205 protein-coding genes, 2 tRNA genes and 1 pseudogene (2 of these 208 cut by a window edge) are annotated in these 226,750 nt (G+C 64.5%); 124 read left to right on the top strand and 84 right to left on the bottom strand.

The window, feature by feature from the left end; all coding sequences use genetic code 11:
- From WQQ_RS03780 to azu, 4 genes are all read left to right on the top strand, one after another.
- Positions 1-726: the 3' portion of a lactate/malate family dehydrogenase gene (locus WQQ_RS03780; RefSeq protein ID WP_007183733.1), read on the top strand. Its footprint begins 348 nt before the window's first position; only the last 726 of its 1,074 coding nucleotides appear in the window; the start codon falls outside the window, past its left edge; it ends in the stop codon at positions 724-726.
- The gene (locus tag WQQ_RS03775; protein ID WP_007183732.1) at positions 723-1,157 is read left to right on the top strand and encodes an ACT domain-containing protein; all 435 of its coding nucleotides are present in this window, start codon (positions 723-725) and stop codon (positions 1,155-1,157) included. Before WQQ_RS03780 ends, WQQ_RS03775 begins: the two co-directional genes overlap by 4 nt.
- Positions 1,158-1,240: 83 nt before the next feature.
- Positions 1,241-1,621, top strand: coding sequence for a lactoylglutathione lyase (gene gloA, locus WQQ_RS03770; RefSeq protein ID WP_007183731.1), 381 nt, complete (start codon positions 1,241-1,243; stop codon positions 1,619-1,621).
- Positions 1,622-1,836: 215 nt separating this feature from the next.
- On the top strand, positions 1,837-2,289 hold the full coding sequence (gene azu / locus WQQ_RS03765; RefSeq protein WP_007183730.1) for an azurin: 453 nt from the start codon (positions 1,837-1,839) through the stop codon (positions 2,287-2,289).
- Positions 2,290-2,362: 73 nt separating this feature from the next.
- Here azu and WQQ_RS03760 read toward each other — a convergent pair whose 3' ends face one another.
- Positions 2,363-3,412: a saccharopine dehydrogenase family protein gene (locus WQQ_RS03760; protein WP_007183729.1), complete on the bottom strand. Its 1,050-nt coding sequence runs from the start codon at positions 3,410-3,412 to the stop codon at positions 2,363-2,365.
- Between the two features lie 319 nt (positions 3,413-3,731).
- Here WQQ_RS03760 and WQQ_RS03755 point away from each other — a divergent pair, with 319 nt between their 5' ends.
- A complete protein-coding gene (locus WQQ_RS03755) occupies positions 3,732-3,944 on the top strand; it encodes a cold-shock protein (RefSeq protein WP_007183728.1) in 213 nt (70 codons plus the stop codon).
- A 163-nt stretch (positions 3,945-4,107) separates the two neighbouring features.
- Here WQQ_RS03755 and ppa read toward each other — a convergent pair whose 3' ends face one another.
- A complete protein-coding gene (gene ppa / locus WQQ_RS03750; protein WP_007183727.1) occupies positions 4,108-4,638 on the bottom strand; it encodes an inorganic diphosphatase in 531 nt (176 codons plus the stop codon).
- 227 nt (positions 4,639-4,865) lie between these two features.
- On the opposite strand from ppa, the gene WQQ_RS03745 reads away from it, so the two are divergent.
- Entirely contained in the window at positions 4,866-5,429 is a 564-nt protein-coding gene (locus WQQ_RS03745) for an adenylate kinase (RefSeq protein WP_007183726.1), read from the top strand.
- A 104-nt stretch (positions 5,430-5,533) separates the two neighbouring features.
- Here WQQ_RS03745 and rnd read toward each other — a convergent pair whose 3' ends face one another.
- Positions 5,534-6,619 (bottom strand): ribonuclease D, encoded by a 1,086-nt coding sequence (gene rnd, locus WQQ_RS03740; RefSeq protein WP_007183725.1) that lies wholly within the window; start codon positions 6,617-6,619, stop codon positions 5,534-5,536.
- Between the two features lie 106 nt (positions 6,620-6,725).
- Between rnd and WQQ_RS03735 the strand changes: the two genes are divergently transcribed.
- The 3 genes from WQQ_RS03735 (at position 6,726) to WQQ_RS03725 (ending at position 9,547) form a co-directional block, all read left to right on the top strand.
- A complete protein-coding gene (locus tag WQQ_RS03735; RefSeq protein ID WP_007183724.1) occupies positions 6,726-7,307 on the top strand; it encodes a hypothetical protein in 582 nt (193 codons plus the stop codon).
- Positions 7,307-8,647, top strand: coding sequence for a UDP-N-acetylmuramate:L-alanyl-gamma-D-glutamyl-meso-diaminopimelate ligase (gene mpl / locus WQQ_RS03730; RefSeq protein WP_007183723.1), 1,341 nt, complete (start codon positions 7,307-7,309; stop codon positions 8,645-8,647). The genes WQQ_RS03735 and mpl overlap by 1 nt, the downstream gene beginning before the upstream one ends.
- A 75-nt stretch (positions 8,648-8,722) precedes the next feature.
- Positions 8,723-9,547, top strand: a complete 825-nt coding sequence (locus tag WQQ_RS03725) for an aspartyl/asparaginyl beta-hydroxylase domain-containing protein (protein ID WP_007183722.1) — start codon at positions 8,723-8,725, stop codon at positions 9,545-9,547.
- A gap of 37 nt (positions 9,548-9,584) precedes the next feature.
- Here WQQ_RS03725 and WQQ_RS03720 read toward each other — a convergent pair whose 3' ends face one another.
- On the bottom strand, positions 9,585-9,878 hold the full coding sequence (locus WQQ_RS03720; RefSeq protein WP_007183721.1) for a hypothetical protein: 294 nt from the start codon (positions 9,876-9,878) through the stop codon (positions 9,585-9,587).
- A gap of 217 nt (positions 9,879-10,095) precedes the next feature.
- Between WQQ_RS03720 and pmbA the strand changes: the two genes are divergently transcribed.
- Positions 10,096-11,451 (top strand): metalloprotease PmbA, encoded by a 1,356-nt coding sequence (gene pmbA, locus WQQ_RS03715; protein WP_007183720.1) that lies wholly within the window; start codon positions 10,096-10,098, stop codon positions 11,449-11,451.
- Positions 11,452-11,623: 172 nt separating this feature from the next.
- Complete coding sequence (locus WQQ_RS03710) at positions 11,624-12,598, top strand: MerR family transcriptional regulator (RefSeq protein ID WP_007183719.1); 975 nt, start codon at positions 11,624-11,626, stop codon at positions 12,596-12,598.
- Between the two features lie 43 nt (positions 12,599-12,641).
- On the opposite strand, the gene WQQ_RS03705 is transcribed toward WQQ_RS03710, so the two are convergent.
- Positions 12,642-13,442 carry an ATP-binding cassette domain-containing protein gene (locus WQQ_RS03705; RefSeq protein WP_007183717.1) on the bottom strand — a complete coding sequence of 267 codons (801 nt, stop codon included), beginning with the start codon at positions 13,440-13,442 and terminating at the stop codon, positions 12,642-12,644.
- Positions 13,443-13,474: 32 nt separating this feature from the next.
- On the opposite strand from WQQ_RS03705, the gene WQQ_RS03700 reads away from it, so the two are divergent.
- The 4 genes from WQQ_RS03700 to WQQ_RS03685 all read left to right on the top strand — a co-directional run bounded on the left by WQQ_RS03700 (position 13,475) and on the right by WQQ_RS03685 (position 20,123).
- Entirely contained in the window at positions 13,475-14,332 is an 858-nt protein-coding gene (locus WQQ_RS03700; protein WP_237715006.1) for a TetR/AcrR family transcriptional regulator, read from the top strand.
- Positions 14,310-15,716, top strand: coding sequence for a TolC family outer membrane protein (locus tag WQQ_RS03695; protein WP_007183715.1), 1,407 nt, complete (start codon positions 14,310-14,312; stop codon positions 15,714-15,716). Before WQQ_RS03700 ends, WQQ_RS03695 begins: the two co-directional genes overlap by 23 nt.
- Before the next feature lie 54 nt (positions 15,717-15,770).
- Complete coding sequence (locus WQQ_RS03690; protein WP_007183714.1) at positions 15,771-16,940, top strand: efflux RND transporter periplasmic adaptor subunit; 1,170 nt, start codon at positions 15,771-15,773, stop codon at positions 16,938-16,940.
- An 87-nt stretch (positions 16,941-17,027) separates the two neighbouring features.
- Positions 17,028-20,123 (top strand): efflux RND transporter permease subunit, encoded by a 3,096-nt coding sequence (locus WQQ_RS03685; protein WP_007183713.1) that lies wholly within the window; start codon positions 17,028-17,030, stop codon positions 20,121-20,123.
- 72 nt (positions 20,124-20,195) lie between these two features.
- Here WQQ_RS03685 and WQQ_RS03680 read toward each other — a convergent pair whose 3' ends face one another.
- Positions 20,196-21,011, bottom strand: coding sequence for an ABC transporter permease (locus WQQ_RS03680; protein ID WP_007183712.1), 816 nt, complete (start codon positions 21,009-21,011; stop codon positions 20,196-20,198).
- A gap of 94 nt (positions 21,012-21,105) precedes the next feature.
- On the opposite strand from WQQ_RS03680, the gene WQQ_RS03675 reads away from it, so the two are divergent.
- Together WQQ_RS03675 and WQQ_RS03670 are read left to right on the top strand one after the other, a co-directional pair.
- Positions 21,106-22,254: a CaiB/BaiF CoA transferase family protein gene (locus WQQ_RS03675; RefSeq protein WP_007183711.1), complete on the top strand. Its 1,149-nt coding sequence runs from the start codon at positions 21,106-21,108 to the stop codon at positions 22,252-22,254.
- A gap of 488 nt (positions 22,255-22,742) precedes the next feature.
- Entirely contained in the window at positions 22,743-24,107 is a 1,365-nt protein-coding gene (locus WQQ_RS03670; RefSeq protein ID WP_040452961.1) for a sigma-54-dependent transcriptional regulator, read from the top strand.
- An 80-nt stretch (positions 24,108-24,187) separates the two neighbouring features.
- Here the strand turns inward: WQQ_RS03670 and WQQ_RS03665 are convergent, their stop codons facing one another.
- The 4 genes from WQQ_RS03665 to WQQ_RS03650 form a co-directional block, all read right to left on the bottom strand.
- Entirely contained in the window at positions 24,188-24,421 is a 234-nt protein-coding gene (locus tag WQQ_RS03665) for a hypothetical protein (protein ID WP_007183709.1), read from the bottom strand.
- Positions 24,418-24,870 carry a hypothetical protein gene (locus WQQ_RS03660; protein WP_007183708.1) on the bottom strand — a complete coding sequence of 151 codons (453 nt, stop codon included), beginning with the start codon at positions 24,868-24,870 and terminating at the stop codon, positions 24,418-24,420. The genes WQQ_RS03665 and WQQ_RS03660 overlap by 4 nt, the downstream gene beginning before the upstream one ends.
- A 67-nt stretch (positions 24,871-24,937) precedes the next feature.
- Positions 24,938-25,447 carry a phage holin family protein gene (locus WQQ_RS03655; RefSeq protein ID WP_007183707.1) on the bottom strand — a complete coding sequence of 170 codons (510 nt, stop codon included), beginning with the start codon at positions 25,445-25,447 and terminating at the stop codon, positions 24,938-24,940.
- 27 nt (positions 25,448-25,474) lie between these two features.
- Positions 25,475-25,819: an ElaB/YgaM/YqjD family protein gene (locus tag WQQ_RS03650; protein WP_007183706.1), complete on the bottom strand. Its 345-nt coding sequence runs from the start codon at positions 25,817-25,819 to the stop codon at positions 25,475-25,477.
- Positions 25,820-26,147: 328 nt separating this feature from the next.
- Between WQQ_RS03650 and egtB the strand changes: the two genes are divergently transcribed.
- Together egtB and egtD are read left to right on the top strand one after the other, a co-directional pair.
- Positions 26,148-27,419, top strand: coding sequence for an ergothioneine biosynthesis protein EgtB (gene egtB / locus WQQ_RS03645; protein WP_007183705.1), 1,272 nt, complete (start codon positions 26,148-26,150; stop codon positions 27,417-27,419).
- 58 nt (positions 27,420-27,477) lie between these two features.
- Positions 27,478-28,446, top strand: coding sequence for an L-histidine N(alpha)-methyltransferase (gene egtD, locus WQQ_RS03640; RefSeq protein ID WP_007183704.1), 969 nt, complete (start codon positions 27,478-27,480; stop codon positions 28,444-28,446).
- A gap of 119 nt (positions 28,447-28,565) precedes the next feature.
- On the opposite strand, the gene WQQ_RS03635 is transcribed toward egtD, so the two are convergent.
- Positions 28,566-28,766 (bottom strand): hypothetical protein, encoded by a 201-nt coding sequence (locus tag WQQ_RS03635; protein WP_157534493.1) that lies wholly within the window; start codon positions 28,764-28,766, stop codon positions 28,566-28,568.
- A gap of 70 nt (positions 28,767-28,836) precedes the next feature.
- Complete coding sequence (locus WQQ_RS03630) at positions 28,837-29,232, bottom strand: low affinity iron permease family protein (protein ID WP_040453524.1); 396 nt, start codon at positions 29,230-29,232, stop codon at positions 28,837-28,839.
- Between the two features lie 139 nt (positions 29,233-29,371).
- Here WQQ_RS03630 and WQQ_RS03625 point away from each other — a divergent pair, with 139 nt between their 5' ends.
- From WQQ_RS03625 to WQQ_RS03615, 3 genes are all read left to right on the top strand, one after another.
- Positions 29,372-30,175: an SIR2 family NAD-dependent protein deacylase gene (locus WQQ_RS03625; RefSeq protein WP_050997559.1), complete on the top strand. Its 804-nt coding sequence runs from the start codon at positions 29,372-29,374 to the stop codon at positions 30,173-30,175.
- 8 nt (positions 30,176-30,183) lie between these two features.
- Positions 30,184-31,641 carry an MFS transporter gene (locus tag WQQ_RS03620; RefSeq protein ID WP_157534492.1) on the top strand — a complete coding sequence of 486 codons (1,458 nt, stop codon included), beginning with the start codon at positions 30,184-30,186 and terminating at the stop codon, positions 31,639-31,641.
- Positions 31,642-31,744: 103 nt separating this feature from the next.
- Positions 31,745-31,984, top strand: a complete 240-nt coding sequence (locus WQQ_RS03615) for a hypothetical protein (RefSeq protein WP_040452957.1) — start codon at positions 31,745-31,747, stop codon at positions 31,982-31,984.
- A gap of 48 nt (positions 31,985-32,032) precedes the next feature.
- Here WQQ_RS03615 and WQQ_RS03610 read toward each other — a convergent pair whose 3' ends face one another.
- Positions 32,033-32,302, bottom strand: a complete 270-nt coding sequence (locus WQQ_RS03610) for a hypothetical protein (RefSeq protein WP_040452955.1) — start codon at positions 32,300-32,302, stop codon at positions 32,033-32,035.
- A gap of 163 nt (positions 32,303-32,465) precedes the next feature.
- Between WQQ_RS03610 and WQQ_RS03605 the strand changes: the two genes are divergently transcribed.
- A complete protein-coding gene (locus tag WQQ_RS03605) occupies positions 32,466-32,774 on the top strand; it encodes a DUF1653 domain-containing protein (RefSeq protein ID WP_050997640.1) in 309 nt (102 codons plus the stop codon).
- Between the two features lie 16 nt (positions 32,775-32,790).
- On the opposite strand, the gene ybaK is transcribed toward WQQ_RS03605, so the two are convergent.
- The 5 genes from ybaK to WQQ_RS03580 all read right to left on the bottom strand — a co-directional run bounded on the left by ybaK (position 32,791) and on the right by WQQ_RS03580 (position 37,003).
- Positions 32,791-33,264, bottom strand: a complete 474-nt coding sequence (gene ybaK, locus WQQ_RS03600) for a Cys-tRNA(Pro) deacylase (protein ID WP_007183696.1) — start codon at positions 33,262-33,264, stop codon at positions 32,791-32,793.
- Positions 33,264-33,671, bottom strand: a complete 408-nt coding sequence (locus tag WQQ_RS03595) for a PaaI family thioesterase (RefSeq protein WP_007183695.1) — start codon at positions 33,669-33,671, stop codon at positions 33,264-33,266. Before WQQ_RS03595 ends, ybaK begins: the two co-directional genes overlap by 1 nt.
- Positions 33,672-33,725: 54 nt before the next feature.
- On the bottom strand, positions 33,726-35,126 hold the full coding sequence (locus tag WQQ_RS03590) for an amidohydrolase family protein (RefSeq protein WP_007183694.1): 1,401 nt from the start codon (positions 35,124-35,126) through the stop codon (positions 33,726-33,728).
- Positions 35,120-36,301 (bottom strand): CoA transferase, encoded by a 1,182-nt coding sequence (locus WQQ_RS03585; RefSeq protein ID WP_007183693.1) that lies wholly within the window; start codon positions 36,299-36,301, stop codon positions 35,120-35,122. The genes WQQ_RS03590 and WQQ_RS03585 overlap by 7 nt, the downstream gene beginning before the upstream one ends.
- A gap of 129 nt (positions 36,302-36,430) precedes the next feature.
- A complete protein-coding gene (locus WQQ_RS03580; protein WP_007183692.1) occupies positions 36,431-37,003 on the bottom strand; it encodes a TetR/AcrR family transcriptional regulator in 573 nt (190 codons plus the stop codon).
- A 70-nt stretch (positions 37,004-37,073) separates the two neighbouring features.
- On the opposite strand from WQQ_RS03580, the gene WQQ_RS03575 reads away from it, so the two are divergent.
- The 3 genes from WQQ_RS03575 (at position 37,074) to WQQ_RS03565 (ending at position 40,129) form a co-directional block, all read left to right on the top strand.
- Complete coding sequence (locus WQQ_RS03575) at positions 37,074-38,120, top strand: aldo/keto reductase (RefSeq protein WP_007183691.1); 1,047 nt, start codon at positions 37,074-37,076, stop codon at positions 38,118-38,120.
- A gap of 67 nt (positions 38,121-38,187) precedes the next feature.
- Positions 38,188-39,003, top strand: coding sequence for an NAD-dependent epimerase/dehydratase family protein (locus WQQ_RS03570; protein WP_040452952.1), 816 nt, complete (start codon positions 38,188-38,190; stop codon positions 39,001-39,003).
- 46 nt (positions 39,004-39,049) lie between these two features.
- Positions 39,050-40,129, top strand: coding sequence for an MBL fold metallo-hydrolase (locus WQQ_RS03565; RefSeq protein WP_040453518.1), 1,080 nt, complete (start codon positions 39,050-39,052; stop codon positions 40,127-40,129).
- Positions 40,130-40,157: 28 nt separating this feature from the next.
- Here WQQ_RS03565 and WQQ_RS03560 read toward each other — a convergent pair whose 3' ends face one another.
- The 3 genes from WQQ_RS03560 to WQQ_RS03550 all read right to left on the bottom strand — a co-directional run bounded on the left by WQQ_RS03560 (position 40,158) and on the right by WQQ_RS03550 (position 44,275).
- Positions 40,158-40,766 (bottom strand): nuclear transport factor 2 family protein, encoded by a 609-nt coding sequence (locus tag WQQ_RS03560; RefSeq protein ID WP_157534491.1) that lies wholly within the window; start codon positions 40,764-40,766, stop codon positions 40,158-40,160.
- A gap of 163 nt (positions 40,767-40,929) precedes the next feature.
- Positions 40,930-42,669, bottom strand: a complete 1,740-nt coding sequence (locus WQQ_RS03555) for a sulfatase family protein (RefSeq protein WP_007183687.1) — start codon at positions 42,667-42,669, stop codon at positions 40,930-40,932.
- Between the two features lie 97 nt (positions 42,670-42,766).
- Positions 42,767-44,275 carry a transporter gene (locus WQQ_RS03550; protein WP_157534490.1) on the bottom strand — a complete coding sequence of 503 codons (1,509 nt, stop codon included), beginning with the start codon at positions 44,273-44,275 and terminating at the stop codon, positions 42,767-42,769.
- Positions 44,276-44,348: 73 nt separating this feature from the next.
- Here WQQ_RS03550 and WQQ_RS03545 point away from each other — a divergent pair, with 73 nt between their 5' ends.
- Positions 44,349-45,308, top strand: coding sequence for a LysR family transcriptional regulator (locus tag WQQ_RS03545; RefSeq protein ID WP_007183685.1), 960 nt, complete (start codon positions 44,349-44,351; stop codon positions 45,306-45,308).
- Between the two features lie 94 nt (positions 45,309-45,402).
- On the opposite strand, the gene WQQ_RS03540 is transcribed toward WQQ_RS03545, so the two are convergent.
- The 7 genes from WQQ_RS03540 to WQQ_RS03510 form a co-directional block, all read right to left on the bottom strand.
- Positions 45,403-46,383, bottom strand: coding sequence for a phytanoyl-CoA dioxygenase family protein (locus WQQ_RS03540; protein ID WP_007183684.1), 981 nt, complete (start codon positions 46,381-46,383; stop codon positions 45,403-45,405).
- A 23-nt stretch (positions 46,384-46,406) separates the two neighbouring features.
- A complete protein-coding gene (locus tag WQQ_RS03535) occupies positions 46,407-48,932 on the bottom strand; it encodes a DUF1302 domain-containing protein (protein WP_007183683.1) in 2,526 nt (841 codons plus the stop codon).
- Between the two features lie 20 nt (positions 48,933-48,952).
- Positions 48,953-50,584, bottom strand: a complete 1,632-nt coding sequence (locus WQQ_RS03530; RefSeq protein ID WP_157534489.1) for a bifunctional 3-(3-hydroxy-phenyl)propionate/3-hydroxycinnamic acid hydroxylase — start codon at positions 50,582-50,584, stop codon at positions 48,953-48,955.
- A gap of 8 nt (positions 50,585-50,592) precedes the next feature.
- Entirely contained in the window at positions 50,593-51,330 is a 738-nt protein-coding gene (locus WQQ_RS03525) for an SDR family NAD(P)-dependent oxidoreductase (protein ID WP_007183681.1), read from the bottom strand.
- 7 nt (positions 51,331-51,337) lie between these two features.
- A complete protein-coding gene (locus tag WQQ_RS03520; protein WP_007183680.1) occupies positions 51,338-53,281 on the bottom strand; it encodes an acyl-CoA synthetase in 1,944 nt (647 codons plus the stop codon).
- A gap of 1 nt (position 53,282) precedes the next feature.
- Positions 53,283-54,236, bottom strand: a complete 954-nt coding sequence (locus WQQ_RS03515; protein WP_007183679.1) for a fumarylacetoacetate hydrolase family protein — start codon at positions 54,234-54,236, stop codon at positions 53,283-53,285.
- A 185-nt stretch (positions 54,237-54,421) separates the two neighbouring features.
- Positions 54,422-55,495 carry a VOC family protein gene (locus tag WQQ_RS03510; RefSeq protein ID WP_007183677.1) on the bottom strand — a complete coding sequence of 358 codons (1,074 nt, stop codon included), beginning with the start codon at positions 55,493-55,495 and terminating at the stop codon, positions 54,422-54,424.
- A gap of 198 nt (positions 55,496-55,693) precedes the next feature.
- Between WQQ_RS03510 and WQQ_RS03505 the strand changes: the two genes are divergently transcribed.
- On the top strand, positions 55,694-56,437 hold the full coding sequence (locus WQQ_RS03505) for a TetR/AcrR family transcriptional regulator (protein ID WP_040452941.1): 744 nt from the start codon (positions 55,694-55,696) through the stop codon (positions 56,435-56,437).
- Positions 56,438-56,541: 104 nt separating this feature from the next.
- Here the strand turns inward: WQQ_RS03505 and WQQ_RS03500 are convergent, their stop codons facing one another.
- On the bottom strand, positions 56,542-57,447 hold the full coding sequence (locus WQQ_RS03500; RefSeq protein WP_040452939.1) for an SDR family oxidoreductase: 906 nt from the start codon (positions 57,445-57,447) through the stop codon (positions 56,542-56,544).
- Between the two features lie 257 nt (positions 57,448-57,704).
- On the opposite strand from WQQ_RS03500, the gene WQQ_RS03495 reads away from it, so the two are divergent.
- Positions 57,705-58,598 (top strand): AraC family transcriptional regulator, encoded by an 894-nt coding sequence (locus WQQ_RS03495; RefSeq protein WP_157534609.1) that lies wholly within the window; start codon positions 57,705-57,707, stop codon positions 58,596-58,598.
- 18 nt (positions 58,599-58,616) lie between these two features.
- On the opposite strand, the gene ccmI is transcribed toward WQQ_RS03495, so the two are convergent.
- The 5 genes from ccmI to WQQ_RS03475 all read right to left on the bottom strand — a co-directional run bounded on the left by ccmI (position 58,617) and on the right by WQQ_RS03475 (position 62,054).
- Positions 58,617-59,816, bottom strand: coding sequence for a c-type cytochrome biogenesis protein CcmI (gene ccmI, locus WQQ_RS03490; RefSeq protein WP_007183673.1), 1,200 nt, complete (start codon positions 59,814-59,816; stop codon positions 58,617-58,619).
- Between the two features lie 38 nt (positions 59,817-59,854).
- Positions 59,855-60,352 carry a cytochrome c maturation protein CcmE gene (gene ccmE / locus WQQ_RS03485; RefSeq protein ID WP_040452936.1) on the bottom strand — a complete coding sequence of 166 codons (498 nt, stop codon included), beginning with the start codon at positions 60,350-60,352 and terminating at the stop codon, positions 59,855-59,857.
- Complete coding sequence (ccmD, locus tag WQQ_RS23540) at positions 60,345-60,518, bottom strand: heme exporter protein CcmD (RefSeq protein ID WP_237715005.1); 174 nt, start codon at positions 60,516-60,518, stop codon at positions 60,345-60,347. The genes ccmE and ccmD overlap by 8 nt, the downstream gene beginning before the upstream one ends.
- Positions 60,519-60,768: 250 nt before the next feature.
- A complete protein-coding gene (locus tag WQQ_RS03480) occupies positions 60,769-61,530 on the bottom strand; it encodes a heme ABC transporter permease (protein WP_007183670.1) in 762 nt (253 codons plus the stop codon).
- Between the two features lie 131 nt (positions 61,531-61,661).
- Positions 61,662-62,054, bottom strand: a complete 393-nt coding sequence (locus WQQ_RS03475) for a hypothetical protein (RefSeq protein ID WP_007183669.1) — start codon at positions 62,052-62,054, stop codon at positions 61,662-61,664.
- A 129-nt stretch (positions 62,055-62,183) separates the two neighbouring features.
- Here WQQ_RS03475 and WQQ_RS03470 point away from each other — a divergent pair, with 129 nt between their 5' ends.
- From WQQ_RS03470 to WQQ_RS03445, 6 genes are all read left to right on the top strand, one after another.
- Positions 62,184-62,681, top strand: a complete 498-nt coding sequence (locus tag WQQ_RS03470; RefSeq protein ID WP_040453516.1) for a TlpA family protein disulfide reductase — start codon at positions 62,184-62,186, stop codon at positions 62,679-62,681.
- Entirely contained in the window at positions 62,678-62,920 is a 243-nt protein-coding gene (locus WQQ_RS03465) for a DUF4266 domain-containing protein (protein ID WP_050997557.1), read from the top strand. Before WQQ_RS03470 ends, WQQ_RS03465 begins: the two co-directional genes overlap by 4 nt.
- Positions 62,904-64,088 carry a DUF3570 domain-containing protein gene (locus WQQ_RS03460; RefSeq protein ID WP_007183666.1) on the top strand — a complete coding sequence of 395 codons (1,185 nt, stop codon included), beginning with the start codon at positions 62,904-62,906 and terminating at the stop codon, positions 64,086-64,088. Before WQQ_RS03465 ends, WQQ_RS03460 begins: the two co-directional genes overlap by 17 nt.
- A 7-nt stretch (positions 64,089-64,095) precedes the next feature.
- The gene (locus tag WQQ_RS03455; RefSeq protein ID WP_007183665.1) at positions 64,096-65,076 is read left to right on the top strand and encodes an FAD:protein FMN transferase; all 981 of its coding nucleotides are present in this window, start codon (positions 64,096-64,098) and stop codon (positions 65,074-65,076) included.
- Between the two features lie 5 nt (positions 65,077-65,081).
- Positions 65,082-66,968 (top strand): protein-disulfide reductase DsbD, encoded by a 1,887-nt coding sequence (gene dsbD / locus WQQ_RS03450; protein ID WP_007183664.1) that lies wholly within the window; start codon positions 65,082-65,084, stop codon positions 66,966-66,968.
- Positions 66,969-67,129: 161 nt separating this feature from the next.
- Positions 67,130-69,451, top strand: coding sequence for a c-type cytochrome (locus tag WQQ_RS03445; protein WP_007183663.1), 2,322 nt, complete (start codon positions 67,130-67,132; stop codon positions 69,449-69,451).
- A 200-nt stretch (positions 69,452-69,651) separates the two neighbouring features.
- On the opposite strand, the gene WQQ_RS03440 is transcribed toward WQQ_RS03445, so the two are convergent.
- Positions 69,652-72,354: a winged helix-turn-helix domain-containing protein gene (locus WQQ_RS03440; RefSeq protein WP_007183662.1), complete on the bottom strand. Its 2,703-nt coding sequence runs from the start codon at positions 72,352-72,354 to the stop codon at positions 69,652-69,654.
- Positions 72,355-72,904: 550 nt separating this feature from the next.
- On the opposite strand from WQQ_RS03440, the gene WQQ_RS03435 reads away from it, so the two are divergent.
- Positions 72,905-74,938 carry a DUF1302 family protein gene (locus WQQ_RS03435; protein WP_007183661.1) on the top strand — a complete coding sequence of 678 codons (2,034 nt, stop codon included), beginning with the start codon at positions 72,905-72,907 and terminating at the stop codon, positions 74,936-74,938.
- Positions 74,939-75,085: 147 nt separating this feature from the next.
- Here WQQ_RS03435 and WQQ_RS03430 read toward each other — a convergent pair whose 3' ends face one another.
- Positions 75,086-76,000 carry a LysR family transcriptional regulator gene (locus WQQ_RS03430; RefSeq protein WP_007183660.1) on the bottom strand — a complete coding sequence of 305 codons (915 nt, stop codon included), beginning with the start codon at positions 75,998-76,000 and terminating at the stop codon, positions 75,086-75,088.
- A gap of 263 nt (positions 76,001-76,263) precedes the next feature.
- On the opposite strand from WQQ_RS03430, the gene WQQ_RS03425 reads away from it, so the two are divergent.
- From WQQ_RS03425 to WQQ_RS03405, 5 genes are all read left to right on the top strand, one after another.
- A complete protein-coding gene (locus WQQ_RS03425; RefSeq protein WP_007183659.1) occupies positions 76,264-78,516 on the top strand; it encodes a TonB-dependent receptor in 2,253 nt (750 codons plus the stop codon).
- A gap of 49 nt (positions 78,517-78,565) precedes the next feature.
- The gene (locus WQQ_RS03420) at positions 78,566-79,522 is read left to right on the top strand and encodes an alpha/beta hydrolase (protein WP_007183658.1); all 957 of its coding nucleotides are present in this window, start codon (positions 78,566-78,568) and stop codon (positions 79,520-79,522) included.
- A 70-nt stretch (positions 79,523-79,592) separates the two neighbouring features.
- Positions 79,593-81,110, top strand: a complete 1,518-nt coding sequence (locus tag WQQ_RS03415) for a phytoene desaturase family protein (protein ID WP_007183657.1) — start codon at positions 79,593-79,595, stop codon at positions 81,108-81,110.
- Positions 81,107-82,114: an MBL fold metallo-hydrolase gene (locus WQQ_RS03410; RefSeq protein WP_007183656.1), complete on the top strand. Its 1,008-nt coding sequence runs from the start codon at positions 81,107-81,109 to the stop codon at positions 82,112-82,114. Before WQQ_RS03415 ends, WQQ_RS03410 begins: the two co-directional genes overlap by 4 nt.
- Positions 82,115-82,152: 38 nt before the next feature.
- Complete coding sequence (locus tag WQQ_RS03405) at positions 82,153-82,452, top strand: hypothetical protein (protein ID WP_007183655.1); 300 nt, start codon at positions 82,153-82,155, stop codon at positions 82,450-82,452.
- 127 nt (positions 82,453-82,579) lie between these two features.
- Here WQQ_RS03405 and WQQ_RS03400 read toward each other — a convergent pair whose 3' ends face one another.
- A complete protein-coding gene (locus WQQ_RS03400; RefSeq protein ID WP_007183654.1) occupies positions 82,580-83,473 on the bottom strand; it encodes a LysR family transcriptional regulator in 894 nt (297 codons plus the stop codon).
- 111 nt (positions 83,474-83,584) lie between these two features.
- Here WQQ_RS03400 and WQQ_RS03395 point away from each other — a divergent pair, with 111 nt between their 5' ends.
- Genes WQQ_RS03395 through WQQ_RS03380 form a run of 4 tightly spaced genes read left to right on the top strand, consistent with a single transcriptional unit; the run spans position 83,585 to position 87,402 of the window.
- A complete protein-coding gene (locus tag WQQ_RS03395) occupies positions 83,585-84,829 on the top strand; it encodes an acyl-CoA dehydrogenase family protein (RefSeq protein WP_007183653.1) in 1,245 nt (414 codons plus the stop codon).
- Positions 84,826-85,647 carry an alpha/beta fold hydrolase gene (locus tag WQQ_RS03390; protein ID WP_007183652.1) on the top strand — a complete coding sequence of 274 codons (822 nt, stop codon included), beginning with the start codon at positions 84,826-84,828 and terminating at the stop codon, positions 85,645-85,647. Before WQQ_RS03395 ends, WQQ_RS03390 begins: the two co-directional genes overlap by 4 nt.
- Positions 85,640-86,716, top strand: coding sequence for a phosphotransferase family protein (locus WQQ_RS03385; protein ID WP_007183651.1), 1,077 nt, complete (start codon positions 85,640-85,642; stop codon positions 86,714-86,716). Before WQQ_RS03390 ends, WQQ_RS03385 begins: the two co-directional genes overlap by 8 nt.
- Positions 86,713-87,402 (top strand): histidine phosphatase family protein, encoded by a 690-nt coding sequence (locus tag WQQ_RS03380; RefSeq protein WP_007183650.1) that lies wholly within the window; start codon positions 86,713-86,715, stop codon positions 87,400-87,402. The genes WQQ_RS03385 and WQQ_RS03380 overlap by 4 nt, the downstream gene beginning before the upstream one ends.
- Before the next feature lie 102 nt (positions 87,403-87,504).
- Here the strand turns inward: WQQ_RS03380 and WQQ_RS03375 are convergent, their stop codons facing one another.
- The 9 genes from WQQ_RS03375 to WQQ_RS03335 all read right to left on the bottom strand — a co-directional run bounded on the left by WQQ_RS03375 (position 87,505) and on the right by WQQ_RS03335 (position 97,762).
- Positions 87,505-88,281: an SDR family NAD(P)-dependent oxidoreductase gene (locus tag WQQ_RS03375; RefSeq protein ID WP_007183649.1), complete on the bottom strand. Its 777-nt coding sequence runs from the start codon at positions 88,279-88,281 to the stop codon at positions 87,505-87,507.
- Between the two features lie 33 nt (positions 88,282-88,314).
- Complete coding sequence (locus WQQ_RS03370) at positions 88,315-89,454, bottom strand: acyl-CoA dehydrogenase family protein (protein WP_007183648.1); 1,140 nt, start codon at positions 89,452-89,454, stop codon at positions 88,315-88,317.
- An 8-nt stretch (positions 89,455-89,462) separates the two neighbouring features.
- Positions 89,463-90,671, bottom strand: a complete 1,209-nt coding sequence (locus WQQ_RS03365) for an acyl-CoA dehydrogenase family protein (RefSeq protein WP_007183647.1) — start codon at positions 90,669-90,671, stop codon at positions 89,463-89,465.
- Between the two features lie 42 nt (positions 90,672-90,713).
- Positions 90,714-92,525, bottom strand: coding sequence for an acyl-CoA dehydrogenase (locus tag WQQ_RS03360; protein WP_007183646.1), 1,812 nt, complete (start codon positions 92,523-92,525; stop codon positions 90,714-90,716).
- Positions 92,526-92,532: 7 nt separating this feature from the next.
- Positions 92,533-92,994 (bottom strand): MaoC family dehydratase, encoded by a 462-nt coding sequence (locus WQQ_RS03355; RefSeq protein WP_007183645.1) that lies wholly within the window; start codon positions 92,992-92,994, stop codon positions 92,533-92,535.
- A gap of 1 nt (position 92,995) precedes the next feature.
- Complete coding sequence (locus WQQ_RS03350; RefSeq protein WP_007183644.1) at positions 92,996-94,168, bottom strand: acetyl-CoA C-acyltransferase; 1,173 nt, start codon at positions 94,166-94,168, stop codon at positions 92,996-92,998.
- A 5-nt stretch (positions 94,169-94,173) separates the two neighbouring features.
- Positions 94,174-95,091 carry an SDR family NAD(P)-dependent oxidoreductase gene (locus WQQ_RS03345; protein WP_007183643.1) on the bottom strand — a complete coding sequence of 306 codons (918 nt, stop codon included), beginning with the start codon at positions 95,089-95,091 and terminating at the stop codon, positions 94,174-94,176.
- Positions 95,092-95,238: 147 nt separating this feature from the next.
- Positions 95,239-96,465: a TetR/AcrR family transcriptional regulator gene (locus WQQ_RS03340; protein ID WP_007183642.1), complete on the bottom strand. Its 1,227-nt coding sequence runs from the start codon at positions 96,463-96,465 to the stop codon at positions 95,239-95,241.
- 70 nt (positions 96,466-96,535) lie between these two features.
- The gene (locus WQQ_RS03335) at positions 96,536-97,762 is read right to left on the bottom strand and encodes an acyl-CoA dehydrogenase family protein (RefSeq protein ID WP_007183641.1); all 1,227 of its coding nucleotides are present in this window, start codon (positions 97,760-97,762) and stop codon (positions 96,536-96,538) included.
- 339 nt (positions 97,763-98,101) lie between these two features.
- Between WQQ_RS03335 and WQQ_RS03330 the strand changes: the two genes are divergently transcribed.
- Entirely contained in the window at positions 98,102-99,763 is a 1,662-nt protein-coding gene (locus WQQ_RS03330; protein WP_007183640.1) for an AMP-binding protein, read from the top strand.
- A gap of 27 nt (positions 99,764-99,790) precedes the next feature.
- Here WQQ_RS03330 and WQQ_RS03325 read toward each other — a convergent pair whose 3' ends face one another.
- From WQQ_RS03325 to WQQ_RS03310, 4 genes are read right to left on the bottom strand one after another with little or no spacing between them, the layout of a single operon-like run.
- On the bottom strand, positions 99,791-100,954 hold the full coding sequence (locus WQQ_RS03325; protein WP_007183638.1) for an alpha-hydroxy-acid oxidizing protein: 1,164 nt from the start codon (positions 100,952-100,954) through the stop codon (positions 99,791-99,793).
- Positions 100,951-101,958 (bottom strand): NADPH:quinone oxidoreductase family protein, encoded by a 1,008-nt coding sequence (locus tag WQQ_RS03320; RefSeq protein WP_007183637.1) that lies wholly within the window; start codon positions 101,956-101,958, stop codon positions 100,951-100,953. The genes WQQ_RS03325 and WQQ_RS03320 overlap by 4 nt, the downstream gene beginning before the upstream one ends.
- Positions 101,955-103,046 carry an AbrB family transcriptional regulator gene (locus tag WQQ_RS03315; RefSeq protein ID WP_007183636.1) on the bottom strand — a complete coding sequence of 364 codons (1,092 nt, stop codon included), beginning with the start codon at positions 103,044-103,046 and terminating at the stop codon, positions 101,955-101,957. Before WQQ_RS03315 ends, WQQ_RS03320 begins: the two co-directional genes overlap by 4 nt.
- Entirely contained in the window at positions 103,043-104,353 is a 1,311-nt protein-coding gene (locus WQQ_RS03310; RefSeq protein WP_237715002.1) for a CitMHS family transporter, read from the bottom strand. Before WQQ_RS03310 ends, WQQ_RS03315 begins: the two co-directional genes overlap by 4 nt.
- A gap of 213 nt (positions 104,354-104,566) precedes the next feature.
- On the opposite strand from WQQ_RS03310, the gene WQQ_RS03305 reads away from it, so the two are divergent.
- From WQQ_RS03305 to WQQ_RS03285, 5 genes are all read left to right on the top strand, one after another.
- On the top strand, positions 104,567-105,328 hold the full coding sequence (locus WQQ_RS03305; protein WP_007183634.1) for a GntR family transcriptional regulator: 762 nt from the start codon (positions 104,567-104,569) through the stop codon (positions 105,326-105,328).
- A gap of 152 nt (positions 105,329-105,480) precedes the next feature.
- Entirely contained in the window at positions 105,481-107,793 is a 2,313-nt protein-coding gene (locus tag WQQ_RS03300) for a TonB-dependent receptor (protein WP_007183633.1), read from the top strand.
- Positions 107,794-107,827: 34 nt separating this feature from the next.
- Positions 107,828-108,904, top strand: a complete 1,077-nt coding sequence (locus WQQ_RS03295) for a tartrate dehydrogenase (protein WP_007183632.1) — start codon at positions 107,828-107,830, stop codon at positions 108,902-108,904.
- A 28-nt stretch (positions 108,905-108,932) separates the two neighbouring features.
- On the top strand, positions 108,933-110,261 hold the full coding sequence (locus WQQ_RS03290; RefSeq protein ID WP_007183631.1) for an MFS transporter: 1,329 nt from the start codon (positions 108,933-108,935) through the stop codon (positions 110,259-110,261).
- A gap of 72 nt (positions 110,262-110,333) precedes the next feature.
- Positions 110,334-111,089, top strand: coding sequence for an SDR family NAD(P)-dependent oxidoreductase (locus WQQ_RS03285; protein WP_040452928.1), 756 nt, complete (start codon positions 110,334-110,336; stop codon positions 111,087-111,089).
- A gap of 79 nt (positions 111,090-111,168) precedes the next feature.
- On the opposite strand, the gene WQQ_RS03280 is transcribed toward WQQ_RS03285, so the two are convergent.
- A complete protein-coding gene (locus WQQ_RS03280; protein ID WP_007183629.1) occupies positions 111,169-112,065 on the bottom strand; it encodes an amidohydrolase family protein in 897 nt (298 codons plus the stop codon).
- A gap of 179 nt (positions 112,066-112,244) precedes the next feature.
- Between WQQ_RS03280 and WQQ_RS03275 the strand changes: the two genes are divergently transcribed.
- The 9 genes from WQQ_RS03275 (at position 112,245) to WQQ_RS03235 (ending at position 122,748) form a co-directional block, all read left to right on the top strand.
- Entirely contained in the window at positions 112,245-113,924 is a 1,680-nt protein-coding gene (locus WQQ_RS03275) for a hydantoinase B/oxoprolinase family protein (protein ID WP_007183628.1), read from the top strand.
- 2 nt (positions 113,925-113,926) lie between these two features.
- Entirely contained in the window at positions 113,927-116,011 is a 2,085-nt protein-coding gene (locus tag WQQ_RS03270) for a hydantoinase/oxoprolinase family protein (RefSeq protein ID WP_007183627.1), read from the top strand.
- A gap of 176 nt (positions 116,012-116,187) precedes the next feature.
- Positions 116,188-117,570 (top strand): acyclic terpene utilization AtuA family protein, encoded by a 1,383-nt coding sequence (locus WQQ_RS03265; protein WP_040452926.1) that lies wholly within the window; start codon positions 116,188-116,190, stop codon positions 117,568-117,570.
- A complete protein-coding gene (locus tag WQQ_RS03260; protein WP_007183624.1) occupies positions 117,570-117,875 on the top strand; it encodes a DUF4387 domain-containing protein in 306 nt (101 codons plus the stop codon). Before WQQ_RS03265 ends, WQQ_RS03260 begins: the two co-directional genes overlap by 1 nt.
- A 42-nt stretch (positions 117,876-117,917) precedes the next feature.
- Positions 117,918-118,916: a phosphoglycerate dehydrogenase gene (locus WQQ_RS03255; RefSeq protein WP_007183623.1), complete on the top strand. Its 999-nt coding sequence runs from the start codon at positions 117,918-117,920 to the stop codon at positions 118,914-118,916.
- 13 nt (positions 118,917-118,929) lie between these two features.
- Positions 118,930-120,216, top strand: coding sequence for a glycerate kinase type-2 family protein (locus WQQ_RS03250; protein ID WP_007183622.1), 1,287 nt, complete (start codon positions 118,930-118,932; stop codon positions 120,214-120,216).
- Between the two features lie 42 nt (positions 120,217-120,258).
- On the top strand, positions 120,259-121,023 hold the full coding sequence (locus tag WQQ_RS03245; RefSeq protein WP_007183621.1) for a class II aldolase/adducin family protein: 765 nt from the start codon (positions 120,259-120,261) through the stop codon (positions 121,021-121,023).
- 48 nt (positions 121,024-121,071) lie between these two features.
- Positions 121,072-121,707, top strand: a complete 636-nt coding sequence (locus WQQ_RS03240) for a YjbE family putative metal transport protein (RefSeq protein WP_007183620.1) — start codon at positions 121,072-121,074, stop codon at positions 121,705-121,707.
- A gap of 3 nt (positions 121,708-121,710) precedes the next feature.
- Positions 121,711-122,748, top strand: coding sequence for an AraC family transcriptional regulator (locus WQQ_RS03235; protein WP_007183619.1), 1,038 nt, complete (start codon positions 121,711-121,713; stop codon positions 122,746-122,748).
- Between the two features lie 52 nt (positions 122,749-122,800).
- Here the strand turns inward: WQQ_RS03235 and WQQ_RS03230 are convergent.
- The 8 genes from WQQ_RS03230 to WQQ_RS03195 form a co-directional block, all read right to left on the bottom strand.
- Positions 122,801-122,876 (bottom strand) — tRNA-Phe (locus tag WQQ_RS03230).
- Positions 122,877-122,977: 101 nt separating this feature from the next.
- Complete coding sequence (locus WQQ_RS03225; protein WP_007183618.1) at positions 122,978-123,274, bottom strand: oxidative damage protection protein; 297 nt, start codon at positions 123,272-123,274, stop codon at positions 122,978-122,980.
- Positions 123,275-124,342: an A/G-specific adenine glycosylase gene (gene mutY / locus WQQ_RS03220; protein WP_007183617.1), complete on the bottom strand. Its 1,068-nt coding sequence runs from the start codon at positions 124,340-124,342 to the stop codon at positions 123,275-123,277.
- Positions 124,339-124,917 carry an SRPBCC family protein gene (locus WQQ_RS03215; RefSeq protein WP_007183616.1) on the bottom strand — a complete coding sequence of 193 codons (579 nt, stop codon included), beginning with the start codon at positions 124,915-124,917 and terminating at the stop codon, positions 124,339-124,341. The genes mutY and WQQ_RS03215 overlap by 4 nt, the downstream gene beginning before the upstream one ends.
- Entirely contained in the window at positions 124,898-127,582 is a 2,685-nt protein-coding gene (locus WQQ_RS03210; protein WP_083844393.1) for an AsmA family protein, read from the bottom strand. The genes WQQ_RS03215 and WQQ_RS03210 overlap by 20 nt, the downstream gene beginning before the upstream one ends.
- A gap of 110 nt (positions 127,583-127,692) precedes the next feature.
- Positions 127,693-128,601 carry an ROK family protein gene (locus WQQ_RS03205; protein WP_007183614.1) on the bottom strand — a complete coding sequence of 303 codons (909 nt, stop codon included), beginning with the start codon at positions 128,599-128,601 and terminating at the stop codon, positions 127,693-127,695.
- Positions 128,602-128,828: 227 nt separating this feature from the next.
- Complete coding sequence (locus WQQ_RS03200; protein WP_007183613.1) at positions 128,829-130,676, bottom strand: hypothetical protein; 1,848 nt, start codon at positions 130,674-130,676, stop codon at positions 128,829-128,831.
- A 264-nt stretch (positions 130,677-130,940) separates the two neighbouring features.
- Positions 130,941-131,162, bottom strand: a complete 222-nt coding sequence (locus WQQ_RS03195) for a helix-turn-helix domain-containing protein (protein WP_040452921.1) — start codon at positions 131,160-131,162, stop codon at positions 130,941-130,943.
- Between the two features lie 665 nt (positions 131,163-131,827).
- On the opposite strand from WQQ_RS03195, the gene WQQ_RS03190 reads away from it, so the two are divergent.
- Genes WQQ_RS03190 through WQQ_RS03170 form a run of 5 tightly spaced genes read left to right on the top strand, consistent with a single transcriptional unit; the run spans position 131,828 to position 133,942 of the window.
- Entirely contained in the window at positions 131,828-132,658 is an 831-nt protein-coding gene (locus WQQ_RS03190) for a hypothetical protein (protein ID WP_157534488.1), read from the top strand.
- 8 nt (positions 132,659-132,666) lie between these two features.
- On the top strand, positions 132,667-133,095 hold the full coding sequence (locus WQQ_RS03185) for a hypothetical protein (protein ID WP_157534487.1): 429 nt from the start codon (positions 132,667-132,669) through the stop codon (positions 133,093-133,095).
- A gap of 45 nt (positions 133,096-133,140) precedes the next feature.
- Entirely contained in the window at positions 133,141-133,359 is a 219-nt protein-coding gene (locus tag WQQ_RS03180; protein WP_007183610.1) for a hypothetical protein, read from the top strand.
- 36 nt (positions 133,360-133,395) lie between these two features.
- The gene (locus tag WQQ_RS03175) at positions 133,396-133,656 is read left to right on the top strand and encodes a hypothetical protein (protein ID WP_007183609.1); all 261 of its coding nucleotides are present in this window, start codon (positions 133,396-133,398) and stop codon (positions 133,654-133,656) included.
- Positions 133,613-133,942, top strand: a complete 330-nt coding sequence (locus tag WQQ_RS03170) for a hypothetical protein (protein ID WP_192812943.1) — start codon at positions 133,613-133,615, stop codon at positions 133,940-133,942. The genes WQQ_RS03175 and WQQ_RS03170 overlap by 44 nt, the downstream gene beginning before the upstream one ends.
- 11 nt (positions 133,943-133,953) lie before the next feature.
- On the opposite strand, the gene WQQ_RS24170 is transcribed toward WQQ_RS03170, so the two are convergent.
- From WQQ_RS24170 to WQQ_RS03155, 3 genes are all read right to left on the bottom strand, one after another.
- A complete protein-coding gene (locus tag WQQ_RS24170; RefSeq protein WP_157534486.1) occupies positions 133,954-134,553 on the bottom strand; it encodes a hypothetical protein in 600 nt (199 codons plus the stop codon).
- A gap of 78 nt (positions 134,554-134,631) precedes the next feature.
- Complete coding sequence (locus WQQ_RS03160; protein ID WP_040452911.1) at positions 134,632-135,354, bottom strand: toll/interleukin-1 receptor domain-containing protein; 723 nt, start codon at positions 135,352-135,354, stop codon at positions 134,632-134,634.
- Between the two features lie 93 nt (positions 135,355-135,447).
- On the bottom strand, positions 135,448-135,675 hold the full coding sequence (locus tag WQQ_RS03155) for a DUF2188 domain-containing protein (RefSeq protein ID WP_040452909.1): 228 nt from the start codon (positions 135,673-135,675) through the stop codon (positions 135,448-135,450).
- A gap of 142 nt (positions 135,676-135,817) precedes the next feature.
- Between WQQ_RS03155 and WQQ_RS03150 the strand changes: the two genes are divergently transcribed.
- Both WQQ_RS03150 and WQQ_RS03145 read left to right on the top strand, forming a co-directional pair.
- Entirely contained in the window at positions 135,818-136,138 is a 321-nt protein-coding gene (locus tag WQQ_RS03150; RefSeq protein ID WP_040452907.1) for a helix-turn-helix domain-containing protein, read from the top strand.
- Positions 136,139-136,143: 5 nt separating this feature from the next.
- Complete coding sequence (locus WQQ_RS03145) at positions 136,144-137,010, top strand: ImmA/IrrE family metallo-endopeptidase (protein ID WP_040452905.1); 867 nt, start codon at positions 136,144-136,146, stop codon at positions 137,008-137,010.
- Between the two features lie 39 nt (positions 137,011-137,049).
- On the opposite strand, the gene WQQ_RS03140 is transcribed toward WQQ_RS03145, so the two are convergent.
- From WQQ_RS03140 to WQQ_RS23530, 3 genes are all read right to left on the bottom strand, one after another.
- Complete coding sequence (locus WQQ_RS03140; protein ID WP_157534485.1) at positions 137,050-137,553, bottom strand: hypothetical protein; 504 nt, start codon at positions 137,551-137,553, stop codon at positions 137,050-137,052.
- Positions 137,554-137,640: 87 nt separating this feature from the next.
- Entirely contained in the window at positions 137,641-138,294 is a 654-nt protein-coding gene (locus WQQ_RS25380; protein ID WP_083844392.1) for a DUF7002 family protein, read from the bottom strand.
- 3 nt (positions 138,295-138,297) lie between these two features.
- Positions 138,298-139,089, bottom strand: a complete 792-nt coding sequence (locus WQQ_RS23530) for an adenylosuccinate synthetase (protein WP_083844506.1) — start codon at positions 139,087-139,089, stop codon at positions 138,298-138,300.
- Between WQQ_RS23530 and WQQ_RS03130 the strand changes: the two genes are divergently transcribed.
- Both WQQ_RS03130 and WQQ_RS25180 read left to right on the top strand, forming a co-directional pair.
- Positions 139,058-140,178 (top strand): IS3 family transposase gene (locus tag WQQ_RS03130; protein ID WP_157534484.1). Its coding sequence is split into 2 segments (ribosomal slippage): positions 139,058-139,316 and positions 139,316-140,178, totalling 1,122 coding nucleotides; the frame shifts between segments, so codons are not numbered across the junction. The genes WQQ_RS23530 and WQQ_RS03130 overlap by 32 nt on opposite strands.
- An 825-nt stretch (positions 140,179-141,003) precedes the next feature.
- The gene (locus tag WQQ_RS25180; RefSeq protein WP_202800597.1) at positions 141,004-141,195 is read left to right on the top strand and encodes a helix-turn-helix transcriptional regulator; all 192 of its coding nucleotides are present in this window, start codon (positions 141,004-141,006) and stop codon (positions 141,193-141,195) included.
- 9 nt (positions 141,196-141,204) lie between these two features.
- On the opposite strand, the gene WQQ_RS03125 is transcribed toward WQQ_RS25180, so the two are convergent.
- Positions 141,205-142,482: a tyrosine-type recombinase/integrase gene (locus tag WQQ_RS03125; protein ID WP_007183603.1), complete on the bottom strand. Its 1,278-nt coding sequence runs from the start codon at positions 142,480-142,482 to the stop codon at positions 141,205-141,207.
- A gap of 351 nt (positions 142,483-142,833) precedes the next feature.
- Complete coding sequence (locus tag WQQ_RS03120; protein ID WP_007183601.1) at positions 142,834-143,097, bottom strand: hypothetical protein; 264 nt, start codon at positions 143,095-143,097, stop codon at positions 142,834-142,836.
- 330 nt (positions 143,098-143,427) lie between these two features.
- Between WQQ_RS03120 and WQQ_RS03115 the strand changes: the two genes are divergently transcribed.
- The 6 genes from WQQ_RS03115 to WQQ_RS03090 all read left to right on the top strand — a co-directional run bounded on the left by WQQ_RS03115 (position 143,428) and on the right by WQQ_RS03090 (position 153,353).
- Entirely contained in the window at positions 143,428-146,442 is a 3,015-nt protein-coding gene (locus tag WQQ_RS03115; protein ID WP_007183600.1) for a TonB-dependent receptor, read from the top strand.
- Between the two features lie 150 nt (positions 146,443-146,592).
- Complete coding sequence (locus WQQ_RS03110) at positions 146,593-149,487, top strand: thrombospondin type 3 repeat-containing protein (protein ID WP_007183599.1); 2,895 nt, start codon at positions 146,593-146,595, stop codon at positions 149,485-149,487.
- 124 nt (positions 149,488-149,611) lie between these two features.
- The gene (locus WQQ_RS03105; RefSeq protein ID WP_007183598.1) at positions 149,612-150,004 is read left to right on the top strand and encodes a hypothetical protein; all 393 of its coding nucleotides are present in this window, start codon (positions 149,612-149,614) and stop codon (positions 150,002-150,004) included.
- A gap of 90 nt (positions 150,005-150,094) precedes the next feature.
- The gene (locus tag WQQ_RS03100) at positions 150,095-151,498 is read left to right on the top strand and encodes a TolC family protein (RefSeq protein ID WP_007183597.1); all 1,404 of its coding nucleotides are present in this window, start codon (positions 150,095-150,097) and stop codon (positions 151,496-151,498) included.
- The gene (locus tag WQQ_RS03095) at positions 151,498-152,895 is read left to right on the top strand and encodes a multicopper oxidase family protein (RefSeq protein ID WP_083844505.1); all 1,398 of its coding nucleotides are present in this window, start codon (positions 151,498-151,500) and stop codon (positions 152,893-152,895) included. Before WQQ_RS03100 ends, WQQ_RS03095 begins: the two co-directional genes overlap by 1 nt.
- 17 nt (positions 152,896-152,912) lie before the next feature.
- Complete coding sequence (locus WQQ_RS03090; RefSeq protein WP_040453502.1) at positions 152,913-153,353, top strand: hypothetical protein; 441 nt, start codon at positions 152,913-152,915, stop codon at positions 153,351-153,353.
- Positions 153,354-153,431: 78 nt separating this feature from the next.
- On the opposite strand, the gene gpmA is transcribed toward WQQ_RS03090, so the two are convergent.
- From gpmA to WQQ_RS03075, 3 genes are read right to left on the bottom strand one after another with little or no spacing between them, the layout of a single operon-like run.
- The gene (gene gpmA, locus WQQ_RS03085) at positions 153,432-154,184 is read right to left on the bottom strand and encodes a 2,3-diphosphoglycerate-dependent phosphoglycerate mutase (protein WP_007183594.1); all 753 of its coding nucleotides are present in this window, start codon (positions 154,182-154,184) and stop codon (positions 153,432-153,434) included.
- A 26-nt stretch (positions 154,185-154,210) separates the two neighbouring features.
- Positions 154,211-154,747, bottom strand: a complete 537-nt coding sequence (locus WQQ_RS03080; protein ID WP_007183593.1) for a gamma carbonic anhydrase family protein — start codon at positions 154,745-154,747, stop codon at positions 154,211-154,213.
- A gap of 6 nt (positions 154,748-154,753) precedes the next feature.
- Positions 154,754-155,665 (bottom strand): alpha/beta hydrolase, encoded by a 912-nt coding sequence (locus tag WQQ_RS03075; RefSeq protein WP_040452900.1) that lies wholly within the window; start codon positions 155,663-155,665, stop codon positions 154,754-154,756.
- Positions 155,666-155,920: 255 nt separating this feature from the next.
- On the opposite strand from WQQ_RS03075, the gene WQQ_RS03070 reads away from it, so the two are divergent.
- Positions 155,921-157,981, top strand: coding sequence for a M3 family metallopeptidase (locus WQQ_RS03070; RefSeq protein ID WP_007183591.1), 2,061 nt, complete (start codon positions 155,921-155,923; stop codon positions 157,979-157,981).
- A 103-nt stretch (positions 157,982-158,084) separates the two neighbouring features.
- Here WQQ_RS03070 and WQQ_RS03065 read toward each other — a convergent pair whose 3' ends face one another.
- Both WQQ_RS03065 and WQQ_RS03060 read right to left on the bottom strand, forming a co-directional pair.
- Positions 158,085-159,176 carry a sensor domain-containing diguanylate cyclase gene (locus tag WQQ_RS03065; RefSeq protein WP_007183590.1) on the bottom strand — a complete coding sequence of 364 codons (1,092 nt, stop codon included), beginning with the start codon at positions 159,174-159,176 and terminating at the stop codon, positions 158,085-158,087.
- A 184-nt stretch (positions 159,177-159,360) separates the two neighbouring features.
- On the bottom strand, positions 159,361-160,380 hold the full coding sequence (locus WQQ_RS03060) for a serine hydrolase (RefSeq protein ID WP_007183589.1): 1,020 nt from the start codon (positions 160,378-160,380) through the stop codon (positions 159,361-159,363).
- 225 nt (positions 160,381-160,605) lie between these two features.
- Between WQQ_RS03060 and WQQ_RS03055 the strand changes: the two genes are divergently transcribed.
- The 6 genes from WQQ_RS03055 (at position 160,606) to WQQ_RS24810 (ending at position 167,622) form a co-directional block, all read left to right on the top strand.
- Complete coding sequence (locus WQQ_RS03055; protein WP_007183588.1) at positions 160,606-161,307, top strand: uracil-DNA glycosylase family protein; 702 nt, start codon at positions 160,606-160,608, stop codon at positions 161,305-161,307.
- A gap of 267 nt (positions 161,308-161,574) precedes the next feature.
- Positions 161,575-162,156 carry an LON peptidase substrate-binding domain-containing protein gene (locus WQQ_RS03050; RefSeq protein WP_007183586.1) on the top strand — a complete coding sequence of 194 codons (582 nt, stop codon included), beginning with the start codon at positions 161,575-161,577 and terminating at the stop codon, positions 162,154-162,156.
- A gap of 482 nt (positions 162,157-162,638) precedes the next feature.
- Positions 162,639-163,559, top strand: coding sequence for a formylglycine-generating enzyme family protein (locus WQQ_RS03045; protein ID WP_050997552.1), 921 nt, complete (start codon positions 162,639-162,641; stop codon positions 163,557-163,559).
- A 20-nt stretch (positions 163,560-163,579) separates the two neighbouring features.
- A complete protein-coding gene (locus tag WQQ_RS03040; RefSeq protein ID WP_007183584.1) occupies positions 163,580-164,548 on the top strand; it encodes a hypothetical protein in 969 nt (322 codons plus the stop codon).
- Between the two features lie 289 nt (positions 164,549-164,837).
- Positions 164,838-165,875: a helix-turn-helix domain-containing protein gene (locus WQQ_RS03030; RefSeq protein ID WP_007183583.1), complete on the top strand. Its 1,038-nt coding sequence runs from the start codon at positions 164,838-164,840 to the stop codon at positions 165,873-165,875.
- A 214-nt stretch (positions 165,876-166,089) separates the two neighbouring features.
- Entirely contained in the window at positions 166,090-167,622 is a 1,533-nt protein-coding gene (locus WQQ_RS24810; protein ID WP_007183582.1) for a hypothetical protein, read from the top strand.
- A 119-nt stretch (positions 167,623-167,741) separates the two neighbouring features.
- On the opposite strand, the pseudogene WQQ_RS25175 reads toward WQQ_RS24810, so the two are convergent.
- A pseudogene (locus tag WQQ_RS25175) lies at positions 167,742-167,996 on the bottom strand (phenylacetic acid degradation operon negative regulatory protein PaaX); the annotation flags it as partial.
- A gap of 419 nt (positions 167,997-168,415) precedes the next feature.
- Here WQQ_RS25175 and WQQ_RS03020 point away from each other — a divergent pair.
- From WQQ_RS03020 to WQQ_RS02995, 6 genes are all read left to right on the top strand, one after another.
- A complete protein-coding gene (locus WQQ_RS03020) occupies positions 168,416-170,881 on the top strand; it encodes an efflux RND transporter permease subunit (protein ID WP_007183581.1) in 2,466 nt (821 codons plus the stop codon).
- A 112-nt stretch (positions 170,882-170,993) separates the two neighbouring features.
- Complete coding sequence (locus WQQ_RS03015) at positions 170,994-172,388, top strand: DUF1329 domain-containing protein (RefSeq protein WP_007183580.1); 1,395 nt, start codon at positions 170,994-170,996, stop codon at positions 172,386-172,388.
- Positions 172,389-172,468: 80 nt separating this feature from the next.
- A complete protein-coding gene (locus tag WQQ_RS03010) occupies positions 172,469-173,500 on the top strand; it encodes a WD40/YVTN/BNR-like repeat-containing protein (RefSeq protein WP_007183579.1) in 1,032 nt (343 codons plus the stop codon).
- Positions 173,501-173,553: 53 nt separating this feature from the next.
- Positions 173,554-175,644: a DUF1302 family protein gene (locus WQQ_RS03005; RefSeq protein ID WP_157534483.1), complete on the top strand. Its 2,091-nt coding sequence runs from the start codon at positions 173,554-173,556 to the stop codon at positions 175,642-175,644.
- Between the two features lie 182 nt (positions 175,645-175,826).
- Positions 175,827-177,203 carry a DUF1329 domain-containing protein gene (locus tag WQQ_RS03000; protein WP_040452891.1) on the top strand — a complete coding sequence of 459 codons (1,377 nt, stop codon included), beginning with the start codon at positions 175,827-175,829 and terminating at the stop codon, positions 177,201-177,203.
- A 23-nt stretch (positions 177,204-177,226) separates the two neighbouring features.
- A complete protein-coding gene (locus WQQ_RS02995; RefSeq protein ID WP_007183576.1) occupies positions 177,227-177,997 on the top strand; it encodes a ribonuclease T2 family protein in 771 nt (256 codons plus the stop codon).
- A 79-nt stretch (positions 177,998-178,076) separates the two neighbouring features.
- Here the strand turns inward: WQQ_RS02995 and WQQ_RS02990 are convergent, their stop codons facing one another.
- Entirely contained in the window at positions 178,077-179,939 is a 1,863-nt protein-coding gene (locus WQQ_RS02990; protein ID WP_007183575.1) for a sigma-54-dependent Fis family transcriptional regulator, read from the bottom strand.
- A gap of 636 nt (positions 179,940-180,575) precedes the next feature.
- On the opposite strand from WQQ_RS02990, the gene WQQ_RS02985 reads away from it, so the two are divergent.
- The 22 genes from WQQ_RS02985 (at position 180,576) to WQQ_RS02880 (ending at position 198,137) form a co-directional block, all read left to right on the top strand.
- Entirely contained in the window at positions 180,576-180,845 is a 270-nt protein-coding gene (locus tag WQQ_RS02985; protein ID WP_007183574.1) for a phenol hydroxylase subunit, read from the top strand.
- Positions 180,846-180,872: 27 nt separating this feature from the next.
- Entirely contained in the window at positions 180,873-181,871 is a 999-nt protein-coding gene (locus tag WQQ_RS02980) for an aromatic/alkene monooxygenase hydroxylase subunit beta (protein WP_007183573.1), read from the top strand.
- On the top strand, positions 181,868-182,161 hold the full coding sequence (locus WQQ_RS02975) for an MmoB/DmpM family protein (protein WP_192812942.1): 294 nt from the start codon (positions 181,868-181,870) through the stop codon (positions 182,159-182,161). The genes WQQ_RS02980 and WQQ_RS02975 overlap by 4 nt, the downstream gene beginning before the upstream one ends.
- Before the next feature lie 21 nt (positions 182,162-182,182).
- Positions 182,183-183,778, top strand: a complete 1,596-nt coding sequence (locus WQQ_RS02970; protein WP_040453497.1) for an aromatic/alkene/methane monooxygenase hydroxylase/oxygenase subunit alpha — start codon at positions 182,183-182,185, stop codon at positions 183,776-183,778.
- Between the two features lie 23 nt (positions 183,779-183,801).
- On the top strand, positions 183,802-184,164 hold the full coding sequence (locus tag WQQ_RS02965; protein ID WP_040452887.1) for a phenol hydroxylase subunit P4: 363 nt from the start codon (positions 183,802-183,804) through the stop codon (positions 184,162-184,164).
- Between the two features lie 8 nt (positions 184,165-184,172).
- Positions 184,173-185,231, top strand: coding sequence for an NADH:ubiquinone reductase (Na(+)-transporting) subunit F (locus WQQ_RS02960; RefSeq protein ID WP_007183569.1), 1,059 nt, complete (start codon positions 184,173-184,175; stop codon positions 185,229-185,231).
- Positions 185,231-185,656: a 2Fe-2S iron-sulfur cluster binding domain-containing protein gene (locus tag WQQ_RS02955; protein WP_007183568.1), complete on the top strand. Its 426-nt coding sequence runs from the start codon at positions 185,231-185,233 to the stop codon at positions 185,654-185,656. Before WQQ_RS02960 ends, WQQ_RS02955 begins: the two co-directional genes overlap by 1 nt.
- A gap of 13 nt (positions 185,657-185,669) precedes the next feature.
- Complete coding sequence (locus tag WQQ_RS02950; RefSeq protein ID WP_007183567.1) at positions 185,670-186,602, top strand: catechol 2,3-dioxygenase; 933 nt, start codon at positions 185,670-185,672, stop codon at positions 186,600-186,602.
- Between the two features lie 138 nt (positions 186,603-186,740).
- Positions 186,741-188,258: a 2-hydroxymuconic semialdehyde dehydrogenase gene (locus WQQ_RS02945; RefSeq protein ID WP_007183566.1), complete on the top strand. Its 1,518-nt coding sequence runs from the start codon at positions 186,741-186,743 to the stop codon at positions 188,256-188,258.
- Between the two features lie 10 nt (positions 188,259-188,268).
- Positions 188,269-189,108, top strand: coding sequence for an alpha/beta fold hydrolase (locus tag WQQ_RS02940; protein WP_007183565.1), 840 nt, complete (start codon positions 188,269-188,271; stop codon positions 189,106-189,108).
- A gap of 63 nt (positions 189,109-189,171) precedes the next feature.
- On the top strand, positions 189,172-189,954 hold the full coding sequence (gene dmpE, locus WQQ_RS02935; RefSeq protein ID WP_007183564.1) for a 2-oxopent-4-enoate hydratase: 783 nt from the start codon (positions 189,172-189,174) through the stop codon (positions 189,952-189,954).
- An 8-nt stretch (positions 189,955-189,962) separates the two neighbouring features.
- Positions 189,963-190,754 (top strand): 2-oxo-3-hexenedioate decarboxylase, encoded by a 792-nt coding sequence (dmpH, locus tag WQQ_RS02930; protein WP_007183563.1) that lies wholly within the window; start codon positions 189,963-189,965, stop codon positions 190,752-190,754.
- A gap of 23 nt (positions 190,755-190,777) precedes the next feature.
- Complete coding sequence (locus WQQ_RS02925; RefSeq protein WP_007183562.1) at positions 190,778-191,686, top strand: acetaldehyde dehydrogenase (acetylating); 909 nt, start codon at positions 190,778-190,780, stop codon at positions 191,684-191,686.
- A 12-nt stretch (positions 191,687-191,698) separates the two neighbouring features.
- Complete coding sequence (gene dmpG, locus WQQ_RS02920) at positions 191,699-192,739, top strand: 4-hydroxy-2-oxovalerate aldolase (RefSeq protein WP_007183561.1); 1,041 nt, start codon at positions 191,699-191,701, stop codon at positions 192,737-192,739.
- A gap of 25 nt (positions 192,740-192,764) precedes the next feature.
- Positions 192,765-192,956 carry a 2-hydroxymuconate tautomerase gene (gene thmT / locus WQQ_RS02915; protein ID WP_007183560.1) on the top strand — a complete coding sequence of 64 codons (192 nt, stop codon included), beginning with the start codon at positions 192,765-192,767 and terminating at the stop codon, positions 192,954-192,956.
- Between the two features lie 71 nt (positions 192,957-193,027).
- Positions 193,028-194,527: an aromatic/alkene/methane monooxygenase hydroxylase/oxygenase subunit alpha gene (locus WQQ_RS02910; protein WP_007183559.1), complete on the top strand. Its 1,500-nt coding sequence runs from the start codon at positions 193,028-193,030 to the stop codon at positions 194,525-194,527.
- Between the two features lie 96 nt (positions 194,528-194,623).
- Complete coding sequence (locus tag WQQ_RS02905) at positions 194,624-194,896, top strand: toluene-4-monooxygenase system B family protein (RefSeq protein WP_007183558.1); 273 nt, start codon at positions 194,624-194,626, stop codon at positions 194,894-194,896.
- Between the two features lie 11 nt (positions 194,897-194,907).
- On the top strand, positions 194,908-195,243 hold the full coding sequence (locus WQQ_RS02900; RefSeq protein WP_040452885.1) for a monooxygenase system ferredoxin subunit: 336 nt from the start codon (positions 194,908-194,910) through the stop codon (positions 195,241-195,243).
- A 53-nt stretch (positions 195,244-195,296) separates the two neighbouring features.
- Entirely contained in the window at positions 195,297-195,608 is a 312-nt protein-coding gene (locus WQQ_RS02895; protein WP_007183556.1) for an MmoB/DmpM family protein, read from the top strand.
- A 28-nt stretch (positions 195,609-195,636) separates the two neighbouring features.
- Complete coding sequence (locus WQQ_RS02890) at positions 195,637-196,626, top strand: aromatic/alkene monooxygenase hydroxylase subunit beta (protein ID WP_007183555.1); 990 nt, start codon at positions 195,637-195,639, stop codon at positions 196,624-196,626.
- Between the two features lie 62 nt (positions 196,627-196,688).
- Positions 196,689-197,705 (top strand): 2Fe-2S iron-sulfur cluster-binding protein, encoded by a 1,017-nt coding sequence (locus WQQ_RS02885; RefSeq protein ID WP_007183554.1) that lies wholly within the window; start codon positions 196,689-196,691, stop codon positions 197,703-197,705.
- Between the two features lie 24 nt (positions 197,706-197,729).
- Entirely contained in the window at positions 197,730-198,137 is a 408-nt protein-coding gene (locus tag WQQ_RS02880; protein WP_007183553.1) for a GFA family protein, read from the top strand.
- A 120-nt stretch (positions 198,138-198,257) separates the two neighbouring features.
- Here WQQ_RS02880 and WQQ_RS02875 read toward each other — a convergent pair whose 3' ends face one another.
- From WQQ_RS02875 to WQQ_RS02860, 4 genes are read right to left on the bottom strand one after another with little or no spacing between them, the layout of a single operon-like run.
- On the bottom strand, positions 198,258-199,733 hold the full coding sequence (locus tag WQQ_RS02875) for an efflux transporter outer membrane subunit (RefSeq protein ID WP_007183552.1): 1,476 nt from the start codon (positions 199,731-199,733) through the stop codon (positions 198,258-198,260).
- 41 nt (positions 199,734-199,774) lie between these two features.
- Positions 199,775-202,969, bottom strand: coding sequence for an efflux RND transporter permease subunit (locus WQQ_RS02870; protein ID WP_007183551.1), 3,195 nt, complete (start codon positions 202,967-202,969; stop codon positions 199,775-199,777).
- Positions 202,970-202,979: 10 nt separating this feature from the next.
- Positions 202,980-206,072 carry an efflux RND transporter permease subunit gene (locus tag WQQ_RS02865; RefSeq protein WP_007183550.1) on the bottom strand — a complete coding sequence of 1,031 codons (3,093 nt, stop codon included), beginning with the start codon at positions 206,070-206,072 and terminating at the stop codon, positions 202,980-202,982.
- A 30-nt stretch (positions 206,073-206,102) separates the two neighbouring features.
- Positions 206,103-207,446: an efflux RND transporter periplasmic adaptor subunit gene (locus WQQ_RS02860; RefSeq protein WP_007183549.1), complete on the bottom strand. Its 1,344-nt coding sequence runs from the start codon at positions 207,444-207,446 to the stop codon at positions 206,103-206,105.
- Between the two features lie 194 nt (positions 207,447-207,640).
- Here WQQ_RS02860 and WQQ_RS02855 point away from each other — a divergent pair.
- Positions 207,641-207,728, top strand: a tRNA-Ser gene (locus WQQ_RS02855).
- 372 nt (positions 207,729-208,100) lie between these two features.
- Here the strand turns inward: WQQ_RS02855 and WQQ_RS02850 are convergent.
- Positions 208,101-208,313, bottom strand: coding sequence for a hypothetical protein (locus tag WQQ_RS02850; protein ID WP_007183546.1), 213 nt, complete (start codon positions 208,311-208,313; stop codon positions 208,101-208,103).
- A gap of 110 nt (positions 208,314-208,423) precedes the next feature.
- Between WQQ_RS02850 and WQQ_RS02845 the strand changes: the two genes are divergently transcribed.
- A complete protein-coding gene (locus WQQ_RS02845) occupies positions 208,424-208,708 on the top strand; it encodes an EF-hand domain-containing protein (RefSeq protein ID WP_007183545.1) in 285 nt (94 codons plus the stop codon).
- Between the two features lie 81 nt (positions 208,709-208,789).
- Here WQQ_RS02845 and acs read toward each other — a convergent pair whose 3' ends face one another.
- Positions 208,790-210,766, bottom strand: coding sequence for an acetate--CoA ligase (gene acs, locus WQQ_RS02840; protein WP_007183543.1), 1,977 nt, complete (start codon positions 210,764-210,766; stop codon positions 208,790-208,792).
- A 339-nt stretch (positions 210,767-211,105) separates the two neighbouring features.
- Positions 211,106-211,894 carry an acyl-CoA thioesterase gene (locus tag WQQ_RS02835; protein WP_007183542.1) on the bottom strand — a complete coding sequence of 263 codons (789 nt, stop codon included), beginning with the start codon at positions 211,892-211,894 and terminating at the stop codon, positions 211,106-211,108.
- Positions 211,895-212,129: 235 nt separating this feature from the next.
- On the opposite strand from WQQ_RS02835, the gene WQQ_RS02830 reads away from it, so the two are divergent.
- From WQQ_RS02830 to WQQ_RS22810, 3 genes are all read left to right on the top strand, one after another.
- Positions 212,130-213,350, top strand: coding sequence for an acetylornithine/succinyldiaminopimelate transaminase (locus tag WQQ_RS02830; protein WP_040452880.1), 1,221 nt, complete (start codon positions 212,130-212,132; stop codon positions 213,348-213,350).
- Positions 213,351-213,441: 91 nt separating this feature from the next.
- Positions 213,442-216,303: an EAL domain-containing protein gene (locus tag WQQ_RS22815; RefSeq protein ID WP_007183539.1), complete on the top strand. Its 2,862-nt coding sequence runs from the start codon at positions 213,442-213,444 to the stop codon at positions 216,301-216,303.
- 57 nt (positions 216,304-216,360) lie between these two features.
- Positions 216,361-217,749, top strand: a complete 1,389-nt coding sequence (locus WQQ_RS22810) for an SPOR domain-containing protein (protein WP_050997550.1) — start codon at positions 216,361-216,363, stop codon at positions 217,747-217,749.
- Positions 217,750-217,783: 34 nt separating this feature from the next.
- On the opposite strand, the gene WQQ_RS02815 is transcribed toward WQQ_RS22810, so the two are convergent.
- Positions 217,784-218,722: an AEC family transporter gene (locus tag WQQ_RS02815; protein WP_040453491.1), complete on the bottom strand. Its 939-nt coding sequence runs from the start codon at positions 218,720-218,722 to the stop codon at positions 217,784-217,786.
- Between the two features lie 97 nt (positions 218,723-218,819).
- Entirely contained in the window at positions 218,820-219,737 is a 918-nt protein-coding gene (ygfZ, locus tag WQQ_RS02810; RefSeq protein ID WP_007183536.1) for a CAF17-like 4Fe-4S cluster assembly/insertion protein YgfZ, read from the bottom strand.
- Between the two features lie 211 nt (positions 219,738-219,948).
- Between ygfZ and WQQ_RS25375 the strand changes: the two genes are divergently transcribed.
- The 8 genes from WQQ_RS25375 to WQQ_RS02770 all read left to right on the top strand — a co-directional run bounded on the left by WQQ_RS25375 (position 219,949) and on the right by WQQ_RS02770 (position 225,287).
- A complete protein-coding gene (locus WQQ_RS25375; RefSeq protein WP_007183535.1) occupies positions 219,949-220,188 on the top strand; it encodes a DUF1674 domain-containing protein in 240 nt (79 codons plus the stop codon).
- 143 nt (positions 220,189-220,331) lie between these two features.
- On the top strand, positions 220,332-220,736 hold the full coding sequence (sdhC, locus tag WQQ_RS02800) for a succinate dehydrogenase, cytochrome b556 subunit (protein WP_007183534.1): 405 nt from the start codon (positions 220,332-220,334) through the stop codon (positions 220,734-220,736).
- 13 nt (positions 220,737-220,749) lie between these two features.
- Positions 220,750-221,127, top strand: a complete 378-nt coding sequence (gene sdhD / locus WQQ_RS02795) for a succinate dehydrogenase, hydrophobic membrane anchor protein (RefSeq protein ID WP_007183533.1) — start codon at positions 220,750-220,752, stop codon at positions 221,125-221,127.
- 32 nt (positions 221,128-221,159) lie between these two features.
- The gene (gene sdhA / locus WQQ_RS02790) at positions 221,160-222,980 is read left to right on the top strand and encodes a succinate dehydrogenase flavoprotein subunit (RefSeq protein ID WP_007183532.1); all 1,821 of its coding nucleotides are present in this window, start codon (positions 221,160-221,162) and stop codon (positions 222,978-222,980) included.
- A gap of 74 nt (positions 222,981-223,054) precedes the next feature.
- Positions 223,055-223,840, top strand: a complete 786-nt coding sequence (locus tag WQQ_RS02785) for a succinate dehydrogenase iron-sulfur subunit (protein WP_007183531.1) — start codon at positions 223,055-223,057, stop codon at positions 223,838-223,840.
- A 155-nt stretch (positions 223,841-223,995) separates the two neighbouring features.
- Positions 223,996-224,235 carry an FAD assembly factor SdhE gene (locus tag WQQ_RS02780; protein WP_007183530.1) on the top strand — a complete coding sequence of 80 codons (240 nt, stop codon included), beginning with the start codon at positions 223,996-223,998 and terminating at the stop codon, positions 224,233-224,235.
- Positions 224,204-224,680: a protein YgfX gene (locus tag WQQ_RS02775; protein ID WP_007183529.1), complete on the top strand. Its 477-nt coding sequence runs from the start codon at positions 224,204-224,206 to the stop codon at positions 224,678-224,680. Before WQQ_RS02780 ends, WQQ_RS02775 begins: the two co-directional genes overlap by 32 nt.
- 43 nt (positions 224,681-224,723) lie before the next feature.
- Complete coding sequence (locus WQQ_RS02770) at positions 224,724-225,287, top strand: lipocalin family protein (RefSeq protein WP_007183528.1); 564 nt, start codon at positions 224,724-224,726, stop codon at positions 225,285-225,287.
- A gap of 15 nt (positions 225,288-225,302) precedes the next feature.
- Here WQQ_RS02770 and WQQ_RS02765 read toward each other — a convergent pair whose 3' ends face one another.
- Positions 225,303-226,301, bottom strand: coding sequence for an aldo/keto reductase (locus WQQ_RS02765; RefSeq protein ID WP_157534482.1), 999 nt, complete (start codon positions 226,299-226,301; stop codon positions 225,303-225,305).
- 174 nt (positions 226,302-226,475) lie between these two features.
- Here WQQ_RS02765 and WQQ_RS02760 point away from each other — a divergent pair, with 174 nt between their 5' ends.
- Positions 226,476-226,750: the 5' portion of an AraC family transcriptional regulator gene (locus WQQ_RS02760; protein ID WP_007183526.1), read on the top strand. Its footprint extends 655 nt past the window's final position; only the first 275 of its 930 coding nucleotides appear in the window; it begins with the start codon at positions 226,476-226,478; its stop codon lies off the right edge, out of view.

Below are 226,750 nucleotides of genomic sequence, written 5' to 3'. Positions count from 1 at the left end.
CACGGGCATGGCGAGGAGCTCGTGATCATCGTCACCAACCCGGTCGAGCTCGGCGTCGAAGTGTTTTCGCGCCATCTCGATCCGCGCCGCGTGTTCGGCATGGGGGCGTATCAGGACAGCATGCGACTGCGTCGCGAGATCGCGACCGACTTCGGCGTGCGCCGGCAGCGTGTGCACGGCTACATGCTCGGCGAGCACGGCGATGCGCTGGTGCCGATACTGTCGCGCTTCTGGATCTACGGTTTCGACGAGGCCGAAAACGCCGCCGCCCTGCGCAAGCTGCGCGGCGATCGGCATCCGGGGGATTTCGCGGCGAGCGTGATGACCGAGAAAGCCGTGCTCGCGCAGCTCGTGCGCAGCAACGAAGTCGAGCAGGCGTTTCGCCACGCCGAGTCGCAGCCGCCCGATCTGCGCGCGGTGCTGCTGCCGCTGATCACGCATATCTCGGGCGCCAAGACCGCGCAGTCGACCGCTGCGATCACCGCCGAAATGGTCGAGCAGATCCTGAGCGGCGGACAGAGCGTGATTCCGGCGCAGGTGAAACTGGCGGCGAGCGACTGGTTCGGGCCGGCCGGCGTGCTCGGGGTGCCGGTGATCTGCGGATTGCGCGGCTGGTCGCGCGTGATCGATCTCGGCGAGGGTGAGATCGACGGCGAAGAGCGCGACTGCCTGCTCGCGGCGTCGCAGGTCATTCGCGATCGTCTGACGAGCTGGGGGCTTTCATGAGCGCGTCCACTCTCGTCGTCTACGTGCTCGAAGCGGACGATCGTGCGGGCGTGATGCATGCGATCGCCGCGGTGTTCGCGCATCGCGGACTGTCGATGCACAGCCTGCTCGCCGACACCGGGCGCAAGCCTTCGCGCATCCTGGTGTCGTTCGACGGCACCGAGCGCCAGCAGAAGCTCGTGCAGCAGGTGCTCACGCGCCTGCATCACGTGCAAAGCGTGCGCGTGCTGCGCACCGATTCGCCCGAGCTGCGCGCCATCGCGGTCGGGCGGATGTGTGGCCCGCTGCCGCAGCTGGCGGAGGTGATCGCGCAGACGCAGGGCGATGCGGTGATGCTCTCGGGACGCTATCGCGACGTCGAAGCGGCCGTGAGCGAACTCGAATCCAGGGGGCTCATCGCCGAGGTCGCGCGCTCGCTCGTCGCGCTCTGAGCGCGGCGCCGGGCCATGCGCACCATCGATGCGATGCGGCGATAATGCCGCTCCCATCCAGGCTCACCAGACAGGACACTTCCATGCGCATTCTTCACACCATGCTGCGAGTCGGCGACATGCAGCGCTCCATCGATTTCTACACCAGCGTGCTCGGCATGCGCTTGCTGCGCCAGAATGATTTTCCGGATGGCAAGTTCACGCTCGCCTTCGTCGGCTACGAAGACGAAAGCGTAGCCTCTGCGATCGAGCTCACCTACAACTATGGCGTCGAGCGCTACGAGCTCGGCACCGCCTACGGCCACATCGCCCTGGAAGTCGACGATGCCTACGCCGCCTGCGAAGCCGTGCGCGCCAAGGGCTGCAAGGTTGTGCGCGAAGCCGGGCCGATGAAGCACGGCAGCACCGTGATCGCCTTCGTCGAGGATCCGGACGGCTACAAGATCGAGTTCATTCAGAAATAAAACGTTGCGGTCCGTTGATTGGTCGCCCGCCTCGCGGGAGGTTGAGCCCGATCTTCTACTTTCGGCTAATCCGACGAGAGCCGGCTGGAGAATCCACTACGATCGCGCCTCCATTTAAGGAAACTCGCAACCCATCGCCGCTTTCGTCGGCTGGCGCTTCGGTGCCGGCACTCGAAGCCACAGGCAAGAGCGTTCCGCACACTTGAAGGAGCAGGATGATGCAACTTTGGAAACCTCTGGCGGTGCTGGCTCTGGCTGGCGTGGCGATGCCGGCTTTCGCGGCCGATTGCGCCACCGAGATCGAGGCCAACGACCAGATGCAGTTCAGCAAGAGCAGCATCGAAGTGCCGGCCTCGTGCAAGCAGTTCAAGCTCACGCTCAAGCACACGGGCAAGCTGCCCAGGAACGCGATGGGCCACAACTGGGTGCTGACCACGCCGGCCGATTACGGCCCGGTGGCGCGTGACGGCATGGGCGCTTCGCTCGAAACCAACTTTTTGAAGGTCGATGATGCGCGCGTCGTCGCGCACACCAAGGTCATCGGCGGCGGGGAGTCGGATACGGTGAGCTTCGACGTGGCCAAGCTGACCGCTCCGGAATACAACTTCTTCTGCTCGTTCCCGGGCCACGCGATGATGATGAAGGGCTCGCTGAAGCTCGTGAAGTAAGCGCATCCCGGTTGCAGAAAAGCCCCGCACTCGGAGTGAGTGCGGGGCTTTTCGTTTGCGCGGGAACGAAGCTTTATTCGATGCTGATCGCCCCCGAACCCGGCAGGCGTGTGACGAGTTCGGCATCGACCAGGCGCGAAGGCGTATAGGTTCCGCCGGGTTTCTCGTTCTGCAGCAGGTGCTCGACCACCGCGAGCGAGCCCGTGATCGTCAGGCTGTAGCCATTGCTGGTCTTGATGCGCGCGGTGCGCACCGTTCCGCGCGAGTTGCGTGCCTCGCCCCAGACATGGGTCGGCAATTTCTCGCGCAGCATTTCGTCCGGACCTTTGACGGTCTTCTCGATCCGGCGCTTGATGAAGCGCTGCACCGGCGCCAGGCCGATCAGCCAGCGGAACCCGTTCGCCCGCCTGGCGTTGGCGATCATGCTCGGTGAGCCGGGCAGGTAGACCTCGATGTTCGGAATGCCGGTCGTGTACCAGGCCGTCGAGACGTCGCCCCATGGAATCGTCATCGCGAGCTTCTCGCCATCGCCGAAGTCGATGCGGCGCACGCTGTAGGCCAGCGGCACCTGCACGATGCGTCCGTCGCGCCGCACCTTGCCGCCCTGGGCGAGGCCTTCGACCGAAGTCTTGGCCGTGCCCGGCGAGAAACCCGAGCGCGAATCGAAGCCCAGCGCCAGATGCGTCGCGTCGGGCAGCGCGGACTTGAGCGCGGCGGCGACGCAGTCGGTCGGAATCACGTCGAAGCCGACGCCCGGGCAGATCACCACACCGGCCTTGCGTGCTGCTTCGGACTGCGCCTGGGCGTATTCGAACACCGCGATTTCGCCGGTGATGTCGAGGTAATGCACGCCGGCCCGGATGCAGGCATCGATCATCGGCTTGGCCGTGGCCGAGAACGGACCCGCGCAATGCAGCACCAGGGCGATGCCGTCGAGTCCGCGCAGCAGGGCGGCCGTGTCGTCGAGAGCGAAGGCGCGTGCTTCCAATCCGAGCTCGCGGCCCAGGCTTTCGACCTTCGGTGCCGAACGGCCGGCGAGCACCGGCTGATGGCCGCGCTTTCTGGCTTCGCGTGCGATCAGCTCGCCGGTGTAGCCATTGGCCCCGTAAATCATCCACTTCATGGCAGCGCTCCAAATGACAAGAATTAGGTGTTCGTGCAGAGCCGGAATCGAAGTCTGGAAAGAAAGATTTCTCGGTTTTCCGATGGGCCTTCGATTGGCCACTTGATTTTTGATCTGGCGGCCAGCTTAGCCGTTAGACAGCCCCATTTTTTTTATGTAGAGTCCTGGACGCAGTCGATCAAGCAAAGCTTTCCTCGGTCTCGCTTTACCTGCTTCACTTACTCGAAGCATCGTTTCGCAAAGTCTGCGGTGGTTCCTTGAACAGATTGCAAGTGTGGTTTTTTCGATCTACTAGTTTTCTGCTTTAAAGGAACGTCGCATGAGCAATGTGGAAACGGGCACCGTGAAGTGGTTCAACGATGCCAAGGGCTTCGGTTTCATCACCCCGGCCAATGGCGGTGAAGACCTCTTCGCCCACTTCAAGGAAATCCAGGGCACTGGATTCAAGACCCTCAAGGAAGGTCAGCGCGTGGAGTACGTCTCCAAGCGTGGCCCCAAGGGCATGCAGGCCTCGCAGATTCGTCCGCTCTAAGGCTAAGAATTTGTCATTAAAGACCCCGGCGATGCCGGGGTCTTTTTTTATCGCTCGAGTTTGTCGCATTGCAGCATTCAGTGAAGCATCCGTGCAAAAAGATTAAGGGCCGCATTGCGGCCCTTAATCTTTTTGCACTTCGATAACGCTTTTTCGAAACGAATCAGCCTTTATAGGCCTTGATGCCGTTTTCGATTTCGGCGCGAGCCGCGGCCGCATCGCGCCAGCCGGCGATCTTCACCCACTTGCCCTTCTCGAGCGCCTTGTAGGAGCTGTAGAAGTGATGGATCTCGTTCTTGACGCGCTCGGGCACGTCGGCCAGATCCTTGAGGTGGTCGTAGGCGTTGTTGCTGACCTTGTCGACCGGGACCGCGAGCAGCTTGGCGTCGGTTCCCTTTTCGTCTTCGGTGTCCAGCACGCAGAGCGCGCGGCACTTGATGATCGAGCCGGCGACGACCGGATGCGGGGTCAGCACGAGCACGTCGACCGGGTCGCCGTCGCCGGCGAGCGTCTTCGGCACGTAGCCGTAGTTGGCGGGATACGACATCGCCACGTTCATGAAACGATCGACCATCAGCAGGCCGGTGTCCTTGTCGACTTCATACTTCACCGGCGGGCCATAGGCCGGAATTTCAATGACGACGTAGAACTCGTTGGGGGCTTTTTCGCCAGGGCCCAGCGCTTCGATACCCATGATTCGGACTGCCTCGTTTTGCGGGTGGAATGGAGGTGGCGCACTGCAATCGGCACGCCGAAGAGGCGGCAGTTTACGTGAGACTTCGCGATGCTCGCCATTGGTCGCGTTGACGCCCGCGCCCTTGAGCCGTTACCGTTTGTCTGCGCGGTCACGCAACAAGTAGCCCTACGCAGGCGCCTGTGCCAACGCTGCAACACCTTGTTCCATAAGTAGGAATCAAATCGATGAGAATTGTTCTGCTGGGTGCGCCCGGCTCGGGGAAGGGCACGCAGGCCAAAAATCTGATCACGCATTACGGCATTCCGCAGATCTCCACCGGCGATGCGTTGCGCGCGGCCGTGAAGGGCGGGACCGAGCTCGGCAAGAAGGCCAAGGCCGCGATGGAAGCCGGCCAGCTGGTCGCCAACGAAATCGTCATCGGCATCGTCGAAGAACGTCTTGGCGAAGCCGATGCGCGCAAGGGTTTCATCCTCGATGGTTTTCCGCGCAACGCGGCGCAGGCCGACGTGCTCGAGGGCATGCTCCAGCGGCTCGGCCAGCCGGCCATCGACAAGGCCATCCATCTGCATGTGCCGGACGAGGAAATCGTTCGCCGCCTGCTCGAGCGCGCCAAGATCGAAGGCCGTGTCGACGACACCGAGCCGGTCATCCGCAAGCGCATCGAGGTCTACAACGCGGAGACCAAGCCGCTGCTCGACTATTACGCGGCGCAGGGCAAGCTCGTCACGCTCGAAGGCGTCGGCGACGTCGATGCGATTTTCGCCTCGATCCTCAAAGTCCTGAGCTGATCGTCGCCGCGCGGGCGTTGGTCGCGCGAGAGGCTTACGTAGACCGACCCGGCAGCGCCCCGTCCAAGCGGGGCGCTGTTTTTTTGCGCGCGCCGGAACCGAAGCTAGGGCAACAGTTTCAGCAGCGCCTCGCCGGCGATCCGGCGGCGCCAGCCTTCGAGCAGCGGAACCCGCGCCGACGCCCCCTGCAGGGCGACGGCCTCGATATCCGCGCGCGGCGCCAGCAGCGAAGGCGGAATGCCGAGTTCGGTGGCAATCTCGCGATTGCGGTTGGCGAGCTTCTGGATCAGCGACTTCTGTGCGTCGCTGAGCAGCCCGTCGAGGGCGAGCGCGGGCACCGTCGAGCCGCGCGATTCGGCGACCACCTGCAGCAGTGCGTTGCCGTGGCGCTCGAGGGTCTTCGGCGGCAGCACCTGCAGCGCCGTGAGCTGCGCGAGCGAGTCGGGCTGGCGCTCGGCGAGCTTGTAGAGCGCATCGTCGGCGAGTATCCATTTGCGCGGGCGGTTGCGCGCCTCGGCGATCTTCTCGCGCCAGGCGGCGAGCGCGGCGGCGACATGCTGCCCCGGCGCGGGCAGCCGGCCGATGCCCTTGAGGCGGTCCCAGGCGTCTTCCGGACGCACGCGGTAGCGCTCGGGCCTGGCGAGGCGAGCGCAATCCTCTTCGAGCCATTCGAGGCGGCCGCGCCGGGCCAGCTCCTCACGCAGCGGCGGGTACATTTCGCCCAGATGGCGTACGTCGTCTTCGGCGTAGGCGAGTTCGGCCCCGCTGAGCGGGCGACGCGACCAGTTGGTACGCGAAAGCGATTTGTCGATTTTCAGCCCCAGCCGCTTCTCGACCAACCCGGCGTATCCGAGCTGGTCGCCGATCCCGAGCAGGCTCGCGGCGAGCTGCGTATCGAACAGCGGGGTCGGGGCGCTGCCGCTCAGGTGCACGAAGATTTCGAGATCCTGGCTTGCCGCATGAAACACCTTGATGCTGTCCGCGCGCAGCAGCAGCGCGAGCAGCGGCTTGAGATCGGACAGCTTGATCGCATCGAAAGCGACCTGGCGCCGCGGGTCGCCGACCTGCACGAGGCAGAGCTGCGGCCAGTAGGTTTCCTCGCGCACGAACTCGGTGTCGACCGCGAGCCAGGGGCTGGAGGCGAAAAAGGCCAGGGCCTCGGCGTAGGCGGCAGGCGTGTCGATCAGCATGAGTTGCGGGGGCGCTCCGGGTAAGGGGACCGATGTCCCAGGACGGGAGCGCTTAGAATAGCGGCTCTGCCCTTTTCGCTTGTCCTCCCATCGCATGCTGACTCAAGTGGCCCGTGCCACCCTGCGCATCCTGCTGTTTCGCGCTGGCCCGCAGGATTTTCCGTTCGATCCCGGCCTGAGCCGGGTACTGGTTCCGGTGGCCGTGCTGGTCAACTTCCTGCTCGCCTCGATCACGCTGCCGCCGGCGCTGGCGGTGGTGGCCGCCGTCGTCACGGTGTTCGCGCTTTCGTTCTCCACGCGCACGATGCTGCGCCTGCGCCAAGTCGAGAACCGCTACGACCAGACCTTCCATGCCCTGCTGGCGACCAGCTCGGTGATATCCTCGCTGGTGATCCTGCCGACCGCCAAGCTCAAGCCGCAGATCCTGCAGATCGCGCAGAATCCCGAATTGGTAAACAACCCGGAAACGATGCTGCCGCCGGGGCTGGCGCTGTCGCTGCTGTTGCTGCTGACCTGGAGCTTCATGGTCACCGCTTCCATCTACCGCCAGGCGGCCGGCTTCCGGATGCCGCTCGCGGTGCTGGTGGCCTTGTTGATTTCGATCAGCCTGCAGGTCTTCGTGAGTCTGGCCACTTCGACGATCGGCAGCGTGTTCGGCCTGCTGCCCGCTTCCCTCGGGACGCCCTGATGCACCTGCACATCCTCGGCATCTGCGGAACCTTCATGGCCGGCATCGCCGCCATCGCGCGCGAGGCCGGGCACCGCGTGACCGGCTCGGACGCCAATGCCTGGCCGCCGATGTCGACGCAGCTCGAAGCGCTCGGCATCGAGCTGCAGCGCGGCTATTCGCCCGAGCACCTGCAGCCGGCGCCCGATATCGTCGTCGTCGGCAATGTCGTTACGCGCGGCAATCCGGCGATGGAGTACGTGCTCGACGCCGGCCTGCCCTACGTGTCCGGTCCCCAGTGGCTCGCCGAGAACGTGCTGGCCGGTCGCCACGTGCTCGCGGTCGCGGGCACGCACGGCAAGACCACCACGAGCTCGCTGCTGGCCTATCTGCTCGAAGCCGCCGGACTGAAGCCCGGTTTCCTGGTCGGTGGCGTGCCGCTCAATTTTGGCCTCTCCGCGCGCCTCGGCGAAGGAAACTGCTTCGTCATCGAGGCCGATGAATACGACACCGCCTTCTTCGACAAGCGCAGCAAGTTCGTGCACTACCGGCCGCGCACCGCAGTTCTCAATAACCTCGAATACGACCACGCGGACATCTTTCCGGACCTCGCGGCGATCGAGCGTCAGTTCCACCACCTCGTACGCACGGTGCCGGGCAGCGGACGGCTCGTCGTCAACGGCCGCGACGCGGCGCTCGAGCGCGTGCTCGCAATGGGCTGCTGGAGCGAGGTCGTGCGCTTCGACGACGAAGCCGGCTGGCGCGCCGAGCCTCGCGGGCAGGGCTTCGAGCTGTTCGTAAACGGGGAATCGAAAGGCATCGTCGATACGCCGCTGGCCGGTGCGCACAATCGCTCGAACACGCTCGCCGCATTCGCCGCGGCCGCGCACGTCGGTGCACCGATCGACACGCTGATCGCGGCGCTGCCGGGATTCCAAAGCGTGCGTCGTCGGCTCGAGCTGCGCGGCGAAGCGCGTGGCGTGCAGGTCTACGACGACTTCGCCCATCACCCGACCGCGATCGCGGTGACGCTCGCGGCGCTGCGCGAGCAGCCCGGCGGGCGCATCCTCGCGGTGCTCGAACCGCGTTCGAACACCATGCGCCTCGGCAGCCATGCCGACGAGCTCGCGCACAGTCTCGACGGCGCCGACGTCGCTTTCGTCTATGCGCGTCCCGATCTGAAGTGGGATGCGCAGTCCGCACTCGCGGCCGCGCGCGTGCCGGTGTCGACGCATGCGGATTTCGACGCACTGGTCGCGGCCATCACGGCCGAGGCGCGTGCGGGCGATCGCGTGCTGGTCATGAGCAACGGCGATTTCGGCGGCATTCACGGCAGGCTGCTGGCCGCCCTGGCCGCGTGAACATTCAGAAGCAATTCATGGCCGCGCCGACACAGTCGCGCGCCTTCGCCCATCATCGATCGGGGCTGCCGAAACATGGATGACGCTCGACCGTCGGTCCCGTTGCACATCTCGCCCGAGCAGGCTCAAAAACTCGGGCGCGCGCATACTTTGGTGCCGGCGCGCGGCCCCCTCTCGAAGCTGCTGCGACGCAGCGAACAGGCGCTCGAAGCCGCGGTCGCCAAGGTCTCCAGGCTCGACGATCGCCCGGTGTACGACACCGCCGATTTTCCGTGGGCGGCCGAAGTGGAGCGCTACTGGCCCGAGATTCGCGCCGAGCTCGATCAGGTGATGGTGCAGCGCCAGCAGCTGCCGGACTTCCACCAGATACTCGATGAAGTGCGCACGATCACGCAGGACGATCAGTGGAAGACGTTCTGGCTGCTCGGCGCCGGCATGGATTGCCGCGAGAACGCGAGCCGTTGCCCGCGGACGATGCAGGCGCTGTCGCACATTCCGGGCGTGATGAATGCGTTCTTCAGCATCCTGGCACCCGGCAAGCACATTCCGCCGCATCGCGGGGCCTACAACGGTATCCTGCGCTATCACCTCGGGCTCATCGTGCCCGAGCCCCGCTGGATGGCGGGCATCCGCATTGCCGACCAGATCTGCCACTGGAGCGAGGGTGCGAGCCTGATCTTCGACGACAGCTTCAATCACGAAGCCTGGAATCACACCGAAGGTTGGCGCGTGGTGCTGTTCGTCGATTTCGCGCGTCCGCTGCATCAGCCGTTTCACTGGCTCAATCGCGCATCGCTGGTCGGCGCCGGCCTGTTGCCGTTGATGCGCCGCGCTGCGGCCAAGCAGCGCAAGTGGCAGCTCGGTTTCTACGAGCAGACGAGCAAAAAGAAAGGCGCCTGAGGCGCCTTTCTTTTCAAAACCGTTCAAAACGGGGCGATCAGTTCTTCTGATCGCGGCGAAGCTCCTGGCGGTCGTCGCGAATCTCGCGGCGGGGGTCTTCCCGCGCATCGCGCGCGTCCTGCCGGAGCTCCTGGCGATCGCGGCGATTTTCCTGACGCTGGTCGGCCGAGTTGCGCGCGATGTCTTCGCGACGCTCGCGTGCATCCGCGCGCGCGTCCTGGCGGTCCGCGCGCTGTTCGGCGCGCGAGTAGTCGTTGTCCGCGTGGGCGCGGCTGGCGGTACCGGCCAGCAGCATTGCACCCAGGGCGATCAAGATGAGGGGTTTTTTCATGCGGGTTCTCCTGTCCATGGACTTGGTTTGATGCCGTGCCTGCAACGAGTCCGGTTCATCCGAAAAGCATCGCATCGCATACGTCGTCCGATCCGTGGCGACTGCGTCCAGTGTGCGAGTCACGGCTGGCCTCGGCCTGAATCCGGCCAGATCGCTTGGGGGGCGCTGGAGTGGCTGCTAAGCTCCGGCCCCGTGCTTTTTTTGGAACCGCGCTCCCATGTCGCCTGCTTTGACTTCCGCCGATGGTTTGCCGCTTGCCGTCGATCTCGAACCGCTCATGCAGCGTGTCCTCGATGCAGCCAAGGCTGCGGGCGCGACGCAGGCCGAAGCAGGGCTCTCGCACTCGCGGGGATTCTCGGTCAGCGTGCGCAAATCGGAAGTCGAGAGCCTCGAGTTCCAGCGTGATCGCGACCTGTCGCTGACGGTGTATTTCGGCAAGCGCAAGGGCAGCGCCTCGACCGGCGATTTGTCCGATTCGGGTATCCGCCAAGCGGTCGAGGCGGCCGTCGCGATCGCGCAGGTCACCGAAGAGGATCCCTGCTCGGGACTCGCCGATCCGCATCGGCTCGCGACCGTCTTCCCCGACCTGCAGCTCGATCATTACTGGGACCTGCAGCCTGCGCACGCGGTGGAGCTCGCGCGTGCCTGCGAGGCTGCTGCAATGGCGGTCGATGCGCGCATCACCCAGACCGAAGGTGCGGGTCTGTCGACGCAGCGCGGCGTTTCGCTGTACGCCAACAGCCACGGTTTCGTCGGCCGTCGCAGCGGAACGCAGCATTCGATCTCGTGCGCGGTCATCGCCACCGACGCCAACGGCAACATGCAACGCGATTACTGGTACGACGGCGGGCGCGATGCGCGCCTGCTCGATACGCCCGAGGCGATCGGCCGCCGTGCGGGCGAGCGCACGGTCGCGCGCCTGGGTGCGCGGCGCCTGTCGACGCGCAACGCAGCGGTGCTGTTCGTCCCGCAGATGGCCCGCAGCCTCTTCGGCCACTTCGTCGGCGCGATCTCGGGTGGCTCGCTGTACCGGCGTGCGAGTTTTCTGCTCGACCACCTCGACAAGCCGGTGTTCGCTTCGCAGATCACCCTCGAACAGAAGCCTTTCCTGCTCGGCGCTTCGTCGAGCTCTGCATTCGATCACGAAGGCGTTGCGACGAGCGACCGCACGCTGGTCGAGAATGGCGTGCTGCGAGGCTGGCTGCTCGGCAGCTACTCCGCACGCAAACTGGGTCTTCAAACCACCGGCAATGCGGGCGGCGTGTTCAACCTGCTCGTGAGCCACGGCTCGCACGACTATGCCTCGCTGTTGCGTGAAATGGGCGAGGGTCTGGTCGTCACCGAGCTCATGGGGCAGGGCGTCAATGGCGTGACGGGGGATTACTCACGCGGCGCCGCCGGCTTCTGGGTCGAGAACGGCGAAATTCAATATCCGGTCGAGAACGCGACGATCGCGGGCAACCTGCTCGATTTGTATGGGCGTATCCGTGAAGTCGGCAGAGACGTCGATACGCGCTCGAACATCCGCTGCGGCTCGGTGCTCATCGACGGCATGATGATCGCGGGCGACTGAGCCCATCTCACGGCACGGCTGCGGCTCGGCCGTACGACGCGGGGGCATGCATCCATTGCGGCTTCGCTGAGCCTGCTTGGGTCCGGCGGGTTCGCCAGGAGTTGGCCGGTTTTGGTCGGGATTCAGCTTTGCGTTCCTAGACTGGGCTTCAACTTTAGGCAGCAGTCCGTCTATGAACATGCCGAGAAAAAGCCTGGAGAAGCCGCATTCCACCGAGGCTCCGCGTTGCCCGATCAACGTCGCGGCCCGCCGGGCCGGCCTCACCGCACATGTGATTCGGGCTTGGGAACGTCGCTACGAGGCGATCGTGCCGGAGCGTACCGCCAAGGGTCGGCGGTTGTATTCCGAGTGGGAAATCCAGCGCCTGGTGCTGCTGCGTCAGGCGGTGGATCTGGGTCATCGCATCAGCGAAATCGCCGACCTGCCGCTAGAGGATCTGCGCGCGCTCGTGGGACAGGATGCCGTTCCAGGTGTCGAGGCCTCGCCGCGTATACCGATGACCACGAACCGGCTCATCGAGCTGGCGATGGACATGGTGCGGGGGCTCGACGGCCCGGGTCTGTCGCAGTCCCTGTTGCAGGCTACGCGTACGCTCACCGGAACGGCCTTGTTCGACGACTTCGTCGCGCCGCTCTCCGACGAACTCTTGCGTCGGCGTCGCCAGGGGGAGTTGCGATTGGCGCACGAGCAGTTCGCGATGGCCTATCTGCGCCGCTTCGTCGGCGATCTGCTGAGCACCAAGAGTGTCCACTCGATCGGCGCCACCGTGTTGGTCTGCGCGCCGGTGAGTTCGCTGCACGAGATCGGCGCTTTGGCGTCGGCGGTGACGGCCAATCGCGGAGGCTGGCAGGTGGTTTATCTCGGTGTGGGGCTGCCGGCCGATGAAATCGCCTTCGTCGCCGAACGACGCCACGCACGGGCCGTGATCGTGAGTCTCTCCGGCAATGGTGACGATGACCGCGTGGAGTCCGAGCTGTCCAGCTTGCGTAACCGCCTGGACACCGAGCTCCCGGTGATCGTGGTCGGCCGCGACGCGGAACGTCATCGCAGTACCCTGCAGTCGATCGGAGCGCGCTCGGCCATCACGCAGACGGAACTCACAGCCGAACTCGAGCACCTCGCCCATCCCGCGGCGGACGTGGGCTAGTTTCTAGCCGAAGGTCGCCAACGCCGCCGCCTCGGCGGACCGACTAGGCGCCCGGTGCGCGGCGAACGAGTTTTTCGACCAGATCGGCCGGCAGCACGTCCGGCACGGCGGCGCGGCGACTGCGGTTGAGCTGGATGTCGTAGGTCAGTCGCGAGCCATAGATCGTGGGCTGGCGCGGATCGAAGCTCGGCTTGTCGAGGGCAAGCAGGCGGGTTCCTAGCGCGAACCCCTCGCTCAAGTCGCGCGTGGTCATCAGCACGGTGATGCCGGTGCGTTTCCACAAGTCGAGCAGCATCGCGTGCAAGTCCTTGCGCGCTCCCACGTCGAAGCGATGAAACGGGTCGTCGAGCAGCAGAATCTGCGGCTGAACGATGAGCGACTGCGCGATCGCCAGCCTTTGCAACGAAACAGGCGACAGCTGGGCCGGCATCTTGTGCATGAGCGCACGCAGTCCGGTGAGGTCGACCATGGCCTCGACTTTTTCGTGTTGGCGCTCGCGACTTGCCCCGAACAGGCGCCCGAACCAGCGCGAGCGCTGCAGTTCCAGGCCCAGCAACAGGTTGTCGCGCAGGTTCAGGTGGGGATAGAGCGCATCGGGTGTATCGGCCGGGTAGACCAGCCCGCGTTTGACCGGGCTGCTTTCGAGCGCAACTCCGTCGAGCAGAATGCGCCCGCGGCTGGCCGGAATCCGGCCCAGCAAGAGCCGCAACAGGCTCGACTTGCCGCAGCCCTGCGCGCCGACCACGACGCAGAATTCGCCGCGCCCGATGCGCAAGGAGAGCTTTTCGAGCACGACGCTGTCGCCGTATTCGAGCCAGACATTGCGAAAGTCGATGAAGGACACGCTCGTGCGAGTTCCGGCGGCGGAAAGCCGCAGTGTGGGCAAGTCGTCACCGACCTGCCAAGCCGATCACCTCGCCAGGCTCGAACTTCAGGCTGAAATTTGATTTACGATTCAAATTTGAATTAAGTTCACCGAAAGAATACGAACAACTATTGGCAGGGATGGGGACCAGGGAGCGCCGACAGCGTGATTTCGAACAGCGCGAACAGCTGTTCATCGACGCTGCGCGCGAGCTGATCCGCGAGGATGGCCTGCTCAACCTGCAGATGGCGAGGGTCGCCGAGCGCTGCGAGTACGCCGTCGGGACGCTCTACCAGCACTTTGAATCGAAAGAAGATCTGGTGCTGGAGCTGGCCAACATCGAAATCAGCTCGCATGCCGACATGGTGCGCCGGGCGGTGGCCTGGAACGGCAATTCGCGCGAGCGCATCTTCGCCATGACGGTAGCGGACATGATCTTCATGGCCAGCAAACCCGAGCATTTCGGCCTGATCCAGTACGCGCTTTGCGAGGTGGTCTGGCGCGCGGCCTCGGCGGCTCGCCGCCAGCGAATGCTCGAAGCCCAGACTCCACTCGTGGAGCTGACGGTCCGCGTGGTGGCCGGGGCGGCCGCGGGCGGCGAGCTGAACCTGCGCGGACAGACCCCGGCGGAGGTCGCGGCGGCGATCTGGGCCCAGACGATCGGCATGCACAATATGGCGCACGCCGACGGCGCGATGGATGTTTTCGCCGTCGACAACCCGTATCGCCTGATGTGCCGTCACATCCAGGCCTTATTGAACGGACTCGAATGGAAACCCTATGTGGACCCGGCGGACGGGCAGGCGCTGGATGCGCTCATCGATCGAATTCGCAACGAGGTATTTCATGACTGCTGCGCCCCGGCTTGATGCCTCGCGCTGGCTGCTGGCTGCCTGCCTGGGCGGCTGGACCGCCTGTGCCCCCGCCATGTCGCTGACCGAGGCCCTGATGGCGGCCGACGGGCACGACCCGACGCGGGCCGTCTTCGAGGCCCAGTTCGCGGCCGATCGCGAGGCCGGCATCATCGAGCGCGCCTCGATCCGCCCGCAGGTCAATCTGCAGGGCGCGGCGAACTACGCGCACACCGAATCCAAGAGCACGGCTTTCAGCAACCTGGGCTCCGGCAGCGGCGATGCGGGCGGGGGCAGCGAAGAACAGCAGGCTTCCAGCGGCGTGTTCAAGGACAGCTATCCGGCCTGGTCGGCGAGCGCCAGCCTGCGCCAGCCGCTGTTCCGGCTCGACTGGTTCGATATCGGCGACCGCGCCAAGGCACTCGAATCGCAGGCCGATCTCGCGCGCCGCAGCGCCCGGCTCGATCTGCAGCTGCGCGTGGCCCAGCGCTATTTCAACGTGCTGATCGCCCAGGACGAGCTCGCCCAGGCCGAGGCCGAGGCGCGCGCCATCGGGCAGTCGCTCGACAACACCCGCCAGCGCTACGAGGTGGAGCTGGCTCCGGGTACCGACCTCAAGGAGGCGCAGGCCCGCCACGATCTGGCCCAGGCCGACCTCGTGAGCGCTCGGCGCAATCTGCAGAACGCACGCGACGAACTCGACGAAACCACCGGTGACGGCGACGCGAGCCTGCCGGCCCTGCCGCCCGAGGTGAGCTTTCCGCCCCTGCTGCCGGCGCACGTCGACGAATGGGTGGGCGCCGCGCGCGCCAACAGCCCGCGCATCGCGCTGGCCGAGCAGAGTGCGATCGTCGCCCGCACGCGCTACCAGAGCGCGCGGGCCTCGGCGTATCCGACGCTCGATCTGGTCGGCAGCGTCGGCCGCGACGACACCAGCGATTTCGCCTTCGGCCAGCGCACCGACGATGCGCGCGTCGGCGTCGAGCTCAACATTCCGCTCTACGCCGGTGGCGCGACGCTGGCCGGCCTGCGCCAGGCCGGCGCGCAGCGCGACGTCGCCGAGGCCGACCTCGTGCGCATCCAGCGCGAGACCGAGCGCAGCACGCGCCAGCAGTACCGCACGGTCGAAACCGCGTACATCGAGGTCAACGCCTACCAGCGCTCGCTCGCCTCCGCCGAGACCGCGGAGATCGCCACGCGCAACGGCTACGATGCCGGCACGCGCACGATCACCGACGTGCTCGATGCGCAGAGCCGCGTGGTGCAGTCGCGCCGCGACCTCAACACCGCGCGCTACAACCTGTTGCTCGGCCTGCTGCAGCTCAAGCAGATCGTGGGTCGGCTGACGGTGGCCGATTTCTCCGAAATCGATCGCCTGCTCGCGCAGCCGGCGACGCCCTGAGCGGCGCTTCCAAAGACGCCCTGAAATACGCAGCAAACGAAGGAAAGCTGAGAAATGACCAAGCGTTTGATCATCGTCATCGTGGGCTGCGGCGTCGTGTTCGGCGCCATCTTCGGCATGAAGTGGTTCGGCAACAAAATGATGAACGACTTCGTCGATGCCATGCCGATCCCGCCGGCCACCATCGGCGCCGGCAAGGTGCAGACCATGACCTGGGACAATCGTCTCGAAGCGGTCGGCAGCTTTGTTCCGGTCAACGGAACCGACGTCACCACCGAAGCGGGCGGCATCGTCACCGCGATCCATTTCGAATCGGGCCAGAAGGTCAAGAAAGGCACGCCGCTGCTCACGCTCGATTCGGCGCGCGAGCGCGGCGAGTACGAGCGCCTGAAAGCGCAGGCCGAGCTTTCGGAGCTCAATCGCGTGCGCCGTGAAAAGCTGTTCAAGCTCGAAGCGATCTCCAAGTCCGACTACGACGCCGCCGCCACCGAAGCCAATGCGGCCAGGGCGGCGGTGCAGTCGCAGGCCGGCGTGCTCGCGCAGAAGGAGATTCGCGCGCCGTTCGATGGACTGCTGGGTATTCGCCGCGTCAACGTCGGCCAGTACCTGAGCGCCGGAACCGCCATCGTCACACTGCAGTCGCTCGATCCGATCGACCTCGATTTCACGCTGCCCGAGCAGTACGTCGGCCAGGCCCAGCCGGGCTTCAAGGTGACCGTCAACGTCGATTCGTACGCGGACCAGAGCTTCACCGGCGAGGTGCTCGCAGTGGAGCCGCGCATCGATTCGGCGACGCGCAACTTCGGCCTGCGCGCGCGCCTTCCGAACCCCGATCTGAAACTGCGCGCCGGCCAGTTCGGCCGCGTGACGCTGACGCTGCCTGGCAACCGCTCGCTGTTGGTTCTGCCACGCACTGCGGTCAGCTACGACTCCTACGGCACTTCGGTGTTCGTGGTGCTGAAGAAGAAAGAAGATCCGAACGCGCCCAAGCCGAAGGAAATGCCGGGCGCGCCGGCCGGTCCGACGACCGACCTCATCGTCGAGCAGCGCTTCATCAAGGTCGGCGAAGCGCGTGGCGATTTCGTCGCGGTGGTCGACGGCATCAAGGAGGGCGAGCAGGTGGCGACTTCGGGCCTGCTCAAGCTGCGCAACGGCCAGCCCGTGATCATCAACAACGAAGGGGCACCGCAGCCCAGGCTCGATCCCAAGCCGGCCGAAGGCTGACCACGGCTCGGAATCGCCGATGGGATTCCAGCCCGGACACGGCTTGTTCTTTTGCGACTCGATAGCGCAGCCCCGATAGGTATTCGAATGCATTTCACCGACATCTTCATCAAGCGTCCCGTGCTCGCCACGGTGGTCAGCCTGGTGATCCTGCTGCTGGGCCTGCGCGCCGCGTTCAATCTCACCGTGCGCGAATATCCGTTTCTGCAGAACGCGCAGATCCAGGTTTCGGTGGCCTATCCGGGTGCCGATCCGGCGCTGGTCGAAGGCTTCGTCACCACGCCGCTGGAGCGCGAGATCGCCTCGGCGTCGGGCATCGACTATCTGACCTCGAGCACGCAGCAAAGCTTGGCGACGATCACCGCCAACCTGCGCCTCGACAAGAATCCCAACGAGGCGATGACCGAGATTTCGGCCAAGGTCAACAAGCTGCGCAACCAGCTGCCCCAAGGCTCGGAAGACCCGATCATCCAGATCGCCGAAGGCGGTGGAACGGCGGCGATGTACCTGTCGTTCTACTCGGAGACGCTCGACAAAAGTCAGATCACCGACTACATCGAACGCATCGTGCAGCCGCAGCTGGTGTCGATCCCGGGCATCGAGACGGCGTCGATCCAGGGCCAGCGCATCTTCGCAATGCGCGTCTGGCTCAAGGCGGACCGGCTCACCGCGTACAACCTCACCGCCAGCGAGGTCTACGCGCGGCTGCGTGCGCAGAACGTGCTGTCGGCGGTCGGCGAGACCAAGGGCAATTACGTGAAGATCGGCCTGTCCGCACAGACCGATCTGCGCACGCCCGAAGAGTTCCGCCAGATGATCGTCAAGGCCGACGGCGACACCGTCGTGCGCCTGGGCGATGTCGCCGACGTGGTGCTCGGATCGGAGACCTATGAAGGCGGGGCGGGCTGGAACGGATCGCCCGCGCTGTTCGTGGCGATCAACATCCGGCCCGATGCCAACGTGCTCGACGTCGCCGATGCGGTCAACAAGATGTGGCCCGGCATCGTCGGCGCATTGCCGAAGGGCCTCGAAGCGGTGATCGGCTACGACTCCACCGACTACATCCGCGATGCCATCAGCGAGGTGATCAAGACGCTCGTCGAAGCGGTGGTCATCGTGATCGTGGTGATCTTCCTGTTCCTCGGTTCGATGCGGAACTCCCTGATTCCCGCAGTGACGGTGCCGCTATCGCTGGTCGGTGCGCTGTTCATCATGTTGATCATGGGGTTCACCATCAACCTGCTCACCCTGCTCGCGATGGTGCTCGCGATCGGCATGGTGGTCGACGACGCCATCATCGTGATGGAGAACGTGCATCGCCATATCGAAGAAGGTCTGGCTCCGTTCGATGCGGCGATCAAGGGCGGACGCGAACTGCTCGGCCCGGTGATCGCGATGACGATCACGCTGATCGCGGTTTACGCGCCGATCGGATTCCTGAGCGGCATCACCGGCAAGCTGTTCTCCGAGTTCGCGTTCACGCTCGCGGGTGCGGTGCTGATCTCGGGCGTCATCGCGCTCACGCTGACGCCGATGATGTGCGCCAAGCTGCTCAAGCCCACGCACGGCGAGGGGGCGCGGTCGAACCGGCTTGCCGCTTATCTCGATGCCAAGTTCGAGAGCTGGCGCCAAGCCTACAAGGCGCGCCTGCACGGGGCGCTCGATACCAAGTTCGTGATCCTGGTCTTCGGCACCATCGTGTTCATTTCGTGTTACTTCCTGTTCAGGGCCACGCCATCCGAACTCGCACCCGAAGAAGATCCGGGCTTCGCGATGGCCATCGTCGAGAACGACGGTTACGCAACCGAGGAATATCAGGAGCAGTATTTCAAGCCGGTGCAGAAGATCGCGCTCGCTCATCCGGAGGTGGACCGCATTTTCACGTTCTCGATGACCACCAGTCAGGGTTTCATGGGCCTGGTCACCAAGCCGTGGACCGAGCGCACGGTATCGACGCAGTCGGTGCTGCAGGAGCTCGGACCTCAGTTCAACCAGATCGCCGGCACGCGAGTCGCCACCATCGTGCCGCCTCCGCTGCCGACGCCGGGCCAGGGTTACCCGGTCGAATTCGTGCTCAAGTCCACCGCCGATCCGATGACGCTCGCGCGCGTCGGCGACGAGGTGATCGGACGCGCGATGGCCGCCAAGAAATTTTTCTACGTGGCGCCGATGCTGCGTATCGACCGGCCCGAGGCCGTCGTCGAGATCGATCGTGAAAAAGCCGCGTTGATGGGCGTGGACATGAGCCAGCTCAGCAGCGATCTGTCCGCGCTGCTCGCGGGCGGCGAGGTCAACCGCTTCTCCTACCAGAACCGCTCATACAAGGTGATCCAGCAGATTCAGCGCGGCAACCGCCTGAACCCGGATCAGCTCGAAGGCTATTACACGCGTGCGGCCACTGGCGAGCTGGTGCCGATCTCCACGCTCGTGAGGATCAGCGATCGCATCCAGCCGCGTTCGATCGAGCATGCGCAGCAGCTCAACTCGAACACCATCGTCGCGGTGCCGCGGCCGGACATCACGCAGGGCGAGGCGCTGGCGCTGCTCGAAAGCATCGCCAAGGAGGTGATGCCGGCGAACTTCCAGATCGACTACGCGGGTGGCTCGCGCCAGTTCAAGCAGGAGGGCTCGGCGCTGCTCGCGGTGTTCGGATTCGCAGTGATCATGATCTACCTCGTGCTCGCCGCGCAGTTCGAGTCGTTCCGCGATCCGCTGATCATGCTGGTGACGGTGCCGATGTCGATCTGCGGTGCGCTGGTCTGCATCAACGTGCTCGCGCTGACCAACGGCATGCAGATTTCGCACTTCCCGGGCATGACGCTGAACATCTACACGCAGGTCGGCCTGATCACGCTGATCGGCGTGATCTCCAAGCACGGCATCCTGATCGTGGAATTCGCCAACAAGCTGCAGGAGCAGGGCTATTCGCGTCGCGAGGCGATCGAAGAGGCATCGTCGATCCGCCTGCGTCCGGTGCTGATGACCACGGCCGCGCTGGTGATCGCGATGGTGCCGCTGCTGACGGCCAGCGGCCCCGGTGCCGCGGCGCGCTTCTCGATGGGCCTGGTGATCGCCTCGGGCATGACGATCGGCACGCTGTTCACGCTCTACGTGGTGCCGGCGATGTACCTGTACCTCGCGCGCGATCACGCCAAGCTGCAGCCGGTCGCAAGGGCGACCTGAGGTTCCAGACGACGGCCGGGTGACGTTGCGGGGTGGCGGCGTGGGACTTCAGGCGTGATCGACGTGCAGCGATCACGCCGCCGCCCTGGCTCCGTGGGTGAACCACGGAAACAGCCGCGACGGCGCGATTCGCAGCAGGCCATCGCCCGCGTAGACGAGCAGGGCGATCCACAGCAGATACGGCAGGATCAGCGCCATCGCGGCCTCGGCGCGCAGTGCGAACAGCCGCTGCCCGAGCCCGGGCGATTCCGACAGTGCTTCGCCGGCGATCAGCAGCAGCCACGCAACACCCAGATGTATCCGCAGCGCGACCAGCAGTCGCGGCAGCATCTGCGGCAGGATCACGCGCGTCACCAGGGTCCAGCCGTTGGCCCCGAGTGTGAATGCGCGGTCGATCTGCTCGCGGCCCAGCGCGCGGGTCTGCTGCTGGATCTCGCGAGCGATCAGCGGCGTCAGCCCGAGCACCAGCAGCGGTAGCTGCGGGTTCGATGCCGGGTGCCAGATCAGCAGCACCGGCAGCAGGGCGAGCGCCGGAATCGTCGAGAACGCCGTCAGCGCCGGCGACAGGCTCGCGGCGAACAGCGGCTGCGCGCCGCAGGCGATGCCGATCACGAGCCCGATCAGCGCGCTGATGACCAGCGCGGGAACCAGGCTGCCGAGGCTGGCGGCGGTGTCGTGCCAGAGCCGGTAACGACCTTCGCCGTCGGCGGTGAACGCCGCATCGGCCATTGCCGACAGCATCTGCGAAAAGCCCGGCATGCGACGGTCGAGCGGATCCAGCGCGATACGGTGTTCGGCGACAGCGAAGTACAGCGCGATGAGCGCCAGCAGCAACAGCCAGGACAGCCCCGATCCAAGGCGCGCATCGCGGCGCGGGACGAGCCTCATGCGTGGCTCCTTGCGGATGTCGCTGGGATGGGCCGGGTGGTCTTCATCGGATCGTCGCAGTGTACCCTTCGAAAAAACGGGCGAGGAGAGCGTGGTGAGCAACACTTCAGGACATTCGCGGGGCAATCCCTTGCTCGCCGGCGTGCGCGTCGTCGACGTGTCGAGGCTGTTGCCCGGCCCCTACTGCTCGCTGATGCTGGCCCAGCTCGGAGCCGAGGTCATCAAGGTCGAGGAACCGCAGGGTGGCGACTACGCGCGCTCGCTCGATGCGGACATGTTCGAGCTCGTCAACCGGGGCAAGCGCTCGATCGCGCTGGACCTGCGCAAGGCCGAGGACGTCGATGCCTTCGCGCGCCTGGTTTCGACGGCCGACGTGGTGCTCGAGTCGTTTCGTCCGGGCGTGATGGACCGGCTCGGCTGCGGCTACGCCACGCTCAAGGCGATCAACCCGCGGCTCGTCTACGCGGCGCTCACGGGCTATGGACAGGACGGGCCTTATCGCGATCGCGCCGGGCACGACATCAACTATCTCGGCTACGCCGGTGTGCTCGACCAGATCGGCGAAGCCGGCGCCGCACCGTCGCTTTCGAATGTGCAGATCGCCGATCTGGCCGGTGGCGCGCTGCATTGCGCGGTCGGCATTCTCGCGGCACTGATCGGCGCGCGAGCCTCTGGGCAGGGCACTTTCGTCGACGCTTCGATGCTCGACGGTTCGCTCGCGCTCAACGTCTTTGCGATGAGCGCGCTGCGCCGCGGAGCCGTGGCTCCGCGAGGAGAGGACACGCTGACCGGGGCCGAGCCCTGGTATCGCGTCTACGCCTGCGCGGATGAAGGCCATGTCGCGCTCGGCGCGCTGGAGCCCAAGTTTCGCGCCACCTTCTGCGCGGCCGTGCAGCGGCCCGATCTGGCCGCGCTGCGCGGAGCGGCTTTGCGCGAGGCGCTGGCGCAGCTGTTCGCATCGCGTACGCGCGCACAGTGGCGCAGTCAGCTCGAAGGCATCGACGCCTGCGCCTCGGTGGTGCTCGCGCTCGACGAAGTCCTTGCCGATCCGCAGGTGCAGGCACGCAAGCTCATCGAAGAAGTAGGAGGCAAGCCCGCGGTCGGCAGCGGCTTGCGCTTCGGTCCCGATCCCTTGCCCTCGCTCGGCGCGGCGCCCGCACTCGGCGAAGCCACTGCGGAGCTGCTCGCCTCACTGCCGGACACGCTGCCGAAACGCGAGGCGAAAAGATCGGGCGCGGAATGATTCCGCAGGGCAGCACGGCGGAAGCCAATCAGTCCGCAGCAAAAGCGCAGCCAAAAAATAAGGGGCGGAATGAATCCGCCCCCCAGGGGGATGGTCACGCACGGGTCAGAACGTAACCAGGGGAGAGTCCGTGCGGGACGCAATCCATGCAGCGTGCCAGCGCCGGTCATGCAGCTAAGTGATTGTTGAAACTCGCATGTTCGGAAACAGGACACGCCGGAAAACCATGCACCTCGCCGGGTTGCGAAAACACCGGCCGCAAAATGCACGTCGTTCGTCGAACGGATGGCATGGACTTGTGACAGCCGCGGTACAGGCGAATCGTGCAGAATGCTGGGAATGGCGATTCCCGCGCTGCAAGGCGGCAGGCGATCTCCAACACGGATGGAACGACGAGGCGGAGGGACCGCCCACCGCAAGGAAAGCGGGGATGACCTACAAAGCGCCGCGCTCTCCCGCGGCCCAACCCGAGAGAGAGAATCAGGGCAATGAGTGCAGAGTCCGCAGGGGCCAATGTTCTGCTGGTGGACGACGATGGATCGATCCTTCGCCTGTTCCGCCGCTGTCTGGAGGCCGATGGACACCGTGTGAGCACCGCGCGTTCGGCCGCCGAAGCCGAGGCCGCGCTGGGCCGCAACGTGTTCGACGTCTGCGTACTCGACCTCGACATCGGCGGTGATTCGGGCCTGGAGCTGCTGCCCCGGCTGCGCGAATGGGCACCGTGGATGCGCGTGATCATGGCCACCGCCACCGATGATGTCGGCACCGCGCTGTCGGCGATCCGCATCGGCGCGGCCGATTATCTCGTCAAGCCCTGCGATCCGAGCCAGCTTTCGCATGCGGTGGCGCAGCAGGTCGAAGCGCGCCGTCTCGAACAGCGCGTGCTCGCGCTCGAAGGCGAGCGTGGGCGGCGCAACGAAATCGACTTGAGCACCTCCAATCCTTCGCTGTCGGCCACGCTCGACATGGCGCGCCGCGTCGCCGACACCGATGCGACCCTGCTCGTGCTCGGCGAAAGCGGCACCGGCAAGACCGTGCTCGCGCGCGCCGTGCACGAGATGAGCCCGCGTCGCAATGCGGCTTTCGCCACGGTGAGCTGCCCTTCGCTGTCGGCCGACCTGCTCGCGAGCGAACTCTTCGGGCACGTGCGTGGCGCGTTCACGGGCGCCACCGACAATCGCCAGGGACGCGTGCAGATCGCCGAGGGCGGCACCTTGTTCCTCGACGAGATCGGTGATCTGCCGATGGCGATGCAGCCCAAGCTGCTGCGTTTCCTGCAGGATCGCGAATACGAGCGGGTGGGTGATCCGAATACGCGGACGGCCAACGTGCGTGTCATCGCGGCGACCAACCAGGATCTCAAGCGCATGGTCGCCGAGGGCAAGTTCCGCGAAGATCTCTACTACCGGCTCAACGTCGTAAGCCTGACCTTGCCGGCCCTGCGCGAACGTCGCGAAGACGTGCTCACGCTCGCCGAACAGATCCTGCTTCAGCTCGCGGTTCGCTACGACCGTCCGGCCCGTCGCTTCACCAAGGAAGCGGCTTCGCTGCTGTCGCTGCATCCCTGGCCCGGCAATCTGCGCGAGTTGCGCAATGCCGTCGAGCGCGCGGTCATCATCTGCGAATCGGATGCGATCACGCCCGAGCATCTGCCGTTCGGCCGCGCCGCTCCATCTCCCGGACAGGCGCTGCGCGCAGGTGACCCGGTGTCCCTCGAAGAGCTCGAGCGCGCGCATATCGAGGCCATCGTCGCCGGCACCACTTCGCTCGAAGCGGCCGCCAAGCTGCTCAAGATCGACAGCTCCACGCTGTACCGCAAGCGCAAGGCCTTCGACGGCGTGACCGTGATCTGAGCTTGAGACGCTTCAATGAAAAGAGCCGCTTGAAAGCGGCTCTTTTCATTGAAGCGGTGCGACGTTGTATCCGTGCCGAATCAGTGATGCGAGCGACGACTCCCGGCACTGGATTCGCTCGTGCTCGGGGCTGCGGGAACCGACAGCTCGGCCGGAGTTTCAGCCACCGGCTCCGGGCGCTTGGCCCGGCTCACGCGCTTGGGAGCGGGAGCGGGTTCTTGCGGCAGATAACCGAGCCGGCGCAATACCGGCGTCATCAGGATGCCGACGGAAACGACCGCGGCAGTGGTCTTGGTGAGGGTCCATAAATTCATGTCTTGGATGCTCCTTGAAATGAATCCTGCGGGGGATTGAATGCACGCGCGCCGGAGTTGGCCGAACTCGCGGCGGTAGCTTGCAAGGCCAGAAACTCGCGACTCGACGAGGAAGCCTGAAAGCCTCGCCACAGGCGCCAGATATCGAGTCCGGCGCCGATCAGTACGAGCGGCTTGACCTTCTTTCCACGAAACAGCGCGCCGGCGATGCCGATCACGGTGACCGCGGCAACCGCGTATGGCAGCAAGGGCGTGAGCTTGCGAACGGCGGCATCGGCGCGATTGACCGTTCGCAGCGGCCCGCCGAGCGCTTGCGCAGCTGCCGCGAGCTCGTCCCGGCCGTGATCGAAACGGGCATCGAACCGGCTCGGGTCATGAATGCGATCGTGCCCATTCTCGATCTCCTTGGTCTCGCTCGGGGCAGTGGGATCGACGTGTTTCTCCATCATGCAGATCTCCAGTACGGGTCTTGGCGTGCGCCAGTTTTTCGCGGACATGACGATGTCGCGATACTCGCTAGTGCAGCCTCGACAAGGTCTCCGGGGTCTTCAGCGAACGCTCCCGCTCGGCGGAAGCCGGAACATCGGACAGTGATGTCTCGCCTTCGACCTTCGGAGGATCGTCCGCCTCGGACTTGCGCCGTCCCGTCATGCGCTCGAGCGCTTCGCGATCTTTATCGAACTGCTCGATGCTGCGAGCAAAAGGCTGCTCGCTGCGTGCGAGCACGCGCTGCACCATCGCCCATGACCAATAGGTGATGCCACCCGTCAACAGCACCATCGCGCCGGCCGCATACAGACGCCAGGGCGTGTACCAAAACACCAGCACGACGAACGCGGCGGTCAGCTGATACAAGGTCAGTGCGGCGACGGCGAACAAGGCCCAGCGCCAGGTGAGCTCGAGGATGTGCGAGCGCTCCTGCTTCCACTCGTATTGCAACAAGGCGAGATGCGATCGCCCATGCCGCAGCGCGGCATCGATGAAAACATGCAGCCGTTCGCCGACGCTGGGACGATCGCCGCTCATATCGGGCCTCCGTTGCAGTTCAAACCGCTATTTTTCGCTGCGGCCGATATTGCTGATGAAGCCGATCGCCAGCGCGGCGAGTACGACGATAGCGGCGGTCTGCCATGGCTTTTCGCGTGCGTAGACGATGGCGGCATCCGCTGCGAGCTTGCTGCGTTCGATCGCCGCATCGCGAAGCGGAAGGGCCTGCGCTTTGACCTGCTGCAGACTGTCCGTCAGTTTCCGCCGCGCGAGATCGACGGTCTCGCCCGAGAGCGTTGTCGTGGCCTGCAGCAGTTCTTCGGCATGGCTGACGAGCGACTGAAAATCCTGACCCAGATGCTCGCGAGCGCTGGCGACATCGCTGGTGGCGGACAACGGCTGATTTTTCATGGGGACTCTCCTTGTCTTGAAGTGATCTGTCGCAGACGAACTGCAGTTTTTACGTCGGATGGCGATCGTAAATCGCGTTTCCAAACGCGTGGTCGAAGTCTGGTCATACGACCTTGCTCTACGCTGACACCGCGTTGGCAGGGTCCGCCGTTCGGCTCATCGAAATCGCCGGCACGACTGTTGCGCGTGGACCCGCAAGTACAAGCGAGATATAGCGCCGAGGAGAGAGCGTCATGGCGGATCATGTCCTTCAATGCGGATATTCATCGCGCAAAGCGAAGGATGCAGCGTGGCCGGTCATGCAGGCTGCGGGGCTGGAGTGCCGCAGATGAACGGCGAGCAGACAAGATCGGCCACCGACGACCCGGCATTCGCAGAAGGTCCGTGGACGGTGTTCAGCGCGACACGGCGAGCCAGCGAAGTGATCGCGGCTCCGTTGTCGGCGGAAGATGCGGGTGCCCAAAGCATGCCGGACGCGAGTCCCGTCAAATGGCATCTCGCGCATACGAGTTGGTTCTTCGAAGTATTCGTACTGACGCCCGCTTGTCCGGGTTACCGGGTCTTCGACGAACGCTTTTCGCAACTGTTCAATTCGTACTATCAGACCCTCGGGGTTCCATTCGAGCGGCATGCCCGCGGCCTGTTGACGAGACCGTCGCTGGATCAGGTTCTCGCTTACAGGCGACACGTGAACGAAGCGCTCGAAGACGCGCTGCAGAACGATCGCCTGTCGGCGGCGCTCGAGAAGATCGTCGAACTCGGGGTCCATCACGAACAGCAGCATCAGGAGCTCATGCTGACCGACATCAAGCATCTGTTTTTTCAGAACCCACTCAAGCCTGCGTATCGCGAGACGGATTTGTGCGAGATCACACCGCAGTCTACGTACTGGCGCGACTTCGCTGGCGGCATCCACGGCATGGGCCATGCGCATCCGGGCTTCTGTTTCGATAACGAGACTCCTGCGCACAGCGTGCTGCTGCGCGATTTCAGTCTTGCGAGTCGGCCCGTGAGCAATCACGAGTATCGGCAGTTCGTCGATGACGGCGGCTATCGGGACGCACGTCTGTGGCTGGCCGACGGCTGGTCATGCATTCGGCAGCGAGGCTGGGATAGGCCGCTTTACTGGTCCGAAGACCTGGCAACCGAATTCACGCTGCATGGCCAGCAAGCCATCGATCCCAATCGGCCCGTGGTGCATCTGAGCTTTTTCGAAGCAGACGCCTATGCGCGTTGGGCCGGCGCACGCCTGCCGACCGAGTTCGAGTGGGAGCGCGCAGCGCAACTGAGTCGCGACGGGGCGCCCCAGCTTGCGTTCTCGTCTCGCACCGAGCTGCATCCCGCCGATCTTCGGCCTGAAACGTTTTCGGCCTACGACGAAGTCTGGACCTGGACGGCAAGCCCTTATCTGGCCTACCCGGGATTCGCTGCATCGGCCGACGCGGTGGGCGAATACAACGGCAAGTTCATGTGCAACCAATGGGTGCTGCGCGGAGGATCGCTGGCGACGCCGGCCGGTCACTTGCGCCCGAGCTATCGCAATTTCTTCCCCGCCGACGCGCGCTGGCAATTCAGCGGACTGCGACTGGCGCGAAGCTGATGCAGGACGCGCGGCAACCAAACAGAGCGCATCCGACAGGACAACGATAGGAGAATTCATGGCCCGCAACCCCAACACGGTGGCGCAGGACGCTGGTGCGAATGCCGCGCTGATCGAGATCCAGGCCGGCCTCGGCAAGCCGCAGAAGGCGCTGTCGCCAAAGTGGCTCTACGATGAGATCGGCTCGCAATTGTTCGAGCGCATCTGCGAGCAGCCCGAGTACTACATTCCGGCCACCGAGCGAGCGATGCTGGAGGAGCACGCGAATGCGCTGGACGCGTTCTGCGGCACGCGTTGCATCGTGATCGAACCGGGCGCGGGGTCTGCCGAGAAGACCGCGATCCTGCTCGGCGCACTCGATCAGCCCGCGGCTTACGTGCCGATCGAGATTTCGCCCACCGCACTTCAGGCTTGCAAGCGGCGCATCGCACATGAGTTTCCGAACCTTGCGATCATGCCGCTGGTGGGGGATTTCACTGCGGAGGTCGCGCTGCCTCGTATCGGCAATCTGCAGTGGCGCCGCCGCGTGCTGTTTCTCCCGGGATCGACGATCGGGAATTTCGATCCCGATACCGTGCGTGAACTGCTCACGATGTGGAAGCGCATGGCGGGCGTGCACGGCGGACTCATCGTCGGCGTGGATCTGCGCAAGCCACGCGAGATCCTCGAGGCCGCCTACGACGATGCGGCCGGCGTTACCGCTCAGTTCAATCTCAATTTGCTGCGCCGCCTCAATCGTGAATTCGGAGCCGACTTCGATCTCGATGCATTTCGCCACCGGGCCGTTTACAACGACGCGTTGGGCCGCATCGAGATGCACCTCGTAAGCCTGCGGCAGCAGCGCGTACACGTGGGTGGAGAAAGTTTCGATTTCGCCAACGGCGAAACCATTCATACCGAAAATTCGTACAAGTACCGGCCCGGTGATTTCGCGGAACTGGCTTTGTCGGCGGGGTGGGGGCGGCGAGATCTGTGGATCGATGCACAGTCGCGCTTCAGCATTCACTGTCTCGATGCGATCCGTTGATGCGCTGCTCGCCAATCGACAAGCCCGGGGCCTGACAGCACAACAAAGCCTGGCCGCGTTGGTGGCCAGGCGATCGGATGGGTGACGCAGCGGGATTGAATGCCGACGCGCTCTTTGGATCAGCGTTTGGTCGGCGTTTCCGGCTTTTCACCCGGGCCACGATGCTTGCCTGGACGAGCCTGCGTTCCGACATGCCCCGGCGGATCGCTCGCCGGAAACGAATCGTAGGAGGCTTCGTCCACGCGATCGCGGGTGTCGATGCTGTCTACCGCGGGCTTGTCCTGTGCGGTCTTTTTGCGTTGATGGTTTTCCTGACTCATGTCGTGCTCCTGCGTCAGTGCCGAAGTGCAGGTCATTGGGCTCCCTCCCGGCTGAACCTGCGCTGGTTCCTTACGGATGCTCGGCCGACTCGCCTTGTGCGCGTGCCTGTTCCGCGAGTTTCAGGTAGCGCGTGCGAATGCGATCGAGTTGCTGCTCGTCGAGTTCTTCGAGATCGAGCAGGGCCTTGTTGGTCTGGTCGAGCGCTCGAATGATGTCGTCGAGCTTGATCTGCATCGCTTCGGAATCGCGGTTCTGCGTATTCTGGATCAGGAACACCATCAGAAAGGTCACGATCGTGGTCCCGGTATTGATGATGAGCTGCCAGGTATCGCTGAAATGAAACAGCGGACCCGAAACGGCCCAGAACACGATGATGCCCGCAGCCGAGGCGAAGCAGACCGGATGTCCGGTGAACGAAGCAGTGGCTTGTGCGAATCGCGTGAAGGCCGATTTTTTCTTGCTCATCTGCGTTGCCTTGATCGTTCGGGTGAACACCCGGATGCGAGCCTAGCGCCGCAAGCTGAATGCGAGGCCGTCTTGCGGGGCCGCCGGGCCTCACGCAGCATGCGAACGCACTCGAGACGACCGAACCATGACAGGACAAATGCCAGTGGCCGACGCCGCTCCGATTCCCCTCGGCCTGATCGAGAGCCTGCGCTCGGCTCGCCGCATCTGCGTTTTCTCGGGCGCGGGCATGTCGGCCGAGAGTGGAGTGCCGACGTTTCGCGATGCGCTGACCGGCCTCTGGGAGCGCTTCGATGCCGAGCGTCTCGCAACGCCCGAAGCTTTTCATCGTGATCCTTCGCTGGTTTGGGGCTGGTACGAATGGCGGCGCATGAAGATGCGCCTCGCACAGCCGCATGCAGGACACCGGGCGCTTGCCGGACTCGAACGTCGTGCGGCGCAGCTGACCGTGATTACGCAGAACGTTGACGACTTGCACGAGCGTGCGGGCAACACGAACGTGCTGCATCTGCATGGCAGTCTCGAGGCGACGCGCTGCGTGCGCTGCGCGGCTCCATTCGCGCTGCCGGCCGACATCCCGCAGGAGCCTGAAGGCGGGCGACGGATCGAGCCTCCGCGTTGCGCGAGCTGCGGCGGGCGCGTGCGCCCGGGCGTGGTCTGGTTCGGCGAAAGCCTGCCGATGCCGATCCTGCAACCGGCGCACGATGCGGCTGCGGCCTGCGATGTGTGGATCACCGTCGGCACTTCGGGGCTGGTTTATCCGGCCGCTGAGCTGCCGCTCGTGGCTGCGCGCGCGGGCGCCACGCTGGTGCAGATCAATCCGCTGCCGACTCCGCTCGATGCGCATTACGACCATGTGCTCAGCGGCACCGCGGCCCAGTGCCTGCCGGAGTTGTTCGCGCAAGAGCGCGATCGAGCGAGCCTTCAGCCTGGGCGTTCATAATCGCGCGCATGGATCACCCGCCCCCTCCGCCATCACGCCAGCAGCCGGCGCGCGGCATGCTCGTGCCGCTGATCGTCGCTTGCGCCTTGTTCATGGAGAACCTGGATTCGACGATCATCGCCACCGCCTTGCCGGCGATCGCGCGGTCGATGAACGAGGATCCGCTGCATCTGTCGATGGCGGTCACCTCCTACCTGCTGAGCCTGGCGATCTTCATTCCGCTGTCGGGCTGGATGGCCGATCGCTACGGTGCCCGGCGCGTGTTTCGCAATGCGATCCTGATCTTCGTGCTCGGCTCGATCGGCTGCGCGGCCTCGCAGAGCATCGGCCAGCTGATCAGCGCACGCATGCTGCAGGGCCTGGGCGGGGCGATGATGGTGCCGGTGGGGCGACTCGTGCTGCTGCGCGAGGTCGACAAGGCCAATCTCGTCGGCGCGATGTCCTACCTGACGATTCCGGCGCTGATGGCCCCGATTCTCGGTCCGCCGCTCGGCGGGCTCATCGTCACGTTCGCTTCGTGGCGGCTGATCTTTCTGATCAATGTGCCGATCGGCGCGCTCGGCTGGTGGCTGGTGAGCCGCTACATTCGCGAAGTGCGCGAGGAGCATCAGCCTCCGCTCGATCTGGCCGGATGGATGATCCTCGGCGCGGGCCTGGCCGGCGTGATCTTCGGCTTCGAGAATCTGGGCAAGCACGTGCTGTCCCCGGGCGTCGCGCCGGCGATCCTGCTGGGCGGCATCGCACTGCTGGTGCTGTATGCCTGGCATGCGAAGCACGAGCACTCGCCGATCCTCAAACTCTCGCTGATGCGGGTCGCGACCTTTCGCGTCTCGGTCACCGGAGGCTCGCTGTTCCGCATCGGCGTCGGTGCGTTCTCGGTGCTGCTGCCGATGATGCTGCAGCTCGGCTTCGGCCTGTCGGCGCTGCAATCGGGCTCGATCACCTTCGCGAGCGCGGTCGGCGGCCTGCTCATGAAGACCATCGCGCAGAGGCTCACGCGCCGCTTCGGTTTTCGCGATCTGCTGATTCGCAACACCCTCATCTGCGGTTGCGCGCTGGTGCTCTGCGGCTGGCTGCGGCCGAGCCTGCCTTACGCGCTCATGATCGGCTTCCTCGTGCTGACGGGCTTCTTCCGCTCGCTGCAGTTCACCTGCGTCAACGCCATGGCCTTCGCCGATATCGACGAGGACGACATGAGCCAGGCCACGAGTTTTTCGAGCACCGCGCAGCAGCTCGCGCTGAGCATCGGCGTCGGCATCGGCGTGCAGGTGCTCAACATCAGCATGGCGCTGCGCCGCGACACCGCGCTCGACGACCTCGATTTCACCATCGCCTTCCTCGTGATGGGCCTGATCTCGCTGTCCTCGCTGCTGAGTTTCAGGCGCCTGGCACCCAACGCGGGCAGCAGCGTGAGCGGGCACCGGCTCGCGCTCGCGAACGAATCGCCGCCGACCGCCGCGCACTGACGACCACCCATACGTTTTCAATCCATCCCGCATTCAGCGGGCAGGGCCTATCGTGAGCCTCAATTCGCCCGGCCTAGAGGCGAATACGACGAGAGATCTCACGATGAGCACCCATTGCGCTGCCTGCCGCTCGCTGATCGCCCAACCGCGATCCGCCACGGCTCCCTACTTCCTCGAACCCATTGTGTTTCCCAACCTGCATCGCGGCGCCCGGCGCTTCTACGCCTGCATGGCTTGCGGACAGCAGTGGGAATTCGATGTCGCCCAACATCGCTGGACGAGCGCGGATTATTCGCAGCCCGAACAGCCACGCCGCGCGCCGGCCATTGCGCTCGCCGCCTGAAGGGCGGGCTCGATCGCGTCGCGTCGCTGCCGATGCTGCGCGCTGGCGCTAGAACCGATTGCGCGATTTGTCCGTGCGCTGGTCCCTTGCGAATTGGACGCCGGTCGCCACGGCGTCCTCGTAGCTGTGGATCTGAATCGAGGCGGCGGCGGAATCGCGGGCCTGCAGGTCGGGCCGGCCATCCTCGAATTCGACGCGCCATATCCAGTTGCCGCCGATGACCTTGCCGGTCTTCACGGCGAAGCCTTCTGCGTCGAAATGAGCGGTCTGCCAGACGATGCGTGGGCGGTTCTGAGACATGTCGATCGGTTGCGGCACGGGCGATCACCGGATGCTGCTCGGCCCCGACCCAAGCTGCGATGAAGCGAGGCGATGCGCCAGCCGAACCGATCGCCCGCAGGCTCGCGTATTCTGCGGCGCAGGTGAGCGAGGAAGACCGAGCATGGCGATCAGCGACGACGACTGGCAGGAACTCGAGCAAATGGTCGAGGACTTTCAGCCCGGGCTGTATCAGCACTACAAGGGCCAGCAGTACCTCGCCTTGTGCCTGGCCCGCGACGACGAAACCGAAGACGTGCTCGTGGTCTACACGCGGCTCTACGCGCGGCCCGGCCTGCCGACCAGCGTGCGCCGCCTGCAGGTCTGGAACGAGGAGGTCGAAGTCGACGGCCAGCGGGTTCCGCGCTTCACCTACGTCGGCCATGTGACCGACGAAGTCGACAGCCGCGGGCGGCCGCAACAGGCGCAGGGTGGCCGCGGATTCTTCGGCTGGGTGAAGGACAACCTCTGAGCGCGCGCGGCGTGGCTCAGGCCACCAGATCGGCGGCGATCGCGGCGAGCGCCTTGCGTGCGTCTTCGGGCGACAGCCGCGCCTGCAGGCCGCGCTGACCGCCGTTGAGGTAGACGTAGGGTTCGGTGAGCGCGCTGCGTTCGATCGCGGTCGGCAGCCGCTTGCGCTGGCCGAACGGGCTCACGCCGCCGACCTTGTAGCCGCTGATCCGCTCCGCGTCGGGCACCGGCATCATGCTCGCGCTCTTGCCGCCGAAGGTCGCGGCGACTTTCTTCATGCTGAGCTCGCGATCCGACTGCAGGATCACGCAGACCGGCTTGCCGTCGACGAGCGCCAGCAGCGTCTTGAGCACGCGCGAGGGCGGCTCGCCGAGCGCTTCGGCGGCTTGCAGGCCGACGCGCGGGCTATCGGGGTCGTAATCGTAGCGGCGGGTTTCGAAGGCGACGCCGTTGTTGGCGAGCCAGAGCGTCGCCGGTGTGCCTTTCGACATCAGGCGCGGCTGCCGCGCGCGAACCAGACGCCCGAGGCCTGCGCGATCAGCTGATCGCCCGAGCGCACTTCGCAGCGCACGAACGACAGCTTGCGCCCGCTCTTGGGCAGCACCACGACGATGTCGAGCCAGTCGCCTTCACGCGTCGGGCCGACGAAGTCGATGTTCAGCGAAGCGGTCAGGAAATCCGCCGGCACCGGAGCGAGCTGGTGCACGCTCGAACCCATGGTGATGTCGAGCAGCGCGGCCAGCGCCCCGCCGTGCAGGATCGAAAGCTGGTTCAGGTGCTGGCGCCGGACCTGCCAGCGATAGCCCATGCCCTCGACGTCCGGGCGGTGATAGACCGGACCCAGCAACTGGTGGAAGGGGTTGCCGTCGTCGGCAAGCAGCTCGTAATCGTCTTTCATCGGGGTGGCGCGAAATGGGAAAGGAGCCGCAAGGCCCGCCTGTTTGCCGACATTCTATGCAGGTTCACGGGCTTGAATGGAATCGGAATAGGCCAGCACGCCGCCGATGAAAGTCGCACGCACGAGCTCGCGGCGCAGATCGGTGCGGGCGCGGGCCCAGCCGCGATCGAGCAGGCAGAGGTCGGCGGCGCGGCCGACCTCCACGCGCCGACGCTCGTGCAGGGCTTGCGGGTCGCGCAGATAGCAGTCCAGCGCCTGTTCGGGCGTCAGCGCCTCGTCGGCGCCGATCAGATGGCCGCCGCGCGTGCGGCGCGAAACCGCGGCGCTCATCGAAGCCCAGGCGTCCCAGTGCCCGAACGCCGAATCGCTGCCGGCCGCGAGCGTCACGCCGGCGCGCAGGAACGAGCGCAGCCGGTACAGGTGCGGCAGCTCGCTGGCGTCCATCGCCGCGCGGTATTCGTCGCCGCGCTCGGACACGAAATGCGGTTGGCTGACGACGGCCAGGTCCAGGCGCGCGATCTCGTCGACGAAGGCATCGGAGGCGACCGAGGCATGCTCGATGCGGTCGCCCTTGCGAGCCCCGGCCTCGTCGATCGCGGCGATCGCGTAGGCGAGCTCGGCTTCGGTCGCGCAGTGGATCGCGATCGGCCGGCCCTGCTCGTGCGCGAGCCCGATCAGCGCGGCGGCCTGTTCGAGCGGGGCGAAATCGGCCTCGTGCAGATGCAGCTTCACCGCGCCGAGCCGGATGCCGGGCGCGAGCGCGAGCCCGGCGAGTTCGGGCAGGCCCGCGAGCAGCAGGCGCTGGGGCAGGGCGCCGCAGGCCCGCTGGGCCGCGAAATGCGCGGCCATGAACGCATCGTTGCGCGGCGACATGTCGGTGACGCCGGTCACGCCGACGGCGGCGAGTTCGCGTCCGACGCGATCGAGCGCCGGCGGCTCGCTGCGCAGGGCCTGCTTGAGCCAGGCGTCGGAATCGAACAGCCGGCCCGTGTAGCGGCCGTCGACGCGTTCGAGCCCCGGTGGCGCGGGCACGGCCGCGAGCAGCCGATCGAGCGCGGCCGAATTGAAGAACCACATGCGGCCCGAGCGATGCTGGATGCGCAGCGGACGCTCGCGCACGATCGCATCGAGCATCGCCGCGTCGAGCGGGCCGCAGAGGCTTTCGTGATAGCCGGTGCCACGCAGCCAGCCGCTGCCGGGCGCCTGCCGCAGGCATTGCGCGAAGGCCTGCGCATCGGCGACTTCGGGCGGCCCGCAGCGCCGCGATTCGAACGAGGCCGCGAGCGCCATCAGGTGCAGATGATGATCGTGCAGGCCCGGAATCAGCAGGCCGCCGTTCGCGTCGATGCAGGTTTCGTCGTCGCGATCGAGCCTGCCGATCTCGGCGATGCGCCCGTCGCGCAGGCGCAGGTCGGCGATCGAGCCGTCTTCGAGTTCGGCGTTGCGGATCAGCATGCCGGGCTCGCGTAGCGCGCGGTGTCGCGGCCGAATTCGGCCGCCGCTTCGAATGCACGAATGCGCGTGCGCGCGAATGGCTGGCCGACCGCGGCGCTCCAGGCGCGCAGATCCTCGGCGAGCGCTTGTGGCGCCGAGCGGCGGGCGCCCGCCAGCGCATGAGCGACGACCCGGCTCATCGCCACCGCATGGCGTCCACCGCGGCGCGATCGCCAGGCTTCGAAGGCGAGCGCCGCGGCATAGATGCCGGTCAAGGGGTCGGCGATCGCGTCGCCGACGAAGCCGATGCTTCCGCTCGCTTCCTCGAGCGCAGCCGAAAGCCCGGCCGCCACGCCGCAATCGTCACCGAAGCCGATCCAGTTGGCGGCCTCGCCGGTGGCGCCGTGGCCGGTGATCGAAATCCAGCTCAGGCCGGGCACTTCGTCGACGAAGCGTTCGGCCTCGATGCCGAGCTGCCGCAATGCGCGCGGGCGCGCGGCCTCGATGACGATGTCGGCGCTCGCGATCAGCTTTCGCAAGGCCTGCAGTTGCGCGGCATCGGCGAAATCGAGCACCACGCTGGCCTTGCCCTGATTGAGCAGCGAGAAGAACTCCGGCGCGCCGCCGCGCATCGCATCGGGCCTGCGCAGGCTTTCGACCTTGATGAGCTCGGCGCCCGCGAGCCACAGCAGATGGCCGCACAAAGGCCCGGCCCACAGCGCGGACAGATCGACGACTCGCGGTGGCCGGCCGCTGTCGCGCGTCGCCGGCAGGCCGTCGTGCAGGCGAACGCTGGGCTCGGCCTCGTCGTGCTCGGCCGCATGCACGGCCGAAATCGCCAGCCCGAGCAGGCGGCCGCGTTCGACCAGGCCCGCGGCGCGGCTTTGCGCGATGAGCGCGGCGATCGCCGCGTCGTCGTCGGTGTCGACATCGTCGCGTTCGAACAGCGCGGGCAGCAGTTCGCGGTCGGTCGCCCGGCTCAGGCTCAGCGCGAGGCGGTCGTCGGCGGCCTCGAACAGCGCGCAATTGGCCGAGGCGGCGATGCGCGCTGGAACGCGGTAGCCGGCCAGTGTCGCGCGTTCACCGAGCAGCGTCGGCGCATCGAGCGACTGCAGCGCGGGCGCTGCGCTGAGCCGGGCGAGGCGGCCAAGCCAGGCATCGGCGATGTTCGCGAGCGGGATGGCAGGAGCGTTCATGAATGCGATTGTCCGCAAAAAGCGCAGCGATCACGAGACATTCGGACCTGCGGCGCGGCAAGACAGCGGCCTGCTGCGATGCGGGCGAGGTCGCACCGAGCTGCTCGCGCGCTTCCGACGCAGGCGTTTCTAGACGTCCTTGGCGCCCATGCCGCGAAAAACCGTCGCCATCAGTCTTTTCACGCGAGTTTCGCCGGCCTGGGTCGGCGGGATTTTCCAAAGAGAGCTCATCAGCATGACGAAGTCCTCGGGATCCGCTTCGGGTGCAAGGTCGCCAGTGCTTTTGCAGGCGTCCATGAGCTGGCCCAAGGCAGCCAGCATCTTCTGGTAGTTGGCCTGGAAATCCTGGCCGGCCATCGCCGCATGCAAGGTGTCGGCGACGCCGTGCTTCATGCGCCCGAACCTCGCGAGCCGGTCGCACCACAGGCGCAAGGCCGCGAGCGGCAGGTGCTTGGCGAGCAGCGACGGAGCGAGCGCGACCAAGGCATCGATCTCCTTCCGGTACACGCTCAGGACCAGGGATTCACGGTTCGGAAAATGGCGATACAGCGTTCCGGCACCAACGCCAGCAGCCTTGGCGATCGAGTTGAGCGAGGCCTGCGGATCGGCGGACAGCGCATCGCGCGCAACGTCGAGGATGCGGTCCCGATTCGCTTTCGCGTCAGCACGAAGATTGTCGTCGCCCATGATTTCCTTGACCAAGCGGAGAGTTCTCCGGTACGGTGCCTGCGCAAACGGAGAGCTATCCGTTTTTATCCCGCCGGGAGGAACTATGCAATACATCAAGCTTGGCCGCACGGGTCTCGAGATTTCCCCGATCTGCATCGGCTGCATGGGCTTTGGCGATCCGTCGCGCGGCCATCCGGGCTGGGCTCTCGGCGAGCAGGCCAGTCGTGACCTGATCCGCCATGCGATCGAGGCCGGCATCAACTTCTTCGACACCGCCAATCTGTACTCGCAGGGCACGAGCGAAGAGACCCTGGGCCGCGCGCTGAAGGATTTCGCCCGGCGCGAGAGCGTGGTCATCGCCACCAAGCTGGCGGCGCCCATGCGCTCGGGTCCCAACGCCCGGGGCCTATCGCGCAAGGCGATCATGACCGAGATCGACCAGAGTCTCGGCCGGCTCGGCACCGACTACATCGACCTCTACCAGATCCATCGCGCGGACCCGACCACGCCGTGGGAGGAAACGCTCGAGGCGCTGCACGACCTCGTGAAGGCCGGCAAGGTCCGCTATCTCGGCGCGTCGTCGATGATGGCCTGGGAATTCTCCAAGGCGCGCCATCTGCAGAAAGCCAATGGCTGGGCGAAGTTCGTGTCGATGCAGAACAACTACAACCTGCTCGCACGCGAGGAGGAGCGCGAGATGTTGCCGCTGTGCTTCGACGAAGGCGTGCAGACGCTCGTCTACAGTCCGCTCGCCCGTGGCCGGCTGGCCCGGCCCTGGGGCGAAGCGACGGCGCGCTCCGAAGCGGAGCCGTTCGCCGCGGTGCTTCATGAACACGCCGGTACACAGGCGAGCGATCGAAAGATCGTCGACGCCGTAGGCGACATCGCCGCCGCGCGCGGTGTGAGTCGCGCGCAGGTCGCGCTGGCCTGGCTGCATCGCAACCGCGTCGTCGCCGCGCCGATCGTGGGGGTTCTCAAGACCAGCCATATCGACGAGGCCATCGCGGCGCTGTCGATCGATCTGCACGACGAGGAGGCGGGGAAGCTGGAGGCGGCCTATACGCCGAGGCGCGATATCCAGGGCATCTCGGACCCCACGGCTCTCGCGCGCATGGCCGCCGCGAGCGGCGTCAAGCTCGCCGCAGCCTGATCGAAAGCCGTCGGCAAAAAAATCAACCGGATTCAACCGAATTCAACGAAAAAACAAGGATGCAATCATGACGATCTTGGTAACGGGTGGTACGGGCCTCGTGGGCTCGCGTTTGTTGCGGCGCCTGGTCGAGTCGGGAGTGGAATGCCGAGCGCTCGTGCGCGCCGGCAAGCAGCTTCCGTCCGGCGTGATCCCGGTGGTCGGAGATCTTTTCGATCCGGCTTCGCTCGCGTCCGCCGTCGAAGGCGTTTCGGCCATCGTGCATCTGGCCGCCGTGTTCCGCACGGCCGACACCGACGAGATCTGGAAGGCCAACCTCGAAGGCACCCGCCAGCTGATCGCCGCCGCCCAGCAGTTCGCGCCACAGGCACGCTTCATCATGGCGAGCACGGGCCTGGTCTATGACGCGCACGGCCAGCGGCCCGGCCGCGAAGACGATGCCGCCGATCCCCAGCTGGCGTATCCGGCGAGCAAACTCGCGGCCGAGAACCAGCTCCGCGCCAGCAAGCTCAACTGGTCGATCCTGCGGCTCGGCTTCGTCTACGGCGACGATGACGGCCACCTGCAATCGGTCCCCAAGCTGGCCGGCGCGTACAAGTGGCATCCCGCCAGCAGGCTGAGCATGATTCACCATCGCGATGTGGCGACGATCGTCAGGCTCGCGCTGGAAGGTGCGATGGACCGGCGCATCGTCAATGTGACCGACGAATCGCCCATGTCGATTTACGAAATCGCAGCGCTGGTCGGTGAATCGATACCGCCGTCGTCGGACCCCTTGGCGAACCCGTGGTGGGGCCAGATCGATGGCACGCTCGCGCGCAGCCTGGGCTTTCAACCGGCGGTGGCGACGGCCTACCAGGCCGCGCGCGAGAACGCGCTGTGAAATCCCGCGACCGCCCTACCAGATGAAGCCTGGATTCGGGCGCCCCCTGAAGCGCCCACTATTCGTCGTCCTGCCCGGAGTTCTCGCCGTGACCGCCTGCGCCGCTTGTTTCCAAAGCCCACCGTCTCGCTATGAGCACTCGCGGCAGCAACGCGATGGACGCTTCCACAACGCGCTGCCGCGCCCCGCCGTGGGCTTGTGGCAGGGCGCGAAGCTGGCCTGGACTTTCCTGTTCGCCAAGCCCGCGGGCACCATGCCGGGCCGGCCGATTCCAGTGCGCGCGCTCGATCTCGCGCAACTGCAGGCCGCGCCCGATCGCAGCCTGTATCGCCTCGGACATTCGACCGTGCTGATGAAGCTCGGCGGACGCTACTGGATCACCGACCCGGTGTTTTCCGAGCGCGCCTCACCGGTGCAGTGGGCCGGTCCCGCGCGCTTCCACGCGCCGCCCATCGCGATCGAGAACCTGCCGCCGATCGCGGGCGTGATCCTGTCGCACGACCACTACGATCATCTCGACCGCGCCGCCGTCATGCAGCTGGCCGCCAAGACCGGCCGCTTCGTGACGCCCCTGGGTGTCGGCGATCAGTTGATCGCCTGGGGAGTGGATCCGGTCAAGGTCGAGCAGCTGGACTGGTGGCAATCGACCGAAGTCGACGGCCTGCGATTGACGGCCACGCCGGCGCAGCACTTCTCAGGGCGCGGCCTGACCGACACGGATCGCAGCCTGTGGGCTTCGTGGGTCGTTCAGCACGCGGACCTGCGCGTGTTCTTCAGTGGCGACAGCGGCTACTTCGACGGCTTCAAAGCGATCGGCGATGCCTACGGCCCGTTCGATCTGACGCTGATGGAGACCGGTGCCTACGATGAGCGCTGGGCCTTCGTGCACATGCAGCCCGAGGAGACCTTGCAGGCCCATCTCGATCTGCGCGGTCGCTGGCTGCTGCCGATCCACAACGGCACTTTCGATCTGGCGCTGCATCCGTGGGAACAGCCTTTCGAGCGAATCGCCGCTCTGGCGGCTGCGCAAGGCGTCGCATTGACCACGCCCGTCATGGGCGAGCGGATCGACATGCTGGCACCGGTGACGGGCAGCTCATGGTGGAGGGACGCTGCGCTCCGATGAGCGAGCCTGCACTTTCATCGAGCGGTTCTCAGCGGCCGGCCTGCGACAGCCATCGCCTGGCTTCGACGAACAGGGCGCGCGACTCGTCGGTGTTGTCGACGATCTGCCCGGGTTGTATCGCATACCCTTTCTGGCTCAGCGACAGGGCCAGATATCGATAGGCAGGATCGTAGGCATCCTCGTCGATGAAAAAACCGATCAGCCAGAATCGCAGGGAAGGCCCGACGCTATCCATCCTGTCCTTCTGGTAGATGCAGAGTCGGCGCGCGATACGCCAGACGTCGGCCCTTTTTTCGACGAAGTCGAAGAACTGGGCCTCCGAGGACACGTCGAGCTCGATGCCGAGCGGTCCGCGCGCCCTGGCCTGGATCGTGACCGGCGTGATCGCGATCGCGCGATCGCCGGCGATGTCGATGATCGAGGGCTTCATGACATGGGACGAAGCCGCCCCGCTTTGCGCCATCGCTCTGGACGCCTCGACGAAGCCCGGGAACTTTCCCTTGAACCACGACACCTGAATCTCGCCGTCATGGTGGAACGTATCGAGTAGATCGGACCACATGCCGTGATCCCGGAAGTATCCCCACTTGAGAATGAGTTGACCGATGTCGGAGCGGGCTTGGTAAGTTGCGTTCACGTTTGGGGTCGACAAGGCGCGGTGGGTTTCCGCCGCGTTGACGGGCCCGAGCCCGAACGACAGCGTGAGAAGAAAGGCTGAAAGGATCGCGGCAGACTTCATGATGCGCTCGCGCTCGATGGCGGCTGGGCTGATCGGCGAGGTCGCCAGCGCGATGCGATGCTCACGCGCGCCATAGGAAACCAGGCCCTGGAAGATGATGACCGTCGTCGCTGCCGACCTCGCGCTCGATCAGCCGGTTGAGCTTGGCGTTCATGGTCATCACGAGCTCGCGGACCGCCTCGGGTTCGCGCGCGAGGTTGCGGGTTTCGCCCGGGTCTTCCTGCGTGTCGTAGAGCTCCAGGTCGTTGCGCGCGATGAGCTCTTGCCAGCTTCGTGGCGTGTGGTGCTGGGTCGGTGCGAAATAGCGCACGAACTTGTAGCGGCCGTCGTAGACGCCGCGCATCTGCCCGCGCTTGCTGAGCAACCCGCGGAACTGCGGCTTGCGCAAGGCCAGCAGGCTCGTGGCGCCGCTCTTCTTGCGCTCCTCGTCGAAGGCCAGCGCCGCGACGTGGTCCTGGTAGATGAAGCTGGTCCAGTGCATCAGCAGGCCGTCGTCTTGCTCACCGCGTGACGCCTGCGTATCGCGACGCAGGATGACACCGCTGAGATCGCGCCCGACCAGCTCGGGAACTTCGCGCTTCACCGTTTCGGCCGGCACACCGGCGAGGCCCAACAGCGTCGGCGCCATGTCGATGTGACTCGCGAGCGCAGTCGTCGAGGCTGCGGCGGCGAACTGCGGATGACGAACCAGCAGCGGCACCTGCATGGCTTCGCGATACGGCAGCGCGCCTTTGCCGCGCAGCCCGTGCACGCCAAGCATCTCGCCGTGGTCCGCCGTGAAGACCACGATGGTGTTGCCGGCCTGGCCGCTGGCATCGAGCGCATCGAGCAGGCGCACGATGTGCTGATCGCTCTCGCGAATGCAGTTGTAGTAGTAATTCACGAACTCGCGGCAAACCTGCTCGTTGTCGTAGGGCAACTGGCCCATCGCGATCTCGTCGCAGAGCGCGTATTCGGTCGCGGCAGGAACCCGCGTGCTCAGATCCACAGGCCCGAAATTGGCGGGCAGGGGATAGCCGAGATCCTGCTGGTAGAGCGCGGTCTGCGGCGGTCGCGCGAGATCGTCCGGATAATGGATCTTGCGCGTTGCCGTCATCTCCGGCCCCGACGTGAAGTACATGATGTCGTGCGGATTGACGATGTTGACCGCCGCGAACCAGGGCTTCTCGTGGCCCGCCTGGGCCTGCAGGAAAGCCACTGCCCGATCGGTGGTATCGGTGTCGTCGCGATGGCCGCCGAGTACGCCGTCGAGCTCGTGCGTGGTCCCCACTTCGTCGAAGCCGAAGCTCTGGATCTCGTCGCGCACCTGCTCGGCCGTCCAGGCCGCGTGCTTGTGACCGTAGAGCCGGCTCAAATGCCATTTGCCGAAGTAGGCGGTGCGATAGCCCGCGGCGCCCATCAGCGTGCCGAGCGTGGGCGCATCGCGCTTGAGCGTCGGCGCGTAAGGCAGCGGAATGTTGTCCCAGACGCCGTTGTTCTGAGAGTGCTGGCCCGTATAGAGCACGGCGCGAGCGGTCGAGCAGACCGGCGTGGGTGTGAGCGCACGCGAGAAGCTCAGCGACTCGTGCTGCAGACGAGCGCGGCCGGGACAATGCGTATCGATCAAGCCTTGCGGAAGCAGCGACCAGCCCTGCTCCTGGTCGCTGGTCACGAGCAGGATGTTGTAGGGCTTGCTGCCCGCAGCGACGGGAAGATCGAGCTTGGGCTGCTTGCGGCCGTGCATGCCGAGCCCCACGCCGACGACTCCCGCGGCAGTCGCCGCGCCGATGCCGCCGAGCAACTTGCGACGCGACAGGCTCATGCCCTGGCTCCCGGTGATTTCGTCGAGGTCACATCTGTTTTGGAATGCATGTGCATTGGCCTGTCTCCCGGCGGATATCGATTCGGCAAGCGAGTGCTTACCAGCTGCGGATCAGTCGCAGTGCCACACCGCGGCTGACCTGCGCATTACGTGCATAGAAGGTATCCGCATAGCTGATGTTGATGCCTGCGCGCTCGGTGAGGCGGATCGCCGCGAAGGGGCCGCCGCTGTAGGTGCGAAGCCGGAAAGACCGTTCGGGGGCACCGGAGCCGCTGTCGTCGGTGGTCTGGATCAAGGCCACGGCGTTGAGCCCGAACGCGAAGCGACCGATGACTTTCTCGATCGCGAATTCGGTGTTGAAGAACTGCCCGGTCCGGATCTCGGTGTCCTTGTTGATGGTGTTCCAGCCGTAGCCCGTGCGATTGCCTATGGTGATGCCCGAAAAGCTGTCGTAAGACTGAGGCCCGAACGAATACACCATCGCGGTCTCGAGTCGGCTGGTGTAGTAGTTGAGGCTCGGGTTGGGAGCGCGATCGCTGCGGTACTCGCCATCGGGGATCGCCACCGCCAGATCGATGCCGTACCTGAAGCGTCTGTCCGCGCTCGTCCGCGTGAAGAAGAACGCGAAAACACTGTCGCTCAAGCCGCCGACCTCGCGGTTCTGGGCATCGAGTTCCGTCTGTTGCGTTGCGGCGACTTGCGTGGCGACACGATTCAACGATGTGTTCAATGCCGCTTGCAAGGGAGGCGGCAGCGATGGCGCAGGCTGCGGTCGCAACTGAACCGTTTGCTGCGAGATCGAAACCTCGCGGTCCATGCGCTGATACGCGCGGCTCAAACTGACGCCCAGGCGGTTCCCTTCGACGCCGGTGTCGAAGAGGTAGCCGATGATGAATCGATACTGCTGCGAAAGCTGTCGATAGTCGATTGCCGCCGGTCCCACGTCGACGTTGTAGGTGCCGTCGGGAATCGCGCCGCCTGTTGCGGCGCCGGTCGGCAGGGCGATCGACTGGCCGGGAACCGAGATGTGGTGGCCCTGGTCGTCCACGACCTTATAGGAGTCGAGATAACCCACTGCGACAGTGCCGAAGAATCCGATCTGCTCGAGATCGGCGGCCATCTCTCCACCCAGAACCGGCAGCGCGGCCTGGCGCAGTCGATAGCCTTCGGCCGCTGCGGACTCGTTACTCCAAGACAGGGCTTCGACGGCCAGCAAAAGAACGGCCGGCCCCGATGGGAAGAATCCCGCTTTGATCCTCATGAATCTCCTCCAGTAGTCCTTGTTGAATATCGGCAACGCGGCTCCGGAAAAGTCGCTCGGGCAGCGTGCGCTTTGTTTTTTCAATCGAGATCGACATCGATATTGATCTCGAGATTGCGATCGACGGCGCGGTGATCGAATCGGTATCGAGACTAGTCGGTCTCGCGAGTCGGACTGGGTTGCGTGTGCGGGGTACTCATCACCCGCGATGGGCAAGAGCAGGGACGGGTCGTGGCTGTGCTCTTCCACGACTTGCTGCTGCAGCAGCCAGTGCGACGTAGCGTCGTCAGGAACATGGGTTTCTCTCCGCACTTCGGGCCTTCGGTCTGGATTGCCGATGGTCACGAAGTGACGGGTAAACTCTATGGGGCCGCGGCTTATAATCGAAGATGCCTGAATCTTCGAGCTGCATAAGAAAATGAATCAGCTACTGTCGATCACCAAGCTCTCCGCGCTGAGAGATTTCCTCGAAGTGGTCGAGCGCGGCAGTTTGCGTGCGGCGGCGCGCCAGCTCGGCACCGCGCAGCCGACGATCAGCCGCAACATTCGCGAGCTCGAGCGGAAACTCGATCTGGAGCTGTTCGAACGCAGCGCGACCGGCACGCAGCTGACCGAGCTCGGCAAAGTCTTCTACGGCCGCGTCAAAGGCGTACAAGCGGAGCTGCAGCGCGCCCACGACGAACTCGAACAGTTGCGTGGAAACGGACAGGGCAGCGTTCGCGTTGCGCTGTCGTCGGTTGCGCAGATCACGCTGTTGCCCGGCGCCATGGCGGCATTTCGCAAGCGCTATCCGAAGGTGAAGCTCGAGATCATCGACGGCATGTTCGCCCGCATAGAAAGCGAGCTGCGCAACGGCGTCATCGACTGCTACGTCGGCCCCGTACCGCAGCAGATCAGCAGCGATTTTCGTGTCGAGAAACTGTTCGACAGTTCGCACGTCATCGTCGGACGAAAGAACCATCCGCTTGCACGGGCCCGGTCGTTAAGCGATCTCGCGGAGGCCGAGTGGGCGTCCATCGTCATCTCGGGCAGCGTCGGAAGCGATCTCGCGGCGCTGTTCGCGCATCATGGCTTGCCCGTGCCGCAACCGGCCGTGAAGGTGCATTCCGCGCTGTCGATGATGCTGGTCGTGTTCCAGAGCGATCTGCTCATGCTGGTGCCGCTGAGCTGGGTGCAATCGCCACTATGGACCGACACCCTGGTGCCGATTCCGATCGACGAGATCGCGCCAGCGCCCGCGATCTGCATGGTGCGCCGCAGCGCTCTGCCGCTGACGCCCGCTGCGGAACACTTCTGCGACATGATGCGCCGAGGCGCATCGCACTTGGACTTGCCGACTGGAAAACCCGCTCCTCGCCGCTCAACGAAAAAAAGCTGAAAGCGGCAGCGCGTGTCGACATGAGGGTTCCGTCACCGCGCTCGCCATGGTGGAGGAAGCGCGCTGTGCTCCGGTGAAGGCGATCGCACGCAGGTTATGGCCCGCGATCTGCGGGTGGCGTCCAGGTTTGCTCGAGCCTCAGCGGCGTCGGGCGCAATTTCAGCTGGGCCGCGGCCACTGCGTTGTTGAGGCCGGAGCATAGCAGCTGCGTGGTGCTGGGCCGCTCCGGCACCTCGCGTGCTTTGCGCTCCAGCGGATCGTACGCGGGCAGGATGCGCGGGAATGCGGCTCCGCGTAACGCGCCTCCCGGCAATGAGTCGTGCCTGAAGTGAACCGGCATGCGCTTGGCTGACGGCGCCCAGACCACATCGTCTCCGGTCCAGCGCAATGCAAGCGCGCGGCGCCGCCGGCTCCGATGACGGTTGCCGTAGCTGCCGTGCAGCGTGAGCGGATGGAACATCAGGATATCGCCCGGCACCATCTCCCAATCGAGCAGCTCGTAGAGCTCCGGGTTGGCGTTGATGTCCGGCACGTCGCTCATCTGCTCGTCGATGATCGCCGCGACGTAGTCCGGCGATATCGCCTTGAATCGTTGCGGCCAGCGATGCGAGCCTTTGACGTAGAGCAACCCACTGCTTTCACGCGTCACCGGATCGAGCGGAATCCAGAACGAGGTGATCTGCTCTCCCCGGATCGGCCAGAACGACAGATCCTGATGCCAGGGCGTCGGCGCATCGGTCCCGGGTTCTTTCACGAACATCTGGTCGTAGAAGAAGCGCACTTGTTCGGAGCCCAGCAGCTGCTGCGCCCAGTGCGCGAACGGACCGTAGTAGATGGCATCGCGAAGCTCGTCGATGCGCTTCCAGAGAAACGTATCCATCTGGTAGCCGCGCGTCTTGCGCGACATGAAGCGCCCCTGCACCGACAGCGCCGAGCGCGCGTGCTCGACGCCGCTTTCGATCAGCGCCAGCCAGTTCGGCGCGATCGCCTGCTGGACCATCAGCACGCCATCTTCGTGATAGCACCGAATCTCGGCCTCGGAGAGTCGGCGCAGCGGCGGGGTCGGATACGTCATCGTCATTCTCCGTCGAGAGCGCGTCAGAACTGGTAGCGAACGAAGGCCTGCGCGTAGTCTCGGTCGCGCATCAGGTTGGCCATGCCGGCGCCGAAGAACCAGGTGTAGCCGAGCGTGAACGACAGCGAATCGCGATAGCGCGCTTCGACGAGTGCATCGGCCTGCTTGCGTCCTTCGACGAAGTTGCCGCCAGGCCCCGGCGCGGTGCCGAGCATATCGTGGGCCCAGCTCAAGGTCGGCTTGAGGCTGATGTTGGGCAGCACGCTTTCGTAGCTGAAGATACCGATCACGCGATAGCCGGTCGAGAAGCGATCCGGAAACAGATCGCGATCCTGCTGATGCGGATTGAAGCGAATGCCGTCGGCGCCGTAGCTGCAGCTCGGATTGAGCGAGCAGGCCTGGCGACTGCCATCGGCGCCGGAGCCGTCCGCGCCGGCGCTTGCGTGATAGTAGGTTCCCGGCGCTTCGAACTGGAGCTGGGCTAGCGAAGGCAGGCCCGGCACCCAGGTCGCGCCCCATTCGCCGACGACGATGATCTGATCGGCGTTGACCCAATTGTCCGGCGACAGCACGCGCGAGACGCCGAGGTTGAACTGATAAACCGCCTCGCGCTCGTAACCGGCGATGTAGCAGTCGGCTCCACGGTGGTAATCGGCGAGCGTCATGCTCGTCGAGCACGGCGGATTTTCGCCGACCGCGCCGCCGCGATACGCCGTCACGAAGCTCGGGAACGCGCGCGCCGATCCCGGCACATGGCCGATGCCGACGTTGACGAGATCGGGATACGGCCGGTTGCCGTCGGCGTCGACGAAGTCGCTGTTGCCGTAGTTGATCGCATTGCCGTTGGCGTCGTAGCCGATGCCGACATTGAGCAGACCGGCCGAACCTGCGCAGCCGACATTGCGATCGTGGCAGCTCGTGAGCGTCGGGCCGAAGGCCGCGAACGCCAGGTCCTGCGTATCGATTTGCAGCGGCAGGTTCGGGCGGAACGCGATCTCGCCCTGTATCGAGTAGTCGCCGATCGTGGTGTTGAAGCTCGCTCCGATCAGGTGAATGTCCTCGGGATATTCGAGCTGGAAACGCGCGGTATCGAGCGGGGCCGCGCTGTCGGTCGCACCGGCGGCGGAATCGCCCGGTGACGTGAGCGCATGGACGAACGGAATGTCCGGGCAGGCCGCCAGAAACGACAGCAGGTCGGTCGCATCGATGCCGAGCGGGTTGCCTTGCGCGCGAGCGCAGCTCGCCTGCGTGGCGTAGAAGCTCGCGATCGGCAGGCGCGAGTGATAGTTCATGAAGTAGAGCCCGACCTCGACGCCGGAGCCGATCGACTCGAAGTAATACTTGAGCGCCACGCCGAACTGTCCGCTCGTGCGTGGGCGAGCGTCGGGTACGCGGTCGATGTTCGAGGTGGTATTGCTGAGCCCGGACAACGGCGAGTCGAGCGGGCGTCCGAGCTGCTCGGGGTCTTCGGCGACGTTGCCGGTGCTGATGCTGATCGAATCGATCGCATTGCGCGTGCCGATGTCGAGATCGGAGAAATAGCTGCCCGGCGCGACGGTTTCGACGCTTTTCCATTCGAGCTGGTAGAACATCTCCAGGCTCATCCCGCTCAAGGGTTCCAGGCTCACGAAGGCCATGTTGATCGGCGTGAAGACTTCCTCGGTGCTCTTGCCGATGCGATACAGATTGTTCGCGTTGACCGGGTTGGCCTGGTTGAGGCTGTTGATGACGAGCGTGGTGCTCTCGCCCCAGCTCACCGTCTGCCGCCCGAGCTTGAAGCTCAGCTTGCGCTCGCCCGCGATCGGAAGCTGGCCGAAGACATTGAGATCGAGCAGCTGAAAATCGGTGCCGATCTGGCGCAGCGTCTCGCCGTCGGAACGGCGCTCGCGCACGTCGCCGCCGGGGCCGTAGGAAAGGCGTCCGCGCTCGCTGGGCTCCCCCCAGGGCCGGCTCGAGATCAGGCCCGTCAGCAGCGACGTCGGCTGGGTGAGCAGTGTGCCGAGCGGGTCGGGCAGCATGATCGGCGATGACGGCGTCACGCGCCCGACCTCGAGCCGGTTCTGCGAGCTGATGCGGTTCGGATGCGTTTCGGTGAAGTGCTCGTTGGTGCCGTCGTAGAAGAACAGCGCACGTGCGAACAGCCCGTAGTCGCCACGCGTGATCGTCAGGTCCGATGCGAACTTGGTGACGGCGGAGAACACCGCGCCCTTGTCGTAGTTGAGGTTGCCGTCGTCGTTGTTGATCGAGGCGGCTCCCGACGCGGCGACGAGTGTCTGCGCCGGGAACAGCTGATCCTTGAACAAGCCCTGGCAGCTCTGGTAAGCGCCGTTCGGTCCGGTGCACAGCATCGGGTCGAGATTCGACTTCCCCACCAGATTGTTCGCACGACTTTCGGTGCGAACGCCGGCGCCGAAGCTCAGCGAATTGTTCAGCACCGCCGTCGCCGTCTCGCCAGCGATCGGAATTTCGAAACTCGCCGCATCGGCCGCGCCGCTCAAGGCGAGCGCGACCAGGGCCCAGCGTGTACGGACAGCAGGCTTGCTTGCCATCGTTCTCCTCCGCTTTCTGCTTATGCCGCTCTCGAGCGCGGCTCGTGCCGTGTCAGCAAATCGATGGAGGCGCGGACCAGGCGATCGGCTTCGCTCGCGGGGCCGTCGTGCAGCACGGTGCGGTCGGGCCTCACGACCGCGCACCATCCGGTCGCGGCGGCGCGTGGCATCAGCTGGATGTCGAGACATTCGTAGGCCTCGCTTGCACTCGCACCGGTGCCGTAGGCGCGCAGCTGTAGCGAGCTGCCGCCGATTGCGGACCAGGCCTGTCGCGTGGCCGGCGCGAGATGCGCGGATGCATCGACACCGAAGCCGACCAGCACGAGCCCGCTACCGAGCGCATCGTCGCTGAGCAACACCGTGCCGTCCGATCCGCGAACCAGGCCTTGCGGAATCTGCGCTCCGCGCTTGAGCCCGCCACGCCGCCGGCCGCGTACGAACAGGCCGTCCGGAAATTCGTTCTTGGGCTTGACGCCGAGTTCGTCGAAGTGCCGGCGCAGCGCGGGCAGCAGGCGAAGTGCGGCCATGCTGCCGTGCACGAGGATCGCCATGAGCTTGTTGCGCGGCATGACGAGCTTGCCCATGAACTTGGCGAGCCGGATCATCTTCGCCGCATGCGGCCGTCGCTCGATGTCGTAGCTGTCGAGAATCGCCGGGGCCGCGCGGCCGTCGATGACGCTGGCGAGCTTCCACGCGAGATTCATCGCATCGCGCAGGCCCGCCACCAGACCCTGGCCGACGAAGGGTGGCGTGACGTGCGCCGCATCGCCGATCAGGAACACGCGGCCGCGCGAGAAGCGCTCGCAGCAGCGCGCATGGAAGCGGTACACGGCCTTGCGCTCGATGCGGATGTCGTCGGTGTTCGCCCACTGCGAGAGCAGGCTCTTGATGGTGTCGTCGCGCTCCATCTGCTCGCGCGTCTCGCCGGGCCTCAGCATGAATTCCCAGCGCGTACGTCCGCCCGGCGCGACCATGTGCGGCGTCGGTCGCTGCGAGTCGCAAATGAATTCGACGTGATCGAAATCGCCGGGCACGTTGCGCGCATCGACGATCAACCAGTCTTCGGCATAGGTCCGGCCGGTGAAGCCCTGTCCGATCGCCTTGCGCACCTGCGATCCCGCGCCGTCGGCGCCGATCAGGTAGCGCGCGCGCACCGTGCGTTCGCGTCCGCCCGATTCACGCAATGCCACGGTTACGCAATCGCCTTCGTCGACGAAGCCGATCATCTCGGTCGCCAGCCACGCACGCACGCTGGCATGCGAGGCGACCAGGGCGCGCAAGGCGCGTTCGAGGTCGGGCTGGTAGAAGGTGACGAGCTTGGGGTGACCGTCGATGTCGCCGCGGGTGTTCACGCGTCCGAACAGGCCCACGTGCGGACACAGCATGCGCACCTGCGGAATCACGATCCTGTCGAAGGCGTCCTCGGCTAGACCGGTGGCCTGCAGAATGCGCAGCGCCTCGTTGTCGAGCGCGATGGCGCGCGGCGACATCAGGATGTCCGCGGCCTTGTCGATCACGAGCGTGCTGACGCCATAGCGGCCGAGCAGCGCCGCGAGCGCGGCACCGACCGGCCCATAGCCGACGACGAGCACGTCGACGGATTCGATGGTGCCGTGCATGGGACGGGTTTGCGATGAAGTATCGAGTGTCATCGGGGTGCTCAACTGCGGGCGACGAGGCGCAAGGCCAGCGCCGGCATCAGGCGCAGCAGCAACGGCAACACGCGCACGATGCCGGGCCGTACTTCGGCGACGCCTGCGAAGCTGCCGCGCAACGCGGCCCGGGCGACCGCATCGGCCGACAGCTTGCGCACCGATCGGTGCGCCACCGCGGGCGTATCGACGACCGGCGGCAACAGTTCCGTCACCGTGATGCCGATCGGAGCGAGTTGTCCGCGCAGCGAGAGGCAGAGACTGTGCAGCGCGGCCTTGGCGGCGGAATACAGCGGGGCGCGCAAGGTGGGAGCGAGCGCGTAGCCCGAACTCACCACGAGCAGGCGGCCGCCTGCCTGAGCGCGCAGGCCCGGCAGGAATTCGGCGATCAGGTTCACCGCGCCTTCGAGATTGCCGCGCAGCTCGCCCGACAGATCGAGCATCGCCAGGTTGGCGGTGGCGAAATTGATCTCGCGCAGGCCGCCTGCATTGCTGATGAGCAGGTCGATCGAGGCGGCGCGGCTTTCGACCTGCTGGGCGAAGCGGCGAACCGCCGTGCGGTCGGCGACATCGCAAACCATCGTGAAGACACCCGGGAAATCGCGTTCGAGCGCGGCGAGCTTGGCTGCATCGCGGCCGCAGGTGCAGACCTGCCAGCCGTCGGCATGCAGGCTCGCGACGAAGGCCCGGCCGATGCCGGAGGAGCCGCCGCTGATGACCGCGGTCTTGGCGGAATGCGTGCTCATGCGGACCTCACTCGATCGTGAACGGAAACGGAAAAGCCCCGAGCACGCGTCTCGCATCGTCGGGCGAGGCGCCCGGTTCGAGCACCAGGCGCAGCGTGAGGCCCTTGCTCTTGTCCTCGACGAGCTCGAGTTCGCGATAGGCCAGCGCGGCATCGCGCAAGGCGCTCTCGATCGCATCGCGCGTCTCGAGCTGCTTGAGCGCCGGCTTGTAGATCTTGCCGACCGCGGTCAGCGGCATTTGCCCGATCAGGCGCACCTGTTTCGGAATCGCGGCGCGCTCGGTGATCTCTCGGCCGAGGAAATCCACCAGCTCGCGCTCGCTCGTCGAGCGGCCTTCGCGCAATTGCACGTAAGCCACCGGCAGCTCGCCCGCATGCGCATCGGGCCTGCCGACCGCGGCCGCGATCTGCACGGCCGGATGACGATGCAGCGGCTCTTCGATCGTCAGCGGATCGATGTTGTGTCCGCCGCGGATGATCAGCTCTTTCTTGCGCCCGGTGAGCCAGAAATAGCCGTCGGCATCCTGGCGCGCGAGATCGCCGGTATTGAGCCAGCGCTGGCCGTCGCCGGTGTCCAGCCACAGGTTCTTGTTCTGCTCGGCGATGCGATAGCCCGCGAACACATTGGGCCCGCTGACGATCAGCACGCCCACTTCGTCGACCTGCGCGTCGCGCTGGTAGCGGCCGGAGTCGTCGAGCACCACGGCCTTCATCGGCTGGCCCGGCACGCGCAGGCCGATCGAGCCGATGCGGCGGTCGCCGAGCGGCGGGTTGACGCTGCTGACGCAGGTGGCTTCGGTCAGGCCGTAGCCTTCGAGAATCTTGATGCCGGTGTGCCGCTGGAAATTGCGGAACACTTCGACGGGCATCGGCGCGGCGCCGCACAGCCCGTACTCGAGCGAACTCAGGTCGCGCCCTTGCGTGGGCAATTGCAGCAGCGCGGTGTAGAGCGTCGGCACGCCACTGAAGAAATTGATGCGATGACGCTCGACGATTTCCCAGAAGCGTGGAATCAGTCCGGGCCCGCGATAGCCTTGCGGCGTGCCGAGAATCACGTGCGCGCCTTTCGAAAACGGCAGCAAGCCGGTGACGAGCACGCCGTTGACGTGAAACAGCGGCAGGCCGCAAAAGACCACCTTGCCGGGACCGACGCCGTCGCCGAGGAAGGCGCCGGCGCTCCAGGCGTTCGCGACTTCGTTGCGGTGACGGCGAACCGCGATCTTCGGCAGGCCGGTGGTACCGCCGGTGCAGAAGTACGAGGATTCGTCGTCGCCGTCGATGTGTCGTCCGCTGTTGAGTTCGCTGCCGTTTTCACGGCGGATGGCGCTGCCGAAATCGTGGGTCGAGATCGACGCCGGAATCGCGCCGCGCAATCCCTTGCGGCCATGCAGCCGCCACGCTTCGCGCTTCTGCAGAAGACGCGCGGCGAGCCCGCGAAGGCCGCGCACACGATCGGCGAGATTGACGAGCACCAGGTGTCGCACCGAACGCAATTGCGGCAGCACCGGTGCGAGCTTGGTCCAGACGTCGGTGTTGGGGAACGGGGCCAGCGTCACCAGCACTTTGGCGTTGGTGGCGTTGATGAGTTCGGCCAGCGCCGGGCCTTCGAGCAGCGGATTGAACGCGGCGACGATGCCGGCCGCTTGTCCGCCCCAGATCACGAAGTGCGTCTCGGGCAGGTTGGGCAGCACGAAGGCGACGACATCGTTCTTTCCGACGCCGAGGCGGTTGAAGAAGTTGGCCGTCTGCGTGATGCGCGCGAGCAACTCGCGATACGTCCAGGTCTCGGGCCGCCGATGCTCCTCGGTGGTCAGGAAGAAGCTCAGCGCGGGCGCGTCGGGGTCGATCTTGGCGCCTTCGCGGAGCATCGCGTAGGTGCTCTGCGGCAGGTCCACGGGCAAGCCGGCCTCCTCCGCGCGCTCGACGTCGCGGATCGTGGCGATTCCTGGCATGTCAGCTCTCGGTGATGATGCGGTTGCGCTGGCGGCCGAGGTCGATGGCACCATCCGCACTGCGGATGCTGGCTTCGACGATGTCGCCGGCCTTGAGGTACTGCGTGCGCTGGGCCTGCACCTTCATGAAGATCGCCCACTTTTTGGCTTCGGGCAGCAGCGCGCCGATCTTCTGCTTGGTCGGCGACGGGATCGACAGCGCGCAACCCGAGGGTGTGCCGGTGGCGAGCAGATCGCCGGCATCGAAGTCGTGCACGCCCGAGAGTTCGGTGAGCGTTTCGGCCGGACCGTAGACGAGGTTGCGCGTGCTGTCCTGCTGGCGCAGCTCGCCGTTGACGGTGAGCTTGAGCTGCAAGTCCTTGAGCGCGCCGATGCTGCTCGCGTCGAGCAGCGTGAGGTAAGGCCCCACCGGGCCGAAGGTCCGGAACGACTTGCCCTTGTAGAACTGCATCTGCGGAATCTGCACGTCGCGCGCGGAGTAATCGTTGACGATGACGATGCCGGCGACGAATTCGTGCAGGTTCTGGTCGGTGACGCGAACACGCGCATCGATGCGGCGCCTGATCACCAGGCCCAGCTCGATTTCGTAGTCGAGAAAGCGCACGGACTTGGGCTGGATCACCTCGCTGTCCGCGGCGACGATGCAGCTTGAGGCCTTGGTGAAGATCATGTTGTAGGCCTTCGCGTCGGGGTCCATGCCCGACTCGATCATGTGCTGCCGATAGTTCGCGCCCTGGCAGACGAACTGCTGGTTGCGCGTGATCGGCGATAGCAGGCGGATCTCGCCGAGCGCGAGGCCTGTGCCATCGAGGCCGCGCAGCGATTCGATCGTGTTGGCGCGCAGGAAATCGCCGGTGGTGGCGAAATCGCCGGGCACCTCGATCACGCGGTCCTTGCGCAGCACGCCCCAGCGATGGCGGTCCTGGTATTCGTAGCGGACGATGTTCAAGCTCATGAGGCGTTCTCCGGGCGACGCAGAGGTTTCGGAATGGGGAAGCGGGCGGACGTCGGCGGGCGTCGCCCTGTCGGCTCGTGCGGAAGCGATCGCGCACCAGCCGAGGCTTGCAGCGGCGCCTTGCAGCCAGCGGCGCCGTGACAGCGAATGAAGCTCGGGTTCACGGCCGCCAGCGTCCGGCGCCATCAGCCGAACAGCCGAGCCAGCGTCATGAGCTTGGCCAGCGACAGGTCGGGGCTGCGCCGCAGGTTGCGCAACAGCGCGGCGATCGCGCTCGGCGTCATCCTGGGCTTGGTGAACGAGCGCGGCATCGGCTGCCCCCATTGCGACATCGCATCGCGCGACACCGGATGGATGCCGGTGGGCCTGTCGGCGGTGAACAGATCACCGTCGCAGTAGTGCTCGTGCTTGTCGCCCCAGGGGTCCTGCCAGTAGTCGAAGATCTGGCTGCCCAGAATGTGCCGGCCGATGCCCCAGGCGTGCTTCCAGCCACGCTCGCGCAACACGCGCTGGCCCATGCCGACCGCATCGGTGTCGACGAGCTCGTAGGCGCTGTGGCTGTAGAGCGGCATGAAGCCCTGGGCGAGCGCGAGCGTGTGGTGGTCTGCCGCTTGTTCGCCGAGGTCCAGGCGCAGGAAGCTCACGGCCGGAGAGCCATCGGGCAGTACCTGTACGTCGCTCGGAATCAGTCCGAGATGCTGCGTGTACCAGCCGCAGGTCGCCTGGTAGTCGGCGACCTCGAGCACGCAATGGCCCAGGCGAATGACTTCGGGCGGCGAAGCGGGCGGGCGCTGCGTGCCGTTGATTCGTCGTCCGTGGCCCGCGTGATTGAAATGCAGCGGCCCGCGATGCGGCTGCTCGGGCACCGGCGTCTGCGCGCACACCACTTCGACGACGAAGCCCGAGGGATCGAGCAGCGACAGGCATTCGCCGCCGCCCGGATGCTCGGCGCTGCGGATCGGCGCCGAGGCGCAGGCGTCGGCGAGCGCCTCCAGATCGCGCCGATGCGCGACCGTGAAGCCCATGCCGACGAAGCGCGGACGCTCGGCGCGCTCGATCCGGTAGCAATACGGCGCGGCCGAGGTGCCGCGCAGGTACAGGCGATCTTCGCTGCGATGCGCGACCGACAGGCCGAAATCGGTCAGGAAGGACTCGGCCGGGCCGAAGTCGGGGCGCTCGAAGATCAGGTAGGCGAGCGAGGTCGCCTTTGCCGTCGGGCTCGGATGCCGGGCGGGTTGGAGGGCTCGAAGTTCGGGCATGGATGCTCCTGGTTCACGAGGACGGCGAGGCGAAGTCCAAGGAGTCGCTTGCCGCATCGCCGCGCCGCTGGCGCCGCCATACAAGCTCCTCGTCGGGGGCGATCTGCGTCGCCTGATTGAAACTTTATGCATATTTGAATAAATCTTCAAGTATGAAAAATTGCACTACAATGAGGGCTTCACCCAGCCGGCAATCCCATGAGTCGTTCAGCCCGAACATCGCCGAGCGCCAAGCGCACCCAGAAGCGGGCCTCCGCCCCGGCGGATGCGACCGTGGGCGACGAGCAGCCGCGCGAGCCCAGGGAGCCCCGCGGCGCGCGCCGGCGCCGCGAGACGCGGGAGAAGCTGATCGAGGCTGCTTTCAGCCTCATGGCCGAACGCGGCCTGGATGCGGTGACGATCAACGAGATCACCGAGGCGGCGGATGTCGGCATCGGCTCGTTCTACAACCACTTCGAATCCCGCGAAGCCTTGCAGGCCGCCGTGATCGACACCGTGTTCGAAGAGTTCGCCGATCATCTCGACCGGCTCGTGGTCGCGATCGACGATCCGGCCGAGGTCATCGCGATCTCGGTGCGCCATACCGTGCTGCGCGCGCAGCACGAGCCGCTTTGGGGGCAGTTCCTCGTCAAGGAGGGCCTGTCGACGCGAGCCCTGACCCGGGGGCTCGGCGCGCGCCTCGCTCGCGACATCCAACGCGGAATCGCCAAGCGGCGTTTCAGCACGCCCGATCCGACGATGAGCCTGATCACGCTCGGTGCCGGTGTGCTCGGTGCGATCGCCGCCGTGCTCGAAACCCAGAAACCGGATTCGATGCTGCAGTCGCTGGGCCTCGACCGCGGCAGCGCGGCCGAACGCGCCGCCGCCATGCTGCTGCACGGACTCGGCCTGAGCTTCGATCAGGCGGACGTCATCGCCCGCCTGCCGTTGCCGGAAATCTAGTCTCGACTTTCATCGCCCTGTCGAGCGGCAGACTCACCAAGATGCTCGTCGTCGTACGGCGTACCTTGCCGGACCGCCTGATGGATCGCAGGATCCATCGAGGGCTAGTTTGCGGTCAGCCGCTCCGACTCGGCCCACAGCCTCGCGGCCGTGGCCGTTTCGAGGGCCTGGGGCGGAATGCGGGCGAGCACGGGATAGCCGCGCGTTTCGCCGAGCTTGTCCGGGCCATAGTAGGCGCCCGCTCTCGCCTGGGCCGAAGTCGCGGCGTACAGCGTCGGCCAGGCTCCCTGTGCGGCCGGCTGGAACAGGAACCACAGGTAACGGCGCAGCATGCCGGGGGCGCTCCATGCACCGGCTCCGTTGGGCAGCAAATCGGTGCGCGAAATGCCGGGATGCGCGGCCAGGCTTTGAATGCCCCACGCGGCTTCATCGCTGCGGCGCTGCAGTTCGAACGCGAACATCAGGCAGGCCAGCTTCGATTGGCTGTAGGCCGGCATCGGTTTGTAGTCGAGTTCGGAGTTCAGATCGTCGAAATGGATCGCGCCGTTTCTCGCCGCGATGCTCGATACGTTCACCACGCGTGGCGCCATGCCCTTGCGTAGCAGCGGAAGCAGGCGGGCGGTCAACGCGAAGTGACCCAGGTAATTCGTACCGAACTGAAGCTCGAAACCATCGGCGGTCGTCAGCCGCTTCGGGGGCGTCATCACGGCGGCGTTGTTGATCAGCAGGTCGAGCTGCGCCTGCTGGCGTTGCAACCGGCTCGCGAAAATTTCGACGGACCGCAGGCTGGCCAGGTCCAGCGTTTCGAAGCGGATCGCGGCATCCGCGACGCGGCTCCGGATCTGGGCCACGGCCGCTTCGCCCTTGATCGCGTTTCGGCCCGCGATGACCACATCGACGCCAGCGCGGGCGAGTGCGAGCGCGGTCTGGAAACCAAGTCCTCCCGTTCCGGTCACAACTGCCGTGCGACCGCGTTGGGAGTGGATGTCAGCGGAAGTCCATCTCGACATGGTGATGCCCTGGAAGATCGAAGAAGAGTGGACTGGGTGCCGATGAGCGACGGTCATGACGCGCCATTGACGGCCGGGCGCTTTCTGTCATGTCCTTGCGCTCACCTCGCTTGCAGTCGACACCATCAAGCTAGAGGGAATGCCCCGTGAGCAGAATGCCCGATACCTCAATAAATTTGCCTATTCCTGCAGGCGACGATTCGCCGACGACGCACAACGGCAGCGTGCAGCTCACGCGCGACCAACCCGCGAATCACGTGTGGTCGACGCTGGTCGCGGAGGTCAAGGCCTATGTCGATGCGCAGGGTGGCGGGCAGGGCCTGTTCGAGACACCGATGGACAGCGTCAAGATCATCCGCTCGTTCCAGGAGATGATGCCGCATCGCATGGTGTACCGACCTTCGCTGTGCATCGTGCTCCAAGGCGCGAAGCAGATACTGTTCGGCGAAGACAGCGTCGACTACGGCGCGATGCAGTGCCTGGTCGTCAGCATGGAGCTGCCGGCCAGCGGGCGAATCGCCAAGGCCAGCGCCACCGAGCCCTATCTCGGCATCACCATCGATTTCGATCTCGCGATGATGCGTGACGTGATCGAGCAGATGGAGACGAAGCCCGCGCTCGATGCCACGCCGGGGCCTTGCGTGTTCGTGACGCAGGTCGACGACACCTTGGGCGAATGCATCCTGCGCCTGATCAGACTGACCCGGAGACCCGATGCGGTTCCGATTCTCCATCCTTCGGTCATGCGCGAGATTTACTACTGGCTGCTCAGCGGGGCGCATGGGGGCGAGATGCGCAAGCTGGTGATGCCGGGAACGCATATCGACCGCGTCGCAAAAGCGATCCAGCTTCTGCGTCTCGACTTCGCCCGCACGCTGCGCGTGGAGCAGCTGGCCGCGCTGGCCAGCATGAGTCCGTCATCGTTCCATCAGCATTTCAAGGCGCTCACGTCGATGACGCCGCTGCAGTTCCAGAAACAGCTGCGCCTGCTCGAAGCCAGGCGCCTGATGGCGACCGACGCGGTGAACGTGGCGGATGCCGCCTACCAGGTCGGCTACGAAAGCACCTCGCAGTTCAGTCGCGAATATTCCCGGATGTTCGGCGTGCCGCCGAAGCGAAGCATGATGAAGCTCAAGACCGCGCCCGCTTGAACCGGCTCCCGGGCGGAATCAAGGCACCACCGAATCGATCGTCAAGTTCACCGCCGCGCCGATGTCGCTACGGCCCACGCGGATCACCCCCTGAAGATCGCCGGACTCGGCCCTGGCTTGTCCATTCTTGCCGATGCGCGCGCTCACTTCCCAACGGTCGAATGACGAAAGCTTGAGAGTCGGCATCATCGCCTGGCTGTCGTCGAGCCTGATCCGAAGCGGGAAGCGCTCGATGGGTTGCCGGACCACCGCCAACGGCATCGCTGGGCCTTCGAGCGCCTTGGCGTAGACGATCAGCATGCCACCGGCGGGCAGCTTGTTGGCCAGCTCGGGTGCGAGGTTCAAATGGATGTCGAGTGCGACCGCCGATGACGGGGCGGGTGATGTCTCGCCGGTGGGCTTGACTCCGAGTGCGGTGAACTGCTGGTCGAGGATACTGCGCAGCTCATCGGGAATTTTCTGCGAGCGTAGGCGCGTCCAGAGTTCGATCGTGCGCGGCTTGTCGCCGGCCTGTAGCGCGGCCATGCCGGCGTACCAAAGCGCTTTCGCGTGCCTGGGATCAAGCGCGAGCGCCTGGTCGAACAGCTGCTGCGGCCGGTTCCGCAATAGACGGTCACTTGCCATGCTGAGCGCTTCGCCCTCATTCACGAGTAGATCGGGATCGCGGTGATCGGTCAGTTCGTTGGCTTTGGCGTAGGCTGCGGCGGCCGCGGCGTAGCGTTGCAGGATCAGGCGCGCGCGTCCGAGCGCGGCCCAGCCGTCGACGTCATCGGGAGCTTGTCGCAGCCGCTGCTCGAGTTGGGCCAGCATGGCGTCGACGTCGGCTTTGGGCGGCGCGAGCTCGCCCGCGACCATCGCCGCGGTACGCCAGGAGCCGGCCGCTGCGTAGTAGGCGCCCGAAAACATCGCGAGCAGCAGGCCGAGCAACAGGGCTCCACGCCAGCGCAGCGGCGGCGCCGATCGCGGCGCGACCGCGACGGCGGACGCATCGTCGAGCAGACGCGTTCCGGCTTCATCGCGTAGCGCAGCCGCTGCCTCGGGCTGGATGAGGCCGGCTGCGACCTCCGCTTCGATTTCCTCGAGCCGCTGGCGGTAGGCCGCGATGTTGCTGTCGCGGCGCCTGTCGGCGTCGCTCGCGCTGCGCTTCCACCACGGTCTGGCGAGTCCGAGCGCGGCGAGCACGGTGAGCGCCGCCATCGCCCAATACAGTTGATTCATGACCGTAGCGAAGCCCTGATCGGCGCAGTGCGATCGCCTCAGCGGGCGAGCGGCAACGGCTCCGCGCTGGCCGACTGCATCGAATCGACCGACTTGAACGGTGCGCAGGAATGCTTGCCGTCCGGCGTCGTCAGCGATTGGGCGAGCTCCGGCGGCAGGTAATTTTCGTCGTGCTTGGCGAGCACTTCTTCGGCCGTGAACTGGCCGTCGTCGCCGAGCTGTCCGGTGGCGACGATGCCCTGACCCTCGCGAAACAGATCCGGCAGGATGCCGTCGTAACGCACCCTCACCTTCTGCGCGCAATCGGCCAGCGTGAAGCTCACGAGCAGGCCTTCGCCGCGCTGCAGGCTGCCCTGCTCGACCAGGCCACCGAGCCGCAGCCGCGCGTGCTTGGGCGCGTTCTGCGCCACCAGATCGCTCGGCGTGTAGAAATACATCATGTTCTTGCGAAAGGCCGTGAAGCCGAGCACCGCCGCCAGCGCGATCCCGCCGATCAGCACGCCCACCCACAGCATTCTGCTTTGACGCTTAGTCATCGTCTTTCTCGCTCTGGCCTTCGGCCAGTTGCTGGATCACGCTGCGGCGGCGCAGGGCGGGCGTCACGAGGTTCCAGACCAGCACCAGCACGAACGCGCCGAAGCTGCCCCAGACGTACGCGGCATAGCCGCCCATGGAGAGAAAGGAGCTAGGGCCTGTCAGCACGAATCCACTCACCGCGACGGAGGTCGCTTTGGCGCAGCGCAAGGAAGGAGGAGCGCGCTGTACTGGACGTACAGGAGCGACGACTGACGCCGCGATGCGCCAAAGCGGCCCCGTCCCTTCGGGTTGTGGTCCGAGTTTCGATCATGCGGCGTTGCTCCTCAGTCGTTTGGAGCCACCAAACTCCCTCGTCGCGCCTGGCCTGATCGAAACTCGGACCACAACGCGGCGAGCGGATTCGTGCTGACAGGCCCTATACATCGAAGCTCAGCATGCGTTCACGAACCCAGGACGAATGACGCTCGCGCAGCAGCAATTCGTTCTGCACGCGCCGGATCACCGCCCAGGCGAAGAACGTCATGCAACCCACGCTCATCGACAGCAGCGGCCACAGCATGTCGGCGGCGATGCTCGGCTTGCCGATCTTCGACACCGTCGGGCCTTGATGCAGGCTGTTCCACCATTCCACCGAGTAATGCACGATCGGCACGTTGACCACGCCGACGAGCGCAAGCAGGCCGCAGGCACGAGCCGCGGTGCGCGGGTCTTCGAAAGACTGGTTCAGCGCGATCACGCCGAGATACAGAAACAGCAGCACGAGTTCGGACGTCAGCCGCGCATCCCAGACCCAATACGCGCCCCACATCGGCTTGCCCCAGAGCATGCCGGTGACGAGCGCGAGCGCGGTGAAGCTCGCGCCGACCGGAGCCGCGCAGACCACCACGCATTCGGCGAGCTTGATGCGCCAGATGATGGCGACGAAAGCCGCCGACGCCATCGCGCTGTAGCCGAACAACGAGAGCCATGCGGCCGGCACGTGGACGTAGATGATGCGAAAGGCTTCGCCCTGCTGGTAATCGGCGGGCGCGAGCACCAGGCCGCCGACCAGGCCGTAGCCGATCAGCAGTGCCGAGGCGATCGCAAGCCGCGGCGCCCAGCGATCAGCCAGGCGATAGAACGCGGGGGGAGACGCGAGTCGATGGAACCAGGTCCAGTCCAGTGCTGATCGCGCCATCGATTGTTCCTCCGAGCGTGCCGTATCGGCATCGATAATTTGCGCGGGCCTTCAAGAAGACCTCCCGAACAGATATCGGGAGGTAATGTGCAAGAAGGACCAGATCGTCCCTCCGAGGAAACCCGCAATCTTCATCCGTCGAGCGCAGCGATGCGCTTGCTGCTCAAGGGTCTTTTGCCATCACGTCGCGCTTGTCTCTCCATGACCCCTCGGATGGGAGCTTGCTGATCCGCGATCGAGCGCATGTCGGCCGACTGTAGGAGTCGAATCGCCGATGCATCTACTACCCAAGGAGAGTAGGTGGAACTGACGTCTCGCATTTTCATTCGATGAAGAAATGCCTGGAATTGCCTGAAAAAGCCGATCACGGCGTCAGATTCATTGCTGCGCTGCAGCGAAAATCCTACCCACATCGGGTAGTAGTGCGGGTTCGAAAGTTTTGCGTAGATTGCAACAGCGCTGGAGGAGCCGGCGCAGAAATATAAAAAGCCGATGAGCGAGCCGATGAACGGATTCGCAATCACAAATGAGAGATCGCGACTGCAAGAAGACGCCTGAGGTACGAGGCCCTTCGGCTTCGCGTGGAGACTCTTAGCCTCATGTGTGCACACATGCCTTCACGTGTGCGTGCCAAGCGAACAGCAGAGGTTCCAATGAAGATGAGCGTATTGAGATTGGCTGCCGTGGCTTTGGCTGCGATGAGTGCGTCTGCGCACGCAGTCTCCGTCGGCGAGCCTGCTCCGCAGCTCGAGGCACAAGATCAGTCGGGTGCATGGCAGCGACTCGACAGCTTCAAGGGCAAGGTCGTCTACATCGATTTCTGGGCTTCGTGGTGTGCGCCGTGCCGTCGCTCGATGCCGGCGCTGGATCGCCTCAGAACGCAATGGTCGAACGACCTGATCGTCGTCGGCGTGAATGTCGATTCCGAAAAGCCCGACGCGTTGGCTTTTCTCAAGAAGACACCGGTGAAGTTTCCCATCGTCTTCGATCCGGAAGGCAGCTGGGCGAGTCGTTTCGACGCGCCGGGAATGCCCACCGGGTACTTGATCGATCGTGACGGAATCGTCCGCCACGTCAACGTCGGATATCAGCCGTCCGAATTATCCGAACTCGAGGATCTCATCAAAAAAGCCGTGGAGGGGAGGTCATGAGATACACACGTTCTGCAAGTCTTGGCGCCATAGCGTTGGCGCTCGTCGCATCGTCGATGCTGGCCGGCTGTTCCATTCAAGAGGTGAAGCCGTGGCAGCGCGGAACCCTGGCGCAGGCCGAGATGGGCTGGGATCCCGATCCCATGCTCGCAAGCTATCGGCGCCATGTGGAGTTCAGCAAGGAAGCGGCCACCGGTGGAGCAACGTTAGGGGGAGGGGGCTGTGGCTGCAGCAACTAACAAATCTCTGGCGCTCATCGCGCTGACCCAGGCCGCGATGGCGCTTCCGTCGGTCGCTGCGGCGGAAGGCGTCGAAGTCGGCTATCTCTTCAGTGAGTATCGCGAGCAGGACATTTCGGGATCGCGAACGGCGACGGGCCGCGACGAGTCGCGTTACGACATCCAGTCGCATCTGTTCAGGATCGTCGCGCCGCTGGACGCGAGCTCGGTCAATCTCGATCTGACTTACGAGACGATGAGCGGTGCCTCGCCCTGGTACGTCACGCCCGGAACGGATGGCAAGCCGGTCCAGGTGATGAGTGGCGCGAGCATCCGCGAGGAACGCGTCGACATTCAGGGCAAGTGGTCCAAGCCCGTCAAGGACGTGCTGATCGGTCTCACCGCGGGATACTCGACCGAGGACGACTACGAGGCCGTCAACGGCGGCATCGAGTTCGAGATCGAGAACGAGTCGAAGACGCTCACGTGGAGCGGCGGGGTTGGATATTCCGACGACAAGCTCGATCCGACAGAAGGCGGAAGCACGCGCTTTCCGACGCGCATCACCGAAGCGGATCGCCAGTCATGGACGCTGTACGGTGGTGCCGCACTGGTCATCGATGCGAATACGGTGGTGCAGGGCAGCTTGAGCTACTCCGACGCGGACGGCTATCTGAGCGATCCGTACAAGCTCGCCTGGATCCAGAGCTTCTCGAACGTCGTCAACGACAGCCGACCGGATGGCCGGCGGTCCGTCGCCGTCGGCGCGCGCCTGCGGCACAAGGTCGAAGCCGCGAACGCGGCGCTGCACGTCGACTATCGCTTCCATGACGACGATTGGGAGATGCAGTCGCACACCCTCGAAGCGGCCTGGTATCAGCGGCTCGGCGATTCGTGGACGGTGACGCCGACGATTCGCTGGTACTCGCAGAGCCAGGCGTTCTTCTACGAGCCGTACTACGCCGCTCCGCGCGCCGATGGCTTCGCATCGAGCGACTATCGCTTGTCTCCGTTCGGAGCGCTGAGCGGGCGAATCGATGTCTCGAAAGCCATCGGTGCCTGGAACATCGCAGCGGGCGTCGAGTACTACGAGGCGAACAAGCGCTTCGCGCTGAAGAGCGTCGACACGGCGAACCCGGGTCTGGTCGAGTACACGAGCCTGCAGCTCAGAGTGAGGCGGGTTTTCTAGGCTCGTCATGGAACCGTACGGCTACACGTTCCGTGCGCTGGGTGGCCCGTGCACGCTGAGGATCTACGGACGTAGCGAGTCGGCCTGCGCGGCGGCGGCCGATGCGGTACAGGCCGAAGTGCTTCGCATCGAACGCAAGTACTCGCGCTACCGGGACGATAGCGTCGTAAGCCGTATCAACGGCCTCGCGGGATCGGATGTCGGCATCGAGGTCGACGATGAAACCGCGGGGCTGCTCGATTACGCCGATGCGGCCTACGCGCAGAGCGATGGTCTGTTCGACATCACCTCGGGTGTGCTGCGCAGGGCCTGGGATTTCCGCTCGGGGCGTGTTCCGGAGCAGTCGCAGATCCAGGAGTTGCTGCAGCTCGTCGGCTGGCATCGCGTGAAGTGGGACAGGCCTCGAATCAAGCTGCCGCTGCCGGAAATGCAGCTCGACTTCGGCGGGTTCGGCAAGGAATACGCGGCGGATCGCGCAGCTGCGATTCTGCGTCGACACGATATCGAGCATGGTCTGGTCGATCTGTCGGGTGATCTGGTGCTGGTCGGGCCGCATCCCGACGGCTCACCCTGGCGTGTCGGAATCCAGCATCCGCGCGATACGGCGCGGGCGATGGCCGTGGTCGATCTCGAAGCCGGCGCGGTGGCGGGAAGCGGCGACTACGAACGCTATTTCGAGCAGGACGGCAAGCGCTATTGCCACATCCTGAATCCGATGACGGGATGGCCGGTCGGCGAGCTGTCCGCCGTCAGCGTGATCGCGAGTCAATGTCTGGTTGCGGGAACGGCGACGACGATCGCGATGCTCAAGGAAAAGGACGGAAAAGCCTGGCTCGGCAATCTGGGTCTGCCCTGGATCGCGGCGCATCGAGACGGCACGGTCACCGGCAGCATCGATCATCGAAGCGCGGCTCGAATGGACTATCGACCGGGTGAGAGTTCCGACGCATGGCGCGCTGCGATCAAGCAGACGATGAGTTCGAGATGAGGCCGATGTACGCGCAATCTTTCCGGGTCGTATCGCTCTGGCGATACCTGCAAGCCGCACTCGTGGCGATCGGCCTGTGGTGGCTGGCGCCGGCTTTGGCCGCCGATGCCGGCGCGTTCCTGAAGCCGGAGCAGGCATTCAAGTACTCGCTGCGGATCGATGGCCAAACCGTCGTCGCGAGCTGGGATATCGAGCCGGGCTACTACCTGTATCGCAAGCGCCTGAGCTTCAGCTCGCCGGACAATTCGATCGAGCTTGGAAAGCAGCAGTGGCCTGCGGGCGAGCAGCACGAGGACGAGTTCTTCGGCCGGCAGGAGGTGTATCGGGGACATGTCGCCTTCGCCTTGCCGTTTCGTGCCACCGGTGATCGCAGTGGCGGCATTCCGATCGAGATCAAGTTGCAGGGCTGCGCGGACAAGGGGCTGTGCTTTCCGCCGCTGACCTGGCGAAGCACCGCCGGAGTTTCCGACGCAGCGTTGCCCGCGTCCGCCAACGGCAATGGCAATGGCAATGGCAATGGCGTCGTCGAATCGACGTCCGAAGAAATCGCCGATCGCGAATCAACGGTCGTGGTATCCGAGCAGGGCCGGCTGGCCGAGCTCATTCGCAATGGAAGCCTGTCGGCCGTGCTCGCGACGTTCTTCGGACTCGGGGCGCTGTTGTCCTTGACGCCTTGCGTGCTGCCGATGATTCCGATCCTGGCGGGCATCATCGTCGGCGCCAAGGGAGCCAGCTCGCCGCGTCGGGGGCTGGCGCTGGCGATGACCTATGTGCAAGGCATGGCACTCACCTATGCGATCGCGGGTGCGATATCGGTGATGGCGATCGGGCAAGCCCCGCAGGCATTTTTCCAGAACCCCTGGATCGTCTCCGCGTTCGCGGTTCTGTTCGTGCTGCTGGCGCTGGCGATGTTCGGCTTCTTTACGCTGCAATTGCCGAGCAGCTTGCAGACCCGGCTGACGCTCGCCAGCAACCGCCAGCGCGGCGGAACCTATGTCGGCACCTTCATCATGGGCGGGCTCTCCGCGCTCGTCGTCACTGCCTGCGTGGCTCCGGCCGTGGTCGCCGCGCTGGCGGTCATCGGACAGTCCGGAGAAGTGCTGCGCGGTGCCGCTGCCTTGTACGCCAGTGGACTCGGCATGGGCTTGCCGCTGTTGGTCGTCGGCGGATCGGCAGGATCGCTGCTGCCCAAAGCGGGCGCGTGGATGGAGGCGGTGAAATCGGTTTTCGGAATCCTGTTTCTGGCGCTCGCGCTCTACACCGTGCAGGGTTTGCTTCCGGCGCCGATCAAGATGATCGCCTGGTCCGTGCTGGCGATCGGCTCGGGCCTGTGGGGGCTTTCGCTGCGCTCCAGGGACCAGCACTTCGCTCCAGCTCCCATTCGTGCGCTGGCGCTGATGTCGCTGTTGTACGGGGCGATGCTGCTTGTCGGTGTCGGAGCGGGATCGTCGGATCCCTTGCTTCCACTCGCCCGCTTCGCGGGCGAACCCGATGCGCGTGCCGAACGCTCCGGCGAGCCGATGTTTCGCAGCGTGAAGAACGAAGCGGACCTGGACCGCGAGATCGCGGCGGCCGCGGCAGCCGGGCGCTCCGTGATGCTCGACATCTATGCGGACTGGTGCGTGTCCTGCAAGGAGATGGAGCGCTACACGTTCTCCAATCCTGCAGTCGTCGGTGCATTGCGACCGTTCGTCTTGTTGAAGGCCGACGTCACCTCGAACGACAGCGAAGACAGCCGCCTGCTCAAGCGCTTCAGCGTGTATGGGGCTCCCGCCACCATCTTCTTCGATCGCGACGGTCGGGAGCTCGAATCCTTCCGCATCGCCGGTTTCGTCGACGCGGAAAATTTCACGAGGCACGTCGGTGCCGTGCACGGGAAACGCTTGCCTTGAGAGAGGAAACCGGCGCGCTAGCTACTCAAGCTGGGTAGGAGCCAGCGGCGTTCGGATTCGTTACAACTGCGAGTGCTTCGATGCGCAACCACCAGCCGGCAAGTGAGTTCGCGCGGCGCTTCGAACATCGGCATCAATGAATCACTGAGGAGAGAGTCAACATGAACATTGGTATACCCAGGTTACTGCCGTGGCTGGGGCTTTCCCTGCTTACGGCTTGCTCAGGCAATTACGACGGGGGCACTGCGAACAACGGCGGCGGGCCGACGGAGCCCACCGAGTTCGCGAATGTCGACGAGTTCTACAAAGCTCGAGTCGAACCCACGATGTCGTACTGCGTGAGCTGCCACGTCAGTGGCGGTGTCGCCGATACGCCCGAGGGAGAGCGCATGCACCTCAGCACGGACAGAAGCCAGGACATGGCGCTGCTGCGGGCTTCTTGGGAAGCGATGGACAGGAACAATCCGGTCTCGAGAATCCTGCTGATGTCCTCAGGCCAGGCCGATCCGCATAGCGGCGGCTCTCCGTGGCCGCAGAGCAGCAATGCGTACCGCGACATGCGCGTGGTGCTCAGCTGCTTCGAGAATCCGGATCAGTGCATGCAGCGCATCGCCGAAGCCGGTGGTGGTGTAACGCCCGCGCCGCAGCCCTTGCTCGGCAGCAACCACGGCAGCTCGTTCAGTGAGCGCTACTGCGAAGGCCCCAATGGCGACGCTCCGCGTCCCGATGCCACGGTGCTGCCGACCGATCCGCGCAAGCTGATCAAGGCCGGCTACAACAGCGGCAAGGCGGTTTTCTTCAATGCCTATTGGGAAGACTGCCGCGCTGATTTGCCGGTCGAGGCTCAAGAGGCCAAGACCTGCGGCGAGTATCGCGCCAAGCGCGATGCGGGCTGGCATTTGATGAGCGAAGGCTTTGCAAGTTACGGACCGGTGAGAACGGCAGCCCAATGGCGCGAGCAGTGGAGGGACTGGGGCCTGACCGCCGAGCCCGCGAACTTCGATGAGGTTCTCCGTCTCAGGACCGGCCGTGCGCGCGCGACGTATCACAATCCTTATCCGCTGCCTGGTGAAGATCCCAATGCGCCGGGCGTCAACGGTGGATCGGGCGAGCTGCCGTTCGGCTTCCGTCAGCGCAAGGACGCGGCTGGCAACTGGACCGGCATGATCGGCACGACCAACTGCGCCAGCTGCCACGTGGGAGAGGTCGGAACCGACGCGGATGGCGAGGGCCTGGGCACGATGTACGGCGTCGGAAACTCCATCGGGTACAGCAACACGCTGCAGCGTGGACAGAGCGATGCGGTCACCGGCTTCGAAATTCTTCAGTTCGTTTCTTACGACTGGGATTCGATCGACTCGGTAGCCGGCTTCCTCGACTTCTCGAAGTACCCGGCGAACCACATGCCGTCGCTGCAGGACACGCCGAGCTGGTGGAATACGGGCTCCAGGGCGCGCAAGTTCTTCGATGGTGGCGTCGCGATGGATTCGGTTCGCATCGATCTCGCCGCAGCCTCGTCAAACTCTTCGCCGCTCGGCAGAGAGCGGCGCGCCTACATCGATCGTCATGGAGCAGCGACGCAGACGTGGGTAGAGTCGCTGAAGTCGCCTGCCTATCCGCAGGAGATCGATACGGCCTTGGCCGAGCAGGGCGCGATCCTGTTCCACGCCAAGAACCTCTGGCTCGAGCAGGGCAATGCGAGCAGGCCGCGTCCGCCTGGCGGCAACGGCTCCTGTGCGTCCTGCCACGGCGCGTATTCGCCGCAGTTCGTGAACGACCCCGAGTTCCTCGTGAGCCCGGACCTGGCCGGTATCGCCGCCAGCATCTCGCCGAAGTCGGTCATCGGAACGGACACCAACCGTGCGGACCAGCTTGCAGGGGTCTTCGCGGATGTCTGGGAGACCAGCTGGTGGTCGTATCCGGAAACGTCGCCGGCTTACATCGACCCCAACACCAAGACGCCCGAGCAGGAGCGCGCGGATGACACGCTGGCGGCGAGTCGCCCCATGGGTGTTTGCGGCTGGAGACCCGGAACCATCGGCTATCTGGCGCCGCCGCTGCATGGTGTGTGGGCTTCGGCACCTTACTTCCACAACGGCACCGTGCCGACCGTGGAAGCCGTGCTCGACTCCAGCAAGCGCCCGGACTACTGGCGCCGCAAGGTCAAGGCGGAAGGCGGAATCTCCGGATTCGACACCAGCCTGGATGCCTACGACTTCGAGCACATGGGTTGGAAGCACGACGTGCTCGCCTGCATACAGGATTCTCCCGACAACTTCACGGCTTGCGTTCCGTATCGTGAAGAGCCGACCATCGCGGAGACCGCCAGCAGAACGCCTCCGCTGCGCGGGCCGTCGACTCCCGATACGCGCATGATCGTCAACACCAAGCGGCATGCGAACGGAAACGGTGGTCATGAGTTCAGCGACGTGCTGACCGAGCAGGAGCGTCGGGCCATCATCGAGTATCTGAAGACGCTCTAAACGAGCGCGCAGCAATGACGGCTGGAGCCGGATAGAGATCCGGCTCCAGCCGTTTTTTTTGAGCTGCTGTTTGTGAGGGTGTTGCGAGCGGGCGTCTGGGCCGCCTGAGTCAGTGCCTGAATCGGCGCCCGAATCAGGTCCGCGCCATCGGCCGACGACGAAGATCGGAGCTTTGCCCCGAAGCCTGTGCTTCTCGCCGCTTACTTGATGTGGGAGACCAGAGAAAAAGCTTCTGTGCGGCTCTGCACGCCCAGCTTTCCGAAGATGTTCTTCAAGTGGAATTTCACGGTGTTTTCGGTGATGTTGGTCGCCACCGCGATTTCCTTGTTGGACATTCTCTGGCGCAGGCAATCGATGATTTCGCGCTCGCGGGAGCTGAACGCGCCCAGATCGATGGCGGATGCCGGAACCGAGTCCTGCATCTGGCCCGAAAACCCCTGAATCCGATTCAAGGCCTCCGATGCGAAAGTTCGGATCGGCGATTCGCCCGTCAGCTGTGTCGCGGACAGAAAGCCTTCGAGGAGATGACGGATCGGCTTTCCCTCGTCTATCAAAAAGCGGATGTAGCCACCGTCATGACAGAGCTTCAGGGCGGCAGCGAATTGCCGCGCTGCGGGCTTGTGCATGCCTCGCGCGTCCAGAAGTATCGCCTTGACGATCCCGAGCTGCGCGTTGACGAATGCCGATTCGGAATGCTTCTCGGCGATTCGAGCGATATCGGAGATCGCTTCATCGTATTGCTTCTGCCGGATCAACTGCCGTATCGGTGCGAGATGCGATTCAGTGGCCAGCTCACCGAACGGCATCCAGTTCTCGGATCGACCCGCCTGGGGAAGCACGGCGTTCGGCAGGGTATCCCGGGCGTGAGGCGAAGCGCTTGCGGATAGACGTTCACGCCGAATGAGCCAAAGGGCTCGCGACCATCGGCTCAACAAGCAAAGCGCCTCGGCTTCGCACAGCAGCGAGTTGGCGTCCGCGTGCTGTCCCAGCACACGATAGGCGCGCGCAGCCGAAACGACGCCGACAGTGAAGAAGTCGGGGATCGCGGACTTGAGAATCATCTCTCGATACTCACCGAGAACTTCCACCGCCGCGGCGCAATCGTCTGCGACATAAAGCGCCCAGACGTAGCACGCCGCGAGCGGGGCGATGGCGAACGGGGCATCGAGTGCGCGCCGCTGCGCCGTGAGGGAGCTGCGCAGCACGTCGAGCGACTCCTGAATGCGTCCCTGCAGCAGGAGGGCGACGCCCCTGACGCTGTCCGTATACCCGACCGTGAAAAAGGCCTTGGCGGTGCTGTTGAAAGCCTGGGCGGTGGCGAGCCTGACTTCCGATTGCCGGAAGTCACCGATGACCAGGAGGCGGAAGGAATCCAGATTCGCGGCGGCGGCGAGCTCGAAGGCGGTGAACCGGTCCGGTGTGGCCCCGAGCTCCGAGACCTTGTCGACAAGAGCAAAGGCCTTGGCCATGTCTCCGTAGCAGATCGTGGCCACCGCTACCGCCGGCAGGTCGATCAGGTTCGCATTGTCCGGATACCAGTCGGACGGATTCTCCGACCCCATGAGCGCGAACACCTTGGCGTGCTGCCTCAAGAATATGAGCGCCCAGATCATTCTGCGCTTGAGGATGGGGCGGCACGCGACCTCGTGGATCGGGATGCAGTCGAACCACCGTTCCGCGATGGTCATTTCGCCGTCGGTGACGAGCTGCTCGGACCATTTTTCGAGTATCTGGGCGGACAGGGCATGGTCCGCGGAGGTGACGGCGTGGTGCATCGCGTCGTCGTACATGCCGTTCTCGTAGAACCACTCCGCGGCCTGCCTGTGCAGGGCTCGGAACTTGGCCTGATGCAGATTCAGCAGCAGCTCCCGAAGGTGCGTCGCGAGCAGGGTGTGATAGCGAAACCAGGTGTGGTTGTCGTCCAGCGGGCTGACGAAGAGCCCGAACTTCTCGAGCCTGAGCAACTGCTGGTGAGAATCCGAACGCCCGGTCAGGACGTTGCAGACCTGTGCCCCGAGCCGATTCAAAATGCACGTGCGCTCGAGAAAATTTTGCGTGTCGGGCGAGAGGCCTTCGAGGACGCATTCGGTGAGATAGTCCGCGAGTTCGCGCGGCCGATAACGGTCGATGCGCTGGAGGGCGTCGGAGGGCTGCTTCTTCGAGAGTCCGAGCCGAAACAGCTGGATCGCCGCGGGCCATCCTTCGGTGCATCGATGAACCGTTTCGATGTCGCCCGACTCCATCGGCAGCGTGCCGCTCGCGGCGAAGAATTCGTGCACCTCGTCGAGGGAGAAGCACAGATCCGTCGACTGGAGCAGCAGGATCTTGCTCGCGACCCTGAGCCGCGGCATTCCGATATCGGGAAGCGCCCGAGTGGCGATGTAGACGCGCACATGCAGCGGCAGCTTCGAGAGCAGATCCTTCCAGAACGACAGGATCGCCCGGTTGGACAGTACTTCGAACTCGTCGAGGAACAAGGCGGTGGGGCTGGCGTCGGCCTCGAGCTGGTCGATGAACCAGTCGCTCGGTTTTTTATGGCTTGCGGCCGCGGCGCCGGATTCGGCCGGCCGTTCCAGCAAGGGGCCATCGCTCTTGAAGATCTGCCCCAGTAGCCGTTGCAGGTGACTCGAGTGTCGGCTCGCATCGTTGTCCGACTCGTCGAGGTTCAACCAGCCGCAGCGCACGCCACGTCCCGCGCTCTCGTTGCGCACCTGCTGGAGCACCGTCGATTTTCCGTGGCCCGCCGGAGCCTGCAGGATCACGATCGGTGGCGAAGTCTCGGCGAAGATCCGCTCGAGGATGCTCTCGCGAAGAATGCGTTGACTGTTCGTCGTCACGAACGAGCTGTATCGACGAAAAAGGCCATCAGACAGCGCTGTGGCCGGGCGGGTAGTTTTATTCATTGCCCGTATCGATGGAGTTCTCCTGATTGAACGATACCCCAGTTGAAGTGCTCCGTGTCGCTACCCGAAGCGGGTAGGAAATGCTTCGAAAGCCCTGATTCTTTTCGATATGCAGTCCGTGGGTGTGCGGCCTACGAAGACTTGCGCAAGCTTTCGATCGAGCGTCGAGTCGAAACACGCATTCAAACCTGTCGAATCAGTCACCTCGAGAGCGCCCGATGTCGAGTCGCAGCGCTACCCAGTACCGCTACCCATTTGGTGTAGTTGAAGAATCGAGGGTAGGGGCCGATATTCCATCACGACGAGATCAGTCATCGCGCTTCGTGCAAGCCAAGGAAGTCACGGGTATCTGTCGACGTGCAGAAATACGCATCGACGTTCGGGACCCGCCATCACACCGCAGCCGTCAGCAACACGACGTTTGATCGTCAGCGTTGCGGCGCGTTGTTTCGGGAGCGTGGTGTTCGCGAGTCGCAAGAGAATTTCGAAGATTGAAGTTGTGGCGTTACGCCTGTTGTGCGACGGGCGACTAAAAAACGATGGAGGGGAAATGGACGTGCAGAAAAAATACACCGGCATGCGTGCCCGGCCGCTTTTCGCTGGATTCGGTTTGATGACGCTGTTGTCCGCTTTGCCTGCCTATGCGCAGGAGAGCGCAGAGGAGACACCGGTCGAGGCGCCAAGCGAGCAGGAAGCCAGCCCCGATCCGATGCCGGCGCCGATGACGGTCGAGAGCGGTGGCTTCTTCAGTGGCGTGGGCTTTTCGTTCAGCGGCTTCTCGCGCATCGAAACCGCGATTCGCATGACCGGTGAAGAGAATCCGTACAACCAGCGCGGCAATCTGTTCAACCAGCGGGCCGTCGATCGCTGCGGCGGCTTTCCGCCGTTCGACGCGTGCGCCGTTCCGGATACCGCAACCCGTACGGGCCGGCCCGCCAACAATACGTTCAACCTGCAGCAGTTCCGCACGCATCTCGATTTCCAGCTGTCGCTCAACGACAACTGGTCGGCGCGTGCGCTGGTCCGCGGCATCTACGAACTCGGCGAATACGACAACTTCGATCCGGATGCGGTCGGCAGCAGCGCGTCCGGACATCTGTACGGAAAGCCCAACTATTTCGAGTACGACAACTTCAACCGCGGCGGTTGCCAGAACCGGCTCGAAGTCTGCGGTCGTCGCTACATGGCGGACCTGCCGTTCCTGACCCTGGATTATCAGAACGGACCGCTGCTGATTCGTTTCGGCAACCAGCAGATCGCGTGGGGACAGGCCTTGTTCTTCCGCGTGCTCGACGTGCCGAACGGCCTCGACCTGCGCCGTCACCTGTTCCTCGACTACACCCCCGAGGAATACGCCGACGAGCGCATCTCGTCGCCGGCCATCCGCACCTCGTACCAGATCAACAACGAATGGGAGATCGATGCCTTCGCGCAGATGTTCCAGCCGACCGTCTACGCCAATCCGAACACGCCGTACAACCTCATCGCGTCGCAGTTCACGATCCACGATCGCTTCCGGGATGTGGACGACAAGCTCAACTACGGCGTGAGGCTGAAGGGCAAGGCCAGCGATATCGGCCTGCAGTTCGCGTATTCGTATCGCTACAACCCGGACGGTGTGCTGCGCTGGACCGAATCGGGCGTGGATCGTGGATTGCCCGGCCCGCGCGCCAACGTGGTGCCGCCGCTGACCGCAACGGTCGCGCAGGTGCTGGGTGTTCCGCTCGATCAGGACGGCGGCATTTCGGCTGCGGGCCCGATCTTCGCCCAGACGCCTTACGAGATCGATCCCACCGGCGTCGTCTCGGCGACCGAATGGTTCACGTACGCGGGCATGGTTCGCTTGTCGGCGCTCGAAGCGCTCAATGCTTCGATCGAAGAGTTTCCGGCCACGGCGGCACTGCTCGCCATGCCGGTCGGCTCGGACGAAGCGGCGATGCGCGAACTCGATCTGTTCTTCCAGCTCTCGGGCGGATTGCGCGGCCATCTGGCACGCGAGTACAAGCGCGAGAACAACTTCGGCTTCGGTGCGAGCTACACGATCGACAGCGAGCCGGGCTCGCTGCTCGATCAGCTCATCATCAACGTCGAGGCCCTGTACACGCCGGATCGCGTGTTCACCGCCACCAATCTGTCGCGCAACTACGACGAGCGCTCCGAGTGGATCACTGCCCTGGTGCTCGAAAAGTATCAGCGCTTCTCCGCGAGCTTCCCGGCCACCTACATGGTGTTCCAGTGGGAGCATCGGACCCAGAGCGATCTCTACGGGCGCCTGCTCGACGGCATGAACGGCGACTCGCGCAATTCCGCGGGCGGAATCAGCGGTGGCTGGGACGGCCTCGTGTTCGCGTTCCAGCAGCCGTTTCCGAACCTGGTCTATCGCATCGACGCGTCGGTGCTCTACGACACGCGCGGCGGCCTGATGACGCAGCTGGGCCTGCGCTGGAAGCCGAGCGGTCCGTTTTCGGCCGAGGTGTACTACACCTATCTGAATGGCGACCTCGGAGGGAACGACAACGACAACATCATCTCGACGATCGATTTCGCCGACGAGATCGGCGTGCGTCTCGGGTACCAGTTCTGATGAGGAGTTGATGTAGAGCTTCAACAACATCGCTCTTGGCAAGTTGGCTTCTGCCGGCACAGCTCCTCCAGCTTGCCGGCCTTTTTTTGCCTTCGCTCCGGCCTAGCTGCCTCACACGATCGCGCGCGCCCGCGCAGTGCGCCGCGACTAGGCCGGAAGATTGGCCGAGACCCTGCGAATCATGTCGCAGAAGTACTCGGCCGCCGGCGTCAGCGGCAGGGCGCTGCGGCGCACGATGTTGATCGCCGGCGCCGGCAGCACCTCCTTGACCGGAATCGTCTCGAGTTCGTCGCTCCACAGTCGCGAATGGACCCATTGGACGGGCAGCAGCACGAGCAGGTCGGTCTTGCCGATGAGCACCAGCGTGGTCAGCGCCGAGTGCAGCTGCATGACCGAGCGCGGCGCCTTGAGCCCGTAGTGGGCGAACAGCGGCGCGAGCTCGTCGTCGGCTTTCGGCGTCACCGTGGTGGTCGCCCATTCCGCGTCGACGAGCTCGCGCAGGGACTTCGCCTTGCCGAGCGGATGTCCTTTGCGCCCGACCACGACGCGGGTGTTGTCGAACAGCTTCTCGACCCGGAAGTCGGGGCCCACATCCTCCGGAACCGGGCCGATGTAGCAATCGAGGGTTCCGTTGCGCAGTACGCCTTCGACGCGCGGAAACAGCGCATCGATGACGTTCAGACGCACGCCCGGATAGCGATCGCGAAACGGCTCGAGCGCATCGGGCAGCAGCGAGATCTGCGCCACGGTGGATAGCGCGACGGTGACGTGCCCGTGGGTCTCTCCGCGCAGTTGCGCGAGCTCTTCCTGCGCGCGCAGCAATTCGGTCTGTGCCGACTTGGCCCGCGCGTAGAACACCTTGCCCATCGGCGTCAGCTGCGTGCCCTTGGCGCTGCGCTCGAACAGCACGACGCCGAGCCTGCGTTCGAGCTCGCGGATGTTGCGGCTCACCGTGGGTTGCGCGCCGCCTTGATGCCGCGCCGCGGCGTGGACGCTGCCGCGTTCGACGACGGCCAGGAAATCCCGAAGGGCCGAGATCTTCACGAGGGTCAGGTTATCCATTTTTGCTATCAGGGAGCATTTACTGACATCTTATTTTATCCCCTCGCGGTTCATAACATGCCACCTCGGCAAGCCGCGACCGACCGACGATCGCTCGCGGCGCGGCCAGACAACTAGAAAAGCGACAGAACACGACGCGACCGCAACGCGAGTCGCTTCGATCGCGAGATGGAGGGGCGATGGCCAGAGCAGGTGCGTGCGCGCATGCGGCGCTTCATCAATCGGCAGTGGCGTTGATCATGGCGCTGGGATCCGGAACCGGGATGGAAACGAGTTGGGCCCAGGACAGTGCCCCGGCGACGGAGCCCGCTGCCGACCTCGCCGTGATCGAACTCGAGCCGGCGCTGGCCGCCCCGGAGTCGCCCGAGCAGGTCGAAGCGGGCACCGCCGCGATCGCCGAGGTCGTGGTCACGGCCCAGCGTCGTTCGCAGAACCTGCAGGAGACGCCCGTAGCGGTCACCGCGCTCGGCTCGCAGGAACTCGAGGAGCGCAATGTGCAGTCGACGCAGGACCTGATGCAGGTCGCTCCGAGTTTGCAGGTCAGCACGGCGGCCGGCCCCAATGGCGGTGCGGCGGTGTTCTTCCTGCGTGGCATGGGGCAGCAGCGTTCCGGCAACGGAACCGAGCCGGCGGTGGGCGTGTACGTGGATGGGGTCTACTACCCCTCGCTGCAGGGCGCGATCTTCAACATGCTGGATATCCAGCAGGTGGAAGTGCTCCGAGGCCCGCAAGGCACCTTGTTTGGACGCAACACCATCGGAGGCGCGATCCGCTACACCAGCCGCGCGCCGGAGTTCGACAACGGCGGCTACGTGCAGGCGACGGCCGGCAGCTACGACCGCCGCGACCTGACCGGGGTGATCAACCTCGCCTATGACGACCTGGCGGCGCTGCGCCTGACCGGAGGAAGGCCGCATCGCGACGGCTTCGTCAGACAGCAGGACGGCGGCGAGGACGCGGGCGGCCAGGACAACGAGCTGATTCGCGCGCAACTGCTGGTCACGCCGATGGACGCGCTCAAGATCGAGCTGATGGGCCAGCGCAATCGCAGCGAGCTCGATGGCCTGGCGTATTCCCAACCGGGGCCGATCGAGCCGCGTCCGAATACGATTCCGTGGTACTACAACCTCACGGCCCTGGGCGGTCTCACCAATCCGCCGTACGACGATCGCTTCGCATCGACCTGCGACCATTGCCAGGCCGGCACCAACGTACGCGAGTTCGCGGACACCCAGTCCAGCGCCGCGCAGATCGGCGTCACCTGGAGCGGCCTGGAATCGGTCGAGGTGAAATCGCTGAGCGCATGGCAACGAGTCGGAAGCCGCTACGCGCTGGACCTCGACGGCTCTCCGGCGCCGGTGTACAGCGCATCGGCCCATACGCGCGACGAGATCTATTCCCAGGAATTCCAGTTCGGCGGAAAGGCCCTCGATGAGCGCCTGGACTGGGTCAGCGGACTGTACGCGGCGCGCCAGAGCTTCGACATGCTGCCGGGCACCAGCCAGCTGCTGCTCGGCCGCATCAGCGACGATCCGGACCCCGTAGAGCGGCGAACGCATACGCTCGCAGGCTTCGTCGACGCGACCTACGAGCTGTTCGAGCACGCGCAAGTCCTCGGCGGCTATCGCATCAGCCAGGACGACAAGGAGGCGACACTTCGCGATTCCGGCAACGGCGAGCTGCTCGATCACGAGCGGAGAAAGTTCACGAGCAACACCGGGCGCGTCGGGCTGCAGTATCGGTGGACCGACCGCATCATGAGCTACGCCACGGTATCCACGGGGTTCAAGGCCGGTGGCTTCAACGTGAACGTGAGCGGGCCGCTGATCTTCACGCCGGGCCTGCGCCGAAGCGAACTCGGCTCCTACAAGCCCGAGAACGTCACCAGCTACGAAATCGGCGCGCGCACCGAATTCTTCGGCGGCGCGATTCGAATCAACCCGACGGTCTTCTACGCCCAGTGGCGCGACGTGCAGGTTCAGTCGGTCAACGTCAACGCATCGACGCTCGAGGTCTACGTCGACAACGCGGCCTCCGCGCATTCGCAGGGGCTCGAACTGGAGATGCAGGCCGCGGTCTCGCGCCAGCTCGTATTCTTCGCCAACGGCGCCTTGCTGCGCATGCGCTACGACTCGGTCGGCGACGCGTCGGGCATCACCAAGGACAGCCGCTTCATGCGCGCGCCGAAGCTGACGTACACCGTTGGCGGCCGCTACCAGAACAGCGTCGCGAACTGGTTCCACTACGTGTTCTCCGCCAACTGGAACTGGCAGGACGACCAGGCCAGCAACGCCACGGACGATACGTCGCTGTCGCTGCCGGCATATGGCCTGCTGTCCCTGCGGGCCGAGGTGAAGAGCATCAACGACGTGCTGGAGTGCGCGCTGTTCGTGACCAATGCACTGGACGGGACCTACTACGTCGGCGGCACCGACTACACCGGCTCGGCCGGAACGCGACGCTTCGATCTCGGGCGCCCGCGCGAGGCCGGCATCAGCCTTCGCTACAACTTCTGAAGCATCGACGGATCATGGAAAAAACCCTTTCGGTTTGGAGCAAGGCGCAATGAACGAGCGTTACGAACAACTGCGTGAACAGAGACTGGCGAAGATCGACGAGGACTATCGCGCCCTGCTCGAAGCCATTCCGCCCCTGAGCATGATGGGCGTGGAAGGCGTGCGCATGGGCATGGCCGCGATGACGTCCTCGCGCGAGAAAACGCCGGGCGTGTCGATGCGGGATGTCGAGATCGCCGGCCCGAACGGCCCGGTGCCGACGCGCATCTATGCGCCGGAGAATTACTCGGGGCCCAAGCTCGGCGTCTACGTGCACACGCATCCCGGCGGCTTCGTCGGCGGCGGCGGACTGGGCACCTGGGACTGGATGAACACGCTACTGGCCGCCAAGGTGCCCTGCGTGGTGGTGGCGCCGGATTTCCGGCTGCCTCCCGAGAATCGGTATCCGAAGGGGCTCGAAGACTGCTGGGCGGTGCTGCAGTGGGTCGAGCGGCAAGGCCTTGCCCAAGGCTGGGACCCGGCCAGGATCGCGGTGGGTGGCGGCTGCACCGGCGGCAACTTCGCTGCGGTGCTGTCGCTGATGGCACGCGATGCCGGCGGGCCGAAGCTCTCGCTGCAGATCCTCGAATCCTGGCTCGCCGATGCGCATGGCGCCACGCCGTCGCACGAGGAATTCGCCGAAGGCTATGGCCTGCGCCACGAGGACAACGATTTCGTCATCGGCAACTACATCAGCGACGAATCGCAGCGCAAGGACTGGCGGGTTTCGCCGCTGCTGGTCGAGTCCGTGGCAGGCGTGGCCCCGGCGCTCATCACGGTCGGCGAATGGGACGTGCTGCGCGATGAGGACGTGGCCTATGGCGATCGCCTGAAAGCGGCCGGAGTGCCGGTCGACGTGCACGTGATTCCGCAGATGGGGCATTTCCCCAATCCGCGACTGGCGCATGAGCTGCACGAGATTCACATCAAGGGCCTGGCGGCCGCGATCGGCCCCGACGCCGCTTGATCGATCGAGCTTCGGGAACGCGAGCCATGTGTGCACGCAGTGCCGAGTCCGTGACGGCGACGAGCCTTCAATGAGCCTGCCGCCGAGCCAGCACTACGACGCCGTCGTCATCGGCGCAGGCCACAACGGCCTGATCCTGGCGACGTACCTGCAGCGCGCTGGGTATCGCACGTTGCTGGTCGAACGCGATGCGTCGATCGGCGGCATGACCTGCACGCACGAGCCGATGAGCGCGGGCTTTCGCCATAGTCCGCACGCCAACTTTCTCGCGTATCAGGCCGTCACTCCGATCATGCAGGACCTGCAGCTGCGAGCGCGCGGACTGGCGACCTTCGAGCCCGACATCCAGCACGGGATCGCGTTCGCCGATGCAAGGCCGCCGGTTCTCGTTCACCGTGTCGGCCATGAAGAAGGCAGCTTGCGTAGCTTTGCGCGCCACAGCGCTCGCGATGCCGCGACCTATGTCGATCTGCGCAAGCGTGCGGCCACGCTGACGCCGGCGATTCGCGACGTGCTGTTCCATCCCTTGTCGAGCGCCGGCATCGGCGTCCACCGTGCTGCGATGGCGCAGGCCTTCGGCGAACTGGCCGAAGATGCGCGGCTCGGAACGCGCAGCGCAGCGCAGTTCATCGACGAGCGTTTCGAATCGCCGGAGATTCGGACGCTGCTCTATCTGCTCGCGATGGAGTTCGGGGCCTCGCTCACGCAGGCGGGCGACGATCTGGCTTTCCTGGGCTTCGTGCTGTGGATGATCGGCAGCCGCCAGGTTCCGATCGGCGGCATGCAAAGCTTCGCCGATGCCTTGCATCGCGCCGCGCTCGCCGAAGGCGTGCAGATCACGACCTCCGCCGAAGTCGGCTCGATCCGCATCGAAGCGGGACGTGTGAAAGGCATCGTGATCGCGGGGCGGTTCATCGAGGCGCCGATCGTGGCGTCGAGCATCGGTGTCGAACGAACGCTGCTCGACCTGCCGAGCGGCGGCGGGCTCGGAGCTTCCGATCGCCAGGCGCTGGCGGCTTATCGACGCGGCAGCGGATCGACCATCGCCAGCCAGGCCTTCGCCTTGACCGAAGCGCCGCGCTATCGCTCTGCGCGCTGGGATGCGGACCTCGATCGCTGCGTACAGACCTTCATCGGTTTCGATAGTCCCGAGTCGGTGCTTCTGCACGAGCGGGAACTCGCGATGGGCCTGCTGCCGTCGCCGCGCGCCTCGATGCGAGTGCCGAGCCTGTTCGACCCGAGCCTTGCGCCCGCAGGTTTTCACGTGGCCGGAGCCGATAGCCACTTTCCGGACGAGAAGGCCTTGAGCGAAGAGGACTGGCAGGGGATCGCGGAGAGCTACAACGAGGCCTTGCTCGATGTCTGGAGCCGCGCGGCTCCGAACATGACGCGGGACACGGTGATCGCGAGCCACTTCGCCATCCCGCGTTCGGGAGACCGGCGCGTGCTGCTGCGCGAAGGCAGGCAGTACAGCACGTCCATCGCCGGGCTCTATCTCTGCGGCACCTCGACTTATCCGGGCGGAGGCGTGCACGGCGCCTGCGCCATCAATGCATTTCAGGAAATAACCGGAGTCCAGTTTCAATGATCAACAGAAGCGCGCATCACATTCGTCGACCGCTCATATCGCTGCTGGCGTCGATCGGCCTGTCCTGCGCGCTGATGTCGGCGCCCGCACAAGCCGAGCCTTCGCGAGAGGCGAAGTGGGTGACGCTCGGCACGGGCTCGGGCCCGCTGTCGTTCTTCGAGCGCGGCCAGCCCGCCAATCTGCTGCGTGCGGCGGGACAATCGATACTCGTCGATGCGGGCGATGGCGCCACCGAGCAGCTGATCCGCACGGGCGTCCTGCTCGACGATGTCGGCACCGTTTTCATCTCGCATCTTCACTTCGACCATACGGGCGGACTGTTCGCGTTTCTCGGCCGTCGCTTCCAGACGCGCCAGACGTCCGCGCTGACCATCTACGGGCCGCCTGGAATCAAGCGCACGATCGACGGCTTGATCGCCGCGATGCAGCCGATGAACGATACGGAAGGCACCAAGGGGGTGTTCGCCGTGCTCGGCAGGCCCAAGCCGGGCGAGAACATCAAGACGATCGAATTGACCGACGGCGCCCAGGTCAAGATCGGCGACATTCGCATCACCGCGGCGACCAACTCGCATTACGTGCTGGCCGACGAGAAGGGCACCGGCAACCACAGTTTCGCGCTGCGCTTCGATGCGCCGGGCCGCTCCATCGTCTACACCGGCGATACCGGCCCGAGCGAGAAGGTGGAGAAGCTCGCCAAGGGCGCCGATCTGCTCGTGGCCGAAATCATGGATGCCGACGAAGCGCTCGACCGCATCGGCAAATCCGGCCTGAAGATCAACTTCGCATTGGCCGCGGTCGCGAAGGTCGCGATCAAGGATCACTTCGTCAAGGAACATCTCTCGCCCGAAGACGTCGGCTCGATGGCGCAACGGGCCGGCGTGAAAGCGCTGGTGCTCACGCACAACGCACTGGGGCCGGACAATCTCGAACCGGCGCGCAAGCGCATCGCTGCGGCCTACCCGGGGCCGGTCACGTTCGCCCAGGATGGCCGGGCTTATTGATCAAAGCAGTCGTACCAACACCAACATCAGGAGGCATGATGAATATCGATGGGCAATGGAAGCTGACGGCCAAGTCGCCGATGGGCCTCAAGACCGATGATCTCGAATTCAAGACGATCGATGGAAAGCTGACCGGCACGCAGATCAGCGAGGGCCTGGGTACGCATCGCGATCTGCCGGTCAAGGTCGACGGCGATACGATCAGCTGGTCGGTGCCGGTCACCAAGCCGATGAAGCTGACGCTGGAGTTCAAGCTGCAGGTCGACGGCGACAGCATGAGCGGAACCGTCAAGGCCGGCATCTTCGGCAATGCGCCGGTGAGCGTCGTTCGCGCCTAGTGCGACCAGGGAGCTCCGCACGCGCGTCGATTCGCGCAATTCGAGACGCAAGCCGGCGCGGTGATCGTCGGCTTGTGCGAGGCCGAAAGCGGTGTCGCGAACTCAGGTCTGCGGAAGCAACCTGCGCTCAGCGCCGCACACGCCGCAGCCTGTCGCGCAACCAGGCGTGCCCCGGGTCCTGTTCGGCGGTTCGCGGCCAGTACAGCATGACTTGCAGCTTCGGCACCGCCAGCGGCAGCGTTGCGAGATGCAAGGGCAGCGTGGTTGCGAGGAAGCGCCCGAACTGGCGAGGCAGCACCAGCAGCAGATCGCTGCTGGCCGCAAGCTCGCAGGCGGCGTGATAGTGCTGGCATCTCACGGCGACGTCGCGCTTCAGGCCTTCGCGCTGCAGCGCCAGGTCTTCGTTCACGGGGCCCGCGCGCCGTGACGAAACCACGATGTGCCGCGCGGCCAGCCACTGCTTGAGCCCGAGCTTGCCTTTCGCCAGAGGATGTCCCTGTCGCATCGCGACGCAGGGTGTCTGTTCGAACAGGAGCATCTGTTCGATGTCGTCGCCGACGCTGATCGGCACATCGATCGCCATGTCGAAAGCGCCGGACGAGAGTTCGCGTTCCAGGCGCCGGCGTTCGAAGCCGGTGCTCTGCAGCTGGAGATGCGGCGCTTCCAGCAAAACCTCTCGCACCAGCGAAGGAAACAGCACCGATTCGAGGACATCGCGCATACCGATGACGAATCGTCGCGTCGACGTTGCGGCCGGAAACGGCTGCGGACGCTGCATGGTCCGGTGCAGGCTTTCGAGCGCGGCGCGCACATCCGGTGCGATGGCTTTGGCCAAGGGAGTCGGCACCACCCGCCGGCCATCGCGCACGAACAGCGGATCGTCGAAATGCTCGCGCAGCCGCTTGAGTGCGTTGCTGATCGCGGGCTGGGTCAAGTGCAGTCGAGCCGCGGCCTGGGTGAGGCTTCCGCAACCCAACACCACGTCGAAGACGCGAAAAAGGTTCAGGTCCACGCGGTCCATGGCAGGCTCATTCATTCATCGAGTGAATGATTATAGATTCAGAAAGATTAGTGGCTGGAATATGTCGGGCTGCGTAGAGTTTTGCCGACACATCGCGACCGAGACCACCTCATGGATTTCGCACACAGCCCGCGTGCGCTCGAACTGATCGAGAAACTTCGCGCCTTCATGCGCGAGCACCTGCTTCCCGTCGAGAGCGAGTTGCTGAAGGCACGACACGAGGCGCGCCGCGGCGGCGACTGGAAGCAGTGGATCGTGGAGCCGGAGGTCAAGGCGCTGAAGGCCAAGGCGCGCGAAGCCGGCCTGTGGAATTTCTTCCTGCCCGATCCTGCGCTGGCCCCGGGCCTGAACCATGTCGAATACGCGGCGCTGGCCGAGGAGATGGGACGCAGCTTCCTGGCGCCCGAAATCTTCAACTGCAATGCGCCGGACACCGGCAACATGGAAGTGCTGTGGAAGTACGGCAGCCCGGAGCAGAAGGAGCGTTGGATGAAGCCGCTGCTGGCGGGCAGCATCCGCTCCGCGTTCTGCATGACGGAGCCCGATGTCGCGTCGAGCGACGCGACCAACATGCAGGCGACCGCGACGCTCGATGGCGACGAGGTGGTGCTCGACGGCAAGAAGTGGTGGTCGAGCGGTATCGGTCATCCGGACTGCCGCTTCGCGATCTTCATGGGCGTCACCGATGCGCAGGCGGAACGTCATGCTCGCCACAGCATGGTGATCGTTCCGCTCGATGCACCGGGGGTTCGCATCGTGCGCATGCTGCCGGTCTTCAATGATTACGACGAGCCTTACGGCCACGGCGAAGTGCATTTCGATTCGGTGCGGGTTCCCCAAGCCAATGTCATCGCCGGCCTGGGCAGGGGATTCGAAATCGCGCAAGGCCGCCTCGGGCCCGGACGAATCCATCATTGCATGCGCTGTATCGGCGCCGCCGAGCGTGCCCTGGAGTTGCTGATCGACCGTGGAATGGAGCGCCAGGCGTTCGGCAGGCGGCTCATCGATCTCGGTGGCAACCAGGAGCGCATCGCCGATCTGCGCATCGCGATCGATCAGGCCCGCCTGATGACGCTGTACGCGGCCTGGATGATCGACAAGGTCGGCGCGCTGAAGGCGCTCACCGAAATCTCGGCGATCAAGATCGTCGCACCGTCCGTGCTGCAGCGCGTTGCCGACGAAGCCATGCAGATGTTCGGCGGAGCCGGACTCTCGAACGACTCTCCGCTCGCCGCGATCTTCGCCCATGCGCGCGTGCTGCGCCTGGCCGACGGACCGGACTCCGTCCACCGGGCCGTCATCGCGCGACGCGAGATCGGCCGTCGTTCGAAGGGCGGCGGAAGTCGCGCCGCATGAAGCCGCAGTGGCAGGAACACCGGCTGCAGACCGCGCTCGGCAGCGTGTTCGTGCGTTGCGCCGGGGCAGGGCCGGTCATCCTGTTCTGGCCGAGCCTGCTGATGGACGGCTCGATGTGGATGGGCGTCGCCGAAAGACTGCTCGCCCGATTCTGCGTCGTGCTGATCGACTCGCCGGGACATGGACGCAGCGAGCCCTTGTCGGCACCTTTCAGCTTCGACGAATGCGCGCACTGCATCGTCTCCATTCTCGATGCGCTGGCCATCGAGCGGGCGCACTTCGTCGGCAACTCCTGGGGCGCGATGATCGGTGGCACGTTTGCCGCTCGCTATCCGGATCGCATCGGCGCCGCGATTCTGATGAACGGCACCGCCTCCGCGTGCGGCGCACGCCAGCGCCTGGAATTTCGCATGCTGATCCTCACGGGTCGCCTGCTGCGTGGCGTTCGAGGCCCGCTGCGCAAACGCGCGACCGCGGCCTTCCTGGGGCCGACGTCCTTGCGAACCCGGCCGCAGGTGGTCGGCTCGGTGGCCGCTGCCTTGAAGCGCGTGGACTTTCGTTCGGCGCGCTGGGCGATCGAAAGCGTCGTCGTCAGCAGGCCCGATCAAGCTTCGTTGTTTCGCGGCATCCGCTCGCCGGTGATGGTGGTCGCCGGAGTCGAGGACGCGACATTCCCCAATGCCGAGACGCGTGCGATGGCCGACGCGATCCCGGCGTCCACGTTCGTCCTGATCGACGGCAGCGCCCATTTGACCGGGCTCGAATGCCCCGAAAAGTCCGCCGAACTCATCGAGAGTTTCATTCGCGCCCATGACTGAAGCGACCACGGCCGATCGCGCCGGGCGAGTGCGATCCGGCGAGGAATTGAACGGTGCCGCCGTCGAAGCCTGGCTGCGGTCGCAAGGGTTCGAGCTGCACGGAACCGCAAAAATCACGCAGTTCTCGGGTGGCGCATCGAACTGGACTTATCGCATCGAGTACGACAACTGCGACCTGATCCTGCGACGCCCGCCGGCCGGCACCAAAGCCAAGTCGGCGCACGACATGCACCGCGAATTCGTGGTGCAGAAAGCGATCGCGCCGGTTTATTCCTGCGTGCCGAAGATGCTGGCGTACTGCGACGATCAGGACGTGCTCGGGGTTCCGTTCTACGTCATGGAGCGCATCGCGGGCATCATTCCGCGCAAGGAATTTCCACGCGCAGTGGCGCTGTCTCCGGCGCAGGCGCGGCAACTTTGTCTCAACGTGATCGACAAGCTCGTCGAGTTGCATCGCGTGGATTGGCGCGCCGCAGGGTTGGAAAAACTCGGAAAGGGCGAGGGCTATACGCGTCGCCAGATCGAAGGCTGGATCGATCGCTGGGACAAGGCGCGAACCTGGAACGTGTTCAAGGCCACGGACGTCAAGCGCTGGCTGCTCGCCAACATTCCGGGCGATGTCGGCACCTGCCTGATCCACAACGACTGGCGCCTGGACAACCTCGTGCTGGATGCGCAGGACCCCACGCAGGTGATCGGTGTCCTGGATTGGGAGATGGCGACGCTGGGCGATCCGCTGATGGAACTCGGCAGCGCAATGGCGTACTGGACGCAGGCCGACGATGATTTTTTTGCGCGCTTCATTCGTCGTCAGCCCAGCCACCTGCCGGGCATGCTGAAACGTGACGAGATGGTCGAGCATTACCGCGACCGGGCTGGTCTGCCGCGCTTCGACTGGCGGTTCTACGAGGCCTACGGCCAGTTCCGGCTCGCGGCCATCATTCAGCAAATCTACTACCGCTATCACCACGGCCAAACCAAAAATCCGGCGTATCGGTTCTATGGCTTCTACGCGAATTACATGATCTGGCGCGCGCGATCGACGATCCGGCGCGGGCGCCCGAGATGAGCGTGATCGTGCTGGTCCGGCACGGGCAGGCTTCGTTCGGCACCGGTGACTACGATCGGCTGTCTGCGGTCGGCTGGACGCAAGCCAGGCTGCTGGGCTCGGCGCTCGCGAGTTGTTTTATCAAGCCCGATCTGCTGGTCTGCGGCGACATGCTCCGGCACAGGGAGACCGCGAACGCCTGCATCGAAGCCTTGAGTCACAGCGGTGCGCCGCGCATCGATGCAGCCTGGAACGAGTACGACCACGAAGCGCTGATCGCGGCGCTGCGGCCCGAGTGGCGCGATCCTCAGGCGATGATGCAGGCCTTGAAGTCGGAGCCCGATCCGAGGCGAGCGTTCCAGCGCGTGTTCTCCAAAGCTGTGGAGCGCTGGATGAGGGGCGATCACGACGGTGAATACGCGCTCTCGTGGAGCGCGTTCAGAATGCGCGTTCGTGCGGCTTTGCTGGGCCTGCACGAGAAGCTCGGCAAAGGCGGTCGCGCCTGCGTCTTCACCTCGGGCGGTCCGATTGCGGCGGTCGCCGCCGAACTGCTGGGGCTCGATTCGGCGCACGCCGCGCAGCTGTCCTGGTCGCTCGTCAATACCGGCATGACCCGAATTCTCGGCGGCGATCGCGGCCTTCGGCTCGGCACGCTCAACGAGCATGCGCATCTCGAGCATGACCTCGAGCTGATCACCTATCGATAGCTGAGCTGCAGCGGGCGAGGTGGCGCGCGCAAGGCGTCTGCATGCACACCGAGGCCACGAACCGCATGGCCTCGGTGTGCGGATGCGGTCGCGACGCGGGCCTCAGAACCCACCGCGAACGACGGTGCCGCCATCGACGACGATGGTCTGCCCGGTGACGTAGGCGCCGGCCTGCGAGGCGAGGAACACCGCAGCGCCGGCGATGTCGTTCGGTTCGCCGATGCGGCCCAGCGGAGTCGCGCGCTTCAGCGCCGCTTCCGCTTTCGGGTCGGCCCACAGCGCGCGTGCGAAGTCGGTGCGGATCACGCCCGGGGCGATGGCGTTGACGCGAACGTTCTGCGGCCCGTATTCCACCGCCAGATTGCGCACGAGCTGGAAATCCGCCGCTTTCGAAACGTTGTACGCGCCGATGGTGTTCGAGCCCAGCAGCCCGCCGATCGACGAGACGATGACGATGGAGCCGTCGCGACGCTCGATCATGTCGGGAACGACGAAGTTGATCAGCCAGTGGTTGGCCAGCACGTTGTTGTCGAAGATCTTGCGGAACTGCTCGTCGCTGATGTCCTTGATCGGCCCGTAGTACGGGTTCGACGCGGCGTTGCAGACCAGCACGTCGATCTTGCCGAACTGCGCATGCGTGCCATCGACCAGCGCCTTCAGCGCGGCCTTGTCGGAGATGCTCGCCGCGAGCGCGATGGCGCGTCCGGCACCGTGCTGCCGGTTGATCGCCGCGGCCACTTCATCGCAGGCGGACTGGTTGCGGCTGGAGATGACGACGCGCGCACCGGCCGCCGCGTAAGCCTCGGCGATCGCCCGGCCGATGCCGCGCGAGGAGCCGGTGATCACGGCGACTTTGTCTTTGAGATCGAATAAGTTCATTTCATCCTCCGAAAGTTCGAATCCTGATCGGTGTCATGCAGCGCTGAGGCTGCGGCTGTAGCGATCGAGGTGATGATCCTGATCGCCGAAGCAGTGGGCGATCACCGTGAGCCGCTTGAAATAATGGCTCACCACGAGTTCGTCCACCACGCCCATGCCGCCATGCAACTGCACGGCTTGCTGCCCGACGAAGCGCGCGGCCTGGTCGATGTAGGCCTTGGCCGCGGAGATCATGCGGCCGCGCCCGGCGGCGTCGCGATCGTCGGCGTGATACGCGGCGAGGATCGCCATCGAACGCGCCTGCTCGGTGGAGATCAGCATGTCGGCGATGCGGTGGCGCAAGGCCTGGAAACTGCCGATCGGCGTGCCGAACTGCTTGCGCGTGTCGAGGTAGTCCACCGTCGCCTGGTTCAGCGCCGACATGATGCCCACGGCCTCGGAGCACAGCGCCGCCGCGGCCTTGTCGAGCGCCTGCAGGAGCGCAGGGCCGGCGTCTCCGACACGGCCGAGCAGCGCATCGGAGCCGACGCGCGCCGAATGCAGGCGCAGGTCCGCCGCACGCCGGCCATCCTGGGTCGCGTAGGCGCGCATCGACAGGCCCGCCGTGTCGGGATCGATCAGGAACAGCGAGATTCCGGATTCGTCGCCGGTCGAGCCGCTGGTACGGGCCGAGACGATGAACCGATCGGCGCTCGGCGCGTCGAGCACCACGCACTTGTGTCCGCTGATGACCCAGCCATCGTTCAATGCGGTGGCGCGGGTTTCGACGTGAAACGGATCGAAGCGCGCGCCGGGCTCGCCATGCGCGAGCGCGAGCTGGCTGTTGCCGGCCGCGACGGCCTCCAGGCTGCTTTGCTGTTCGCTGGAGCCCAGCGCCGCGATGAGACCGGCGCCGAGCACGACGGTGCTCAGGTAGGGCTCCAGCAACAGTCCCTTGCCGATCTGCTCCATGACGATGGCAACGTCGATCGCATTGCCGCCGAGTCCGCCATGCGCTTCGGCGATCGGCAGCGCGAGCAGGCCGAGTTCGGCGTACTGGTTCCAGGCGTCCAGGCTGTAGCCGAGCGCGGAGCGAATCAGCTCGCGCCGATGCTCGAAGCCGTAGTCGCGCGCACGAAAGCGCTCCAGCGTGTCCTGCAGGGCGCGTTGTTCATCGGTGTATCGAAAGTCCATGTCCTGCCTCAGCTGCCGAGCGTGAGCTGCGCGATGATGTTCTTCTGGATCTCGTTGGAGCCAGCGTAGATCGAGGTCTTGCGCAGGTTTAAGTAATGCCCGGTCAGCGCCGGGGCGTAGTCCGCATAGGCTTGTTGCATGAGCGGATCGGCCCGCCATTGCGCGTCGAGCGCCTCGGGCAGATGCGGCACCGCGTAGGGGCCGAGCGCCTGCATCTGCAGCTCGGCGATGGCCTGCTGGATCTCCGAGCCCTTGACCTTGAGGATCGAGGCCTGGATGCCCGAAGCGCGATCGTGCGCATCCGCGCAGAGGGCGCGCAGATTGGTGATCTCGAGCGCCATCAGCTCGAGTTCGACCTGTGCGATGCGATCGCGAAAGCGAGCGTTCTCGATCAGCGGCCGACCACCGGCGCGCTCCTGGCTCGCGATCTTCTTGAGCTTGCGCAGCGCGGCCTTCGAATCGCCGATGCCGGCGATGTTGGTGCGCTCGTGGCCGAGCAGGAACTTGGCGTAGGTCCAGCCCTTGTTCTCTTCGCCGACGAGATTGTCGACCGGCACGCGCACGTTCTCGAACCAGACTTCGTTGATCTCATGCTCGCCGTCGAGCATCACGATCGGCCGCACCGTGATGCCGGGCGTCGCCATGTCGATCAGCAGGAACGAAATGCCCTGCTGGGCGCGCACCTCGCCGTTGGTGCGGACGAGGCAGAAGATCCAGTTCGCGAACTGGCCGAGCGTGGTCCAGGTCTTCTGCCCGTTGACGACGTAGTGATCGCCTTCGCGGCGCGCCGTGGTTTTCAGCGAAGCGAGATCGGAGCCCGAGCCCGGCTCCGAATAACCCTGGCACCACCAGTCTTCGGCGGCCATGATGCGCGGCAGGAAGTACTGCTGCTGCGCCGGGCTGCCGAAGGCCATCAGCACCGGGGCGAGCATCTTGAACGAGAACGGCAGCTGCCCCGGAGCACCGGCGGCGGCGCGCTCTTCGTCGAAGATGTACTGCTGCACGGGCGTCCAGCCCATGCCGCCGAAGGCGGTCGGCCAGGTCGGTGCGCCCCAGCCTTGCGCGTGCAGGATCTTCTGCCAGCGAATCGTGTCTTCGGCGAGGTAGCGCTTGCCGAGGCGTTGGCGATCGCGGATGTCCGCCGGCAGATGCCTTGCGAGAAATTGCCGGACTTCGAGGCGAAAGGTTTCTTCGTCGGCGCTGAAGTTCAGGTCCATGAGGTTTCCGTTTCGATGTGATGGGGCGGTGGCCAGCGCGCGTCAGAGCCAGCGGGCATCGGTGTCGAGCGGCGTGCGCTCGACCGGATGCAGCACGCCGAGCCAGGCTTCGAGCTTGGGCAGCTCCCAGCCGAAGAAGTAATCGCAGGCGGCGCGCTTGCCGCGCGCGAAATCGTCGTCCGTGTTCGCCGCGTTCACCGCGACGGCCTGGTCGAGCCACAGCCAGGCCACGACGACATGGCCGAAGGCTTCCAGATAAGCCGCCGCGTTCGCGAGCCGGAGTTCGGCATCGGCGAGCGACTGCAGCGAGGCGGTGACGGATCGCAGGCGATGCCAGGCGGCGTCCAGCGCGGCGGCGTGTCGCGCCAGTGGTGCTTGCGGTCGGGCTCGCTCGATGGTCGCGGCGATGCGGCCCGACAACAGTTCGAGACCCGCGCCCTTGGCCTGGCCGATCTTGCGGCCGAGCAGGTCGAGCGCCTGGATGCCGAAGGTGCCTTCGTGGATCGGATTGAGCCGGTTGTCGCGATAGTGCTGCTCGACGTTGTATTCGCGCGTATAGCCGTAGCCGCCGTGAATCTGGATCGCGAGATCGTTGGCCGCGAGCCCCCATTGCGAAGGCCAGCTCTTGACGATCGGCGTGAGCAGATCGAGCAGCAGATGGCTGTCGCGGCGACCGGTCTCGTCGGGCAATGAATGCGCGTCGTCGCTGAGCCTGGCTGCATACAGGCACAGCGCGAGCGCGCCCGAGACATAAGCCTTCTGCGCGAGCAGCATGCGACGCACGTCGGCGTGCTCGACGAGCGCGATCGGTGGGCTCGCCGGATCACGCTCCGAGCGACGGCGACCTTGCGTGCGCGTGCGTGCGTAGTCGAGCGCATGCAGATAGCCGGTGTAGCCGAGCGCTGCGGCGCCGAGCCCGACCGCGATGCGCGCCTCGTTCATCATGTGAAACATGTAGGCGAGGCCCTGGCCGGGTTCGCCGACGATCTCGCCGATCGCGCCGGCATCGGCTTCGGGGCGATGCCGGCCTTCGCCGAAATTGAGCAGGCAATTGACGGTGCCGCGATAGCCCATCTTGTGATTGAGTCCGGCGAGCACCACGTCGTTGCGCTCGCCGAGTCTGCCCTCGTGGTCGACGAGCCGGCGCGGCACCGCGAACAGCGAAATGCCCTGCACGCCGGCGGGCAAGCTGCCGTCTTCGCGCGGAATCTTGGCGAGCACCAGGTGCACGATGTTCTCGCTGATGTCGTGATCGCCGCCGGAGATCCACATCTTGTTGCCGAACAGGCGATAGCGTCCGTCCTGCTGCGGGACCGCGCGCGTGCGGATGTCGGCGAGGCTCGATCCGGCCTGCGGCTCGGACAGGCACATGGTGCCGAAGTAGCGGCCCTCGGCCATCGGCTGCACGTAGCGCGCCACGATGCCGGGCGAAGCGTGCGCGATCAGCAGGTTCGCGTTGGCGATCGTCAGCATCGCGTAGGCGACCGAGCCGGCGTTGGCCGCCGTCAGGAACGCGAAGCCGGCGCGCTCGATGCAGCCGGGCAAGCCCAGTCCACCGACTTCGGCCGGCATGCCGGCGGCCATCAACCCCGCGGTGGAAAACGCGCGCAGCGCTTCGCCGACTTCCACGTTGATGCTCACGCGCTCGCCGTCGAAGTGCGGCTCGTGGCTGTCGTTCTTCTTGTTGTGCGGGGCGAAGCGCTCCACCGCGAGCTTTTCGTAGACGTCGAGGATCGCGCTCCAGGTGTCGCGATCGTGCCCGGCGAACTGCGGACGCTCGGCGAGCGCGTCGGCGCGCAGCCAGTCGAACAGCAGGAAATCGATGTCGCGGCGCGACAGGATCAGATGGCTCATTGCGACCTCAGTGCTGCGACAGCGTGATCCATTCGGCGACGAGCGCGGGCTTGCTCTCGCCTTCGATCTCCACGCTCACGCCGAGCGTCGATTGGATGGCGCCCGAGGCGCGCTGTTCGACGGCCCTGAGCTCGAACAGCGCACGCACGCGACGCCCGCTGCGCACCGGCGAAATGAAGCGCAGGCTGTTGAAGCCGTAGTTGATCGAGCGCGTGTTGCCTTCGATCCGCGGCAACACTTCGGCCGCCATCGCCGACAGCATCGACAGCGTCAGAAAGCCATGCGCGATCGTCGCTCCGAACGGCCCCTGCGCAGCGGAGGCTTCGTCGATGTGGATCGCCTGCCAGTCTTCGGTGGTATCGGCGAAGGCCTGGATGCGCGCCTGATCGAGCCGATACCAACTCGAATGACCGAGCGCGCTCCCTGCGAGTGCGCGATAGGCATCTACAGACAAGCTCGGAGCGGGCATCTCAAAGCACCTCGAACAGACCCGCCGCGCCCATGCCACCGCCGACGCACATCGTCACCACCACGTAGCGTGCGCCGCGCCGCTTGCCTTCGATGAGCGCGTGCCCGACCATGCGCGCGCCCGACATGCCATACGGGTGGCCGATCGAAATGGCGCCGCCGTTGACGTTGAGCAGCTCGTCCGGAATGCCGAGCCGGTCGCGGCAATACAGCACCTGCACGGCGAAGGCCTCGTTGAGCTCCCACAGGCCGATGTCGCCGACGCTCAGGCCGAAGCGCGACAGCAGCTTGGGAACGGCGAACACCGGGCCGATGCCCATTTCGTCGGGCTTGGTGCCCGCCACCGCCATGCCGACGTAGCGTCCGAGCGGCGCCAGGCCGCGCCTCGCGGCTTCGCGCGCCTCCATCAGCACGACCGCCGAGGCGCCGTCCGACAGCTGGCTTGCGTTGCCGGCGGTGATCGTGCCGTTGCTGCGCACGGCCTTGAGCGAGGCGAGCCCTTCGAGCGTGGTGTCGGCGCGGTTGCCTTCGTCCTTCGCCAGCCTGATCGCCCGCTGCGTGACCGCACCGGAGGCCTTGTCGGTGACGTTCATCGTCGCGTCGACCGGAACGATCTCGGCGTCGAAACGGCCGGCGGCCTGCGCGGCCGCGGTGCGCTGCTGCGATTGCAGCGCGTACGAATCCTGCGCTTCGCGGCCGATGCGATAGCGCGCGGCCACCGTTTCGGCGGTATCGAGCATCGCCATGTAGGCGTCGTCATGCATCGCCTGCAGTTCGGGATCGACGCCGACGCGCAGTTCGGCGGTCTGCACGAGCGAGATCGATTCGACGCCACCGGCGACGCAGATGTCCATGCGATCGACCACGATCTGCTTGGCGGCCGTGGCGATCGTCATGAGGCCCGACGAACACTGGCGATCCATGGTCATGCCGGCGACGGTCACCGGAAATCCGGCGCGCAGCGCAGCCTGGCGGCCGATGGTCTGCTGCACGCCCTGCGGCAGCGAGCAGCCGAGGATGCAGTCGTCGAGCTCGGCCGGATCGATGCCGGAGCGCCCGACCGCGGCGCGCAGGGCATGTGCGGCCAGCGTCGGCGAGGGCGTGGCGTTGAAGGCGCCGCGATAGGCGCGCCCGATCGGCGTGCGCGCGGTGGAGACGATGAGGGCTTCGCGCATGGCGATCACTCCGGTTTCGCCGGCGAAAAGCCGGCCTTCTGCAATTCGCGCGCGCCTTGCTCCCAGCCGCTGCCCGGCACGGTTTCGTCGCTGCGATCGGCGACTTCGGCAAGCCGCTCCGACAGCTGCCGAGCGACGTCTTCGCCGGTGCCGAGGTGAATGCCCTGGGTGAGGGTGATGTGCGCGGCTTCGAAGCTGCCGGCGCCCGCGCAAAGGATCATGCGCGTCGGTGCGTCGTCGCCGACCAGTGCGGCGACGCCGGGCGCGACCGCCGAAGGATGCAGCGCCGCGAGCTGATCGGCCGGCATCAGGCCTTCGAGCATGCGGGTTCCGGCGGTCGGCGCGAGGCAGTTGACGCGGATGTTGTTCTTGGCGCCTTCGAGCGCGAGCGTCTGCATGAGCCCGACCAGCGCGAGCTTCGCCGCGCTGTAGTTGGATTGCCCGAAGTTGCCGTAGAGCCCGGACGACGACGTGGTCATGACGATGCGCCCGTAGTTCTGCGCGCGCATCAGATCCCAGACCGCCTTGCTGCAGTTCACCGCGCCCATCAGATGCACGTCGACGACGAGCCGGAAGTCGGCGAGATCCATCTTGGCGAAGCTCTTGTCGCGCAGGATGCCGGCGTTGTTGACGAGGATGTCGACACGCCCCCAGCGCTCGACGGTCTCGGTGACCATTTTCTGCACCTGTACGAAATCGGTCACGGAGGCTCCGTTGGCGATCGCCTGGCCGCCGGCCGCGACGATCTCGTCGGCGACACGCTGTGCCGCCGTCGCGGATCCGCCTTCGCCGCGCACATCGCCGCCGAGATCGTTGACGACGATCAGGGCGCCGAGTTTGGCCAGCAGCAAGGCATGTTCGCGCCCCAGCCCGCCGCCGGCGCCGGTCACGATGGCGACGCGTCCGTTCAAATCAAGCGCCATGCGCTTCTCCTCATTGTGGTTCGAGATGGGGGCGACGTCCGGAGATGGTCCGGTCAGTCGCCTTCGATCATGATGGCATGAATTTAGTCATTAGTACCAATTAAAGATCGAGTCGAAAGAAAACGCGCTCGGCGGCGCCGGGCCGGTTCAGAGGGGGTTTCGCGAGTCCCGCAGGGTGGCGAAGGCGTAGTCGAAAGTTTCGCGAACTTCGGCGAGATCGGAGACCGCGCTGCCGGTGGACAGCAGGCGGATGCGCGCCCCGGTGAACAGGCTCGCCGAGAGCAGGGCGGCGCTCGGCGCACCCGCGTAACCGAGCCGCTCGAACTGCCGGCTCCAGGCTTCGATCTGATCGTTGACCCAATGTTCCACCATCGGGCGCAGGCGGCTCTCCCGCGTCGCTTCCGCTTCGACCGACAGGCTGGCCAGGTTCAGGTCGCCGTACTGGGTCACCTCACGCAGCAGGATGGCGGTGGTCAGGTCGGCGAGGCGGCCGGGCGTGAGCTCGCTGGGATCGACGCTCGTCCGTGCTTCGCGGTAGCGCGCTTTCTCGCGTTCGTACAGGCGTTCGCGCGCGGCCGACATCAGCGAATCGAGCGGCTTGAAGTGGTAGGCCGGCAGTGCGGGCGCGACCCCGGCTTCGGCGGCGACGGCCCGGCCCGTCACCGCGGCGCTGCCTTCGCGCGCGAGCAATCGGATGGCGGCCTCGACGATGCGGTTGCGCGCATTCTCGGCCGGTATCGCGGGCTCGATCGCTCGCTTGCGACCCGTGCGCGATGCCGGCTTGGCGCGCGGCTGGAGCTCGAGCCGCGCGCGCACGTCTTCGGCTTTCCAATGCAGCGGCAGCATCAGGAACAGCAATCCGACGATCTGGTCGATCAGCACGCGCAGCCGAACGCGATCGGGCGTTTCGCCCATCAGCGCCAGGATCTGCGACCAGACTTCGTAGAGCGTGGAGTACCAGGTCGCCGCGAGTTCGCGCGTGTCCGCATGCCGGCTGCAGAACACCATGATCTCGGCCCAGGCGATGGTTTGCTGCCGGTCGCGCGAAGTGGCGTTGTCGATCACGCGAAGCATCAGCCTGCGCAGATTGTCCGGTGCCGGAGCATCGTGGCGATGCCGATCGACGAAGTCCTTGAACTGGGCGACGTAGCGATCGAGCAAGGCCTGCGACGCGTCTGCGAGCAGGGCGGTGCGCGAGTCGTAGTAGTAGGTGGTCGCGGCCAGCGAAACACCGGCCCGCTTGGCGATCGCCCGATGCGTCACCGCGGCTTCGCCGTGCTCACCGAGCAGCGCGATCACCGCCTCGGTGATCTTCTGGCGTGTCGCGCGCGAGCGGCTCTGGCGGGGTTTGCGGGCGGACGCGGGGTTCGGCATCGAAGCTGGAGCGGGAGGAACTGCGTCATTGTGCAGAACTCCGCCGCGCTCTGCGCATCGCGGTCCGGGCTCAGTGCCTTGCGAGGCTGTGACGCGCCAGCTCGAGCTGGCCGATCTGGTTGCGATGCACTTCGTCGGGGCCGTCGGCGAGCTTCAGGGTTCGCGCATGCGCATAGGCGGCCGCGAGCGGAAAGTCCGACGAGACACCGGCTGCACCGTGCAGCTGGATGGCCCAGTCGATCACCTGGCAGGCCATCGCCGGAACGGCCACCTTGATCATCGCGATCTGCTGCCTGGCCCCGCGGTTGCCGACGCTGTCCATCATGTAGGCCGCGTTGAGCACGAGCAGGCGCGCCTGATCGATCACGATGCGCGATTCGGCGATGCGCTCCAGCGTCACGGATTGTTCGGCGATGCGGCGTCCGAACGCGACGCGCTCGTTCGCGCGCTTGCACATCAGTTCGAGCGCACGCTCGGCGAGTCCGATCAGCCGCATGCAATGGTGGATGCGTCCGGGGCCCAGACGGCCTTGCGCGATCTCGAAGCCGCGGCCTTCGCCGAGCAGGATGTTCGAAGCCGGAACGCGAACCTTGTCGAAGCTGATCTCGGCATGGCCGTGCGGCGCGTGGTCGTAGCCGAACACCGATAGCGTCCGCTCGATGGTCACGCCGGCCGTGTCGACCGGCACCAGGATCATCGACTGCTGCGCGTGCCGGGCCGCATCGGGATTGCTGCGGCCCATGAAGATCAGAATTTTGCAGCGTGGATCGCCGGCGCCGGAGGTCCACCACTTGCGGCCATCGATCACGTAGTCGTCGCCATCGCGCACGATGCTCGCGCGGATGTTGGTGGCGTCGCTCGAGGCGACGTCGGGCTCGGTCATCGCGAAGCCCGAGCGGATCTCGCCGGCCAGCAGGGGCTTGAGCCAGCGCTCTTGCTGATCCGGCGTGCCGTAGCGCGCGAGCACCTCCATGTTGCCGGTGTCCGGAGCGTTGCAGTTGAACACTTCGGGTGCGAGTTCCGATCGGCCCATGATCTCGCAGAGCGGCGCGTATTCGAGATTGCTCAGGCCGGCGCCGTGCCCGGAATCGGGCAGGAACAGATTCCACAAACCCTCGGCGCGCGCCTTGAGCTTGAGTGCCTCGATCACGCGAGTCGGTTGCCACGGATCGCCGTGCACGCGGTTGGTTTCGACTTCGTCGTGAAACGCGTGCTCGTTCGGATAGACGTGCGCCTCCATGAAAGCCGTGAGTCGTCGCTGCAGCTCGATGATCTTGTCGCTGTGCGTGAAATTCATCTCGTCTCCTGTCGATCACGGCGTGTCATGTGCGCGCTCGCGACAGCGTCGCCGCGTGGACGATCCAGCCGTTGAGGCGGTGCGCGCGGCTCAGCTTGGAGACGCGCGTCCGTCATGATGCAGCAGCGCAGGCCGGCAAGCTTTGCTGCTGGCGACAGCTTGCCGTCTCGGGACGGCAGACCCGGCCAGCGTATTGCTGTCGCCCGAAGGCAACAGGCTGTCGCCGTCGGACAAGCCGTGGCGCGGGCGATGCCTCAGCATGCGCGGATGACGCGCGGAAAATCGGTCGCACCGGATCGATGGTCGCGGCGTTGCTTTCTTTCCTCGAATCGCTCGTCCATGACCCATCCCTGGATTGCCAGTTATCCGCCCGGAGTACCGGCCACCATCGATCCGAACGCCTATTCGTCGGTGGTCGCCCTGCTCGAGGAGAGCTTCGCTCGCTATTCGGAGCGCAAGGCCTACGCCTGCATGGGCAAGGAGCTGCGCTATGCCGATGTCGACCGGCTTTCGCGCGCGCTCGCGGCCTGGCTGCAGTCGCGCGGACTGGCGCAGGGCGATCGCGTGGCGGTCATGATGCCCAACATCCTGCAGTATCCGGTCACGGTGGCCGCGGTGCTGCGGGCGGGTTGCGTGCTCGTCAACGTCAATCCGCTCTACACGGCGCGCGAGCTCGCGCATCAACTCAAGGATTCCGGAGCGCGGGCGGTCGTGATGTTCGATCGTCATCTCGCGACGCTGGAGTCGATCGTCGGCGAGACGCAGATCGAGCACGTGCTGCTCGCCTCGCTGAGCGACACGCTGGCCGGAAGCCCGGAGCGCGCTGCCGCGGGGCTGCAAGATGGGCGGACCACGCGCTTCGATCAGGCGCTCGGCGACGGTGCCGGCCTGGCGTTCAGGGCCCCCGCTATCGATGCCGCGGATATCGCCTTGCTGCAGTACACCGGCGGCACCACGGGTGTCAGCAAGGGCGCGGTGCTGCTGCACGAGACGATCGTCGCCAACCTGCTGGCCTCCGAGGCCTGGATGCAGCCGGGCCTGCATCGGCGTCCGATCACCGGGCAGTACACGATCCTGTGCGCGCTTCCGCTCTATCACGTGTTCGCATTCATCAGCTGCGGCCTGCTCGGGGCTCGCATCGGGGCCGTCAATATCCTGCTGCCGGACCCGCGCAACATCGCGGCGGTCGTCGATGCGTTCAAGCGATACCGCATCCACAATTTCCCGGCGGTCAATACGCTTTTCGCAGCGCTGCTTCATCAGCCCGAATTTCTGCGTTGTGATTTCAGCGAGCTGTGCCTGAGCAACGGCGGCGGCAGCGCGGTGCAGGAAGCCGTCGCCCGTCGCTGGCTCGCCATCACCGGCTGCCCGATCGTGGAAGGCTACGGCTTGTCGGAAACCAGTTCCGGCGTCACCTGCAACCGCACCGATTCGGAAGTCTTCACGGGCAACATCGGCTTGCCGATGCCGAGCGTGGAGATCCGCATTCTCGACGACGACGGCAAGGCGCTGCCGGCCGGCGCGAGCGGCGAAATCGCCGTGCGCGGCCCGCAGGTGATGGCCGGCTACTGGCTGCGTCCGGGCGAGACGGTGAAAGTCATGACCGACGACGGCTTTCTGCGCACCGGCGACATCGGCGTCATCGACGAGCAGGGCTACATCAAGCTGATCGATCGCAAGAAGGACATGATCATCGTCTCGGGCTTCAACGTGTTTCCGAACGAGATCGAAGCGGTGGTCGCCGGCCATCCGGGTGTACTCGAATGCGCGGTGATCGGGGTGGCGGACGAGCGTACCGGCGAGGCCGTGAAGCTGTTCGTGGTCAGGCGCGATGCCGGCTTGAGTGCTGCCGATCTGCTGGCGTTCTGCAGCGAGCGTTTGACCGCCTACAAGCGGCCCAAGTCCATCGAGTTCATCGACGCGCTGCCCAAGAGCAACGTCGGCAAGATCCTGCGCAAGGATCTGCGCGCTTCCGCACCAGCAGCCCAGGCGGCGCCGTGAACCGCGACGCGCGAGCGGGCGAACGATTCAGCGCCGGCTCGCTCCGGCGCTGCGGACGTCGGCGATCGTCGGATAGCCGTTGACGGCCATCATGAGGTCGGCCTCGGCGAGGATCGAGCGCAGCACGTGGGCCGCCGCTTCGGCTCCGCCGAGCGCGAGTCCATAGGCGTAAGGGCGGCCGATGCCGACGGCGGTCGCGCCGAGTGCGAGCGCCTTGACGACGTCGGAGCCCGAGCGCACGCCGGAATCGAACAGCACCGGCGTAGCGCCGGCCGCATCGACGACCGCGGGCAGCAGGTCGATCGCGGCGATGCCTCCATTGGCCTGGCGTCCGCCGTGATTGGAGCAATAGATCGCATCGATACCCGCATCGACGGCGCGACGCGCATCGTCGGGATGGCAGATGCCCTTGAGCACGATCGGCAGCCGCGTCAGGCTGCGCAGCCAGTCGAGATCGTTCCAGGTCAGAACCTTGCCGAACAGGCTGACCCAGAGCAGCACCGCCGCCCGCAGGTCGCTGGCTGGATCGGCGCCGAGCAGTTCGCGGAACACCGGGTCGGTGAAGTAGTTCTGCAGCACGTGCCCGCGCAGCTGCGGGAAGTTGGCGTTGTTCAGATCGCGCGGCCGCCATCCGGTGACCCAGGTGTCCAGCGTCACCACGATCGCTTTGTAGCCGGCGTTCTCCGCGCGCCGCACGAGACTGGCGGCGAGTTCGTGATTTTTCGGGGTGTAGAGCTGGAAGTAGGCCGGCGTGTCGCCAGTGGCCGCGATGATGTCTTCGAGCGGATCGTTGGTCAGCGTGGAGACGGTGAGCGGCACGCCGGTCTGCGCCGAGGCGCGCGCCGCCGCGAGATCGCCGTGTCCGTCCTGCGTGCAGAGGCCGGTCACACCGATCGGGCTCATGAACAGCGGCGAAGGCAGCTTGCTGCCGAACAGCTCGATCGACAGATCGCGCTGGCTGGTATCGACGAGCATGCGCGGCACCATGCCCCAGTCGTGGAAGGCGAGGGCGTTGCGATCCTGCGTGTACTCGTCGCCGCAACCGCCTTGCACGTAGTGGAGGATGGCGGGCGGCATCGCCGCTTCGGCGCGCGCCTTGAGCGTCGCGAAGTCGACCGGATACTTCGGCAGCACGCCGCCGAGACCGGCGAGGTAGATCGCGTTCTGATAGTCGCCGAAGTGATTGTTCATCGAGATGCTCCGGCGGGCCGATCGGCCTGCGCGATGGTGACGACGACCTTGCCCACGACCTCGCGGTTCATCAAGGCGCGGATCGCGTCGCCGCCCCGTTCGAGCGGATAGCGCCTGCCGATGTGCGGACGGATCCGGCCCTGCTGCATCCACGAGAGCAGGGTTTCGAGATCACGCTGGGCGCGTTCGGGTTCGCGCTGGGTGTAGTCGCCCCAGAACACGCCGACGATGCTGCATCCCTTGAGCAGCGCGAGATTCGCGGGCAGGCGTGGAATGTCGCCATTGGCGAAGCCCACCACCAGCAGGCGGCCGCGCCAGGCGCAGCTGCGCAGCGCGGCTTCGGTGTAGGCGCCGCCGACCGGATCGTAGACGACGTCGACGCCGCGTCCGCCGGTGAGCGCCTTGAGTCTGTCGCGCAGGTCTTCGCGGCTGTAGTCGATGAGCTCGTCCGCGCCGTGCTCGCGGCAGGTCGCGAGCTTGTCGGCCGACGAAGCCGCGGCGATCACGCGCGCGCCCAGGGCCTTGCCGATTTCCACCGCGGCCAGGCCGACGCCGCCCGCGGCGCCGAGCACGAGCAGGGTTTCGCCGGGCTGGAGCGCCGCGCGATCGGCGAGCGCGTGATACGAGGTGCCATAGGTCATCACGAATGCGGCGGCGGTTTCGTCGTCGAGCCCGGCCGGCAGTGGCATCAGCGCCTTCGCGTCGGCCAGGACGAACTCGGCGAACGAGCCCCAGCCGGTGAACGCGATGACCCGGTCTCCGGCCTTGAGGTGGCCGACCTTCGCGCCCACCGCCTCGACCACGCCGGCGCATTCCCCGCCCGGCGAAAACGGCAGCTCGGGTTTGAACTGATAGAGGTTGCGAATGATCAGGGTGTCCGGAAAGTTGACGCCCGCGGCGTGCACGCGAACCAGCACCTGATGATCGCCCGGAGCGGGCGTCGCGGTTTCTTCCAGAACCAGGGTTTCGGGGTCTCCCCAGGACTTGCAGAGCAGGGCTTTCATCTCGTGGTCTCTTGCGGCCTGCGCGCAGAGTGCAGGCTCGCGGCGGCTTTGGCGAGCGAAGGCGCGGCCGACAGCACGATGACCAGGCGCACGAACTGCGAGGCCAGCACCAGCGGCAGGTACACGCTGGCCCCGCTGGCGATCATCACCGCGGTATCGATTCCGCCCGGACTCAAGGCCAGGTAGGCGGTCAGCAGGTTGGTGTCCGGAACCAGCTGCGCCAGCAGCAATGACAGCAGGCCGCAGATCGAGATCAGAGTGATGATGGCGATCAGCATGCGCGGCAGCAGGCGCAGGCAATGCAGCGCGGATTCGCGCGTGAACGTCAGGCCCACGTACCAGCCGGTCAGGCCGAAGGCGAGCGTCGAGGCCAACGGCGGCACCTCGATGTCGATCAGGCCGGTGCCTTGCAGCAGCGCGCCCGCGAACGCGGGCAGGAACAGCGCGAGGTTGCCTTTGCCGGTCAGCTTGCTGGCCGCATAACCCGCGAGCGCGAGGGCCAGGGTTTGAAGCAGGGCGGTGGTGGCGATCGGCGGGAACCAGGTGTCCTGCAGCACGCCCGGAACCGCCGTCGAAGCGCCATGCGAATGATCCAGGCCCGATGCGATGGCGATGGCGGCCATCGAGACCAGCACGATGCGCGAGTACTGCATCATCGCGACGATGCGCGGGTCGGAGCCGTAGTCGTCGGCGAGCAGCACCATCGCCGACGCGGCGCCCGGAGAAAGCCCCCAGATCGCGGACGTGTCGGGCAGCCAGCGGCGAGACGTGATCAGCAGGCCGAGGGCTGCGATCAGCAGCATGGCCGCGACGTTGATCACGATCAGCGTGAACCAGTGCGCCGAAAACACCGCCAGCAATGCGGGGTTGATCAGGTGCGCGATCAGGCAGCCCATGACGGCCTGGGCGCCGAGCGAATAGTTCTTGTGCAGCCGGATGCCGGCGCCACTCAAGGCGACGACGATCGCGGCGAGCATCGGGCCCAGCATGAAGGCCGCGGGCACATGCAGCGCGCGCATGAGCGCCGCGACGCCAACCGATCCGACGGCCAGCAGCAGCCAGGCCGCGGTCCTGCGGCGCGCGCTCATGGCGCTGCGGCTGGCAGCGGCACGCCGGTACCCGCCAGCGGAACGCCGCCGGTCAGCAATGCGGCCAGCAGTGTCACCAGGCAGATTTCCACGGCCCACTTGAGTGCGAAGCGCTGGGTATCGGCGACATCGACGCCGAGCAGCCCGCAGGCCAGGTAGATCGGGGCGAGCAAGGGGCTCAGCGAATGCACTGGCTGGCCGAGCAGCGAGGCGCGTGCGATCGCGTCGGGTGCGATGCCGAATTCCGCCGCCGTGCGTGCGATCACCGGCACCACGCCGAAGTAGTAGGCATCGTTCGACATCACGAAGGTCAGGGGCATGCTCGCGATCGCGGTGATCGGCGCGAGATAGCGGCCGACGTCGTGAGGGATCACCGACAGCGCCGCAGTCGCCATCGCGTCGGCCATGCCGCTGCCGTTGAGGATGCCGGTGAACGCGCCCGCCGCGAACAGCAGCACGACGACGTTGGCCACGTTGTCGGAATGCGCGGCGAACCGTTCGCGCTGATCCTTCATGCGCGGATAGTTGACGGTGATGCCGATCGCGAAAGCGCCCATCATCAGCACGGGCAGCGGCGCGATTCCCGAGATCAGCCCGCCGACGAGCGCGAGCGTCAGCAGCAGGTTGAACCAGAACAGCTTCGGCCTGCGTTTCGCTGCGAGCTCCGGATCCGACGGCTCGTGAGCGGCGATGTCGGCCTGCATCACGCCCGCCGTCGCGCCGAACGGAGTTAGCGCGAGCCGCGCGCGTTCGGAGCGGCCCATCAGCCAGGCGATTCCGAGAACCGCGATCAGCCCGATGATCATCGCCGGCAGCAGCGGCAGGAATACGCTGAGCACCTCGGCATGCACCGCGCTCGCGGCGCGTGCGGACGGCCCGCCCCAGGGGACGAAGTTCATCAGTGAATTGCCGAGCCCGAGCAGCGTGGCGAGTATCAGCGGGTTCATGCCGACGCGCCGGTACACGGGCAGGAACGCGCCGATGATGATCAGCGCGGTGGTGGTGCCGTCACCGTCGATCGAGACGATCATGGTCAGCAGCGCGGTGCCGAGGCTGATGCGCATCGGATCGGTGCCGACCAGCGCGAGCACCCGGCGCACCAGCGGTTCGAAGAGCCCCGCGTCCATCATCACCGCGAAGTAGAGCACCGCGAAGGCCAGCATCAAAGTCGTCGGCGCCACCTTGAGCACGCCGTCGATCATCATCGCGCCCAGGCCCGGACCCGCGCCCGCGATGATCCCGAAAACGATCGGCACGGCGATCAGTGCGGCAATGGCCGACATTCTCTTGGTTATGATGAGCGTCATGAAGGTGACGATCATCAGAGTCCCGACCAGCGCGGGATTCAGTGGCGCAATCATGTTCAAGCGAGTTTCCTCCAGAAACGAGCGAGCACTGCGGGCTTGATCGATACGTCCGATCGCCCGCTATGGGTTATGGAAAATGACGCCACGCGCTGCGTTCACCGTGAGGGCGGACGGCGCGTTCAGATGCGAGACAAGGACAGGAGTTCGGTAGGAATGAAGAAAAAGGCTGAACCGCTCGATCATGCCGCCCTGGCGGACCCGCAGCACACCGAGCCCGCGACGCATACGGTGCTCGTGCGGCTGCGCGAAATGATCGTGACGGGCCAGATCGCACCGGGAACGCGGCTGCGCGCCGAAGGCCTCGCGGACGAACTCGAAGTATCGAGAACGCCGGTGCGCAGCGCGCTCGCGGTGCTGTCGGCCGAAGGCCTGGTGATGTACAGCGTCAACCGCGGCTACACCGTGCGCGGGGTGACCATCGGCGACGTGCTCGATTCGATCGAAGTGCGCGCGCGGCTCGAAAGCCTGGCCTGCCGCCTGTGCGCGGATCACGGCCTGGACGAAGCGGTGCTCGATCGCCTGAGCCGCATCGTCGCCCAGGCGCGCGAGATCGTCGATCGCGGCGACTGGTCGGAGCAGATCGAGTTCGACTGGTACAACCTCAACTGGGCGTTCCATCGTTCCATCTATCACGTCGGCCACAACTCGGTGCTCCGGAACGCCGTGCGCATGACGCTGATCTATCCGGTCTTCGGCGACGTCGTGCGGGTTTGCCCGAGCGTGGCGATGCACGTTCCGCAGCGCGCGCGCCAGGTTCCCAAAGTCACGCCCGAGCACATCATCAAATCGCAGGCCGAGCATGAGCAATTGATCGAGGCGATGCGCAAGGGCGATGCCGAAAGCGCCGAAAAAATCATGTTCGAGCACGTCATTGCCACCAAGAGACGCGTGCACTCGCTCGCCACCGTCCGGTGACGAGCCGACCGCCTGCGGGAGTCTCGCGGAGAACATAATTCAAACATACCACGAATTGAATCCAATCCGTTGACACTACGGATTCATTTTGCCTATTCTTCTCCACCCCTGGTGTCGGCCAGGGATTACTAGAAATAAATCCTGGAGGGGATATGCAATCAGTGAAGCTGGCGGCTTGCGCCTGGAGCGTGGCCGTGGCCGCCGTCGCAGCAAGCAGTGCTACGCAGGCGCAGGCACCGGTCGAAGAAGCGCCGGTCGAGGCGCCGCTCGGACCGCAGGTTTCGCAGGCCGAGGCGGCAGCGCCGGCCGACGCTGCGTCGCAGGACCTTCCAGCCCCGGCCGCCGCCGATACGTCGGAAGCGGACGAAGCCGCTGCCTCCGAAGCTGCAGGCGACGCGCGAACGGACGGCGGCATCGAAGAGGTGGTCGTCACCGCGCAGCGCCGCAAGGAGAAGCTGCAGGACGTTCCGGTGACCATCACGGCCTTCACCGCCGAGCAGCTCAGCGAGGCGCGCATCGTCGCCGTGCAGGACGTCGCCACGCGCACGCCCGGCCTGGTGTTCGACGCTTTTCCGTCTTCGCAGCCGCGCCTGGCCGTTCGCGGCATCGGCTCGTCGGACCGCGGCGCCGCGGGTGACCCGAGTTCCGCGGTATTTCTGGACGAGGTCTATCTGGGCAGGCCGGCGGCCGTCGCCTTCGATGCCTTCGATGTCGAGCGCGTCGAAGTGCTCAAGGGCCCGCAGGGCACCTTGTACGGACGCAACGTGGTCGGCGGTGCGGTCAACGTGATCACGCGCAAGCCGGACTTCACCAAGTTCGACGCGGGTGCCCAGGTCACGGTCGGCAATTACGCGCGTGCGGAAGATGCCGGCTTCGTCAACGTGCCGTTTGCCGACGGCAAGGCGGCGATTCGCGTGGCCGGTGCGGTTCGGCAGCACGATGGCTATACCGAGAACAACTTCACCGGCGGCCGCCAGGACGATCAGGACGATCGCAGCCTGCGCGTGCAGCTGGCCTACAACCCGCAGGACAGCCTGCGCCTGCTGTTCTCGCTGGATGGCACGCGCAGCCGCGCCGCAGGCCCGGGCCAGCATGTCGTCGATCGCGACCCCGGCAGTCCGTATGCGCCGTTGTGGACGATCGATCGCAACCGGAACTACACGGCGGGCTCGTTCGAAGGGTATTTGAACAAGGAAACCTGGGGCTCGCGCCTGCAGGGCGATCTCGATCTGTCGTTCGCGACGTTGACCTACCTCGGCTCCTATCGCGAGCTGGACTATCGCGAGAGCTACGACTTCGACGGCGGCAACCCGAGCACCAATCGCATCGCGATCTCGGGCGGAGCGCCGGAAAAGAGCCACTTCTACAGCAACGAGCTGCGGCTTTCCTCGCTGCCGGAAAGCAGCATCCGCTGGGTGGCCGGCCTGTTCACGTTCACCAACGACACCAATCGTCGCGACACCCTGATCCTCGACACCGGCCGCGGCCCGGGCACCGAGACCTATCACCAGGACGCGACGCTCGACAGCTACGCGGCCTACGGCGACGTCACGATTCCGGTCGGAGAAATGTGGCATGTGATCGGCGGCATCCGCTATTCCAAGGATGAAAAGGACTATGCGCTGTCGAACACCGAAGGGCCGAACCTGTTCCGTGCGAGCGAGCGCTTCGATCTGCAGTTGTCGGACAGCTGGGATGCGGTGACCTATCGCGTCGGCGGCGACTTCAAGCCGTTCAAGGATCATCTGCTCTACGCGATGGTGTCGCGCGGCTTCAAGAGCGGTGGCTTTTCCGATACGCCCGGCGCGGCGGCGGAGGCCTCGCAGAGCTTCAAGCCCGAATACGCGACCAACTACGAAATCGGCCAGAAGAGCAGCTTCTTCGGCGGCAGGCTGGTCTGGAACAACACGCTCTACTGGATGGACTACACCGATCTGCAGACCATCAACGTGTTGCCCGATCTGACCAAGGTCACCAAGAACGCGGGCGCGGCGACGATCAAGGGCTACGAAACCTATTTCAACTGGCGCCCGTTCGCCGGTGCGAACCTGATGACGACGTACGCCTGGACCGACGGTACCTTCGACAAGTACGACTTCTCGCCGGAAGAAAGCTATGCGGGCAATCGCCTGACGCGACTGCCGAGAAACAAGGTCGTGGTTTCGCCTTCGTACGATGTGCTGGCTTCGAGCGGAGCGATCGTTCGCCTGGCCGCCGACTACCGCTACGAAAGCAAGATCTACGACGATGATTCCAACGTCGGCCCGGAGTTCCGCCCGCCGACCCACTTCGTCGATGCGCGCGTCATCTACATCAGCCCGTCCGATCATTGGACGGTGTCGTTCTGGGGCCAGAACCTGACGGACGAAACCACGCGCGTGTTCCAGGGAACCTTCCTCGGAGCGACGTTCGCCGCATACAACCCGCCGCGGACTTACGGCGTCACGCTGACGTGGAATCTATAGCGGCCCATCCGGTAGCACTCGAGAGAACAATTGCATGAGTACAGTCCGCAGGCATCGAATCGCCGTCATTGCCGGCGACGGCATCGGCAAGGAAGTGGTTCCCGAAGGCCTTCGCGTGCTGGAGGCCGTCTCCAGGCGCTACGGCTTCGGCCTGGAGTACGACCATTTCGATTTCGCCTCCTGCGAATACTATCTGCGCCACGGCGCGATGATGCCCGCGGACTGGAAGCAGCAGATCGGCAGCCACGATGCGATCTTCTTCGGCGCCGTGGGCTGGCCGGAGACGGTGCCGGATCACATCTCGCTGTGGGGCTCGCTGATCCAGTTCCGGCGCGAGTTCGATCAGTACGTGAACCTGCGTCCGGTCAAGCTCATGCCGGGTGTTCCAAGTCCACTCGCCGGGCGCAAGCCCGGCGACATCGATTTCTACGTGGTGCGCGAGAACACCGAGGGCGAATACTCGTCGATCGGCGGCCGCATGTTTCCGGGCACCGATCGCGAGATCGTGATGCAGGAAACGGTGATGACGCGAGTGGGCATCGATCGTGTGCTCAAGTACGCGTTCGAGCTCGCACAGCGGCGCGAGAAAAAGCATCTCACGTCGGCGACCAAATCCAACGGCATTTCGATCACCATGCCGTACTGGGACGAGCGCGTGGAGGCGATGGCGCCGCAGTATGCAGACGTGCGCTGGGACAAGTACCACATCGACATTCTCACCGCGCACTTCGTGCAGCACCCGGACTGGTTCGACGTGGTGGTGGCGTCGAATCTGTTCGGCGACATCCTGTCGGATCTCGGGCCCGCGTGTACGGGCACCATCGGCATCGCGCCGGCGGCCAACATCAATCCCGAGCGCGTGTTCCCGTCGCTGTTCGAACCCGTGCACGGTTCGGCGCCCGACATCGCCGGAAAATGGATCGCCAATCCGGTCGGACAGATCTGGTCGGCCGCCCTGATGCTCGATCATCTCGGCGAACGCGAGGCCGCCGCCGCGATCGTCTCGGCGATCGAGCGCGTACTCGCCGAACCTGCGCTGCGCACGCGCGATCTCGGCGGGCCGGCCGGAACCATCGCCTGTGGCCAGGCGATCGCGGACGCAGTCGAGTGAGCCGGCTTCACCTTCAACGAGCCCACGCATGAAATCCAGTGTGTCCGGCGGTCCGCGCGTCGATTCCTATTCCTGGTATGTCTGCTTCGTGATGATGCTGACGTACGCGTTCAACTACATGGATCGTGCGCTGCTATCCACGGTGGTCGGGCCGATCGAGCACGAGTTCGGCATCAGCGATACCACTTTCGGCCTGCTGCAAGGCGCGGCCTTCGGCGTGTTCTATTGTCTGTTCCTGTTTCCGCTCGCGCGGCTCGCGGACCGCGGCAATCGCCGCAACCTGCTGATGATCGCCGCGCTGGTCTGGTGTTCGGCGACCGTGTTCTGCGGGCTCGCGCGCACGGTTCCGGAACTGTTCGCGGCCCGCATCATGACCGCGGTCGGCGAGGCGATCGTGTTTCCGTGCGCGGTCTCGATCCTGTCCGACTATTTCGAACCGCGGCGACGCGTGCGGGCGATCAGCCTCTATTCGATCGGCGCGTATCTCGGCGCGGCGCTGGCGCTCGGCGGAGGCGGATTCCTGCTCAAGCTGCTCGGGACCACGGTGGTCTCGCTGCCCGTGCTCGGAGATCTGACGCCGTGGCGTGTCGTGTTCGTGGTCGTCGGCGGACTCGGCTACGTGCTGATTCCGCTGCTGCTGTTCGTCAAGGAACCGATGCGTCGCAACGACAGCGGTGAAGTCGCGGGAGCGCCGTACACGTCCCAGCAAGTCTGGGAGGTCTTCAAGCGCCAGCGCTATGCGATCGGCGCCGCGATCGTCGGTTTCGGCTCGATGTCGGTCGCCGGACAGACGATTCAATCCTGGGCCCCGACCCTGTTCGTGCGCACCCACGAATGGGCGCCCGGAAACGCGGCGATCTGGCTGGGCGTCCTGACCCTGATCATGGGACCGGTCGGTGCGATCTCCGGCGGCCTGCTGAACGATGCGATCGCCAAACGTGGCGCAAGGGATGCGAAGTTCGTGGTCGGCGGCTGGGCCGCCGCGATCAGCGTGCTGGCGAGCCTGGCGCTCACGCTGCAGTGGGCGGGCTTGGCGCTGGTCGGCGCTGCGATGCTCAATTTCCTGATCGGATCGGGTTTCAGCCTGTGCCAGGCCGCACTCGCCGAACTGGTACCGAACCGCATGCGCGCGCAGACCACCGCGCTGTATTCGCTGACGACGATGCTGTTCGCGTCGACCGTCGGTCCCTTGATGATCGGCGTGCTGAACGACCACGTGTTCATGGACCCGTCCAAGATCGCCTTGTCGATGCGCGTGGTCCTGCCGGTGTCGTTCGCGATCGCGACGCTGGCCTTGCTCGGTGGGCGCGGCGTATTCCGCCGCGCCTTGCCGGAACCCGCTGCGCGCACCGCCTGATCCGGCGAATCGGCTCAGGCCGACTCGCACGCTTGGGCTGAAAGTGGCCGATCACGAGGAGCCTGGGTGAGCATGAAACTGACTTTCGAGGGACGAACCGCGCTGGTCACCGGCGCAAGCCAGGGCATCGGTCGCGCGATCGCGCTGGCGCTGTCGCTGGCGGGTGTCCGCGTCATCGGTGCGGCGCGGCGGAGCGCCTTGATCGACGCGCTGTCGGAGCAGGCGCAATCGGCCGGCGGCCGGCCGATCGATAGCCTGGGCTTCGACATGGCGGAACCGGGCGCGTCCCGCAGCCTGGCGGCCGCGGCTGTGGACCTCGCGGGTGGAGCGATCGACATCCTGGTCAACGCCGGCGGCGCGAGCCGTCCGATCGCCTTGCAGAGTCCCGACGCGGAGTGGAACGAGGCGATGCAGATCGGCTTCTTCTCTCCGCGCGAACTGACGCATGCACTGCTCCCGGGCATGTGCGCGCGGAACTGGGGCCGTGTCGTGTCGATCACCGGCACTTCCGAACCGCAGTTCCTGAGCGCCTCGACCCCTGCGAAAGCCGCCTTGCACGCCTGGTCCAAGGGCGTGTCCCTCGAGGTCGCCCGCAACGGCGTGACGCTCAACTGCATCCAGCCCGGACGCATCCGCAGCGAACAACTGATGCGCAGGCTGCCGACCCCGGACGACGAGCGCCGCTATGCCGAGCAGTTGCCGATGGGCCGTCTCGGCGAGGCCGAGGAACTCGCGGCCGCGGCCCTGTTTCTCGTCTCCAGCGAGGCCGCCTACGTATCGGGCGTGGTATTGCCGGTTGACGGCAGCTTCCGGCGCTTCGCTTTCTAGGCCGGCGTACAGCCCTGCTTCCGTCGAGAGGCAGGGCTGTAGGGCGCGCGGTCTTTAACTCAGCGTCTCGCTGATCGCCTCAGTCGGCCCAGTAGAGCCGATCGGGATTGCCGACGAGGATCTGCTGGAAGACCTCGTCGCGCTGCGCCCATTGTGCGAGCCGATCGAACAGCATCGCGCCGTCGGGCATCTGCTGCTTTCCCATTGCCATCGGATGCGGCCAGTCGCTTCCCCAGATGATGCGCTCCGGCGCAAGCGTGATGAAGCGCGTCGCCACTTCGTCGAGATCCGAGTAGGTCGGATAGCCGATCGCGGATGACAGGTACAAGCCCGAGAGCTTGACGTAGACCTTGCCGCTGTCGAGCAGCTTGTAGAGCGTTTGGGCAGTCTTGCTGTTCACGCCCGCGGGCTGCGGCAGCCAGCCGAAATGATCGATCACGCTCGAGCAGGGCAGGTTGAGGATGCTGTCCTGCCATTCGACGAAGATTTCCGTTCGCGCGGTGCCGACGAACTGCAGCGACCATCCCTGATCGGCGGCCTGCTTGCCGAGCGTGCGAACCTGCTCGTGCGTCGGAACCTGGTTCTTGTCGAGATAGATGCGCAGCCCGCGTACGCCATGCTCGTGCAGCCGCTTGATCTCGTCGTCGGAAACCTGCGGGCCGACGTAAGCCACGCCGCGTGCGGCGGTCGTTCCGAGCTGTTGCAAGGCATCGATCAGGCAGCTGTTGTCGGTGCCGTAGTTCGACGGTGCGACGACGATGGAGCGCGACAGTCCGAGGCGGCGCTTGAACAGCTGGTACTCGGCAACCGTCGCCGAAGGCACGTAGATCTCGCCGTACTTCTGGAAGCGCGGATCGAAGATGTGATGGTGACAGTCGGTCGCATCGATCGGCGCCGCGGTTCGTGGCGGGGCCGTGCCCGTCGAATGCGGTGCGCGCAACTCTTCTCCTGTAACCGTCGTTGAATGAGCCTGCATGGCTTCTCCTCTCGTATGGAATCGGTATTCACGCGGCAAGCGTGTCGGTGTCAGCATAATTGAATCCAATAATTTGTTAAATTGGATTCAATTATGTAAGCTGCCCGAATATCGAGAACGCAGCCCGTTGGCGAGCCGTTCCCGCATTACACAAGACGTCATGCCTGGAGAGAGAATCGATGCCGCGTGCCGAGATCAATCCGATCACGCTGGAAATCTGGTGGAGCCGACTGGTCGCGATCGTGGATGAATCCGCGACCACGCTGTTGCGCACCGCGTTTTCCACCATCATCCGCGAGGCCAACGACTACACCGTCGTGCTGTTGAACGCGCGCGGAGAGACCGTCGCGGAATGCCGGGCCGGCATTCCGGCCTTCGCCGCGCTGATGGGCGTCATGACACGTCATGTGCTCGGCAAGTTTCCGCTCGACACCTGGCGCGCGGGCGATTGCGTCATCACCAATCATCCGTGGATCGCGACCGGGCATCTGCCCGACATCGCGATGCTGTCGCCGATTTTCCATCGCGGCGAACTGATCGGCTTCGCCGGCACCGCGGCGCACGCGCCGGACATCGGCGGCACCCCGACGATGGGCGCGACCGAGCTCATTTCCGAAGGCGTGCTGATTCCACCCGTGCACATGCTGCGCGGCGGCGAGCGCAACGACGGCATGCTCGATCTGCTGCTCGGCAACGTCCGCTTGCCGGGCCAGGTGCTCGGCGATCTCGAGGCGCAGATGGCGGCGCACGAGGTGTGCCGGCGCCGCCTGACCGAGTTCCTGGAGGAAATCGGCGAAGCGGATTTGCACGCGATCTCCGATGCGGTGCATGCGAAGTCGGAGCAGGTGATGCGCCGGGCCATCGCGGCGATTCCCGACGGCGTCTATCGCTCGTCGCTGGATGCGGACGGCATCGAAGGCCAGCCCACGCATATCGAATGCGCGGTCACCGTCGCCGGCGACCAGATGCGCATCGATTACAGCGGCAGCTCTCCGCAAGTGCGGCATGCGATCAACTGCACGATCAACTACACCACCGCGTACTCGATCTATCCGGTCAAGATCCTGCTCGATCCGCACACGCGCCGGAACGAAGGCTCGTACAAGCCGATCACGGTGACGGCCCCGGCCGGTTCCATCGTCAACGCCAACTTTCCGGCGCCGGTGATGGCGCGGCATCTGACCGGGCATCTGCTGTCCTGCGTCATCTACCAGGCGCTCGCGGCCGTGCTGCCCGAGCACATCATCGCCGACAGCGGCGGTGCGCCGGCGCTGCGCGTGCAGTTCTCGGGTGAAACGCAGGAGCGGCAGCCGTTTTCGCTGATCCTGTTCGCGAGCGCGGGCATGGGCGCGTCTTCGCGTCACGACGGGCTGGCGACGACCGCGTTCCCGTCGAATTCGGGCAGCGGCAGCATCGAGGCGCTCGAAGCCGTCGCCCCGCTGCTGTTCGTGAAGAAGGAATATCGCAGCGACTCCGGCGGCATCGGCCGCCATCGCGGCGGACTGGGACAGGACATCGAGGTCGAGAACATCGCGGGCCGTCCGCTGCGCGTCGTGCTGCTGGGCGATCGCGAACGGCATCCGGCGCTCGGCGTGCTCGGTGGCGGCGCGGGCGCCAGCGCGCGCGCCGAGTTCGGTCACGGTGTCGTGCCGAGCCTGAAGTCGATTTCGCCGATGCCCGCGGGAGCGCGCGTTACGCTGTCGTTCGCGGGCGGGGGCGGTTACGGCTTGCCGGCTCAACGCGAGCGCGAAGCGATCGCGCGCGATCTTGATGCCGGATTCATCACCGCCGAAGCCGCGCTGCGCGATTACGGCTTCGATCTCGCCGCGGCCGAGCCCGCGGCAGCGGGAGGCCGATAACCATGGAAAAGACCACGAGAATCGGTGTCGACATCGGCGGCACCTTCACCGACCTGGTGTTGCACGACGACGTTCGCGCGCTGACCTGGACCGGCAAGCGCCTGACGACGCCCGAGGCGCCGAGCCGGGCCATCGTCGAAGGCGTGCAGCGCCTGCTCGATGAAACCGCGACGGATATCGCGCAGGTGCACAGCATCATCCACGGCACCACGCTGATCACCAACACGGTGCTCGAAAGAACCGGTGCGCGCGTCGGGCTGATCACCACCGAAGGCTTTCGCGACGTGCTCGAGATGGGCCGCGAGATCCGCTACGACGTCGACGATCTCTACGCGCAGCCCGCGGCCGTGATCGTGCCGAGGCAGCGCCGGCTCGGCGTCGGTGGACGCCTGCGCGTCGACGGCAGCGAGCATGCGCCGCTCGACGAGGAAGCCTTGCTCGAGGCGGCGCGCAGGCTCGTCGAGGAGCACGAGATCGAAGCGCTGGCGATCGCCTTCCTGCATGCGTACGCCAACCCGGCGCACGAGCTGCGCGCGCGCGAACTCATCCACAAGGTGTATCCGCAACTGCTGGTCACGCTGTCGTCCGAGGTCGCGCCGGAGATCCGCGAATACGAGCGCACCAACACCGCCTGCGTGAACGCCTACGTGCAGCCGCGCGTGCATGGCTATCTCGATCGGCTCGAGAACGATCTGGCGAAGATCGGCTTCGATGGCGAGCTCTACATCATGCTGTCCAGCGGCGGCATCACCACGATCGAGGAGGCCAAGAATTTTCCGGTGCGCCTGCTCGAATCGGGCCCTGCCGCCGGCGCGATGGCGGCCGGCTTTCTCGCCCGCAACATCGGCGAGGACAGGATCATCTCGTTCGACATGGGTGGCACCACCGCCAAGATGTGCCTGGTCGAGCAAGGGAATCCGCACATCAAGCACGAGTTCGAGGCGGGCCGTCTCGACAAGTTCAAGCCGGGCTCGGGCCTGCCGCTGCGGCTCACCGTGGTCGACATGATCGAGATCGGCTCGGGCGGCGGCTCGATCGCCGCGATCGACGAACTCGGGCTCATGAAAGTCGGGCCGCGCAGCGCCGGCTCGGTTCCGGGGCCGGTCGCGTATCGCCGGGGCGGCACCGAACCCACGGTCACCGATTCCGACCTCGTCGTCGGCTATCTGAATCCGGATTTCTTCCTCGGCGGCGAAATGGCGCTGTCGCTCGGGCAGGTCGAGCGGGCCCTGTCCGAGCGCCTGGCGCAGCCGCTCGGGATCGATACGAAAGCCGCGGCGGTGGGCATCCAGCAGATCGTCACCGAAAGCATGGCGGCGGCGACGCGCATGCATCTGGCCGAGAAGGGAAGGGATCCGCGCCAGTACGCGCTGATGGCTTTCGGCGGCGCGGGCCCGGTGCATGCGTATGCGCTCGCCAAGCTGCTCAAGCTGCGCCGCGTGATCGTGCCGATGGGCGCCGGCGTGATTTCGGCTTTCGGCTTTCTGGTCGCGGCGCCGGCCGTCGACGACGTGCGCGGCTATGCGGCGCCGCTGTCCAGGGTCGACTGGAGCCGCGTGCGATCGCTCTACGGCGACATGGAAGCGCGTGCGCGCCGCCTGCTGCTGAAGGCCGGTGGCCGCGAGGCGGAGATCCTCGTCACCCGCTCGGCCGACATGCGCTACGTCGGACAGGGCTTCGAAGTGGAGGTCGAATTGCCCGACGGCGCGCTGTCGCCCGAGCTCGCGAGCGGCATTCGCGACGCCTTCGACACTGCCTATGCCGCGCGCTTCGATCACAGCATCGGCGATCTGCCCGTGGAGATCGTCAACTGGCGCGTCTCGGCCCGCTTGCCCGGGCGCGACATCAGCCTGGCCTATTCGCTCGTCGACACGCCGGCGCTGCGCGGCGAGCGGCTGATCCATTTCGCCGGCTGGGGCGAGCGGCTCGCGGCGGTCTACGACCGCTATGCGCTCAAGCCGGGCGATCGCATTCGAGGCCCTGCGGTGTTCGAGGAGCGCGAATCGTCCTTCAGCGTCGGGCCGGATTGCGTGGTCGGCGTCGACGCGCAGCTGAACCTCGTCGCCGAGATCAGCGAACCGTCCTAGCACGCTGCGCACGATCGCGGCAGGCCGTCTTTCGGTTCTAGCGCCGTCTGCTGCGGACACGGTCGGGCCCGGTAAAATTGAATCCAAAACGTTGACTTATTGAACTCAAAAAATAGAATGCCCAACGCTGGCCGGCTTTTTCCGGCTCGCCGCGGCCATCGAGGTGACTGTTTTCCATGCTCCAGAATCCCATCAAGATCCTCGTTCCGACCGGCAGCCTCGGCGCAGGCGCAGACGAGGCGGAAGTGCGCTACGGCATCTCCCAGGGTGCGCACGCCATCGCCACCGATGCCGGCTCCACCGATAGCGGCGCGGCCTATCTGGCCCTGGGAATGTCGAAGAACAATCGCGGCGCGGTGAAGCGCGATCTGGCGATTCTCATGAAGGCGGGCGCCGAAGCGCGCATTCCGCTGATCGTCGGAACCAGCGGCCAGGCCGGTGGCGACAAGAACGTCGACTGGACGCTCGACATCGTGCTCGAGATCGCGCGCGAACTCGCGATCGAGCCACGCATCGCGGTGCTGTATTCCGAGCAGGACAAGGCAGTGCTCAAGGGCAAGAACGCGGCCGGAAAGATTCGCCCGCTGCCGCCGCTCGGCGCGCTCGAAGACAGCACGATCGACGCCTGCGATCACATCGTGGCGGTGATGGGACCGGAGCCCTACGTCGCGGCGCTGCAGGGCGGTGCCGACATCATCCTCGGTGGCCGCACCACCGACACCGCGGTCATCGCCTGCTACGCGCTCATGAAGGGCGCGCCGCAGGGCGCGTCGTGGCACGCCGCCAAGATCGCCGAATGCGGCGCCCAGTGCTCGGTGGAGCGTGGTGGCGCGGGCGTGCTCATCAGCATCGGTGAAGATGGCTTCGAAGCCGAGCCGCTGAACACGTCGTTCCGCTGCAGCCCGCAAAGCGTATCGGCGCACATGCTCTACGAGAACAGCGATCCGTTCCGTCTGACCGAGCCGGGCGGCGTGCTCAACGTGACCGCGTCGGTCTACGAACAGATCAGCCCGCGCGTGGTGAAGGTGACGGGCTCGGTCTGGGAGCCGATGCCCTACACGATGAAGCTCGAGGGTGCAGGCCGCGGCCGCTACCAGACCACCATGCTCGTCGGCATCCAGGATCCGGAAGTGCTGCATCGCATCGACGAATTCCACGACAAGATGCTGGCCGCCCTGTACGAGCGCACGCGTCGCACGATCGGCGCGGCCGCTGGCGACTTCCACATTTCGCTGCGCATGTACGGCTGGAACGCCGTATCCGGCGACAAGCCGCCGCCCGGCACGCCGCCGCCGCGCGAGGTCGGTGTGCTGTTCGTCGCCACCGCCGATACGCAGGAGATGGCGACGCAGATCGCCAAGGCCTGCAATCCGTATTTCTTCCACTATCCGATCAACATGGACGAAGAGCTGCCCTCGTACGGGTTCGCGTTCTCTCCGGCCGACATCGAGCGCGGCGCGGTCTACGAATTCAAGCTCAACCACGTCATCGAAACCGAGGATCCGATGGAGCTCGTGCGCACGAGATGGGTCGACCTCAAACAGGCGGAGGCCGCGTGATGCCGACGATCAAAGATGTCTGCCGCCACTTGCGCTCCAAGGCCGCCGGACCGTTCTGGGTCACCATCGATCTGTTCTTCGACGGCCCCGACAACTTCGCCAAATACAGCGAGAGCCCGGCCTTGCAGCCCGATCGCATCGCGGCCCTGTACGGCACCGATGCCAGGCTCGTGAAGCGCTTCTCCGTCGCCAGTCTCAACGTGGTGAAGATTTCGTATCCGAGAACCTCGCCCCAGGGCGGCATGATCGAACGGGACATGCACTGCGGACAGCAATACGTGCGCTTGCTCGGCGTCGAGCTCTAGCGCGCTCGTGCGATCGGGTTCAGTCGGAATGGAGTGGAATGCATGAGCAGTGCGCGCAGGGTCGTGGTGACGCAGCGGTTCTTCGATGAAAAGACGATTGCGTATCTGCAATCGCAAGGCTGCGAAGTGATCATCGCCGAGCTTCCGGCCGGCAAGGGCGACGGCGATGTGCCGGTCGAGACGCTGCTGCGCTGGCTCGACGGCGCGGCGGGATGGATCGTCGGGCATGCGCGGGTGACGCGCGAACTGCTCACGGCATTGCCGCAGCTGCGCGTCGTCTCGCGCCGCGGTGTCGGCTACGAGCGCGTCGACGTCGCGGCAATACGCGATCTCGGCCGCGTCGCCACCATCGCCGCCGGAGGCAACGATGCGACGGTCGCCGACCAGGCCATCGGCATGATGCTCGCGCTCGGCCGGCGCTTTCGCGAAGGACAGGCCAACGTGGCCCAGGGATCGTTGGCGATTCCGCTCGGCACCGATCTGTATCGCAAGACGGTCGGTGTCGTCGGCGTCGGCCGCATCGGGGCGAGCGTGCTCAAGCGGCTCAGGGCCTTCGATGCCGAAATCCTGATCCATGCGCCGAGACGCGACGAAGCGCTCATGCAGTCCGGTGACCTGCAGTACGTCGACATGCCAACGCTGCTCGCGCTGAGCGACTACGTTACGCTGCATGCACCCCTGACGGCCGAAACCCGCTTCATGATTCGCGACCAGACCATCCGGCTCATGAAGCCGAGCGCGTTTCTGATCAACACCGCGCGCGGCGGGCTCGTGGAAGACCGTCATCTGCTCGAAGCGCTCAAGAGCCAGCGGCTCGCCGGAGCGGGGCTCGATGTCTTCATGAGCGAGTCCGACCCTTCGTATGCCGATGTCACTCGCGAACTCGCGGCCTTGCCGAACGTGATCGCGCAGCCGCATTCGGGCGCCTCGACGCGCGAAGGGCTCGATCGCACCAACTGGGTGGCGGCGCAATGCGTCGTCGCCGTGCTCGATGGAGCGCAGCCGCCGGCGCAGTGCGTGGTCGCGGACGGGCGCCGCTGAAAGTGGATATCGGATGAGCCTCGCACCGGCAGCCGAGCGTTCGCCGCAGGCGCAGTTGCTCAAGCGCATGTTCGATGCGGCCGTGGCGAGTGCTCTAGCCTCGCGTTGCGTGCCCCCGCAGCTTCCGCCGGCTCCGCGTGGAAGGCTGATCGTCATCGGGGCCGGCAAGGCCGCGGCAGCGATGGCGCGCGCGGTCGAAGACCATTGGCCCGGCGAACTCGGCGGGCTCGTCGTGACGCGCTATGGCCACGGCGTTCCATGCCGGTCGATCGAAGTCGTCGAAGCCGCGCATCCGGTTCCGGATGCGGCCGGTGTTCGCGCCTCCGAACGCATGCTGGAACGGGTGCGTGGGCTTGGCGAAGACGATCTGGTGCTGTGCCTGATCTCGGGCGGCGGCTCGTCGCTGCTGTCGCTGCCGGCGCCCGGAATCACGCTCGAGCACAAGCAGTCGATCAATCGCGCATTGCTCGGCAGCGGCGCGACGATCAGCGAGATCAATTGCGTGCGCCGGCATCTGTCCGCGATCAAGGGCGGCCGGCTGGCCGCCGCCTGTTATCCGGCCCGCGTGCTGAGCCTGCTGATCTCGGATGTTCCGGGCGATCGGCCGATCGACATCGCCTCCGGCCCGACCGTGGCCGATCCGACCACGTGCGCCGATGCGCTCGAGATTCTGCGTCGATACGAGATCGAACTGCCGCGCGAGGTCGCCGCCTCGCTCGAAGAAGGACGCGGCGAGTCGATCAAGCCGGGGGACGCGCGCCTGGCGCGCAGCCAGACGCGCCTGATCGCCACTCCGCAGCTGGCGTTGCAAGCCGCCGCCAAAGTCGCGCGCGACGCCGGCATTGCGGCTCATATTCTCGGTGACGACATCGAAGGCGAGTCGCGCGACGTCGGCACGGTGCTCGCGGGCATCGCACGCCAGGTGGCACGTTACGGCCAGCCGTTCGAGCGGCCCTGCGTGCTGCTGTCGGGTGGCGAGACCACGGTGACGGTGCGCGGCAACGGCAACGGCGGGCGCAACGTGGAATGCCTGTTGTCGATGGCGCTCGCACTCGATGGACATCCGGGCGTGCATGCCCTGATGGGCGATACCGATGGAGTCGATGGCGCGCGCGAGATCGCCGGCGCCTATCTGGCTCCCGACACGCTGGCCCGCGCTCGCCGGCTCGGGTTCAACGCCCGGGAGCACCTGGAGCAGAATGACGGGCATGGCTTCTTCGAAGCCTTGGGCGATTCGATCGTCACCGGCCCGACGCTGACCAACGTCAACGACTTCAGGGCCGTGCTGATCGAAGCCTGAGCGGGCCGGCGGCCCGAAACACACAAAGACGAGGAGAATGAGATGAGCACAGCGGATCGCGATGTTCGTTCGATGGTCAGCGCGGAAGAGTGGGAGACGCGCGTCAACCTGGCGGCCGCGTACCGGCTCGTCGCCCTGCATGGATGGGACGATCTCGTCTTCACGCACATCTCGGCGCGGGTTCCGAATTCGGATCACCACTTCCTGATCAATCCCTACGGCTGGATGTTCGAGGAGATCACCGCGTCGTCGCTCGTCAAGGTCGATCTTCACGGCCGCAAGGTGATGGACTCGCCGGACGACATCAACCCGGCCGGCTTCACCATTCACAGCGCGATACACGCCGCCCGCGAGGATGCGCAATGCGTGCTGCACGTGCACAGCATCAACGGCGTCGCCGTGAGTGCGCAGAAAGGCGGGCTGCTGCCGCTGTCGCAGCAGAGCATCTTCGTGCTGTCTTCGTTCGCCACGCACGATTACGAAGGTGTTGCGCTGCGCGACGACGAAAAGCCCCGGCTGGTGCAAGACCTCGGCGAGGCCAACTTCTACATGCTGCGCAATCACGGCCTGCTGACGATCGGCGGCAGCATCGCCGATGCCTTCGTCTCCATGTATTTCTTCGAGGCCGCCTGCATGATCCAGGTGCGCGCGCAGGCCGGAGGCGCCGAGCTCGTGCCGATCCATCCGCAGATCATTTCGACGGCCCAGGCGCAGGCCAGGCAGGTCACCCGCGGTGCGGGCGGCGGGCTGGTCTGGCCGGGGCTGCTGCGGCGCCTGGATCGCAAGGATCCGTCGTATCGCAATTGATGAAGGCCGAGTGGCGGTCTCGATCGCCTTCGCTACAAGACCCGTCGCATGGAACTGATGACGCTGCCACCCGAATGGATCGCTGCGGCCGGAGCGCTGGTGCAGGTGCTGCTGATCGATATCGTGCTCGCCGGAGACAACGCGATCGCGGTGGGGCTCGCCGCCGCCGGACTCGAAGCCCGCTATCGGCGACGGGCGATCCTGATCGGGCTCGTCGCAGCGGTCATTGCCCGCATCGTGTTCGCGCTGATGACCGTGCAGCTGCTCCAGATCAAGGGCCTGCTGCTGGTGGGCGGCCTGCTGTTGCTGTGGGTCTGCTGGAAGATGGGGGGCGATCTGCGGACGGTGAATGCGCCGACGAACGAACTTCAGGCCGCTTCATCGCCTGTGCCCAAGACGCCGCTGCAAGCGGTGCTGCAGATTCTCGTCGCGGACATCTCGATGTCCCTCGACAACGTGCTCGCCGTCGCCGGAGCGGCAAGCCAGCATCCGGCGATGATGGCCTTCGGCTTGTTGCTGTCGATCGTGCTGATGGGCCTGGCCGCGAATGCGATCGCCATATTGCTCAACCGGTACCGCTGGATCGGCTACCTCGGGCTCGCGGCCGTTCTGTTCGTCGCGCTGCGCATGATCATCGCGGGCGCGGGCGAGCTCATCGGGTTTTCGTTTCCCATGCAAGGATGAGCCATGAACGGGATCGCCGCTGCGCAGGCCAGCACGCTCGGCAGCTGGGTCAAGGCGCTGCAGCGCTGTCTCGACGCAGCCGGCTTCGATAGCGAGCCTTTGCTGCGAAGCGCGGACTTGTCGGTGCAGGACCTCGACGAGCCCAACCTGCGCTTGCCCATCGCAAACGTGGATCGATTCTGGAAGCGGGCAGTGGAGACTACCCGCGATCCGTTGCTGGGCTTGCGCGCCGCGAGCCACATCACCCTGACATCGAGCCATGCGCTCGGCTTTGCGGTCGGTGCCAGCCGCACGCTCAGGGAAGCCTTCGAACGCATCGCGCGATACGGCGCGGTGGTCAGTGACGCGGTCGAGTGCGAAATGCTCGCCCAAGGCGGTGAATATCACTTCGTCATTCGCAGGCATGACGGCCTGGATCTCGCCCACGAATCGATCGACATGATGGTGGCGCTCTACGTGCGGTTCTGCCGCTCGCATCTGGGCCGAGAGTTTTCACCGCTGCGCATCGAGTTGCGCAGGCCCGTGCCCGAAGGCCGCGTGGGTTACGAGCGGATACTGCGGACGCCGCTGTCCTACGGGCGAGCACAGGACCGCATCGTGTTCGATCGGCGGAGCCTGGAACAGAGACTCGACGGCGGCAATCCCGAACTCGCGAGGCTCACCGACGCCATCGTCCAGAAAATGCTGTTGAGCGTGGGACGAGGCTGCATTCGGGAGCGCGTGCGCGCGGTGCTGACCCAGCGGCTCGAGCACGGCGAACCGACGCAGAAGGATGTCGCGCGGATGCTCAACATGTGCGTGCGAACCCTGCAGCGTCGTCTGGCCGGCGACGGCACGGGCTACAAGGAACTGCTCGATGCGACGCGGCGGGAACTCGCGCTGCATCACCTGCGCGAATCCGGCGGCAACATCTCCAAGGTCACGTACCGCGTCGGCTTTTCGTCCAGCAGCAGTTTCACGCGGGCGTTCCGCCGCTGGACCGGTAGCTCTCCGACATCGTGGCGAGCACGAGAGCAGCGGGATCAGGCAAGCCGGGGATGAGAGCGTGAAGCGAAAGCGCCATGCGAGGCGCACAAGAACTGACAGCGGGAAATGGTGGCCGAAGACGGAATCGAACCGCCGACACGGGGATTTTCAATCCCCTGCTCTACCAACTGAGCTATTCGGCCCCTAGTGCATGCTGCGCGCTATGAGCGGGACAGGAATCTCGCGTTTGTCAGCCGTTGAGGCTGCGCGAGGCCGCGTATTAAAGCGGCGAAGCTGCTGTGCGTCAAGAAGTTTTTCCGCTTCCGTCGCCGCCCGGGGGCGGAACGTAGGACGTCTGCGCGAGCTCGCCGCCGCCGAAGAAGTACTTCTCCATTTCCTTGGCGAGGAACTTGCGCGCTTCGGCGTCCGCGAGTTGCAGGCGGTACTCGTTGATCAGGCGCGTCTGGTGTTGCAGCCACTGCTGCCAGGCGGCCTTGGAGACGTTGTCGTAAATGCGCTGGCCGAGCGCTCCGGGGTAGGGGAGGCGGTCGAGGCCTTCGGCCTCGGCGCCGATCTTCACGCAGTGAACGGTTCTGGGCATCTAGAGGCTCAGCAGATCGGGTGTCGAAAAATACGCCGCTTCGACGAGCTTGCGCACGGGTGCGGGCAAGCCGGGCAGGGCGTCAGGGTCGCGCATTGTAGTCCAGGCGACCGAAGCGTCCGCGATTCGGGCGCCCTTGGCCAGGCGGACGCGCAGCGGGCGCAGCTCGAGGTCGTAATGCGTGAACGCGTGATGCACCGCGGCGAGCGTCTCGGGCTGGCCGACCTGCAGGCCGTAGCGCTCCTGTAGCGCCGAACGCCAGTCGTCGGCGAGCTCGACTACCGGCGGGCACCAGAGGCTGCCCCAGATGCCGCTGGGCGGGCGGCGCTCGAGCAGCAGGTCGCCGCGTTCGTTCTCGATCAGCAGCAGCCAGGACGCGCGCTGGGGCCGGACCTTGCGCGGCTTGGGGCCGGGCAGTTCGGCGATGCGGTTTTCGCGGCGGGCGACGCAGTCTTCGGAAACCGGGCAGCTGCCGCATAGCGGCTTGCGCGAGGTGCAGATCGCGGCGCCCAGATCCATGATCGCCTGCGTGTAGTCGGCGAGCCGAGCCTGCGGCAGATGCGATTCGGAAACGCGCCAGAGCTTCTGTTGCACGGCCGGCAGACCCGGGTAGCCGGCGATGCCGGCGTGACGCGCGAGCACGCGCTTGACGTTGCCGTCGAGGATCGCGTGACGATCGCCGAAGGCCTGCGACAGGATCGCCGCCGCGGTCGAGCGGCCGATGCCGGGCAGAGCGACCATCGCGTCGATGTCGCGCGGCCATTGCCCGCCGTGCTGCTGCATCACGGTTTGCGCGCAGCGATGCAGGTTGCGCGCGCGTGCGTAGTAGCCCAGGCCCGCCCAGCGCTGCAGCACGTCGTCGACCGGCGCTTCGGCGAGCGAGCGCACGGTCGGAAAGCGTTCGAGGAAGCGATGGAAGTACGGGATCACCGTCGCGACCTGGGTCTGCTGCAGCATGATCTCGGACAGCCAGACGCGATACGGCTCGCGCGGGTGCTGCCAGGGCAGGTCCTTGCGGCCGTGCTGGTCGAACCAGCGCAGCAGGCGGTCGGCGAACGGGATGCTCATGGCGCGGCTTTGGCGAGGCGCTCGATGCCTTGCGTGGTTTCCAGTGCTTCCTGGCGCAGCTTGCGCTCCATCGCCCACGGGCCGATGACGGGTGGAATCCAGAATTTGGGCTCGACGACGGCGACGAAGCTCAGGCAGGTTTCGTTGGCGGTGGCGCAACGATCGACGGTCCAGTCGGCCTGGCCGTAACGCAGATCGCTTTTGTCGGGCAGCACCGTCGCCGACAAGCTGCCGCCGTTGGGCGATGCGCTGCTGCGCATGTCCTGCACCTGATCGAGCGTGCGGCAGAAGAACGAGAAGCAGGCGCGCATGCGCGTGTACACGCGCTGCATGTCGGCCGGCGCATCGGGCTCGAGGCGCACGAGCTTCACGGCCCTGCTGATGTCGGGCAGCGCTTCGTAGCGCGTGAGCACGGCGAAGGCGCGATCGGCGCTCGCATCGAGTCGCGCCTGCAGCGTGACGCGATAGCGATCGTCGGTCTTGGTGATGGTCAGCGATTCGATGCTCACGGCCTGCGCCGTCAGCGGCAGCAGGCCGACGAGTGTGGCCAGGAAATTACGGATTGGACGGCGCACTCTCTTCCTTCTTCTGCTCGGCCGGCTTCTGCTCGGCCGGAGCGCTCGGCTGCTGTTGCGGTTGTTCCTGCGCCGGCGGCTGCGCATCCTTCTTTTTCTTCTTGCCGAACAGGCCTTCGAGCGCGGGCGCGAGTTCGGGGCCGAGCTTCTGGTTGAGCTTGTCGCCGTACTTGTCGTTGAGCTTCTGCTGCAGCTCTTCCTTGCGCACGTCGAGCTGCTGCTTGACCTCGGCTTTGGCGCGTTCCTTGGCCATGTCCTTGAAGTCGATCTTGTACTTGGGCGCGGAAAAAGTGCCCGTGAGCTTGATCGGAACGGTCAGCCCGCCGAGATCCTCGAGCCCGCGTCCGCCCTGGCCCTTGCTGCTTTCGACGATGGTCGGCTTGGCCGTGTAGTTGAAGGTTTCGTTGACGAGGTCGATCTCGCCCGAGCCACCGACGCGCAGCAGCGGGTTGCGCGCATCGAGCGAATCGGACTTGAGCACGCCGTTGACGATCTTGCCGCTGAAGTCGATCACCGCGAAATCGGTTTCGACCGGCTCGGCCGGCGCCACGTACTGCTGGCCCGCGAGCATCGCCTTGCCCTTGCGCAGCATCTCGCCGAGGTTGAAGCCCTTCACCGCGCCATTCTTGAAGTTCAGCGAGACATCGCCGTTGAGCGCCTTGCGCACGTCGCCGACGGTCTTGCCCGCGGTGGTGATGTCGAGGTTCACGGTGCCGACGCCGGTGACCTTGTCGTCGCCCATGAAATCCTTGAGCGCCGGGCCGAGCGAGAGCGATTGCAGGCTGGTCTTGATCGCATAGCTCGGGTGCGGGCCCGGCGCGATGCGCGTGTTCGCAGTGAACGAGCCGCCATAGAGCTTACCGGCCAGGCTCGCCTGCTTCGCTGCGCCTTTTGGGCCGGCGATGTCGAGCCTCACATCGCTCAGGTTGGTGCCCTTGATCTTGAGCTTGCCGATACTCAGCGTGCCGTCGACATCGAGATCGTTGAGCGCGTCGAGCGGAATTTCGGTCTTGTTGAGTTCGGCGGCGTTGTAGGGTTTGGCCGGCTGGTTGGCCGGCGGCGGTTCGACCGGCGGCAGATAGCGATCGGCGTCGATCGAATCGATCTTGAGCGCGAAGCCCAGCGCCATGCTCGCGAAATCACGCAGGTTGAGCGAGCCGCTGACGGTGCTCTGATCGAGCTTGAGCAGCAGATCGTCGAGCTTGAGGCTCTTGGTGCTGCCGTCGATCCGGCTGCTCAGGCTCACCGACGTGAGCGCCTTGGCGTCGGCGGTCTTGAGCGGTTCGGCCGAGAACTTGGCGATCAGCTCGCGCGCATTGAACGGCTTCACCTCCAGCGGGCCAGAGAAGCGCGGCGTGTCGGTGTCGAGCGCAGAGACCGCGAGGCTGGTTGAAGCTTCGAGCCCCGCCGCTTTCAGCAGCACGCTGCTGACCTGTCCGCTGCCCTTGGCCTGATCGAGCTTCACGTCGCCGACGGTCAAATCCACCTTCTGCGTACCGCCCGGAACCGCCTTGCCGCCGACCGTCGCGTTGAGTGTCAGGCCCTTGGCGGTGAACAGCTTGGAGGCGAGCTCCGCATGCGCCGCGGTCTTGAGCAGCGCGGCGATGTCGTATTCGCCGTACTTGCCCTTGGCGTCGACATCGAGCCCGGTGAGGTCGAACACCTGCGTCTGCAGATTGGCCTTGATCGCGCCCTTGAGCTTGGCCTGGCCATTGTTCATCGGGCCCTGCTTGCCCTTGGCGTCGAGGTCGAGGCCGGAGACGTCGATCTGCTGCGAGATCATGTCGCCCTTGATGCTGCCCTTGAGCGTGGCTTCGGCTTCGATGTCGCCGCTCTTGCCCTTCACGTCGAGCGTGAGCTTCGGCAGCTCGAAAGCCTGGGTCTTCAGATTGCCCTTGATGTCGCCTTCGAACTTGGCTTCGCCCTGCTGCGCACCGCTGAGCTTGGCCTCGAGCTTGAGCTTGCTCAGTTCGATGTCCTGCGTATCGAGGTCCGGGTCGACGTGCGTGCTGAGCTTGAGCTCCACGTTGAGTTTCTGCGCTTCGAGCGCGGCCTTGACCGAGGTTTCGATGTCGAAGGCCTTGCCGGGCTTGAGCGCGCCGGTCTTCAGGTTGAAATCGCTGATCTGGTAGGCCTGCTTGGCCTGGTCGTCCTGGTAGCGGATCGCCGCCTTGGTGATCTCGATGCCGCCGATGTCGATGTCCTCGAGCTTGAACTTGGATTCGTCCTCGGGCGTCTCGGGCTCGTCGGGCTTGTCTTCCTTTTTGACGAGGTCTTCCCAGTTGGTCTTGCCCTCGGCGTTGCGGGCGAGGTTGAGCACCAGGCCGTCGAGCTGCAGGCCGTCGACGACGATCTTGCGCTGCCGCAGCAGCGGCATCAGCTCGACGCCGACCTTGGCCTTGCCGACTTCGGCGAACGGCTGCTCGCCGAAGCCCGGCGCGTTGCTCAACGAGACGGCCGACAGATCCACCTTGATCCACGGGAACACCGACAGGCCGATGTCTCCGATCTGCAGCTCGCGCCCGGTCTTGTCCTTGACGATGCCCGCGATCTGGCTGCGGTAGTCGTTCGGATCGAAGGTGGCGATCACTGCGATCACCGCGCCGATCGCGACGAGCAATACCAGCCCGACGAGGATCATGAGGAGTTTGAACGGTCGGGCCATGGACGTCGCCTGGTCGGTGGTCGGAGGGTCAGGTCGCGAGTGTAACCAAGCGCGGCGCAACGCCGGCCATCGATTCAGATGGCATTCACGCGCGGCGCGCCGCCGGCCGTTCAGTCCGGCCAGAGCCAGGCCGCCCCGCGCACGCCGCTGGAATCGCCGTGCAAGGCCGGGGCGAGCCGCGTGCGCACCTCGTCCGAGAACACCCAGCCGCTCCACAGCGTCGGCGCGCGCTCGTAAAGCCGGTCGATGCGCGAGACGCCGCCGCCGAGCACGATCACTTCCGGATCGAACAGGTTGATGACATGGGCGAGCGCCCGGGCCAGGCGATCGTCGTAGCGCTCCAGCGTGGCCTCGGCTGCCGCATCGCCTCGGGCGGCGGCGTCGACGATGGCCTCGGTACCGAGCGCCTGGCCGTGCAGGCGCTCGTGATCGGCCGCCAGGCTGGGTCCCGCGAGCCAGGTTTCGATGCAGCCATGCTGGCCGCACCAGCAGGCCGGGCCGGGCGCCTCGTCCCATTCCACGCGCGGCCAGGGCAGGCGGTTGTGGCCCCATTCGCCGGCGATGCCGTTGGCGCCCGAAACCAGCGCTCCGTTGAACACCAGCCCGCCGCCGACGCCGGTGCCGAGAATCACCGCGAACACGCTGGCCGCGCCGGCCGCCGCTCCGTCGATGGCTTCGGAGAGCGCGAGGCAGTTCGCGTCGTTGGCCATGCGCACTTCACGGCCGAGCAGGTGCTCGAAATCGTTCTTGAGCGGCTTGCCGTTGAGGCAGGTGCTGTTGGAATTGCGTAGCAGGCCCGAGAACGGAGACAGCGAACCCGGATGGCCGATGCCGACGCGTAGCCGTGCATGGCCGACTTCGCGCTCGAGCGTCGTCACCAGATCCGCCACCGCCGCGAGCGTGGCCGAATAATCGCCCTGCGGAGTCGGTACGCGCCGACGCGCGAGGATGCTGTGGGTGGCGTCCATGACGACACCTTCGATCTTGGTGCCGCCGAGGTCGATTCCTATCCTTAACATGATGATTTTAATTAATAAATTAGAAGGTGGAATTGCTCTGGCTACACGCGTAGCTACACATCAGAAAATTCCTGATCCAGCCGACGAGCGGCACCGAGATTCAGTGCCGTTACGCGCATCGTGCGCTGAGAAGGCGCGGGCCGAAAGCAGTTGGCACCGACACCGTGTGACCCGGCCGAGGAAGACGTTTTCAGATAGCTAGCGGGGTCGCAGGTTCGAGACTCAGCTCAGCCACTCCAAACCTGATTCAGTACCCGCGCAGCCAACGCCGCCTTGTCTTGCGGAAGAAAGCGCCCGTAGTGCTTCGCGACTGTTTCCGGGGTGTCTTGGATGGCATAGCTCGCCTGCTCGTACGAACCCGTCTTCTTGAGGATATGGGTTGCAAGCACATCGCGGACATTGTGCGGCCCGTGCGGGAGCAGGCCCTTGATCGCACCGCGCCCGGTGTATGGATTGAATATCCCGTAACGCTGAATCGCGAGCCGCCAGGCTTCGTAGAACGTGTTCTGGTCGTACTCCGCCTCTCGGCTGGAGCGTTTGGTCGTTTTGACAAAAAACGTCCCCGGATCGAGAACATCTCCAAGCAGCTTCCGGCGGTGGTTCGCTGTGTAAGCGTCGATCTGCTTGTAGAGCTCGCCGATGTCGGGAAGTATCAGGCGGTAGGGTTGCTTGCCGAAGTACGACGAATCCGCATTCTTGAACGCAACTGCCGGGACAAGCACTTCCCAGCCTCCGTCTCGTTCAGACCAGCGAATTTCACCTCGCCTCAGTAACTCCAGCTTGCGTTCCGACGAAGCCGCCTGCCCACGCGGACAGAGCAAGAGTTGCCGGAGATTCTTCTGTCGCAAACCTAAATGCATGCCGAACCGAAGCATAAGGAATGCTCGGCAGGATTCGGCCGCGGGAACTGGATAGCGTCTCTCGTCAGGCTGCCGGGCAAGAATCTCATCGGCAATTTGCCGGTACGTGCCGAGTGGGCTGTCCGATTCCAGAACGGCCAGCACTGGCTCGAACGGGTCCCTATGGACGCGCGCGACGCGCTCGATCTCCTTCGACCTGCGCAGCGCATGTGTCTGAGCCCTGTCACATGCAGCATCCCAGTCCTCCCGGGCGACCTCGATGTCCTCGTGCGATACGAGTCCATCAATTGGCCTGAGCCGAGACGCCAGGTGCGGGGATTGTCGGAGCCAGCCGGTTTCGCGACGCGTCAGCGCACCCGCCAGCATCAGCATGTCGATTTCCCAAAGCGTGTAGAAGCCCCGCTTCGCTTCGCGCCAACGCAAGTACCAGTCCCAGACTGACGGCAAGGCCAAGAGCGCCATGGTCAGCTTTTCTCGTTCAACGCCGAGGCCGGCGACTGCGCTGCGAGGCGATGCGACCAAACCTCCCATCATGAGGCCCAGGTGCTCGATCTTCTGCTGGACAGTCTCGCTTCCCCACACGCCCGATCGCTGCATGCCGAGTCTGGTCAGCGTGGCGGTCTTGAACTCCACCAGTTCGGCGATTTCTCGATTCAACTGGGCAGGGGCCTCGGTCACGCGATTCACGACTTCGTCGTCGCATCCATCTTCATCGGCGATGGCGACGGCTCCCACGCCCCCAAGGTCCGGCTTCTTGGGCTTGGACAGGTCGAATTTGATCGCATAGCGATGTCGCATCGCTGCAGCTTGGTACCGTCGATACTCGGTCGATCCCGAAATGATGACGGTTCGTACCCAATCCAGAATCTCTTCACGGCGAGTACGGGGGAGCCGATCGAAATCCTCGGGCAGATGCCATGCGAGTCGGCGCCTTTCGGCCGACGAGATGCCGGCCAGTCGCAGATTTCCGTTCGCTCGCCCTGAATTCGGGACTTTCTTTCGGAAGTAGCCATCGGCAAGCCGATAGCGATCTTCGAGCTGCTTCAGAACACGAAAGCTGAGAGCGTCGCTTGGGCACTTTGCGCCGGTTCGCCACATCCGGATCGTGGACTTGTTGATGCTCAGGCGCTGAGCAGCAAACACACGCTCCAGATGATGGTCGGTATCACCATGACGCTCCATGTGATGCTGCAGGGCATCAGAGAGATTCGGCATATCGACCCAGTCGCTCCACAGAGGCTGGGGATGGTTCTCGATAGCGCGTGGCTTCCGCCCACGCTTGCGTCTCTCTTGACTCTCGGCTCCCGCTTTGATCGTTCCCCCATTTCGAACCCCAGCTCAGATGGGGTCCGGTCGGCACAAAAAGGGGCGCGATTCTAGTGAATGACCTGCCGATTTCAACCCCGGGACGGTGCGACCGCCCGGTGGTTTCAAGACGATGCGCTTAGTGGATCGGGCCCTCAGCCCCATAGGCTTTACTCAAAGGTCGGCCTCTTTGCAGACGACCCACAGCGGTACGCCCAGTCCGGCGCAGACTCGCTGCAATGTGTCGAGCTGAAGATTCTTCTCGCCGCGCTCGATCGCGCTGTAGTAGGTGCGGTGCATTTGAATCTGGTCGGCGAACGCCTCCTGACTGACGGCGAGGGCCGCCCGTCGTTGCCTTAGAACTTCCCCCAACCTTTTCGCCGCTTTGGATTCCATGGACGGAACCTAGGCGCAGAACTCTTTTAGCTCTACAGAGTTATAGGTAGACTACTTTTAAGTATCATCGCCGCGTTGGACGGTTCCCCACGAGCAGACGCATTCAAGGCCGGGGGCTCTATCGAGTGTTGGGGAATGGGAGAGGGAGCTGCTATGCCCAACTTTGAGGCCGGCAAAATGGGGCCTCGCTCTGCCGGTTGTTTAGTCCCCGAGCAGCGATGGCCGAACAATCTCCCGCAGCATCTGGCGAGAGATCGCCTTCGAACGCGTTACACCTGCCGGGACAGCGCCCTTCGAATGTGCCGTGACCCATTCACGAGCCGCCTGTTCTCCACCGACCAAGCGACAGAAGTACGCCCACAAATCCCCATCGATCGAGACCGTGCTGCGCCCTTCCGGCGTCCAGACGCGGATGCGAGCAGTTCCGTAGTCGTCCGGAGAGATGGGCACTTGTTTTCTGGGCACATGGCTACTATGGTAGCCATTAATGGTATATAGATACCAAATAAGTTAGCAGTTCTTCCCGGATACGGCAGGGGGCGCGGATGTCGATACTCGATTTGCGGACGGCGTGGTTGAGGGCGGTATGCGCCCTCGTCCTGTGCGGCTCTTGCACTGTGGGGTGGGCGGGCTTCACCCAGCTCGATGGCAACGCCGTCCATGCCATGACCACCGAGCAACGGATCGCCTACATGGCGGACGCCTATGTGGCGGCCAGCAAGATTCCCGGACCCAGGGTGCAGGGCAACTCCGTATTCAAAGAGGTGATCCGTCCGCTCTATGGGGTGATTGCCCGAACTGATGGTGTGGCGATGGCGGCGCAGTTGTACGGAATGACGTTCGGAGATCAGGTCCGGCAGCCGGGGACGGACTGGTACGGCAAAGCCAAGGCCAGTGGGATGTCGGATGCGGGTTTCATGAAGTTGTTCTCCGCTCATCGCTTCCCCGCTCTTCAGCTTTCGGGCATCGAGCTGGCGAGTCTTGAGAATGACGTGACCCAAGAACTCGTGCGGGCCGCCGAGAAGGGTGATACACGCGCCTGCGCTTGGATGGCGACCAGCAGGAACCGCGCTGGCTGGACCTCGGAAGCGACCAGCGCGTGTGTATCCGTCGCGAGTGCTTACGGCACTCCCATTTCGGCCGCCGATGCGGAGGTCCAGTATCAGCAGGAAGCGGCGCGTCGGGCTCAAGCCGGGAAAGCTCAGGATGTGCAGCGCGCCCAGGAAGTCACCCGGTACTGCGCAAGCGTGGGCGTTACGAATCCGGTCATCGACCCCACCAAAGTGCAGACACTGGTTCGGCGCTGGGATAAGGACTACGTGGTGGCATTGCCGCAGACCACCGTGCAGCAAACGATCGACAACCACATCAACAGTCTGGCGGACCTGTACTCCAGGCGCACAGAGGTGGACTCGATCATGAAGGGCGTGGCAGTGACACCATTCCTGACGCCGCTGACGTACATGGCGCTGGTCAAGCCTCAGTGTGGAATGTAGAGGCGACGGTGACCAGGAACCGCAAAGCTAAGACCGGTGATGCTCGCCTTGGGCAACTGTCGCATTCGCTTGCGCAGAGCAGCGCGACCGCGGCGGAAGCGATGGACGCGACCAGTGCTGACGGGCTGTCTTCTCCGGACGTCACCGTCGTTGTCGCGACGCCATACGGCGAGGTCGTCTCAAAGCCGTTACCGGTGTCGTTCGCAGCCGAACTCAAGGAGGCACTGGAGGCAGGCATCTCTCGCGTCCAGCAGCTTCGGGTCGAAACGCGGACGGGCACGACATTGATTCCGGGCGAAGTTCTGCGCCAGTCGGTGATTCGATTTCTGGACGGCAGATCGGATGCCAGCGCTGGGGTTTACCTGCTGAAAGAGGGGTCCAAGCCGGAGTCCACCATCGACGCTCGGCCTAAGCGCCGGACGCCATCGAAACCTTGAGCGCTGCGGATTCCGCTATGGCGCTGACTCACTAAGGAGATACCCGTGCTCGCCAATCGAATCGACGATGCTCAGCTTTTGGATGACAACAAGCCGCTTGAAGGTTGGCGGCTGGTGGGAATGCTGCTGGATAAAGCGCGGCAGGAAAACATCGGTGTGAACGCGGTAGCCGGCAGAATCGGAATCAGCGAGTCGTACTGGCACTCGCTTCGCTACGGCCAGCGCAAGATTTCGTCGTTGGGCAGAGAAACTGTTGAGCGTTGAGCCGAATTTCTTGGCTGCCCGGTCGCGGCAGTGCTGATGGCGGCGGAAGTGATGCGGCCGACCGATTTCGTCGGTGGCCCCGAGGAGCGTGCGCGACAAGAATTGCAGCGCGCCTTGGAGTTCTTCGCCGGTGATCCGGACTGGGCCGGCTTCGTGCCGCCGGATTGGCGGTCTTGGTCGTCGAATCTGCAACTGATGGTGGTGTTGCTCTATCAGAAGGCCGGCGGACTCCAGTTGCTACCCTCGCTCTTCGATGCTCGCGCTGCTGTTGATGCGTTCGAAGCTTCGGCGACTTGAGGGCGATCCCATGCAACTGACTGCGTTCCGCGAGATTCGAGAAGTTCAAGCGTCCTGTGACGTTAATGCTTACCTTGACGCCAAGTGGCTGCTGATTGAGTGCCAGAAGAGGCAGGCGACGGATGCGCTGGGAGCGGACGGCTACTTCGTCTTTCTAGTCGGCAGCACCGATCACTCGTGGGACCCGTTCGCCGACGAATCGGCAGAATTCCGATACCAACGGGCATTGAAGATTGTGCGCGACTACGAGGCAAGTCGTCCAAAGCTCCCTCTACGGATTGCCTAAGTTGACTCCGCTCAGATGTCGGCCGCGGCGCCAGCAAGGTCGCTGCGGCTGGCCTTCATCAAGTGTTCCTGCCCGTTCAAAAAGCCCTCCATTTGCCTCAAGGTCAACACGAAACGGCGGCGGTAACGCAACCCCTGAGGCACCTCGTCGGTCGGGGCAAGGAATGCCCCACGCCCGTGTCCGAAAGTCGACTCAACAAACTGGCGCAGAACGCTTTCGGGTGGCCGGGAGTAGGCGGTTCGAAACAGAGACAGATCGCCAATGAGGTTATCGATCTCGATCCAGCAATGTCCTTTCCAGCTGCCTCTGATGATGGCCCCTGTGTTACCCATCGGGGGCAGTGCCGAAGTACCGCGAAAGACCCACTGTCCAGCGACCTTGAGATCTCCAGCGACCACTACTGCAGGTATGTTGAATCGGTCTCTCAAGTAGAGCGCCCATGTAGCGCTCAATAGTGCACAGGCTCCCGGCATGGGCTCGATGTTTCCCATTAGTTCGCGTGCTGATGCCGCAAGCGGCCGAGTATCCGTCAGCCGGAAAGCATCAAACTGATTTGCTGCAGTAGCCCCCAAGGCTCGAACGATGAGTCCGTTCAATTCCTGATCCTTCATTAGTGGTTCATTCCTTACTGAACGGGTTGCTCGGGGAAGCCAAATCCATGTGTGGCGTCTTGACTGCCGTCAGTGGAGCTAGGGAGCGAGCAGCTCAGCGAGCTTCGCCGCAACGTCTGGCATCGATGCTTCTGCAGTGTTCAAACCACTGCGCGAGCCAAGCAGTGGGCTGACCTCGCGGAGGTCTTCATACGTCGTGCCGTGCACGATAGGAACGAGCAAGTCACGCGCCAAGAGCGCTGAGAGCTCTTTGTCGGCGATACCTTCCCCCCGAAGGCGACGTAGTAGCGCAGGGGTAACCAACACAATCCCGACACGAGACTTTGCCAATCCTCTGTCGATTTCACGGAGCAGCGACGAGCCGAGGATGATGTCCTTTTCGCTGAACCAGACCGAGACGCCGCGTGATTCGAGCAGATCGTGCAGTTCCTTGGCCGGACCGCCCCGGTCGTCCCAGGCATGGCAGAGAAATACGTCCCTAAGGTCCGGTAGGGACGCTCGCTTTTCGACGTTGTCGCGGATTGGCGTGAGTGCCCTCACCTCGGCAAGCGTGTACACCACGGACGAGCCGACTCGCGACCATCTCGGCCTTCCGCTGCTGCCGGACCCGCCGCTGCTGCTGCGGACGCCCCCGCTGCTTCCTGGCGAGGAATAAGACGGAGAGAAGTACGACCCGTAGCCGCTGTAGTTGCTATAGCTGTTGTACCCGCTGGAACGACTATAGCGGCCACGACATGCAGGGCAGGCCGCCGCAGCGCTAGCCGAACGATGACCTTCTATCGGTGCTGTGCATCTGGCCATGTCGTAATCCTTCCAATCTGTTGTAGTACTTCAGGTAGGCTGAAACGCTCACAAATGCGAATAACCCCCCGGCAAAGCCGGGGGGCCTTCGTACTAGCCCTTGGGCGGGAATGGATCGTTGCCGTAACTCCAAGCTTCACGGAACTTACCGTCCTCGCCTTGGATGCGGAGTTCACTGCCCTCATTGCGAGCAATCTCCCTCCCGCGTTCGATTGCTTCGCGCTGCGTCCTGAAGGTCTCCGTGAGTCTGGAGTTACCCTCGCCACGAACACCCCACCGGTCGCTATCTACGGGAACGATGTACTGATTCTTTCCAGACATTAGTTGTTACCTCTTGAATTGATTGGTTCGTCATCTCCGCACGATATGTTCGGAATAGCGAACTTCCAGCAATTCTAGTGGCATGTTCGGAAAAGTCAAATACAATGTTCGGGATTTCGAACGCCTTACATGTAGAGACCTCATGCCTTCGCGACTCGGCACGAAAATCAGAGACTTACGAAAAAAGCAGGGGCTGACGCTCGACAAGCTTGCAGAGAAAGCGGGGCTCAGTAAGAGCTACCTCTGGGAGCTTGAGAACAGAGAATCGCAGAAGCCGTCGGCAGAAAAACTGCAGGCCTTAGCCGATGCCCTGTCAGTCGATATGTCGTACTTCCTCGAGGAAGATAAACGCGACCCGGAAGAGCGTCACCTTGATGAGGCCTTTTTCCGCGGGTATCGCCAGCTGGACGCTACGGGCAAGGAGCAGCTTAGGCGAATTCTTGAAACCTTTAAGAAGTCCTAGTCAGCATGGTCTGGACGCCTCCGAAAGCGGCGAATCGCTTGGTGAGGATCGCTGCGGCGTTTAGTGCGGCTCATAATCGACCTCGCTTTCCTATCGACGTCAAAGCACTTGCGCTGGATGCAGGAAGCATTTTTCAGTGGAGCGATCCGATCTCCGAAGTCAAAGCTGCGTCGATTCCTTCGTTCGAGGGCGCATTATTCCCAGATGAGGGGCGGCGCAAATGGATGCTTTTGTACAACGACGCGATCAGATCGACCGGGAGAGTAAGGTTTACTCAAGCGCACGAGCTGGGACACTACATCCTGCATCGGGAGCATAGACAGAGCTTTGAGTGTAGCTCCGACGACATGCTGGACTGGAGCGAGGAAGAGAAGAACCTAGAGGGACAGGCCGACCTTTTCGCTTCCTATCTTCTAATGCCGTTCGATGATTTCCGAGATAACACGAATTGCGTGTGCGATTTAAATGTTCTTGGAGCCTGCGCTAATCGCTACGGTGTCTCCCTTCAAGCAGCAATTCTCCGATGGCTGAGTTGCACAGAGGAGAAGGCCGTGATTTTGATGTCGAGAGACGGCTTCGTTAACTGGGCATGGTCAAGCAAGCGAGCATTTGAGTGCGGCGCGTTTTTTAAGACGAAGCAGTCACCGATCGAACTTCCCAAAGACTCACTTGCCGCAAACATGGCGGTTAGCGCCGACCGCGTGGTTAGGGAGCTTGCTGCAGGCATCTGGTTCCCCTATGCCGAAAAGGGATTGACGATAACTGAGATGAAGGTTTATTCGGAACTCTACGAGTCGACTTTGACGTTGCTCCGACTTCCTAGGTATGCAGAAGTCTGGAAGCCACGGGAATTCGTTTTCAGGTCGGAATAATCGCGCGCGTGGAGGGCTCAGAATGCTTGGTCTGGACTTTTACGTGCCAGAAGCGGGCGGGGCCAGCACTGTCTTCAGTATTCGTGTGGCGATGTCGCGAGCGGTTAGGTGATGCACATCAACGACCGTGTCAGCGATATCGATCAGGCCGCGAGCAGCAGTCTCATTGGGATGCTGAATTGCCGCCTCGTATCGCGTATTACCTGCGTACTCCCCGCCGGACGTTAGGCGTGCCTCGTAGCGCTCGCGCAGAAGCATTTCGGGGGCGGTGAGATGTGCGTGGCTAACGTGATCGTCAGCGAATGTGGACCGGAAGTGCTCAACCTGACGAGGTTTGCGAACTGCATCAACTAGCCACCTGCGCTGACCGCACTCTGCTTCGAACGCAGGTACTGCGATCTGGTCGATGAGCCACTTGTAGTCTGTGCTGCTGTCGAGTTCGTCCCCAATCCGCTGCAAGCCGGCACGATCGTTCTGAAGCCCATTGCTCTCAGCATACTGGGCCAAAAAAGCGCCCGAGCGGAGCCGCTTGAAGCCGCCCATATCAATTATCGCGTCCGCCACGCTAGTTTTGCCGACGGCTAGCGGGCCACTTAACAGTAGGATAATTCGTGAGTTGCCGCTCATAGACTACCGGGGCAACTGCCCAATAACAGTGGAGCCACGCATCCGCCGTACCTCGATCACATGACGCTGGATGTCTGCCACAGAACCTAGGACAGTCAGCTCTACAACGGGCTTTCGTGGCCTGCCAGTCGATGTTGTCGGATAAGCGGCAATCGTCGTAAAGGCGCTGAGATCGCGAAAATGCGGTATTGGAAATGTGTTCCCTGAGTTCATGTGGCAGAGCCGGACGTTCTCAGCGTGCCCTGCTAGCAGCGATGCGGTGTCCAGTGTAAGCACATCATGCTCCAACGCGCGGTACTCCCTTGCACCTAAAAGCTTCAGTAGTCGTGCCTCACTTACCCAGAAGAAGACACGGTCATTGATTAGCTCATACCAGCGAGCGGCCGGCGTTCCGTCTGTTAGAGCGCGCCTAATTCGGTCGGGGGCCATTGGCTTCTGATCGCGCAGCACGATAGCGCCAATTCCCGGCACCTCCACAGTGAGCTTTTCGGCACGGTGCCCCGACCTAAGATTCCTGAGATCGGGCCCAGTTAGTCCGGAGAGCCTTGCCACCTCATTACTGCTGAGTAGTCCGTGCTGACGAATACTGGGCCAACTGTCTCGCTCAGCCATGTGATAGATGCGTGGATGCAACGCGATCAATTTATCGATATTCATACGTCACCACATGCGCCTATCAATCACATTTCGATCGCTGAAATCGGTAGATATTAGGGAGACTGATACTCCGCTGACCTTCTCAAGCTCTTCAATGAACTTGAGCGTATCTTCAGTAAGTTGCTCGTATCGGTATGCTTGCCGATTTTTGACGCCGAGATAGTCAGCAAATGTGAGAGCAATATCAGTGGGGCCATTCAAAAGTAGGGACCGTCGCAACTGTGCCCAGTCGAATTCTGCAATCCTTCTTGGCCGATTGGTGGTTGATGTGCGCTCGGTCTTTTCTAGCTCCACTAGTGGAATGTTCGAGCGCTCGGATAAGACCTTGAGATCGATAGGCCTGCTCATGTAGCCCGATGTATTACCTGTATCCGTGTCTCCTACTCGGATAGGGTACGTGCGACACACGAGGATCACCCGACGAACGTGTCGGGCGGCGAGCCCTGCTTCGGCCAAACAGCCCGTCGCGGTCGTCACACGCGATGTGACATGAGGCCAAGGGCCATGATGAATGCTAAGACTTGTACCTTGTGTTCCTTCTAGCATGATGCGCTTGCCGGTCGACAAGCACTGCCCAAAAAATTCTATCGTGTCGTCAACGTAGTGCTTTAGCTCTGGAATATTCTCAGCGAGTTTTACATCACTGTTCGGCCACCTATGAAGTAGCTTTCGCCCCGTGGCCGCTCCAACTCCCTCGACGTCCCCCCGTAGTTGAGTAGCGGCCCGGTTTGGAATCCAATCCCTGACATCAAGGAGATTGGACGTGAAGAAGCGGTTCAGCGAAGAGCAGATCATCGGATTTCTGAAGGAAGCGGATGCCGGCGTGCCGATCAAGGAGCTGTGCCGGCGGCACGGGTTCTCGGACGCCAGCTACTACCTGTGGCGGAGCAAGTTCGGCGGCATGGACGTGTCGGATGCCAAACGGCTGAAGGCGCTGGAAGTCGAGAACGCGCGACTGAAGAAGATGCTGGCGGAGAGCCTTCTGGAAACGGAGGTGATCCGTGAGGTTCTGCGAAAAAAGTGATGACCGCACCGGCTCGACGCGAGGCGGTGTGGGAGATGAAATCGCTGGGACTGACAGAGCGACGTGCGCTGACGGCGATCGGCATGAGTGCCAGTTCGCTGCGCTACGTGCCAGCGCCGGACCGCAACGTCGATCTTCGGCGGAAGATCGTGGCGCTGGCGCAGAAATATCGGCGTTACGGCGCGGAGATGATCTACCTGAAGCTGCGGCAGGATGGCCTGCAGGTGAACCACAAGCGCGTGGATCGGCTGTACGCACTGGAGAAACTGCATGTGCGCCGGCGTCGCCGAAAGAAGGTACCGCCAGCGAACCGTCAGCCGCTGATCCGTCCCAGCGCGGCGAACGAGATCTGGTCGATCGATTTCATCTTCGACCGGATCGCATCGGGTCGCGCGCTCAAGTGTCTGGTCATCGTCGACGACGCGACGCACGAAGCGGTTGCCGTGATGGCTCAGCACAGCATCGGCGGCCACCAGCTCACGCGGATGCTCGACGAAGTTTGCGCGCGTCGCGGCAAGCCGTCGGTGATCCGCTCGGACAACGGCCGCGAACTGATCGGCAAGGCCATGCTGACCTGGGCACATCGAAACGGCGTCACGCTGCGACAGATCGAACCGGGCAAGCCCAATCAGAACGCCTACGTCGAATCTTTCAACGGACGCCTGCGCGATGAATGCCTCAACGAGCACTGGTTCGTCAGCCTCGCGCACGCGCAGGCGGTGATCAACGCCTGGGTCCGTGAGTACAACGAGGAGCGACCGAAGAAAGCGCTCGGCGGACTGACGCCCGCCAGCTATGCAAAGCAGTTGGCCGCAAAGGCCGTTACATTAACCTCGGATTCCAAAACCGCCTGCTACTGAACGCGGGGGGACGTCGTGGGAACCACAGCGCTTCGCGTCGACCGACTCAGGGGCGCAACCGGGGCGCAGAAGAACGGACTTCATTGATTGACAGATTTCTTGGCTAATGGGGTCCTCGGCAGGTGTCAACTGGAGTATTGCAAAGCCGGCGACTGATCGTCAGCTTTGGGCTGATAGCGGACGACTCCCAACCTTGCGGCCAAGCTGCCGTCAATATGAGATTGAACAGAGTTCAGCGTGCATTTGTGGCAACGACTTCATTTTAAGTCGACCTCAGACCTTGCATTGTGAACACGGCGCTGAATTCCCGGGGGTTTCTGGGGTCAGCGAATTCGGCGCTTTGGGGGACTACAGCTGCCTTTTGCCACCTTCTGCCGCTTTGGAATACGGACGCGGACCGCGCTCGCATTCTTAATTTATTTCGTGGGTTTAAATACTTGGGCTTCTCGGCGGTTTAATGATGTAGCTCAGACAGTTAGAGCGCGGCACTCATAATGCTGAGAATGCCCAGGACGCTCGCATCTAGGCCTAAAACGAAATTCGTCCCTGAACTCTGTTCAACCGCGTATTTGCTCTCAATGGGCTTCGCCAGCAGGCTGGTCCTAGCTCTGATATCACATAAAAATCTTTTATAAACATGTGGTTACAGAAAGTTCAGCGAAACATATCCATAGTTTGATTCAGAGCATTCGGTCCGAAAAGCGAAATGGCGAACTGAACTCGCTTCAGAATTTTGGGGGTTGCATCGGTTTAATACCGACGCGGTAAAGGGGGTTCCAGGGCTGAACACTGTGCCTGTGCCTATCCACTTCTTGGAGAGTCACAGTGACTACCCCCGGCCCCGACCATGTTCTGCGTCCCAATGACGTCTGTCTCATCCTCAGCATCGCCCATTCGACCCTTTACCAATGGATCAAAGCGGGTCGCTTCCCACCTCAGCGTGAACTCGGTCCCCGCTCTGTTGGCTGGCCCGCGTCCGAGGTGTACGCATGGCTGGCTTCGCGTCCGAAAGCCTGACGGCCTTCGCTACTGCAGAGTAACTGTGTGCTGATGTAGCGACTGCGCAGTCGTAACGCGAAGCAGGGGCGGGAGCACGGATGAATCGTGCGCCTTGCCCCGATGCGCGTCGTCGATGAGTTGAGCCCAGTTGGTCAAAGCGGCTCGCCGTTCTTCGAACAGGTCTCCGGCTTGGTAAATCTCGTCGAGGCCGCCCAGGGAGTGGTTGAGCGCCCGGGCGATCGTATCGTCGCGCGTACCCAGGTCGCGGAGGTAGCTCCGCGCGGTTGACCTCAGATCGTGCGGTGAAAAACGGCGAACCGAATCCGGCAGGCGGTTCAGCGCGACGTTCAGCGTCGATCGGCTCATGTGATTCGAGGTTCGTCGCCAGCTGGTCGCTTGAGGTGGCAGGATTGGACCAGTGGTGCCGGAGATCGACTGTAACTCGCGGAACCAGTCAACGACCTGCGGCGCCAGGGGCACTATGTGGGCTCGTGCTGCTTTGTTCCCCTCGCGATCTTCCGGAACGATCCAGCGCCCACGCTTCAGATCGATCTCAGACCAGTTGGCTTGAAGCAGCTCGGTTTTACGGACGCAGGTCGCCAGCAGAATCAGGATCGCCAAACGATTCACCACGCCCAGATTGGGCAGTTCGGCGCATACGGTCATCAACTCGATCAAGGTCAGCTTGATCCTCTTCTTCCGCGGCGGCGCCTTACCCAACACGGAGCGGGGCCGGAGGTCAGCCATCGGGCTGCGCTTGCATGCGCCGATGGCAACACCGTAACTGAAGAGGACGGACAGGTTTTCCCACAGGCGCTTCGCTACGGAGTAGGAACGCTTGGCAACTTTGCGCATCAGCGCGACGATTTCTTCCGGGCCTACGTCGCTGGCCAGGCGCGATCCGATGACACCAGCCACGTCCTTATCAAAAAGCTGCCGATGCGCCGCGAGTGTGCGCAGCCGCAACTCCTTCGAGCGTCGCGACAGGAAGTCTTCAAACAGTTGTGAAACGGTGAGGCCCGTGACGAGCGCCGTTCTCGCCACCTTCTTCTCGTGAGCCGGGTCTTTGCCTTCGAGCAGCGCTTTGCGTTGCTTCGTCGATTCAAGGCGAACCTCGGCCAAAGAGAGTTCAGGATATCTGCCGAGCGTGACCTCGCGCGGCCTGCCCGCGTAGCGATATCGGAGAACCCAGGTTGCGGTTCCTTTCATCGACAAGGTGAGCGTCAAACCCTGTCCGTCCGAGCGTGCGCCCGGCACGCCTTTCCGGATGAATTCCTCGATCTCTTTAACTCGCAGCTGACCCATTCAATGCCTGCGCCGGGAATGTGTAGCTACGGAAGCTAGAGGACTCTCTAGCTACACGTCTAGCTACACATTGGCGTCGGAAGTTACCGGACGGTATCGGACAACCGTTTCCGGATAATCTTTACGCGACAATAAGTTACGTGCGCAAAGCGGGTGTCATCGGATCAAGAAAAACATACTTCGATCTTGGTGCCGCCGAGGTCGATTCCGATTTTGAGCATGGATTGGACTCAGGAGTTGCGATGGAGGTCGGAGGCGATGCTCCGATTGTCGTCGATCCGCGGCCGGTGCCGCGGATCGGGCATGCCGGCCTGGGCGAGGCGGCATGACGGACCGGATACAGCCACGCCGTCAGCGCAAAACCGTCATAAAGAATATTTCATCCAAGCCCGCGAGCCGGCTCCAGGCCTTGCGCCGGCAAACCCCGAGCGCAATGCATGCCGGTCCGAAGCTGACGAAATTCGTAAGTTTTCTGGGGGCCGCCTGAGCCTGGAGTGCCCGGATACTGGGGCAAATCGCGGACTTGGCATCGGTAAATCCGGCCCAGGCCGCAGCGCTCGAATATCGATTCGAGATGACATCCCGGTCGAGCGAAACGCCGATTTCGCGAAGCAAGCTTGCTGCTGGTTCACGCCCGATTCCACGGCGGAAACGCCTGATTTTCGAGGTGGGTGAAACAGAATGAGCGCGTGCGATCGGGTCATCGCACTTGATGTCCGGTTTGTAACGAATTGCCGAAATATTTCAGTTCGTCACGAAACAGTCACAAGCGACTTTTAGGCTTGCGGCGCCTGAAGAGCCCGGTGCCTCGCTGCTCGCGATCGTGCCGACCCCGACGAGAGATTCGTCGGGGTCAGGATTCTTCAGCACACCATGCCTCGACCGCTTCCCTGTCGTCTCGGGACGGCGAGCTGCGTTCGCTCAAGCCCGGTCTTTGCTCGCTAGATGAAATCGCTCTTCAAGATTGTCGGTGCAGCCTCGCTGCTTTGTGCTCCTCAAGCCTGGTCGGCCGAGCTGTACCTGAATACCTTCCTCGGAACCAATCCGCTCAAGGATCTCGAGGTCGAACTCGACGGCCGCTCCTTCGGAAGGACCGATGCGCAGGGCGCCGTCGTCGGCCAGCTCGAAAAAGGTGCGCACACCTTGCGCATCATCGAGAAGGAAAAGAAGGTCACGCTTACCGAATACCAGTTCGAGCTCGCCGAAGGCGAAAGCGCCGACCTGAGTCTCACGTTCACCGATTTCGAAAAGCCGCCTGCGGCTTCGATCGACAAGTACGATCCGGGGCAGCAGGGCCAGGGCGCTCCGGGTGTGCTGCAAGGCTATGTTCTCGATGGTGACAACGCCCCGATCGCCGGCGCGACCTTGCGCCTGCAGCCTTCCGATATCACCGGAACGACCGATTCGAACGGCTCGTTCCAGATCGAAGTGCCGCGTGGTCGCTACGATCTGGCCGTCGAGAAGCAAGGCTACGACACCGCTCGCAGCTCCGGTCTTCGCATCGTTTCAGGCGTCGGTCTTTCGGCCAACATCACGCTGATGGCTGCGCAGGCGGTGGCGGCGGATGCATCCACGGCGGGCGTCGAGGAAATCGTCGTCGTCGGCAGTTACAAGGCTTCCGCCAAGCCGATCGACATCAAGCGCAATTCGGTCGCGGTGACCGACGCGATCAGCGTCGAGGAACTGCTCAAGGCAGGCGACAGCGATGTCGCCGCCTCGCTCAAGCGCGTCGTCGGCGTGTCGATCCAGGGCGGACGTTTTGCCGTCGTGCGTGGTCTGGCGGGGCGCTACATCTCCACCACGCTCAACGACGATTTGCTGTCGAGCACCGATCCGTATCGTCGCGATGTCGAACTCGATCTGTTCCCGGCCGACATCCTGGCCGGCATCGAGATCCAGAAGAGCTTCACCGCCGACATGCCCGGCGACACCACCGGCGGCATCATCAAGATCGGAACCAAGGGCCTGCCCGACGAATACATCAACACGCTGTCGGCCAATGTCGGCGGCAGCACCGGCACCACCGGCGAGAAGATGGTCTCGTACAGTGGCGGTGATCGCGACTGGTTCGGCTACGACGACGGCACCCGCAAGCTGCCGGGCTCGGTCAGAGCTGGAACCAACAATGGTTTGCGCTCGAACTTGTCGGTGGCGGAATCCGCGGCGCTCGCGGCTCAGCTGTCCAACAACTACAACCCGTACCTGCGCGAGGCCGCTCCCGATTTCGGCCTGACCTATGCGCTGGGCAACAGCTTCGATCGCAGCATCGGCCGCATTGGCGCCTACGGCACGCTGGCTTACGATCGCAGCGTCGAGTCGCGCCAGGACGCGATACGCCACACCATCATCGATCCGGTGGCCACCGAATACGATCGCGACATTTTTCGCACCGCGGTCGATGGCTATTTCGTCGCCGGCATCGAGGCCAACGCGGGCTGGAAGGCCTACAGCAAGACCACGGTGCTGCGCGAAAGCGAGGACACCACGGCGGTCGAAGCGGGCTCCGATCTCGACGATGACTTGGCTATCAGCAACGCCCTGCTCGAGTTCCGTGAACGTCAGTTCATCGGCCAGCAGTTCCAGGGCAGCATCCCGCTGTTCCACGACCAGACGGTTTCGTTGCGCGCCGGTTTATCGAGAACCTCGAGCGAGATGCCCGATCGCCGCAGCTATTCGTATATCGGCAACAACTTCGTCGCTTCTAGCTTCGAGCGCCTGTATTCGGACTTGAACGAGGATGGGCGCGATCTGGGGCTCGACTATCTGATTCCGCTGCAACTGACCGACAGCGTGAAGACGACGATCAAGTTCGGCGGGCTCTACAACGATCGTGATCGCGAGAACGAGCTGATACGCCTCGGTGTCCGCTATCGCGGAGGCCCGACCAACGATGATCCCGAAGCGCTGTTGACGCCCGAAAACTTCACCAACGGTTCGTTCCTGCTGGTGGGCAATTCCACCACCACCGACAGCTACGAAGCCGATCAGCGGTCGACCGCGGGATACCTCACGACGCAGACGGACTTCGGTCCGGAGTTCACGCTGGTCGCCGGTGTGCGTCAGGACAATTTCAAGACCAAGCTGCGTTTCCCGAACGCGAACGACACGCCGGAGACTTCGTTGACGTCGAACGAGTTGTTGCCGAGCGTATCGGGCATCTATCGCTACGGCGACGACTGGCAGTTCCGCGCCGGCTATGCACGCACGGTGTCGCGCCCGAGCATCACCGAACTCGCGCCTTCGATCTTCTTCGATGATCGTGGTCGCCAGTTCGTCGGTTGCACGGTCCAGACCGTCAGCGGCCTGGTGTCCTGCAAACCGTCCGACATCGATAACTACGACGTTCGCGTCGAGTACTACATCAACCGCCAGGACAGCATTTCGCTGGCCCTGTTCCACAAGGAAATCGACGATCCGCTCGAGCGTGGTTACGTGCGCGGCTCCGGCTCGGCAACCAATGCCTTTACCTTCCGCAACAGCGAGTCGGCCACGGTTTCCGGTATCGAACTCGACGGACAGCTTTCGTGGCTGTTCGGTACCGATCACAACCTCACCACCGGCGCGAACATCAGCTACATCGAATCCGAGATCAAGCTCGACTCCGAAGGCGCTCAGCTCGAAGGCCGCAGCACACGCGATCTGCAAGGGCAGTCACCGGTGCTCTTCAACAGCCGTGTCGGTTACGAGCACTTCCCGACTCAGCAGTCGGTGACGATGACGGTGAACTACTTCGACGATCGCATCGACGTCGCTGGGCGTACGCCGGTAGGCCCGATTTACGAAATGGGCCGTGTGATCCTCAACCTGACCTATGAGAAGGAATTCGCCAACCGGTCGAAGATCGGCGTGAAGCTGCGCAACCTGCTCAACGACGACATTCGTTTCGAGCAGAACGGTCAGACCATCGAGCGCTGGAAGATCGGCGTCAACGGCGAGGTTTCCTACACCTACAAGTTCTGATCGCGCGATTTCGGCTGCAACGCTTTTTTAGGAAGAAGTTTTGAGAACCGTGGTACGGGCTGGGGCGCTTGCGAGGGTGCGCCGACCGATGCCGAAGCATCGGTGTTCCGTATCCGACTGCATATTTTCGAGAACCCTCGGGAGAGTTTCATGAAACACAATTCTTGGCTTCTGGCGCTCGTGAGTGCCAGTTTCCTACTGTCCGCCTGCGGCAAAGACGGCAATGTGTTCTTGCCGGACGGTGATGGAACCGGTGGTGGCGGCACTCCGCCTCCGACGCAAACCGATGCCGATGGTGACGGCATTCCAGACGCTACCGACAACTGCCCGAACACCGCGAATCCCGATCAGGCCGACAGCAACAACAACGACATCGGTGACGCGTGCGATACGGACGAAGAAGTGCCGACTGGCAGCTTCGTCTCCTGCGTCGGTACGGTTTGCACGCTGTCTGGAGACATCAACGAAAACTTCACGATGAGCTCGCGTTATCAGTGGCTCATCGAAGGTGTGGTCCGCGTCGGTCGCGGCAACGATCAGGTGGCCTCGCAGGCCGATGTCGATACGCTGCGCAGCACCGGTGTGACCCTGACGATCGATCCGGGCGTGAGCGTGGGAGCCTCGGCCAACGGCGTGCTGCTGGTTACGCGCGGCTCCAAGCTGATCGCCGACGGCCGCGCCGATGCGCCGATCACCTTCTCGAGCTCGGTCGACGCCGACTTCGACGGTGAAGGCGAGTGGGGCGGCATCATCATCCAGGGCTTCGCGCCGCAGTACGGCAAGGGCAACAACGGTCCGTGCTACGGCACCACCACCTTCTGCAACGTCGCCGGTGAAGGCGGCAATTTCGTCGGTCGCTACGGCGGCAACGATCCGGCGGACAACAGTGGCATCCTGCGCTACGTGCGCATCGCCGAAGGTGGCCTGATCCCCGCGGGCTCCACCAACAGCGAAGTCAACGGTCTGACGTTGATGGGTGTCGGCCACGGAACGACGATCGATTACGTCCAGGTGCATAGCAACCTCGACGACGGTATCGAGTGGTTCGGCGGAACGGTCAATGCAACGCATCTCGTGCTGACCAACAACGACGACGACGACATCGACTACGACGAGGGCTATCAGGGCAACATCCAGTACGCCATCGTTCAGAAGCATCCGACCAAGGCGACGCCGTCGGGCCAGAACGATCCGCGCGCGATCGAAGCCAACAGCAGTAACGCGGACTACGTGCCGCAGACCAATGCGGTGCTCGCCAACCTGACGCTCGTTGGCGGCCCGGCAGTGAACACCGGTTCGGGCCAGCCCGGTGCGATGTTCCGCGGAGCAGTCAGCACAGCGCTGTACAACAGCTCGATCAAGGGTTTCAACGCGGGTTGCGTGCGCATCGACGATGCCACCATTCCGGGCGGAACGGCGCAGTCGAACGTGACGCTGACCAATGTCCTGGCCGACTGCTCGACGGGCCTTTACGCCAATTCGCGCCAAGCCAACAACGCCGTCAACGCGACCCCGACCACGGTGACGCTGAGCCCGTCCTACGCGATGACCGACAGCACGGCGACGCTGCCCGAGGCGACAGCCATCACGGCGGTCGACAATGGCTCCGGCTTCACCTTCGAACCGACCAACTACGTCGGCGCGGTGGCTCCGGGAACCGACGCCTCGGTCGCATGGTGGGCGGGCTGGACGCTGCCGGGCACGCTGTTGACGGCCCCTGCCGAAACTCCGGCCGCGGCACCTTTCGTCACCTGCGTCAACAGCGTTTGCACGGTCACCGGCACGATCAACAGGGACTACGTGTTCACCGCCGGTGTCGAATGGGTGCTCAATGGTGCGGTGCGTGTCGGTACGGGCAATCTCACCATCGGCAGCGCCGCCGATGTCGCTGCGGTTCGCGCTGCGGGCGTCACGCTGACGATTCGTCCGGGTGTCAGCGTGCGCGGCAGCTCCGATGGTGTACTGCTCGTCACTCGGGGCTCGAAGCTGATCGCCAACGGTCGCGCCGATGCGCCGATCACGTTCTCGAGTGCAGCCGACAACGATCTCGACGGTGAAGGCGAATGGGGCGGTGTCATCATCCAGGGTTTCGCGCCGCAGTACGGCAAGGGCAACAGTGGCCCATGCCACGGAGCCGGCACGGTTTGCAACGTGCAGGGTGAGGGCGGCAATTTCGTCGGTTACTACGGCGGCAGCGACCCGGCGGACAACAGCGGCATCCTGCGCTATGTGCGCATCGCTGAAGGCGGCTTGATCCCGGCGGGCACCGTCAACAACGAGGTCAATGGCCTGACGCTGATGGGTGTCGGCCACGGTACGACGATCGACTACGTCCAGGTGCACAGCAATCTCGACGACGCGGTCGAGTGGTTCGGTGGCACGGTCAACGCGAAGCATCTCGTGCTGACCAGCAACGACGACGATGACATCGACTACGACGAGGGCTACCAGGGCAACATCCAGTTCGCGATCGTCAGAAAGCATCCGACCAAGGCGACTCCCACGGGACAGAACGATCCTCGCGCCATCGAGGCCAACAGCAGCAACGCGGACTACGTGCCGCAGACCAACGCAGTCCTCGCCAACCTGACGCTGATCGGCGGGCCGGCCGCCAACTCCGGCAATGGACAGCCGGGCATGCTGTTCCGTGGCGCGGTGCAGACCTCGGTGTACAACAGCGCGGTCAAGGGCTTCAACGTCGGTTGCACGCGTATCGACGACGCCACGGTCAGCGGCGCGACGACGGCGTCGAACATTTCGCTGATCAACCTGCTGGGCGACTGCAGCTCGGGCCTGTTCACCGGCAATTCGCGTCCGGCCAGTGCTTCCGACAACGCGACGGCGACGACGGTGACGCTGGATTCGTCGATGGCGATGACCGAGGCGACGGCAAACTTGACCACGGCTCCGACGATCACGCCGGTGCCGACCGGTTCGAACTTCGACTTCGAGCAGACCGACTATGTCGGCGCGGTGAAGCCGGGAACGCGCACCGTGAACGCCTGGTGGCAGGGCTGGACGATCCCGAACACGGTCGTTCCATAAGCGGCAGCGGCATTTTGTGGAAACGAGAACGGCGGCCATAAGGCCGCCGTTCTCGTTTGGAGCCGTGGTTCCCGGACCTGCCTCCAGACTTGCCCTGACGATCGCGAGCCGCTACAAAGCGCGCATGTCCCGTCGTGCCTCCAGCCCGTTCCGCCATCCCGCAGCGCTTCTGCTGCTGGCACTGCTGTTCGGCTGGCAGTCGCTGGCCTCGGCGATGGCCTTGCCATGCCGCTTCCAGGCTCAGCCGCCCGCGCCGCATTCGATGGCGACAAAGCTCTCGCATGAAGCGCCTGCGCATGCCGGGCACTGCCCGGGCATGAAGCCGCAGGTAAAGCTGCAACACGACTGCGACGGCCTCTGCGCCGATCACCATTGCGCGGGTGTCGCATTCGCGCTGCCGCCGACGCTGGCGGCCAGTGCCGAGCCGCCGCTGGCGCATGTCGATGCGCTGTTCATCGCCGAACCCCTGCGCAACGGTTCGTCGAGCGAGTTGATCCGTCCTCCCAGTCGATCCTGAGGTAAAGCCGCGCGAGCGGCGACGCACGTGCCGTGCGCTTTTGGTCCGGCGTTTCGAACGCCGGATGCCTACGCTTCAGGAGAATCACCCTTGTCCGTTTCCACCTTTCGCAGCGGCGCGCTCGCGCTGCTGCTGCCGCTCGCCGTGTCGGCTTGCGCGGGCCTGCCCGACGACTGGGGCCGCGCCGACGCGGCGCGCCTGGCCGCCGAACGCGGGCGCGCGCTTCCGCAGACACCCAATGTCGCCGCCTACACACGCGAGCAGCTCGCGCAGCCGCTGACGCCGCAGGCGACGGTTTCGCTCGCGCTACTCAACAACCCGGATCTGCGCGCGCGCAACGCACGGCTCGGCATCGCCGCGGCCGATCTCTACGAGGCCAGCCGCATGGCCAATCCGGTGATTTCGGCGACACGCCTTTCCGGCGACAGCGGGCCGCGCTCGCAACTCACGCTCGGCATCGGCTTCGACGTGCTGGGCCTGCTCACGCTGCCGGCGAACCGGCGCAACGCGCAGGCCGGTGTCGAGGCCGCCAAGTTCGAAGCGGGCAGCGCGATCGTCGAGCTCGCAACGCAGGCCGAGCGCGCCTGGTTCGAAGCCGCGGCCGCCCAGCAGCGTGCGCAAGTACGCGAACTCGCGGCGCGCGCGGCGAGCGCTTCGGGCGAGATCGCGCAGCGCTACTTCGACGCGGGCAACATCAATCGCCGGCAGCTCGCGCTCGAGCAGGCCGAAGCCGGCAGCCTGCGGCTCGAATCGCTCGCCGCACAGGCGCAGGCGGCGACCGAACGCGCGGCGCTCAACCGCATCATGGGCCAGCGTGAAGACAGCGCCTGGACGCTGGCTTCGCCCTTGCCCGAGCCCGCGGCGCAGGAGCCTGCACTCGATGCGCTGCTGCGTGAGGCGGTCGATTCACGGCTCGACATCGCAGCCGCGCAACAGCAGGCGCGCGGCATTGCGGGCCGCTACCGGCTCGTGCGGCGCACGCGCCTGATCGGCGACATCCAACTCGGTGCCGAGCGCGAGCGCGAGTACGACGGCGCGATCAACGCCGGCCCGAGCGCCTCGATACGCCTACCGCTGTTCGACTGGGGCAGCGGCCGCAAGGCGCGTGCGCAGGCCGAGCTCGACATCGCCGAGGCCAGGCTCGACGGCCTCGTGCTCGATGCGGGCAACGACGTGCGCGCCGCGTATGCGCGCATGCAGGTCGCGAGCGAACGCGCGCGCACCTATCGCGAGACCCTGATTCCGCAGCGTGAAACCGTCGTCGAATTCCTGCAGCGCGAAGTCAACTACATGCTCGCGGGCGTGTTCGAACTGCTCGTCGCCAAGCGGCAGGAATACGACGCATATGCCGGCTACATCGATGCGGTACGCGATTACTGGATCGCGCGCGCCGACCTCACGCAGGCGGTCGGCCGCACGCTGCCGATCGAAACCGCGGCGCATGAGCATCAGCACGACCATCACGACACGACATCGAACGGAGACGCGCCATGATGCGCCGTCGCAATCTGCTGCAACTGATCGGCGCGGGCGGCGCCGGCCTGCTCGCCAAACGCGCGAACGCGCAGCATGAGCACCATGCGGCGCCCGTCGGAACGGGCGAGCCGCGCGGACGCCGCCATGCGCAGGGCTACATGCCCGTGCGCACGCTCAACGGCTGGACCCTGCCGTACGAGCTCAAGGGCGGCGTCAAGGAGTTCCATCTCGTCGCCGAAGAGATCGAGCACGAATTCGCGCCGGGTACGCGAGCCAAGTGCTGGGGCTACAACGGCACCACACCGGGTCCGACGATCGAAGCGGTCGAAGGCGATCGCGTGCGCCTGTTCGTCACCAATCGCCTGCCCGAAGCGACTTCGGTGCATTGGCATGGCATCGATCTGCCGCAAGGCTACGACGGCGTAGGCGGACTCACGCAGGCGCACATCAAGCCCGGCGAAACCTACGTCTACGAGTTCACGCTGCGTCAGCACGGCACCCACATGTATCACCCGCACGTCGATGAAATGACCCAGATGGCCTTCGGCATGATGGGCATGTTCATCATCCATCCGCACGATGGCGAAGCGGTGCGCATCGATCGCGATTACTGCTTCCTGCTGCACAACTGGGCGCTGCATCCGGGCACCTACCGGCCCGATCCGAGCGTGATGCAGGACTTCGATCTGTGGACCTTCAACTCGAAAGTGTTTCCGGCGATCGATCCGCTCGTGATGGCGATGGGCGAGCGCATCCGCATCCGCGTCGGCAACCTGTCGATGTGGAATCACCCGATCCATCTGCACAGCAATCCGTTCTGGGTCACGGGCTCCGACGGCGGGCGCTGGCCGCAGGCGCTATGGCGACGCGAAGCGACCGAGATCGTCGGCGTCGGCCAGGTGCGCGATCTCGAATTCGTGCCGACCGAGCCGGGCGACTGGGCGCTGCATTGCCACATGGCGCACCACACGATGAACGCGATGGGGCACGGCATTCCGAACAACGTCGGCGTCGATCAGCGCGGCGTCGCGCGCGAGATCAAGCAGCTGCTGCCGGGCTATATGCCGATGGGCAAGAGCGGCATGTCCGAGCACGCCATGCACGTGGAGCACGGCATGATGGAAGGCCCCGACAACACGCTGCCGATGATGACCGGGCAGGGGCCTTACGGCGGCATCGAAATGGGCGGCATGTTCACCGTGCTGAAAGTGCGCGAAGGCCTGGCCCCCGGCGATTTCAACGATCCGGGCGCCTACGTCGTCGACGAGAGCCGGCGCGCGCGGCGCGTGAGCAGCGATCCGGATTTCGGCAGTCCGCACCGGCGTTCGCCGTATGCGAACAACGCGCCGAATGCATCGCCGGCCGAATCGGACGATCATGCGCAGCATCACCACCACGGTAGCGAGCCGCAGTGAGCGAAGACGATGTGCTGATGCTGTCCGAGCTGCCCGCGGGCGCCTTGCGCGCCTTGCTGGAGCCGCGCGGCATGCGCGTGCTCGTGGTGGCACCCGATGCGCCGATTCCGGGCAGCTACTGGGGCGAGCGCGAGGCCGGGCTCATCGGCGATGCGCTCTACGTGCGCGCCGACACGCCCGTGCATTCGGCGCTGCACGAGTCCTGTCACTTTCTCTGCATGGACGAGGGCCGCCGATCGTGCCTGCACACCGACGCGGGTGGCGACGACGTCGAGGAATCCGCCGTCTGCTATCTGCAGGCCGTGCTCGCCGATCAGCTCGCGGGCTACAGCCGCGATCGGCTGTTCGCCGACATGGACGCCTGGGGGTATCACTTCCGCCTCGGCAGCACGCGCGCCTGGTTCGAGCAGGACAGCGACGATGCGCGCGCCTGGCTCGTTACGCACGGGCTCGTCTGAAAACGAAAAGCCCCGCTTCTGACCAGCAGAAGCGGGGCTTCGATGACCGCTAATCGTCGGCAGTGACTGCCGCGTGGCTTACTTCTTCTTCGCCTGGTTGGCGACCGCTTCGGCCGCGCGCTTGGCCGCTTCGGGGTCGCCGAGATAGCGGTGGCTCACGGGCTTGAGATTGTCGTCGAGCTCGAACAGCAGCGGGATCGAGGTCGGGATGTTGATCTCGAGGATCTCCTTCTCCGACACGCCGGTGAGGTACTTGTAGAGCGCGCGCAGCGAGTTGCCGTGCGCGGTCACGAGCACGGTCTTGCCGGCCTTGATGTCCGGGGCGATGGCGTCGTGCCAGTACGGCAGCACGCGCACCAGCGTGGTGGCGAGCGATTCGGTGCCCGGCAGCGCGGCGGCGTCGAGCGTCGAATAGCGGCGGTCGTTGACCGGATGGCCCGGATCGGAAGCCGGCATTTCGGGCGGCGGAACGTCGTAGCTGCGGCGCCAGACCTTCACCTGCTCCTCGCCGTGCTTGGCCGTGGTCTCGGCCTTGTCGAGGCCCTGCAGGGCGCCGTAGTGGCGCTCGTTGAGGCGCCAGCTCTTGTGCACCGGAACCCAGGACTGATCGAGCTCGGAGAGCACCACCTGCTGGGTGTGGATCGCGCGCTTGAGCACCGAGGTGTACGCGACGTCGAACTGATAACCCTCTTCGCGCAGCAGCTTGCCGGCGGCGACGGCTTCGGCGCGGCCCGCTTCGGTGATGTCCACGTCGACCCAGCCGGTGAAGCGGTTTTCGAGATTCCACTGGCTCTGCCCGTGACGCAGCAGTACGAGTTTGCGGGTGCTCATCGACATCGTTCCTCTTGGTGTCTTGGTTAAGTTTGGTCTTGCAGGTGCTTGTTCTTGACGCGCACGTAGTTCTGCGCGGAGTAGCGCAGGTTCTCGAGTTCGCTGGCGCTCAGTTCGCGCGCGGCCGCGGCGGGCGAGCCCTTGTAGAGCCAACCGGATTTGAGCGTTTTGCCCGGCGAAACCAGGCTGCCGGCCGCCACCATCACGTCGTCTTCGATGACCACGCGATCGAGTACGATCGCGCCCATGCCGATCAGCACGCGATTGCCGATGGTGCAGGCATGCAGCGTCACCGAATGTCCCACGGTGACGTCGTCGCCGATGATCGTCGGCACGCCGCCGGGCGTGTACGGCCCGTCATGCGTGACGTGCACGACCGTGTTGTCCTGGATGCTCGTGCGCGCGCCGACGACGATCTTGTTGACGTCGCCGCGCAGCACCGCGAACGGCCAGATCGAAGCGTCGTCGCCGAGCGTGACATCGCCGAGCACGAGCGCGAACTCGTCGACGTAGACCTCGCGCCCGAGCGTGGGCGCGATGCCCTGATACTTGCGGATCGCCATCGACTGCTACGGCGTGAACGGCGTGGTTTCGAAGCTCGGGCCGGTGTTGCGCTGGTATGGGCTCGTCGTCCATTTGTCGAGGAAGCTCGTGATCTGCGCGAGCACGTCGCTCTGGTTGCGCATGTACGGGCCGATCGAGCTCAGGAGGCGCGCGTGCGGCATCTTCGGGTAGATCACGGTTTCGACCGGGCCGCCCGCGCGCGCGACGCTGGCCGCGAGGCTGCGTGTGTTCTTCACCGGCACGATCTCGTCGTCTTCGCCGGCCATCAGCAGCAGCGGTGGGTTCTGGCCGTCGACGTAGAGGATGGGCTGCGATTGCTCGAACTTGTCGACCGGGCCGAACAGGTCGCGCAGCATCGGATCGGTGAGCGGCAGGAAGTCGTACGGACCGGCCAGGCCGATCATGCCGCGCAGCCAGGTGCGCGAGCCGCCGACGCCTTTCAGGAACTGCTCGTTGAGCGCGAGCATCGCGGCGACGTGGGCGCCGGACGAGTGGCCCATGACGAAGACCCTCTTCGAATCGCAGCCGTAGTCGTCGATCTTGTCGTGCACCCACTTGATCGCCTTGGCGCCGTCTTCGACGAAGGCCGGGAAGCGCACCATCGGGTACTGGCGCACGTCCGGGATCACCGTGCAATAGCCGGCGCTGGCGAGCGCACCCCCGACGAACTCGAAATCCTTCTTGTTGCCGCTGCTCCAGCGGCCGCCGTAGAAGAACACCACGGTCGGGCGATCGTTCTGGTTGTTGGGCTTGTAGACGTCGAGCGTGAGGCCGCTGGCTTTTTCGTAGGGCAGGTTGGTGCTGCGGTTGAAGCCCGAGGTCGAGGTCAGGCTGTTGAGCACCTGCTGGCCCGAGCAGCTGGCGACGGCGGCTGGAACGAGCAGCAGGGCGAGCAGTTTTCGAAGCGAAAGGGTCATGGCGATGGCGGAACGGTCCAAACGGGACTGGCAGAGCCGACATGGTACAGGGGTGAGGCCGGGAATCGGGAATCGCCGAAAAGGCTGGCGCCTGGCGGCTCGCTTTACCGATTCCCGATTCACTATTCCTGATTTCCGGCGTCTTCCGAATCCCGGCCTGCCGCTCCTTGCACCCGGTCAAAAGGCCCCTATGTCCTCGGAAACCCCTCGGGCCTTGCTAGGCTCGGATCCTTATCGCTTACTGCCAGGAATTCGATGACCGCCACCGACAATGCCCTGCTCGCCGCCCGCCCGCTCAACGAGCTGCCGGATTTCGCCCGGATCAGAGCCGAACAGGCCGAGCCCGCGGTCGACGCGGTGCTCGCCGAGAGCAAGCGCAAGCTCGACGAGCTGCTGGCATTGGATCGCGAACCGACCTGGGAAACCTTCATCGAGCCCTTGGAAGCGCTCGGCGAGCATCTGGGCCAGGTCTGGGGCCCGGTCTCTCACCTGTTCATGGTGCGATCGACGGCCGAATGGCGCGCCGCCTACAACGCCTGCCTGCCCAAGGTCACCGAGTACAGCCTGGAGCTGTCGCAGTCCGAGCCCTTGTGCGCGGCCTATCGGCGCATCAAGGAGAGCCCGGGTTTCGCGCAGCTTTCCCCGGTGAGGCAGAAGGTCATCAACGACGCGCTGCGCGACTTCCGCCTGTCCGGTATCGATCTGCCGGCCGACAAGAAGCAGCGCTACAAGGAGATCGCCCTGCGCCTGTCCGAGATCCAGACCAAGTTCGAAGAGAACCTGATGGACGCGATCAAGGCCTGGAGCAAGCTCGTCACCGACGAGTCCGAACTGGCCGGCATGACCGACGCCGCCAGGCAGCAGGCGCGCGAGAAGGCCAAGGCCAAGGGCCAGGACGGCTGGCTGCTGACGCTCGATTTTCCGAGCTACGACGCGGTGATCACCTACACCACCAACCGCGAGCTGCGCCGCGAGATCTACACCGCCTACAGCACGCGCGCCTCCGACCAGGGCCCGCAGGCCGGGCAGTTCGACAACGGCCCGATCGCCGAAGAAATTCTCAAGCTGCGGCATGAAGAAGCGCTGCTGCTGGGCTTCAACAACTACGCCGAGCTTTCGCTCGCGACCAAGATGGCCGACTCGCCCGACGAGGTCGAAGGCTTTCTGCGCGACCTCGCGCGCCGCGCCAAGCCGCGCGCGGGCGCCGAGCTCGACGAGCTGCGCGCGTATGCCAAACAGCTCGACGGCCTCGATGAGCTGCAGCCCTGGGACATGGCCTTCTACGCCGAGAAGTTCAAGGAAAGCAGCCTGGGCCTGTCCGACGAGGAATTGCGCCCGTACTTCGCGCTGCCGGCCGTGCTCGATGGCCTGTTCAAGCTGCTCGGTCGGCTCTACGGCCTGCGCTGCGAGCGCCTGCCCGATGCGCCGGTCTGGCACGAGGACGTGCAGGCTTATCAGCTGCTCGACGCCAATGGGCTGGTCGGGCGCTTCTATCTCGATCCGTTCGCGCGCGACGAAAAGCGCGGCGGCGCCTGGATGGACGAATGCCACAACCGCCGCCGCACGAGCGCGGGCGTGCAGACGCCGGTCGCGTACCTGGTCTGCAACTTCCGGCCCGCGGTCGGCGATCAGCCCGCGCTGCTCACGCACGATGAAGTCGTGACCCTGTTCCACGAGTTCGGCCACGGCCTGCACCTGCTGCTGACGCAGGTCGACGAGGCTTCGGTCGCCGGCATCCACGGCGTCGAGTGGGACGCGGTCGAGCTGCCGAGTCAGTTCATGGAGAACTGGTGCTTTGACGAAACCACGCTCAACGGCTTCGCGCGCCATTACCAGACCGGTGAGCCGATTCCGACCGCGCTGCTCGACAAGCTCAAGAGCAGCCGGGTGTTCCAGAGTGGCTTGGCCACCGTGCGGCAGATCGAGTTCGCGTTGTTCGACCTGCGCCTGCATCGCGATTACGACCCGGCTGCGGGCGGTCGCGTGCTCGAAACCCTCAAACGCGCGCGCGACGAAGTGGCGGTGATGCAGCCGCCGGCCTTCAACCGCATGCCGATGAGCTTCTCGCACATCTTCGCGGGCGGCTATGCGGCCGGTTACTACAGCTACAAGTGGGCCGAAGTGCTGTCGGCCGATGCCTTCGCCGCGTTCGAAGAGAGCGACTTCGCCGCCGAAACCGGCCAGCGCTTCCGCGCCACGATCCTGGCCAACGGCGGCTCGCGCGAGGCGCGCGAGCTGTTCCGGGAGTTCCGCGGCCGCGATCCGGAGATCGCCGCGCTGCTGCGGCACAACGGGCTGGAAGTCGAGGCGGCGTAGGTTCGCTGCTGCCGGTAGAGGTCCAAAGCCCCTCGCTCCCCGCGTGCGGGACTCTCTCCCGCACGCGGGAGAGAGGTGGCGCGTCAGCGCCGGGTGAGGGGCTTCATTGCGACGGAATCGGCGGTTTGAAGGCGGCGGTCATCGAAGGTGCTTCGACCACGCGGTCGCGGCCGCCGGCCTTGGCCTTGTAGAGCGCCACGTCGGCCCGGCCGATCCAGTCGTCGAGCGTGTCGATTCCGCGTTCGAGCGCGGCGACGCCGATGCTCGTGCTGAGCAGGCGCGACGGCCCGCCTTCGATGTCGACTTCGCGAATGCGCGCCTGGATGCGCTGCGCGATGTCGGAGGCTTCGGCGATCGTCGCGTTCGGCAACACCACCACGAACTCGTCGCCCCCGTAGCGGCCGGCGCTGTCGCTCTTCCCGGTGACGCTGCTGATGGTGTCCGCGAAGGCCTTGATCACCTTGTCGCCGGCGAGGTGGCCGTAACGATCGTTGATGTTCTTGAAGTGATCGATGTCGATCACCAGTAGCGAGGCTTTCGAATGCGAGCGCTGGAAGCGCTGGATTTCATCGAGTGCCTTCTGCTCCCAGTGCCCGCGATTGAGCAGTCCGGTCAGCGGATCGGTGCGCGCGAGCTTGGTGATTTCCAGGCGCTGCCGATGGCTGAGCTGCAGCAAGCCATGCGTCACGCTCGCCACCGTCAGCGGATAAGCGACGAAGTGCGGGACGCAGGCCAGCATCACCGGCAGTGAGGATTCCGGCGCGAAGCCGAAGCCGAGCATCCACGAGACCAGCGCGCAGGTAAGCAGCTGGATGCCGACGGTTCTGGGCAGCAGCTTCCAGCCGCCGAAGGCCAGCTTGTCCATCGTCAGCGTGACGAACAGCAGCAGGCTCGGCATGAAATTGAATTGCATGACCGCGATCCAGAGGCCGCCCATCGCCGAATCGACGATCAGGTTGCGCTGCTCCTGGGCGCGCGGATTCGAGCTGCGCCGCGAGAGCGCATAGGCGACGAAGGGCCAAATGTAGCCGTTGCCGAACAGCAGCGCCCAGGCCGGCCAGTCGTGGCCCTGCTCGTACAGCACGCCGCCGACCGCGACCGCGCCGAGGCCCAGGCCGAGCAGACGCAACAGAAAGACCTGGCGGGCGAGCTTGACGCCCGCCCGGGTCTTCGCCGCATCGAGAGTTGTGGACATCTCGTCTTCCCGTGAGCCCCTGCATCGGTAAGGCGAGACTTACGCAAGGGCTGGTTCCCGGCCGGCATTTTGCCTGCGGGAGGGCAGGAGTTCTTGTCCTTTCGGCGGGTGGGGCGTCACGGGCCGACGGAAGCCGGCTTTCGGCTTCCGTCATGCAACCGCGTTCACTCGTGCGCGAGGCGCTTTAAAGCGCCGGGCTGGCGAGCGCGACGTTGCGCTTCTTGGCGGTATCGAAGACCGCGCTGTCGAGGCCGACGATCAGCGACTTGAGCCAGTCGCCGCCGCGCGCGTCGTCCGACAGGCCCACCGCGATGTAGCGACGGCCGTCGTGCTCGACGATCGCGCTGTCGGCATGGAAGTTCTTCCAGGTGCCGGACTTGCGGAACAGCTTGGCGCCCGGATACAGGTCCTGCAGGCCGGCGACGAACTTATGGTGGATCGCCGGCTCGCCCATGATCGCCTTCATCTGCTTGCTCGCCTCGGGCGAGACGAGCTGGCCGGTTTCGAGCATGTAGTAGAAGCGCGCGACCTGGAAGCTGGTCGCGCCGTGCGAGAGGTTGTGCAGCGGATCGCGCTTGGTGGCGATGCCGCTCGCGTAGGGCTTGCCGACCCAGAGGCCGCCGTTGAGCTTGGAGTCGTAGAGCCGGTAGCGGCTCGACTGCAGCACCGCGGCGAGGTAATCGGTGCCGACCTTCTGCAGCATGTCGGAGGCGGCGATGTTCGACGAGTGGCGAATCATCTGCTGCAGCTCGGCGATGGTGTCCGCGTCCATCTTGAGCTTGCCGGCCGCGGCCTTCTCGAAGGCGCCGAGCAGGATCGCGATCTTCGGCAGGCTCGCGGCATAGAACATCTGGTTGCCGTTGACCTGCGCCATCGTCGGGGCGGCGGTGTTGGTGATGTCGACGAGCGACACGGCCAGGTGGCCGCTGCGCACCGCGTCCTTGAGCTTGAGCTGGGCCAGGCAGGTTTCGAGCGAAGCCTGCAGCGACTGGTCCACCTTCGGCGACAGCTCCATGAGCATCGAATCGAGCTCGGCCGACGGCGGCTTGATCATCGCGGGGACGATGTTCGCGGGGGCGAGGGCGCTGGCTTCGGGGCTCGCGGCGGGTAGCGGCGCCGCGAACAGGGTCGCGGCGATCGAGAGCGAAAATGCAGCACGGCGACTGAAAAAAGCCGTCCGGCTCCTGGAGTGAGTGGCGATCACGGAGCGATGGGTTCCTAAACTAGCGGTACGAAAACCGCGCTTCCGGGTTCTACAGGCCCGGGGCACGCGCCATTGCCTGGCACCTTAACCCGTGTTGAATGCTGAATGCCAGCTTCACGGGACGAGCGGAAGCCGATGTCGAACTTTGCCGGGGCTCGTTCAGGTTTCGGCCGCTTGCCCTATGATTCGACAGGATTTTTACCATCCAGACAGTCAGGAGCGCGCATGGGCCTGAGCCCGCGGCAGAAGCAGGTTTTCCGCGAACTGGCGGCCGACACGGCCGGCATCGACATCGAGGTCTACGAGCGGTACGGCAAGGACCCGCTGGAGCCCGTCGTCGGCCTCGGGCCCGACGATGCGCGCGTCGGCTTCTTCGGCCGCGATCCGGGCCGCGACGAGGTGCAGCACGGCGAGCCCTTCATCGGCGCGGGCGGGCAGCTCGTGCGCAAGGCCCTGTACCGGCGCCTGCACGATGGCGCGGCGCTGCCGAGCTTCGAGGCTTCGCGCGAGATCGGTCGCGACTTCTTCTGGGCCAATACGGTTCCGTACAAGCCGGTCGGCAACAAGGCCTGGTCGACCCGCATCAAGCAGCGCTTCCAGCCGCCGATGGCGCAGCTGCTGGTCGAGCAATGGCGGGGCGAGGCGCTCGTCACGCTCGGCCGCGAGGCTTTTCTTTGGTTCGGCCTGCTGCAATCGCGCGAGACGCGCGATCGGCTCGATGCGTTCTGGCTGCGCGAGGATCGCTTCACGAGCTCGATCGCGATCACGCTCGCCGCGCCTTCGGGCAAGGCGCGCGAGCTGCAGCTGTATCCGCTGCCGCATCCGTCGCCGCTCAACGCGACCTGGTACGGACGCTTCCCGGGGCTGCTCGATGCGCGGCTCGAGCAGCTCGAAGTCGGCGCGAAGACGCTCAGGATGCGAGCGTGAAAGGCTGACGGTTCGGGCGCAGTGCCTGGCCGCCCGGAAAGGTCTTCTCGAACCTCGATCCGGTCGTATCGAGGCGTGCGGTGCTGATGGCTCTCGGCCGCAATTTTTCGTCGGCAACCACAACGTTCCTCTCGGCCGCGCGACTCCATTGGGGGCCTGTAATCACTGGCTTGGCCGTTGGCGTAGAGTTCCTGATCCGCGCGACCTGATTCGAATTGCGCGACGATCGCAGCTATCGAGCGGAACCAGAAAACTGCAGGAGTGCCCGTGAAAGACACTGCCGAAATTCCGATCTTTCCGCTCAATACGGTGCTCTATCCGCAAGGCGTGCTGCCGCTTCGCATCTTCGAGACACGCTACGTCGACATGACCAAGGCCTGCATAGGCAACGATGAGGTCTTCGGCGTCTGCCTGATCCGTGAAGGCCGCGAAGTGGGCAGCCCGGCGACACCCGAGATCTGGGGCTGCACGGCGCGCATCGTTCAATGGGAGGTGCCGACGCCGGGCTTGTTTTCGCTGGTGACGCACGGCGAGCGGATCTTCTGTATTCGCGAGCGTTACACGACGCCGAGCGGACTCACGCGTGCGCTCGTGCAGTTCGCGGCGCCCCCGGATCCACAGCCAGTGCCGGCGCGCTACAGGGCGCTTGTCCGGCTGATCGAAGATGCCTCGCTGCGGGTCGATCCACGCGTATGGGCGGCGCCGATGCGACCGGACGATGCAGCCTGGGTGGCCTGGAGGCTCGCGGAGTGGCTGCCGCTGCCGTCAGCGGCCCGGTTACGGCTGCTGGAACTGCGTGATGGCGCGGAAATGCTCGCGCTGGTGGAGCGGCATGTCGGCAAGGCATGAATCTACAGAGCGTTCGCGCTGCTGAGCCAGATGCGAGGAGCGAGCGTCGGCATCCTAAAAAAAGGAACATCCAACCATCGAGGCGGGCTCGCCGATGGCTTCTGGGTGGACACTCCCGAAGCAGGGTTCGCTGGCCGGCTCGGTTGCGCCGGATGGGCGCTATGATACTATTAATCAAATGTTACACAAAAAATGTATCATAAATAATAGTAGTTATATTGAGCCATGTGAACGAGGTCGTCAGCGGAAGTCGTCGGCACTGTCGCAGGCACGGTGCGTGACGTCATCGGCCCACAGGAGGAGACCAGTGTGTCCAAAGAATGCCAATCGGTTTGCACGGATGCGGCCGGGGCCCGTCGGGCTCCTGCGGTGAGCCCTCCGGCTTGATTTCGCAGTGGTTGGCGAGCTCGGTCGGCCGATCGGCGGCATCGCCTCACGGCCGGCCGATTGCCCGAAAGGCACGATCTGGAGCGCTCGCTTCGATGACTTGGCTGACTAGAGGACTCACCTTTCTGGCGCTGGTGACGGTGGCGATCGGCGCGTGGTCCGCCGATCCGAAGGCGGCAGGCTCCAAGCTCGATACCGCAGTGGCCGAGAAAGCCTGTGAAGCTCGCAAGATCCCGTCGAAGATCGACGGGGCGCCCGATGCATTCGCTGACTGCGCCGGTGCGCCGGTCATGGTGGCACTCCCGGGCGGAGGCTTCCTGATGGGGAACACGCTGGGAACCGGCTCGGCCTACGAGAAGCCACCGCACGATGTGCAGGTACGCGGTTTTGCGATCGCCCGCTACGAGGTCACCCGATCCGAATGGGCGGCCTGTATCCGCGCCGGGGGATGTCCCGCCCTCCCGTCGGAGGCGAGCGACGCATTGCCGGTGACTGACGTGAGCTGGGAGCAGGCGCAACTTTACATCCGGTGGCTCTCTCAGCGGACCCGGCACCGCTATCGGCTGCCGACCGAAGCCGAATGGGAATACGCCGCGCGCGCCGGCACGGTGAGCCAGTATTCCTGGGGCAGCGACGGCGAAAACCTCTGCCGGTATGCAAACGGATTCGACGCCTCGGGGCGCCGCGCCAACCCGCAGTGGTACTGGGGCTCCGAATGCGACGACGGCAACGCCGGTGCCGGGCGCGTCGGCCAGTTTCCGCCCAACGCCTGGGGCTTGCACGACATGCTCGGCAATGTCTGGGAATGGGTCGAGGACTGCTGGCACAGCGACTACACCGACGCTCCGACCGACGGCAGTGCCTGGGTCGAGCCCGGCTGCCCGAAACGGGTGAACCGCGGCGGGGGCTGGGGCAACCCGGCGAGTTCGCTGCGCATTACGAATCGCGATGGTGATCCGGCCAATGGGCACGGCGACGGGCTCGGGTTCAGGGTTGCACGCGATCTGAGCCCTTGAGGGCGCGAAGGAGCCGGCAAATGATCAAACCGAACCGAGTTCTCGCCGTGGCGATGCTGCTGGTGTCGAGCGATGCCTGGAGCGGCGTTGCGGAGCGCACCTTGAGTCTGGAGCTGACCGTCGACGCGACTCAGGATTGGCGAAACGAGCTTCAATGGAGCAAGGCTCAGACTCGGCAGCATTACCGCATATCGACGCGGCTGCGCTCGGATGGCCGCCTGTACGCCGACAACCTGCTGGATCCGGATCCCGCGCGCAGGCTGGACATCAAACAGGACTTCTATACCTACCAGGGCCTGCTGGAACTCAAGCGGGAATTCGGCGGACGCCTTCCGGACGCCTCCCAGGTCAAGGCGGAAATCAGCTCGGCGACGCTCATCGGCAGTGAGGCCTGCGTTCCCGGAACGGCTTGCCCGAGCTCCAGCCCCCAACGCTACACCGCTATCGCAGCGCTGCAGTCGAACACGCGGCAGCAGCTCGAGAGCTTCATGCAGTCCTACGAAAAGCCGGGCGGGCGTTGGCTCTACTTCACCGGATATGCGGGTTGCCCCAACCAGATCGACCTGCAGTATCGAGCGCACTTCGCCGGCCAGCAGGCGTTCGATCACAAACGCAAGAACCTGCAGCCTTTCGAGATGGATCGGCAGGCTACGACTCAAGGCAGCGAGGAAGACAAGCGCAGGCTCTGTGATCGCTTCGTGATCACCTACGACACACGGGCCGGACAGATGTACCTCGAGAACGTGTATTGGCCGGCGCTGATCGGCACCTCCCAACGCAAGACCAACCGCGGCATCGAGCAGAGCCAGGTGGAGCTGTCGCCGCCCACCGAAGTCATGGGCTGGGTTTCGGCCCAGCTGGAGAAGGCGCTGCCGTCAGGGCGCCGCCAGGCACCGTTGCGTTTGACCTTGCCGCTCGACGGCAATTCGACCGTACTGGGCCAGTTCGATGGGCCTGCGATGGTTAGCTTGTCGTGGGACTTCCACTGACGGCGCGCGTGCGGTCCCGCCAAGTCCCGAAAGCTCGGCAGTTCCTGGCCTGCCGTGGAAGCTGAGCTGAAATGAAGGTGCTTTTGGGCTGCGTCCCATTATGATGAGGCGTCATTTCCTGGCGGGAATCGCGCGCAGAACGCGATGGAGCGCTAGACGGATGCTGGACGGCCCCAAGCCCCTGCATCCGGCATCGAGAATGCCGACGTAGTCATTATCGGCCTGTATCAGGTCTTCGCCAGAGAGCGAAGCGGTGACGAAAACATAAAACATACGAGGAGCATGCATCATGAACCGGAGCATGGCGTCGGCTTACGACGGCGGTTCGGGTCGATCCCAGAGCAATCTCTGGGGCGACCCGTCGCAGCGCGGATTCTCGCGTTTGACGGTCACCAAAGGCTTGGTCCGGGCGGGGTTTCCCTGGCTCGAATATGCCGAAGTGCCCGAAACCGATTCTGGTTCGCAGCCCCGTGAGTTTCGGCTGGCGGAATGTTCGCTTTCGATCGTCAAGATCGAGCCGGGCGATATCACCAAGCCGCGGCAGATGTTCGCCTCCTCGCCGGGATCCGGTTTCGTTTGCGTGGTCTGGCCGATCGAAGGGCCGATCGTGGTCGTCCAGGACAACCAGGAATGCTCCGTCGGCCGGCACGCCCTGACATTCTGCGACGCCTCGCGGTACTGCGGCATCCGGCCATCCGCCGGTGCGACGTTCGCCGTGTTCACGGCTCCCCACGACTGGATTCCGGATTGGCCAAAACTGAGCCGCGTCGTGTGTGCTAAACGCCTGCGCGACCGGTTTACGGTACGCGCCGCATTGGAAACGCTGTTCGCGGGCTCGCAGGATGCCGGCGTGATCTCCGATGCCCAGCACGACCTCGTGGTTGAATCGATCCGCTGGCGGCTCACTGCGACACTGGCGCAGTTCCAGCGCGATCAGGCGCCCAAGCGCCGTCCGAACGACCGTTTCGAACGCGCCAGGCAAAGCATCGGCGAGCAGATCTCCAACCCGGACTTGAACGCGGACGACATCGCGGCGTCGCTGTTCATGTCCAGGCGCGCCTTGTACCTGCTGTTCAAGAAGCACCAGATCACGCCCGCCGAATTGATTCGCGACGTGAGACTGGACAAGGCTGCCGAAGAGCTGCTGGTCACGGACTGCTCCACGCGCAAGATCACCGACATCGCATTCGATTTCGGCTTCTCCGATTGCGCGACGTTCAGCCGCTTGTTCAAGCAGCGCTTCGGCACCACGCCGACGGAGTTTCGAGCATCGGCCGGCCGCTCCGCGCCGATCGATGGCGTCAATGCCGAGCCGCGCATTTCCTAAGGGCCAGCGGCGCCGAACGACGAGCGAAGCGCGGGCCAGGCGCATCGCAATCCCGATGGCTGCTTATTTGCACGCGGCGTCAACCGTGGGTGACGCCGCTTTGTTAAATCTGTAGTGCCTGGGGCCAGATCGGCGCGGCGACCGGCTAACGAAAAAGCTTCGCATCTCGGGCACTTCGTGGTGCCCTGGCGATCGAGACGAGGAGGCGGGATCGATGGATCGACTGTGTTGGGTCGTTGTCTTGCTCTCGCTCACCTTGCTTGGCTGCGCACAGGCGCCTGAGAAGTCTCCTTTCACCGGCTTCTACAAGGGCTATGACAGTTGTCGCCAGGAGTTCGCGGCGGCCGACGCTCGCATCGCCGGAGCCGGCGTGGGTAATGCCGAGTATTTCCGCCCCCCGGGCTTTCCGTATTTGCGTACCGATCGAATGCTGGCGTCGTTGCGCGGCGAACTCGCCGACCGCGACGCAATCTGGGAATGGCAGCGGCGCATGCGCGAACTCGATCGCGAGCTTCGCGAATACGAGCTCTACAACTTGAACCTCAACGACTACGACCGCGCCGTGCTGCGCGATCGCCTCGCCGATTGCGGCCGTGTCCTTGCCGACGTCGAACTCAAGAACGACAGGAACTGGGAACGGCTGATGCGCGTGGTGCAACCGGACGACGACTACTCGACGGTCGCACGCATCCTCGGGCTGCATGCCTTGACGGCGGCGGCAAGAACGCCGCGCCTGAGGGCGGAACGCGACGCCTGGGTCGAGGCTTATCGCGCGCCTCTTCCTGCCCAGACCGCTGCGACGTCGCGGATCTGGACTGCCCGGCCGACCGAAGACTTCCTGGAAACGGCCGCTTCGGATGCGGTCGAAGTCAACGTACTCGGTTTTCCGGGTTTGATCGGATCGGGATGGCGTGCGCTGGCCTATGCCCATGCTCCGCGTCTTCGGATCGAAGGCACGGACGGTCATGACGTTCCCTCGCGCCTGCGGTATGGCGGCGCTGTGCTCGAAGCGGATACGTCGCTGCCCGCCGTTTACTACCACTTGGGCTATACGCGGTTCGGCGGTCAGACTCTCATCCAGGTTTCCTACTACGTCTGGTTCGCCGCGCCCGACGAGACCAGGACCGGTCCCGTGGATGGCTTCGTCTGGCGGGTGACGTTCGATCCCTCGCTGCGGCCGCTGGTGTACGACAGCGCGCATGGATCGGGGCGCGATCATCGCTGGTATCCCGTGCAGGCGCTCGATGCGCGGCGCTCCGGTGCAGATGTGGAGCCTCAGTTCATCGCGCCGACGATGGCCCCTGAATCGGCGGCGACCTTGTTGCTGGCGAGCGGTTCGCACGCGGTCCGGCGCGTCGTTCCGGAAGCGCAGGCACAGCACGCAGCGGCCGGCGAGTACGAATTGCTGCCCTACGAAGAACTCTACTCCCTCGAGACCGCCACCGGTTCCAGGCGCAGCGTGTTCGGACCCAACGGCGTTGTGAGGGGCTCGCAAGGCCGTGATCCGATGATGGGATTTTCGAGTGGCGTAGCCGACGCGGGTGCATTGCGCCAGATCGGACACATGCCGATCGCCAACAAAGGCAAGCGGCATTGGGACGACCCCGATCTGCTGGGGTGGGCCTTCGTCGATCCGGTTTGGCCGAAACGGGCGGTGCCGGAATCTTCAGGCCAAGGGCAGGCGCGCTTGCCGCAGCCGGACGCGGCTGCGTTCATCGTCGGCAAGCCGGCCGGGTCGAGTCGATAGTCTTCGCCGGCCGCGCGCCGGCACGACGAGTGTCCATTCGCCGTCCCACTGCAGCGGTGGCGGCGTATAGATACGCCGATAAGTGCGCGCGAACCGTCGACGGCCCGCGGTGTGAATGCATAACGACTGCGCCGGGTTTCGCGAACCGAATCCAGTCGGCCTTCGCTGACGAGGCGGGCAGCGGTGGCCCGCGCCAGACGCCCGTTGACGCCGAAGGCCGCCATCAGCTCGATCATTTCACCGAGCCACATGCCGTCCGTGCGAGGCGTAATGGAACCGCCGAAGGCCGAAATGATCAGCGACTCGGACTTGGGTTGCTCTTCCCCGAGATAACGCTCGATCCGGCTGTTGACGGGCCCGCATCCGGCCAGCATGGATCGCCCCAATCAGAATTCGCCGCGTATCTCGGCGACATGAAGCTGCCTTGTTGAACGATTGGCGCGCGCGGATTCGAACGCGCTGGAACCCCGGAATCCGAAGCGCTTCGGCGCGTCATGCCGTTGACGAACAGTGGCTCCGGATTGCGTTTCGGAAGCCGCGCCGATCGGTGCAATGACAGGCAAGAGTTTGCACGCGGAGACAAGCGGACCTGTGTGGTGCTGAAGAAAACTACGGAGGAAGGTCGCCGTACGTGCATTCGTGGAGAACGGCGAATCTCGAGGAGACAGACGGTCCAAGCGGGCAAGCCGATGTAGTGGCCAGCCGAGTCCGGACTGCGTCGTATGTTCGTCCAGAACTGCGAGCCCCGGGGGAGATCCGGGCTCGCAATCTGAATCGTTATAGAAAAAGGAATATGGATAACTTCCGCGCCAAGATCGCTCGCTGGGTCATCAATTACCGCGCTGCGGTCGGACTGTTCTTCATCGCCATCACCACGTTCTTCGCGATGGGGATGGCGCACGTGGACATCCGGACGATCTTTGCGGACCTGCTGCCCGCGGACGATCCGTTCGTGCAGACGTATGCAGATCACCCGAACTTCGGTAATCCGCTGACCGTCACCATCATGATCAAGCGCTCGGACGGCCAGAAGATCTACAACGCCGAGACGCTGCGCAAGGTGTGGGACCTGACGCGCGCGGTGGACTTGATCAATGGCGTCGACCACGATCGCATCATCTCGATCACGACCGAAAAGGCGAACTACGCCGAAGCGACGCCTTTCGGTATCGAAATGCAGCCGCTGATGGGTGACCACGTGCCGACCTCGCCGGAGGAGCTCGCCGACCTGCAGCGCAAGGTCGAACTCTCGCCGATGGCGCGTACCTATCTGATCTCGGGCGACGAGACGGCGACGCTGCTTCGCGTGAGTTTCCACGAACGCCAGCTCGACTACGGCAAGGTGTTCGAAGCGCTGCGCAAGCTGACCTCGGAGGCACAGGACGACAAGCACACGATTCGTCTGGTCGGCCAGCCCGTGCTGACGGGCTGGGTTTACGAACTGCAGCATCAGACTTACATCATCTTCGCGGTGACCCTCGCGCTGCTAATCCTGGCGCTGATCTTCTACATGCGCAACGTGACCGGCGTGACCGTGCCGATCATCTGCAGCCTGGTGGCAGCGATCTGGGGCTTCGGTTTCGTGGGCTGGCTGCAATCGCCGATCGAGCCGCTGCTGATGGTGGTACCGCTGCTTCTGGTGGCGCGTTCGTTCTCACACTGCATTCAGTACACCGAGCGCTACTACGAAATCTACGGACACCTGCGTGATCGCTTGAAAGCGTCGGAGGCGACGCTGAGCTGCATGATGGCGCCGTCGGTGCTCGGCATCATGACCGACATCATCGCGATCTTCGTCATCGGCATCGCGCCGATTCCGGCAATGCAGCGCTTCGCCCTGTTCTGCGGTATGTGGGCGGTGTGGCTGATTCCGACCGGCGTGATCATGATCTCGATCCTGCTGTGCTATCTGCCGGCGCCGAAGAACATCGACGCGATCGTCGGTGGAGAAAAGGAAAAGGGCATTCACAAGCTGCAGAAGGATCTGCTCGGGAAGATGGCCGGACTGGTTCACGGCAAGACCGCACGAATCACCGCGCTCATCGTGGCCCCGCTGTCGCTGCTGGGAATCTACATCTCGTTCCAGATCGCGATCGGCAATCCGGTCGAGGGCAGCAACCTGCTCTGGCAGGATTCCGAATTCAACGTCGGCGTCAAGGACATCAACGATCACTTCCCCGGCGTGAACTCGCTGGAAATCATCTTCGAATCGAAGGACCCGGACAGCCAGCAGATCCGCGCCGCGCGTACCGAAGAGGTCTATCGCCTGTCCCATGCGATCCAGCGTTCGGTGGAGAACAGCGATCATCCTCCGCGCATCTCACGTTCGTTCCCCGACATCATGGAAGAGGGCAACCGCCTTTACTCCGGTGGACATCCGGCCTGGCTGCCGCTCGACCCGAACGATCGTGCCGTGAGCGCTGCAGGTACCGCCGTCGCCTTCGGCCAGAATCCGCTGAACTTCTCGGACATGGTCGACTTCCACTATCAGCATTCGACGGTGTCGCTGTTCTACCGCGACAACAAGCAGGACACGGTGAACGGCGCACTCAAGGTCGCCAAGGAAGCGGTGGACTCGATCGGCCTGGATCATCAGTACACGCGTATCCGCCTGGCATCCGGAACCATCGCGCTGCAGGAAGCGATGAACAGCGTCGTGCACCGCTATCACTGGATTCTGGTGGGCCTGTGCTGCGTCGCGATCTTCATCATCGCCACGTACGCTTACCGCAGCTTCATCGCGGCCCTGATCCTGCTGATTCCGACCCTGCTGTCGAACTTCCTGCTGCTGGCCACGATGCACATGATGGGCATCGGTCTGGACATCAATTCGGTGATGGTGACGGTGCTCGGTGTGGGCGTGGGTATCGACTACGGCATCTACCTGCTTTCGCGCATCTGCGAAGAGTATTCGCACCAGGGCGAAGACTGGGGCCGCGCGATCACCGAGGCGATGACCACCACCGGCAAGGCGATCATGTTCACCGCCACCATCATGCTGATCGGCATCCTGCCCTGGTACTTCCTGTCCGATCTGAAGTTCATGGCCGACATGGGCCTTCTGTTGGCGGCCATCATGCTGATCAACATGGTTCTCGCGCTGATCGTGCTGCCGCTGCTGGTCTGGCTGATCAAACCGCGCTTCGTCACCCGCACCGATCTCATGGTCGGCGAGGGAATCGATCTGGAAGCTTTCAAGGCTTCGATGGGCGAACCCAGCGGCAAGGGCCCTTTCAATGAAGCTTCATTGAGCAAGTAAGCACGCTCGCCCAAGCAAGAGATGTCTTCGGAGCCGTCGAGTCCGGCGGCTCCGAAAAGATAGGTTTTTACCAGGCACAAGAAGCATTCACGTTTTCGACTAGGAGGAATTTATGCGTATCCGTAAGTACGACTTCAATTACGGTCGCCGCAAAATGATGGAGAGCGTTGCCTATGGCCTCGGCGCGGGTGTGCTGATGCCGTTGGACAAGGTTCTCGCTGCGGAGCAGTCGATCACCAAGGCATATCCAGACGAACTCCTTTCGATCGAGGCTCAGTCCAAGGGCAAGGTCAAGGTTGGCGACACCATCACCAAAGACAACGTCGAGCACGTCAAGCATCTGCTCGATCCGGGTGTGTACGAGCAGGTCGCCGGCATCGAAGGCCGCAAGATCCGTATCAAGGCACCGACCCTCGACCCGCGTGAGCTGGTCAGCGGCGACTATTACGAAGCAACGCTCGCCGACATCAAGTCGGGTCACCACGGTAAATTCGACGCCAACGGCAACGTGGTCGACGAAAACGGCAAGAAGTGGCAGGGCGGTCTTCCGTTCGTCAATCCGAAGAGCGGCGTGGAAGTCTGGGCCAACATGTGCATGAACATCGGCCGCGCGGACAACGCCTGCTACGTCATCGAGCAGAAGGACTACGGCGCGACCGGCAAGCAGGAATATCACTACAACTTCCAGTGGGTCGAGTTGAACAGCACGGCGCGCGCCGATCGCAAGCTGTTCCGCGGCCTCGAGAACGAACTGCGCCGTCAGAGCGTGTACTTCGCGGCCGGCCCGGACGTTCGTGGAACTTCGTTCCTGAGCGTCTGGAACTACGATATGCGCAAGATTCCGGATCTCTACGGATATCTGCCGGAGTTCCGGCGCGTGCGTCAGTTCCCGGCCAACCAGCGCTTCGAGCCGCTGGTTCCCGGTGCGGTCTGGTTCCTCAGCGATCCCTGGGCAGCCGGCGACCCCTACCTGACCTGGGGCAACCACAAGATCGTCGAGCGCAAGCCGATGCTCGGTCCGTGGGCCTCCGACTTCTCCAAGCACGACGACAACTGGGAACCGCCGCGTCAGAAGGACAATCCCAAGTTCTTCGACGTGCCGTATGAAATGGCGCCCGAAGTGATCGTCACCAGCTGCGAGCCGACGGGTTATCCGCGTTCTCCGGTGTCCAAGCGCGTGGCCTATGTGGACGTGCGCAACGGCATGGCGGCCAGCAATATCCGTTATGACCGCCAGGGCAAGCTGTGGTCGAACTTCGAAATGGCTCACGGCCAGTTCAAGGGTGGCGGCAAGGATGGCAAGCGTCTGATCGTCGGCGCCGACGGCAAGAGCCCGGCGTGGTCGTGGACTTATGTGCACATCTACGACTTCCAGAACCGCCGCATGTCGCTTTGCAATCACAGCAAGGGTGCCGCAGGCGTGGAAGCCCGTTTCAATGCCGATCCCGATTGGCTCTTCGACACCTACTGCACGCAGCAGGCGTTGCAGTCGCTCGGTCGCGCATAAGTTGTCTCATGACCTGCCGTCGCCAGCCGGCGGCAGGTCATGCGTGCATAAGAAAAGATCGTTAAAAGGCGGAAGGGGACATGAACCGAAAACCACCGGCGTTTGCCTTGATCGGCTTCGCCACGGCTCTCGCTGGCGCCGCGTTCGCGGCAGCCAACCATTCAAGCGATTCAGCAGCGACAAGCGGGAACGCGATCTTGATGCAGGCGACGCCGCATGATCGCCTGTTTTCGCTGACTTTCAACGGAAGCAATGGCTTGGCCGTCGGAGATGGCGGCATGGTCATGCTCTCGTCGGACGGTGGCAAAAACTGGACTCGAGAAAAGGCGCCGACGGATCTGGCGTTGATCGACGTGGCCAGCAACGGATCGCGTGCGATCGCCGTGGGGCAGATGGGCTTGATCTTGATCCGCGACGGCAACGGCGCCTGGCGGAAGGTCGAGAGCGGTACGCAGCAACGCCTGCTTCAGGTGGATGTGAATGCGCACGGAGTAGCGTACGTCACCGGTGCTTTCGGTACGCTGTTGAAGTCGACGGACGGCGGCGAGACCTGGGCCTCCGCCGCTCCGGAATGGGCCAAGATCTACGATGGGGGCGCGGGTGACGATGCGGTGGTCCGCGACGAGCCGACCAATTGGGTCGTTCGGGTGGGCGACGACGACAGCGTCATCATCGGCGGCGAATACGGTCAGCTCATTCGTTCGGCCGATGGCGGCGGCACTTGGCAGACCGTCTTCAAGCACCCGTCCAGCCAGGGTGCGATTGCTCCGACCATCTTCACCATGGCGATCCGCAAGGACGGCGTTGGCTACGCGGCCGGCCAGTCCGGTTTCGTCGCCACGACCACCGACTCGGGCCTGAGCTGGCAGGAATTGCCGGCGCCTGCGTCGAGCAACCTGTTTGGCGTCGATTCGTTCGCCGATGGCGAGGTCGTGGTGGTAGGCCAGCGCGTGGGCATGCGGAGCAAGGATGCCGGCAAGACCTGGGAGCCCATCGGCGGCCTGGATTTGAACCTCAACTGGTACACCGCGGTGGCTCACAGCGACCAGGCGGCAGCGGGTGAAGTCATCGGCGTGGGGCACAGCGGCCGCGTGATTCGTCTCGTTCCTTAGAAAAATCTCTAGAAATTCTCAGTAAAAGATCAGTGCGGTAGGGAGACACATTAATGAAAGTGTTTGTCAGGAAGTCGATGGTGACTGCGGTTTTTGCTGCATTCGCCTGCAGTGCGCCGGCCCATGCCCAGGAGGGGGGCGATACCGACGGTTTTCTAAGCAGTCTGTGGAACAAGACGACGTTCAATGCGCTCGTTCGTGCCGATTTCTCGTATCGCACGACGAGCTTTCAGAACCCGTACAACCAGAATAACATGCCGTTCCAGGACGTCGACGTCCCGCGACAGGCTTATGTTCCACCGGCATTGAGCACTGGCCTCGTCAACAACGCGCTTGGCGTGCTCGGACTTCCGGGCTTGAACATCGCACAGCCGCTCGACTGGAACGTGCCGATCCCGGGCTTCTCCGACACGGTCAAGCGCTCGGATTTCATTCCGCAGAACGATACGGAGTACAACTACAACACGCTCCGTTTCACCGGTGAAATGGACACCAAGTTCACGCAGAACCTGCGACTCAATATCCGTCTGCGTGGCATTTACGACCCCGAGATGTACGACCTGTTCGACGCGAATGATGTCTCGGGTCTGCAGGGCGGCATCAAGGGCGGCGGCGGCGACCGCTACGCCGATACCGGCAAGGCCAATCTCTTCGAGGCGAAGGGACGCAACGGTCGTAACCTGAACCCGCTTGAAATCGCGGGCCGCAATTACATGATCGATCTGCCGACGTTCATCGTGAATTACAAGACGGGGCCTTTCGACTTCCGTTTCGGCAACCAGCAGATCGCATGGGGGCAGGCGATCTTCTTCCGGACCTTCGACGTCGCCAACGGGCTCGATTATCGTCGCCATCTCGTCATCGACCGTGCGATCGAAGAGTACGAGGACGAGCGTGTTTCGAAGATCGCGCTACGCGGCACGATGCAGGTCACGGACACGATGATCGCCGATGGCTTCGTCGGCAAGTTCCAGCCGGACATCGTCGGCAACCCGAACACGCCCTTCAACGTGGTGCCGGCCCAGTTCTATCGGCCTCTCGATAACTACTACACGGGCAACTACGATACCAAGATCGACTATGGCATCCGCATGAAAGCGGACTACGGCAATTGGGGATACCAGGCGATGGCGGTCAGGCGCTACAACCCGCTCGGTGTCTTCCACTGGACGGAAAGCGGCATCAACGACGGCCTCTACGGCGGCTTGCTCGGCAACATCGTTGAGAGCGCTTACGCCCTCAAGCTGCCCAATTGCGGGGCGCTGTATAACCCCTCGACATGCCGAATGTACGGCAGCGTGGGAGAAGCACTCTCTCATACGCCGTTAACGATCGCGCCCGCCGGCGTCTATAGCGCCAAGGAATGGTTTTCGTCGGCAGCGGGAGTTCGCCTCGATGGCTTCGATATGGTGAATACCATCATCAAAGAGTACCCCGCCTTGCAGGATGTGTTCGCCAGCGAAGTTCAGGATCCCGAACAGACCGCACATCTGCTCAACACGTTCTTCCTCGGCGCCGGAGGCAGTATCCGGGGCAACGTGGCTCGCGATTACTACCGCGAAAACGTGTTCGGAGTCGGCGGAACCTACGTGACTTCGGCGGATCCGAGTTCATTCCTGGATTCCATCATCCTGAACCTCGAAGTCCAGTACACGCCGCAGCGGGCCTATACCCGCCCCGATCTGTCGTCGAATCCGATCAAGTCGGATGAATTCATCTTCACGGCCGTGGCCGAGAAATGGTATCGCTACACCCAGGCGTTCCCGGCGGCCTATCTGGTCTTTCAGTATCAGCACCGAACCGACAGCGATCTCGTTGGCCTGAATCTTCGCGGATACGGCGGCAATGCTCGCAACCAGGAGTATCGCCCGTCGGATGGCCTGGGGAGCGCGGACTACTTCGTGTTCGCGGGCTTCCAGCCGACGCCGAACCGAAAGTTCATCTTCGAGTGGGCCTTTCTTCTTGACGCGGAAGGTGGCCTGCTGGCGCAGCCCAACGTGCGCTGGAATCCCGGCAACGACATCTCGGTCGACTTGTTCTACAACTATGTAGACGCTGGCGCCTGGGGCAGCGGCCGTTCGACGCTGCAGCGCGCGTTCGACTATGCCGACGAAGTGGCGCTTCGCTTCACTTACACGCTGTAAGACGCTGTAAGAGCCCTGTAAGGATCGACCGCCATCGGAAGCGCCGCCCAGCGATTCGCAGCGACGCTTTCCGATGACGGTCGTGACGAGAATGGTCCGGCACTCCTCTAAGCCGGTCCCTGTTGCCAGCCAGACAAGCTCCGCTGGCCTTTTTCTTCGAGTGTGTCGGTGGCGATAGACGCATGCACATAGGCAGATACGACCGAGGCTACAGCCGCCGAAAGTTCCTGGCCGACGCCGCCACGGGTGTGCTGTCGACCGGCGTGCTGATGCCGTTGTCGAAAGCGATCGCCGACAAAGGCGACATCGCTGCCGCCTATCCCGCCGAGTTGCTGTCGATCGAGGCGTACACCAAGGGACGCATCAAGACCGGTGATTTCATCACCGACAGCAACGTCGAGGCGGTCAAGGATCTGCTCGAGCCGATCCGCTATCGGCAGATCGTCGAGCAGGGCCGCAAGCTGAAAGTCGCGGCGACGACGACCGACGTGATGAAGACCTCGCCCTGGGAATACGTCGAGGCCACGCTCGCGAACGCGGGCAAGGCGCGCTTCGATGCCAGGAGCAACGTCGTCAACGCCGATGGCAAACCCTGGATCGGCGGCAATCCGTTTCCCGATCCGAAGAGCGGGATCGAGCTGTTCGCTGCGCAAACCCTGAGCTGGGGCCGGCACGACGCCTCGTTCTACGCGATCAACGTGAGCGAGGTCGACGCGGACGGCGCGGTTCGCTTCGCCTATGCGGGCGGCTGGGCCGAGCTGTCGCCGATCGGCCGCGTGGTGATGGATCCCAAGCCGTACTGGCCCGGGCACGAGAACCTGCTGCGCTATCAGAGCGTGTTCTTCACCAAGCCATTTACGTTCAGGGGCACCTCGTTCCTGAGCATCTGGGATTACGACCATGGCACGTTCCCGAGCCTGTACACCTACGTGCCGGAGTTTCGGCGCGTTCGGCAACTGCCGAGCGATCAGCGCTTCGAGCCGTTGCTGCCGGGTTCTTCGTTGTATCTGTCCGATGCCTGGGCCGCGGGCGATCCGCTGCTGACCTGGGGCAACTACAGGATCGTCGGACGAGGCCCTTTCCTGGCCGGCATGTCGAACGGCTGGAACGCCGAGCATCCGAACTGGGAACACAAGACGCATGGTGGACCGAAGGGCAACACGTTCTGGGATTCGACGGTCGAGCTGATCCCGGAAGCCATCATCGTCGAGGCCGAGCCGGTGAAGTTTCCGCGTGCTCCGATCTCGAAGAAGCACGTCTGGTTCGATGCGCGCAACCAGGTCGTCGTCGGCATGGTGACTTACGATCGGCAGGGCAAGCCGTATCGTTCTTTCGATGGCGCCTACTCGGTCTACGAAAGTGGCGGCAAGCGGGTGATGGACGGCAAGCATCCGTACTGGAGCTGGACGCATGTGACCGCCTCGAACATCCAGAGCGGCACGGTGACCAGGTTGGAGCAGGTCAAACAGATCGAGGACCATCGCAGTCGCGCAAACGACCCCGCGATCTACAGCCGCTATTTGACACAGAGCGCTCTGCAAGGACTCGGCACGGCTTGAAGCGGCGTTCCAGGAGGAACCGAATGATCCAGACCAGCGTGATGTCCTGGGGTGGCTCCGCCCACTGGCTCGAATGCCCTCGCCATCGGCGGCGACCGGTCCCGAAGCCGTCATTGATATCGCACGGGATGCAGAGGCTGATCAGGCGGTATCTCGGCGTGAGCGCTTGCTTGCTGGCCGGCGCTCTTGCAGCGGCTCCGGCGTCAGCGGCCGATGATCGCTGGGTGATGACGCTATCGTGGTCACCGCAATACTGCGAGCAGCACAAGGCGTCGACCGAACCGCAATGCACGGGAGAGTTCTACCTGGTGAACTTCGGTCTCCAGGCCGCCAGGAAAGTTGGCGATGCTGCACTGGGCGACTCATGTCCGAACGTGGAGCTGCCGGTGACCGAAGAGGATCGCTGGATGTGGACGGTTCCGAATCGGCAGCGAATCCGCTACATATGGTATCAGCAAGGTGCCTGCACCGAACTCGGCCTGGCTGCTTACTACGCCAAGATGGACTATGCGAGCCGGCGGGTCGAATTGCCGCCGGAATTCGCCGGCATCGAACGTCGAGCATCATTGCGTTCGGCCGACGTGAAGGCTTCGTTCCTGGCCATGAACGCGAACATGAGTGACGACAGCATCGAACTCGAGTGCGAGGCACGATGGCTGTCCGAGGTCCACGTTTGCTTCGACGCGGAAATGCAGTTCGTGCAATGCCCGAAGAAAGGCAACTGCCCGGAGCAAATCTGGCTGCGGCCGCTGCGCCCGGATCGCAAAGGCGCCGGAACCGAGATCTTTCGTTGAGCGTGCGCGGGTCAACGACAGCCCGGCAGGACAGGTCGCGCCTGGCCGTGCAGCGAACAGGGCCGGCGACGACCCATCGTCATGGATGCCGCAAGCCTTTCGACTTGAGTCGATAGGCCAATTGCGGGCGCGTGATGCCGAGCATGCGCGCCGCCGCCGACAGGTTGCCATGGGCACGCGCCACCGCGCTTTTGATCAGCGTGGTTTCGATGTCGTCGAGCGACATGGTGTCGGCGCCTGCGGCATCTGCTGCGTCGCCGCGCAAAAGTGCACTTACCTTGCGCGAGATACGGTCGAACGCTTCGTTTCCGGAATCACCGTTGAGTTGATCCATCGCGGCAGAGGTACTCAAAATCCCTGCATTGCCGATGCCGAACAAGCTGCTGTCCGCGTATTCTCCCCTGGCAAAAAGGTGGCCGACGTCGATGGCGCCACCGTCGGGCGCGAGAATGACCCCGCGCTCTATCATGTTTTGCATCTCCCGGATGTTTCCCGGAAACGGATAGGTCAGCATGGCTTCTATCGCGCGCGCGGTGAAGCCCAGCACATTGCGTCCATGGCGCGCGGCGAATTTGCGCAGGAAATGATTCATGAGAACCGGAACGTCCTCGCGGCGATTTCGCAAAGGCGGCACGACGACCGGAAAGACATTGAGCCGGAAGTAGAGATCTTCGCGGAAACGTCCCGCACGCGACTCTTCCTTGAGATCCAAATTCGTTGCAGCGACCACGCGGACATCAACGTGCCTCGTTTGGGCCCCGCCTACCCGTTCGATCTCGCCTTCCTGCAAGGCGCGAAGAAGCTTGCCCTGTGCCGTATGGCTCAGGATGCCGATCTCATCGAGGAAAAGCGTGCCGCCGTCGGCCCGTTCGAAACGGCCCGGGCGGGTCTGCGTCGCGCCTGTGTAGGCACCGCGCTCCACGCCGAAAAGTTCGGCTTCTATCAGCGATTCGGGAATGGCTGCGCAATTGACCGCGATGAAGGGACCATCGGCACGTTCGCTGATGCGGTGGAGTGTGCGTGCGAACACTTCCTTGCCTACTCCGCTTTCGCCCAGAAACAACACGGTCGCTCGCGTCGATGCTACGCGCTTCACCATATGGCACACCGCGTTGAACCCTGCCGAGACGCCGACAACCGAATCGTCCTTGAAAGGAGCTGCGGCGTTCCTCGCGTCATCTTCCGACGATCGATCCTTACTCGAGACCCCGCCGGTGAAGGTCTGCGCTTTCAGGAAGCGCCGATCGTCGTCGGCCTCCTCGCCCCACTCGTCGGCGGGCTTGCCGATGATGCGGCAGCTGTCGTTGCCCATCGCCCTGCATTCGATCTCCCGGTACAGGACCGGCTTGCCCATGAAGACACTGGTATAGCCACAGGCATAGCCGATCTGCATCCAGCAGACGGGCTCTGCGCCGATGCCGTAAATCCGGACATGCTCCTCGTCTTCGGACGCATTGCGCCAACGGAATTCACCGTAATAGCGGCCTTTTTCGATATCCATCTCGAGTTTGATCGGCTCGACGGCCACCAGGCCTTCGAGCATATGCAGCTGCGGGCCGACCGCGAACATATCGGTCAGTGGCGCATCCGGGCGGAAACGTCGAGCCAGCTCGGCGTCGTGAGCGCCGGAGTTGTATCCCATGCGAGTCAGCAGGCCGCGCGCCTTCTCGATCCCGAGGCTCTCGATGAGTTCTCTGCGGAGCACGCCCATCGCGGTCGCATGCAGCATCAACATGCGTTGATCGTGAAGCCAGATATGCCCGTCTTCCGGCGAAAAATGCAGCCTGGACAGAAGGTCGGCGATACCTGGATAGCGAATTTGATCGACTGTCGCGCTGGGGTGCGCTGAGGGCGGACGGACAGGCGCGGGCAAACCGCTTTCATCCGAGTTCATGATCAATTTCTGGTTTTCCTTATCGCGATCCGGACAAGTCAGTGGCATGTCGCCGGCTCGGCCGTGCTCGTCTGTCGAACTCGACCAGCTTGAACGTTCGGGTCTCTCCGCCTCGTTGTGAGTGCGAAATAACTCTTCTGCGCCGCAGAAGAATCATATCGTCAGCTTGAGGCCTGGCAAGGCGAATTGTGCAAAAAAAAGCCCTGGGCTTCGACACATTCACTCGTGGCAGGTATCGGAGGAGCCATCGGGTCTTCGCGATGAATCTTCGTCTCCGATGCACTGGTGCACTTCCGATGCCCCTCATTTTTTGCACTGCACCAAGTCGCCAAGATGCCGAATCGTACTGGCAGTCAAACCCGCTGCTCTGAGTCTGATCATGCGTTTTCAAATCGTAAAGTGGAAGAGGGAAACGAAGATTTTTTTAATCATTTAAGCAGGTCTCCTGCGTGGCCACAGCATGCAAACGAATGGCCGTAATTGATCTGGAAATAGGTAAGTCGCTGTTGTATCGAAGTTTGTGTCGACGCATGTGCGACTTGGCCAGACCTGCGAAGCAGATGGCATGGCTGGTGCAATACCACCGCAAACAAATCGCGAATCGAGCGATTTGAAAAGAAAGCAAAGAAAGCATCGTCGGAATGTCCACGACAACGACAGAGCGAATGAATGCGAGGAGAAGCGATGGCGCTGCATCAGCTGCATACGCCTCATGACCCGTTCGACGTCGATCGGCGCTATGTACGGTTCCGGACATTGAGGTCCGACGGCTTCGTCGACTTCTATTTCTCGATCGGCGAGCCCGCACTAGGCGTCGAACTTTCGTTGCCTCTGGAGCAGTACAAAGAATTCTGTCGCAGCAACAAAGTCGTTTATCTCACTCGCGAACAATGTGAGGCGATCGACTTTGATCAGCAGAAATGGCGCTACGGGCAGCCTGGAATCACAGACTAAAACGTCGTATCGGAGCGAGAAGAATCAATGCAGATCGATATCAAAACATCCTCAGTTACGCAGCTGCGAAACACGTTTTCGCACATCGCGCGCAGGCTCGGCAGCGACAAGCCGGCCTCTCGCTATCAGGAGGCCACTTTCGACTTGCAGCCGGAAGTCAACTTCCACTATCGGCCCATCTGGGAGCCGCAGTACGAGTTGTACGACAAGAAGCGCACACGCGTCGTGATGCGGGATTGGTATTCCTTCACTGATCCGCGTCAATACTATTACGGCACCTACACGGTCGCACGTAGCCGGCAACAGGAGACGATGGACAAGAACATCGCCTTCGTCGAACAGCGCGGCCTGCTGCGCGGCTTGAACAAGCCGGTCGTGGACGAACTGACGAATTTTCTGTTGCCGCTGCGGCATGTCGAGTGGGCGGCCAACATGAACAATTGCCAGATCACCTCGCTCGGCTGGGGCGCGGCGATCACCCAGGCCACGATGTATCACACGATGGACCGTCTGGGCATCGCGCAATTCATCAGCCGCATCGGTCTTTTGCTTGACGGCAACAGCGGTTCATCGCTCGACGCGGCCAAACAGGCCTGGTGCGACGATCGAAGCTGGCAGCCGCTGCGCCGCTGCATCGAGAACAGCCTGGTGGTGCAAGACTGGTTCGAGCTCTTCATTGCCCAGAACCTGGTGATCGACGGGCTACTGTATCCGCTGTTCTATCAGCGCTACGACGCGCGCTTCTCAGCGGCCAACGGGCCGGCGTTGTCGATGGTGACCGGCTTCATGAGCACCTGGTTCGATGAAACCAAACGCTGGGTCGACGCGACGATCAAGACGGCTGTGAACGAAAGCGAAGCCAACAAAGCCGTCATCGGTGAGTGGATCAACCACTGGAGCCGAGAAGTGCTGACGGCCATCGAGCCGCTGGTCGCAAGGCTTCTGGAAGATCAGGCCCTGGTGACTATCGGGTCCCTTGGCTCCGATCTGCGCGCGCGCGTGCAGAAGCTGGGAATCCAGGCATGAGCGCCGCCCCGAAGACGGAGCCGATGGTCTTCGTCGCCCTGCAGACCAATGACGATACGCGACCCATCATCGAAGCGATCGAAGCGGACAACCCTCACGCGATCGTCAACAAATTTCCGGCCATGGTGAAGATCGACGCGCCGTCGCGTCTGGTCGTGCGCCGGGAATCGATAGAGGAAAGAGTGGGGCGCGATTTCGATCTGCGCGAGCTTCAAATCAATCTGATCTCGATCGGCGGCAACATCGAAGAAACAGAAGACGAATTCATTCTGCACTGGAGGACGGCGTAATCGGCCGTGGATGACGACAACATGACGACGACGACTTCAAGCAAGAGCGCTACGGCGCCGCGTAAGCTCAGCCTCAAGGAAAACTATGCGTTGATGACGCGTGGCCTGGGTTGGGATCCGACTTATCAATCGGTCGACAAGATCTTCCCGTTCGATACGTTCGAAGGTATCAAGATCCACAACTGGGATGGATGGGAAGATCCGTTCCGCCTGACGATGGATGCCTACTGGAAGTACCAGGGCGAGAAGGAGCGCAAGCTGTACGCGATCATCGACGCGTTCCAGCAGAACAACGGCCAGTTCAACGTCACCGATGCGCGCTACATCAATACGCTCAAGCTGTTCCTGACCGGCGTCAGCCCGCTCGAGTACGCGGCGCACCGCGGCTACGCGCTGGCTGGCCGCATGTTTCGCGGCATCGGCCCGCGCATCGCCTGCCAGATGCAGGCGATCGACGAGCTGCGTCATGCTCAGACGCAGATTCACACGATCAGCCACTACAACAAGTATTTCAACGGCCTGCATGACTTCAAGCACATGCACGACCGCGTCTGGTACCTGTCGGTGCCGAAATCGTACTTCGACGATGCGATGTCGGCCGGCCCGTTCGAGTTCGTGACGGCGATTTCGTTCTCGTTCGAGTACGTGCTCACCAACCTGCTGTTCATGCCCTTCATGTCGGGCGCCGCTTTCAACGGCGACATGGCGACGGTGACCTTCGGATTCTCTGCACAGTCCGACGAATCGCGTCACATGACCCTGGGCCTGGAGATCGTCAAGTTCATGCTCGAGCAGGATCCGGCCAACGTGCCGATCGTGCAGAAGTGGGTCGATAAATGGTTCTGGCGCGGTTATCGCCTGCTGACGCTGGTGGCGATGATGATGGACTACATGCTGCCCAAGCGCGTGATGTCGTGGTCCGAAGCCTGGGACACCTACTTCGAGCAGAACGGTGGCGCCTTGTTCCAGGATCTGAGCCGCTACGGCATTCGTCTGCCGAAGTATCACGAGGTGGCCGCCAAGGAGAAGAACCGTCTCTCGCACGAGGCTTGGGGAACCTTCTACAACTACAGCCAGGCTGCGGCTTTTCACACCTGGGTGCCGTCGAACCAGGAGCTGGACTGGCTCTCCGAAAAGTATCCAGACAGCTTCGATCGCCTGTATCGACCGCGCCTGGAGTACTGGCGCGAGCAGCAGCAGGAGGGCAAGCGCTTCTTCAACAACACGCTACCGATGCTGTGCCAGACCTGCCAGATTCCGATGTTCTTCACCGAGCCGGATGATCCGACCAAGATCTGCTATCGCGAAACCGAGTATCGCGGCGAGAAGTTCCACTTCTGCTCGGATGGTTGCAAGGACATCTTCTGCGACGAGCCCGAGAAGTACATCCAGGCTTGGCTGCCCGTGCATCAGATCTATCAGGGCAACTGTTTCCCGGCCGATGTCGATCCCACCGCGCCGGATTTCAATCCGCTCGCGGAAGTCCTGCGCTACTACGGCATGAACGTCGGACACGACGGCGGCGACTACGAGGGATCGCCTGACAGTCGCAACTGGGAATCGTGGACGGGGCGTCCTGCCAGTCCGCGGGATGAAGTCGAGCCCAAAGCGGCTTAACGCGAAGAATTCGGAGACACATCATGGCTGTTATCGCCGCCGTTCCAGATTATCGAGGTCAGATGATGGATAGCGTGGACAAGTTTCATGGACAACAACTGCTGTACATCGGTTGGGAAGACCATTTGATGTACTGCGCCCCGCTGTGCATTCCGGTGAATCCGCAAACGCCTTTCCGGGCGTTGACGGAGCAGGTGATTCCTTCGCTGTATCCGGAGCATCCGGATACGCCGAAGCTTCGCTGGGACAAGGTGCAGTGGTTCCGTTCGGGCCAGCCGTTCACGCCCGATCCGGCACTGAGTCTGGTCGAGAACGGCCTGGGCCACAAAGCGGTGATCCGCTTCCGTGCACCGAGCCTGTCCGGCATCAACGGTAGCTGCAGCTGAGTTTGATCGTGACTTATCAAATCACCATCGAACCGCTGGGCCGAACCATCGAAGCGGCCGAGGGCCAGACCGTTCTGGATGCATGCCTTCGCGCAGGCGTGTGGCTACCGCACGCCTGCGGTCATGGACTGTGCGCCACCTGCAAGGTGCAGGTGCGCGATGGTGTCGTGGAGATCGGCGAGGCATCGCCTTTCGCGCTGATGGATTTCGAGCGCGAGGAAGGAAAGTGCCTGGCTTGCTGTGCGATTCCGCAGGCCGATCTGGTCATCGAAGCAGAGATCGACGAAGACCCCGATGCGCGGCACCATGTGATCGAGGACTACGTCGGAAAGGTCTCTCGGATCGTCGACCTGACGCCCACGATCAAGGCGTTTCACATCGAGCTCGAAGGCGAGGGACTGCAGTTCCAGGCCGGGCAGTACGTCAACGTGCGCATCCCGGGCGAGGAACGGCCGCGCGCTTTTTCCCTCGCGCAGCCGCCGAGTTCGGCGCGCGAGATCGAGCTCAACGTCCGAATCGTTCCCGGTGGCAAGGGAACGACCTACCTGCACGAGCGCCTTCGCGTCGGTGACCGGGTGGAGTTGACTGGTCCGTTCGGCGGCTTTTTCGTTCGAGTATCCGACCCGCGTCCGCTCATCTTCATGGCGGGCGGCTCGGGTCTCTCGAGCCCGAAGTCGATGATTCTCGATCTGATCGAGCAGGGCGACCAGCGTCCCATCACGCTGATCTACGGTGCTCGCAATCGTACCGAGCTGTACTACGACGATCTGTTCCAATCGCTGGCCGAGCAGCATCCCCAGTTTCGCTATGTTCCGGCGCTGTCGGAGCCGACGCCGTCCTGCGATTGGCATGGCTTCAAGGGTTTCGTGCACGAAGCGGCCACTTCGCTGTACGGGCAGGACTTTCGTGGCAGCCGCGCCTATCTGTGCGGGCCGCCTCCCATGATCGAAGCCTGTATCCGCACGCTGATGCAGGGCCGGCTGTTCGAGCGCGACATCTTCACCGAGAAGTTTCTCAGCGAGGCGGATGCGAGCGCCGCACGCAGTCCTTTGTTCAAGGCTTTGTAGTGAGTAACACGCTCGTAGAGTCGCTGACGCGCGAATCCGCTCCGTTCGCGCGTCCGCAGTTGGCCGGTACGGTTTATCAGGTGTTGATCGCCGATACCTCGGAAGTCGTCACCTGTAGCAGCGGGCAGAACGTGCTCGCTGGCATGGAGCAGCTCGGGCGAAAAGGAATTCCGGTTGGGTGTCGCGGTGGCGGCTGTGGTGTTTGCAAGGTGCGTGTTCTCACCGGCGAATACGAAACAGGACGCATGAGCCGCGCTTGTGTCAATCAGGAGGAGCAGGACGAGGGCATCGCATTGGCTTGCAAGCTGTACCCCAAGGGCGATCTCGAGCTGCAGGTGATCGGAAAAATGTTGCGTGCGGTGACATCGATCAACAGAAACCAACATGCGGCGGACGGCCATGAGCCGGAAGCTGCCGCAGGATAGGAAGGAGAAATACATGGCAATGACTGGCGTGTTGCGCCCCGGGCACGTGGCCCTGCGCGTTCTGGATCTGAATGAGGCGGTCAGGCACTACGTGGAGGTGCTCGGACTTTTCGAGACGGCCCGCGACGACAAGGGCCGCGTCTTCCTGAAGGCCTGGGACGAGGCCGACCACCACAGCGTGGTGCTGCGTGAGGCCGACGAAGCCGGCATGGACTACATGGGCTGGCGCGTGGCCTCCGATGCCGAGCTGGAGCGGCTGGCGGGAGACCTTCAAGCCTCGAGCCTGGCGAGCGATTTCAGCTGGATTGCGGCCGGAGAGCATCCGGCGACCGGGAAGCGGTTTCGCTTCACGATTCCGACCGGGCACGTGATGGAGCTGTATTCGCAGAAGGACGTCGTCGGCTGCAATACCGGCTACACCAATCCGGATCCATGGCCGGATGGCTTGCGAGGTATCGCCCCCTCCCGCTTCGATCATTGCCTGCTCTACGGCGACGATCTCGACGGCACGGTGAAGCTTTTCGTCGAAGTGCTGGGCTTCGGTGTCGCGGAACAGGTTCTCGCCGGTCCCGACAAACTGATGATCGGCGCCTTCTTGAGCTGCTCGAACAAGCCGCACGATGTGGCCTTCATCCGCCAGCCGGTCAAGAACAAGTTCCACCACGCATCGTTCCTGCTCGACAACTGGAACGAGATCCTCAAAGCGGCCGACATCCTGTCCAAGCGCAAGGTGTCGATCGATATCGGGCCGACCCGTCACGGCATCACCCGCGGCGAGACGATCTACTTCTTCGACTCGTCTGGCAACCGCAACGAAGTGTTCTCGGGTGGCTACATCTACTACCCGGACAAGCCGACGATCACCTGGACCGACGACCAGCTCGGGCCAGCGATTTTCTACCACGATCGAAAGATCAACGATGCGTTCCTGACGGTTTACACCTGAGGCAGGCCACTGGCCCTCGTGCTTGGGCACGGCGGCCAGTGACGCGGTGCCATCGGATGGCAGTGCTGTCCGGTGGTGGAGAGAAAAACGCAGAACAGTTCGCCGAGCCTTAAGGGGCGCAAGGCGAGGACAATACCAATGGCCAACGATCTATCAAACCTGTCAGCACAACTTCCGGCCCATGCGGCCGGTTCATCGATTCGCTACCCGCATTTCATCAACGGGCGCTATGTCGAATCGGTGAGTGGCAAATCGTTCGAAAACTACAGCCCGATCGATGGGGCCCTGCTCGGTAAGGTTTCCGAAGGCGGCAAGAGCGAGGTCGACGCCGCCGTCGCCGCCGCGCGAGCCGCTCTGAATGGCCCTTGGGGCAGCATGTCGCTCAATCGCCGGGTGGAATTGCTGAATGCCGTGGCCGACGAGATCAATCGCCGATTCGACGATTTTCTCGCGGCCGAAGTGGCCGACACCGGCAAGCCGGCCAGCCTGGCCTCGCACATCGACATTCCGCGCGGGGCCGCGAACTTCAAGATATTCGCCGACACGATCAAGAACACGCCGACGGAGACCTTCGAAATGGTCACGCCGGATGGTGGCGATGCGCTCAACTACGCGGTGCGCGTGCCGCGCGGCGTGATCGCGGTGGTCTGCCCCTGGAACCTGCCGCTGCTGTTGATGACCTGGAAAGTCGGGCCCGCACTCGCCTGTGGCAACGCGGTGGTCGTCAAACCTTCCGAGGAGACGCCGGCAACGGCGACCCTGCTCGGCGAAGTGATGAACAAGGTCGGTATTCCACCGGGTGTCTATAACGTCGTCCATGGCCTGGGCCCGAATTCGGCGGGTGAATTCCTCACCTCGCATCCGGACGTCAACGCAGTGACGTTCACCGGCGAGACGCGCACCGGTACGGCGATCATGAAGGCGGCCGCCAATGGCGTGCGCCCGGTATCGTTCGAGCTCGGCGGCAAGAATGCCGGCATCGTTTTCGCCGATGCCGATTTCGACGCAGCGGTGGATGGAATTTCGCGCGCGGCGTTCGCGAACTGCGGGCAGGTGTGCCTCGGCACGGAGCGTGTCTACGTCGAGCGGCCGATCTTCGACAAGTTCGTCGCTGCCCTCAAGACGAAGGCCGAATCGCTCAAGCCCGGCAGACCGGAAGACAAGGAGACGGGCATCGGTCCGCTCATCAGTCACGAGCACCGGTCGAAAGTGCTGTCCTACTACGAGCGCGCACGTGCCGATGGCGCCACGGTCGTGACCGGAGGCGGTATTCCGAACATGTCGACCGATCTGTCCGGCGGGTCGTGGATCCAGCCGACGATCTGGGTTGGCCTGTCCGAGGATTCGGCGGTGATCCGCGAGGAAATCTTCGGGCCCTGCTGCCACATCGCGCCGTTCGATACCGAAGAGGAGGTCATCGCTCGCGCCAACGACACGCCCTACGGTCTCTGCACCACGGTATGGACCAGCAACCTGTCCCGCGCGCATCGCATCGCCAAGCGCATCGACGTGGGGCTGTGCTGGATCAACAGCTGGTTCCTGCGTGATCTGCGCACCGCTTTCGGTGGCTCGAAGCAGTCCGGCATCGGCCGCGAAGGCGGTGTCCATTCGCTCGAGTTCTACACCGACTTGCGCAACGTCTGCGTGAAGCTCTGAGCGCCGTAACGTGAGCACGCAAAACAACCCCGAGATCGGCCGGATCGTGGACGTGGGTGGCATCTCCACCAACGTCCACGATGTCGGCACGGGACATCCGGTGATGCTGCTGCACGGATCGGGCCCCGGCGTGAGTGCCTATGCGAACTGGCGCCTGGTACTGCCGTCATTGGCCCAGAGTGCGCGGGTGATCGCGCCCGATCTGGTCGGCTTCGGCTACACCCCGCGGCCCGAAGGGTTCGTGTTCGGCCTGAGCGCCTGGCGCGAACATGCGATCGCCCTGCTGGATACCCTCGGGATCCGGAAAGTCGATCTGGTGGGCAATTCCTTCGGCGGTGCCCTGGCCCTGTCGATGGCGATCCATGCACCGGAGCGGGTCCGCAAGCTCGTGCTGATGGGCAGCGTCGGCGTGCCGTTCGAGCTGACCACCGGGCTCGACGAGATCTGGGGTTACGAGCCGTCCTTCGGCGCGATGCGGAAGATGCTCGATCTGTTCGCCTACGATCGCCATCTGGTCACCGACGAACTGGCGGAGCTGCGTTATCGCGCGACTTTGCGTCCCGGCGTGCAGGAATCCTATGCCGCCATGTTTCCCGCGCCGCGCCAGCGCTGGGTCGATGCGCTGGCGAGCCCGGACGACGCGATCCGCGCCCTCGGCAACGACACCCTGATTCTGCACGGCCGCGACGATCTCATCATTCCGCTCGACAACGCCCTGCGTCTGCATCATCTGATCCAGCGTTCGCAGTTGCACGTCTTCGGACAATGCGGGCATTGGACGCAGATCGAACATGCGGCCCGCTTCTCCACCCTGGTCTGCGATTTCCTCGCCGAACAGGTGAAGCCGTGAACCCCGCCGGCAACCCGATGCTTCGTCCATCCATGCAGCTTGCTGCCTGACTTACTCCATACGATGAATCCACAAACTATCCAAGAAGCCGGCGATCGCTTGTACGAAGCGCTCAAGCAGCGCCGCCCGATTGCACCGCTGACGGATGCGCATCCTTCGATGACGATCGAAGACGCCTATCAGGTGCAGATGCGCATGATCCAGCATCGTCTCGATGCGGGAGAGACCGTCATCGGCAAGAAGATCGGTGTCACCAGTAAAGCCGTGCAGCAGATGCTCGGCGTCTATCAGCCCGATTTCGGTCACCTGCTGTCGGGCATGGTCTACAACGAGGGCGAGGCGATCGCGGTCGAGGGGCTCATCGCCCCGCGTGCCGAAGCCGAAGTCGCTTTCGTGCTGCGCCACGATCTGAGCGGCCCGGGCGTCACCGCGGCCGATGTGCTGCGGGCGACCGAATTCGTACTGCCGTGCTTCGAGATCGTCGATTCCCGCATCCAGGACTGGAAGATCAAGATCCAGGACACCGTTGCCGACAACGCGTCCTGCGGCGTGTTCGTGCTGGGAAGCCAGGCACGTGATCCCCGCGAACTCGATCTTGCGCTGGCCGGAATGGTTCTCGAGAAAAACGGTGACGTCATCTCGACGTCGGCCGGCGCTTCGGTTCAGGGTTCGCCCGTCAATGCGGTCGCCTGGCTCGCCAACACGATGGGTCGCCTCGGCATTCCGCTGCGCGCGGGCGAGGTGATCTTGTCTGGTTCGCAATCTCCGCTCGTTCCGGTGGTTCGGGGCGACAGTTTGTTCTGCTCGGTCGGCGGCCTCGGCGGCTGCTCGGTCCGCTTCGTTTGAGGGCTGCCATGACGACACTTGACCAATCGACCATCGCGGCACTGGCGGAGATTCTCGAAACCGCCGAACTGCAAGCCGAACCGGTGGCGAAAATAACCGATCGCTTTCCGGGCATGACCTGGGACGATGCCTACGCGGTGCAGGCCGAAATCCGGCGCCGCAAGCTGTCGCGCGGCCAGCATCTGGCCGGATACAAGGCCGGCCTCACCTCAAGGGCCAAGATGCGCCAGATGGGCGTCGAGACCCCGGTTTTCGGGCTGATCTTCGATTACATGAGCGTGCCCGAGGGCGGCGAGATCAAGACTCGCGAACTGATTCATCCCAAGATCGAAGCGGAGATCGCGTTCGTACTGAAGCGACCGCTCAAGGGGCCGGGTTGCCATATCGGAGACGTACTGGCTGCAACCGATTTCGTCATGCCGGCCGTAGAGATCATCGATTCGCGCTACGAGAACTTCAGGTTCGACCTCACCAGCGTGATCGCGGACAACACTTCTTCGTCGCGCTTCGTCACGGGGGGACGCAGCCGCTCGGTGCAGGAGCTGGATCTGCGCACGCTGGGCGTCGTGCTCGAGCGCAACGGCGAGGTCGTGGCGCTCGGCGCGGGAGCCGCTGTGCTGGGGCATCCCGCCGCCGCCGTCGCGAGCCTTGCCAATCATCTGGGCAGCCGCGGCGAAGAACTGCCCGCCGGCACTTTCATCATGACGGGGGGCATTACCGAAGCCATCCCGGTCAAGGCCGGCGACTCCGTCAATGTCCGCTTCCAGGATCTCGGCGGCCTCTCGATGCGTTTCGTTTAGTTTCGATACAGGACGGAAAAACAATGCAGAAAATCAAATGCGCCATCATCGGGCCGGGCAACATCGGAACCGATCTGCTCTACAAGCTGCGCCGCTCCCCGGTGCTCGAACCGGTCTGGATGGTCGGCGTCGATCCGTCGTCCGAAGGGCTCGCCCGTGCTCGTGAACTCGGTCTCAAGACCACCGACCAGGGCGTCGATGGCCTGGTTCCCCATGTGAAAGCCGACGACGTGCGCATCGCCTTCGATGCGACGAGCGCCTACGTGCACAAGCAGAACTCGGACAAGCTCACCGCACTCGGCGTGATGATGATCGATCTGACGCCTGCGGCGATCGGACCCTACTGCGTGCCGCCCGTGAACCTGCGTGAGCATCTCGGCCGGCGCGAGATGAACGTCAACATGGTCACCTGCGGTGGACAGGCGACGATCCCGATGGTGTATGCGGTCTCGCGCGTGCAGAAGGTCAAGTACGCCGAGATCGTCGCGACCGTTTCTTCGAAATCGATCGGTCCAGGTACACGCAAGAACATCGACGAGTTCACGCGAACGACGGCCGGAGCCGTGTCCAAGGTCGGCGGCGCCGCCGAAGGCAAGGCGATCATCGTCATCAACCCGGCCGAGCCGCCGCTGATGATGCGCGACACCATCCACTGCCTCACCGAGGAAGCGCCGCGCGAGAAGGAGATTCAGGAATCGGTGCGCGCGATGGTGGCCGAAGTGCAGAAATACGTGCCCGATTACAAGCTGGTCAACGGTCCGATATTCGACGGCAACCGGGTGACCACGTTCATGCAGGTCGAAGGCCTGGGTGATTTTCTGCCGAAGTACGCCGGAAATCTCGACATCATGACGGCCAGTGCCACGCGCACCGCCGAAATGTTCGCCGAAGAGATCATCGCCGGGCGTCTGAAGTTCGAAGCCGCAGCCTAAGGAGACCATGCGATGACCAGCAAACTCGAAGGCGTTCAGATCAAGGTGCATGACATGTCGCTGCGCGACGGCATGCATCCCAAGCGCCATCAGATCACGATCGAACAGATGCAGTCGATCGCTCGTGGCCTCGACGAAGCGGGCTGTCCGCTGATCGAAGTCACCCACGGAGACGGGCTGGGCGGCGCGTCGGTGAACTACGGCTTCCCTGCCGCCACCGATGAAGCCTACCTGCGAGCGGTGATTCCGCTGCTCAAGCGCGCCAAGGTTTCGGCGCTGCTGCTGCCGGGCATCGGCACGGTCGACCATCTCAAGATGGCGGCCGACTGCGGCGTGACCACGATTCGCGTGGCCACGCATTGCACCGAGGCCGACGTTTCCGAACAGCACATCTCGATGGGACGGAAGATGGGGCTCGACACCGTCGGCTTCCTGATGATGGCGCACATGATCTCGCCCGAGAAGCTTCTCGAGCAGGCGCTGCTGATGGAAAGCTACGGCGCCAACTGCATCTACGCGACCGATTCGGCCGGATATATGCTGCCCGCCGATGTGGCCGCGCGCGTGAGCCTGCTGCGCGAGAAGCTCAAGCCGGAAACCGAAGTCGGCTTCCACGGGCACCACAACCTGGCGATGGGGGTGGCCAACTCGATCGCAGCCGTCGAAGCTGGCGCACGCCGTATCGACTGCGCCTGCGGAGGTATGGGCGCGGGTGCGGGCAATACGCCGATGGAGGTTTTCGTCGCGGTGGCCGAGCGCATGGGAATCGAAACCGGCGTCGACGTGTTCAAGATCAGCGACGTCGCCGAAGATCTCGTGACCCCGATTCTCGACTTCCCGGTGCGCATAGACCGCAATTCGCTCACGCTCGGTTACGCTGGCGTCTACTCGAGCTTCTTGCTGTTCGCACGCAGGGCGGAGGCCAAGTACGGCGTGCCCGCACGCGAAATCTTGCTGGAGCTCGGTCGCCAGAAGATGGTCGGCGGCCAGGAAGACATGATCGAAGACACCGCGCTGACGATGGCGCGCGAGCGCGGCCTGCGCGCTGCCTGAAAACTCGGCGGACGGAGAACAAACCATGCCATTTGCACAGATTTACATCATCGAGGGAAGAACGGCCGAGCAGAAACGCGCGGTCATCGAAAAGGTCACCGAAGCGCTGCACGAGGCGACCGGAGCACCCAGGGAAAACGTGCGCGTCTGGATTCAGGATGTGCCGAAGGAAAATTGGGGCATTGCAGGACGAAGCGCAGCGGATCTGGGGCGTTAGCACCGGTTTGGGAAACGGCTTGCAGCCCTTCATTTCGTGATGAAGGTTCAATCGATACGAGGAGATAAAACATGGCAACACTGGAAAGGCTGGACTGGTACGACATCGCGCGTACGACCAATTGGACGCCGAGCTACGTAGCCGAAAGCGAACTGTTCCCGCCGGAGATGTCCGGTGACTTCGGCATTCCCGCAGAGGAATGGGAACAGTACGACGAACCGTACAAGCAGACGTACCCGGAGTACGTCAAGATTCAGCGCGAGAAGGATGCGGGTGCCTATTCGGTCAAGGCCGCGCTCGAACGGAACAAGATGTTCGAGAACGCCGATCCGGGCTGGCTCAGCGTGATCAAGGCGCACTACGGCGCGATTTCGCGCGGCGAGTACGCGGCGGCGAGCGCCGAAGCGCGCATGGCCCGCTTCGGCCGCGCTCCGGGACAGCGCAACATGGCGACACTGGGCATGATGGATGAAATCCGCCATGGCCAGATCCAGCTGTTCTTCCCGCACGAACTGGTTTCGAAGGATCGCCAGTTCGACTGGGCGTTCAAGGCTTACGATACCAACGAGTGGGCGATGATCGCCGCCCGTCACATGTTCGACGACATCATGATGACGCGCAGCGCCGTCGGTGTCGGTCTGATGCTGACGTTCGCGTTCGAGACCGGCTTCACCAACATGCAGTTTCTGGGCTTGGCGGCCGACGCGGCGGAAGCGGGCGACTGGACGTTCTCGAGCCTGATCTCGAGCGTGCAGACGGACGAATCGCGCCATGCCCAGATCGGTGGGCCGCTGATTCCGATCCTGGTCAAGAACGGCAAGAAGGACGTTGCGCAGCGCATGATCGATGTCGCCTTCTGGCGCTCGTGGAAGCTGTTCTCGGTCCTGACCGGTCCGATCATGGACTACTACACGCCGCTGCATCATCGCAAGCAGTCGTTCAAGGAGTTCATGCAGGAGTGGATCGTGACGCAGTTCGAGCGTTCGATCATCGACCTGGGCCTCGAGCGTCCGTGGTATTGGGACAAGTTCCTCGAAGAACTAGACGAACAGCACCATGGCATGCATCTGGGCGTCTGGTTCTGGCGTCCGACGGTGTTCTGGAACCCGGCTGCCGGCATGACGCCGGAAGAGCGCCAGTGGCTCGAAGAAAAGTATCCGGGCTGGAACGAAACCTGGGGTCAGTGCTGGGACGTCATCACCGAGAACCTCGTCGAAGGCCGTCGCGAGCTGACGTATCCGGAGACGCTGCCGACGGTTTGCAACATGTGCCAGCTGCCTATCAACTACACGCCGGGCGACGCATGGAAGGTTCGTGATTATCCGCTGGACTACAACGGACGCACGTATCACTTCTGCTCCGAGGGCTGCAAGTGGTGCTTCGAGACCGAGCCGGAGCGCTATGCCGGACACATGACGCTCGTCGATCGCTTCCTCGATGGCCAGGTCCAGCCGATGACGCTCGAAGGCGCGCTGCAGTACATGGGACTCGCGCCGGGCGAAATCGGTGAAGACGCCCACAACTATGCGTGGGCCGAGCACTATCGTCCTGAGCAGAAGGCGGCAAGCTGAGCTGAGCTGAGGTGAGTGGAAGTCACGACAGGCTCGCTCGGTATGAGCGCCGGCGGGCCTGTCGATCAGAAAATTGAAAATAGAGGAGCGAGATCAGTGGCCTTATTTCCGATGAACGTCAATGTACAGGGCGACTTCGTCCTGCAGCTCGTCGCGGTCGATACCGACAACACGATGGACGAAGTTGCCGCTGCGGCAGCCCATCACTCCGTGGGACGTCGTGTGAAGCGCCAGCCCGGCAAGATCCTGCGGGTCCGCAAGCAGGGCAGCGAGCAGCTGCTGCCGCGCGACATGAAGGTGAGCGAGTCTGGCATCAGGCCCATGGACTGCGTCGAAGTGGTCTGGGAAACCTCGGTTCAAGGCTCATAGGAGAGTTGCCAGTGGCATATGTGAAAGTGTGCAAGGTGGATGACCTTTGGGAAGGCGAAATGGAATCCTTCGAGGTCAACGGCCGCGAAGTGCTCGTCGTCTGGCCCAACGATGGTTCCATCTGTGCGTTCCAGGGCATTTGCCCGCACCAGGATATTCCGCTCATCGAAGGCAAGTTCGATGGCAAGAACATCATCTGCCGTGCGCATCAATGGGTGTTCGACGGCAGCAACGGAAAAGGCCTCAATCCGTCCGATTGCCGGCTCGCCGAATACCCGGTCAAGGTCGAAGGCGAAGACGTGATGATCGAAACGGAGGGTGTCGATCCGCTATTCGCTCACAGCTGAACCACTATAAAAACACTACCGCCATCCGCATGGCGGCGAGGAGAACGAACAAGATGAGCAACACTGGGAAAGAGAGTTACCTCAACAATTCGGTTGGGCCGATCCTGCGTCAGGGGCCGCTAGCCGCGGCCGTGGCCGAAGCCGCAGAGGTGGACAATCCGGGCAAAACGATCATCGTCGTCGACAATCTGGCCTACGTCCGCATCCAGACCGAAGAAGAGATGATCATCCGCCGCGAAACCGTCGAAGAGATGCTCGGCCGGCCTTTCAAGATGAGCCAACTCGAGATCGATCTTTCGTCGTTCGCAGGACGCATCGAAGTCACCAACGATTACGCCCGCTTCTATTTCGAGAAGCGGGTCTGACACGCAGGCAGTACCGAGGAGAACACGCGTGAGCCAAGTAGAAGTCCTGAAGCCGCTGAAGACCTGGAGCCATCTGGCGAAGCGTCGGCGCAAGCCCAGCGAGTATGAGATCGTCACCGCCAATCTGCACTTCAGCACCAATAATCCGAACGCGCCTTGGGAGCTCGATCCCGAGATGCCGATGAATCGCTGGTACAAGCGCTATCGCAATGCCAGCCCGCTGCGACACGACGACTGGAACGCTTTCCGCGATCCGGACGAACTCGTCTATCGCACCTACAACATGCTGCAGGACGGCCAGGAGAGCTACGTCTACGGCCTGCTCGATCAGTTCAACGAGCGTGAGCACGACAAGTCCCTCGACCCGCACTGGGCGGGAACGCTGGCTCGCCTGTACACGCCGGCGCGGTATCTGTTCCATACGCTGCAAATGGCTTCGGTCTACCTGATGCAGATCGCGCCGGCGAGCACGATCTCGAACTGCGCGGCTTTCCAGGGCGCCGATTCGCTGCGCTGGCTCAGTCACACCGCCTACCGCACCAAGGAGCTGTCGGTGCAGTTCCCCGACAAGGGGTTCGGTCGCGACGAGCGCTTCTATTGGGAGAACGATGCAGCTTGGCAGGGCCTGCGCGAGCTCATGGAAAAAGTCCTGATCACCTACGACTGGGCGGAAGCCTTCGTGGCCCTGGACCTGGTGGCCAAGCCGGCGATCGAGGAAACCGTGCTGCGCAGGCTCGGCGAGTCGGCACGGCACAACGGCGATATGCTGCTGGCTATGCTGATCGATGCCCAGCTGGTCGATTCGGCCCGCCATCGTCGCTGGTCGACCGCACTCGTCAAGCAGGCCCTGCAGACGCCGGGCAATGCCGAAGTCCTCAAGGACTGGGTCAAGAAATGGGAGCCGCTCGCCGACAAGGCGATTCAGGCTTATGCGAGCGCCATTCCGGATACGGTCGATGCGGCCTCGGCGGCGATTCAGGCGACGCGGGATTTCCGCCGCAGCCTCGAACTCGCCTAACTTCATCCAGACGGAACGTGGCCTCCGCCAGTGCGGCGGCCCGTTCTATTCGAGATCATCTGATGGACTCTTCCCGAATTTCGATCGACGGGACCGATATCGCGTTCGCGCAGGACGGCCAGGACACCGTCTTGCGTGCCGCATTGCGCGCGGGTATCGGCTTTCCGTATGAGTGTGCTTCAGGCGGCTGCGGAAGCTGCAAGTTCGATCTGGTCAGCGGTGCGGTCGACAATCTCTGGCCCGAGGCGCCCGGCCTGACCGACAGGGACAGGCGCAAGCAGCGTCTGCTGGCCTGCCAGTGCCGGGCACGGGGCGATCTGTGCATCAAGGTGCGGCCGAGCCAGGAGAGCAAACCCCTCGTCCTTCCTCGCCGTCGCACCGCGAAGCTCGCCGGCATCACCGACATCACGCACGATATCCGCGAGTTCCGCTTCGTAACCGATTCGGCCGCCGAATTCCTGCCTGGGCAGTTTGCGCTGCTCGACATTCCCGGAATCCCGACGCCCCGGGCGTATTCGATGTCGAACATCGCCAACGACGCGGGCCAATGGCATTTCCAGATTCGTCGCGTACGCGAGGGCAAGGCCACCGCCGCGTTGTTCGACCGGCTCGAACCCGGCGACGTGATCGGGCTCGACGGCCCCTACGGCCTGGCCTGGCTGCGCCAAGACAACGAACGCGACCTGATCTGCATCGCCGGAGGCTCGGGCCTGGCGCCGATGGTATCGATCGCGCGTGGGGCATCGGCCGCCGGGTTGTTGGACAAGCGCAAACTGCATTTCTACTACGGTGCCCGCACCGCAGCGGATGTCTGCGGGGAGCACCTGCTCGGAGAACTGCCCGAATTCGCCTCGAAGCTGCATTTTCATCCGGTGGTATCGATGCCCGAATCGTCCGCACTCTGGAGCGGGGCGATCGGTTTCGTTCATCAGCAGGTCGAACAGGATTTCGGTTCGCGACTCGCCGATCATGAGTTCTATTTCGCAGGCCCGCCGCCGATGACGCAGTCGCTGCAGGAAATGCTCATGGTGCAGTACAAAGTGCCGTTTTCGCAGATTCACTACGATCGTTTCTTCTGACCATCGTCAGGGAGAGCCTCGACCATGACGCATCATGCAGGTGGTTGTGTTTGCGGAGCGATTCGCTACCAGCTGGATAGCGAGCCCTTGTTCGTCGTGAAATGTCACTGCCGCGATTGCCAGCGATCGAGCGGAACGGACGGTGCGGTGGTGATGGGCGTGGCGAGCAAGTCCTTCCGGATCACCACGGGTCAGCCCGCCTCGTATCCGTACACGGGCGACAGCGGACAAGCGGTCGAGCGTTTTTTCTGCTCGGCCTGCGGCGCTCCCCTCTATACCAAGGCGGCGGCGGCCGAAGGCCTGCGCTTCGTTCGGCTGGTGAGTCTCGACGACAGCGACGCTTATGCGCCGGGCGCGCACATCTACTGCGCGAGCGCCAAGCCCTGGACGTTCGCCACGTTGCCGAAGTTCGATCTGATGCCGCCGAGCTGAGCCAGCCCGAGGTTCGGTCGCGACACCGCATGCGATATCGCACAGGACTCGGCCCGCCCATGGCGGAGTCCTGGCGCTCACGGCGACCGCAGGTGCGGGCACCGTGGACGACGCCGAGGCCTAGTCCGCCTCCACCGACCAGCCGCCGCCGAGCGCTTGGATCAGCGCCACCGCCGTGGTCTGGCGCTGCAGCGCGGCTTGCACGAGCGAGCGGCGCGAGGACAGTGCCGAGGCCTGGGCGGTGACCACTTCGCTGTAGGCGACCTGGCCGGCGCGGTACTGGTTGACCATGAGCTGCTCGTTGCGGTCGGCCACTTCGGAGGCCTGCTGGCGCAGGCCGTACTGGCGCTCGAGCACGCGGGTTCCGCTGAGCTGGTCTTCGACGTTCTGGAACGCGGTCAGCACGGTCTGGCGATAGGTGGCGACCGACTGGTTGTAGGCCGCCTGCACCTGGTCCATGCGCGCGCCGCGGGCGCCGAAATCGAACAGCGTCTGCGAGATCGAAGCGCCGATCGACCACAGCAGCGTGGAGGCATCGAACAGATCGCTCACCTTCTGCGACGAGCTGCCGTACGAAGCCGACAGCGACAGGCTCGGGAAATACGCCGAGCGCTGGATGCCGATCTGCTCGTTGGCCATCGCCACCTGGCGCTCGGCCGCGGCGATGTCCGGGCGGCGCTGCATGAGGGTCGACGGCAGGCTCAGCGGAACCTGCGGCACCACGCCGTTCCACTCGGCCGGCGGCAGCTTGAAGCTCGCCGGCGTCTTGCCGAGCAGCACCGCGATGGCGTGTTCGAGCTGATCGCGCTGCAAGGCCATGCCGGCGAGGTCGGCTTGCGTTCCGTAGAGCTGCGTCTGCGCCGACAGCACGTCCGACAACGCGGCGACGCCGACCGAATGGCGGTTCTTGGCGATCTGCAGCGAGCGCTCATAGCCTTCGAGCGTGGCCTTGAGCAGCTCGATCTCGGCGTCGGTCTCGCGCAGCGACAGGTAGTTGGTGACGAGCTCGCCCTGAGCCGACAGCGTCGCCGAGGCGAGATCCGCCGCGCTGGCCTGGGCCGAAGCGTTCGCGTTGTTGAGCGTGCGGCGCAGGCGGCCCCAGACATCGGGCTCCCAGCTCGCACCGATGCTCGCGCGAAAGCTGTTGCGAATGGTGTCGCCGCCCGCGATCACCGAGGTTCCGCCATTCTGGTCGGTGACGATGCGGCTGCTGCCGGAGCCGCCGCTGTCCGCGCGCGTGGCGTTGCCGGTCAGCGACAGTGTCGGGAACAGGCCCGCGCGCTGCTCGCGCACCACCGCGCGCGCCTGCTCGTACGCCGCCTGCGCGGCCGCGATGTTCTGGTTCGAAACCTTCAGCTGCGCGGCGAGATCGTCGAGCACCGGGTCGTTGAACAGCTTCCACCAGCCGTCGCGATCGATTGCATCGTTGGGCTGGGCCGCGATCCAGCCTTCGGCTTCCTTGTAGTTCTCGGGCGTCTTGAATTCGGGGCGCACGTAATCGGGGCCGACGGCACAGCCGGCCAGCGCCACCGCGAGCGCCGCCGCGCTGCAATGCAGCGCGAACTTCGACGTCGACGATCCCCATCTTTTCAGCATTCTCGTGCACTCCATCGAACCGCATTCATCGGCTGCGTTCATCAGACCGCGCCGGGCAGATCGCCATGACGCGCAAGCCGGCTTTCGTCCGGACGCTTGCGACGCAGTCGATCCATGTAAACGTAGACCACGGGCGTGGTCAGCAAGGTCAGCAGCTGGCTCGCCACGAGCCCGCCGATGATCGCGACGCCGAGCGGCTGGCGCAGCTCCGAGCCTTCGCCGATGCCGGCCGCGAGCGGCAGCGCGCCGAGCGCGGCGGCCAGCGTGGTCATGATGATCGGGCGAAAGCGCAGCAGGCAGGCTTCGCGCACCGCTTCGATCGCGCTGAGTCCGCGCGAACGCTCGGCCTCGAGCGCGAAATCGATGATCAGGATCGCGTTCTTCTTGACGATGCCGATCAGCAGGAACAGGCCGATCAGCGCGATCAGCGAAAACTCCATGTTGAGCAGCATCAGCGCAAGCACCGCGCCGACGCCGGCCGACGGCAGCGTCGACAACACCGTGATCGGATGCACGTAGCTCTCGTAGAGCACGCCAAGCACGATGTAGATGACGACGATGGCCGCGAGGATCAGCATCGGCTGACGGCGGTTGGATTCCTCGAACGCGCGCGCCGTGCCCTGGAAGCTGCCGGCGACGCGCGTCGGCATGCCGATGCTCGCTTCGGATTGCTTCACCGCGTTCTTGGCGTCGGACAGCGAAGCGCCTTCGCCGAGGTTGAACGAGATCGTCGTCGCCAGGGTGGCGTCCTGGTGGCGCACCGACGTCGCGGCCGCGCGTTCGCTGACCGTCGAGATCGCCGCGAGCGGCACCATCGTCGCGGTCGCCGTGTTGAGCGCGCTGCCGGTGGAAGGATCGCGCAGCGCCGGATTGGCGACGCTGGCCTGCTGCGTATTGGCGCTGGTGTCGGTGATCCTCGCTGGCACGTAGACGTCGTTGAGCGCCTCGGGCCCCTGGCGATAGCGCTGGGCGAGTGCCAGCACCACGCTGTACTGGTTGATGTCCTCGTAGATCGTCGCCGCCGAGCGCTGGCCGAAGGCGTTGTAGAGCGCGTTGTCGACCGCGCGCGGCGTGATGCCGAAGCGCGAAGCGGTGTCGCGGTCGATGGTCACGAAGGTCTCCACCGCGTTCTCTTCGAGATCGGTGTTGACGTCCTCCATGCCCGGATAGGCTTGGAGCGCGTCGGCGAGCCTGCCGGCCCAGAGCTTGAGCTCGGCCGCGTCGTCGCCCTTGAGCGTGTACTGGTAGCTCGCGTTGCTCGATCGCCCGCCCATGCGCAGATCCTGCACCGGGTTCAGGAAGGTGTTCACGCCCGCCACCTGCGCGAGCTGCGGGCGCAAGCGCGCGATCACCGCCTGGCCGGATTCGTGATTGCGCTCGGCTTGTGGCTTGAGGTCGATGAACATGAAGCCGCCGCCGGCCCGGCGTCCACCCGTGAAGCCCACCACCGTCGACACCGCCGGATCCTTGCGGATGATGTCGACGATCTGCCGGAGCTTGTCGCGCATGAGCGTGAACGAAATGCTCTGGTCGGCGCGCAGGCCGCCCATGATCTGCCCCGAATCCTGCTGCGGAAAAAAGCCCTTCGGCGCGATCATGAACAGGTAGACGTTGAGCGCGACCACCGCCGCGAGCAGCAGCATCACGAGCGCGCGCTGGTCGAGTGCCCAGTCGAGTGATTTTTCGTAGACGCGCAGGGTCCTGTCGAAGCCCGATTCGGCCCAGCGCGCGAGTCGGCTCGGCGATTTCTGCTTGTCCTCGCTGCGCAGAAAATGCGCGCAGAGCATCGGCGTGGTGGTCAGCGAAATGACCAGCGAGATCATCACCGACACCGACAGCGTGATCGCGAATTCGCGGAACAGGCGGCCCGGCTGGCCGCCCATGAACAGCAGCGGGATGAACACCGCGACCAGCGACAGGCTGATCGACAGCACCGTGAAGCCCACTTCGCGAGCGCCGAGCAGCGCGGCCTGCACGCGGCTCATGCCGGCTTCGATGTGGCGGCTGGTGTTCTCGAGCACGACGATGGCGTCGTCGACGACGAAGCCGGTCGCCACCGTGAGCGCCATCAGCGACAGGTTGTTGAGCGAAAAATCGAGCAGCACCATGACGCCGAAAGTGCCCATCAGCGACACCACCGTCGCCACCGCCGGAATCACCGTCGCGCGGAAATTGCGCAAAAACACGCTGACCACGAGCACGACGAGAATCACCGAGATGATCATCGTCAGCTCGATCTCGTGCAGCGAGGCGCGGATCGAGTTCGTGCGATCCGACGCGACCTGCAGCGTGATCTCCTCCGGAATCTGCTCCTGCAACTGCGGCAGCTGCGCGCGCACCGCATCGACCGCGGCGATCACGTTGGCGCCCGGCTTCTTCCTGAGCAGCACGATCACGGCTTCCTGGCCGTTGAACAGGCCGATCGTGCGCTCGTCGTTCGGCCCGCTCGTCACCGTGGCGACGTCGGACAGCCGCACCGGCGCGCCGTTCTTCCAGGCCACCACCATGTTCTGGTATTCGGCTGCATCGCGACCGAGCGTGTTGGTGTAGATCTGGAAGTGCTGTCCGTCGCCTTCGATCGCGCCCTTGGGCCGATTGGCGTTGGCCGATTCGATCGCCGCGCGCACGTCCTCGAGGCTCACGCCGAACCGGTTCAGCGCGAACGGCACCAGGTCGACGCGCACCGCGGGCAGCGAGCTGCCGCCGATCTCCACTTCGCCGATGCCCGGTACCTGCGCGAGCTTCTGCTGCAGCACGTTGCTGACGACGTCGTAGATCTCGCCGGTGCTCTTGGTCCTGGACGTCAGCGCCAGCACCATGATCGGCGAATCCGACGGATTGGCCTTGGTGTACGAGGGGTTGCTGCGCAGGGTCGCGGGCAGGTCCGCGCGCGTCGCGCTGATGGCGGCCTGCACTTCGCGCGCGGCGCTGTCGATGTTGCGATCGAGATCGAACTGCAGCGTCACCTCGGTGCTGCCGGTTCCGCTGCGCGAGGTCAGCTCGTTGACGCCCGCGATGGTGCCGAGCCGGCGTTCGAGCGGGGTGGCGACGCTCGTCGCCATCGTTTCGGGACTCGCGCCGGACAGCGAGGCCGAGACGTTGATGACCGGAAAATCGACCTGCGGCAGCGGCGCCACCGGCAGCACGAAGAAGCCGACGACGCCCGACAGCGCGACGCCGATCGTCAGCAGCACGGTCGCGATCGGTCGGCGGATGAAAGGCGCGGAGAGATTCATCGACGTGCGATCAGTGCGAGGCGGCGGGCTCGACCGCGCGACGATCGCGCAGGCGACGGCCGAGCCGGTCGAAGGCCAGGTAGATCACCGGCGTCGTGAACAGCGTCAGCGCCTGGCTGACGACCAGGCCGCCGAAGATCGCGATGCCGAGCGGACGGCGCAGCTCCGAGCCTTCGCCCATGCCGAACATCAGCGGCACCGCGGCGAACAGCGCGGCGAGCGTGGTCATGATGATCGGACGGAAACGCAACAGCGCGGCCTGGTGGATCGCATCGCGCGCGGCCAGCCCCTGATCGCGCTCGGCCTCGATCGCGAAGTCGATCATCATGATCGCGTTCTTCTTGACGATGCCGATCAGCAGGATGATGCCGATGATGCCGATCACGCCGAGATCGCTGCCGGTGATCATGAGCATCAGCAGCGCGCCGACCCCGGCCGACGGCAGCGTCGACAGGATCGTCAGCGGATGCACGTAGCTTTCGTACAGCACGCCGAGCACGATGTAGACGCAAACGATCGCCGCGAGGATCAGCCACAGCTGATTGCTGAGCGATTTCTCGTACGCGCTCGATGCGCCGAGAAAAGTCAGGCCGACGCTGCCGGGCATCTTGATGTCTTGCGCGGTCTTGCGGATCGCCGCCACCGCGTCGCCGAGTGCGACGCCGTCCGCGGTGTCGAAGCCGATCGTCGTCGCCGGATACTGCGCGACGTGTGTGACCTGCAGCGGCGATTCGCGCTCGGTCACCTTGGCGAAGGCCGACAGCGGCACCGGGCCGCCCGGTGACTGCAGGTGCAGCAGGTTCAGCGATTCGGGCCGTGTGAGCAGGTCGGGCTTGGCTTCGAGAATCACGCGGTACTGGTTGGTCTCGGTGAAGATCGTCGAGATGATGCGCTGGCCGAAGGCACTGTAGAGCGCGTCGTCGACGGCCGATGCGGTGATCGACAAGCGCGCGGCGGTGTCGCGATCGATGTCGATGTAGGCCGCGCGCCCCTTGGCGCCCGCGTCGGTGATGGCGGTGCGCAGCTCGGGCAGGCCCTGCAGCGCCTGCGTGAGCTTCTGCGCCCATTCCGTCACCGTCGCGGTGTCCGAGCCTTCGAGCGAGACGCGGTATTGCGTCGGCCCGGTTTCGGCGTCGATGGTCAGATCTTGCGTCGGCTGCAGAAACAGTTGCACGCCCGCGACTTTCGCCACCCGATCGCGCAGTCGCTGCATGATCTCGTCCTGCGAGCCGCTGCGTTCATCCTTGAGATTGATCAGCATGCGGCCGGTATGCAGCATCGCGTTGTTGGCGCCGTCGACGCCGATGAAGGAGGCGAGGTTGGCCACCGCTTCGTCATCGAGGATCGCGCGCGCCGCGGCCTGCTGCAGCTGCGCCATGCGCGCGTACGACACCGATTCGTCGGCCTGCGTGCGCGCCTGCAGCTGGCCGGTGTCCTGCGTCGGGAACAGGCCTTTGGGAATCACCACGTAGAGCAGCGCGGTCAGCACGAGCGTGGCGAGCGCGACGAGCAGCGTGAGCCGCTGATGCGCGAGCACCCAGCTGAGCCAGCCGGCGTAGCGCTGCACGATGCGATCGAAACCGTGCTGCACTTTCGCCCCGATGCCTTTCGTCGGATGCAGGCTCGTCGGCTTGAGCCAGCGTGCGGCGAGCATCGGCACGAGCGTCAGCGAGACGATGGCCGAGATCAGGATGGTGATCGCGAGCGTGACCGCGAATTCGCGGAACAGGCGGCCGACGACATCGCCCATGAACAGCAGCGGGATCAGCACCGCGACCAGCGAGATCGTCAGCGAGATGATGGTGAAGCCGATCTCGCTCGCGCCCTTGAGCGCGGCTTCGAAGGGCTTGGCTCCGCGTTCGAGATGGCGCGCGATGTTCTCGATCACCACGATCGCGTCGTCGACGACGAAGCCGGTCGCGATCGTCAGCGCCATCAGGCTCAGGTTGTTGAGGCTGTAGCCGAGCAGGTACATGAGCCCGCAGGTGCCGATCAGCGAAATCGGCACCGACAGGCTGGCGATCAGCGTTGCCTGCGGGCTGTGCAGGAAGAAGAAGATCACCAGCACCACCATCACCACGGCGAGCACGAGCTCGATCTGCACGTGATGCACCGAGGCGCGGATGCCGGTGGTGCGGTCGGCGAGGATGTTGAGCTCGACGCTGGCCGGCAGCGTGTCCTGCAAGTCGCCGAGGCGCGCCTTGATCGCGTCGACGGTCTTGATGACGTTGGCGCCCGGCTGGCGCTGCACGTTGATGATGATGGCCGGCTGCAGGCCGGCCCAGGCGCCGAGCTTCACGTTCTCGGCCGCCTCGACCACGTTGGCGACCTCGTGCAGCCGCACCGGCGCGTTGTTGGTGTAGGCGACGACGAGGTTCTGGTAGTCATCGACCGTTAGCAGCTGGTCGTTGGCATTGATCGTGTACGCGCGCGCCGGCCCATCGAAGCTGCCCTTGGCGCTGTTGGCGTTGGCCGCGTTGATCGCCGATTCGAGCGTGGCGAGCGTGATGCCGTACGAGGCCAGGGCCTGCGTATCGGCCTGGATCCGCACCGACGGCCGCTGTCCGCCCGACATCGTCACCAGGCCCACGCCCGAGACCTGGCTGATCTTGAGCGCGAGCCGCGTGTCGGCGAGGTTGCGTACCTCGGTCAGCGGCAAGGTCTTGCTCGTCAGCGCGAGCGTGAGCACCGGCGCGTCGGCCGGATTGACCTTGGCGTAGACGGGCGGGGCGGGCAGGTCGGCCGGCAGCAGGTTGTTGGCGCCGTTGATCGCGGCCTGCACCTCCTGTTCGGCCACATCGAGCGCCTCGGTGAGCCCGAACTGCAGCGTGATGATCGAGGCACCCGCCGTGCTGACCGAGCTCATGCGCTGCAGGCCGGCCACTTCGCCGAGTTCGCGTTCGAGCGGGGCGGTGACGGTCTGGCTCATGACTTCCGGGCTCGCGCCCGGGTACAGCGTCTGCACCTGGATGGTCGGGTAGTCGACCTCGGGCAGTGCCGAGAGCGGCAGCAGCCTGAAGGCGACGAGCCCGGCCAGCACGATGCCGAGCATGAGCAGGGCGGTCGCGACGGGCCGCTCGATGAAGGGGCGCGAGGGATTCATGATGTCGGCGGTCGTGATCCGTGCCCGGGCTCAGGGCGCGCCGGGCGGAGGACCACCGGCGCCGCCACCGGGCCCACCGCCCGGCGGTCCGCCCTCGCCGTTGTTGCGACGACGGCGGCGCTCGCCCTGGCCTTGGCCCTGGTTCGGACGCTGGCCCGGCGTGAACTGCCTCGGCTTGTCGCCCGGCAGCGTCACCTGCGCGCCTTCCTTCAGGCGATCGCCGCCTTCGGTGACGATCTGGTCACCCGGTTTCAGGCCTTCGAGCACCTGCACCTTGTCGGTGGTGACCTGGCCGCGCTTGATGTTGCGCTGGGTCACCGTCTTGTCGGCCTGGATCAGCCAGACGAAGTCGCCATTGCTGCCGTTGCGCACGGCCGCGGCCGGCACCACCACCGCGTCCCTGATCGTGCGCAGCGTGAGCCGCAGGTTCACGAACTGGCTCGGGAACAGCGTGTTCTCGGCGTTCTGGAACCGCGCCTTGGCGCGCACCGTGCCGGTGTCGGTGTTGACGACGTTGTCGAGCGTCAGGAATTGGCCCTGCGCGAGCGTGCTGGTGCGCGTGCGGTCGAGCGCGGCCGCGGCGAGTTTCTCGCCGCGGCCGACGGGTTCGAAGATCTCGTTGGCGCGATCCTGTGGCACCGTGAAGGCGACATCGGTCGGCGCGATCTGCGTCACCACCACGATGCCGCTGGCGTCGCCGGCGCCGATGTAGTTGCCGATGTCGATCACACGCAGACCGACGCGCCCCGCGACCGGTGATTTGACCTCGGAGAAATCGAGATTGAGCCGGGCGGAGCCGACCGCCGCGCGATCGGCCGCGACCGTGCCTTCGAGCTGTTTGACGGTCGCCGCCTGCGCATCGACCTCCTGCTCGGCGATCGAATCCTGGCCCAGCAGCGTACGGAAGCGTTCGAGCTGCAGCCTGGCGTTCTGCAGCTGCGCCTCGTCGCGCTGCAGCGCGCCTTCGGCCTGGGCCAGCGCCATCTGGAACGGCCGGCGGTCGATCACCGCGAGCACCTGGCCCTTGCTGACGAGCTGTCCTTCGGTGAAGCGGATCTCGGTGATCACGCCCGACACCTGCGGGCGCACGGTGACGGTCGCGATCGGCGTCACCGTGCCGAGCGCCTCGAGCACCACCGGAATGTCCTGCGTGCTCGTCTCGGCGACACCCACGGTGGTCGAAAAACCACCCCCCGGAAAGCCCATGCCGCCCATACCGCGCGGACTGTTGCTGTTACGCTGGCCGAGATACCAGGCCAGGCCGGCGAGCCCGGCGATCACCAGCAACACCACCATCAGACTGACGAGTCTGACCTTGCCCGATGCGCGCGTGAACGCGCGCGCCGCATGCATCGTCGCCGAATTTCTTTGCATTGATTTTTCTCAGGAGAAGCTTGCACAAGGCCGTCCGCCTTGGCGGTGCGCATCGTAGGACGTAACTGTGCAGGAAATTTGCACCCGTCACGGGCACAATAGCGTGCTGACGCGTTACAACGGATTGTCCGTCGGTAAAGTTTTGCAAACGTGCGCTTCACGAATCCTTACGAAGGCATGCTGCGGTTCACCGCGGAGAGATGGCAGAGTGGTCTATTGCGGCGGTCTTGAAAACCGCTGAACCGCAAGGTTCCGGGGGTTCGAATCCCTCTCTCTCCGCCAATTTCCCGTGGGCTTGAGCCCAAGACGTAACAGTCCGATAACGGAAATCAAGGGCGGGAAATCTGCCGATCGCTCACGTTCACGCCGTGGCCTTCGTGGGCTGGCAGATCGTTCTGAGCTTGCAGATTCTGCTGGTTCGTCGCCGAAGCACTCCACTGCACCGTCGCGCCTCGGCGATGGCGCGATGGTGCCGCTGGGAATTGCGACGGCTTTTATGGTCGATGCCACCAAGATCGGGCGCCCTGGTTCCGCCCGCGTTCTTCACCTGGGTGGCCGGTTTCGCTGCGATGAGTGGCGCTGCCCGGCAGCTGCTGGCGTTTTCCTGGCGGCGCCTGCGCCCTTGCGGCTTCGACCGCGCGGCAGCGGTCTTCTTCAGGCCCGCATCTTGAACTCCGGATCGTCGCCACGCGCCGCCACCGTAACGGCCGGCTTCTTTGCTTCGACCGACACCGGCTTGATGCGCTGGCTGCAGCTGGTAACGGAATCGTCGGCCAGGCAATCGACGAAGGCCTGGGCCGATTGCTCGTCGGCGAAGTGATAAATCTTGTTGCCGTCCTCGACGGCGGTTCCCTTGCGTACGGCCATGTCGCTCTCCCTGGTATGTGGTACTGCGCCGGCATCATAAACCCTGCGGTTCAGGGTTCAGTTATGGCATTTGGCGTAGACCGGAAGGCCAGCCTGCGAGGAGATTCACCATGAAAATCACCGCCGCGTTGCTTGCCGCCGGGCTTGCCGGTGCCAGTTTCGGTGCCTGCTCACAAGATCCGATGAAGATGCCGAACGATCCGACCACCGCACCGAGCCCCGAGATGCTCAAGCTCGACAAGGACGGCGACGGCGTCGTCAGCAGAAAGGAAGCGGACGCCAAGCTCGCGAAGAACTGGGACCAGTGGGATGCGAACAAGGACGGCGTGATCGATGCGGTCGAATTCGCGGCCAAGGGCATGCCGTCGCAGCCGCAGGGCGGCCTGCAGCACTGAGTCGCGTCGAGCGCCGCGCAACGGAAAAAGCCTCGCGATCGCGAGGCTTTTTCGTGACGGCTGCAAAGCGAAAACCGAAGCTCAGTCGCCCTGCAACTGCTGCAGGATCGCCGGATTCTCGAGCGTCGAAGTGTCCTGCGTGATCTGCTCGCCCTTGGCGATCGAGCGCAGCAGGCGGCGCATGATCTTGCCCGAGCGCGTCTTCGGCAAGTTGTCGGCGAAGCGGATGTCCTTGGGCTTGGCGATCGGGCCGATCTCCTTGCCGATCCAGTCGCGCAGCGCGGCGGCCGTCTTCTTGGCCTCGTCGCCGGTCGGGCGCGCGCCCTTGAGCACGACGTAGGCACAGATCGCCTCGCCGGTGGTGTCGTCCGGACGGCCGACCACGGCCGCTTCGGCGACCAGCGGATTGGCCACCAGCGCGGACTCGATCTCCATCGTGCCGAGGCGGTGACCCGAGACGTTCAGCACGTCGTCGATGCGGCCCATGATCGTGAAGTAGCCGGACTTTTCGTCGCGGATCGCGCCGTCGCCAGCCAGATACAGGCGGCCGCCGAGTTCGGCCGGGAAGTAGGCCTTGGCGAAGCGATCGGGATCGTTCCAGATGGTGCGGATCATCGACGGCCACGGACGCTTGACCACCAGCACGCCGCCTTGGCCATTGGGCAGGTCGTGGCCGGTCTCGTCGACGATGGCGGCCATGATGCCGGGCAGCGGCAGCGTGCAGGAGCCCGGAACCAGCGGCGTTGCGCCGGGCAGCGGCGTGATCATCTGGCCGCCGGTTTCGGTCTGCCAGAAGGTGTCGACGATCGGGCAGCGCTCGTGGCCCACTTCGCGGTGGTACCACATCCAGGCTTCGGGGTTGATCGGCTCGCCGACCGAGCCGAGCAGGCGCAGCGACGACAGGTCGTAGCTCTTCGGGTGCACCTTGGCGTCGGATTCGCTGGCCTTGATCAGCGAGCGGATCGCGGTCGGCGCGGTGTAGAAGATGGTCGCCTTGTGGCGCTGGATCATGTCCCAGAAGCGGCCGGCGTTCGGGTACGTGGGCACGCCTTCGAACACGATCTGCGTCGCGCCGGCCGCGAGCGGGCCGTAGGCGATGTAGGTGTGGCCGGTGATCCAGCCGATGTCGGCCGTGCACCAGAACACGTCGCTGGGCTTCAGGTCGAAAGTCCAGTGCATGGTCAGCTTGGCCCACAGCAGATAGCCCGCGGTGGCGTGCTGCACGCCCTTGGGCTTGCCGGTGGAGCCCGAGGTGTAGAGCACGAACAGCGGATGCTCGGCCTCGATGGCCACGGCCTCGCACTGTTCCGGCTGGTTCTGCACGAGCTCGTGCAGCCAGCGATCCTTGGCGTTCCAGGCGATCTCGCCGCCGGTGCGCTTGTAGACGAGCACGTGCTCCACGGCCTCGCAGCCGCCCATCGCGAGCGCTTCGTCGGCGATGCTCTTGAGCGGCAGCGACTTGCCTCCGCGAACCTGGCCATCGGCGGTGATCAGCACTTTGGCGCCGATGTCGACCAGGCGCTCCTGCAAAGACTTGGCCGAAAAGCCGCCGAACACCACCGAATGCGTCACGCCGAGCCGCGCGCAGGCTTGCATGGCGACTACGCCTTCGATCGACATCGGCATGTAGATGACCGCGCGATCGCCCTTGGCGAGGCCCAGCGACTTCAGGCCGTTGGCGAACTTGCAGACCCGGCGGTGCAGGTCGGCGTAGCTGACGTGCGTCACTTCGCCGCCGTCGGCTTCGAAGATGATTGCGGTGCGATCGCCGCGGCCGGCTTCGATGTGGCGATCGAGACAGTTGTACGAGGCATTGAGCTTGCCGTCGTCGAACCAGCGGTAGAACGGGGCCTTGCTCTCGTCGAGCGTGCGCGTGAACGGCTGGCTCCAGGCCAGCTGCTCGCGCGCGAGGCGAGCCCAGAAGCCGGTGTAGTCGGCCTCGGCTTCGGCGCAGAGGGCGTTGTAGCCCTCCATGCCGCGGATATTGGCCTGGGCGACGAAATCGGCCGGAGGCGGAATCAGGCGGGTTTCGTTGAGTACCGAGGTGATTTGACTCATGCAGCTTCTCCACAGGGCTGGCGGGCGCGGCGCGAACTCTCTATCCGGAGTCGCTGGTCGCGAGGTTCTCTGGCGGCACTATCGGCGCCCGAACCGAATTCGGCGCGCCACGAGGGGAAAAGCTTACTACCCGATGGCGGACATATCGGCTGAATACGACTAACGACTAAGGAAGTTTACGGATTGGTGACCTGTAGCGGCCTATCGCATCCGTCTGCGCGCGTCGGGCTAGCCGAGCCTGCGTTGCCCGCCCTAGCGACGGCCACGTCTCCTCCTGGTGGCTTTGTCCCGACTCACCCGCCGTCACTCCTCCGGATGCTGTCGGAGCATTGCGGGCCACTAGCCGAAGACCACCATGCTCTGCCGGCTCAGCATCGCCGGGCTGCCGTCGGGCGCCCAGATCATCGCGGTCTGGCTGGTGTAGCCGTCGGCGGCCGAGAGCACTTCGGCGTCGAAGCGCCAGCCCTGCAGCGGCAAATGGTCGTAGCGATCGGCGAGCAGTTCGAGCATCCAGGTCATCGAGCTGCCCGGCGCGGGTTTCCTGAGCAGGGTGATCGCCAGCGGCGGGATCACGTCGGCGATCGCCGGCAGGTGCAGCTCGGTGACCGTGCCGCTGTGCTTGAAGCCCACTTCGATGACGGCCTTGGCCTCGCTCGCACCCGAATACGGCAGGCCCCCGTGCAGCCAGCGCACGTCGAAATGCTGCAGAAAGTCCGGCGTCACGCCCTTGATCTGCGGCAGCGTGATGATCTTGCCGGCCGGCACTTCGGGCTGCGCCGGGCGAATGCGGACGGCCGATTGGCGGGTGGCGCCGAACACGCCGATGACCAGGCACAGCAGCTGCCCGCCGAGCTGGAGCCGGCCTTCGATGTGCGTCGCGTTCTTGCCGGCGCGCAGGATAGTTGCGTGGGCGCGCAGGTCTTCGCTGGCCGGCACCGGGGCCAGGAAGGTCACCTGCACGGTGCGCAGCGGGGCGCCGTCCGGAATCAGCGCGCGCATCGCCTTGAGCACGATCGCCACCTGCAGGCCGCCATAGGCGCTGCGGCCCTGCAACCAGTCTTCGGTGAGGCGCAGACCCCAGCCGCCGTCCACGGGTTGAATGCTCTGCATCAGGCTTTCGAAGTCCATTTGGAAATTCCGGTTCAGTGGGATGAGCAGCAAGCTAGTGCAGCGGTCGACGCGGTGGATTGGCCCCTCGGACAGCGGTTGCTATGATCGCCACCGCACTCCAGCCCGTGCACGGATGGCCCGCCGACGCGGGCCATTGTCGTTTGTGGCCGCCGCCGCCGGGTAGTACGTTCTATTGGCTTGTTTCCGGGCGCTGACGTGCGCCTAAAGTGTCAGACGAGATCAAGAGGTTGTCATGCAGGTAACTCGCAAGACCTTCGATGAGGTCATGGTTCCCAACTACGCGCCTTCGGACATCATTCCGGTCCGCGGCCAGGGCTCCCGCTTGTGGGATCAGCAGGGACGCGAGTTCCTCGATCTGGCCTGTGGCATCGCGGTGACCGGGTTGGGCCATTGCCATCCCAAGCTCGTCGATGCGCTGACCGAGCAGGCCAACAAGCTCTGGCATCTGTCCAACGTGATGACCAACGAGCCCGCGCTCAAGCTCGCGAGACGGCTCGTCGAGCTGACCTTCGCGGACCGCGTGTTCTTCTGCAATTCGGGAGCCGAGGCCAACGAGGCCGCGTTCAAGCTCGCGCGCAAGCATGCTTCGTCCAAGTACGGCGCGCACAAGAACCAGATCATCAGCTTCTTCAATGCCTTCCACGGCCGCACGCTGTTCACCGTGAGCGTCGGCGGGCAGGCCAAGTACACGCAGGGCTTCGAGCCGCTGCCGGGCGGCATCACGCATCTGCCGTACAACGACGTCGAGGCGCTGCGCGCCGCGGTCGGCGAGCAGACCTGCGCGATCGTGCTCGAGCCGATGCAGGGCGAGGGGGGCCTGACGCCGGCGACGCCGGAATTCATCAGGGCCGCTCGCGAACTCTGCGACCGCTTCAACGCGCTGTTGATCTTCGACGAAGTGCAGACCGGCAACGGACGCAGCGGCACGCTCTACGCCTACGAGCAGTTCGGGGTGGTGCCGGACGTGCTGACCACGGCCAAGGGCATCGGCGGCGGCTTTCCGCTCGGTGCGATGCTGGCCAAGGCCGATGCTGCGGCGAGCCTCGCGTTCGGAACCCACGGCTCCACTTACGGCGGCAACGCGCTGGCCTGCGCGGTCGGGCTCGCCTCGATCGAAGAAATCGCCTCGCCGTCCCTGCTCGCCAACGTCAACGCGCGCAGCGAGCAGCTGCGCGAAGGCATTCTGGCGAGCGCTCGCCGGCACGGCCTGTTCAGCGGTGTGCGCGGCATGGGTCTGCTGCTCGGCGCTCCACTGGTCGACGCCTGGAAAGGCCGCGCCAAGGACATCGTCAACGCCGGCATGCGCCACGGCGTATGGACGCTGGTCGCCGGTCCGGATGTGCTGCGCCTGGCGCCGCCGCTCAACATCACCGAGGCCGATCTGGCCGAAGGCCTGCGTCGTCTCGATCTGGCGGTGGCCGAACTCGCGGCGGCCGGCCCCGGCGGAGGCTGATGCGGCCGGCCACGCCCATCGCGATCGAACCCGGACGCCCCGGCGCGTCCGGGCCGTTACCGTTTTGCGGCCTGGCTCGTCGCGAGGCCGCGTGAGCTCCGGCGTCACCGACGATGTGATGCCGGTTTCAGCCGAACTTTCCCGGCGGCTCGCCGAGGCCTTGCGCGGCGTCTCGTCGCTGCGCCTTTCGGAGTACCGGACGTCGACCTTGCTGCGCCATCTGAAGGCCCGCATGCGTCGGCTCGAACTGGCCTCGCCCGAAGACTACGTCGAGCGCCTCGTCGCCGATCGCGAGGAATGCGTCGCCCTCGTGCACGACCTGCTCGAGTCGACCACGGTGTTCTTCCGTGACCCGGAAGCCTACGCGGGCCTCGCGCGCACCCTGCCGCACCTGCTGCTCGCCGCGCCGGTGCCGCACATCTGGGTGCCGGCCTGCGCGGCCGGCGAGGATGTCTACTCGATCGCGATGCTGGTGGCCGAAGCCCAGCTCGGCAGCGAGATTCCGGCCGATTTCTTCGTGCTCGGCACCGACATCGATCTCGATCTGCTGCTCGAAGCCCAGCGCGGCGGCTTCGGTTCGATCTCGGCGGCGCTGGTGCCGGCGCATCTGCGCGAGGCCTACCTGGAGTTCGACGACGGCGAATGCCGCGTCTCGCGCTCGCTAATGTCGTTCTGCTCGTTCGCGCTGCACGACGTGCTGACCTCGCCGGCGATCCAGGCTTTCGACCTCGTCGATTGCCGCAACCTGCTCGGCTCGCTGCAGCTGCATGCGCAGCGCCGGGCGGTCGAGCAGTTCGCGGCCGCACTGCGTCCGGGCGGACTGCTGCTGGTCGGGCGCAACGACGTCATGAACGCGCACCACGATCTGTTCGAACGCAGCGCGCTCGCCAATGGCCTGTTCGTGCGCCGCGAGCTGCTGCCGTCGATGTCGCAGGCCGATACGCTGCCGTACACGAGCTATCGCGAGGCGCTCGAGGTGTCGGCCACGCTCGGCGCGGTGCTCGACGAGCACGGCCACCTGCTCGAAGTGAACCCGACCCTGCTGACCTTCCTCGGCAGCCAGCTCGACTGGAGCGGCCGCAACGCCGAAGCGCTGCTCGCGGCCGGCGAATGGACGCGGCTGCTGCGCGCGCTCGGTCAGTCGGCACGCGCCGAGATGGACCTGCATCTGCTCATCGGCGACCACGCCGCGCCGGCGCGCGTCTCGCTGAGCCGCTGGCAGACTGCTCAGGGCCCGCGGCTGATCGTCGAATGGAGGCTGGAACCGGAGCCCGGAGACCCGCGTCCGCCGGGCGATTTCCTGCATCTGGTGCGCACCGGGCTGCGCATCATGGGCGAAGGCGTGATCGCCACCGATGCGCTCGGCAGCATCGATCTGATCAATCCCGCAGCCGAGCGCCTGACCGGCTGGTCGCAGGCCGAGGCACTCGGTCTCGGCCACGACAGCGTGCTCAAGTTCGTAAGCCAGGGGCAGGCGGTCGCGGCGAGCCCGGTCTGGCGTTGCCTGCGCCGGGAAGGCGAGACGCTGATCCGCGAGGAGCGCCAGTTGCTCGGCCGCGATGGCCGTCGGCTGCGCGTGCGGCTGACCTGCGCACGGCTGGTCGAGGACGGCGTCGTGCTCGGGGCTCTGCTGCTGCTGCAGGACATCACCGAGCAAAGCCTGCTGGTCGCCGAGCTCGCCTACCGCAGCGCGCACGATAGCCTCACCGGACTGTACAACCGCGGCGAGTTCGAGCGCCGGCTGTCGGCCGCGCTGGCCCTGGCCAAGAGCGGCGAGGCCACGCACTGGCTCGCGCTGATCGACATCGACCAGTTCAAGGTCATCAACGACACGCTCGGTCACTATGCGGGCGACGAGCTGCTGCGACGGCTCGCGCCGGTGCTGCGTTCGCAGCTGCGTTCGGACGATGCGGTCGCCCGGCTCGGCGGCGACGAGTTCGGCGTGCTGATCCGCGCTGGCGACGCGACCGAGGCGAGGCGGATCATCGATCTGCTGCTCGACGCGGTGCGCGGCTATCGCTTCGCCTGGGACGAGCGCAGCTACAGCGTGACGGTGAGCGTCGGCGTGGCCGAAGTCAGTGCCCAGAGCGAGGACATGGCGCGCGTGTTCGCCAATGCGGATGCGGCCTGCTTCGCGGCCAAGGACGCCGGGCGCGATCGTTCTCGCTGGGTGCTGCACGGCGACGCCGATATTCGCCAGCGGCACGCCGAAATGAGCATGGTCGGGCGCATCGGCAAGGCGCTCGACGAGCAGCAGTTCCTGCTCTTTTACGAAGACGTGATTCCGGCGAGCGGCTCCACCCAGGTGCATTACCGCGAGCTGCTCGTGCGCATGCTCGACGACGACGGCACGCTGGTACAGCCGGCCGCCTTCATCGCTGCGGCCGAGCGCTATTACCTGATGACCGCGCTCGATCGCTGGGTGGTCGACCACGCTTGCGCGGGCATTGCGAGGCTGCCGGCCGACGGCGTGATCTACGCGATCAATGTCTCGGGCATGTCGCTGTCGGACGACCAGTTCCTGGCCTTCGTGATCGGCTGCATCGAGCGCTATGGCGTGGCGCCCGAGCGCATCTGCTTCGAGATCACCGAGACGGCCGCGATCTCGCACTTGTCCGAGGCGATGAGCTTCATCAACCGGCTCGCCGACCTGGGCTGCCGCTTCGCGCTCGACGATTTCGGCGTCGGCATGGCCTCGTTCTCGTACCTGAAAACGCTGCCCGTGCACTTCGTGAAGATCGACGGCAGCTTCGTGCGCACCATGCACAGCAGCGCGGTCGATCGCAGCATGGTCGAGGCGATCAACCGGCTCGGCCACGACATGGGCCTGCGCACGATCGCCGAGCATGTCGAGGACGCGCAGACCTTGTGCGCGCTCGGCGCGCTCGGCGTCGACTGGGTGCAGGGCAAGGCGATCGCGCCGGGCCGGCCGTTCAACGAACTGCTCGGCTGAGCAGCGCGTTTGGTGAACTCTCTACACTGTCGCCTGACCACCGCCCGCCGCCTGCGCATGAAATCAGCCGTTGCCTTCTGCCTCGCCGCCGTCACCGCCTTCGCGCTCATGCCGGTCGCCGCCTACGCCCAGGGCCAGCTGCTGCGCATCCAGGAGCTGCAGGGCAAAGCCGAGTTGCAGCGCGGCGGACGTTCGCAGGCCGCTGCCGAAGGCGGAGTTCTGCAGGCCGACGACGTTCTCGTACTGGGCTCCGGTGCGCGCGCAGCGCTCAAGCTGGGCCGCCACGGCCTGCTCGAACTCGGGCCGGGCAGCTCCGTGCAGATCGAGCGCCTGCCGTTCGCCACCTACGCGACCGACCTGCGCACCGTGCTGCGTTTGCAGAAAGGCTACCTGCGCGTGATCTGGAAGCAGCCGCCGCTCGACATCCACTGGCCGCTGTTCGTCTACGTGGACACCGACAGCGCGAACCTGATCACCGGCGAGTACTTCTTCGAGAAAACCAGCCTCGGGAAAGCCGGCGAGGGCCGGGCCCTGTGCTCGGCCGAAGGCGATCTGACGCTGACCGGGGCCGGGCATGCCGACAGCACCAAAGTCGAGGCCGACAGCTGCTGGATCGTCGCTCCGGGCGTGGCCGGATTGCGCAAGGCGGTCGACATGGACGACTGGATCGCGGTTCGCCAGGATCGGACGCTCGGGCGAATGGCCCAAGCGCCGAGGACGGCCGTGGCCGCCGCATCGGCGCCTGCGCCGGCGACCGCAAGCGCGCCTCCAGCGGTGGCAGCGGCGACTCCGCAGCCCGCGAAGCCGGCCGAAAGGCCTGTCGAAAAGCCACAGGTTACTCAGACTCCGACGGCCGTTCCGGGCCTGGGTCCAGGTGCCGACACGCTCGCAGCCGCGCAGCCGACGCTGCCAGCGTATGTGCCCAAGCCCAAGCCCGCCACCGAACGGCCGACGCCGGCGACCAGCGCGCTCGCGCCGACATCCGTTCCGGCATACGTGCCTTCATCGGCCCCGACTCCAAGCGCTCAAACGGTGACCCCGACTCCGCCGTCGCGACCGGCGTATCAGCCTTCTTCGGTCGCCGCGACGCCGGGCGGCGCCCCGGCGACGAATCCGGCTCCGGCCCCGCTGCCGGCCTACAAGCCGGCGACGCCCGCGCCGGCCGCCGTGGTCGAAGCGCCCAAGCCGACGCCCAAGCCGGCCGCGGCGAGCAGCGGTCGCTGGGCGGTGAATATCGCGTCGGTGCCCGATCGCCCGAGCGCGCAGAAGGAGCTCGCCAGGCTCGGCAAATCCGGTTTCGCCGGCGCGATCGCCGAGGCCGAAGTCAAGGGCAAGACCTGGTATCGCATCCAGATCCAGGGCCTGCAGAGCCGCGAAGAGGCCCACGACATCGCCGAACAGCTCAAGTCGGCCGGCTATGCCGCGCCGTGGGTGATCAAGCCTTGACGGTCGGCGCCACCACGGCGATTCGCACCAGCGCTCAGGTCGCCAGCGCCAGATAAGCCGAGACCGTGGCGAGCGAGACCACGGTGGAGATCAGGATCACGCGTGACGTCACCTCGGCCTCGCGCCGATACAACTCGGCGAGCATGAACGGCCCGGTGCCGGTCGGCAGCGCGGCGAGCAGCACGGCCAGGTGGGTGAGCGTCGCATCCAGCCCGAACACGTAGCTCGCGAGCAGCCAGGCCACCAGCGGCTGCAGCAGCAGCTTGAAACCCACCAGCAACGCCGCTCCGTCCTGCCGCGGCGCCTCGGCAGGCTTGCGATCGCCGGCCAGGAACAGCCCGAGCGCGATCAGCGCGCACGGCGAGGCGGCGCCTCCGAGCAGCTTCAGGAAGCTGTCGACGCCGGCCGGCGGCTGCGATCCGTTGATCGGGAACAGCGCGGCGAGCAGCGGCGCGACGAGCAGCGGATTGCGCGCCAGCGAGCCGCCGACCTTGAGCGCGAGCCGGCCGCGGCTGGCCTGGGTCTGCAGGCTGATCTCGATCAGCACGATGGCGATCGCGAACACTCCGCAGACGACGATGATCGAGGCGATCAGCGTCGGTGCCAGTCCCTCGCGGCCGAAGCAGACGAGCACGAGCGGAAAGCCCATGAAGCCGGTGTTCGAATAGGACGCGTTGAGCGCATCGATGGCCGCGTCGGCCAGGGGCCGGCCGCGCCGCCAGCGCAGCCACAGCGTGAGCGCGAACATCAGCAGGCAGCTGATGCCGAACACGGCGATGAAGCCCGGCAGCCAGATTTCGGCCCAGCGCACGTGGGCGACGATGTCGAACAGCAGGGCCGGCAGCGCCAGGTAGACGACGAAGCGGTTGAGTTCGGTGGTGGCCTGGGTGCCGAGCACGCCGAGGCGGCTTGCGAGCCAGCCGGCGAGGATCAGCGCAAAGATCGGCGCAACGACCGTGAGAATCGAGAGGATGGACAACGGCGGATTCGCAACGAGCGGGATGTGCCAGTGTAGAGCCGGCGCTCACGGCGACGGCAAAGGTCCGACCAGTCCGGCGCTCAGTCGCGGCTCAATCGATGAAATAGGGCTGCGGCCGGCTCAGCGCGGTGTCTCCGACGTGCAGGCCATCGGCCTCGGCTTGCGACAATTGCAGCACCACGCTCGCGACGAAACCGCCCGCGGCCCCCGGAGCCGACTGCACCACTTCGCCGACCGACTGATCCTGCCCGCCCAGGTGGATCGAAGCGCCGGCCTCGGGTGCCGCACCCGTGCCGCTGCACAGGAACAGGCGCCGCTTGAGCTGGCCGAGATAGTGCAGGCGCGCGACGATCTCCTGGCCCGTGTAGCAGCCCTTGTCGAAGCTGATGCCGCCGAGCCGGTCGAGATTGGCCATCTGGGCGACGAAGCGATCTTGCGTCTGCGCGCCGACCACCGGTTCGCCGGCCAGGATTTGAGCCCGCATCCAGGCATCGAAGCCGGCGGTCGGCGCGTCGCTCAAGCGCGAAGCCAAAGCTTCGATCGCCGCGACCGGGCCATGGACGCTGTAGCGCGGGGTATCGCCGAAACGGCGCAACACGCGCAACTCGCCGGCGACGGCGTATCCGAGCGCCTCGGCCGGTGCGGGCAGGCCGGCCGCCGCGAGCGCGGCCGGCGCCTCCGCGCCGACCAGGCCGAGGCTCGCCTCATCCGTCGCGATCGTCAGCGTGAGCTTGGAGCGCAGCACGAACATGCGCAGGCGTTTGGCGATGGGCTCGGCGATGCTGCGCGGCAGTTCGAGATCGATGCTGCCGTCGCGACGCATCAGCGTGAGTACCGCGAGCATGCGTCCCTTGGGACTGTTGTAGCTCGACAGCTGAGCCTGCTTGCCCGACAGCCTGGAGATGTCGTTGCTGAGCTGGCCTTGCAGGAAAGTGTCGACATCGGGGCCGCGGGCCTGCAACAGAACCGTGTCCGCATCGAGCCGGATGAGCGCCAAGTCTTTGTTCATGAAGCGTGATTCGTTTTGCGATAATTCTTGATCGGGAATCGCGATGAGACCGCGAGTACGGTTTCGTTGCGACAGGTGTGGCAACTTTGTCACACTATGGCGGTTAAGGTACCCCGTTTAGCCCTGTTCAATCGAAGATCGATTCAAGCGAACCGCAATGCATCCTGTGTCGAGCAGCAGCTTGTCCCCCGCTGGTGAAAATGAGGCAACGGTGCGTCGCTTCAAGCCCGCCAGCGAAGCTGCGGCGACGGAAACCATCGTTCGGTTCGCGGGAAAGTCCAAGGCCAAGGCGGCTGCGGTAGCGCAGATCGGAGAGGCATCGGTCATCGCTCAGGCAGCGAGCACCGAAAGCGCTCCGGGAACGGTGCGGGAGATCGGAGGGCGCAAAGACGGGCTCGAACCGACGCGTTATGGCGACTGGGAGAAAAACGGTCGCTGCATCGATTTTTGAACCCATGCTTCAAGGCCCTGCGCCATCGGGCCGGCTGTAGCCGTACGCGACACACAAGCTGCAAAAACCGCTGTCACAACACAAGCCAAGCGCAAGTCGAAAAGCGGCTGGCCTTCACGTCCCAGACCTCAAAGGGAGTCGGAATGAGCACAAAAAAGGCGTCGGTCGTCAGCCGGCCGTTATCCCCCTTCATGATCGGCCCGTATTACAAGCCGCAGCTCACTTCGATGCTGTCGATCACGCATCGTCTGGCCGGCCTGATCCTCACGCTCGGCTCGCTGTTCATCACCGGCTGGCTCGTCGCGCTCGCCGCCGGCCCGGCCTGGTACGGCGCCTATGCGGGCCACATGCTCGCCTGGTACGGCCAGGTCCTGCTGTTCGCCTGGAGCTGGTGTGCGCTCTATCACCTCTGCAACGGCATGCGTCACCTGGTCTGGGATACCGGACGTGGGCTCGACATCAAGTCGGCCTACACGATGGGTTACGCGGTGATCTTCGTCTCGACCATCCTGACCATCGCGGTCTGGATCCTTGCCTACGCCGTCTGATCGGGAGCCAACCATGAGCCTTCGTTCTCCGCTTTCCCGCGCTCGCGGCCTGGGTTCCGCCAAGTCCGGCGTGCATCACTTCTGGGTCCAGCGCCTGACCGCCATCGCGCTGATTCCGCTGACGCTGTGGTTCGTGTTCTCGGTCGCCAATCTGGCGGGCGGCGACTATGACGCCGTGCGCTGGTGGGTGAGCTACCCGGCCGTGGCCGTCACGCTGGTGCTGTTCATCGCGGTGTCGTTATACCACGCCGCATTGGGCGTGCAGGTCGTCATCGAAGATTACGTCGGCCACGAAGGCGCCAAGCTCGCCATGATCGTGCTCGCCAAGTTCGGCCTCGCCGTGCTCGGCGCGATCAGCATCTTCGCCGTCCTCAAGGTCGCGCTCTCGTAAGAGCCGCCACCCAGAAAAAATAGAGATCGAACATGGCGCATCAAGCCGACATCAAATTCCCCAAGGTCCGTCCCGGTTACGAGATCGTTCATCACGAGTACGACGTGGTCGTCGTCGGTGCCGGCGGCGCCGGCCTGCGCGCCACGCTCGGCCTGGCCGAAACCGGCCTGAAGACGGCCAACATCACCAAGGTGTTCCCGACGCGTTCGCACACGGTCGCCGCGCAGGGCGGCATCTCCGCCGCGCTCGGCAACATGGGCCAGGACGACTGGCGCTGGCACATGTACGACACCGTCAAGGGCTCCGACTGGCTCGGCGACCAGGACGCGATCCAGTACATGTGCCGTGAAGCCATTCCGGCGATCATCGAGCTCGAACACTACGGCCTGCCGTTCTCGCGCACGCCCGAAGGCAAGATCTACCAGCGTCCGTTCGGTGGCATGACGACGCATTGGGGCGAAGGCACCGCGCAGCGCACCTGCGCCGCCGCCGACCGCACCGGCCACGCGATGCTGCACACGCTCTATCAGCAGAGCCTCAAGTGCAAAGCGCAGTTCTACGTCGAATACTTCGCGCTCGACCTGATCATGGACAAGGGCGAGTGCAAGGGCGTCATCGCGATGGACATGGCGACCGGCGTGCTGCATCGCTTCCGCGCCCACACCGTGATCCTCGCCACCGGCGGCTACGGCCGCGCCTACTTCTCGGCGACCTCGGCTCACACCTGCACGGGCGACGGCGGCGGCATGGCGCTGCGCGCGGGCGTTCCGCTGCAGGACATGGAATTCGTGCAGTTCCACCCGACCGGCATCTACGGCTCGGGCTGCCTGATCACCGAAGGTGCGCGTGGTGAAGGTGGATATCTCACCAACAGCAAGGGCGAGCGCTTCATGGAGCGCTACGCGCCGAACCGCAAGGACCTCGCCTCGCGCGACGTCGTCTCGCGTTCGATGACGATGGAAATCCGCGATGGCCGCGGCGTCGGCGCCGAAGGCGATCACATTCATCTGCATCTCGAGCACCTCGGCGGCGACGTGCTGCACGCGCGTCTGCCGGGCATCTCGGAGACCGCGAAGATCTTCGCGGGCGTCGATGTCACCAAGGAGCCGATCCCGGTCATCCCGACGGTGCACTACAACATGGGCGGCATCCCGACCAACTTCTATGGCGAAGTGGTCACCGTGCGCGACGGCAACCCGGACAGCGTGATCCCGGGCCTGATGGCGGTTGGAGAGGCGGCCTGCGTGTCGGTGCACGGCGCAAATCGTCTCGGCAGCAACTCGCTGCTCGATCTCGTGGTGTTCGGCCGTTCGGCCGCCATCCGCGCCGCGCAGGTGGTCAAGAAGGGCGCTCCGCACAGCACCATCTCGGACGAATCCGAAGATTTCTGCCTCGATCGTCTCGACAAGTTGCGCTACGCCAAGGGCAGCCGCAAGACCGCCGAAATCCGCCTCGAAATGCAGAAGACCATGCAGAAGCACGCAGCGGTGTTCCGCACGCAGGAATCGATGGAGGAGGGCCTGGTCAAGCTCAAGAAGACCATCGAAACCTTCAAGGACGTGCAGGTCTCCGATCACTCGCTGATCTGGAATTCCGACCTCATCGAAACCCTCGAGCTCGAAAACCTCATGGGCCAGGCGCTCGTGACGCTGGAGTCGGCCGCGGCGCGCAAGGAATCGCGCGGCGCGCATGCGCACGAAGATTTCCCGGACCGCGACGACGTGAACTGGTTCAAGCACAGCTTGGCCTGGCGCACCGGCGAGACCGAAGTGAAGCTCGGCGATCGCCCGGTTCACATGTACACGCTCGACGACGAGATGCAGGTCGTTGCCCCGCAGAAGCGCGTTTACTAAAGCGCGCTTTCCGCAAGCCAGCTCAGATGCGCAACGCTTAAGTTGCCGACAGAACAGACGTAGGAGCAAGCCAGATGGCCCAGTTGACGCTTCCCAAGAATTCGACCATCGACAAGAAGGCCGGCAAGCACTTCAAGGCCCCGGCCGGCGCCAAGAAGGTTCGCAGCTTCAAGATCTACCGCTACGATCCGGATACCGGCGCCAATCCGCGCGTCGATACCTATGACATCGACATGGCCGCCTGCGGCCCGATGGTTCTCGACGCGCTGATCAAGATCAAGAACGAGATCGACCCGACGCTGACCTTCCGTCGTTCCTGCCGCGAAGGCATTTGCGGTTCGTGCGCGATGAACATCGACGGCACCAACACGCTGGCCTGCACCAAGGGCTGCGACGAAATCAGCGGCGACGTGAAGATCTATCCGCTGCCGCACATGCCGGTGGTGAAGGACTTGGTTCCGGATCTCACGCACTTCTACGCGCAGCTCGCTTCGGTGGAGCCCTGGCTCAAGACCGACAGCCCCGCGCCGACGCGCGAGCGCCTGCAGTCCGAAGAAGAGCGCGCCAAGCTCGACGGCCTCTACGAGTGCATCCTGTGCGCGTGCTGCAGCACGTCCTGCCCGAGCTACTGGTGGAACGGCGATCGCTACCTCGGCCCGGCGATCCTGCTGCAGGCTTATCGCTGGCTCGCCGACTCGCGCGACGAAGCCACCGGCGATCGTCTCGATGCGCTCGAAGATCCGTTCAAGCTCTATCGCTGCCACACGATCATGAACTGCACCAAGACCTGCCCGAAGGGTCTGAACCCGGCCAAGGCGATCGCCGAGACCAAGAAGATGCTGGTCGAGCGTCAGGGGTGAGGAATCCCGGAGTGCCTTGAACGGTACTCCGGAATTTCCGAACGCCCGACAAGAGAGCGGCGGTTGCGCCAGGGAAGGCAAGCCCCCGCAATTCAAAAAGAGCCCGGCTCATGCCGGGCTCTTTCGTTTCCGATGCCGCTTACAATGCGCCTCTTATGAGCACTGCCAATCCCCGTGTCCGCTGGCTGCTGCGTCGAGGCATGAAAGAACTCGACGTCGTCGTCACGCGCTACTACGAGCAGCACTACCCGAACGTCTCCGAGGCCGAGCAGGCCACGTTCGTGAACCTGCTCGAAACCGTCGAAGACCCCGACATCTGGTCCTGGGTGATGGACTATTCGCCTGTGCCGGCCGAGTACGCCGATGTCATCGAACGACTCCGAGTCCACTCTTGACGTAAGGCTGCAGCCTTCGCGGCGCGCGCTCGGCTGGGTCTACCTGCTGCACTTCGTTCCGTTGGTGCTGCTCGCGGTTTCGATGCGTGCAGGCAATGCCATGGTGCTGCTCGCGGTCGCGCTCGCGGTTTCCTGGTGGTGGCTGCGCCGGCACCCGGTGTTCGGCTACGGTCCGCGCGCGATCGTGCGCCTGGTCTGGCAGCCGGGTACGGGCTGGCAGATACACGACGCGAGCGGCAAAACCCAGCGCACGGTGCTCGCCAACAGCACGATGATCGGGCGCTCGCTCATCGTCATGAACTTCAAGCCCGACGATGCGCCGATACGTACGCGCGCCCTGTTCGGGGGTGAGCTCGGCGACGAGCCGCTGCGCCGGCTGCGGGCCCGCCTGCTCGCGAGACCCTCGAAGCGGGACAGCGGATCCGGTTCAGCTGAAGCGCCGTAAGGCGCGGCTAGGCTGCGCGGATGATCTCCCTCCGCGGCCCGACATGCGCTCGTTCCTGCTCTGCTCGTTCACCCTGCTTGCGCTCGTGGGCTGCAGTCTCATGAGCCCCAGGCGCGAGCCGATCGCGCTGGTGCCTTCCATTGATCTGCCGCGCTTCATGGGCGACTGGTACGTGATCGCGACGATTCCGCTTTGGCCCGAGCGCAAGGCGTACAACCCGATCGAAACCTACACGCTGCAAGCCGATGGCACGATCGGCGTGCGCTATCGCATGCGCAAGGGCGGTTTCGACAAGCCGCTCAAGGTTTATCGTCCGACCGGCTTCGTCGAGCCCGGAACCGGCAATGCGTTGTGGGGCATGCAGTTCGTCTGGCCGTTCAAGGGCGAATATCGAATCGCTTTCGTTGAATCCAGTCCCAACGGTGATTACTCGGCAACGATCATCGCGCGCAGCAAGCGCGATTACGTCTGGCTGATGGCGCGTACACCCACGATCACGGAAACCGATTATCAGCGCTACGTGCAGCGTATTGCTGCGATGGGATATGACGTCGCCCAGCTCCGGCGTGTGCCACAACAGCGGCCGGAGCCGGTGACGAAGGACTGAGTCGGGAGATTCACCTCAGAGATTCACCGCGGCCATGCCGGCATCCGGATAACGCAGGCCCGCGACCTCGTGACTGACGAGCAGGGCATCGAGCGTTTTCCGGTCTGCCTCGCGAAGCTTTACTTGTGCGGCTCCGAGGTTCTCGTCCAGCCGCTCGATGCGCCGCGTTCCCGGAATCGGCACGATGCCGGCCGGATGCTGCAGCAGCCAGGCGAGGGCGATCTGTGCAGGCGTATGGCCGAGTTCGCTGGCAATGGCCTTCACGGGTTCGAGCAGGCGCAGGTTCCGCTTGAAGTTCTCGCCGACGAAGCGCGGTGAGCTCAGGCGATTGTCTCCGTCGCCGAGCGCCGCAGGGCTCTGGAACGCGCCGGTCAGGAAGCCGCGACCGAGCGGGCTGTAGGCGACCACTCCGATGCCGAGTTCGCCGCAGGTCGGCAGGATGTGATCACCGAGATCGCGCGACCACAGCGAGTATTCGCTCTGCAGTGCGCTGATCGGATGCACTGCCGAGGCGCGGCGCAAAGTCTTAGCTCCGGCTTCGGACAAGCCGAGGTAGCGCACCTTGCCGGACTTCACGAGTTCGGCCATCGCCCCGACCGTCTCCTCGATCGGCACGTTCGGATCGACCCGATGCTGGTAGTACAAATCGATCTGCTCCACGCCGAGGCGCTCGAGGCTCGCCTCGCAGGCGGAGCGCACGTACTCGGGCCGACCGCTGACGCCCAGGCGCTCGCCGTTCGGGCCGCGCACGATGCCGAATTTGGTCGCCAGCACAATTTCGCTGCGGCGTTCGCGCAGCACCGAAGACAGCAGGCGCTCGTTGGCGCCGACGCCATACATGTCGGCGGTATCGAGGAAATTCACCCCGCGGTCGAGCGCGTGATGCAGCACCTTGAGGTTGAGCGCTTCGTCGGCCGGCCCGTAGAACTCGGACATGCCCATGCAGCCCAGCCCCAGGGCGGACACTTCGAGACCCTGGAGGCCAAGCCTGCGACGCGGAAGCATGGAAGTCATCGTGATTGCCGGGCGTTCGTCATTGAGTGAGTCGCCAGCTTAGGGATCGCGAAGTGATGAACGGTAGACCGTTCCTGTGGTCTTCTTGCCTGATCCTGCCTTCGGCCTGGCCTGCGCGGCGGGCCTCGCTATGATGCATCCCACTCGAGGGGCCCGGTGCGAAAGGGAGTTTTCATGCACACCAACATTTCGGAGCTGCATTCGCCTGCATCGCCGAGGGATGCGCGGCACAAGGAGCTCGCCGCTCGCCTGTCCTTGCTGGCCCGCGTCGATGGTCTCAATCAGACGCGGTTCGCCCCGCTCACGCTGAGTCGTGCGACGACGCCGACCCAGCGGATGCCCATGGTTTATCAGCCTTCGCTGTGCGTGGTGGTGCAGGGCAGCAAGCGGGCCACGCTCGGCGAAGAGGTGTTCAACTACGATCCGCTGAACTATCTCGTCGTCTCGGT

It is taken from the genome of Hydrocarboniphaga effusa AP103 (assembly GCF_000271305.1).
Lineage (GTDB): Bacteria > Pseudomonadota > Gammaproteobacteria > Nevskiales > Nevskiaceae > Hydrocarboniphaga > Hydrocarboniphaga effusa.
Note: the sequence above shows the minus strand (reverse complement) of the source record. Positions and strands in the feature narration are given on the sequence as shown.

What these genes read in the sequence shown, in the direction of transcription:
- WQQ_RS02950 (WP_007183567.1), top strand. Translation starts at nt 185,670, where the DNA reads ATGGCAATGACTGGCGTGTTGCGCCCCGGGCACGTGGCCCTGCGCGTT.
- WQQ_RS03290 (WP_007183631.1), top strand. Translation starts at nt 108,933, where the DNA reads ATGAAATCCAGTGTGTCCGGCGGTCCGCGCGTCGATTCCTATTCCTGG.
- WQQ_RS03155 (WP_040452909.1), bottom strand. Translation starts at nt 135,675, where the DNA reads ATGTCTGGAAAGAATCAGTACATCGTTCCCGTAGATAGCGACCGGTGG.
- gloA (WP_007183731.1), top strand. Translation starts at nt 1,241, where the DNA reads ATGCGCATTCTTCACACCATGCTGCGAGTCGGCGACATGCAGCGCTCC.
- dmpE (WP_007183564.1), top strand. Translation starts at nt 189,172, where the DNA reads ATGAATCCACAAACTATCCAAGAAGCCGGCGATCGCTTGTACGAAGCG.
- WQQ_RS03245 (WP_007183621.1), top strand. Translation starts at nt 120,259, where the DNA reads ATGAGCACAGCGGATCGCGATGTTCGTTCGATGGTCAGCGCGGAAGAG.
- WQQ_RS03660 (WP_007183708.1), bottom strand. Translation starts at nt 24,870, where the DNA reads ATGATGGAGAAACACGTCGATCCCACTGCCCCGAGCGAGACCAAGGAG.
- WQQ_RS24810 (WP_007183582.1), top strand. Translation starts at nt 166,090, where the DNA reads ATGGATCGACTGTGTTGGGTCGTTGTCTTGCTCTCGCTCACCTTGCTT.
- WQQ_RS03280 (WP_007183629.1), bottom strand. Translation starts at nt 112,065, where the DNA reads ATGCAGGCTCATTCAACGACGGTTACAGGAGAAGAGTTGCGCGCACCG.
- WQQ_RS03205 (WP_007183614.1), bottom strand. Translation starts at nt 128,601, where the DNA reads ATGTTAAGGATAGGAATCGACCTCGGCGGCACCAAGATCGAAGGTGTC.
- WQQ_RS02965 (WP_040452887.1), top strand. Translation starts at nt 183,802, where the DNA reads ATGGCTGTTATCGCCGCCGTTCCAGATTATCGAGGTCAGATGATGGAT.
- WQQ_RS03040 (WP_007183584.1), top strand. Translation starts at nt 163,580, where the DNA reads ATGATCAAACCGAACCGAGTTCTCGCCGTGGCGATGCTGCTGGTGTCG.
- WQQ_RS03175 (WP_007183609.1), top strand. Translation starts at nt 133,396, where the DNA reads ATGGCGGCGGAAGTGATGCGGCCGACCGATTTCGTCGGTGGCCCCGAG.
- WQQ_RS03010 (WP_007183579.1), top strand. Translation starts at nt 172,469, where the DNA reads ATGAACCGAAAACCACCGGCGTTTGCCTTGATCGGCTTCGCCACGGCT.
- WQQ_RS03520 (WP_007183680.1), bottom strand. Translation starts at nt 53,281, where the DNA reads ATGCCAGGAATCGCCACGATCCGCGACGTCGAGCGCGCGGAGGAGGCC.
- WQQ_RS03065 (WP_007183590.1), bottom strand. Translation starts at nt 159,176, where the DNA reads ATGTCCACAACTCTCGATGCGGCGAAGACCCGGGCGGGCGTCAAGCTC.
- WQQ_RS03575 (WP_007183691.1), top strand. Translation starts at nt 37,074, where the DNA reads ATGCAATACATCAAGCTTGGCCGCACGGGTCTCGAGATTTCCCCGATC.
- WQQ_RS03480 (WP_007183670.1), bottom strand. Translation starts at nt 61,530, where the DNA reads ATGGCGCGATCAGCACTGGACTGGACCTGGTTCCATCGACTCGCGTCT.
- WQQ_RS03200 (WP_007183613.1), bottom strand. Translation starts at nt 130,676, where the DNA reads ATGCCGAATCTCTCTGATGCCCTGCAGCATCACATGGAGCGTCATGGT.
- WQQ_RS03570 (WP_040452952.1), top strand. Translation starts at nt 38,188, where the DNA reads ATGACGATCTTGGTAACGGGTGGTACGGGCCTCGTGGGCTCGCGTTTG.
- WQQ_RS03775 (WP_007183732.1), top strand. Translation starts at nt 723, where the DNA reads ATGAGCGCGTCCACTCTCGTCGTCTACGTGCTCGAAGCGGACGATCGT.
- WQQ_RS03760 (WP_007183729.1), bottom strand. Translation starts at nt 3,412, where the DNA reads ATGAAGTGGATGATTTACGGGGCCAATGGCTACACCGGCGAGCTGATC.
- WQQ_RS03235 (WP_007183619.1), top strand. Translation starts at nt 121,711, where the DNA reads ATGAACGGGATCGCCGCTGCGCAGGCCAGCACGCTCGGCAGCTGGGTC.
- WQQ_RS03395 (WP_007183653.1), top strand. Translation starts at nt 83,585, where the DNA reads ATGGATTTCGCACACAGCCCGCGTGCGCTCGAACTGATCGAGAAACTT.
- WQQ_RS03300 (WP_007183633.1), top strand. Translation starts at nt 105,481, where the DNA reads ATGCAATCAGTGAAGCTGGCGGCTTGCGCCTGGAGCGTGGCCGTGGCC.
- WQQ_RS03410 (WP_007183656.1), top strand. Translation starts at nt 81,107, where the DNA reads ATGATCAACAGAAGCGCGCATCACATTCGTCGACCGCTCATATCGCTG.
- ybaK (WP_007183696.1), bottom strand. Translation starts at nt 33,264, where the DNA reads ATGTCGAAAGGCACACCGGCGACGCTCTGGCTCGCCAACAACGGCGTC.
- WQQ_RS03110 (WP_007183599.1), top strand. Translation starts at nt 146,593, where the DNA reads ATGAAACACAATTCTTGGCTTCTGGCGCTCGTGAGTGCCAGTTTCCTA.
- WQQ_RS03650 (WP_007183706.1), bottom strand. Translation starts at nt 25,819, where the DNA reads ATGAAAAATCAGCCGTTGTCCGCCACCAGCGATGTCGCCAGCGCTCGC.
- WQQ_RS03430 (WP_007183660.1), bottom strand. Translation starts at nt 76,000, where the DNA reads ATGGATAACCTGACCCTCGTGAAGATCTCGGCCCTTCGGGATTTCCTG.
- WQQ_RS03545 (WP_007183685.1), top strand. Translation starts at nt 44,349, where the DNA reads ATGAATCAGCTACTGTCGATCACCAAGCTCTCCGCGCTGAGAGATTTC.
- WQQ_RS03425 (WP_007183659.1), top strand. Translation starts at nt 76,264, where the DNA reads ATGGAAACGAGTTGGGCCCAGGACAGTGCCCCGGCGACGGAGCCCGCT.
- WQQ_RS03260 (WP_007183624.1), top strand. Translation starts at nt 117,570, where the DNA reads ATGCCGACGATCAAAGATGTCTGCCGCCACTTGCGCTCCAAGGCCGCC.
- WQQ_RS03415 (WP_007183657.1), top strand. Translation starts at nt 79,593, where the DNA reads ATGAGCCTGCCGCCGAGCCAGCACTACGACGCCGTCGTCATCGGCGCA.
- WQQ_RS03070 (WP_007183591.1), top strand. Translation starts at nt 155,921, where the DNA reads ATGACCGCCACCGACAATGCCCTGCTCGCCGCCCGCCCGCTCAACGAG.
- WQQ_RS03670 (WP_040452961.1), top strand. Translation starts at nt 22,743, where the DNA reads ATGAGTGCAGAGTCCGCAGGGGCCAATGTTCTGCTGGTGGACGACGAT.
- WQQ_RS03310 (WP_237715002.1), bottom strand. Translation starts at nt 104,353, where the DNA reads ATGACGCTCATCATAACCAAGAGAATGTCGGCCATTGCCGCACTGATC.
- WQQ_RS03105 (WP_007183598.1), top strand. Translation starts at nt 149,612, where the DNA reads ATGTCCCGTCGTGCCTCCAGCCCGTTCCGCCATCCCGCAGCGCTTCTG.
- ccmI (WP_007183673.1), bottom strand. Translation starts at nt 59,816, where the DNA reads ATGAATCAACTGTATTGGGCGATGGCGGCGCTCACCGTGCTCGCCGCG.
- WQQ_RS03005 (WP_157534483.1), top strand. Translation starts at nt 173,554, where the DNA reads ATGAAAGTGTTTGTCAGGAAGTCGATGGTGACTGCGGTTTTTGCTGCA.
- gpmA (WP_007183594.1), bottom strand. Translation starts at nt 154,184, where the DNA reads ATGAGCACCCGCAAACTCGTACTGCTGCGTCACGGGCAGAGCCAGTGG.
- WQQ_RS03320 (WP_007183637.1), bottom strand. Translation starts at nt 101,958, where the DNA reads ATGAAAGCCCTGCTCTGCAAGTCCTGGGGAGACCCCGAAACCCTGGTT.
- WQQ_RS03255 (WP_007183623.1), top strand. Translation starts at nt 117,918, where the DNA reads ATGAGCAGTGCGCGCAGGGTCGTGGTGACGCAGCGGTTCTTCGATGAA.
- WQQ_RS03305 (WP_007183634.1), top strand. Translation starts at nt 104,567, where the DNA reads ATGAAGAAAAAGGCTGAACCGCTCGATCATGCCGCCCTGGCGGACCCG.
- WQQ_RS02995 (WP_007183576.1), top strand. Translation starts at nt 177,227, where the DNA reads ATGATCCAGACCAGCGTGATGTCCTGGGGTGGCTCCGCCCACTGGCTC.
- WQQ_RS03680 (WP_007183712.1), bottom strand. Translation starts at nt 21,011, where the DNA reads ATGAGGCTCGTCCCGCGCCGCGATGCGCGCCTTGGATCGGGGCTGTCC.
- WQQ_RS03080 (WP_007183593.1), bottom strand. Translation starts at nt 154,747, where the DNA reads ATGGCGATCCGCAAGTATCAGGGCATCGCGCCCACGCTCGGGCGCGAG.
- WQQ_RS03020 (WP_007183581.1), top strand. Translation starts at nt 168,416, where the DNA reads ATGGATAACTTCCGCGCCAAGATCGCTCGCTGGGTCATCAATTACCGC.
- WQQ_RS03665 (WP_007183709.1), bottom strand. Translation starts at nt 24,421, where the DNA reads ATGAATTTATGGACCCTCACCAAGACCACTGCCGCGGTCGTTTCCGTC.
- thmT (WP_007183560.1), top strand. Translation starts at nt 192,765, where the DNA reads ATGCCATTTGCACAGATTTACATCATCGAGGGAAGAACGGCCGAGCAG.
- WQQ_RS03295 (WP_007183632.1), top strand. Translation starts at nt 107,828, where the DNA reads ATGAGTACAGTCCGCAGGCATCGAATCGCCGTCATTGCCGGCGACGGC.
- WQQ_RS03405 (WP_007183655.1), top strand. Translation starts at nt 82,153, where the DNA reads ATGAATATCGATGGGCAATGGAAGCTGACGGCCAAGTCGCCGATGGGC.
- sdhD (WP_007183533.1), top strand. Translation starts at nt 220,750, where the DNA reads ATGAGCCTTCGTTCTCCGCTTTCCCGCGCTCGCGGCCTGGGTTCCGCC.
- WQQ_RS03445 (WP_007183663.1), top strand. Translation starts at nt 67,130, where the DNA reads ATGAACATTGGTATACCCAGGTTACTGCCGTGGCTGGGGCTTTCCCTG.
- azu (WP_007183730.1), top strand. Translation starts at nt 1,837, where the DNA reads ATGATGCAACTTTGGAAACCTCTGGCGGTGCTGGCTCTGGCTGGCGTG.
- WQQ_RS02910 (WP_007183559.1), top strand. Translation starts at nt 193,028, where the DNA reads ATGGCAACACTGGAAAGGCTGGACTGGTACGACATCGCGCGTACGACC.
- WQQ_RS03095 (WP_083844505.1), top strand. Translation starts at nt 151,498, where the DNA reads ATGCGCCGTCGCAATCTGCTGCAACTGATCGGCGCGGGCGGCGCCGGC.
- WQQ_RS03350 (WP_007183644.1), bottom strand. Translation starts at nt 94,168, where the DNA reads ATGCGCGAAGCCCTCATCGTCTCCACCGCGCGCACGCCGATCGGGCGC.
- WQQ_RS03045 (WP_050997552.1), top strand. Translation starts at nt 162,639, where the DNA reads ATGACTTGGCTGACTAGAGGACTCACCTTTCTGGCGCTGGTGACGGTG.
- ppa (WP_007183727.1), bottom strand. Translation starts at nt 4,638, where the DNA reads ATGGGTATCGAAGCGCTGGGCCCTGGCGAAAAAGCCCCCAACGAGTTC.
- WQQ_RS24170 (WP_157534486.1), bottom strand. Translation starts at nt 134,553, where the DNA reads ATGAAGGATCAGGAATTGAACGGACTCATCGTTCGAGCCTTGGGGGCT.
- WQQ_RS03745 (WP_007183726.1), top strand. Translation starts at nt 4,866, where the DNA reads ATGAGAATTGTTCTGCTGGGTGCGCCCGGCTCGGGGAAGGGCACGCAG.
- mutY (WP_007183617.1), bottom strand. Translation starts at nt 124,342, where the DNA reads ATGAGCATCCCGTTCGCCGACCGCCTGCTGCGCTGGTTCGACCAGCAC.
- sdhA (WP_007183532.1), top strand. Translation starts at nt 221,160, where the DNA reads ATGGCGCATCAAGCCGACATCAAATTCCCCAAGGTCCGTCCCGGTTAC.
- WQQ_RS02785 (WP_007183531.1), top strand. Translation starts at nt 223,055, where the DNA reads ATGGCCCAGTTGACGCTTCCCAAGAATTCGACCATCGACAAGAAGGCC.
- WQQ_RS03345 (WP_007183643.1), bottom strand. Translation starts at nt 95,091, where the DNA reads ATGGCGCTTGATTTGAACGGACGCGTCGCCATCGTGACCGGCGCCGGC.
- egtD (WP_007183704.1), top strand. Translation starts at nt 27,478, where the DNA reads ATGGCCCGCAACCCCAACACGGTGGCGCAGGACGCTGGTGCGAATGCC.
- WQQ_RS03725 (WP_007183722.1), top strand. Translation starts at nt 8,723, where the DNA reads ATGGATGACGCTCGACCGTCGGTCCCGTTGCACATCTCGCCCGAGCAG.
- WQQ_RS03595 (WP_007183695.1), bottom strand. Translation starts at nt 33,671, where the DNA reads ATGAAAGACGATTACGAGCTGCTTGCCGACGACGGCAACCCCTTCCAC.
- WQQ_RS02830 (WP_040452880.1), top strand. Translation starts at nt 212,130, where the DNA reads ATGCAGGTAACTCGCAAGACCTTCGATGAGGTCATGGTTCCCAACTAC.
- WQQ_RS03140 (WP_157534485.1), bottom strand. Translation starts at nt 137,553, where the DNA reads ATGGGCGGCTTCAAGCGGCTCCGCTCGGGCGCTTTTTTGGCCCAGTAT.
- WQQ_RS03505 (WP_040452941.1), top strand. Translation starts at nt 55,694, where the DNA reads ATGAGTCGTTCAGCCCGAACATCGCCGAGCGCCAAGCGCACCCAGAAG.
- acs (WP_007183543.1), bottom strand. Translation starts at nt 210,766, where the DNA reads ATGAGTCAAATCACCTCGGTACTCAACGAAACCCGCCTGATTCCGCCT.
- WQQ_RS02765 (WP_157534482.1), bottom strand. Translation starts at nt 226,301, where the DNA reads ATGACTTCCATGCTTCCGCGTCGCAGGCTTGGCCTCCAGGGTCTCGAA.
- WQQ_RS02870 (WP_007183551.1), bottom strand. Translation starts at nt 202,969, where the DNA reads ATGAATCTCTCCGCGCCTTTCATCCGCCGACCGATCGCGACCGTGCTG.
- egtB (WP_007183705.1), top strand. Translation starts at nt 26,148, where the DNA reads ATGAACGGCGAGCAGACAAGATCGGCCACCGACGACCCGGCATTCGCA.
- WQQ_RS03270 (WP_007183627.1), top strand. Translation starts at nt 113,927, where the DNA reads ATGGAAAAGACCACGAGAATCGGTGTCGACATCGGCGGCACCTTCACC.
- WQQ_RS03330 (WP_007183640.1), top strand. Translation starts at nt 98,102, where the DNA reads ATGACCCATCCCTGGATTGCCAGTTATCCGCCCGGAGTACCGGCCACC.
- ygfZ (WP_007183536.1), bottom strand. Translation starts at nt 219,737, where the DNA reads ATGAACAAAGACTTGGCGCTCATCCGGCTCGATGCGGACACGGTTCTG.
- WQQ_RS03630 (WP_040453524.1), bottom strand. Translation starts at nt 29,232, where the DNA reads ATGAGCAAGAAAAAATCGGCCTTCACGCGATTCGCACAAGCCACTGCT.
- WQQ_RS02850 (WP_007183546.1), bottom strand. Translation starts at nt 208,313, where the DNA reads ATGGCCGTACGCAAGGGAACCGCCGTCGAGGACGGCAACAAGATTTAT.
- WQQ_RS03195 (WP_040452921.1), bottom strand. Translation starts at nt 131,162, where the DNA reads ATGGAATCCAAAGCGGCGAAAAGGTTGGGGGAAGTTCTAAGGCAACGA.
- WQQ_RS03465 (WP_050997557.1), top strand. Translation starts at nt 62,678, where the DNA reads ATGAGATACACACGTTCTGCAAGTCTTGGCGCCATAGCGTTGGCGCTC.
- WQQ_RS03685 (WP_007183713.1), top strand. Translation starts at nt 17,028, where the DNA reads ATGCATTTCACCGACATCTTCATCAAGCGTCCCGTGCTCGCCACGGTG.
- WQQ_RS03555 (WP_007183687.1), bottom strand. Translation starts at nt 42,669, where the DNA reads ATGAGCCTGTCGCGTCGCAAGTTGCTCGGCGGCATCGGCGCGGCGACT.
- WQQ_RS02770 (WP_007183528.1), top strand. Translation starts at nt 224,724, where the DNA reads ATGCGCTCGTTCCTGCTCTGCTCGTTCACCCTGCTTGCGCTCGTGGGC.
- WQQ_RS03090 (WP_040453502.1), top strand. Translation starts at nt 152,913, where the DNA reads ATGCTGTCCGAGCTGCCCGCGGGCGCCTTGCGCGCCTTGCTGGAGCCG.
- WQQ_RS03015 (WP_007183580.1), top strand. Translation starts at nt 170,994, where the DNA reads ATGCGTATCCGTAAGTACGACTTCAATTACGGTCGCCGCAAAATGATG.
- WQQ_RS02860 (WP_007183549.1), bottom strand. Translation starts at nt 207,446, where the DNA reads ATGCAAAGAAATTCGGCGACGATGCATGCGGCGCGCGCGTTCACGCGC.
- WQQ_RS03315 (WP_007183636.1), bottom strand. Translation starts at nt 103,046, where the DNA reads ATGAGCGCGCGCCGCAGGACCGCGGCCTGGCTGCTGCTGGCCGTCGGA.
- dmpH (WP_007183563.1), top strand. Translation starts at nt 189,963, where the DNA reads ATGACGACACTTGACCAATCGACCATCGCGGCACTGGCGGAGATTCTC.
- mpl (WP_007183723.1), top strand. Translation starts at nt 7,307, where the DNA reads ATGCACCTGCACATCCTCGGCATCTGCGGAACCTTCATGGCCGGCATC.
- WQQ_RS03620 (WP_157534492.1), top strand. Translation starts at nt 30,184, where the DNA reads ATGGATCACCCGCCCCCTCCGCCATCACGCCAGCAGCCGGCGCGCGGC.
- sdhC (WP_007183534.1), top strand. Translation starts at nt 220,332, where the DNA reads ATGAGCACAAAAAAGGCGTCGGTCGTCAGCCGGCCGTTATCCCCCTTC.
- WQQ_RS03275 (WP_007183628.1), top strand. Translation starts at nt 112,245, where the DNA reads ATGCCGCGTGCCGAGATCAATCCGATCACGCTGGAAATCTGGTGGAGC.
- rnd (WP_007183725.1), bottom strand. Translation starts at nt 6,619, where the DNA reads ATGCTGATCGACACGCCTGCCGCCTACGCCGAGGCCCTGGCCTTTTTC.
- WQQ_RS03635 (WP_157534493.1), bottom strand. Translation starts at nt 28,766, where the DNA reads ATGAGTCAGGAAAACCATCAACGCAAAAAGACCGCACAGGACAAGCCC.
- WQQ_RS03515 (WP_007183679.1), bottom strand. Translation starts at nt 54,236, where the DNA reads ATGAGCTTGAACATCGTCCGCTACGAATACCAGGACCGCCATCGCTGG.
- WQQ_RS03710 (WP_007183719.1), top strand. Translation starts at nt 11,624, where the DNA reads ATGAACATGCCGAGAAAAAGCCTGGAGAAGCCGCATTCCACCGAGGCT.
- WQQ_RS02845 (WP_007183545.1), top strand. Translation starts at nt 208,424, where the DNA reads ATGAAAATCACCGCCGCGTTGCTTGCCGCCGGGCTTGCCGGTGCCAGT.
- WQQ_RS03030 (WP_007183583.1), top strand. Translation starts at nt 164,838, where the DNA reads ATGAACCGGAGCATGGCGTCGGCTTACGACGGCGGTTCGGGTCGATCC.
- WQQ_RS23530 (WP_083844506.1), bottom strand. Translation starts at nt 139,089, where the DNA reads ATGATCTGCTCTTCGCTGAACCGCTTCTTCACGTCCAATCTCCTTGAT.
- WQQ_RS02865 (WP_007183550.1), bottom strand. Translation starts at nt 206,072, where the DNA reads ATGAATCCCTCGCGCCCCTTCATCGAGCGGCCCGTCGCGACCGCCCTG.
- WQQ_RS03540 (WP_007183684.1), bottom strand. Translation starts at nt 46,383, where the DNA reads ATGACGTATCCGACCCCGCCGCTGCGCCGACTCTCCGAGGCCGAGATT.
- WQQ_RS03605 (WP_050997640.1), top strand. Translation starts at nt 32,466, where the DNA reads ATGGTCGAGGACTTTCAGCCCGGGCTGTATCAGCACTACAAGGGCCAG.
- WQQ_RS03265 (WP_040452926.1), top strand. Translation starts at nt 116,188, where the DNA reads ATGCTCCAGAATCCCATCAAGATCCTCGTTCCGACCGGCAGCCTCGGC.
- pmbA (WP_007183720.1), top strand. Translation starts at nt 10,096, where the DNA reads ATGTCGCCTGCTTTGACTTCCGCCGATGGTTTGCCGCTTGCCGTCGAT.
- WQQ_RS03440 (WP_007183662.1), bottom strand. Translation starts at nt 72,354, where the DNA reads ATGAATAAAACTACCCGCCCGGCCACAGCGCTGTCTGATGGCCTTTTT.
- WQQ_RS02775 (WP_007183529.1), top strand. Translation starts at nt 224,204, where the DNA reads ATGTCATCGAACGACTCCGAGTCCACTCTTGACGTAAGGCTGCAGCCT.
- WQQ_RS03170 (WP_192812943.1), top strand. Translation starts at nt 133,613, where the DNA reads ATGCTCGCGCTGCTGTTGATGCGTTCGAAGCTTCGGCGACTTGAGGGC.
- WQQ_RS03145 (WP_040452905.1), top strand. Translation starts at nt 136,144, where the DNA reads ATGGTCTGGACGCCTCCGAAAGCGGCGAATCGCTTGGTGAGGATCGCT.
- WQQ_RS03365 (WP_007183647.1), bottom strand. Translation starts at nt 90,671, where the DNA reads ATGGACCTGAACTTCAGCGCCGACGAAGAAACCTTTCGCCTCGAAGTC.
- WQQ_RS02835 (WP_007183542.1), bottom strand. Translation starts at nt 211,894, where the DNA reads ATGGACTTCGAAAGCCTGATGCAGAGCATTCAACCCGTGGACGGCGGC.
- WQQ_RS03590 (WP_007183694.1), bottom strand. Translation starts at nt 35,126, where the DNA reads ATGCTGATCCGCAACGCCGAACTCGAAGACGGCTCGATCGCCGACCTG.
- WQQ_RS03385 (WP_007183651.1), top strand. Translation starts at nt 85,640, where the DNA reads ATGACTGAAGCGACCACGGCCGATCGCGCCGGGCGAGTGCGATCCGGC.
- WQQ_RS02980 (WP_007183573.1), top strand. Translation starts at nt 180,873, where the DNA reads ATGCAGATCGATATCAAAACATCCTCAGTTACGCAGCTGCGAAACACG.
- WQQ_RS03625 (WP_050997559.1), top strand. Translation starts at nt 29,372, where the DNA reads ATGCCAGTGGCCGACGCCGCTCCGATTCCCCTCGGCCTGATCGAGAGC.
- dsbD (WP_007183664.1), top strand. Translation starts at nt 65,082, where the DNA reads ATGTACGCGCAATCTTTCCGGGTCGTATCGCTCTGGCGATACCTGCAA.
- WQQ_RS03355 (WP_007183645.1), bottom strand. Translation starts at nt 92,994, where the DNA reads ATGCCCGCTCCGAGCTTGTCTGTAGATGCCTATCGCGCACTCGCAGGG.
- WQQ_RS03210 (WP_083844393.1), bottom strand. Translation starts at nt 127,582, where the DNA reads ATGGCCCGACCGTTCAAACTCCTCATGATCCTCGTCGGGCTGGTATTG.
- WQQ_RS02970 (WP_040453497.1), top strand. Translation starts at nt 182,183, where the DNA reads ATGACGACGACGACTTCAAGCAAGAGCGCTACGGCGCCGCGTAAGCTC.
- WQQ_RS03335 (WP_007183641.1), bottom strand. Translation starts at nt 97,762, where the DNA reads ATGAATTTCACGCACAGCGACAAGATCATCGAGCTGCAGCGACGACTC.
- dmpG (WP_007183561.1), top strand. Translation starts at nt 191,699, where the DNA reads ATGACCAGCAAACTCGAAGGCGTTCAGATCAAGGTGCATGACATGTCG.
- WQQ_RS03510 (WP_007183677.1), bottom strand. Translation starts at nt 55,495, where the DNA reads ATGCCCGAACTTCGAGCCCTCCAACCCGCCCGGCATCCGAGCCCGACG.
- WQQ_RS03240 (WP_007183620.1), top strand. Translation starts at nt 121,072, where the DNA reads ATGGAACTGATGACGCTGCCACCCGAATGGATCGCTGCGGCCGGAGCG.
- WQQ_RS03370 (WP_007183648.1), bottom strand. Translation starts at nt 89,454, where the DNA reads ATGGACTTTCGATACACCGATGAACAACGCGCCCTGCAGGACACGCTG.
- WQQ_RS02885 (WP_007183554.1), top strand. Translation starts at nt 196,689, where the DNA reads ATGGACTCTTCCCGAATTTCGATCGACGGGACCGATATCGCGTTCGCG.
- WQQ_RS03160 (WP_040452911.1), bottom strand. Translation starts at nt 135,354, where the DNA reads ATGGCCAGATGCACAGCACCGATAGAAGGTCATCGTTCGGCTAGCGCT.
- WQQ_RS03075 (WP_040452900.1), bottom strand. Translation starts at nt 155,665, where the DNA reads ATGACCCTTTCGCTTCGAAAACTGCTCGCCCTGCTGCTCGTTCCAGCC.
- WQQ_RS03530 (WP_157534489.1), bottom strand. Translation starts at nt 50,584, where the DNA reads ATGACACTCGATACTTCATCGCAAACCCGTCCCATGCACGGCACCATC.
- WQQ_RS03755 (WP_007183728.1), top strand. Translation starts at nt 3,732, where the DNA reads ATGAGCAATGTGGAAACGGGCACCGTGAAGTGGTTCAACGATGCCAAG.
- WQQ_RS03340 (WP_007183642.1), bottom strand. Translation starts at nt 96,465, where the DNA reads ATGCCGAACCCCGCGTCCGCCCGCAAACCCCGCCAGAGCCGCTCGCGC.
- WQQ_RS03615 (WP_040452957.1), top strand. Translation starts at nt 31,745, where the DNA reads ATGAGCACCCATTGCGCTGCCTGCCGCTCGCTGATCGCCCAACCGCGA.
- WQQ_RS03360 (WP_007183646.1), bottom strand. Translation starts at nt 92,525, where the DNA reads ATGAGCCATCTGATCCTGTCGCGCCGCGACATCGATTTCCTGCTGTTC.
- WQQ_RS03225 (WP_007183618.1), bottom strand. Translation starts at nt 123,274, where the DNA reads ATGCCCAGAACCGTTCACTGCGTGAAGATCGGCGCCGAGGCCGAAGGC.
- WQQ_RS02990 (WP_007183575.1), bottom strand. Translation starts at nt 179,939, where the DNA reads ATGCCACTGACTTGTCCGGATCGCGATAAGGAAAACCAGAAATTGATC.
- WQQ_RS03690 (WP_007183714.1), top strand. Translation starts at nt 15,771, where the DNA reads ATGACCAAGCGTTTGATCATCGTCATCGTGGGCTGCGGCGTCGTGTTC.
- WQQ_RS03125 (WP_007183603.1), bottom strand. Translation starts at nt 142,482, where the DNA reads ATGGGTCAGCTGCGAGTTAAAGAGATCGAGGAATTCATCCGGAAAGGC.
- WQQ_RS25380 (WP_083844392.1), bottom strand. Translation starts at nt 138,294, where the DNA reads ATGAATATCGATAAATTGATCGCGTTGCATCCACGCATCTATCACATG.
- WQQ_RS03055 (WP_007183588.1), top strand. Translation starts at nt 160,606, where the DNA reads ATGGGCCTGAGCCCGCGGCAGAAGCAGGTTTTCCGCGAACTGGCGGCC.
- WQQ_RS03380 (WP_007183650.1), top strand. Translation starts at nt 86,713, where the DNA reads ATGAGCGTGATCGTGCTGGTCCGGCACGGGCAGGCTTCGTTCGGCACC.
- WQQ_RS03695 (WP_007183715.1), top strand. Translation starts at nt 14,310, where the DNA reads ATGACTGCTGCGCCCCGGCTTGATGCCTCGCGCTGGCTGCTGGCTGCC.
- WQQ_RS03525 (WP_007183681.1), bottom strand. Translation starts at nt 51,330, where the DNA reads ATGAGCACGCATTCCGCCAAGACCGCGGTCATCAGCGGCGGCTCCTCC.
- WQQ_RS03535 (WP_007183683.1), bottom strand. Translation starts at nt 48,932, where the DNA reads ATGGCAAGCAAGCCTGCTGTCCGTACACGCTGGGCCCTGGTCGCGCTC.
- ccmE (WP_040452936.1), bottom strand. Translation starts at nt 60,352, where the DNA reads ATGACTAAGCGTCAAAGCAGAATGCTGTGGGTGGGCGTGCTGATCGGC.
- WQQ_RS02895 (WP_007183556.1), top strand. Translation starts at nt 195,297, where the DNA reads ATGAGCAACACTGGGAAAGAGAGTTACCTCAACAATTCGGTTGGGCCG.
- WQQ_RS03190 (WP_157534488.1), top strand. Translation starts at nt 131,828, where the DNA reads ATGACCACCGAGCAACGGATCGCCTACATGGCGGACGCCTATGTGGCG.
- WQQ_RS02925 (WP_007183562.1), top strand. Translation starts at nt 190,778, where the DNA reads ATGCAGAAAATCAAATGCGCCATCATCGGGCCGGGCAACATCGGAACC.
- WQQ_RS03585 (WP_007183693.1), bottom strand. Translation starts at nt 36,301, where the DNA reads ATGAACGCTCCTGCCATCCCGCTCGCGAACATCGCCGATGCCTGGCTT.
- WQQ_RS03150 (WP_040452907.1), top strand. Translation starts at nt 135,818, where the DNA reads ATGCCTTCGCGACTCGGCACGAAAATCAGAGACTTACGAAAAAAGCAG.
- WQQ_RS03250 (WP_007183622.1), top strand. Translation starts at nt 118,930, where the DNA reads ATGAGCCTCGCACCGGCAGCCGAGCGTTCGCCGCAGGCGCAGTTGCTC.
- WQQ_RS03325 (WP_007183638.1), bottom strand. Translation starts at nt 100,954, where the DNA reads ATGAACAATCACTTCGGCGACTATCAGAACGCGATCTACCTCGCCGGT.
- WQQ_RS02945 (WP_007183566.1), top strand. Translation starts at nt 186,741, where the DNA reads ATGGCCAACGATCTATCAAACCTGTCAGCACAACTTCCGGCCCATGCG.
- WQQ_RS02985 (WP_007183574.1), top strand. Translation starts at nt 180,576, where the DNA reads ATGGCGCTGCATCAGCTGCATACGCCTCATGACCCGTTCGACGTCGAT.
- WQQ_RS03420 (WP_007183658.1), top strand. Translation starts at nt 78,566, where the DNA reads ATGAACGAGCGTTACGAACAACTGCGTGAACAGAGACTGGCGAAGATC.
- WQQ_RS03375 (WP_007183649.1), bottom strand. Translation starts at nt 88,281, where the DNA reads ATGAACTTATTCGATCTCAAAGACAAAGTCGCCGTGATCACCGGCTCC.
- WQQ_RS03720 (WP_007183721.1), bottom strand. Translation starts at nt 9,878, where the DNA reads ATGAAAAAACCCCTCATCTTGATCGCCCTGGGTGCAATGCTGCTGGCC.
- WQQ_RS03500 (WP_040452939.1), bottom strand. Translation starts at nt 57,447, where the DNA reads ATGTCGAGATGGACTTCCGCTGACATCCACTCCCAACGCGGTCGCACG.
- WQQ_RS02975 (WP_192812942.1), top strand. Translation starts at nt 181,868, where the DNA reads ATGAGCGCCGCCCCGAAGACGGAGCCGATGGTCTTCGTCGCCCTGCAG.
- WQQ_RS03115 (WP_007183600.1), top strand. Translation starts at nt 143,428, where the DNA reads ATGAAATCGCTCTTCAAGATTGTCGGTGCAGCCTCGCTGCTTTGTGCT.
- WQQ_RS03455 (WP_007183665.1), top strand. Translation starts at nt 64,096, where the DNA reads ATGGAACCGTACGGCTACACGTTCCGTGCGCTGGGTGGCCCGTGCACG.
- WQQ_RS03000 (WP_040452891.1), top strand. Translation starts at nt 175,827, where the DNA reads ATGCACATAGGCAGATACGACCGAGGCTACAGCCGCCGAAAGTTCCTG.
- WQQ_RS03470 (WP_040453516.1), top strand. Translation starts at nt 62,184, where the DNA reads ATGAAGATGAGCGTATTGAGATTGGCTGCCGTGGCTTTGGCTGCGATG.
- WQQ_RS02780 (WP_007183530.1), top strand. Translation starts at nt 223,996, where the DNA reads ATGAGCACTGCCAATCCCCGTGTCCGCTGGCTGCTGCGTCGAGGCATG.
- WQQ_RS03435 (WP_007183661.1), top strand. Translation starts at nt 72,905, where the DNA reads ATGGACGTGCAGAAAAAATACACCGGCATGCGTGCCCGGCCGCTTTTC.
- WQQ_RS02880 (WP_007183553.1), top strand. Translation starts at nt 197,730, where the DNA reads ATGACGCATCATGCAGGTGGTTGTGTTTGCGGAGCGATTCGCTACCAG.
- WQQ_RS22810 (WP_050997550.1), top strand. Translation starts at nt 216,361, where the DNA reads ATGAAATCAGCCGTTGCCTTCTGCCTCGCCGCCGTCACCGCCTTCGCG.
- WQQ_RS03655 (WP_007183707.1), bottom strand. Translation starts at nt 25,447, where the DNA reads ATGAGCGGCGATCGTCCCAGCGTCGGCGAACGGCTGCATGTTTTCATC.
- WQQ_RS03390 (WP_007183652.1), top strand. Translation starts at nt 84,826, where the DNA reads ATGAAGCCGCAGTGGCAGGAACACCGGCTGCAGACCGCGCTCGGCAGC.
- WQQ_RS02875 (WP_007183552.1), bottom strand. Translation starts at nt 199,733, where the DNA reads ATGCTGAAAAGATGGGGATCGTCGACGTCGAAGTTCGCGCTGCATTGC.
- WQQ_RS03400 (WP_007183654.1), bottom strand. Translation starts at nt 83,473, where the DNA reads ATGGACCGCGTGGACCTGAACCTTTTTCGCGTCTTCGACGTGGTGTTG.
- WQQ_RS03285 (WP_040452928.1), top strand. Translation starts at nt 110,334, where the DNA reads ATGAAACTGACTTTCGAGGGACGAACCGCGCTGGTCACCGGCGCAAGC.